General features: G+C 73.1%; 208 protein-coding genes, 4 pseudogenes and 2 riboswitches (2 of these 214 cut by a window edge). Of the genes and pseudogenes, 106 read left to right on the top strand and 106 right to left on the bottom strand.

The annotated features are described in order from the left end of the window. From ACN28A_RS31700 to ACN28A_RS31685, 4 genes are all read right to left on the bottom strand, one after another. A protein-coding gene (locus ACN28A_RS31700; RefSeq protein WP_421401547.1) for an FtsK/SpoIIIE domain-containing protein crosses the window boundary here: on the bottom strand, nt 1-1,025 show its beginning. 2,041 nt of this gene lie to the left of the window's left edge; 1,025 of the gene's 3,066 nt are visible here — the first part of the coding sequence; it begins with the start codon at nt 1,023-1,025; its stop codon lies beyond the left edge, outside the window. Beyond that, a complete protein-coding gene (locus tag ACN28A_RS31695; RefSeq protein ID WP_421401545.1) occupies nt 1,018-1,884 on the bottom strand; it encodes a hypothetical protein in 867 nt (288 codons plus the stop codon). The genes ACN28A_RS31700 and ACN28A_RS31695 overlap by 8 nt, the downstream gene beginning before the upstream one ends. Nucleotides 1,885-1,892: 8 nt before the next feature. Next, nucleotides 1,893-2,153 (bottom strand): hypothetical protein, encoded by a 261-nt coding sequence (locus ACN28A_RS31690; RefSeq protein ID WP_107259179.1) that lies wholly within the window; start codon nt 2,151-2,153, stop codon nt 1,893-1,895. Nucleotides 2,154-2,392: 239 nt separating this feature from the next. Then, complete coding sequence (locus tag ACN28A_RS31685; RefSeq protein WP_421401543.1) at nt 2,393-2,791, bottom strand: hypothetical protein; 399 nt, start codon at nt 2,789-2,791, stop codon at nt 2,393-2,395. A gap of 161 nt (nt 2,792-2,952) precedes the next feature. On the opposite strand from ACN28A_RS31685, the gene ACN28A_RS31680 reads away from it, so the two are divergent. From ACN28A_RS31680 to ACN28A_RS31670, 3 genes are all read left to right on the top strand, one after another. After that, a complete protein-coding gene (locus ACN28A_RS31680) occupies nt 2,953-5,520 on the top strand; it encodes an ATP-dependent Clp protease ATP-binding subunit (protein WP_421401540.1) in 2,568 nt (855 codons plus the stop codon). Between the two features lie 163 nt (nt 5,521-5,683). Then, nucleotides 5,684-5,851 (top strand): hypothetical protein, encoded by a 168-nt coding sequence (locus tag ACN28A_RS31675; protein ID WP_421401538.1) that lies wholly within the window; start codon nt 5,684-5,686, stop codon nt 5,849-5,851. After that, nucleotides 5,851-6,201 (top strand): DUF3140 domain-containing protein, encoded by a 351-nt coding sequence (locus ACN28A_RS31670; protein WP_421401535.1) that lies wholly within the window; start codon nt 5,851-5,853, stop codon nt 6,199-6,201. The genes ACN28A_RS31675 and ACN28A_RS31670 overlap by 1 nt, the downstream gene beginning before the upstream one ends. A gap of 166 nt (nt 6,202-6,367) precedes the next feature. Here ACN28A_RS31670 and ACN28A_RS31665 read toward each other — a convergent pair whose 3' ends face one another. Continuing rightward, nucleotides 6,368-6,604, bottom strand: a complete 237-nt coding sequence (locus tag ACN28A_RS31665) for a hypothetical protein (RefSeq protein ID WP_421401532.1) — start codon at nt 6,602-6,604, stop codon at nt 6,368-6,370. A gap of 228 nt (nt 6,605-6,832) precedes the next feature. Beyond that, on the bottom strand, nt 6,833-8,326 hold the full coding sequence (locus ACN28A_RS31660) for a S1 family peptidase (RefSeq protein ID WP_421401530.1): 1,494 nt from the start codon (nt 8,324-8,326) through the stop codon (nt 6,833-6,835). Between the two features lie 560 nt (nt 8,327-8,886). Here ACN28A_RS31660 and ACN28A_RS31655 point away from each other — a divergent pair. Next, entirely contained in the window at nt 8,887-10,173 is a 1,287-nt protein-coding gene (locus ACN28A_RS31655; RefSeq protein WP_421401527.1) for an MFS transporter, read from the top strand. Nucleotides 10,174-10,209: 36 nt separating this feature from the next. Here the strand turns inward: ACN28A_RS31655 and ACN28A_RS31650 are convergent, their stop codons facing one another. The 3 genes from ACN28A_RS31650 to ACN28A_RS31640 form a co-directional block, all read right to left on the bottom strand. Beyond that, complete coding sequence (locus ACN28A_RS31650) at nt 10,210-11,181, bottom strand: LysR family transcriptional regulator (RefSeq protein ID WP_421401525.1); 972 nt, start codon at nt 11,179-11,181, stop codon at nt 10,210-10,212. A 94-nt stretch (nt 11,182-11,275) separates the two neighbouring features. After that, nucleotides 11,276-11,974, bottom strand: a complete 699-nt coding sequence (locus ACN28A_RS31645) for a ThuA domain-containing protein (RefSeq protein WP_421401522.1) — start codon at nt 11,972-11,974, stop codon at nt 11,276-11,278. Nucleotides 11,975-12,055: 81 nt separating this feature from the next. After that, nucleotides 12,056-12,715 (bottom strand): hemerythrin domain-containing protein, encoded by a 660-nt coding sequence (locus ACN28A_RS31640; protein ID WP_421401520.1) that lies wholly within the window; start codon nt 12,713-12,715, stop codon nt 12,056-12,058. 155 nt (nt 12,716-12,870) lie between these two features. On the opposite strand from ACN28A_RS31640, the gene ACN28A_RS31635 reads away from it, so the two are divergent. Both ACN28A_RS31635 and ACN28A_RS31630 read left to right on the top strand, forming a co-directional pair. After that, a complete protein-coding gene (locus tag ACN28A_RS31635; RefSeq protein WP_421401518.1) occupies nt 12,871-14,202 on the top strand; it encodes a M20/M25/M40 family metallo-hydrolase in 1,332 nt (443 codons plus the stop codon). Nucleotides 14,203-14,386: 184 nt separating this feature from the next. After that, complete coding sequence (locus tag ACN28A_RS31630; RefSeq protein WP_421401516.1) at nt 14,387-15,055, top strand: hypothetical protein; 669 nt, start codon at nt 14,387-14,389, stop codon at nt 15,053-15,055. 49 nt (nt 15,056-15,104) lie between these two features. On the opposite strand, the gene ACN28A_RS31625 is transcribed toward ACN28A_RS31630, so the two are convergent. Beyond that, entirely contained in the window at nt 15,105-15,296 is a 192-nt protein-coding gene (locus tag ACN28A_RS31625) for a DUF5703 family protein (RefSeq protein ID WP_278061779.1), read from the bottom strand. Nucleotides 15,297-15,500: 204 nt separating this feature from the next. Then, entirely contained in the window at nt 15,501-16,472 is a 972-nt protein-coding gene (locus tag ACN28A_RS31620) for an aldo/keto reductase (protein WP_421401513.1), read from the bottom strand. A 212-nt stretch (nt 16,473-16,684) separates the two neighbouring features. Here ACN28A_RS31620 and ACN28A_RS31615 point away from each other — a divergent pair. The 6 genes and pseudogenes from ACN28A_RS31615 (at nt 16,685) to mshC (ending at nt 22,484) form a co-directional block, all read left to right on the top strand. Further along, nucleotides 16,685-17,736, top strand: a pseudogene (locus ACN28A_RS31615) (LLM class F420-dependent oxidoreductase). Between the two features lie 64 nt (nt 17,737-17,800). Beyond that, nucleotides 17,801-18,634, top strand: a complete 834-nt coding sequence (locus ACN28A_RS31610; RefSeq protein ID WP_421401510.1) for an undecaprenyl-diphosphate phosphatase — start codon at nt 17,801-17,803, stop codon at nt 18,632-18,634. Between the two features lie 179 nt (nt 18,635-18,813). Then, nucleotides 18,814-19,557 carry a histidine phosphatase family protein gene (locus ACN28A_RS31605; protein WP_421401507.1) on the top strand — a complete coding sequence of 248 codons (744 nt, stop codon included), beginning with the start codon at nt 18,814-18,816 and terminating at the stop codon, nt 19,555-19,557. Between the two features lie 142 nt (nt 19,558-19,699). Next, the gene (locus ACN28A_RS31600) at nt 19,700-20,278 is read left to right on the top strand and encodes a DUF3090 domain-containing protein (RefSeq protein WP_421401504.1); all 579 of its coding nucleotides are present in this window, start codon (nt 19,700-19,702) and stop codon (nt 20,276-20,278) included. Nucleotides 20,279-20,309: 31 nt separating this feature from the next. Continuing rightward, the gene (locus ACN28A_RS31595) at nt 20,310-21,128 is read left to right on the top strand and encodes an SCO1664 family protein (protein ID WP_421401502.1); all 819 of its coding nucleotides are present in this window, start codon (nt 20,310-20,312) and stop codon (nt 21,126-21,128) included. Between the two features lie 117 nt (nt 21,129-21,245). Next, nucleotides 21,246-22,484, top strand: a complete 1,239-nt coding sequence (gene mshC, locus ACN28A_RS31590; protein ID WP_421401499.1) for a cysteine--1-D-myo-inosityl 2-amino-2-deoxy-alpha-D-glucopyranoside ligase — start codon at nt 21,246-21,248, stop codon at nt 22,482-22,484. Nucleotides 22,485-22,539: 55 nt separating this feature from the next. Here mshC and ACN28A_RS31585 read toward each other — a convergent pair whose 3' ends face one another. Further along, nucleotides 22,540-23,331, bottom strand: a complete 792-nt coding sequence (locus ACN28A_RS31585; RefSeq protein ID WP_421404744.1) for a GntR family transcriptional regulator — start codon at nt 23,329-23,331, stop codon at nt 22,540-22,542. 234 nt (nt 23,332-23,565) lie between these two features. Continuing rightward, the gene (locus ACN28A_RS31580; protein WP_421401496.1) at nt 23,566-24,435 is read right to left on the bottom strand and encodes a PAC2 family protein; all 870 of its coding nucleotides are present in this window, start codon (nt 24,433-24,435) and stop codon (nt 23,566-23,568) included. A gap of 319 nt (nt 24,436-24,754) precedes the next feature. On the opposite strand from ACN28A_RS31580, the gene metH reads away from it, so the two are divergent. Together metH and ACN28A_RS31570 are read left to right on the top strand one after the other, a co-directional pair. Beyond that, nucleotides 24,755-28,258: a methionine synthase gene (gene metH / locus ACN28A_RS31575; protein WP_421404743.1), complete on the top strand. Its 3,504-nt coding sequence runs from the start codon at nt 24,755-24,757 to the stop codon at nt 28,256-28,258. 138 nt (nt 28,259-28,396) lie between these two features. After that, nucleotides 28,397-30,565 carry a LuxR C-terminal-related transcriptional regulator gene (locus ACN28A_RS31570; protein WP_421401494.1) on the top strand — a complete coding sequence of 723 codons (2,169 nt, stop codon included), beginning with the start codon at nt 28,397-28,399 and terminating at the stop codon, nt 30,563-30,565. Here ACN28A_RS31570 and ACN28A_RS31565 read toward each other — a convergent pair. Together ACN28A_RS31565 and ACN28A_RS31560 are read right to left on the bottom strand one after the other, a co-directional pair. Continuing rightward, the gene (locus tag ACN28A_RS31565; RefSeq protein ID WP_421401491.1) at nt 30,555-31,703 is read right to left on the bottom strand and encodes an oxalate decarboxylase family bicupin; all 1,149 of its coding nucleotides are present in this window, start codon (nt 31,701-31,703) and stop codon (nt 30,555-30,557) included. The two genes, ACN28A_RS31570 and ACN28A_RS31565, sit on opposite strands and share 11 nt — an antisense overlap. Then, entirely contained in the window at nt 31,700-32,047 is a 348-nt protein-coding gene (locus ACN28A_RS31560; RefSeq protein WP_421401489.1) for a hypothetical protein, read from the bottom strand. Before ACN28A_RS31560 ends, ACN28A_RS31565 begins: the two co-directional genes overlap by 4 nt. A 221-nt stretch (nt 32,048-32,268) precedes the next feature. Here ACN28A_RS31560 and ACN28A_RS31555 point away from each other — a divergent pair, with 221 nt between their 5' ends. Both ACN28A_RS31555 and ACN28A_RS31550 read left to right on the top strand, forming a co-directional pair. Then, the gene (locus ACN28A_RS31555; protein WP_421401486.1) at nt 32,269-33,000 is read left to right on the top strand and encodes a neutral zinc metallopeptidase; all 732 of its coding nucleotides are present in this window, start codon (nt 32,269-32,271) and stop codon (nt 32,998-33,000) included. A 173-nt stretch (nt 33,001-33,173) separates the two neighbouring features. Beyond that, entirely contained in the window at nt 33,174-33,827 is a 654-nt protein-coding gene (locus ACN28A_RS31550; protein WP_421404741.1) for an HAD family hydrolase, read from the top strand. Between the two features lie 202 nt (nt 33,828-34,029). On the opposite strand, the gene ACN28A_RS31545 is transcribed toward ACN28A_RS31550, so the two are convergent. The 5 genes from ACN28A_RS31545 to ACN28A_RS31525 form a co-directional block, all read right to left on the bottom strand. Next, entirely contained in the window at nt 34,030-36,579 is a 2,550-nt protein-coding gene (locus ACN28A_RS31545) for an ABC transporter permease (protein ID WP_421401484.1), read from the bottom strand. Beyond that, on the bottom strand, nt 36,579-37,346 hold the full coding sequence (locus tag ACN28A_RS31540; RefSeq protein WP_278061765.1) for an ABC transporter ATP-binding protein: 768 nt from the start codon (nt 37,344-37,346) through the stop codon (nt 36,579-36,581). Before ACN28A_RS31540 ends, ACN28A_RS31545 begins: the two co-directional genes overlap by 1 nt. A gap of 779 nt (nt 37,347-38,125) precedes the next feature. Beyond that, nucleotides 38,126-38,812, bottom strand: a complete 687-nt coding sequence (locus tag ACN28A_RS31535; protein WP_421401481.1) for a response regulator — start codon at nt 38,810-38,812, stop codon at nt 38,126-38,128. Next, nucleotides 38,809-40,107, bottom strand: coding sequence for a sensor histidine kinase (locus ACN28A_RS31530; RefSeq protein WP_421401480.1), 1,299 nt, complete (start codon nt 40,105-40,107; stop codon nt 38,809-38,811). Before ACN28A_RS31530 ends, ACN28A_RS31535 begins: the two co-directional genes overlap by 4 nt. A gap of 65 nt (nt 40,108-40,172) precedes the next feature. Next, the gene (locus ACN28A_RS31525) at nt 40,173-41,225 is read right to left on the bottom strand and encodes a RecB family exonuclease (RefSeq protein ID WP_421401477.1); all 1,053 of its coding nucleotides are present in this window, start codon (nt 41,223-41,225) and stop codon (nt 40,173-40,175) included. A gap of 136 nt (nt 41,226-41,361) precedes the next feature. Here ACN28A_RS31525 and ACN28A_RS31520 point away from each other — a divergent pair, with 136 nt between their 5' ends. The 8 genes from ACN28A_RS31520 to prcA all read left to right on the top strand — a co-directional run bounded on the left by ACN28A_RS31520 (nt 41,362) and on the right by prcA (nt 50,499). Then, complete coding sequence (locus ACN28A_RS31520) at nt 41,362-42,507, top strand: site-2 protease family protein (RefSeq protein ID WP_421401475.1); 1,146 nt, start codon at nt 41,362-41,364, stop codon at nt 42,505-42,507. Then, a complete protein-coding gene (locus ACN28A_RS31515; RefSeq protein WP_421401473.1) occupies nt 42,504-43,448 on the top strand; it encodes a tRNA (adenine-N1)-methyltransferase in 945 nt (314 codons plus the stop codon). Before ACN28A_RS31520 ends, ACN28A_RS31515 begins: the two co-directional genes overlap by 4 nt. A 175-nt stretch (nt 43,449-43,623) precedes the next feature. Continuing rightward, nucleotides 43,624-44,196, top strand: coding sequence for a hypothetical protein (locus tag ACN28A_RS31510; RefSeq protein ID WP_421401471.1), 573 nt, complete (start codon nt 43,624-43,626; stop codon nt 44,194-44,196). A gap of 463 nt (nt 44,197-44,659) precedes the next feature. After that, nucleotides 44,660-46,441 carry a proteasome ATPase gene (arc, locus tag ACN28A_RS31505; RefSeq protein ID WP_421401468.1) on the top strand — a complete coding sequence of 594 codons (1,782 nt, stop codon included), beginning with the start codon at nt 44,660-44,662 and terminating at the stop codon, nt 46,439-46,441. Between the two features lie 254 nt (nt 46,442-46,695). Then, nucleotides 46,696-48,213, top strand: a complete 1,518-nt coding sequence (dop, locus tag ACN28A_RS31500) for a depupylase/deamidase Dop (RefSeq protein WP_347404787.1) — start codon at nt 46,696-46,698, stop codon at nt 48,211-48,213. A 96-nt stretch (nt 48,214-48,309) separates the two neighbouring features. Continuing rightward, the gene (locus ACN28A_RS31495) at nt 48,310-48,525 is read left to right on the top strand and encodes a ubiquitin-like protein Pup (protein WP_101366062.1); all 216 of its coding nucleotides are present in this window, start codon (nt 48,310-48,312) and stop codon (nt 48,523-48,525) included. A gap of 198 nt (nt 48,526-48,723) precedes the next feature. Further along, entirely contained in the window at nt 48,724-49,563 is an 840-nt protein-coding gene (prcB, locus tag ACN28A_RS31490; RefSeq protein ID WP_421401465.1) for a proteasome subunit beta, read from the top strand. A 60-nt stretch (nt 49,564-49,623) separates the two neighbouring features. After that, nucleotides 49,624-50,499 carry a proteasome subunit alpha gene (gene prcA / locus ACN28A_RS31485; RefSeq protein ID WP_421401463.1) on the top strand — a complete coding sequence of 292 codons (876 nt, stop codon included), beginning with the start codon at nt 49,624-49,626 and terminating at the stop codon, nt 50,497-50,499. 67 nt (nt 50,500-50,566) lie between these two features. Here prcA and rfbD read toward each other — a convergent pair whose 3' ends face one another. Both rfbD and rfbB read right to left on the bottom strand, forming a co-directional pair. Then, nucleotides 50,567-51,544, bottom strand: a complete 978-nt coding sequence (gene rfbD / locus ACN28A_RS31480) for a dTDP-4-dehydrorhamnose reductase (protein WP_421404739.1) — start codon at nt 51,542-51,544, stop codon at nt 50,567-50,569. Between the two features lie 91 nt (nt 51,545-51,635). After that, nucleotides 51,636-52,634 (bottom strand): dTDP-glucose 4,6-dehydratase, encoded by a 999-nt coding sequence (gene rfbB, locus ACN28A_RS31475; RefSeq protein WP_421401461.1) that lies wholly within the window; start codon nt 52,632-52,634, stop codon nt 51,636-51,638. A 113-nt stretch (nt 52,635-52,747) separates the two neighbouring features. Here rfbB and rfbA point away from each other — a divergent pair, with 113 nt between their 5' ends. From rfbA to ACN28A_RS31460, 3 genes are all read left to right on the top strand, one after another. Next, nucleotides 52,748-53,620 carry a glucose-1-phosphate thymidylyltransferase RfbA gene (rfbA, locus tag ACN28A_RS31470; RefSeq protein WP_421401459.1) on the top strand — a complete coding sequence of 291 codons (873 nt, stop codon included), beginning with the start codon at nt 52,748-52,750 and terminating at the stop codon, nt 53,618-53,620. 110 nt (nt 53,621-53,730) lie between these two features. After that, on the top strand, nt 53,731-55,089 hold the full coding sequence (gene pafA, locus ACN28A_RS31465; protein ID WP_331215046.1) for a Pup--protein ligase: 1,359 nt from the start codon (nt 53,731-53,733) through the stop codon (nt 55,087-55,089). Between the two features lie 27 nt (nt 55,090-55,116). Then, complete coding sequence (locus ACN28A_RS31460) at nt 55,117-55,320, top strand: hypothetical protein (RefSeq protein ID WP_421401456.1); 204 nt, start codon at nt 55,117-55,119, stop codon at nt 55,318-55,320. Nucleotides 55,321-55,377: 57 nt separating this feature from the next. Here the strand turns inward: ACN28A_RS31460 and ACN28A_RS31455 are convergent, their stop codons facing one another. Further along, nucleotides 55,378-56,460: a DUF3866 family protein gene (locus ACN28A_RS31455; RefSeq protein ID WP_421401454.1), complete on the bottom strand. Its 1,083-nt coding sequence runs from the start codon at nt 56,458-56,460 to the stop codon at nt 55,378-55,380. Between the two features lie 18 nt (nt 56,461-56,478). Further along, on the bottom strand, nt 56,479-57,411 hold the full coding sequence (locus ACN28A_RS31450) for a cation diffusion facilitator family transporter (protein WP_421401452.1): 933 nt from the start codon (nt 57,409-57,411) through the stop codon (nt 56,479-56,481). Between the two features lie 137 nt (nt 57,412-57,548). Here ACN28A_RS31450 and ACN28A_RS31445 point away from each other — a divergent pair, with 137 nt between their 5' ends. From ACN28A_RS31445 to ACN28A_RS31420, 6 genes are all read left to right on the top strand, one after another. Further along, nucleotides 57,549-58,550 carry a helix-turn-helix transcriptional regulator gene (locus ACN28A_RS31445; protein WP_421401449.1) on the top strand — a complete coding sequence of 334 codons (1,002 nt, stop codon included), beginning with the start codon at nt 57,549-57,551 and terminating at the stop codon, nt 58,548-58,550. 56 nt (nt 58,551-58,606) lie between these two features. Beyond that, on the top strand, nt 58,607-59,701 hold the full coding sequence (locus ACN28A_RS31440) for a helix-turn-helix transcriptional regulator (protein WP_421401446.1): 1,095 nt from the start codon (nt 58,607-58,609) through the stop codon (nt 59,699-59,701). A gap of 10 nt (nt 59,702-59,711) precedes the next feature. Beyond that, nucleotides 59,712-59,966: a hypothetical protein gene (locus ACN28A_RS31435; protein ID WP_421401443.1), complete on the top strand. Its 255-nt coding sequence runs from the start codon at nt 59,712-59,714 to the stop codon at nt 59,964-59,966. A 203-nt stretch (nt 59,967-60,169) separates the two neighbouring features. After that, nucleotides 60,170-60,466, top strand: coding sequence for a Sec-independent protein translocase subunit TatA (tatA, locus tag ACN28A_RS31430; protein WP_421401441.1), 297 nt, complete (start codon nt 60,170-60,172; stop codon nt 60,464-60,466). Between the two features lie 15 nt (nt 60,467-60,481). Continuing rightward, the gene (gene tatC, locus ACN28A_RS31425) at nt 60,482-61,432 is read left to right on the top strand and encodes a twin-arginine translocase subunit TatC (protein ID WP_421401440.1); all 951 of its coding nucleotides are present in this window, start codon (nt 60,482-60,484) and stop codon (nt 61,430-61,432) included. Nucleotides 61,433-61,482: 50 nt separating this feature from the next. Beyond that, on the top strand, nt 61,483-62,427 hold the full coding sequence (locus ACN28A_RS31420) for a diacylglycerol kinase family protein (protein WP_421401437.1): 945 nt from the start codon (nt 61,483-61,485) through the stop codon (nt 62,425-62,427). Between the two features lie 34 nt (nt 62,428-62,461). Here ACN28A_RS31420 and ACN28A_RS31415 read toward each other — a convergent pair whose 3' ends face one another. Next, complete coding sequence (locus ACN28A_RS31415; protein ID WP_421401435.1) at nt 62,462-63,238, bottom strand: HAD family hydrolase; 777 nt, start codon at nt 63,236-63,238, stop codon at nt 62,462-62,464. A gap of 86 nt (nt 63,239-63,324) precedes the next feature. On the opposite strand from ACN28A_RS31415, the gene ACN28A_RS31410 reads away from it, so the two are divergent. Together ACN28A_RS31410 and ACN28A_RS31405 are read left to right on the top strand one after the other, a co-directional pair. Next, the gene (locus tag ACN28A_RS31410; protein WP_421401432.1) at nt 63,325-66,111 is read left to right on the top strand and encodes a DEAD/DEAH box helicase; all 2,787 of its coding nucleotides are present in this window, start codon (nt 63,325-63,327) and stop codon (nt 66,109-66,111) included. A 243-nt stretch (nt 66,112-66,354) separates the two neighbouring features. Further along, a complete protein-coding gene (locus tag ACN28A_RS31405) occupies nt 66,355-67,275 on the top strand; it encodes an MHYT domain-containing protein (RefSeq protein WP_421401431.1) in 921 nt (306 codons plus the stop codon). Nucleotides 67,276-67,374: 99 nt separating this feature from the next. On the opposite strand, the gene ACN28A_RS31400 is transcribed toward ACN28A_RS31405, so the two are convergent. The 4 genes from ACN28A_RS31400 to ACN28A_RS31385 form a co-directional block, all read right to left on the bottom strand. Next, nucleotides 67,375-67,848, bottom strand: coding sequence for a hypothetical protein (locus tag ACN28A_RS31400; RefSeq protein WP_421401428.1), 474 nt, complete (start codon nt 67,846-67,848; stop codon nt 67,375-67,377). After that, nucleotides 67,833-68,540 (bottom strand): SRPBCC family protein, encoded by a 708-nt coding sequence (locus tag ACN28A_RS31395; RefSeq protein ID WP_421401426.1) that lies wholly within the window; start codon nt 68,538-68,540, stop codon nt 67,833-67,835. Before ACN28A_RS31395 ends, ACN28A_RS31400 begins: the two co-directional genes overlap by 16 nt. A 2-nt stretch (nt 68,541-68,542) precedes the next feature. Continuing rightward, nucleotides 68,543-68,995 carry a hypothetical protein gene (locus tag ACN28A_RS31390; RefSeq protein ID WP_421401423.1) on the bottom strand — a complete coding sequence of 151 codons (453 nt, stop codon included), beginning with the start codon at nt 68,993-68,995 and terminating at the stop codon, nt 68,543-68,545. A gap of 311 nt (nt 68,996-69,306) precedes the next feature. Next, nucleotides 69,307-70,236, bottom strand: a complete 930-nt coding sequence (locus tag ACN28A_RS31385) for a 5'-3' exonuclease (protein ID WP_421401421.1) — start codon at nt 70,234-70,236, stop codon at nt 69,307-69,309. 177 nt (nt 70,237-70,413) lie between these two features. Here ACN28A_RS31385 and ACN28A_RS31380 point away from each other — a divergent pair, with 177 nt between their 5' ends. The 3 genes from ACN28A_RS31380 (at nt 70,414) to ACN28A_RS31370 (ending at nt 73,381) form a co-directional block, all read left to right on the top strand. Further along, entirely contained in the window at nt 70,414-71,526 is a 1,113-nt protein-coding gene (locus ACN28A_RS31380; protein ID WP_421401419.1) for a M24 family metallopeptidase, read from the top strand. Then, nucleotides 71,523-72,662, top strand: a complete 1,140-nt coding sequence (locus ACN28A_RS31375) for an acyl-CoA dehydrogenase family protein (RefSeq protein ID WP_421401417.1) — start codon at nt 71,523-71,525, stop codon at nt 72,660-72,662. The genes ACN28A_RS31380 and ACN28A_RS31375 overlap by 4 nt, the downstream gene beginning before the upstream one ends. A gap of 194 nt (nt 72,663-72,856) precedes the next feature. Beyond that, on the top strand, nt 72,857-73,381 hold the full coding sequence (locus tag ACN28A_RS31370) for an Lrp/AsnC family transcriptional regulator (RefSeq protein WP_421401416.1): 525 nt from the start codon (nt 72,857-72,859) through the stop codon (nt 73,379-73,381). Here ACN28A_RS31370 and ACN28A_RS31365 read toward each other — a convergent pair. Beyond that, nucleotides 73,311-73,922, bottom strand: a complete 612-nt coding sequence (locus ACN28A_RS31365; RefSeq protein ID WP_421401413.1) for a histidine phosphatase family protein — start codon at nt 73,920-73,922, stop codon at nt 73,311-73,313. The two genes, ACN28A_RS31370 and ACN28A_RS31365, sit on opposite strands and share 71 nt — an antisense overlap. Before the next feature lie 36 nt (nt 73,923-73,958). Then, on the bottom strand, nt 73,959-75,407 hold the full coding sequence (locus ACN28A_RS31360) for an RICIN domain-containing protein (protein ID WP_421401411.1): 1,449 nt from the start codon (nt 75,405-75,407) through the stop codon (nt 73,959-73,961). A 287-nt stretch (nt 75,408-75,694) separates the two neighbouring features. Here ACN28A_RS31360 and ACN28A_RS31355 point away from each other — a divergent pair, with 287 nt between their 5' ends. Further along, nucleotides 75,695-75,889 carry a CsbD family protein gene (locus ACN28A_RS31355; protein WP_421401408.1) on the top strand — a complete coding sequence of 65 codons (195 nt, stop codon included), beginning with the start codon at nt 75,695-75,697 and terminating at the stop codon, nt 75,887-75,889. A gap of 19 nt (nt 75,890-75,908) precedes the next feature. On the opposite strand, the gene ACN28A_RS31350 is transcribed toward ACN28A_RS31355, so the two are convergent. Beyond that, the gene (locus ACN28A_RS31350) at nt 75,909-77,345 is read right to left on the bottom strand and encodes a KamA family radical SAM protein (RefSeq protein WP_421401406.1); all 1,437 of its coding nucleotides are present in this window, start codon (nt 77,343-77,345) and stop codon (nt 75,909-75,911) included. A gap of 289 nt (nt 77,346-77,634) precedes the next feature. Here ACN28A_RS31350 and ACN28A_RS31345 point away from each other — a divergent pair, with 289 nt between their 5' ends. The 9 genes and pseudogenes from ACN28A_RS31345 (at nt 77,635) to ACN28A_RS31305 (ending at nt 88,182) form a co-directional block, all read left to right on the top strand. Further along, nucleotides 77,635-78,666, top strand: coding sequence for a zinc-binding alcohol dehydrogenase (locus tag ACN28A_RS31345; RefSeq protein ID WP_421404738.1), 1,032 nt, complete (start codon nt 77,635-77,637; stop codon nt 78,664-78,666). Nucleotides 78,667-78,691: 25 nt separating this feature from the next. Next, nucleotides 78,692-80,290, top strand: a complete 1,599-nt coding sequence (locus ACN28A_RS31340; RefSeq protein ID WP_421404736.1) for an amidohydrolase — start codon at nt 78,692-78,694, stop codon at nt 80,288-80,290. A gap of 21 nt (nt 80,291-80,311) precedes the next feature. Then, nucleotides 80,312-81,964 (top strand): lysine 5,6-aminomutase subunit alpha TIM-barrel domain-containing protein, encoded by a 1,653-nt coding sequence (locus ACN28A_RS31335; RefSeq protein WP_421401404.1) that lies wholly within the window; start codon nt 80,312-80,314, stop codon nt 81,962-81,964. Next, a pseudogene (locus tag ACN28A_RS31330) lies at nt 81,961-82,689 on the top strand (OAM dimerization domain-containing protein); the annotation flags it as partial. The gene ACN28A_RS31335 and the pseudogene ACN28A_RS31330, both read left to right, overlap by 4 nt. Before the next feature lie 125 nt (nt 82,690-82,814). Then, nucleotides 82,815-83,231, top strand: coding sequence for a hotdog domain-containing protein (locus ACN28A_RS31325; protein ID WP_421404734.1), 417 nt, complete (start codon nt 82,815-82,817; stop codon nt 83,229-83,231). Nucleotides 83,232-83,233: 2 nt separating this feature from the next. Beyond that, nucleotides 83,234-84,574, top strand: a complete 1,341-nt coding sequence (locus ACN28A_RS31320) for a glutamate mutase L (protein WP_421401402.1) — start codon at nt 83,234-83,236, stop codon at nt 84,572-84,574. Nucleotides 84,575-85,157: 583 nt separating this feature from the next. Beyond that, nucleotides 85,158-86,792 (top strand): apolipoprotein N-acyltransferase, encoded by a 1,635-nt coding sequence (gene lnt / locus ACN28A_RS31315; protein ID WP_421404732.1) that lies wholly within the window; start codon nt 85,158-85,160, stop codon nt 86,790-86,792. Next, a complete protein-coding gene (locus ACN28A_RS31310; protein ID WP_421401400.1) occupies nt 86,789-87,592 on the top strand; it encodes a polyprenol monophosphomannose synthase in 804 nt (267 codons plus the stop codon). The genes lnt and ACN28A_RS31310 overlap by 4 nt, the downstream gene beginning before the upstream one ends. 59 nt (nt 87,593-87,651) lie before the next feature. Continuing rightward, nucleotides 87,652-88,182 carry an FxsA family protein gene (locus ACN28A_RS31305; protein WP_421401398.1) on the top strand — a complete coding sequence of 177 codons (531 nt, stop codon included), beginning with the start codon at nt 87,652-87,654 and terminating at the stop codon, nt 88,180-88,182. Nucleotides 88,183-88,274: 92 nt separating this feature from the next. On the opposite strand, the gene ACN28A_RS31300 is transcribed toward ACN28A_RS31305, so the two are convergent. Both ACN28A_RS31300 and ACN28A_RS31295 read right to left on the bottom strand, forming a co-directional pair. Next, nucleotides 88,275-88,616, bottom strand: a complete 342-nt coding sequence (locus tag ACN28A_RS31300; RefSeq protein WP_101366032.1) for an RNA polymerase-binding protein RbpA — start codon at nt 88,614-88,616, stop codon at nt 88,275-88,277. A gap of 223 nt (nt 88,617-88,839) precedes the next feature. After that, on the bottom strand, nt 88,840-89,982 hold the full coding sequence (locus ACN28A_RS31295; protein WP_421401395.1) for a hypothetical protein: 1,143 nt from the start codon (nt 89,980-89,982) through the stop codon (nt 88,840-88,842). Nucleotides 89,983-90,126: 144 nt separating this feature from the next. Here ACN28A_RS31295 and ACN28A_RS31290 point away from each other — a divergent pair, with 144 nt between their 5' ends. Continuing rightward, nucleotides 90,127-90,837 (top strand): class I SAM-dependent methyltransferase, encoded by a 711-nt coding sequence (locus ACN28A_RS31290; protein ID WP_421401392.1) that lies wholly within the window; start codon nt 90,127-90,129, stop codon nt 90,835-90,837. A gap of 43 nt (nt 90,838-90,880) precedes the next feature. Here ACN28A_RS31290 and ACN28A_RS31285 read toward each other — a convergent pair whose 3' ends face one another. After that, complete coding sequence (locus ACN28A_RS31285) at nt 90,881-91,681, bottom strand: aminoglycoside N(3)-acetyltransferase (protein WP_421401389.1); 801 nt, start codon at nt 91,679-91,681, stop codon at nt 90,881-90,883. 9 nt (nt 91,682-91,690) lie between these two features. Then, entirely contained in the window at nt 91,691-92,401 is a 711-nt protein-coding gene (locus tag ACN28A_RS31280; protein ID WP_421401386.1) for a TetR/AcrR family transcriptional regulator, read from the bottom strand. Nucleotides 92,402-92,491: 90 nt separating this feature from the next. Here ACN28A_RS31280 and ACN28A_RS31275 point away from each other — a divergent pair, with 90 nt between their 5' ends. Continuing rightward, nucleotides 92,492-94,909 (top strand): PEP/pyruvate-binding domain-containing protein, encoded by a 2,418-nt coding sequence (locus tag ACN28A_RS31275; protein WP_421401383.1) that lies wholly within the window; start codon nt 92,492-92,494, stop codon nt 94,907-94,909. Between the two features lie 213 nt (nt 94,910-95,122). After that, the gene (locus ACN28A_RS31270; RefSeq protein ID WP_421404730.1) at nt 95,123-96,007 is read left to right on the top strand and encodes an endonuclease/exonuclease/phosphatase family protein; all 885 of its coding nucleotides are present in this window, start codon (nt 95,123-95,125) and stop codon (nt 96,005-96,007) included. Nucleotides 96,008-96,065: 58 nt separating this feature from the next. Here the strand turns inward: ACN28A_RS31270 and ACN28A_RS31265 are convergent, their stop codons facing one another. The 7 genes from ACN28A_RS31265 to ACN28A_RS31235 all read right to left on the bottom strand — a co-directional run bounded on the left by ACN28A_RS31265 (nt 96,066) and on the right by ACN28A_RS31235 (nt 101,692). After that, nucleotides 96,066-97,277 carry a hypothetical protein gene (locus tag ACN28A_RS31265; protein ID WP_421401380.1) on the bottom strand — a complete coding sequence of 404 codons (1,212 nt, stop codon included), beginning with the start codon at nt 97,275-97,277 and terminating at the stop codon, nt 96,066-96,068. A 125-nt stretch (nt 97,278-97,402) separates the two neighbouring features. Continuing rightward, nucleotides 97,403-98,146, bottom strand: coding sequence for a class I SAM-dependent DNA methyltransferase (locus ACN28A_RS31260; RefSeq protein WP_421401378.1), 744 nt, complete (start codon nt 98,144-98,146; stop codon nt 97,403-97,405). Between the two features lie 73 nt (nt 98,147-98,219). Continuing rightward, nucleotides 98,220-98,879 carry a helix-turn-helix domain-containing protein gene (locus ACN28A_RS31255; protein ID WP_421401376.1) on the bottom strand — a complete coding sequence of 220 codons (660 nt, stop codon included), beginning with the start codon at nt 98,877-98,879 and terminating at the stop codon, nt 98,220-98,222. 38 nt (nt 98,880-98,917) lie between these two features. Beyond that, the gene (locus ACN28A_RS31250) at nt 98,918-99,091 is read right to left on the bottom strand and encodes a hypothetical protein (RefSeq protein ID WP_421401374.1); all 174 of its coding nucleotides are present in this window, start codon (nt 99,089-99,091) and stop codon (nt 98,918-98,920) included. A 213-nt stretch (nt 99,092-99,304) separates the two neighbouring features. Next, on the bottom strand, nt 99,305-99,499 hold the full coding sequence (locus tag ACN28A_RS31245) for a hypothetical protein (RefSeq protein WP_421401372.1): 195 nt from the start codon (nt 99,497-99,499) through the stop codon (nt 99,305-99,307). Between the two features lie 427 nt (nt 99,500-99,926). Next, nucleotides 99,927-100,586 (bottom strand): response regulator, encoded by a 660-nt coding sequence (locus ACN28A_RS31240; protein ID WP_421401370.1) that lies wholly within the window; start codon nt 100,584-100,586, stop codon nt 99,927-99,929. Continuing rightward, nucleotides 100,583-101,692 (bottom strand): sensor histidine kinase, encoded by a 1,110-nt coding sequence (locus ACN28A_RS31235; protein WP_421401368.1) that lies wholly within the window; start codon nt 101,690-101,692, stop codon nt 100,583-100,585. Before ACN28A_RS31235 ends, ACN28A_RS31240 begins: the two co-directional genes overlap by 4 nt. A gap of 220 nt (nt 101,693-101,912) precedes the next feature. Here ACN28A_RS31235 and ACN28A_RS31230 point away from each other — a divergent pair, with 220 nt between their 5' ends. The 4 genes from ACN28A_RS31230 (at nt 101,913) to ACN28A_RS31215 (ending at nt 105,628) form a co-directional block, all read left to right on the top strand. Next, entirely contained in the window at nt 101,913-102,824 is a 912-nt protein-coding gene (locus ACN28A_RS31230) for an ABC transporter ATP-binding protein (RefSeq protein WP_421401366.1), read from the top strand. Continuing rightward, nucleotides 102,821-103,672, top strand: a complete 852-nt coding sequence (locus ACN28A_RS31225; protein WP_421401364.1) for a hypothetical protein — start codon at nt 102,821-102,823, stop codon at nt 103,670-103,672. The genes ACN28A_RS31230 and ACN28A_RS31225 overlap by 4 nt, the downstream gene beginning before the upstream one ends. A 570-nt stretch (nt 103,673-104,242) precedes the next feature. Next, the gene (locus ACN28A_RS31220) at nt 104,243-105,418 is read left to right on the top strand and encodes a cytochrome P450 (RefSeq protein WP_421401363.1); all 1,176 of its coding nucleotides are present in this window, start codon (nt 104,243-104,245) and stop codon (nt 105,416-105,418) included. Nucleotides 105,419-105,421: 3 nt separating this feature from the next. Continuing rightward, a complete protein-coding gene (locus tag ACN28A_RS31215; RefSeq protein WP_421401361.1) occupies nt 105,422-105,628 on the top strand; it encodes a ferredoxin in 207 nt (68 codons plus the stop codon). A 62-nt stretch (nt 105,629-105,690) separates the two neighbouring features. On the opposite strand, the gene ACN28A_RS31210 is transcribed toward ACN28A_RS31215, so the two are convergent. From ACN28A_RS31210 to ACN28A_RS31200, 3 genes and pseudogenes are all read right to left on the bottom strand, one after another. Beyond that, on the bottom strand, nt 105,691-105,825 hold the full coding sequence (locus ACN28A_RS31210; protein WP_421401358.1) for a hypothetical protein: 135 nt from the start codon (nt 105,823-105,825) through the stop codon (nt 105,691-105,693). A gap of 76 nt (nt 105,826-105,901) precedes the next feature. Next, a pseudogene (locus ACN28A_RS31205) lies at nt 105,902-106,246 on the bottom strand (DUF1062 domain-containing protein); the annotation flags it as partial. 422 nt (nt 106,247-106,668) lie between these two features. Beyond that, the gene (locus ACN28A_RS31200; RefSeq protein WP_421404728.1) at nt 106,669-107,559 is read right to left on the bottom strand and encodes a phosphotransferase; all 891 of its coding nucleotides are present in this window, start codon (nt 107,557-107,559) and stop codon (nt 106,669-106,671) included. A 490-nt stretch (nt 107,560-108,049) separates the two neighbouring features. Here ACN28A_RS31200 and ACN28A_RS31195 point away from each other — a divergent pair, with 490 nt between their 5' ends. The 3 genes from ACN28A_RS31195 (at nt 108,050) to ACN28A_RS31185 (ending at nt 111,797) form a co-directional block, all read left to right on the top strand. Beyond that, nucleotides 108,050-108,358 (top strand): hypothetical protein, encoded by a 309-nt coding sequence (locus ACN28A_RS31195; RefSeq protein WP_421401356.1) that lies wholly within the window; start codon nt 108,050-108,052, stop codon nt 108,356-108,358. A 23-nt stretch (nt 108,359-108,381) separates the two neighbouring features. Next, on the top strand, nt 108,382-109,515 hold the full coding sequence (locus ACN28A_RS31190) for a peptide MFS transporter (protein ID WP_421401353.1): 1,134 nt from the start codon (nt 108,382-108,384) through the stop codon (nt 109,513-109,515). A gap of 467 nt (nt 109,516-109,982) precedes the next feature. Beyond that, nucleotides 109,983-111,797: a glycoside hydrolase family 15 protein gene (locus ACN28A_RS31185; protein WP_421401351.1), complete on the top strand. Its 1,815-nt coding sequence runs from the start codon at nt 109,983-109,985 to the stop codon at nt 111,795-111,797. Nucleotides 111,798-111,846: 49 nt separating this feature from the next. Here the strand turns inward: ACN28A_RS31185 and ACN28A_RS31180 are convergent, their stop codons facing one another. Then, complete coding sequence (locus tag ACN28A_RS31180) at nt 111,847-112,314, bottom strand: HNH endonuclease (protein WP_421401349.1); 468 nt, start codon at nt 112,312-112,314, stop codon at nt 111,847-111,849. 82 nt (nt 112,315-112,396) lie between these two features. Between ACN28A_RS31180 and ACN28A_RS31175 the strand changes: the two genes are divergently transcribed. Further along, nucleotides 112,397-113,392: a tyrosine-type recombinase/integrase gene (locus ACN28A_RS31175; RefSeq protein WP_421401347.1), complete on the top strand. Its 996-nt coding sequence runs from the start codon at nt 112,397-112,399 to the stop codon at nt 113,390-113,392. A gap of 32 nt (nt 113,393-113,424) precedes the next feature. Next, a complete protein-coding gene (locus ACN28A_RS31170) occupies nt 113,425-114,201 on the top strand; it encodes a class I SAM-dependent methyltransferase (RefSeq protein ID WP_421401344.1) in 777 nt (258 codons plus the stop codon). Nucleotides 114,202-114,266: 65 nt separating this feature from the next. Here the strand turns inward: ACN28A_RS31170 and ACN28A_RS31165 are convergent, their stop codons facing one another. Beyond that, complete coding sequence (locus ACN28A_RS31165) at nt 114,267-115,358, bottom strand: epoxide hydrolase family protein (protein ID WP_421401342.1); 1,092 nt, start codon at nt 115,356-115,358, stop codon at nt 114,267-114,269. A 112-nt stretch (nt 115,359-115,470) separates the two neighbouring features. After that, nucleotides 115,471-115,977 carry a deaminase gene (locus ACN28A_RS31160; protein ID WP_421401340.1) on the bottom strand — a complete coding sequence of 169 codons (507 nt, stop codon included), beginning with the start codon at nt 115,975-115,977 and terminating at the stop codon, nt 115,471-115,473. 225 nt (nt 115,978-116,202) lie between these two features. Here ACN28A_RS31160 and ACN28A_RS31155 point away from each other — a divergent pair, with 225 nt between their 5' ends. From ACN28A_RS31155 to ACN28A_RS31140, 4 genes are read left to right on the top strand one after another with little or no spacing between them, the layout of a single operon-like run. Then, nucleotides 116,203-117,426: a sensor histidine kinase gene (locus ACN28A_RS31155; protein WP_421401337.1), complete on the top strand. Its 1,224-nt coding sequence runs from the start codon at nt 116,203-116,205 to the stop codon at nt 117,424-117,426. Beyond that, nucleotides 117,423-118,082: a response regulator gene (locus ACN28A_RS31150; RefSeq protein ID WP_421401335.1), complete on the top strand. Its 660-nt coding sequence runs from the start codon at nt 117,423-117,425 to the stop codon at nt 118,080-118,082. Before ACN28A_RS31155 ends, ACN28A_RS31150 begins: the two co-directional genes overlap by 4 nt. Nucleotides 118,083-118,120: 38 nt before the next feature. Next, nucleotides 118,121-118,372, top strand: coding sequence for a hypothetical protein (locus tag ACN28A_RS31145; protein WP_278061651.1), 252 nt, complete (start codon nt 118,121-118,123; stop codon nt 118,370-118,372). Continuing rightward, a complete protein-coding gene (locus ACN28A_RS31140; protein WP_278061650.1) occupies nt 118,369-118,686 on the top strand; it encodes a type II toxin-antitoxin system PemK/MazF family toxin in 318 nt (105 codons plus the stop codon). The genes ACN28A_RS31145 and ACN28A_RS31140 overlap by 4 nt, the downstream gene beginning before the upstream one ends. 41 nt (nt 118,687-118,727) lie before the next feature. Here the strand turns inward: ACN28A_RS31140 and ACN28A_RS31135 are convergent, their stop codons facing one another. Next, on the bottom strand, nt 118,728-119,231 hold the full coding sequence (locus ACN28A_RS31135; protein ID WP_421401333.1) for a MarR family winged helix-turn-helix transcriptional regulator: 504 nt from the start codon (nt 119,229-119,231) through the stop codon (nt 118,728-118,730). 69 nt (nt 119,232-119,300) lie between these two features. Between ACN28A_RS31135 and ACN28A_RS31130 the strand changes: the two genes are divergently transcribed. The 4 genes from ACN28A_RS31130 (at nt 119,301) to ACN28A_RS31115 (ending at nt 122,966) form a co-directional block, all read left to right on the top strand. Next, on the top strand, nt 119,301-120,626 hold the full coding sequence (locus ACN28A_RS31130) for an MFS transporter (RefSeq protein WP_421401331.1): 1,326 nt from the start codon (nt 119,301-119,303) through the stop codon (nt 120,624-120,626). A 137-nt stretch (nt 120,627-120,763) separates the two neighbouring features. Beyond that, on the top strand, nt 120,764-121,303 hold the full coding sequence (locus tag ACN28A_RS31125; protein ID WP_421404726.1) for a GNAT family N-acetyltransferase: 540 nt from the start codon (nt 120,764-120,766) through the stop codon (nt 121,301-121,303). Between the two features lie 94 nt (nt 121,304-121,397). Further along, nucleotides 121,398-121,823 (top strand): Hsp20/alpha crystallin family protein, encoded by a 426-nt coding sequence (locus ACN28A_RS31120; protein ID WP_278061647.1) that lies wholly within the window; start codon nt 121,398-121,400, stop codon nt 121,821-121,823. A 150-nt stretch (nt 121,824-121,973) separates the two neighbouring features. Beyond that, nucleotides 121,974-122,966 carry a tyrosine-type recombinase/integrase gene (locus ACN28A_RS31115; RefSeq protein ID WP_421401328.1) on the top strand — a complete coding sequence of 331 codons (993 nt, stop codon included), beginning with the start codon at nt 121,974-121,976 and terminating at the stop codon, nt 122,964-122,966. A 56-nt stretch (nt 122,967-123,022) separates the two neighbouring features. Here ACN28A_RS31115 and ACN28A_RS31110 read toward each other — a convergent pair whose 3' ends face one another. After that, entirely contained in the window at nt 123,023-124,723 is a 1,701-nt protein-coding gene (locus ACN28A_RS31110) for an acyl-CoA dehydrogenase family protein (RefSeq protein WP_421401325.1), read from the bottom strand. 245 nt (nt 124,724-124,968) lie between these two features. Between ACN28A_RS31110 and ACN28A_RS31105 the strand changes: the two genes are divergently transcribed. Then, nucleotides 124,969-125,427: a hypothetical protein gene (locus ACN28A_RS31105; RefSeq protein WP_421401323.1), complete on the top strand. Its 459-nt coding sequence runs from the start codon at nt 124,969-124,971 to the stop codon at nt 125,425-125,427. Between the two features lie 51 nt (nt 125,428-125,478). On the opposite strand, the gene ACN28A_RS31100 is transcribed toward ACN28A_RS31105, so the two are convergent. The 4 genes from ACN28A_RS31100 to ACN28A_RS31085 form a co-directional block, all read right to left on the bottom strand. Then, nucleotides 125,479-126,090: a thymidine kinase gene (locus ACN28A_RS31100; RefSeq protein WP_421404725.1), complete on the bottom strand. Its 612-nt coding sequence runs from the start codon at nt 126,088-126,090 to the stop codon at nt 125,479-125,481. 245 nt (nt 126,091-126,335) lie between these two features. After that, entirely contained in the window at nt 126,336-126,707 is a 372-nt protein-coding gene (locus ACN28A_RS31095) for a hypothetical protein (RefSeq protein ID WP_421401321.1), read from the bottom strand. Nucleotides 126,708-126,841: 134 nt separating this feature from the next. After that, the gene (locus tag ACN28A_RS31090) at nt 126,842-128,218 is read right to left on the bottom strand and encodes an MFS transporter (RefSeq protein ID WP_421401318.1); all 1,377 of its coding nucleotides are present in this window, start codon (nt 128,216-128,218) and stop codon (nt 126,842-126,844) included. Nucleotides 128,219-128,261: 43 nt separating this feature from the next. Beyond that, nucleotides 128,262-129,035: a glycerophosphodiester phosphodiesterase family protein gene (locus ACN28A_RS31085; RefSeq protein WP_421401316.1), complete on the bottom strand. Its 774-nt coding sequence runs from the start codon at nt 129,033-129,035 to the stop codon at nt 128,262-128,264. A gap of 130 nt (nt 129,036-129,165) precedes the next feature. Between ACN28A_RS31085 and ACN28A_RS31080 the strand changes: the two genes are divergently transcribed. Further along, nucleotides 129,166-130,524: an Hsp70 family protein gene (locus tag ACN28A_RS31080; protein ID WP_421401313.1), complete on the top strand. Its 1,359-nt coding sequence runs from the start codon at nt 129,166-129,168 to the stop codon at nt 130,522-130,524. Nucleotides 130,525-130,648: 124 nt separating this feature from the next. On the opposite strand, the gene gndA is transcribed toward ACN28A_RS31080, so the two are convergent. The 4 genes from gndA to ACN28A_RS31060 all read right to left on the bottom strand — a co-directional run bounded on the left by gndA (nt 130,649) and on the right by ACN28A_RS31060 (nt 136,326). Then, nucleotides 130,649-132,115: an NADP-dependent phosphogluconate dehydrogenase gene (gene gndA, locus ACN28A_RS31075; RefSeq protein WP_421401311.1), complete on the bottom strand. Its 1,467-nt coding sequence runs from the start codon at nt 132,113-132,115 to the stop codon at nt 130,649-130,651. 113 nt (nt 132,116-132,228) lie between these two features. Continuing rightward, a complete protein-coding gene (locus ACN28A_RS31070) occupies nt 132,229-132,897 on the bottom strand; it encodes a hypothetical protein (protein WP_421401309.1) in 669 nt (222 codons plus the stop codon). After that, entirely contained in the window at nt 132,890-134,812 is a 1,923-nt protein-coding gene (locus ACN28A_RS31065; RefSeq protein ID WP_421401306.1) for a dynamin family protein, read from the bottom strand. The genes ACN28A_RS31070 and ACN28A_RS31065 overlap by 8 nt, the downstream gene beginning before the upstream one ends. Further along, complete coding sequence (locus ACN28A_RS31060) at nt 134,809-136,326, bottom strand: dynamin family protein (RefSeq protein ID WP_421401304.1); 1,518 nt, start codon at nt 136,324-136,326, stop codon at nt 134,809-134,811. Before ACN28A_RS31060 ends, ACN28A_RS31065 begins: the two co-directional genes overlap by 4 nt. A 209-nt stretch (nt 136,327-136,535) precedes the next feature. On the opposite strand from ACN28A_RS31060, the gene ACN28A_RS31055 reads away from it, so the two are divergent. From ACN28A_RS31055 to ACN28A_RS31045, 3 genes are all read left to right on the top strand, one after another. Then, a complete protein-coding gene (locus ACN28A_RS31055) occupies nt 136,536-139,262 on the top strand; it encodes a LuxR C-terminal-related transcriptional regulator (RefSeq protein WP_421401301.1) in 2,727 nt (908 codons plus the stop codon). 19 nt (nt 139,263-139,281) lie between these two features. Further along, nucleotides 139,282-139,815 (top strand): LuxR family transcriptional regulator, encoded by a 534-nt coding sequence (locus ACN28A_RS31050; protein WP_421401300.1) that lies wholly within the window; start codon nt 139,282-139,284, stop codon nt 139,813-139,815. Nucleotides 139,816-139,882: 67 nt separating this feature from the next. Further along, complete coding sequence (locus tag ACN28A_RS31045) at nt 139,883-140,245, top strand: YkvA family protein (RefSeq protein ID WP_421401297.1); 363 nt, start codon at nt 139,883-139,885, stop codon at nt 140,243-140,245. A 54-nt stretch (nt 140,246-140,299) separates the two neighbouring features. On the opposite strand, the gene ACN28A_RS31040 is transcribed toward ACN28A_RS31045, so the two are convergent. Further along, nucleotides 140,300-141,094, bottom strand: a complete 795-nt coding sequence (locus tag ACN28A_RS31040; protein ID WP_421401294.1) for a lysophospholipid acyltransferase family protein — start codon at nt 141,092-141,094, stop codon at nt 140,300-140,302. 148 nt (nt 141,095-141,242) lie between these two features. On the opposite strand from ACN28A_RS31040, the gene ACN28A_RS31035 reads away from it, so the two are divergent. The 3 genes from ACN28A_RS31035 (at nt 141,243) to ACN28A_RS31025 (ending at nt 144,805) form a co-directional block, all read left to right on the top strand. Then, nucleotides 141,243-142,724 carry a cytochrome ubiquinol oxidase subunit I gene (locus ACN28A_RS31035; protein ID WP_421401292.1) on the top strand — a complete coding sequence of 494 codons (1,482 nt, stop codon included), beginning with the start codon at nt 141,243-141,245 and terminating at the stop codon, nt 142,722-142,724. A gap of 55 nt (nt 142,725-142,779) precedes the next feature. Further along, the gene (cydB, locus tag ACN28A_RS31030; protein WP_421401289.1) at nt 142,780-143,775 is read left to right on the top strand and encodes a cytochrome d ubiquinol oxidase subunit II; all 996 of its coding nucleotides are present in this window, start codon (nt 142,780-142,782) and stop codon (nt 143,773-143,775) included. 163 nt (nt 143,776-143,938) lie between these two features. Further along, the gene (locus tag ACN28A_RS31025; protein ID WP_421401287.1) at nt 143,939-144,805 is read left to right on the top strand and encodes a siderophore-interacting protein; all 867 of its coding nucleotides are present in this window, start codon (nt 143,939-143,941) and stop codon (nt 144,803-144,805) included. A 97-nt stretch (nt 144,806-144,902) separates the two neighbouring features. Here the strand turns inward: ACN28A_RS31025 and ACN28A_RS31020 are convergent, their stop codons facing one another. Beyond that, nucleotides 144,903-146,390, bottom strand: a complete 1,488-nt coding sequence (locus ACN28A_RS31020) for a glycine hydroxymethyltransferase (protein WP_421401284.1) — start codon at nt 146,388-146,390, stop codon at nt 144,903-144,905. Between the two features lie 18 nt (nt 146,391-146,408). Then, nucleotides 146,409-146,500: riboswitch (ZMP/ZTP riboswitch) on the bottom strand. 147 nt (nt 146,501-146,647) lie between these two features. Then, nucleotides 146,648-147,370 carry a hypothetical protein gene (locus tag ACN28A_RS31015; RefSeq protein WP_421401282.1) on the bottom strand — a complete coding sequence of 241 codons (723 nt, stop codon included), beginning with the start codon at nt 147,368-147,370 and terminating at the stop codon, nt 146,648-146,650. Between the two features lie 263 nt (nt 147,371-147,633). Between ACN28A_RS31015 and ACN28A_RS31010 the strand changes: the two genes are divergently transcribed. The 4 genes from ACN28A_RS31010 (at nt 147,634) to ACN28A_RS30995 (ending at nt 151,806) form a co-directional block, all read left to right on the top strand. After that, entirely contained in the window at nt 147,634-148,362 is a 729-nt protein-coding gene (locus ACN28A_RS31010) for an SDR family oxidoreductase (protein WP_421401280.1), read from the top strand. A gap of 137 nt (nt 148,363-148,499) precedes the next feature. Continuing rightward, nucleotides 148,500-148,946, top strand: coding sequence for a helix-turn-helix transcriptional regulator (locus ACN28A_RS31005; RefSeq protein ID WP_421401277.1), 447 nt, complete (start codon nt 148,500-148,502; stop codon nt 148,944-148,946). 5 nt (nt 148,947-148,951) lie between these two features. Beyond that, nucleotides 148,952-149,362 (top strand): VOC family protein, encoded by a 411-nt coding sequence (locus ACN28A_RS31000; protein ID WP_421401275.1) that lies wholly within the window; start codon nt 148,952-148,954, stop codon nt 149,360-149,362. 62 nt (nt 149,363-149,424) lie between these two features. Continuing rightward, complete coding sequence (locus tag ACN28A_RS30995; protein ID WP_421401274.1) at nt 149,425-151,806, top strand: ATP-binding cassette domain-containing protein; 2,382 nt, start codon at nt 149,425-149,427, stop codon at nt 151,804-151,806. 152 nt (nt 151,807-151,958) lie between these two features. Here ACN28A_RS30995 and ACN28A_RS30990 read toward each other — a convergent pair whose 3' ends face one another. Next, entirely contained in the window at nt 151,959-152,327 is a 369-nt protein-coding gene (locus ACN28A_RS30990) for an ArsR/SmtB family transcription factor (RefSeq protein ID WP_421401272.1), read from the bottom strand. Further along, nucleotides 152,324-152,791, bottom strand: a complete 468-nt coding sequence (locus ACN28A_RS30985; RefSeq protein ID WP_421401269.1) for an SRPBCC domain-containing protein — start codon at nt 152,789-152,791, stop codon at nt 152,324-152,326. The genes ACN28A_RS30990 and ACN28A_RS30985 overlap by 4 nt, the downstream gene beginning before the upstream one ends. A gap of 438 nt (nt 152,792-153,229) precedes the next feature. Between ACN28A_RS30985 and ACN28A_RS30980 the strand changes: the two genes are divergently transcribed. Beyond that, complete coding sequence (locus tag ACN28A_RS30980; protein WP_421401267.1) at nt 153,230-153,997, top strand: class I SAM-dependent DNA methyltransferase; 768 nt, start codon at nt 153,230-153,232, stop codon at nt 153,995-153,997. A 117-nt stretch (nt 153,998-154,114) separates the two neighbouring features. Continuing rightward, nucleotides 154,115-155,116: a tyrosine-type recombinase/integrase gene (locus ACN28A_RS30975; protein ID WP_421401265.1), complete on the top strand. Its 1,002-nt coding sequence runs from the start codon at nt 154,115-154,117 to the stop codon at nt 155,114-155,116. A gap of 25 nt (nt 155,117-155,141) precedes the next feature. Here ACN28A_RS30975 and ACN28A_RS30970 read toward each other — a convergent pair whose 3' ends face one another. The 3 genes from ACN28A_RS30970 to def all read right to left on the bottom strand — a co-directional run bounded on the left by ACN28A_RS30970 (nt 155,142) and on the right by def (nt 157,878). Next, complete coding sequence (locus ACN28A_RS30970) at nt 155,142-156,374, bottom strand: MFS transporter (protein WP_421401263.1); 1,233 nt, start codon at nt 156,372-156,374, stop codon at nt 155,142-155,144. Between the two features lie 54 nt (nt 156,375-156,428). Next, complete coding sequence (locus ACN28A_RS30965; RefSeq protein WP_421401260.1) at nt 156,429-157,208, bottom strand: endonuclease/exonuclease/phosphatase family protein; 780 nt, start codon at nt 157,206-157,208, stop codon at nt 156,429-156,431. 166 nt (nt 157,209-157,374) lie between these two features. Then, nucleotides 157,375-157,878 (bottom strand): peptide deformylase, encoded by a 504-nt coding sequence (gene def / locus ACN28A_RS30960; protein WP_421401258.1) that lies wholly within the window; start codon nt 157,876-157,878, stop codon nt 157,375-157,377. Nucleotides 157,879-158,079: 201 nt separating this feature from the next. Between def and ACN28A_RS30955 the strand changes: the two genes are divergently transcribed. Both ACN28A_RS30955 and ACN28A_RS30950 read left to right on the top strand, forming a co-directional pair. Continuing rightward, on the top strand, nt 158,080-161,091 hold the full coding sequence (locus ACN28A_RS30955; RefSeq protein WP_421401256.1) for an SNF2-related protein: 3,012 nt from the start codon (nt 158,080-158,082) through the stop codon (nt 161,089-161,091). Between the two features lie 67 nt (nt 161,092-161,158). Next, nucleotides 161,159-162,421 (top strand): hypothetical protein, encoded by a 1,263-nt coding sequence (locus tag ACN28A_RS30950; RefSeq protein ID WP_421401253.1) that lies wholly within the window; start codon nt 161,159-161,161, stop codon nt 162,419-162,421. 117 nt (nt 162,422-162,538) lie between these two features. Here the strand turns inward: ACN28A_RS30950 and ACN28A_RS30945 are convergent, their stop codons facing one another. Then, nucleotides 162,539-163,759, bottom strand: a complete 1,221-nt coding sequence (locus ACN28A_RS30945; RefSeq protein WP_421401251.1) for a chorismate-binding protein — start codon at nt 163,757-163,759, stop codon at nt 162,539-162,541. A 123-nt stretch (nt 163,760-163,882) separates the two neighbouring features. Between ACN28A_RS30945 and ACN28A_RS30940 the strand changes: the two genes are divergently transcribed. After that, nucleotides 163,883-164,083: a DUF5999 family protein gene (locus ACN28A_RS30940; RefSeq protein WP_421401248.1), complete on the top strand. Its 201-nt coding sequence runs from the start codon at nt 163,883-163,885 to the stop codon at nt 164,081-164,083. An 87-nt stretch (nt 164,084-164,170) separates the two neighbouring features. Here the strand turns inward: ACN28A_RS30940 and gcvP are convergent, their stop codons facing one another. Then, on the bottom strand, nt 164,171-167,041 hold the full coding sequence (gcvP, locus tag ACN28A_RS30935) for an aminomethyl-transferring glycine dehydrogenase (RefSeq protein ID WP_421401245.1): 2,871 nt from the start codon (nt 167,039-167,041) through the stop codon (nt 164,171-164,173). Nucleotides 167,042-167,121: 80 nt separating this feature from the next. Next, nucleotides 167,122-167,217, bottom strand: a riboswitch (glycine riboswitch). Nucleotides 167,218-167,578: 361 nt separating this feature from the next. Between gcvP and ACN28A_RS30930 the strand changes: the two genes are divergently transcribed. Genes ACN28A_RS30930 through ACN28A_RS30910 form a run of 5 tightly spaced genes read left to right on the top strand, consistent with a single transcriptional unit; the run spans nt 167,579 to nt 173,428 of the window. Continuing rightward, nucleotides 167,579-169,249 carry an ABC transporter substrate-binding protein gene (locus ACN28A_RS30930; RefSeq protein WP_421401243.1) on the top strand — a complete coding sequence of 557 codons (1,671 nt, stop codon included), beginning with the start codon at nt 167,579-167,581 and terminating at the stop codon, nt 169,247-169,249. Nucleotides 169,250-169,258: 9 nt separating this feature from the next. Continuing rightward, on the top strand, nt 169,259-170,242 hold the full coding sequence (locus ACN28A_RS30925) for an ABC transporter permease (protein ID WP_421401242.1): 984 nt from the start codon (nt 169,259-169,261) through the stop codon (nt 170,240-170,242). Next, nucleotides 170,242-171,165 (top strand): ABC transporter permease, encoded by a 924-nt coding sequence (locus ACN28A_RS30920; protein ID WP_421401240.1) that lies wholly within the window; start codon nt 170,242-170,244, stop codon nt 171,163-171,165. Before ACN28A_RS30925 ends, ACN28A_RS30920 begins: the two co-directional genes overlap by 1 nt. Next, nucleotides 171,162-172,445, top strand: a complete 1,284-nt coding sequence (locus ACN28A_RS30915; protein WP_421401237.1) for an ABC transporter ATP-binding protein — start codon at nt 171,162-171,164, stop codon at nt 172,443-172,445. Before ACN28A_RS30920 ends, ACN28A_RS30915 begins: the two co-directional genes overlap by 4 nt. Beyond that, on the top strand, nt 172,442-173,428 hold the full coding sequence (locus ACN28A_RS30910) for an ABC transporter ATP-binding protein (RefSeq protein WP_421401235.1): 987 nt from the start codon (nt 172,442-172,444) through the stop codon (nt 173,426-173,428). The genes ACN28A_RS30915 and ACN28A_RS30910 overlap by 4 nt, the downstream gene beginning before the upstream one ends. A 91-nt stretch (nt 173,429-173,519) precedes the next feature. Here the strand turns inward: ACN28A_RS30910 and ACN28A_RS30905 are convergent, their stop codons facing one another. Continuing rightward, complete coding sequence (locus ACN28A_RS30905) at nt 173,520-174,155, bottom strand: carbonic anhydrase (protein ID WP_421401232.1); 636 nt, start codon at nt 174,153-174,155, stop codon at nt 173,520-173,522. Nucleotides 174,156-174,440: 285 nt separating this feature from the next. Between ACN28A_RS30905 and mgrA the strand changes: the two genes are divergently transcribed. Beyond that, nucleotides 174,441-175,442 carry an L-glyceraldehyde 3-phosphate reductase gene (gene mgrA / locus ACN28A_RS30900; RefSeq protein ID WP_421401231.1) on the top strand — a complete coding sequence of 334 codons (1,002 nt, stop codon included), beginning with the start codon at nt 174,441-174,443 and terminating at the stop codon, nt 175,440-175,442. Nucleotides 175,443-175,652: 210 nt separating this feature from the next. Here mgrA and ACN28A_RS30895 read toward each other — a convergent pair whose 3' ends face one another. From ACN28A_RS30895 to ACN28A_RS30820, 16 genes are all read right to left on the bottom strand, one after another. Further along, nucleotides 175,653-176,375, bottom strand: a complete 723-nt coding sequence (locus tag ACN28A_RS30895) for a DivIVA domain-containing protein (protein ID WP_421401228.1) — start codon at nt 176,373-176,375, stop codon at nt 175,653-175,655. Then, entirely contained in the window at nt 176,372-177,550 is a 1,179-nt protein-coding gene (locus ACN28A_RS30890; RefSeq protein WP_421401225.1) for a globin domain-containing protein, read from the bottom strand. Before ACN28A_RS30890 ends, ACN28A_RS30895 begins: the two co-directional genes overlap by 4 nt. 2 nt (nt 177,551-177,552) lie before the next feature. After that, on the bottom strand, nt 177,553-177,996 hold the full coding sequence (locus ACN28A_RS30885) for a group I truncated hemoglobin (RefSeq protein WP_421401222.1): 444 nt from the start codon (nt 177,994-177,996) through the stop codon (nt 177,553-177,555). A 456-nt stretch (nt 177,997-178,452) separates the two neighbouring features. Beyond that, nucleotides 178,453-179,187 (bottom strand): SanA/YdcF family protein, encoded by a 735-nt coding sequence (locus ACN28A_RS30880; protein WP_421401219.1) that lies wholly within the window; start codon nt 179,185-179,187, stop codon nt 178,453-178,455. An 80-nt stretch (nt 179,188-179,267) separates the two neighbouring features. Beyond that, nucleotides 179,268-179,906: a MerR family transcriptional regulator gene (locus tag ACN28A_RS30875; RefSeq protein ID WP_421401216.1), complete on the bottom strand. Its 639-nt coding sequence runs from the start codon at nt 179,904-179,906 to the stop codon at nt 179,268-179,270. A 221-nt stretch (nt 179,907-180,127) separates the two neighbouring features. Continuing rightward, entirely contained in the window at nt 180,128-180,592 is a 465-nt protein-coding gene (locus ACN28A_RS30870; protein WP_278061591.1) for a bifunctional nuclease family protein, read from the bottom strand. Nucleotides 180,593-180,894: 302 nt separating this feature from the next. After that, complete coding sequence (locus tag ACN28A_RS30865; protein WP_421401213.1) at nt 180,895-181,668, bottom strand: MerR family transcriptional regulator; 774 nt, start codon at nt 181,666-181,668, stop codon at nt 180,895-180,897. Then, on the bottom strand, nt 181,665-182,117 hold the full coding sequence (gene odhI, locus ACN28A_RS30860) for an oxoglutarate dehydrogenase inhibitor Odhl (RefSeq protein ID WP_421401210.1): 453 nt from the start codon (nt 182,115-182,117) through the stop codon (nt 181,665-181,667). The genes ACN28A_RS30865 and odhI overlap by 4 nt, the downstream gene beginning before the upstream one ends. A 214-nt stretch (nt 182,118-182,331) precedes the next feature. Beyond that, on the bottom strand, nt 182,332-182,712 hold the full coding sequence (gcvH, locus tag ACN28A_RS30855) for a glycine cleavage system protein GcvH (protein WP_421401208.1): 381 nt from the start codon (nt 182,710-182,712) through the stop codon (nt 182,332-182,334). A 69-nt stretch (nt 182,713-182,781) separates the two neighbouring features. Beyond that, a complete protein-coding gene (locus ACN28A_RS30850; RefSeq protein ID WP_421401206.1) occupies nt 182,782-183,900 on the bottom strand; it encodes a DUF881 domain-containing protein in 1,119 nt (372 codons plus the stop codon). Nucleotides 183,901-183,911: 11 nt separating this feature from the next. Beyond that, entirely contained in the window at nt 183,912-184,244 is a 333-nt protein-coding gene (locus ACN28A_RS30845) for a small basic family protein (protein WP_278061588.1), read from the bottom strand. Further along, nucleotides 184,241-185,143 carry a DUF881 domain-containing protein gene (locus tag ACN28A_RS30840; RefSeq protein WP_421401204.1) on the bottom strand — a complete coding sequence of 301 codons (903 nt, stop codon included), beginning with the start codon at nt 185,141-185,143 and terminating at the stop codon, nt 184,241-184,243. Before ACN28A_RS30840 ends, ACN28A_RS30845 begins: the two co-directional genes overlap by 4 nt. Next, nucleotides 185,140-185,787: a CDP-alcohol phosphatidyltransferase family protein gene (locus tag ACN28A_RS30835; protein WP_421401201.1), complete on the bottom strand. Its 648-nt coding sequence runs from the start codon at nt 185,785-185,787 to the stop codon at nt 185,140-185,142. Before ACN28A_RS30835 ends, ACN28A_RS30840 begins: the two co-directional genes overlap by 4 nt. Before the next feature lie 348 nt (nt 185,788-186,135). Continuing rightward, nucleotides 186,136-186,528, bottom strand: coding sequence for a DUF2267 domain-containing protein (locus tag ACN28A_RS30830; RefSeq protein WP_421401199.1), 393 nt, complete (start codon nt 186,526-186,528; stop codon nt 186,136-186,138). Nucleotides 186,529-186,618: 90 nt separating this feature from the next. After that, on the bottom strand, nt 186,619-187,734 hold the full coding sequence (locus tag ACN28A_RS30825) for an N-acetylmuramoyl-L-alanine amidase (RefSeq protein WP_421401196.1): 1,116 nt from the start codon (nt 187,732-187,734) through the stop codon (nt 186,619-186,621). Between the two features lie 164 nt (nt 187,735-187,898). Continuing rightward, nucleotides 187,899-189,056, bottom strand: coding sequence for an XdhC family protein (locus ACN28A_RS30820; RefSeq protein WP_421401193.1), 1,158 nt, complete (start codon nt 189,054-189,056; stop codon nt 187,899-187,901). A 262-nt stretch (nt 189,057-189,318) separates the two neighbouring features. On the opposite strand from ACN28A_RS30820, the gene ACN28A_RS30815 reads away from it, so the two are divergent. Continuing rightward, nucleotides 189,319-189,531: a phosphatidylethanolamine-binding protein gene (locus tag ACN28A_RS30815; protein ID WP_421401191.1), complete on the top strand. Its 213-nt coding sequence runs from the start codon at nt 189,319-189,321 to the stop codon at nt 189,529-189,531. 65 nt (nt 189,532-189,596) lie between these two features. Further along, nucleotides 189,597-190,049 (top strand): hypothetical protein, encoded by a 453-nt coding sequence (locus ACN28A_RS30810; protein WP_421404723.1) that lies wholly within the window; start codon nt 189,597-189,599, stop codon nt 190,047-190,049. A gap of 24 nt (nt 190,050-190,073) precedes the next feature. Here ACN28A_RS30810 and ACN28A_RS30805 read toward each other — a convergent pair whose 3' ends face one another. Further along, nucleotides 190,074-190,295, bottom strand: coding sequence for a hypothetical protein (locus ACN28A_RS30805; RefSeq protein WP_421401189.1), 222 nt, complete (start codon nt 190,293-190,295; stop codon nt 190,074-190,076). A gap of 98 nt (nt 190,296-190,393) precedes the next feature. Here ACN28A_RS30805 and ACN28A_RS30800 point away from each other — a divergent pair, with 98 nt between their 5' ends. Together ACN28A_RS30800 and ACN28A_RS30795 are read left to right on the top strand one after the other, a co-directional pair. Then, the gene (locus ACN28A_RS30800; protein WP_421401186.1) at nt 190,394-190,633 is read left to right on the top strand and encodes a hypothetical protein; all 240 of its coding nucleotides are present in this window, start codon (nt 190,394-190,396) and stop codon (nt 190,631-190,633) included. A gap of 9 nt (nt 190,634-190,642) precedes the next feature. Continuing rightward, complete coding sequence (locus ACN28A_RS30795; protein ID WP_421401184.1) at nt 190,643-191,302, top strand: hypothetical protein; 660 nt, start codon at nt 190,643-190,645, stop codon at nt 191,300-191,302. Nucleotides 191,303-191,383: 81 nt separating this feature from the next. Here the strand turns inward: ACN28A_RS30795 and ACN28A_RS30790 are convergent, their stop codons facing one another. Further along, on the bottom strand, nt 191,384-191,569 hold the full coding sequence (locus tag ACN28A_RS30790; RefSeq protein WP_421401181.1) for a hypothetical protein: 186 nt from the start codon (nt 191,567-191,569) through the stop codon (nt 191,384-191,386). A gap of 173 nt (nt 191,570-191,742) precedes the next feature. On the opposite strand from ACN28A_RS30790, the gene ACN28A_RS30785 reads away from it, so the two are divergent. Beyond that, the gene (locus ACN28A_RS30785) at nt 191,743-192,831 is read left to right on the top strand and encodes an SRPBCC domain-containing protein (protein ID WP_421401178.1); all 1,089 of its coding nucleotides are present in this window, start codon (nt 191,743-191,745) and stop codon (nt 192,829-192,831) included. Nucleotides 192,832-192,913: 82 nt separating this feature from the next. Here ACN28A_RS30785 and ACN28A_RS30780 read toward each other — a convergent pair whose 3' ends face one another. Then, the gene (locus tag ACN28A_RS30780; protein WP_421401175.1) at nt 192,914-194,257 is read right to left on the bottom strand and encodes an exo-beta-N-acetylmuramidase NamZ family protein; all 1,344 of its coding nucleotides are present in this window, start codon (nt 194,255-194,257) and stop codon (nt 192,914-192,916) included. Between the two features lie 131 nt (nt 194,258-194,388). Beyond that, nucleotides 194,389-194,592, bottom strand: coding sequence for a hypothetical protein (locus ACN28A_RS30775; RefSeq protein ID WP_421401173.1), 204 nt, complete (start codon nt 194,590-194,592; stop codon nt 194,389-194,391). A gap of 123 nt (nt 194,593-194,715) precedes the next feature. On the opposite strand from ACN28A_RS30775, the gene ACN28A_RS30770 reads away from it, so the two are divergent. Beyond that, a complete protein-coding gene (locus ACN28A_RS30770) occupies nt 194,716-195,777 on the top strand; it encodes a DUF6461 domain-containing protein (protein ID WP_421401170.1) in 1,062 nt (353 codons plus the stop codon). Nucleotides 195,778-196,010: 233 nt separating this feature from the next. After that, entirely contained in the window at nt 196,011-197,186 is a 1,176-nt protein-coding gene (locus ACN28A_RS30765) for a low temperature requirement protein A (protein WP_421401167.1), read from the top strand. 204 nt (nt 197,187-197,390) lie between these two features. Here the strand turns inward: ACN28A_RS30765 and selB are convergent. Continuing rightward, nucleotides 197,391-199,169: pseudogene (gene selB / locus ACN28A_RS30760) on the bottom strand (selenocysteine-specific translation elongation factor); the annotation flags it as partial. Between the two features lies 1 nt (nt 199,170). Continuing rightward, on the bottom strand, nt 199,171-200,664 hold the full coding sequence (gene selA, locus ACN28A_RS30755; protein ID WP_421401165.1) for an L-seryl-tRNA(Sec) selenium transferase: 1,494 nt from the start codon (nt 200,662-200,664) through the stop codon (nt 199,171-199,173). A gap of 83 nt (nt 200,665-200,747) precedes the next feature. On the opposite strand from selA, the gene selD reads away from it, so the two are divergent. Next, entirely contained in the window at nt 200,748-201,761 is a 1,014-nt protein-coding gene (selD, locus tag ACN28A_RS30750; RefSeq protein WP_421401162.1) for a selenide, water dikinase SelD, read from the top strand. Nucleotides 201,762-201,846: 85 nt separating this feature from the next. Here the strand turns inward: selD and ACN28A_RS30745 are convergent, their stop codons facing one another. The 6 genes from ACN28A_RS30745 to fdh all read right to left on the bottom strand — a co-directional run bounded on the left by ACN28A_RS30745 (nt 201,847) and on the right by fdh (nt 211,925). After that, a complete protein-coding gene (locus ACN28A_RS30745) occupies nt 201,847-202,953 on the bottom strand; it encodes a substrate-binding domain-containing protein (RefSeq protein WP_421401159.1) in 1,107 nt (368 codons plus the stop codon). 71 nt (nt 202,954-203,024) lie between these two features. Continuing rightward, complete coding sequence (mmsB, locus tag ACN28A_RS30740) at nt 203,025-204,326, bottom strand: multiple monosaccharide ABC transporter permease (protein WP_421401157.1); 1,302 nt, start codon at nt 204,324-204,326, stop codon at nt 203,025-203,027. Further along, nucleotides 204,323-205,870: a multiple monosaccharide ABC transporter ATP-binding protein gene (gene mmsA, locus ACN28A_RS30735; RefSeq protein ID WP_421401154.1), complete on the bottom strand. Its 1,548-nt coding sequence runs from the start codon at nt 205,868-205,870 to the stop codon at nt 204,323-204,325. Before mmsA ends, mmsB begins: the two co-directional genes overlap by 4 nt. A 570-nt stretch (nt 205,871-206,440) precedes the next feature. Further along, a complete protein-coding gene (gene nrfD, locus ACN28A_RS30730) occupies nt 206,441-207,523 on the bottom strand; it encodes an NrfD/PsrC family molybdoenzyme membrane anchor subunit (RefSeq protein WP_421401151.1) in 1,083 nt (360 codons plus the stop codon). A 32-nt stretch (nt 207,524-207,555) separates the two neighbouring features. Further along, nucleotides 207,556-208,605, bottom strand: coding sequence for a 4Fe-4S dicluster domain-containing protein (locus ACN28A_RS30725; RefSeq protein WP_421404721.1), 1,050 nt, complete (start codon nt 208,603-208,605; stop codon nt 207,556-207,558). 2 nt (nt 208,606-208,607) lie between these two features. After that, nucleotides 208,608-211,925, bottom strand: coding sequence for a formate dehydrogenase (gene fdh, locus ACN28A_RS30720; RefSeq protein ID WP_421401149.1), 3,318 nt, complete (start codon nt 211,923-211,925; stop codon nt 208,608-208,610). Nucleotides 211,926-212,173: 248 nt separating this feature from the next. Between fdh and ACN28A_RS30715 the strand changes: the two genes are divergently transcribed. Both ACN28A_RS30715 and ACN28A_RS30710 read left to right on the top strand, forming a co-directional pair. Next, nucleotides 212,174-213,442 carry a cytochrome P450 gene (locus ACN28A_RS30715; protein WP_421401147.1) on the top strand — a complete coding sequence of 423 codons (1,269 nt, stop codon included), beginning with the start codon at nt 212,174-212,176 and terminating at the stop codon, nt 213,440-213,442. 199 nt (nt 213,443-213,641) lie between these two features. Further along, nucleotides 213,642-214,616 (top strand): magnesium transporter CorA family protein, encoded by a 975-nt coding sequence (locus ACN28A_RS30710; RefSeq protein ID WP_421401145.1) that lies wholly within the window; start codon nt 213,642-213,644, stop codon nt 214,614-214,616. Between the two features lie 84 nt (nt 214,617-214,700). On the opposite strand, the gene ACN28A_RS30705 is transcribed toward ACN28A_RS30710, so the two are convergent. After that, on the bottom strand, nt 214,701-215,462 hold the full coding sequence (locus tag ACN28A_RS30705; RefSeq protein WP_421401142.1) for a hypothetical protein: 762 nt from the start codon (nt 215,460-215,462) through the stop codon (nt 214,701-214,703). A 223-nt stretch (nt 215,463-215,685) separates the two neighbouring features. Here ACN28A_RS30705 and ACN28A_RS30700 point away from each other — a divergent pair, with 223 nt between their 5' ends. Continuing rightward, nucleotides 215,686-216,042, top strand: coding sequence for a hypothetical protein (locus ACN28A_RS30700; protein WP_421401139.1), 357 nt, complete (start codon nt 215,686-215,688; stop codon nt 216,040-216,042). Next, nucleotides 216,039-216,698 carry a nucleotidyl transferase AbiEii/AbiGii toxin family protein gene (locus ACN28A_RS30695; RefSeq protein WP_421401136.1) on the top strand — a complete coding sequence of 220 codons (660 nt, stop codon included), beginning with the start codon at nt 216,039-216,041 and terminating at the stop codon, nt 216,696-216,698. The genes ACN28A_RS30700 and ACN28A_RS30695 overlap by 4 nt, the downstream gene beginning before the upstream one ends. A 91-nt stretch (nt 216,699-216,789) precedes the next feature. Here the strand turns inward: ACN28A_RS30695 and ACN28A_RS30690 are convergent, their stop codons facing one another. The 3 genes from ACN28A_RS30690 to ACN28A_RS30680 form a co-directional block, all read right to left on the bottom strand. After that, on the bottom strand, nt 216,790-217,482 hold the full coding sequence (locus ACN28A_RS30690) for a hypothetical protein (RefSeq protein WP_421401133.1): 693 nt from the start codon (nt 217,480-217,482) through the stop codon (nt 216,790-216,792). 513 nt (nt 217,483-217,995) lie between these two features. Then, the gene (locus ACN28A_RS30685; protein ID WP_421401132.1) at nt 217,996-218,670 is read right to left on the bottom strand and encodes a response regulator; all 675 of its coding nucleotides are present in this window, start codon (nt 218,668-218,670) and stop codon (nt 217,996-217,998) included. Next, nucleotides 218,667-219,914 (bottom strand): sensor histidine kinase, encoded by a 1,248-nt coding sequence (locus ACN28A_RS30680; protein WP_421401129.1) that lies wholly within the window; start codon nt 219,912-219,914, stop codon nt 218,667-218,669. Before ACN28A_RS30680 ends, ACN28A_RS30685 begins: the two co-directional genes overlap by 4 nt. A gap of 291 nt (nt 219,915-220,205) precedes the next feature. Between ACN28A_RS30680 and ACN28A_RS30675 the strand changes: the two genes are divergently transcribed. Beyond that, nucleotides 220,206-220,778: an anthrone oxygenase family protein gene (locus tag ACN28A_RS30675; protein ID WP_421401126.1), complete on the top strand. Its 573-nt coding sequence runs from the start codon at nt 220,206-220,208 to the stop codon at nt 220,776-220,778. An 89-nt stretch (nt 220,779-220,867) separates the two neighbouring features. Continuing rightward, complete coding sequence (locus ACN28A_RS30670) at nt 220,868-222,901, top strand: MMPL family transporter (protein ID WP_421401124.1); 2,034 nt, start codon at nt 220,868-220,870, stop codon at nt 222,899-222,901. A gap of 65 nt (nt 222,902-222,966) precedes the next feature. Here ACN28A_RS30670 and ACN28A_RS30665 read toward each other — a convergent pair whose 3' ends face one another. Together ACN28A_RS30665 and ACN28A_RS30660 are read right to left on the bottom strand one after the other, a co-directional pair. After that, nucleotides 222,967-223,656 carry a hypothetical protein gene (locus tag ACN28A_RS30665; RefSeq protein ID WP_421401122.1) on the bottom strand — a complete coding sequence of 230 codons (690 nt, stop codon included), beginning with the start codon at nt 223,654-223,656 and terminating at the stop codon, nt 222,967-222,969. 307 nt (nt 223,657-223,963) lie between these two features. Next, nucleotides 223,964-224,905: a LysR family transcriptional regulator gene (locus ACN28A_RS30660; protein WP_421401120.1), complete on the bottom strand. Its 942-nt coding sequence runs from the start codon at nt 224,903-224,905 to the stop codon at nt 223,964-223,966. Nucleotides 224,906-224,978: 73 nt separating this feature from the next. On the opposite strand from ACN28A_RS30660, the gene ACN28A_RS30655 reads away from it, so the two are divergent. After that, entirely contained in the window at nt 224,979-225,725 is a 747-nt protein-coding gene (locus ACN28A_RS30655; protein ID WP_421401118.1) for a CTP synthase C-terminal region-related (seleno)protein, read from the top strand. 32 nt (nt 225,726-225,757) lie between these two features. Here the strand turns inward: ACN28A_RS30655 and ggt are convergent, their stop codons facing one another. Continuing rightward, nucleotides 225,758-227,587 carry a gamma-glutamyltransferase gene (gene ggt / locus ACN28A_RS30650; RefSeq protein WP_421401115.1) on the bottom strand — a complete coding sequence of 610 codons (1,830 nt, stop codon included), beginning with the start codon at nt 227,585-227,587 and terminating at the stop codon, nt 225,758-225,760. Between the two features lie 207 nt (nt 227,588-227,794). Further along, nucleotides 227,795-228,883, bottom strand: the 3' portion of a protein-coding gene (locus ACN28A_RS30645; RefSeq protein ID WP_421401113.1) for a M20 metallopeptidase family protein. The gene runs 123 nt beyond the window's last position; only the last 1,089 of its 1,212 coding nucleotides appear in the window; its start codon lies off the right edge, out of view; its stop codon occupies nt 227,795-227,797.

Below are 228,883 nucleotides of genomic sequence, written 5' to 3'. Positions count from 1 at the left end.
TCGGTGAAGGGTGTCGGCGGCGGGCCGGCGTTGACCCGGGCGGCGACCTCCCGGCAGGTCTCGGTGACCAGGGCGGCCGGTGGGGCGGGGTCGGGGCGTACCGGCAGCTCGGGATTGCGGTCCAGCCGGGCGATGCCGTCCTCGACCACCACCCGGTGCACGTCCGGCTCGTCGGGCAGCGCGATGCCGCGTACCACCAGGTGCACCCCGCAGGAGGCGCCGGTCCGGACCACCCGGTCGAGCTGGCCCCGCTCGTGCCGGGACAGCTCGTCGCCGCCGAGCAGCACCGCGATCCGCCACGGCTCGGGACGCCGGCCGGTCGCGGCGGCCAGGTCGCGCAGCGAGGCGTACTCGCCGGCCAGCACCGTCTCGTTGATCCGGCGGATCTGGTCGACCAGATCGTCCAGAAGTCGGGCCAGCCCGCCCGGCCCGACGAAGGTGAGCAGCCCGGCGGTGGAGAGCGGGGCGAAGCCGGCCAGCCCGCCACCGAGGTGTTCCGGGTCGTAGCCGACCAGCCGGACCGCGCCCGGGTCGGCCCGGCCCACCGCCCGGAGCAGCAGCGCGGCCACCGCCGCGTCGCAGCCGGCCCGGTCGGTCCCGGACAGGTGTACGTGACCCGCGTCGAGCAGTGGCACCAGCGCCGGTACGGGCACGCTGCCGGGCAGGTCCACGGTGCCGATCCGGAGCGGCCCCGGTGCCTCGCCCCGGACCACCGGGGTGGGTCGCCAGCCCGTCCACCCCGTACCGGCGGCACCGGGCGCCTCCCGCGCGGCGGCCTCGGCGGCCCGGGCGGCGAGCCGGCCGAGTTCGGTGCCGTACCGGTCGGAGAGTTCGGCGACCCGGCGGTCCCGTTCCGCACCGACCCGGGCGGGTACCCGGGCGGCGGCGTCCCGGATCCGGCGCAGCCGGTCCTGCGCGGTGTCCAGTTCGGTCCGCGCGGCCGTCAGCCGGGCCCGGGAGGCGCCCAGCGCGTGCGACAGCATGGCGCGGACCCGGTCGACGAGCTGGGTCCGGAGGTCAGGCATGGGTGTCCCGGGGTGCGCGAGCGGTGACGGGGCGCTGGTCGAGGCCGAGCCGGCGCATCAGCAGTCCGGTGAGGACCCCGGCGGCGACGGCCGGGTCGGCCGGATGCGGTTGCTCGACGGGTTCCTTCGGCGGCGGCATCCGGCAGACCCGGCTGAGCAGCGTGTCGAGCACTCCCGGCGGCAGGTTGGGGACCAGGTCCCGCACCTGGCCGGTGACCTCGCGGCGCAGCCTCGGCAGGTCCGCCGCCCGGGGCGGGTGGCCGAGCAGCTCGGTGGCCAGGTCACGCAGCATCGGCGGGGCGACCGAGGCGAGTCCCAGCCCGACGTTCGCCTCCACCGCGCGCAGTTCGGTGTGCAACCGGGTCCGGTCGCCGGAGCGTACCCCGCTGGTGACCCGGCGGAGCAGCTCCTCCGCGTCGGTGATCTCCTGGTCGGGCTTGGGTGCCGGGGTGTCCCGCCGGTCGAAGAGTTCGGCCACCCGGACCGACCACCAGCCGCCGGTGGCGGCCGGGGCGACCTTGCGGACCGGCCCGGAGGAGTCGCCGGGGCCCTTGCCGCCGGGCCGGGCGGCCGGTCGTTCCGGGCCGGCGGCGGGCGGGCCGTCCCGGCCCAGGCCGATCGCGGCCAGGTAGGAGGCGAACTGGTCCTGGGCCAGCCGCAGCGCGTGCCCGGCCGTCTCCAGGTGCTCGGTGGCCGCCGACAGTTCGGGTACGCCCATCGGGTCGGCGGACTCCTGACGGACCCAGCGCAGCCGTTCGGAGGCGAGTTTCAGGTGGTCGAGTGCCTTGATCACCAGCTCGACCGGCAGTTCGTCGGAGGCCGCCCGCACCCGGGCGCCGAGTTCCTCGATTATGGACATCCGCTGCTCTACAGCGTCGAGACGTAGAGCTGGGCGTGTTCGACGGCGGCGAGCGTCGCGGCGAGGCACTCCTCCAACTCCTGGGCGGCCTGGGACAGCGACGCCTGGGCGGCGTCGACGGTGGAGTGTCCACTGCCCTCCAGCGCCCCGGCCAGGGTCTGTTGCGCCTCGGCGAGCTTGTCGCTGGCGGCCTGCACCGCCGCCTGGCCGTCGCCGATCTGCTGTAGTGCGGCGTCGATGGCCGCTTTCAGCTCGGCGACACTGGCCACGGCGAAACCTCCAGGGGGCGGGGAGGGCTCTAATTAGAGCTTATCCCGATCGAGGCGATACGGCGCCCTGGGCGTTTGCTGCCCGGCTGTCCGTTCCCTGTTGGTCCGGCCGGCGACGGCCGTACCCCGCACTTCCTCCTACTTTGTGTCACCGGAAGACTACTCAGTCGGATCTCCGACAGTTCTCTGGCGACGGTCGGGCAGAACGGATCCGACCGGGCAACTTCCAGCCCCGGTGGTCAGTTCCCCGTTCCCGGCTCGGCGGGCGGGGTGAGCCAGCGCGGGCCGCGTACCTCGGCGCCGAGGGCGGTGACCCGGTCCCGCAGCCCCCGGTCGGCGGTGACCACCACGCACCTGCGGCCGGCGGCCTCGGCCGCGACCAGGCCCACCACGGCGTCGTCGCCGGAGCCGGCCGCCGCGACCACCCGCACCTCCTCGGCCGGGGCCACCCGGCGGGCGGCGCCCTCCACCACCAGCACCACCTCGACCGGCGGGGCCAGGCCGGGCAGGCCGTCGCGGGCGATCGGCGCCAACCGGTCCCGCAGCCGCGCGGTGGCCCCGGCCCGGTCCCGCCACCAGCCGTCCGGCCGGGAGCCCACCACGTTCGCGGCGTCCACGACGAGGAGAGGTTCTGCCATCCGCCCAGCCTGCCATCCACGGCGCCCGGCAGCCGGTTACCGCGGGCATCGCCCCAGCCCGCCGGTCGCGACGCCCGGGCTGTGGTTACGCCGGGTTTGTCGGGCCTTCCGCCGGGTAGCCGAGGTGACGCCAGCGCCCGCGCCCGTGAGGGGGATCAGAGATGACGCAGGGACCCGGCGACGGCCCCGATCCGTGGGACGAGTTCCTCGCCCGCTACTTCGGCCGGGGAGAGAGCCGTCGGCAGGGGCAGCGGGTGGACATCACCAGGCTGATGACCGCGGACGCCCGGGAGATGCTCGCCGACGCCGCACGCCGGGCGGCCCAGGCGAACAGCAGCGACCTGGACACCGACCACCTGCTCTGGGCGGCTCTGCAACGGGAACCGCTGCGGGACCTGCTCAGCCGGGCCGGCGCCGACCCGGAGACGCTGCTCGGCGCGCTCGGCGGCGAGCAGCGGGTGGAACGGCCGGCCAAGCACGGCCAGGTGCCGTCCAACATGGCGCTCACCCCGGCGGCCAAGCGGGCACTGCTGGACGCGCACCAGCTCTCCCGGGCGATGGGCGCCTCCTACATCGGGCCGGAACACATCCTGATGGCCCTGCCGCTCAACCCCGAGTCGCCGGCCGGCCGGATGCTGGCGGCCGGCCGGATCCAGCCACAGTCGTTGCAGGCGGCCAGTGCCAGCGGCGGCGGCGGGAACGGCGGCGCCAAACCGGACCGTGGCACCCCCACCCTCGACCAGTACGGCCAGGACCTCACCGACCTGGCGCGCGCCGACGAGATCGACCCGGTGATCGGCCGGTACGACGAGATCGAGCAGGCGGTGGAGATCCTGTCCCGGCGTACCAAGAACAACCCGGTGCTGATCGGCGAGGCCGGGGTGGGCAAGACCGCGATCGTCGAGGGACTCGCCGAACGGATCTGCGACGGCGACGTGCCGCAGACGCTGATCGGCAAGCGGGTGGTGCAGCTCGACCTCGCCGGCCTGGTCGCCGGCACCCGCTACCGGGGCGACTTCGAGGAGCGGCTGAAGAAGGTGCTCGACGAGATCCGGGCGCACGGCGACGAGTTGATCATCTTCCTGGACGAGCTGCACACCCTGGTCGGCGCGGGCGGTGCCGGTGCCGAGGGCGGGATGGACGCCAGCAACATGCTCAAGCCGGCGCTGGCCCGCGGCGACATGCGGGTGATCGGCGCGACCACGCTCAACGAGTACCGCCGGCACATCGAGAAGGACGCCGCGCTGGCCCGGCGGTTCCAGCCGGTCCTGGTGCCCGAGCCGAGCGTGGACGACACCGTCGCGATCCTGCGCGGGCTGCGCGACCGCTACGAGGCACACCACCAGGTCCGGTTCACCGACGAGGCACTCGTGGCCGCCGCCGAACTCTCCGACCGGTACGTCACCGACCGGTTCCTGCCGGACAAGGCGATCGACCTGCTCGACCAGGCCGGCGCCCGGGTGCGGCTGCGGACCCGGACGCCCGCCGGGGACGTGCGGGAGCTGGAGCAGGAACTGGAGGAGGTACGCCGGGACAAGGACCAGGCGGTCGCCGACGAGCAGTACGAGCGCGCCTCCGAACTGCGCGACCGGCTGCACGAGCTGCGCGAGCGGCTGCACGTGGCGAACGGCAACGGCGACCAGCCGGCGGTGCCCGAGGTGGGCACCCAGGAGATCGCCGAGGTGGTCTCCCGGGCCACCGGCATCCCGGTCAGCCAGCTCACCGAGGAGGAACGGGACCGGCTGCTCCGGCTGGAGGGGCACCTGCACGAGCGGGTGGTCGGCCAGGACGACGCGGTGAGCGCGGTGGCCGAGGCGGTGCGCCGGTCGCGTACCGGGCTGGCCGACCCGGACCGGCCGATGGGCAGCTTCCTCTTCCTCGGCCCGACCGGGGTGGGCAAGACCGAACTGGCCCGGGCGCTGGCCGAGGCGCTCTTCGGGGAGCAGGACCGGATGGTCCGGCTGGACATGAGCGAGTTCCAGGAGCGGCACACGGTGAGCCGGCTGGTCGGCGCACCGCCCGGCTACGTCGGGTACGAGGAGGCCGGCCAGCTCACCGAGGCGGTACGCCGCCGCCCGTACGCGGTGGTGCTGCTGGACGAGATCGAGAAGGCGCACCCGGACGTCTTCAACATCCTGTTGCAGGTACTCGACGACGGGCGGCTCACCGACAGCCAGGGCCGGACGGTGAACTTCCGGAACAGCGTACTGATCATGACCAGCAACCTCGGTTCGGAACTGATCACCGGCACCCAGCGCAGCGTCGGCTTCGGCGGCGGCGCGGACGCCGCCGAGGAGGAGAACACCGAGCTGCGGGACCGGCTGATGCGCCGGTTGCAGGAGCAGTTCCGCCCCGAGTTCCTGAACCGGATCGACGAGGTGATCATCTTCCGCCGGCTGGAGACGGCGCAGCTCCGGCAGATCACCGAGCTGCTGCTCAACGAGACCCGGCGCCGGCTGCACGCCCAGGACATCGAGGTCGAGTTCGACACCGAGGGGATCGACTGGATCGCCGAGCACGGCTACGAACCGCAGTTCGGCGCCCGGCCGCTGCGCCGGACCATCCAGCGGGAGATCGACAACCGGCTCTCCCGGATGCTGCTGGACGGGACCGTGGAGCCGGGACAGCGGATCACCGTCGGCACCCGGGACGGCGAACTGACCTTCGACGTCGGGGCCGGGTCGAAACCCGGCGGGCGCAGCCCGGCCACCGCCACGCACGGCCGCTGAGCGCAGACCGCGACCACCGGCCCGGAACGGGCCCGGCCCGGCCCGGTATCCGCGCCCACCTGGTGGGGCCGCTCTCCGCCGACGTGGTCGGGCCGGGCCGATGGCCGCCAGCCCGGTCGGGGCCGGTCGGTGTCCGCCGGCCGGGACGAGGAAGGAGAACCGGGTGAGTCAACCCGAGGAGAACCGCGAGAAGAGCGCGAAGACCGATGCCGTACTGCGGCCACCGGCCGCCACCGGTGGGCCGGCACGTCCCCGGGCACCCGAGGACGGCCGGAACCGTACCGACGAGGAGCCGGACCGGTCCGCGCCGCGGCCGGAGGAGGAGGCGTGATGGCCCGGCAGCAGCGGGTGGAGCCGGAGGTGGAACAGTTGTGGCAGGACTTCCACAGCCGGGTCAACGTCAGCTCGGAGCAGTTGCGCAGCTGGCTGCTCACCCAGGGGTCCGGTGAGGAGGCGTTCGGCGCCGACCCGGACCTCGGGTTGCCGGAACGCGGCCGGCGGATCCTCGCCGTGCTCGGCAAGCGCAAGGTGGACCTCACCGGTGGCGACATCGAGGTGATGCGGGAGACGGTCGCCGAGATCGAGGACCTGCTCGACACCCGGCCGACCGGCGGGGTGACCGACGAGGAGTGGCGGCGGGCCCTGCTCGACCTCGGCCACGACCCACTGCTCGAACGGTAACCGCGACCGGCGGTGCCGGACCGGGCCGGCGCGAGGACCGGGCCGGTGAGGAGAACCGGGCCGGTCTCCGGCCTCCGGACGGGAACGACCGAGCCCTGCCGGCGGGCCGGTCCGGTTCAGGCGCCGTTGACGCGGTCCGGTTCAGGCGCCGTCGACGCGGCCTCGTTCAGGCGCCGCCGATGCTCGGGACGTCCAGCCCGGCCGCCTCGGCGGCGTCGGTCCGCTCGACACGCAGCGCCTCCTCCCGGGCCAGCAGCGCCGCGTACTCGGCCACGTCCTCGGGGCTCGGCTGCGCCGACAGCCGGCGCAGGAACGCCTCCACGTCGCGGGAGGCGGCGGTGTGCGCGGCGGCGGCCCGGCGTACCGTCTCCCGGTCGTCCTCGGGCGGGATCATGTCGGTCATGCCGGTACCGGTACCCGCTGCGGCCCGCTTCGCACCGGTCCGGCCCGAACAGCCTGCCGCCGGCACCGGCCGGGCCCCGGCACCGCAGCGCGCGTGCCCGGCGCCTGAACCGCGTCGGCGGACTCGGCCCGGGTACCCGTCGCCGGGCTCCCCGCGTGGCGCGCGGGAAGCCCGGCGAGGTCGTAGCCGGCGCCGGTGACGCCCGGTGCGGCGGCACCGGGCCACCGGTCAGGGCGCCGTGGCGCCCAGGGTGTAGCTGCCCGACCCGCTGTACGCGTCGACGGCGTACCGGTAGTAGCCGGCGGCGCCGGTGTACGACACCGTCTCGTCCGGCCCGGAGGAGATGCCCTGGGCCACGATCACCCAGGAGCTGCCGCTCCACCGTTGCAGGTAGAGATCGAAGTCCACTCCGGACGGCCCGTCGAGGCAACCGCGGTGGGTGCCGGACCGGGTCGTCTGGTAGTAGCTGCCGTTCGGCTGGTACTGCACCCCGCCGGCGGCCAGCGAACCGGTGAACGTGCTGGCGTACCCGGTGCAGGTGCCGCTGGGCGGCGGCTCGCCCGGGCCACCACCGCTGGTACGCAGCGTCAGCCCGTACACCGAGAGGATCTCGTTGACCGGTTGGAAGTACGTGGTGCCGCCGGAGGAGCAGTTGCCGGAGCCGCCGGAGGTGACGCCCTGGGCCTGCTGGCCGGAGAGCCACGAGCCGCCCGAGTCACCCGGCTCGGCGCAGGCGTTGGTCCGGGTCAGGCCGCCGACCGAGCCCTCCGCGTAGTTGACCGTCTGGTTCTTGGCCTGCACGGTGCCGCACCGCCAGCCGGTGGTGGAGCCGGACCGGCAGATCGCCGCGCCGACCGCGGACTCGGTGGAACCGGCCACCGTCACGTTGCCGCCCGCGTAGTCGTTCACCCACGGCTGCGGGGTCCAGTTGCTGTTGGTCTGCACCCAGCCGTAGTCGTTGCCGGGGAAGGAGGAACCCCGGAAGGTGCCCTGGGTGACCTGGTTGTAGCCCTGGGTGGCGGTACCGGTCCGGCCGCAGTGCCCGGCCGTGACGAAACCGCCGGTGACGGAGAAGCCGACCGAGCAGCGGCCGCCCATGTAGTAGGCGTCGCCGCCGCGCACGTCGTAGTAGAGCCGGGGTGCCTCGGTGGTGGCGACGACCCGTACCGCCGACGCGTCCACTCCACTGGCCGCGACGAAGGCGGTGGCGGCGGAGGTGCCGCCGTTCGCCAGTACCACGACGCTGTTGGTGGGCACGTCGACGTACCAGCCGGGGACCGTCCCGGCGGGCGCCTTCGCGGCGACCCTGTCCAGTGTGGACTTCGCCTCGTCGAGCTGGGCGGCGCTGCGGGCGACCAGCTTCGGCTGCGCACCGGCCGCGGTCACCCGGGCCACCTGGGCGCGGTCGGTGACCGCCACCACGAGGTCGCCGGCCGGCGAGATCCAGCCGCCCGCGTACGCCCGGCCGAGTGACTTGCGCAGTCCGGCGTCGGTCCGGCTGGCCTGGTCGTCCCGGCCGATCCGGGTCTTGGCCTGCGCGGCGGTGAGCCCGAGGTCGCGCTGCATCGCGGCGAGCATCTCCGGGCTGGCGGCCTCGGCGGTGGCCGGAGCCGGTTCCGCCGTGCCGTTGTCCGGCGCCGCGGCGGCGGGTGGCGCCACGGTGCCGAGGATCCCCACCGGCAGCAGGGTCACCGCTGCCAGCGTGGCGAGTCTTCGCTTCATCCGGAGTCTCCTTGTCGGAAGTTCGGGGGGTGGGGGAGGGGTGCGGAGCAGGAGCCGGCCGTCGGCGTCGGCGGCGTCCCCGTCCTGGGCGCGGATGCCGGTGGGCGGCGCGCGAGCGGTCGACCTGCGGGTGGCGGCACGCCCGCCGGCAGCCGCAGGGGCGGCCCGGGGTCGCCGTCCGGCCCGGGTCGCCGTCCGGCCCGGGGTCGCCGTCCGGCCCGGGGTCGCCGTCCGGCCCGTGCGCCGTCCGGCCCGGAACCGGGCGGCGCACGGTGGCCGGCGCCCTGCCGACCGGGGGTCAGGCCCGCCGGTGGTGGCGATGTCGACGTCGCCGGTACCAGCGGTTCTGGGTCGGGCAGGGCATGGTTAAGGTAGCCCGGCCAGGATCGACCCAGGTATATCCCGCCTAGCTCATACCGCCCCGCCCGGCAGCGGGCGCGGGCGCGGCGCCCGGCCGGCGGCGGGACCTCCGGCGGGACCTCGTAACCTTGGGCGCCGGGTCGATCCCCGCCCGTTCGTCACCGGCCCAGACACCCCCGTCGCCCCGCCGAGGAGCGTCCGTGCCGTCCACCCGCAGCGCCCGGCCAGCCGTGGTCGTACTGGCCTATGCCGCGTTCGTCCTGGTCGGCCTGAGCGCTGGGGTCGCCGGGGTGCTGTTGCCGGCCCAGATCGACGACTACGGGGTGGACAAGGCAACCATCGGGCTCACCTTCTTCACCTTCTCCGCAGGCTTCCTGCTGGCCGGGATCAGCACCGGCGGCCTGATCGACCGCCTCGGCACCCGAGCCGCGCTGGCGGCCGGCGGCGGCGCCTTCGTCCTCGCCGCCCTCTACACGGCGGTCCGCCCGCCCTTCCTGGCGTTCGTCGCGGTGCAGGTGGTGGCCGGCTACGGCATCGGGGTACTGGAGTCGGTGCTCAACGCCCACCTCAGCGAACTGCCCGGGGCGACGACGCTGCTGAACCGGCTGCACGCCTTCTTCGGCGTCGGGGCACTGCTGGCTCCGGCCCTGGCCGCCTGGATGCTGCGCGCGCTGCCGTGGACGGCCGTGTGGCTGGTACTCGGCCTGGCCGCCCTGCCGTTGCTGGCCGGCTTCCTGCTGGCGTACCCGAAGCGGCACGTCCCCGGCCGCGACCCGGATCCCGGACCCGACAGCCCGGTCCCCGGCCGCGACCCGGATCCCGGACCGGACAGCCCGGTCCCCGGCGGCGGTCCGGCCCGCGGCGGTCCGGCGCCGGCCGGCGGCACGGAGCGTCGGCCCGGCGGCGGTCTGCTGGTCGCGGCGCTGCGGCAGCCGGCGGTGCTGCTGGCGGCGGTCTTCCTCGCCTGCTACGTCGGACTGGAGATCAGCGTCGGCAACTGGGCCTTCACCCTGCTCGTCGACGGCTACCGGCAGTCCGAGGTACTCGCCGGCTACGCGGTCAGCGGCTACTGGCTGGGCCTGACCGCCGGCCGCTTCCTGATCAGCCCGCTCGCCACCCGGGCCGGGCTGACTCCGGCCGCCACAAGTGCCGGCTGCCTGGCCGGGGTCGCCGTCTGCGCGGTACTCGCCTGGGCGGTACCGGTCGCGGCGCTGGCCGGTGTCGCGCTGGTACTGCTCGGCTTCTTCCTCGGGCCGCTCTTCCCGACCGCGATGGCGATGGTGCCCCGGCTGACCGCGAGCCGCCTGGTCCCGACCGCGATCGGCGTACTGAACGGGGTGTCGGTGATCGGCGGGGCGCTCTTTCCCTGGCTGGCCGGCGTCGTCGCGCAGGGGATCGGGGTGTGGACCCTGCTGCCCTTCGCCGTCGTCCTGGCACTCGGCCAGTTCGCGATCTGGTGGCGGCTCACCCGCCGGCTCGCCGCCTGAGGCGGAGCTGTCCGTGCTCGACCCGGCAGCTCCGCGTCAGGCGGCGGCCAGGTCCTGCGGGCCGAAGTTCGGGTTCCGGGCCAGCCAGGCGAGGTAGTTCGGGTTCCGGGAGAGCGAGTCCGTGTAGGCCGCGATGGCGTGCCCGAGCACCCGGTCGGCGATGCCGGCCGCCGGAGCCTCCGGATGCCAGCCGAGCAGCAGCCGCCAGCGCAGCGGTGTGTGCGCCAACGGCCGGGTGACCAGGCCGGAGACCGGCCGGAAGGTGGCCTGGGCGAGCGCGATCGCCTCGCCGGCCTCGACCAGGTCGATGCAGCTGCGGATGTCGGTCTCGTAGATCTTCGCCGGGGTGAAGCCGGCCCGGGCGCAGGCCGCCACGAAGCAGTCCGCGAAACAGCCGTCCCCGGGCGCCGCCGCCCAGCGTTCCCCGGCCAGCGCCGCCAGGTGCACCTCGTCGTGCGCGGCCAGCGGATGCGCCTCCGGCAGGAGTACGAAGACGGCGTCCACCGCCACCGCCCGCCAGGTCAGCCCGAACTCCGCCGACGGTACGGCGTCGCCGCAGACCCCGGAGAGCACGAAGTCGAGCCGGCCGCTGAGCACCATCTGGGCCAGCTCGTCCACCGACCAGGAGGCGTGCGTGCTGATCTGCGCGTGCGGCTGGTCGGCGGCGAGCCGGTGCACCAGTCCACCGAGGATCGGGCTGTTCACCCCGCCGAACCGGAACCGGGTCATCGTGGTGCCGGTACCGGCCAGCCGGGCCGCCTCGTCCTGCAACCCCTTCATCGCGGGGAGCAGTACCCGGGCCCGGGCCAGGACCAGTTCGCCCAGCGCGGTCGGTCGGGCGCCGCGTCGGTCCCGCTCGAACAGCGGGCCGCCGAGAGTCCGCTCGATGCGCTGGAGCTGTGCGGTGAGCGCGGGCTGCGCCAGGCCGAGAGCGGAGGCCGCCTTCGTCACGCTGCCCGTCTCCGCGATCGCGCAGACCACCTTGAGGTGCCGCAGCTCCAGGTTCATAGCGTGACGGTAGGACCCGAAAGGGATTCACGGCTAGACCTTCGACCAGTGAAAGATCCCCCAAAGGAAACCCAAACTGCGACCGAACGGACACCTAAATCTGGCGGGCGGCCCAGAGCAGCCCCCGTTCGGTGATCCGGCGGATCGGCGGCAGGGTCAGGTCGTCGAGTTTGTGCCCGACCGTGGAGACGAAGACCCGACCCGCGCCCCAGCTCCGGGTCCAGACCGCGGGCAGGGTGACCGAACGGTCCCACGGCGTGCCCTGGGCCGGCTGGCCGTCGCCCGCCGCCGCGTCCCGCCCCGCCGGTTCGGGGTCGAAGGTCACCGTGGCGAGTACGTCGTTGAGCGGATCGGACAGCACCCAGTACTTCTCGGTGTGCAGGCGCACCGTGCCGATGCCCCGGACGATCGGATGGTCGGCCCGTTCCGGCAGCACGGTCAGCTCGTGGTCGGAGAACCCCGGCGGATGGTGCACGAACACCCCGCCGGTCAGCTGGTGGTAGGCGTTGTGGTGGAAGGCGCCCACGATCCCGCCGTGCCAGCCGGCGAACCCGGTGCCGGCCCGGACCGCCGCGGCCAGTCCGGCCGCCTGCGCGTCGCCTATCGTCCCGATCGACCAGCACTGCACCACCAGGTCGGCGGCGGCCATCCGGTCCGGGTCGGCGTAGACGGCGAGGTCGTCGTGCACCTCGACGGTGAAACCCGCGTCCCGCAGGAACGGGACGAACAACTCCGTCGCGGCCACCGGGACGTGTCCCTCCCAGCCGCCCCGGACCACAAGCGCGTCCCGCACCGCCAACCTCCGTCCACCGGCACCCGGCCCGGCGCGGAGATCCGCACCGGGCCGAGCACGATCATGTCATCCCGTCGAGGGTCAGGCTCCCGTCGTCGGGTTCGCGGTGCTGGCCGGCGGGTTCAGGTCCTCGACGTACGTCGGCCGGCCGCTCACCGCGTCGCGTACCTTGTCGACCACGCCGAGCGCGGGTTCGACCACCCGGTTCCACGGGGGTGTCGTCGGGGCGTCCGGATGCGGCCGGGTCGGTGCGGCCTCCTCGGCGATCTCCACCCGGTTGCCGAGCCGGATCAGCTCCGTGTCGCTGGCCGCCGCCCGCAGGGCGGGAAAGATCTCCGCCGACGCGGTCGAGGCGTGCCGGCGCAGCTGCTCGGTGACCTCGTCGGCGAGTTCGGCGAATCGGGGCTCCGTCGGCGTGACCTGCGCGAGTTCCCGCAGCGTACGCAGCACGTCGGTGTCCGCCGCGATCTCCCGGTCGGCAAGCGTGGCACCGTCGGGCAGGGTGCTGCGGATCGTCGGGTAGAGGTACTGCTCCTCACCGGAGAGGTGCCGGGCGACGGTCGCGGTCAGCACCTCGGCGACCTGACTGCGGCGCTCCGGGCCGATGTCCTCGGTCAGCTCGCCGCAGAGCGCGACGATCTGGTCGTGTTCCTCGGCGAGCAGGTCCACCATGCTGCGCCCGCCGGGCCGGTACTCCTCGTCGTCACCGGTCGGGGGCAGTGGCGGCAGTGGCACGCTCACGATTGGCCTCCTCACTGCGGTCCGCCGGTCCGCCGGTGTCCATCGACCGGCGCTGCTCCGCGGACACCCGCAGGTACCCTCCGCCCAGGACGGCGAAACCCGACACCGGGTGGGGGCGGGGCGCGCGGGGCCGCCCGGCTGGTATGAAGAACCGCATGAGTAGCCAGCCCGGGTCCTCCGCCTTCCCGAGCGCCGCCGACGAGGTCGTCGAGCTGTGCCGGGACCTGCTCCGGATCGACAGCAGCAACACCGGTGACCCCGAGACGACCGTCGGCGAACGCCGCGCCGCCGAGTACGTGGCGGAGAAGCTCGCCGAGGTCGGCGTCGAGTCGCAGCTACGCGAATCGGCACCCGGCCGGACCAGCCTGGTGGCCCGGATCCCCGGCACCGACCCGGGCCGGGGCGCCCTGCTAATGCACGGGCACCTGGACGTCGTACCGGCCGACGCCAGCGAGTGGTCGGTGCACCCGTTCTCCGGCGAGGTCGCCGACGGCTACCTCTGGGGTCGGGGCGCGATCGACATGAAGGACTTCGACGCGATGGTGCTGGCGGTGCTCCGCGACTGGCAGCGCACCGGGGTACGCCCGCCCCGCGACCTGGTGCTCGCCTTCACCGCCGACGAGGAGGCCGGCGGCGAGTACGGCGCGCACTTCCTGGTCGAGCGGCACCCCGAGCTGCTGGAGGGCTGCACGGAGGCGATCGGCGAGGTCGGCGGCTTCTCCTACACGGTCAGCCCCGACCTGCGGCTCTATCTGATCGAGACCGCCGAGAAGGGCCTGGAGTGGCTGCGGCTGCACGCCCGGGGCCGCCCCGGGCACGGCTCCATGGTGCACGACGACAACGCCGTCACCGCGCTGGCCGAGGCGGTGGCCCGGGTCGGCCGGCACCGGTTCCCGATCGTGGTCACCCCGACCGTGCGGGCCTTCCTGGAACAGGTCTCCGAGGCGCTCGGCATCGAACTCGACCCCGACGACCCGGAGTTGGCGATCGCCAAGCTCGGCCCGATCGCCAACCTGATCGGCGCGACGGTCCGGAACACCGCCAACCCGACCCGGCTGGCCGCCGGCTACAAGGACAACGTGATCCCGAGCCGGGCCAGCGCCACTGTCGACTGCCGGAGCCTGCCGGGCCAGTCCGAGCTGCTGATGGAACAGCTGCGCGAGGTGATCGGGCCGGACATCGAGATCGAGCACGTGCAGCGGCAGCCGGCGCTGGAGACCAGCTTCGACGGCGACCTGGTCGACGCGATGGCGGCGGCGCTGCGGGCCGAGGACCCGGGCGCCCGGCCGGTGCCGTACATGCTCTCCGGCGGCACCGACGCGAAGGCGTTCGCCAAGCTCGGCATCCGCTGCTTCGGCTTCGCGCCGCTGCGGCTGCCGGCCGACCTGAACTTCTCCGCGCTGTTCCACGGCATCGACGAGCGGGTGCCGGTCGACGGACTACAGTTCGGCGTACGGGTGCTCGACCGGTTCCTCCGGCAGAGCTGACCACCCGGCCACCTGGCGGATCCGGCGGCACTCGTCTACGGTTCCCCGGTTGATCCATCCACTTCCGGTTCCATCCAATCCCGGTCCGTCGGTTCCCGACCCGCGTCGGCGGATCGACTTCCCGCCCGGCGCCACGGTCGCCCCGGCGGGCCGGTGACATCGCAGCGAAGGGACAGGCCACACCATGACCGACCAGCACGCCGAGCTGGACGCCGCCCTGGAACGGGTCGTCGAGACCGCCCGGGCGCACCTGGCAGCGGTCCGGGCCGCCGACGGCCGGATCGACGACGATGCCGTCTGGCAGGCGTACGTCGAGCTCAACAACGCGTCGTACGCGTACGACGAGCAACTGCTCGACGCCTTCGGCGAGGTCACGCCGTGGGACGTGGAGGCGATCGACCCGGACGAGGCGGACGAGCGCTTCGGGGTGGGGCTGGGCGGTGCCGACGGCTCGGAGCCGAACGACCCGCACCCGATGGTCCTCTCCGTACGCCACCGGCGCGACTACCGGGTACCGAGCGTCGCCGCCCTGCTCCGGGTGGCCCAGGCCGCCCGCCGGGCCGCCGTGCCGGACGAGGAGGAGTCGCCGGCGGTGGAGGGTGTCGGCGAGGCCGTGCTGGAGCTGTTGCAGACCGGGGACGGGTCGCTCGGTGCCCTGGACATCCCGGAGCTGGAGCCGCTGGACGGCGTCGTGATGGTCAGCGAGGTCTCGGTGCCGCTGGACCTGGAGTCGTTCGACGACGAGGACAGCAGCGGGCCGTTCACGCCGGGTGCCGACGACCGGCTCGTCGGCCGGCTGGACGAGCACCCGTTCCTGTCCGACGCCGACGAGGAGGCCGAGCAGGCCCGGTAGGGCGGCTCGGCGGCACCCCGGGGCGGAAGTGGGGTGGCAGCCCGGGGAGCTAGTAGGAGAGGCCCGGTTGCGACTGGTTGACCACGCGGCGGCGCAGCACCACCTGCCGCGTGCCGTCACGGAACAGTCGCACCCGGGCCAGCTCCCAGCCGGAGAACTCGGCCTGGATCGCCAGTTGCGCCATCGCGGTCATCCGGTCGACATTCGGCGGTAACCGCAATGGCGCGTATTCGTAGTCCATGTCCTCTATCCTGCCCACCGTCGCGGAGCGGCACCAGTCCTTCCCCACCGTGACCTGCCGATGGTCTCCGGCCAGGGGCCGGCGTCCGTTCCGGGCGGCGACCTCCCCGACCGGCTGTCGTCCCGTTCCGGACGGCGACCTCCCCGACCGGCTGTCGTCCCGTTCCGGGGCCGGGCTCGGCGCTCCCGTCCTGCCGCCGGGGCGTCAGCTGTCCCGTTCCGGGTAGCCGACCGGGACGGCCGAGACGTCGTCGAGCGCCCGGGTGATCTCCAGCGGCAGTGTCATCCGCTCCACCTGGAGTGCCCCGAGCAGCTGGCCGACGGTGCGGGCGCCGAGGATCGGGGCGACCACCCCGGGCCGGTCCCGGATCCAGGCCAGCGCCACCTCCAGCGGCGACACCCCCAGACCGCCGGCCGCGGTGGCCACCGCCTCCACGATGCTGGAGCAGCGTGGCTCCAGGTAGCGGGCGACGAACGGCTCGAAGTGCGCCGAGGCGGCCCGGGAGTCGGCCGGGCGGCCGTGCCGGTACTTGCCGGTCAGCACCCCACGACCGAGCGGCGACCAGGGCAGCACACCCAGCCCCAGACTCTCGCAGGCGGGCAGCAACTCCCGCTCGATGCCGCGCTCCAGCAGCGAGTACTCCACCTGGGCGGCGACCACCGGTGCCCGGCCGGGGAACGCGGCCTGCCAGGTGGCCGCCTGGGCCGTCTGCCAGCCGGAGAAGTTGGAGACCCCGACGTACCGGACCCGGCCACTGTGCACGGCGTGGTCCAGGGCGGCCAGCGTCTCCTCCAGTGGGGTGGCGGGGTCGTAGCCGTGCACCTGCCACAGGTCGACGTGGTCGGTGCCGAGCCGGCGCAGTGAGGCGTCCAGGGTGCGCAGCAGATGGCCCCGGGAGGTGTCCCGGCGGCGGTCGGCACCCGGCCGCAGCCCCGCCTTGGTGGCGATCAGCAGGTCGTCCCGGGGCACCAGGGTGCCGAGCAGCGAGCCGATCACCGCCTCCGCGTCGCCGTCGCCGTAGACGTCGGCGGTGTCGACGAGATTGCCGCCGGCATCGAGGTAACTCTTCAGTTGGGCGGCGGCGTCGTCCGCATCGGTGTCCCGACCCCAGGTCATGGTGCCGAGCGCGAGCCGGGAAACCGCCAGCCCGCTTCGGCCGAGCGGTCGTTGTCGCATGGTTGAACCTTATTCAGAACATCGCTCCGCCGATATCCTCGCTCCCACCATCCCGGGCAGGCTTCCCGGTCCGGGTCACGGCGGCGGCGAGGGTGGACCGGCACAAAACCGACTTCGAGGTATGGGTCCGGCATCGGCGGGTCAGCGGAGGGCGGTCAGCGGTCATTGCGTACCCTGATGCGACTTGCGCAGCGGATGGGGGAGAGGGACCAGTGCGACTCGGGCTCAGCCTCGGATACCAGACGGCGTGGAGCACTCCGGCGGACCATCTGGCCCTGGCCCGGAGGCGGACCGGCTCGGCTACTCGGTGGTCTGGGCGGCCGAGGCGTACGGCTCGGACTCGCCCAGCATGCTGGCCTGGCTCGCCGGCCAGACCGAGCGGATCGACGTCGGCTCGGCGGTGATGCAGATCCCGGCGCGCAGCCCGGCCGCCACCGCGATGACCGCCGCCACCATCGACGCGGTCTCCGGCGGCCGGTTCCGGCTCGGCCTCGGCGTCTCCGGCCCACAGGTCTCGGAGGGCTGGCACGGGGTGCGGTTCGCCAAACCGCTGGCCCGGACCCGGGAGTACGTCGACATCGTCAAGCTGGCCATCGCCCGCAAGCCGGTGGAGTACGACGGCGCGCACTACCGGCTGCCGCTGCCGGACGGCCCCGGCAAGGCGCTGCGGCTCGGCTTCCACCCGCCCCGCGAGGAGATCCCGATCTACCTGGCCGCGGTCGGCCCGAAGAACCTCGAACTCGCCGGTGAGATCGCCGACGGCTGGCTGGCGATCTTCTTCGCCCCGGACTTCGCCGCCGACCAGCTGCGCACCGTCGCCGCCGGCCGGGCCAAGGCCGGCAGGGAACTCGCCGGCTTCGACATCGTGCCCAGCGTGCCGGTGGTGGTCGGGAACGACGTCGGCACCTGCGCCGAGCTGGTCCGCTGGTACGCCGCGCTCTACGTCGGCGGGATGGGCAGCCGGGAGCAGAACTTCTACAACCAGCTCGCCACCCGGATGGGCTACGGCGACGCCGCCCGCGAGGTGCAGGACCTCTACCTGGCGAAGCGGCAGCGGGACGCGGCGGCGGCCGTACCGCTGGAGTTCATCGACCGGACCTCGATGCTCGGGCCGAAGGAGCGGATCGCCGACCGGATGCGCGAGTACGCCGCCTCCGGCGTGACGACCCTCTCGGTGAGCCTCTTCGTCGCCGACGCCGAAAGTGGCATCCAGACCCTGCGCACCTGCGCCGAGGCGCTGGATCTCGCCGGGGTCGGCGAGTGAGCGGCTCCGGCCAGCGGGGGCCGGCGGACGGCGGGCGGGGTACGGCGGGGAGCGGGGTGCGCGGGTGAGCTGGATCGAGGCAATCGTCCTGGGAGTGGTCCAGGGCCTCACCGAGTTCCTGCCGATCAGTTCCTCCGGTCACCTGCGGATCACCTCGGCGATCTTCTTCGACCAGGACGCCGGTGCGTCGTTCACCGCGGTCACCCAGCTCGGCACGGAAGCCGCCGTACTCCTCTACTTCGCCAAGGACATCTGGCGGATCACCCGGGTCTGGGTGATCGGCATCTGGGACCCGTCCGTCCGGTCCAGCCTCGACTACCGGATGGGCTGGTACGTCATCATCGGGTCGATCCCGATCGGCGTGTTCGGCCTGCTGTTCAAGGACCAGATCCGCACCGCCGCCCGGAACCTCTGGCTGGTCGCCACCACGCTGATCGTCTTCGCCTTCGTGCTGGCCTTCGCCGAGTACTGGGGTCGACAGACCCGCCGGCTGGAGAACTTCACCCTGCGGGACGGCATCGTGATGGGTCTCGCGCAGGCGATGGCGCTGATTCCCGGGGTGTCCCGGTCCGGTGGCACGCTCACCGCCGGGCTCTTCCTCAACCTGACCCGTGAGGCGGCGGCCCGGTACTCGTTCCTGCTGGCCATCCCGGCGGTGGTGATGTCCGGCGTCTTCAGCCTTCCGGACGTCTTCGACACCAGCGGCGGCGGCGCGATCCCGACCCCGGCCCAGATGGTGGTGGCCACGATCATCGCCTTCGGCGTCGGGTACGCCGCCATCGCCTGGCTGCTGCGCTACGTCGCGCACCACACTCTCTACGTCTTCGTGCTCTACCGGGTGGCGCTGGGCAGCCTGGTCCTGGCCCTGCTGCTCACCGGCACGATCTCCGCCACCTGACCCCGACCCACCCTGCACGGCCACCGAGACGGAGGCGGGGCCTGCTCGGCCGCTCGACCCACCGCTCGGCCGCTCGACGTACCCGCTCGACCGGGCCGGCCTCCCGGCATCGGCCCGTGGGCGGCGGGGGGCGCGATTCGGGCGGCTCGCGCGGGCCGGCCGGGACCGGAACGTAGGGTGTGAGCGTGGCGACCCTCTTGCTCCTGCGGCACGGCCGGACCACGGCGAACGCCGACGGCGGCCTGGCCGGACGGCAACCCGTCGAGCTGGACGAGACCGGCCGGGCCCAGGCGACGGCGGTGGGCGGCCGGCTGCGGGCGATCCCGCTGGCGGCGGTGGTGACGAGTCCGCTGATCCGCTGCCGGCAGACTCTGGAGCTGGCGCTGCCGGACGCCGTACCGGTGGTCGAGGAGGGGCTTGTCGAGTGCGACTACGGGGTCTGGCAGGGCCAGCCGCTGAAGAAGCTGGCGAAGGATCCACTGTGGAAGGTGGTGCAGCAGCACCCGAGTGCCGTCGTCTTCCCGGACGGGGAGTCGATGGCCGGGATGGCCGCCCGTGCGGTCGAGGCGGTACGCCGGTGGGACGCCCGGGTCACCGCCGAGCACGGGCCGGAGGCGATCTGGCTGGCGTGCAGCCACGGTGACGTGATCAAGGCCATCGTGGCGGACGCGATGGGCGTACACCTGGACCAGTTCCAGCGGATCGTGGCCGACCCGGGCTCGGTGACCGGCATCCGCTACACCCCGGTCCGCCCCTTCCTGCTGCGGCTCAACGACACCGGCGGCGACCTGACCGGCCTGGTTCCGCCGCGTACCGGTCGCCGTCGCCGTCCCCGGTCGGTCTCCTCGGACGCGGCGGTCGGCGGCGGCGTCGGCGCCGCCGGTGCCGGATCGGGCGGCGGTGCGGACGGGCGGCAGCGGTGACCCGCCGTCCCGGTCCCGACCAGCCCGGCGCAGCGGAGACCGCGCGGCGGACCACCGCCGTCGGCGCCGGCGGGCCCGGGCGTACGGTGATTCGCGTCGGTGGGCTGCGCGCTGTGGTAGCCGGGCGGATAGGGTCGTGGGTATGACCCACCAGGTGCACGCATTCGAGCCGCCCGAGCGGTTCGTCGCCGGAACTGTGGGTCCGCCGGGTGAGCGGACGTTCTTCCTCCAGGCCCGCGGCGGCGGCCGGCTGGTCAGCGTGGCGCTGGAGAAGGTCCAGGTCTCCCTGCTGGCCGAGAAGCTTGAGGAACTGCTGACCGAGGCGCACCGCCGGTTCGGCGTCGAGCTGCCCGAGCCGCCCCCGGTCACCTCGGACAACGAGCCGCTGGACACGCCGGTCGACGAGGAGTTCCGGGTCGGCACCCTCGGGCTGGCCTTCGACGTCGACACCGCCACGGTGGTGATCGAGGCGATCGCCGCCGGGGAGGCCGAGGCGGAGGTCGAACTCGGCGGCGAGGAGGAGGAGGTCGACTCCGACGACGAGGAGCCGGACGACGACCTCGACCGGCTCCGGGTCCGGTTGACCCCGCAGGCGGCCCGCGAGTTCATCGAGCGGGCCCGCCGGGTGGTGGCGGCGGGACGGCCGCCGTGCCCGCTCTGCGGCCAGCCGCTCGACCCGGCCGGGCACCTCTGTCCGCGACACAACGGGTACCACCGGTGACCGTCGCCGTCCCCGCACCGGGTCCGGCCCGGTGACCTCCTCCGAACTGCGGCCCGTGCTGGAGGAGAGCGACGCCCTGCGTCTGCTGCGCGGCGGCGAGTTCGAGCTGGAGGGCCGGCTGGTCGACGCCTCCAACACCACGCTGCGGGGATTCCTGACCCTGGACGGGGTCACCGCCCGCTGCGTCTACAAGCCGATCCGGGGCGAGCGGCCGCTCTGGGACTTCCCGGACGGCACGCTGGCCGGTCGGGAGGTCTCCGCGTACCTGCTCTCCCGGGCCACCGGATGGGACCTGGTCCCGCCGACGGTGCTCCGGGACGGTCCGCTCGGCCCCGGCGCCTGCCAGCTCTGGATCGACGAGCCGGAGCAGGCCGAGCCGCTTGTCGGGTTCGTGCCCGCCCGCAGCCTGCCGGCCCGCTGGTTCCGGGTGGCGGCGGCCCGGGACGACGACGGCGCCCCGTACGCCCTCGCGCACGCCGACGATCCCCGGCTGGCCCGGCTCGCCGTGCTCGACGCGGTGATCAACAACGCCGACCGCAAGGGCGGGCACGTGCTCGTCGGCCCGGACGACCGGATCTACGGCGTCGACCACGGCGTCTGCTTCCACGTCGAGGAGAAGCTGCGTACGGTGCTCTGGGGCTGGTCCCGCCGGGACCTGCCGCCGGACGCGCTGGAGATGCTCACCGAACTGACCCGCCAGCTCGCCGGCACGCTGGGGGAGAGCCTGGCCGAACACCTGACGGTCGGCGAGGTCGCCGCGCTGGCCCGCCGGGTCGACCGGCTGCTGGCCGGCGCACGGTTCCCGGAGCCCTCCGAGGAGTGGCCGGCCATCCCCTGGCCGCCGATCTGAGTTCCGGCGCTCTCCGGCGACTAACCGATTCCGGGTGGCCGGGCGGCTGCTGTCGATCTGATCACCCCTGCCGGCGGGCCGGGGCCCGGGGCCGGCCGGCTGACTAATCTGGTGACCATGGAAACCTGGATGGGTCACGAGATTCCCCGGTTGCCGGGTCGGGGACCGCAGCTCGCTCTCTACGACTCGGCGCGCCGTGGCGTGCACCCGACCCGCCCCTCCGGCCCGGCGACGATGTACGTCTGCGGGATCACGCCGTACGACGCGACCCATCTGGGGCATGCCGCGACGATGATCGCTTTCGACGTCGTACAGCGGGTGTGGCGGGACGGTGGCCACCAGGTCGACTACGTGCAGAACGTCACCGACATCGACGATCCGCTGCTGGAGCGGGCCGAGCGGGACGGCGAGGACTGGGTGGTCCTGGCGATGCGGGAGACCGCGCTGTTCCGGGAGGACATGGAGGCGCTGCGGATGATCCCGCCCGCCCACTACGTCGGCGCCGTCGAGTCGATCCCGGCGATCGCCGAGAAGGTCCGGGCGCTTGTCGACGACGGTGCGGCGTACCGGCTCGACGACGGCACCGGGGACGTCTACTTCGACGTCTCCGCCGCACCCCGGTTCGGCTACGAGTCCAACCTCTCCCGCGAGCAGATGCTCGGCTACTTCGCCGAGCGGGGCGGGGATCCGGACCGGGCCGGCAAGCGGGACCGGCTCGACCCGCTGCTCTGGCGCGGCGCCCGGGACGGCGAGCCGGCCTGGGCGGGCGGTTCGCTCGGCCCCGGCCGACCGGGCTGGCACATCGAGTGCGCCGTGATCGCCATGGCGCTGCTCGGGGACACCGTCGACGTCCAGGGCGGCGGCAACGACCTGCTCTTCCCGCACCACGAGTGCTCGGCGGCGCACGCCGAGCGGCTGACCGGGGCGGAGCCGTTCGCCCGGCACTACGTACACGCCGGCATGATCGGCCTGGACGGCGAGAAGATGTCGAAGTCCAAGGGGAACCTGGTCTTCGTCTCCCGGCTGCGGGCCGACCACGTGGACCCGATGGCGGTGCGGCTGGCGCTGCTCGCCGGCCACTACCGCAGCGACCGGGAGTGGACCGACGACCTGCTCAAGGAGAGCACCTCGCGGCTGGCCCGGTGGCGGGAGTCCGCCGCGGCGCCGTCCGGGCCCGCCGGCCCGGAGCTGCTGGCCGGGGTACGCGAGCGGCTCGCCGACGACCTCGACACGCCGGGCGCGCTGGCCCTGCTGGACCGCTGGGTGGACGCCGCGCTGGCCGGCTCCGGCACCGATCCGGCCGCACCGGACCTGATGGCCGCCACCGTCGACGCCCTGCTCGGCGTCAAGCTGTAGCGCGGCGGCTGGACGTCCCTGTGGCGCGGCGGCCGGACGCTCTCCGGCGGCACAGTCAGCCGAGTACCAGGCCCGGGTCCGGGTCGGCCTCCGGCACCGGGCCGGGGACCTGGTACTGCTCGGTCAGCGTGGTCATCGGGCCGGGCCAGGTCGCCTGGGCCACCTCGATCGGCTTGTGGTTGGCGTCGTAGGCGACGTGCAGCAGGTGCAGCACGGGGGTGTCCGGGCGGATCTGGAGGATCTCCGCCTCGTCCCGGCTCGGCTGCCGGGCGCTGATCTGGTCGGTGGCGGAGACGTAGCGCCGGCCGATCGCCTCCTCCGCCTCCTGGTAGAGCGGCCGGCCGTACGCCTCCATCCGCTCCAGGCTGGTGCCGGCGGCGTCGGCGGTACGGAACCAGGAGGCGCCGACCTCGACCGGCACCTCCTCGGTGCGTACCAGGTGCCGCCGGACTACCAGTTCGGTGCCGTCGGGCACCCCGAACGCGTCGGCCACCTCGGGCGGGGCCGGTGCCCGACCGACCTGCACCAACTGTTGCCGGTACCGGGCGGCAAGGTCGGCGTGGTAGCCCCGGTGGCCGCCGTACCGGCCCCGGGAGAGCCGGTTGAGCCGGCGCCGGGTGCCCCGGACGTACGTGCCGGAGCCCGGCTTGGTGATCAGCACACCCTCGACCCGGAGCTGGTCGATGGCGCGCTGCACGGTCTGCTTGGCCACCCCGAACATCTCGGCGATGGCCGGGATGGAGGGGAGCCGTTCACCGGCCGCCCAGTCGCCCGCGCGGATCCTGGCCCGCAGCTGCCCGGCGATCTGTCGGTGCGGAAACTCGGCCGCTCCCGGGTTGATCTGCACTCCCACCCCCGCACCCGTCCAACAACAACACTAGTGTCCTAGGATGCCCTACGAAACGTGCCTCACGCAACCCGAACCCGACCGACCAACGACGTATAGGCACTTGCCGACCTGGACACCAGAGGCGCTATCCAGCGGTGGTAGCGCCTCTGGTGTCCAGGTGGAGGTGGAAGCTACCCGGCTGCGCCGGGTGGGCGCGGGATGGTGGCGCGGGTAGGCCGTGCGGCAGTAGGGCTACCAGGAGCCGGCGGTCGGGCCGGCCGAGCCGCCGCGCCGACGCAGGTACTTCTCGAACTCCTGGGCGATCTCGTCACCGGTCAGCGGCTGGATGCCGGCGTCACCGACCCGTTCCTCCAGCTCGCGGACGTACTCGCCGAGCTCGGCGTCCTGCTCGGCGGCGGTACGGACCCGCTGCTCCCACTCGGCGGCCTCCTCGGCCAGCTCCGACATCGGGACCGGCAGGTCGAGCACCTCCTCGACCCGGTGCAGCAGGGCCAGGGTCGCCTTCGGGCAGGGCGGGTTGTTGGCGTAGTGCGGCACGTGCACCCAGAACGACACGGCGTCGACCTCGGCCCGGGTGGCGGCGTCGTGCAGTACCCCGACGATGCCGGTCGGGCCGTCGTAGCGGGTCGGGGTGAGCTGGTAGCGCTCGGCGGCGTCCTTGTCCGAGGCGCTGCCGCTGATCGGCAGCGGCCGGGTGTACGGCACGTCGGCCAGCAGCGCGCCGAGCAGCACGATCCGGTTGATCTCCAGGCTGTGGCAGACCTCCAGCACCTGCTCGCAGAAGGTGCGCCAGCGCATGCTCGGCTCGATCCCGCGGATCAGCACCACGTCCCGGTCCGTACCGTCCGGGCTGGCCCGCATGAACCGGGTGGTCGGCCACTCGACCCGGCGGGTCTCGCCGTCGGCCATCGTGATCGTCGGCCGGCTCACCTGGAAGTCGTAGAAGTCCTCCGGGTCCAGCTCGGTGATCTGCTGCGCCTGCCAGACCTGTTCCAGGTGTTCGACCGCCGCGGTGGAGGCGTCGGCCGCGTCGTTCCAGCCCTCGAAGGCCGCGATCGCGACCGGCGAGCGCAGCATGGGCAGCCCGTCGAACTCGGTCACGCCCTACCCCCAGCGTGCGTGCCGCGGCCGGACCGGACGGTCCGGAGCCGTCTGGTGGTGTCCGCGATGTGCCTGGTACTGCCGTCCCTGTTGTCCCTCACGTCCGCCAGCCTACGTCCCTGACCCGGATGCGGCCCGCCGGCCGCGCCGGCCCGGCCCGGCAGGGGAGCGCGACGGGCGGTCCCCCGGCCATCCGGTCGCCGCCGGACATCACGGACGGAAGGGCTGATCGACCGGCTGAGGGTACGTCTGCGGACGGTACGCCTACCTCCGGTGGCGGCACCGGCCGCCGGACTAGCCTCAAGGCGTGTCGACTCCGCTGCGTGACGCGCTCGGCCGGCGGGTGCTGGTCGCCGACGGCGCGATGGGGACGATGTTGCAGGCAGCCGAGTTGACCCTTGACGACTTCGAGGGTCACGAGGGGTGCAACGAGATACTCAACGTGACCCGGCCCGACGTGGTCCGGTCGGTGCACGACGCGTACCTGGCCGCCGGGGCGGACTGTGTCGAGACGAACACCTTCGGCACCAACCTCTCCGCACTGCGCGAGTACGGCATCGAGGACCGGATCGCCGAGCTGGCCGAGGCGGGCGCCCGGCTGGCGCGGCAGGCCGCCGACGCGGCGGCCAGCCCGGACCGGCCCCGCTACGTGCTCGGCGCGATGGGGCCGGGGACGAAGCTGCCGACCCTGGGGCATCTCGGCTACCCGGAACTGCGCGACGCGTACCAGCGCAACGCGGCCGGGCTGCTCGCCGGTGGCGTGGACGGGCTGGTCGTGGAGACCTGCCAGGATCTGCTCCAGGTCAAGGCGGCGGTGGTGGGTGCCCGGCGGGCGCTGGCCGAGGCGGGCCGGGAGCTGCCGGTGGTCTGCCACGTCACGGTCGAGACCACCGGCACCATGCTGCTGGGCAGTGAGATCGGGGCGGCGCTGACCGCCCTGGAGCCGCTCGGCATCGATCTGATCGGGCTGAACTGCGCCACCGGGCCGGCCGAGATGACCGAACACCTGCGCTACCTGTCCCGGCACGCCCGGATCCCGCTGTCGGTGATGCCGAACGCCGGGCTGCCGGAGCTGACCGCCGACGGCGCCCGCTATCCGCTCACCCCGGACGAGCTGGCCGAGGCGCTTGCCGGCTTCGTCGACGGGTACGGCGTCACCCTGGTCGGCGGCTGCTGCGGCACCACCCCGGAGCACATCCGGGCGGTGGTGCGGCGGCTCGGTGCCGGGCCGGTGGCGCCGCCCCGGACGCCGGAGCCGGATCCGGGGGTGGCCAGCCTCTACCACCACGTACCGTTCGCCCAGGACGCCAGCGTGCTGATGGTCGGCGAGCGGACCAACGCCAACGGCTCGAAGGCGTTCCGAACGGCGATGCTGGCCGGGGACTGGCAGGAGTGTGTCGAGATCGCCCGGGGCCAGGCCCGGGACGGGTCGCACCTGCTCGACCTCTGTGTCGACTACGTCGGCCGGGACGGCGTACGCGACATGCGTGAACTCGCCGGCCGGTTCGCCACCGCCTGCACCCTGCCGGTCATGCTCGACTCCACCGAGCCGGCCGTGGTCGAGGCGGGGCTGGAGATGCTCGGCGGCCGGTGCGTGGTCAACTCGGTCAACTTCGAGGACGGCGACGGCCCCGACTCCCGGTACGCCCGGATGCTGCCGCTGGTCCGCGAGCACGGTGCCGCGGTGGTGGCGCTGACCATCGACGAGGAGGGTCAGGCCCGGACGGCGGAGTGGAAGGTGCGGGTGGCGTCCCGGCTGATCGACGACCTCACCGGCCGGTGGGGGATCGACCGCCGGGACATCCTGGTCGACTGCCTCACCTTCCCGATCGCCACCGGCCAGGACGAGACCCGGCGGGACGGGGTGGAGACCATCGAGGCGATCCGGGAGATCGCCCGCCGCTATCCGGGGGTCAACTTCATCCTCGGCATCTCGAACGTCTCCTTCGGGTTGAACCCGGCGGCCCGGCAGGTGCTCAACTCGGTCTTCCTGCACGAGTGCGTGCGGGCCGGTCTGACCAGCGCGATCGTGCACGCCAGCAAGATCCTGCCGATGGCCAGGATCCCTGACGGGCAGCGGGAGGCGGCGCTGGACCTGGTCCACGACCGGCGCCGGCCGGGCCACGACCCGGTGCAGCGGTTCGTCGACCTCTTCGAGGGGGTGGACGCCGCCTCGGCCCGGGCCGGCCGGGCGGAGGAACTGGCCGCGCTGCCGGTGGACGAGCGGTTGAAGCGCCGGGTGGTGGACGGCGAGCGCACCGGGCTCGAGGCCGACCTCGACGAGGCACTGACCGGCCGGTCGGCGCTGGCCATCGTGAACGAGCTGCTGCTGGACGGGATGCGGGTGGTCGGCGAACTGTTCGGCGCCGGCCAGATGCAGCTGCCGTTCGTGCTCCAGTCCGCCGAGGTGATGAAGGCGGCGGTCGGCCATCTCGAACCGCACATGGAGCGCTCCGCCGACGGTGGCAAGGGCCGGATCGTGCTGGCCACCGTCAAGGGCGACGTGCACGACATCGGCAAGAACCTGGTCGACATCATCCTGACGAACAACGGCTACGAGGTGGTCAACATCGGCATCAAGCAGCCGATCGCGGCGATCCTGGACGCCGCCGAGGAACACGCGGCGGACGCGATCGGGATGTCCGGACTGCTGGTGAAGAGCACGGTGGTGATGCGGGAGAACCTGGCCGAGATGGCCGCCCGGAACGTCGCCGGGCGCTGGCCGGTGCTGCTCGGCGGTGCGGCGCTGACCCGCTCCTACGTGGAGGACGACCTCCGGTCCGGGTACCCCGGCGAGGTGCACTACGCCCGGGACGCCTTCGAGGGACTGTCCCTGATGGACCGGCTGATGGCGGCGAAACGCGGCGGTGCCCCGGTGGTGGACGCCGAGCGGGAGGCGGCGCTGGCCGCCCGGCGGGCCCGCCGGGACCGGCAGCGGACCCGGGTCGGCGCGGCGCTGCCGGAACTCTCCGACGACTCGGTCCGCTCCGACGTGCCGACCGACCTGCCGGTGCCGACGCCGCCGTTCTACGGCAGCCGGGTGGTCCGGGGCATTCCGCTGGCCGACTACGCGGCGCTGCTCGACGAGCGGGCCACCTTCGGCGGCCAGTGGGGGCTGCGCGGTTCGCGCGGCGGTGCCGGGCCGAGCTACGAGGAACTGGTGGAGACGGACGGGCGGCCCCGGTTGCGTGCCTGGCTGGACCGGCTCGCCGCCGACCGGGTACTCGAGGCGGCCGTCGTCTACGGCTACTTCCCGGCCTACTCGGACGGCAACGAACTGGTGCTGCTCGACGAGCGGGGCGAGGTCGAGACGGCCCGGTTCGGCTTCCCCCGGCAGCGGCAGGAGCGGCGGCTCTGCCTGGCCGACTTCTTCCGGCCCCGGGGCGCCGGGCTCGACGTCGTCGCGCTGCAACTGGTCACCGTGGGGCAGCCGATCGGGGAGTACGCCGCGAAGCTCTTCGCCGCCGACGAGTACCGCGACTACCTGGAGGTGCACGGGTTGTCGGTGCAGCTCACCGAGGCTCTCGCCGAGTACTGGCACCGCCGGATCCGGACCGAGCTGACCCTGCCCGGCGGCGGTTCGGTGGCCGACGACGACCCGGCCGACCTAGCCGGGCTGCTCCGCACCGACTACCGGGGCTGCCGGTACGCGTTCGGCTATCCGGCCTGCCCCGACCTGGAACACCGGGCCAGGTTGGTCGAGCTGCTCGGCGCGGAACGGATCGGGGTGCGGCTCTCCGAGGAGTACCAGCTCGTGCCGGAGCAGTCGACCGACGCCATCGTGGTGCACCATCCGGAGGCCAGCTACTTCAACGCCAGGTGACCGGGCACCGGCGACCCGGGGTGCGTGCGCCGGCGAATGCTGGCGAACTCCGGCGCGCTCGGGATCGCCCTGGATAGCCTCGGAGCGGAAGGCCGAATCCGTCTCGTGTCCGGTGCCGGCCGCCGCCGAGGGGGTGCCATGGCCACGTCGTTCGCGCTGGACCGGCCGGACGGACCTGCGGCCAGCAGCCCGGCGGCGGACGGATCGGTGGACGGGCGGCCGGTGAGCGTCCCGACGGCGAGCGGATCTGCGGTGGACGGGCCGGCGGTGGACGGGCAGCCTGTCGGCGCCCAGCCTGTCGGCTCCGCCGCCCAGCGGTGGATCCTCCGGGCTGTCGCGATCTGCGACGAGCCGTGCCAGGTCTGGTTCGTGGAGCGGATGACCGACCGGTCCGGCCCGGCGCTGCACGACGACGTGGAGGCGCTGATCGCCGGGGGCGCGCTGGTGGACTCGCCCGGCGGGCTGCGGCCCGGCTCGGCGCAACTGCGGGCCGCCGTGCGGCGGGAGGTGCCGCCGTCGCTGCTGGCCGCGCTGCACACCCGGGCGGCCCGGGTACTGGCCGAGCAGGGACATCCGGCGGCGGCCGCCGGCCACCTGCTGCGGGTACTGGACGCGGCCGGGCCGGTCGACGTACCCCTGGTCTCCCGGCTGGTCGCCGATCCGGCGGTCGATCCGTCGACGGCGGCCGACCTGCTGTTGGCGGTCCGGGCCGGCCGGGATGCCGGGCTCGCGCCGCAACTGCGCCGGGACTGGGCGCTGGCCGCGGTCGACCACCTGATGCTGGCCGGGCGGATCGAGCCGGCACTGGCGATCCTGGGCGACGAGATCGCGGCCGACCGGGCCGGGGCCGGTTACCGGGCCCTGCTGCTCGGCCGGCTCGGCGCCTGGTACGCCACCGGCCGCCCCTCGCTGGCCCTCGGCTATCTGGACCGCGCCCTGGCCCAGCCCGAGCTGGCCGCCGACCAGCGGAGCTGGCTGCTGACCACGCTGGCCGCGGTGGCGGGCCGGCTCGGCCATCCCGACCTGGAGTCGCTGCTGGCGGCGGCGGACCGGGCCCAGGCCGACGCGCCCGCCCCGGCCGGCGAGCTGCGGATGGCGCTGGCCCGGGCCGGAGCGGCGCTGGCCGGCGGGGACCTGCCGGCCGCCCGGCGGCTGCTCGGCCGGGTCGACCCGAGCGTCCCGGCCGCCAGGGCGCAGGGCGCGGTACTGCGGGTCGAGCGGATCGCCTGCCAGCTCGCCTGCGGCGAGTTCGAGGAGGCCGGCACCGCGCTGCGGTTCGCCGAGGCGGACCTGGGCACGCTCGGCGCGGCGACGCAGCCGATGCTGACGGCGCTGGACTGCCGGCTCCGGATCGCCGCCGGGGAGCTTCCGGAGGCGGCGACCCGGGCGGAGCTGGCGCTGCACCGCTGGCCGGCCGGCCAGCTCGCCGACGAGGTGCACGCCGAGCTGCTGGCGGTGCGGGTGGAGGTGGCGTTCCGGCGGGGGTGTCCGGAGACCGCCCGCGAGCTGCTGGCCGGCGTCCAGCCACCGGCGGAGTGGCCGGACGGCGTCGCGTGGGTCCGGTTGGCCGGCGCCGCCGCCTTCGATCCGGAACCGGACCGGCACGCCGGGTTCCTCCGGGCCGCCGTCGACGAGCTGGCCCGGTCGGTACGTCCGGTGCTGCTCGTCCCGCAGCAGGCGCCGGCGCTGGTCCGGGCGGTGCTGGCGCTCGACGACGCGGACCGGGCGCACCAGCTCGCGGAGCGGCTGGTCGGGGTCGCGCAGCGGGTGGACAGCAGCCTGTGGTGGGGGATCGCGCAGCACGCCGCCGGGGTGGTGGAGCGCGATCCGGCACTCCTGGGCGGGGCGGTGGCATCGTTGCGGACCACTTCGGCCCGGCCGGTGCTGGCCGACGCGCTGCACGACCTGGCGGGTGCGCCCGGCACCGGACCGGCGGTGGCCCGGCGGGCGGCGGAGGAGGCCGCCGCCCTGTTCGGCCGGCTCGGTGCCGTCGGGGACCAGGAGCGGGCGGTCCGGTGTGCGGCTGCCCTGGCTCCGGGGCGCCGGAACCGGGGCGGCCGGGCCGGCGGCGGGTTCGCCGCGCTGACCGCCGCCGAGACCCGGGTGGCCGAACTGCTGGTCGGCGGCGCGACGAAGCAGCAGGCGGCGGCGAGCCTGTTCGTCTCCTTCCACACCGTCGACGCACAGCTCCGCGCGGTGTACGCCAAACTCGGCGTCCGGAACCGGCTGGACCTGGCCCGGCTCTGGGCGACCCGGGAGGACCGGCCCGGTTCCCGGGGGGCCAGGGGTGTGCCGGTCAGGCGGTGACCGACCGCTTGTCCCGGCGGATCGACTCGATGAGCGCGCGGGGCAGGTTGAGGGTGTCGGCGGCGACCTCCGGCGGCGTGTTGGCCATCCACTGGGCCAGCGAGATGTCCTCGAACCGCGGATTGCGGAACATCTCCAGGAACACCAGCGGCTCGTTGCCGGTGTTCTCGATGTAGTGCCCGTACGCGAACGGCACGTAGCCGACGTCCCCGGACCGGTAGTCGAAGGTGCGGTTCACCCCGGAGCTGGCGAAGACGCCCATCCGGCCGCTGCCCGAGATGTAGTACTGCCACTCGTCGTCGGTGGGGTGCCAGTGCAGTTCGCGCATCGCGCCCGGCTCGACCTCCACCAGGGCCGCGCAGATGGTGGTCGCGGCGGCGAAGTTCGTCACGTCGGCGATCCGTACCGTGCCGCCGTCGAAGCGTTCCGGTGCCTGGGCGTGCAGCCGGTGCTTGAAGGTGCGTGGCACGTCGCCGGTGGGGCTGACCACCCGGTCGACGTCCAGCGGCGGCGGCACCTGGCCGGGGAAGATGTACTTCTCCTTCTCCGGCAGGTCGGCGAGCTGCTCGACGCGCCAGCCGAAGTTCTTGGCGATCACCTCCTTCGGGGTGTGTGCGAAGAAGTCGCTGATCAGGAAGGTGGAGTTCTCCGAGAAGCCACCGTCGTCGAAGACGAGCAGGAACTCCACCCCGTCGTCGAGGGCCTGGATGTGGTGCGGTACGCCCTTCGGGAAGAACCACAGGTCGCCCTGGCCGACGTCGTCGAGGAAGTTGCGTCCTTCCTGGTCGACGGCGCCGATCCGGCAGCTGCCGGTCAGCACGTACCCCCACTCGGCCTGTTGGTGCCAGTGCAGTTCCCGGTAGGCGCCGGGTTCGAGGGCCATGTCGACACCGCTGAGCGTTGTGGCGATCGGCAGCTCGCGCTGGGTCACCTCGCGGGTCCAGCCGCCCCGCTCGATCCGGGTGTGTGCGTCGGAGAACGAGAACTTCAGGTTGGGCACCGTGCCCCGGTCGGTCGGCGGCGGTACCAGCAGGTCCAGGTTCTGCAGGTCCAGCTCCACGTTGCGGGGCCCGACGTCGATCCAGCCCGCGCCGGCACGCTCGGGCTGGGGCCTGTCGCTCGGCGACATTCGGTTCATACCGGTTCTTCCTCTCGTTGCCGGTGATCGGTCGTTCGGGTTCGGGTGGCGGTGACGCCGAGCAGCAGCGTCCGGACCTGCCCGGGGCCGCCGTCCAGGCCGACGGCGAGTGGGATCGCGACACAGGTCAGGGCCAGCACCACCACCGTCCACAGTGGTGCACCGCCGAGTGCGGCGGCGGCGGTCAGCAGGGCGAGGGCGCCGAGGTTGCGCCGGGTCCGGGCCAGCGGGACGATGGTCGGCACTCCGGCCGTCGGCGTGGCCGGACCGGCACCGGGCCGGCCGCGGCGGCACCGGACCGGGCGGTCCGGGACCGGTGGCACGGCAACGTCGGTCGTCGTCACGCCTGCTGGTACGGCAGCGTCGGTCGTCGTCACGCCTGCGGTCTTGCCGGTAACCGGCGCCACAACCTCACGCGAACGCGGGAAATGCGCCCGCTCTCGGGTCGGGGCCGCCGGTCCGGCGGAGACGGCTTCGGGTCTCCGGCCGGTCGCCCGGCACGGGTTTGACCCCGTCGCCACCCTGGGAAGTGTTTCTGTTCCGGTGTCCACTGGGAGGGGCCGTGATGCGTCCGTTGCGCCGTACCGACCGACTCTGGCGGCTCCTCGCGCTGGGCGTGACGCTCGTCGTCACGGCCGCCTGCTTCGCCGGTGGGGCGGCCGAGGAGGGCCGTCCGGGGCCGGGCGGGCAGGGCACGCCGGACGGAAACGCCGAGGCCGACGGCACGATGACCGTCGATGAGTTCCAGCGCGACATCACCGGTGCGGTACGGGTCGCCGAGGAGTACTGGACGGAGCGCTTCGATGCGTCGGGGGAGCGGTTCCAGCCGATCCGGCGGATCACCGCCTACCAGCGGGAGGGTGAGGTCGGCTGCGCCGGTCAGCCACTGCCGCGCAACAACGCCGTCTACTGTTCGGCGGGCGACTTCATCGCCTACGACGTCAACTGGGCGGTCGCCGCGTTCCGGCAGGTCGGCGACGCCTTCCTCTTCTACCTGCTCGGCCACGAGTACGCGCACGGCGTGCAGGTGCGACTCGGCATCCGGTACGACTTCACCATCCAGCAGGAGTTGCAGGCCGACTGCATGGCCGGGGCGTACCTCGGGGACTCGGTGCGGTCCCGGGCGCTGACGATCGAGGACGGCGACCTCGACGAGCTGGCCGCCGGCCTGCGGGCGGTTGCCGACGACCCGGGCCAGCCGTGGTTCGCCGAGGGGGCGCACGGCACGGCGGAGCAGCGCACCGACGCGTTCTTCGGCGGTTACGAGCGCTCGCTGGACGCCTGCGACCTGCGCTGACGCCCCGCTTTCCGGTGCCGGTCGACAGCTGCCCGCCGCCGGTCGGTCCGGTGAGGTGTCCGCCACACTTGCCGGCCGGTGTGCCGGGATCGTCGGACGGCGTTGGCACGATCGGGGGCGACAACTCGCGTCAGATCCGGGAGGAAGTCCTGAACAGCCAGCATCCCGCCGCGGTGCTCTTCGACATGGACGGCACGCTTGTGGACAGCGAGCGGTTGTGGGACATCGGGCTCCAGGAACTCGCCGCGCACTACGGCGGCACCCTCTCCGAGGCCGCCCGGCTCGCCATGGTCGGCACCGACATGACCGTGTCGATGCGGATCCTGCACACCGACCTCGGGCAGACCTGGCGGGACCCGGCGGTCAGCGCCGCCTGGGTCGACCGGCGGGTCGGCGAGCTGTTCCTGAGCGACCTGCGGTGGCGGCCGGGCGCGCTGGCCCTGGTGACGGCGGTACGCGCCGCCGCGGTACCGGCCGCCCTGGTCACCTCGACCCGCCGGGCGGTGGTGGAGATCGCGCTGGAGACGCTGGGCCGGGACACCTTCGACGTGGTGGTCTGCGGCGACGAGGTGGCCGCGACGAAGCCGGACCCGGAGCCGTACCTGACGGCGGCCCGGCTGCTGGGCGTGCCGATCTCCCGGTGCGTGGCGATCGAGGACTCGCCGGCCGGGGTCGCGAGCGCGCTCGCCGCGGGTGCCGCCGTGCTCGCCGTGCCGCACGCGGTGCCGATCGACCCGGCCGACGGCGTACGCCTGCTGGAGACGCTGGCCGGGGTCGACCTGGACCTGCTCGCCGGCCTGCTCTCCCCGCTCGACCTGTCCCGCTGACGACGCCCGGTACCGGCGAGGTGGACCCGGGGAGCGGGGCACACTGCCGCCCGGTCCGCCGGCCCGGAGCACGGCCGGCCCGGACGCGGCAGACCGCACCGCCGCGCGGACGGGCCGGGACGTGGCCGGGGGCGGCGCCCGTCCCGACGCCGCCCCCGGCCCTGCTGCCCACGGCCACCCCCTTGGGCCGCGGGCCGGTCCGCTACTCGTGCGCGATCGCGCCGAGCACGTTCAGCCGGGCCGCGCGGATCGCCGGCAGTACCGCCGCGACCACACCGACGACGGCCGCCAGACCCAGGAAGACCCCCATCTCGGTCCACGGCAGCACCAGGTTGGTGATGCCGTCCTCGCGCAGCGCCCGGACCACGGCGGCACCGAGCCCGGTGCCGACCGCCACCCCGAGCAGGGCACCGAAGACCGAGATCACCACCGCCTCGACGGTGATCATCCGCATGGTCTGTCCCCGTCGCAGCCCGATCGCCCGGAGCAGACCCAACTCCCGGGTACGTTCCAGCACCGACAGGGCCAGCGTGTTCACGATGCCGAGTACGGCGATCACGATCGCCAGCGCCAGCAGGATCTGGATCATCGTCAGCAGCCCGTCGAGCTGCCCCGTCTGCTGCTCGATGAAGTCGGCCCGGTCGGCGACCGACACCTCGGGGCTGTCCGCGAGCAGCGTCTCGACCCGTGGCATCACGTCATCGACGGTGGCGCCCGGTGCCAGCTTCAGGTACGCCTGGGACGGCTGCGGCACCGCGAAGTCGACCGCCGCCGACGCCGGCACCAGGAACCCGCCGAACAGCTGCGACTCGGCGTAGATCCCGGTCACCGTGTAGGTCCGGGCCTCGCCCCGGGACAACTGCACCGGCACCGTGGACCCGACCGAGAGGCCCCGCTCCCTGGCGGTCCCGGAGTCGACCATGAGCTGGTTCGGGCCGAGCGTGTCGATGGTGCCGGCCGTCGGGGTGGCCCGGTAGATCTCCCGCAGCGCCGGGACGTTGCTGGTCGCGGTGATCCAGCCCTGCTCGCCGCCGACCACCGCGCGGTCGCCGTACAGCCCGGCCACCATCGCCACCCCGGGCAGCTCGGCGGCCCGGTCCAGCACCGCCGGGTCGAAGCTCGGCGGCCGGGCGCCGGTCTGCGCCCCGGAGATCACCAGTTCGGCCTGGATGGTGTCCTCGGCCAGCTCGGTGATGCTGCTCTTGGCCGAGTCGAGGATCACCGTCACCCCGGTGACCAGGGCGATGCCGACCATCAGCGCGGCGGCGGTGATCGCGGTGCGGCGCGGGTTGCGGCCCGAGTTCAACCGGCCCAGCTTGCCCGGCACCGACCAGGAGAAGAGCCGGCCGAGCAGCCCGACCACCGGACGGCTGATCAGCGGGGTCAGCAGCGCCACCCCGATGAACGAGAGCAGCACGCCGCCGAGGATGGCCGGCAGGGTGTTGTCGCCGGCACTGCCGCTCAGGCCCAGCGCCATCAGGGTGCCGCCGAGTGCCGTCACCACCGCACCGGCGACCGAGATCCTGGTCAGCGGCCGGTCCGGGGTCGCCACGTCCTGCATGGCGGCCACCGGAGGGATCCGGGCGGCCCGCATCGCCGGAAGTACCGCCGCGACGACCGTGACGACCAGGCCGACCGCGAAGGAGCTGATCACCGCCGCCGGTGGTACGCCCAGCCCGGCCAGTTGCAGTCCACCGGCGGTCTGCCCGAAGACGTACGCCAGCAGCGCACCGACGCCGATCCCGGCGCCGAGCCCGAGTACCGAGGCGACCAGGCCGATCGCGACCGCCTCGACAAGCACCGAGCCGATCACCTGACGGCGGCCGGCGCCGATCGCCCGGAGCAGCGCGAGTTCCCTGGTCCGCTGGGCGACGATGATCGAGAAGGTGTTGAGGATCAGGAAGATGCCGACGAAGAGGGCCACCCCGGCGAAGCCGAGCAGGATGTTGTTGAAGAAGGCGAGGCCCTCCTTGAGCCCGGCGGAGGCGTCCGCGGAGAGCTGTTCGCCGGTCTTGACCACGTAGCCGTCGCCGAGCGCGGCGGCGATGTCGTCGCGCAGGTCGGCCGGGTCGACCCCGTCGGCGGCCCTGACACTCAGCTCGGAGAAGACGCCGGGCTGGCCGAGCATCACCTCCTGGGCGACCCGCTCGGTGAACGCCACCTCCTGGGTGCCACCGAGGCTGTCCCGGTCGTTGCTGTAGCCGAAGACGCCGACCACGGTGAACTCGCGCTTCGGTTGCAGCGTGAGCACCCCGACCCGGTCGCCGACGGCCAGCTTGGCCGCCTTTGCCACGGCCGCGTTGACGGCGATCTCGCTGTCGGCGGTCGGGCCGCGGCCCTCGCGCAGTTCGAGTTGACCGCTCTCGCCGGTCCAGTTGGTGCCGAGCTGCGGCGGGCCGACGCTGGTCAGCACCTTGCCGTTGCTGCCGATCACCCGGGCGCCGTCGGCCATGGCCAGTCCGGTGGCCTCGGCCACCCCGGGGACCTCGCGGACCTGCTCCAGGGCGCTGGCCGGGAAGGCGGTGGCGACCTCCATCCCCTCCATCTCGCCGACGTCGATCTTCGGCTCGGCGCTCACGCCGACGTCGGTCTCGGCGTACGCGTCGCTGAAGACGGTGTCGAAGGACCGGGCCAGCGTGTCGGTGAGGACGAAGGCGCCGGAGACGAACATCACGCCGAGCACGACGGCCAGGCCGGAGAGGACCAGCCGCACCTTGCGGGCGAGCAGGCTCTTCAGGGTCGCGCGCAGCATCAGAGCCCCGCCTCGGCAAGCCCGTCGAGCTTCTTCATGGTGTCCAGCACGGTCTCCGGGGTCGGCTCGATCAGCTCGGAGACGATCTGGCCGTCGGCGAGGAAGATGACCCGGCCGGCGTAGGAGGCGGCCACCGGGTCGTGCGTGACCATCACGATCGTCTGCCCGTACTCGGCGACGGACCGGCGCAGGAAGCCGAGCACCTCGGCACCGGCCCGGGAGTCCAGGTTGCCGGTCGGCTCGTCGGCGAAGATCACCTCGGGCCGGGAGGCGAGCGCGCGGGCGCAGGCCACCCGCTGCTGCTGCCCGCCGGAGAGCTGGGCCGGGCGGTGGCCCAGCCGGTCCCGCAGCCCGACGGTGTCGATGACGGTGTCGAGCCATTCCTTGTCGGGTTTACGACCGGCGATCGAGAGCGGCAGCAGGATGTTCTCCAGCGCCGTCAGCGTGGGCAGCAGGTTGAACTGCTGGAAGATGAAACCGACCTTGTCCCGGCGCAGTTTCGTCAGACCCGCGTCACCGAGTCCGGTGACCGCGGTGTCGCCGATATGAATGGTTCCCCGGGTCACCGAATCCAGCCCGGCGAGGCAGTGCATCAGCGTCGACTTGCCGGATCCGGACGGTCCCATGATTGCGGTGAACCGGGCCTTCTCGAATTCCGCGTTGACGCCGCGCAGCGCGACGACCTGCGCCTCTCCGCTGCCGTACACCTTCCACACGTCGCTGGCCCGGGCGGCGAACTGGGCATCTCGGGCTACCGTCGCGGTCACGTACATCTCCCCCTAGAAATTCTTGGTCCGACCGGACCACGCGGTCCGGCCGGCAGCATCCATCGTCGACGACCCGGGCAATCCGGGCGTCCGCCCCGCGACGGAGTCCGACGCGGAAAAATCGCTGCGGGTACGCCCTGACGCCGAATCAGGGTTGCCCCTGACTGATATGTGTCGGTGCCGTCAACCGGCGTTTCGGTGCCGTTGATCGGAAAGGTGAAGCCGGCACTCGGGCCGGGCGGGTCGGCCACGCGCCGATCTGGTCCGGCAAGGCGCTCCGCCCGGTTCCGCTTCCCGGATCGCTTCCCCCGGGCAGGTCGAGTCCCGGATCGGGCGTGCGCTCGGGATCTTCGCGGCCGAGTCGTATCAGTCTGTCATGATCCGTTCGCGCTGTGCGTCGATCGGCGGAATGCCGAACCGGTCCGCTCCGCCGCCCCCGTGATCGCGGTCATGGGTGTCCCCTCCGTCCGTCCGGCGGTGCGACCCACCGCCGTAGCCGTACCTGACAGCAACGGTAGGCGCGGAAATCCGCCGGGCCGTCGTGCGCCGGGATGGTCTTCGGGTACGCCCGGCGCGGCGGACCCGTCCTCCGGCCGGACCACTCGGCGCCCGCCGGGTCGTACGCCGTGCCGACCCGGCGGCCTACTTCCGAGGGGGGTGCCCGGGGTGCCCGGCTACGCCTGCCGGACGGCTCCGCCCCCGGGGTCTCCCGGAGGCCGGTTCCGCCCGCGCCGTCACGCCCCGCGCCGTCACGCCCCGCGCCGTCACGCCCCGCGCCGTCACGCCCCGGGCCGGACCAGCCCGGTCTCGTAGGCGAGTACCACCGCCTGCACCCGGTCACGCAGACCGAGCTTGGTCAGCACGTGCCCGACGTGCGTCTTGATCGTCGTCTCACTCACCGAGAGCACCCGGGCGATCTCGGCGTTCGACAGCCCGCGCGCCACCTGGACCAGCACCTCCCGCTCCCGTTCGGTGAGCACCCCGATCGCCTTGGGCGGGGTGGCGTCCGGGTCGGGCAGCGTCTCGGCGAACCGGTCCAGCAGCCGCTTGAGGATCCGGGGTGCCACCACCGCCTCACCGGCGGCGACGGTGCGGATCGCGGTGACCAGGTCCTCGGCGGGTACGTCCTTGGCCAGGAAGCCGCTCGCCCCGGCCCGGAGCGCGCCCACCACGTACTCGTCGAGGTCGAAGGTGGTCAGGATGAGCACCCGCACCGGCAGCCGGGCGTCGATGATCGCCCGGGTGGCGGCCACCCCGTCCATCCGGGGCATCCGGATGTCCATCAGCACCACGTCGGGCAGCAGCCGCCGGGACAGGTCCACCGCCTCCGCACCGTCACCGGCCTCGCCGACGATGTCCAGGTCGTCCTCCGCGCCCAGCACCATCCGGAATCCGGTACGCAGCAGCGGCTGGTCGTCGGCGAGCAGTACGCGCACCGGCCGGCCGCTGTCCCTGCCGTCACTCATGCGGCCCCCTTGTCGATCGGTGCGCCGAGTTGCTCCATCGGCATCTTGGCGTACACCCGGTAGCCACCGCCCGGACGGGGACCGGTACGCAGGGTTCCACCGTAGAGGGCCATCCGTTCCCGCATCCCCACCAGGCCGTGCCCCAGCCGTCCGCTTCCCGGCGCCGGCCCCCGGCCGGTGTCGGCGATCTCGACGATCAGCCAGTAGACCCCGAAGCTCAGCCGGACCTGTGCGGTGGCCGCGCCGGCGTGCTTGAGGGTGTTGGTGAGCGCCTCCTGGACGATCCGGAAGACGGTGAGCGCCACCCCGGGATCCAGCGGGCCGGGTGTGCCGTCCACCCGCAGGGTCACCGGCAGCCCGGCCTCCCGGACCTGCTCCACAAGCGCCTCGATGCCGGCCAGCCCCGGCTGTGGGGACAGTTCGGCGGCCGGTTCGGTATCGGTACGCAGCACGTCCAGCAGCCGGCGCAGTTCGCGCAGGGTCGTCCGGCTGGTCTCCTCGATGGTGCCCAGCGCGCCGTCGGTGGCGGCCGGATCCCGGGACAGCACCCGCCGCGCCCCGGTGGCCAGTACGCCCATCACGCTTACGTGGTGCGCGACCACGTCGTGCAGTTCGCGGGCGATCCGGCGGCGCTCGTCGGCGACCGCCTGGTCGGCCAGCGACCGCTGGTTCTCCTCGGCGACCCGGGCCCGTTCCTCCAGGGCCAGGATGGTGGCCCGCCGGGCGTGCACCGTACGCCCGACGAAGAAGCAGACCAGTGCGAGCAGCACCTGGGTGAAGACCAGGTAGGCGCGGGAGGGCTCGGTGTAGTCGGTCGGCAGCGGCTCGACGAGCGTGACGGCCAGGGCCGGTCCCCAGATCACGGCCGCGGCCAGCGCCGCCTGGCGCAGTGGCAGCAGCGCGGCGGTGGTGTAGGTGAGCAGGACGAACGTGACCCCCACGGTGGCCGGCTGCGCGCCGACCAGGGCCGCGGCGACGAAGGCCGGCACGGCCAGCAGCACTGCCGGCCACGGCGCCACCCGGCGCAGCGCGATCGGGGCGGCGCAGACGATGCTCCAGATCGCCATCCCGGGCCAGCCCCACGGGACCAGTCCCGCTGGGGCGGTGCCGACCAGCACCGCCTCCACCGCGACGGCGGCGACCGCGAGCAGCCCGTCCCGGAGCAGCCACCTGCGCTGCCCGGGATCGAGCCGGAGGCGCGGCCCGCGCTGCCCGGGACCGAGCCCGAGGCGCTGCCGCCAGCTCCCCGCGAACCGGTCGGGCGCCGGTGTCGTGGCGGAGTCGGTGGGGGTCATGCTGGCGACGCTAGCCGCTGTTCGGGCCGACAGGTCGTCGCCAGCGGCGACCCTGGGGTCCTTCTTCAGGATGAGGCGCGCTCCTCCCGGCCGGAGCGGCCGGTGGGCAGCTCCGCACCCGCCGGGCCCGGCCCGGTCGACTGGCCGGGCACCACCGGGCCAGCCACTACGCTCCCCGGAGCCGGAGCCGGAGCCGGAGCCGGAGCCGGCCGGGACGGCGGTGGTGGTGCCGACGGGTCGGGCGGTGCGGTCGGCTCCGGGAACGGCGGGGGAGTGCCGCCGAAGGCCGGGCAGTGCGCCTGGTGGTTGCACCAGTCGCAGAGCCGGCTCGGCCGGGGCCGGAAGTCGCGGGCCCGGGTGGCCTGCTCGATGGCCCGCCAGAGGGCCAGCACGGTGCGCTCGAACCGGACCAGCTCCTCGGCGTCGGGGGCGTAGTCGCAGACCTCGGCGTCCTTGAGATAGAGCAGGCGCAGCACCCTGGGCACCACCCCACGGGTGCGCCACAGCACCAGGGCGTAGAACTTGAGCTGGAACAGCGCCCGCGCCTCGAACGCCTCCCGGGGCGCGCCGCCGGTCTTGTAGTCGACCACCCGCAGGGCGCCGTCGGCAGAGACGTCCAGCCGGTCGATGTAGCCCCGGATCAGCAGCTGCTCGTCGACCACCGTGGAGACCAGGCTCTCCCGCTCGGCCGGCTCCAGCCGGCGCGGGTCCTCCACCGTGAAGTAGCCGTCGAGCAACTCCCGGGCCGAGGTCAGGAACTCGGCCGGGCCGGCGAGGTCACCCGCGGTGAAGATCTCGGCCAGCTCGGCCTGCTCGGTCACCAGCCGGTCCCACTGCGGTGCCACCAGCTCGCCCGCGGCGGCCGGCGTGCGCTGCTCCGCCGGCAGGTCGAAGAGGCGTTCCAGCACGGCGTGCACGAGCGTGCCCCGGGCCTGCTCGACGCTCGGCCGCTCCGGCAACCGGTCGATGCTGCGGAACCGGTAGAGCAGCGGGCAGGTCTTGAAGTCGGCCGCCCGCGACGGGGACAACGAGGCGGTGACCCGGGCCGGGGCGGCTCCGGCCGGAGAATCCGTCGGGGCGCCTGTGGCTGTCTGCGATGTCACCGTCTCCGCCGTCATGTCCGGAAGGCTATGTCACGGGTACGACCGAAGCCGGTCCACCCGCCCCGGCATGCGTACCGGCCCCGATCGTCCGCGGTCACCCCGGCCGAACCGGCGGCTCCACCCGGCACGATGTTCCGTAGCATCGGAGGAGATGGAGGGAAACTCGCGACCCCGACGCAGGCCCGACCGGCGGCCCGGCCTCACCGTCGGCCGGGTCTTCGGCGTTCCGGTCTACCTCAACCCCTCGATGCTGCTGCTGGTGGCCCTGGTCACCGTCATGTACGGCGAGTTCGTCCGGCACCAGCTCGCACTCTCCCAGCTCACCGGCTATCTGGTCGGGCTCGTCTTCGTGGTCCTGCTGCTCGGCTCGGTGCTGCTGCACGAGCTGGGACACGCACTGACCGCCCGCCGGTACGGGATCGGGGTGCGCGGCATCACGCTCGAGCTGCTCGGCGGCTACACCGAGATGGAGCGGGACGCCCCGACACCCCGGGTGGACCTGCTCGTCTCGCTCGCCGGGCCGGCGGTCTCCCTGGTCCTCGGGCTGGTGGGGGTCGCCGCCACGCTCGCCCTGCCGGACGGCACCCTGGCAAACCAGTTCGCCTTCCAACTCGCCGCCAGCAACGTGCTGGTCGGGATCTTCAACATGCTGCCCGGCCTGCCGCTGGACGGCGGTCGGGCGTTGCGGGCCGGGGTCTGGGCGGTCACCCGGGACCGGCACCTGGCCACCGAGGTGGCCGGCTGGTTCGGCCGGGCCGTGGCGATCGGCACCGCCGTGATCTTCACGCTGCTGACCTGGCTGGGCGGGCTGCCCTGGCTGGGGCTGGCCCTGGTGCTGCTCGTCGCGTTCACCCTCTGGCAGGGGGCCGGGCAGACGATCCGGGCGGCCCGGATCAGCCGGCGGTTCCCGCTCGTCGACCTGGCCCGGCTCGCCCGGCCGGTCTTCTCGGTGCCGAGCGGCACGCCGCTTTCCGAGGCGCAACGGCGCGGCACCCCCGGTACGGCGCTCGCGGTGGCGGACTCGTCCGGCCGGCTGGTGGCGCTCGTCGACCGGACCGCCGCCGCGGCCGTACCCGCCGAACGGCGGCCCTGGGTGCCGGTGGACGCGGTCGCCCGGGACCTGGCCGGGGTGCCCAGCCTGGCCGTCGGGCTCGGCGGGGAGCAGGTCGTGCACGAGGTGCAGGCCCACCCGGGCGCGCAGTACCTGGTGACCTCAGGCGAAGATGTGGTCGGCGTTCTGCACATCGCCGACCTGGCGCAGCTCCTCGAGCCGAAACGGAAGATGAAGGTTCAGTGACCGCACAGCCCACCGCCGTCCCCGCCGCCCCGACCGCACCGGTGCCGGCGCACCGGGGGCCGTTCCGCCCCGGCGACCGCGTCCAGCTCACCGACCCCAAGGGCCGGATGCACACCATCACGCTGGAGCCGGGGCGGTCGTTCCACACCCACCGCGGCGCGCTGGAGCACGACGCGCTGATCGGGTTGCCGGACGGCAGCGTGGTCACCTCGACCGGCGGCACGGCCTACCTGGCGCTGCGGCCGCTGCTCGCCGACTACGTACTCTCGATGCCGCGGGGTGCGCAGGTCATCTACCCGAAGGACGCGGCCCAGATCGTCACGATGGGCGACATCTTCCCCGGCGCCAAGGTGCTGGAGGCGGGCGTCGGCTCCGGCGCGCTCACCTGTTCACTGCTGCGGGCGGTCGGCCCGGAGGGCGAGCTGCACTCCTACGAACTGCGCGAGGACTTCTCCGAGATCGCCCGCCGAAATGTGGAATCCTTCTTCGGTGGACCGCATCCAGCCTGGAATCTCCGGGTGGGCGACGTGGCAGATTGCCAGGAGTCCGGTTTCGACCGGATCATCCTTGACCTGCTCACCCCCTGGGAGGCGCTCGACATGGTCGAACGCGCGCTGGTCCCCGGCGGGGTCTTCATCGGTTACGTCGCCACCACACCCCAGCTCTCCGAACTGGTCGAGGCGCTGCGCGAGCGGGGCGGGTTCACCGAGCCCCGGGCCTGGGAGTCGCTGGTCCGGGACTGGCACGCGGACGGCCTCGCGGTACGCCCGGACCACCGCATGATCGCGCACACCGCCTTCCTCGTCTCCAGCCGCCGGCTGGCGCCCGGGGTCACCGCACCGCCGCGCCGGCGCAAGCCCAGCAAGGGCGCCGAGGCGTACGCGCTGCGTCGCCAGGCCCGGCAGGAGGCCGAGGCAACCCCCGGGAGGGCCGCGGAATGACCCCCTTCCCGCCGGAGTCGACGCATCAGCGGGCGTGCCGAGCACGGCGAGGAGACGTCATGTGCGAGCGGATCAACCGGCTCGGTGCGAGTGGATGTCGTCGTGGCGGCGGGCGCGGCGGGTTCGACGGGCTCGGCCGCGGAGGGCGCGGCGGGCTCGGTCGCGGAGGGCGGGCGTGAGCCGCCCGACGTTCGGCGGCGGTGACCTGCCGGCCGTCTTCCCGGACTGGTCGCCGTACCGGGAGCTGGAGTCGGCGGCCCGGGCGTACCTGCGCGATCCGGACGTCGCGATGGAGGCGCTGAACGGGGTGCTCAACGGCGCCTCGGTGCTCGGCTTCACCCTGGAGCGCTTCGTCAACGAGGTGAACGGGGTCTGGCAGGAGGTCGCGATCTGCGACGGCAGCCGGCTGATCCTCTGGCACGGCGAGGACGTGCCACCCGACGACGGTCCGGCCGGCTCGATGACGTCGTCGTTGCGGGTGGTGCCGGTCTCCACGGTCAGCGAGGTGGGCTGCCGGCGGCGGTTGAGCCGTACCCCGACCGGCCAGATCCGGGTCGACAGCATCGACGTCTACCTGCTGCTCAGCTCGCTGGACGAGGGCGTACCCGGCGACGAGGCGCAGGCACCGCCCCGGCACGACGCGCTGCGGTTCGGCAAGACGCTCGACGACGGCGGCGCGGGGCAGATCGCCCGGCTGGAGGAGTTCGCCCGGCTGGTCGCCTCGGTGGTGGGGCGTCCCACGCTCTGAACTCCGCCGGCGGTGAGAAAAGTCCCACTGCCGCCGGTCGTGCCTGGTGTGCCCCTCGGAACGACGACCGTCCGACCTCGCACCCGAAGTATCCGAACGGGTCCGGCTGGTCGAATCTTCCACGACGCCGCCTCCGGCGTCGGACCGCCGACCCGCCCCGGAGATCGTCCGCCGCACCGCCCGCCGATACGGCTGTGGCAGCGCCCCGACGGCCCCGCGTACGTCTGCGGGCGGGTGAATGCGCAGGTCAGCCCCTGCCCGGAGCTGGTCGAACGGGTTGCCCGGGACCGGTCGTGGCGGCCCCGGCGACCCGGCGCGGCGCTACTGCCCGGAGGCCGGCGGCGGGCGACCGAGGGTCGACGAAGTGATCAAGCTTCAGCGACGAGGGTGTTGCGTGGAACCGAATCAGCGTCATAGCGGTTAGTGTTAGGGCAGAACGTTCAAGCCCCCGGGGAGGTGGGACGTGGCACGCAGCGACGACGCGGACTCGCGCGCCGCACGGTGGGAGAAGGAGGCCCACGATCTCTCCACCCAGGTCGCGTTTCTTCAAGAGGAACTCGCTCTGGTGCGGCGCAAGTTGACCGAAAGCCCTCGACACGTCCGGCAGCTTGAGGAACGGCTGGCGGCGACGCAGGCGCAGTTGGCTCGACTCACGGAGAACAACGAGCGGCTCGTGAACACCCTCAAGGAGGCACGCGCCCAGATCGTCACGCTCAAGGAGGAGATCGACCGACTGGCGCAACCGCCCAGCGGTTATGGTGTCTTCCTGGCCCGACACGACGACGGTACGGTCGACGTCTTCACCGGCGGCCGCAAGCTCCGGGTGGCGGTGTCACCCTCGCTCGACGTGGCAGAGCTGCGTCGTGGGCAGGAGGTCCTGCTCAACGACGCGTTGAACATCGTCGACGCGTTCGGCTACGAGCGGGTCGGCGAGGTCGTCATGCTCAAGGAGGTGCTGGACAGCCCCTCCGGCGGTGCCGGCGACCGGGCGCTGGTGATCTCGCACGCCGACGAGGAGCGGATCGTCCACCTGGCGGAGACGCTCATCGGCGCCCCACTGCGGGCCGGTGACTCGCTCATGATCGAACCCCGCTCGGCGTACGCCTACGAGCGGATTCCGAAGAGCGAGGTCGAGGAGCTGGTCCTGGAGGAGGTGCCGGACGTCGACTACGGCGACATCGGCGGCCTGCAGGCCCAGATCGAGCAGATCCGGGACGCGGTCGAGTTGCCGTTCCTGCACGCCGACCTGTTCCGGGAGCACCAGCTCCGGCCGCCGAAGGGCATCCTGCTCTACGGCCCGCCCGGCTGCGGCAAGACGCTCATCGCCAAGGCGGTGGCGAACTCGCTGGCCAAGAAGATCGCCGAACGCCGGGGCGAGGAGAAGCACACCAGCTTCTTCCTCAACATCAAGGGCCCGGAGCTGCTCAACAAGTACGTCGGCGAGACCGAGCGGCACATCCGGCTGATCTTCCAGCGGGCGCGGGAGAAGGCCGGCGAGGGCACTCCGGTGATCGTCTTCTTCGACGAGATGGACTCGGTCTTCCGGACCCGTGGCTCGGGCGTCTCCTCCGACGTCGAGAACACCATCGTCCCGCAGCTGCTCAGCGAGATCGACGGTGTCGAGGGCCTGGAGAACGTGATCGTGATCGGCGCCTCCAACCGGGAGGACATGATCGACCCGGCGATCCTCCGCCCCGGCCGGCTCGACGTGAAGATCAAGATCGAACGGCCGGACGCCGAGGCGGCCAAGGACATCTTCTCCAAGTACATCCTCACCGGGCTGCCGTTGCACCCGGACGACCTGACCGAGCACGGCGACGACCCGCAGGCCACGGTCGCCGCCATGATCGAGGCGGTCGTGCTGCGGATGTACTCGGAGACCGAGGAGAACCGTTTCCTCGAGGTCACCTACGCCAACGGGGACAAGGAAGTCCTCTACTTCAAGGACTTCAACTCCGGCGCGATGATCCAGAACATCGTCGACCGGGGCAAGAAGATGGCGATCAAGGAGTTCCTCTCCTCGGGCCGCAAGGGTCTGCGGTTGCAGCACCTGCTCGACGCCTGCGTCGACGAGTTCCGGGAGAACGAGGACCTGCCCAACACCACGAACCCCGACGACTGGGCCCGGATCTCCGGCAAGAAGGGGGAGCGGATCGTCTACATCCGTACCCTCGTCTCCGGCGGCAAGGGCGCGGAGGCCGGCCGGTCCATCGAGACCGCCAGCAACACCGGCCAGTACCTGTAGCGCACCGATGACACCTGTGGGCGCCGCGTACGCGGCGCCCACAGTGCTGTCCGGGACTGTCCGGCCGAGCCGGAACCGACGGGTAGCGAACGGGGCGAACGGGCGTCGAAGGCGTACCGTGGCCGTGTCGACACACCGGGCGAACAATCCGGCGGCGACGCGGACTAGGCTCAACTACATGGGCAAGCGGAGCGAGGCGGCGGCATGAGCGAGCGTAGCGAGCGAATCGGCAGGCTCAGGGCGGGTGTGCCGGCATGAGCGTACGGCGGATCATGGGCACCGAAGTGGAGTACGGCATCTCCGTGCCCGGCCAGGCCGGAGCCAACCCGATGGTGACCTCCTCGCAGGTGGTGAACGCCTACGGCGCCCGGCCCGAGCTGGCCCGGGGCGGTCGGGCGCGCTGGGACTACGAGGAGGAGTCCCCGCTGCGGGACGCCCGCGGCTTCACCTACTCCGGTGCCGCCTACGACCCGGCGGAGGCGCTGGCCGACGAGGACCTCGGGCTGGCCAACGTGATACTGACCAACGGCGCCCGGCTCTACGTCGACCACGCCCACCCGGAGTACTCGACGCCCGAGGTGACCAACCCGCTGGACCTGGTCCGCTGGGACAAGGCCGGCGAGCGGGTGATGGCCGAGGCGTCCCGGCGGGCCGCCACCATCCCGGGCACCCACCCGATCCACCTCTACAAGAACAACACCGACAACAAGGGCGCCAGCTACGGCGCGCACGAGAACTACCTGATGCGCCGGCAGACCCCGTTCGCCGACATCGTGGCGTACCTGACGCCGTTCTTCGTGACCCGGCAGATCGTCTGCGGCGCCGGCCGGGTCGGCATCGGGCAGGACGGTTCGCAGCCCGGTTTCCAGATCTCCCAGCGGGCCGACTTCTTCGAGGTCGAGGTGGGCTTGGAGACGACGCTGAAGCGGCCGATCATCAACACCCGGGACGAGCCGCACGCGGACGCCGACAAGTACCGCCGGCTGCACGTCATCATCGGCGACGCCAACCTGTCGGAGATCTCCACCTACCTCAAGGTCGGCACCACAGCCCTGGTGCTCACCATGATCGAGGAGAAGGCACTCAGCCCGGACCTGGCCATCGCCGACCCGGTGGGCGAGCTGAAGGCGGTCAGTCACGACCCGTCGCTGTCGCACCGGATCCGGCTGCGCGACGGACGCCGGCTGACCGCACTCGACCTCCAGTGGGCGTACTTCGAGCGGGTCCGCTCCTTTGTGGACGACCGGTACGGCGACGACGTCGACCCCGACACCGCCGACGTGCTCGACCGCTGGGAGGGCGTACTCGACCGGCTCGGCCGGGACCCGATGCTCTGTGCCGGCGAGCTGGACTGGGTGGCGAAGCTGCGACTGCTGGAGGGCTACCGGGAGCGGGAGAAGCTCGGCTGGGCCTCGCACAAGCTGCAACTCGTCGACCTGCAGTACTCCGACGTACGTCCGGAGAAGGGCCTCTACCACCGGCTGGTCAGCCGGGGTTCGATGGCGACGCTGCTGCCCGAGGAGTCGACCCGGTCGGCGATGACCGAGCCGCCGGAGGACACCCGGGCCTACTTCCGGGGCCGCTGCCTCGCCCAGTACGCCTCCGAGGTGGTGGCGGCGAGCTGGGACTCGGTCATCTTCGACGTCGGCCGGGAGTCCCTGGTGCGGGTTCCGATGATGGAGCCCGAGCGGGGCACCCGCAAGCACGTCGGGGCGTTGTTCGACCGGTGCGCGAGCGCCAAGGACCTGTTGGAGACGATCACCGGCGGCTGACGCCGGGCCGGGTGCCGCCGACAGCGGTGGTGCCGGCGGATTCGTCGTCCGTCCGAGGTAAGTTTTCCCCAGGCGATCGTGGAGGAGGCAGCACACATGGCTACCCGTGACACCGGCGGTCAGTCGCAGTCCGGCAAGGCACGCCGGGACGAGGAGGTCGACGAGGTCGCGACCGAGGCGAACCCGGAGGTCGCCGAGCGGCACGCGGAGATCACCGAGGACGTCGACGACCTGCTGGACGAGATCGACTCGGTGCTCGAGGAGAACGCCGAGGAGTTCGTCCGGGGCTACGTCCAGAAGGGCGGACAGTAGCCGTATCCCCGGGCGTGGCGCGGGTCCGAGCCGGCCGCATCGGCCGGCTCGTCGGCGCTGGCGCAACACGGCGGCGACGATCATCGCACCGGGGAGATCCGGGGGATACTCTGCTTCAACCGCAACGGTGACCTCGTCCGGTTCCCGCGCTGACGCGGGGGATCCGGGCGACGTGACGAGACAGCTGAGAGGGAGCACGTGGCAGCGGCTTTTGATCCAACCGGGCGTCTACCGGACGTTTTCCTCAACGTGGGCACGTCCTCGTTCACCCAGTTCCTGAGCACGGCGGCCCCCGACCTGCTGCCCGGTCGCCGGCCACTGCCGCCCGGCTCTGCCAGCGACCTCGTCCCGCACGCCACCACCATCGTCGCGCTGACCACGGTCGACGGGGTGGTGATGGCCGGCGACCGGCGCGGCACGATGGGCAACATGATCTCCAGCCGGGACATCCGCAAGGTGCACCCGGCCGACGAGTACTCGCTCGTCGGCTTCGCGGGCACGGCCGGCATCGCCCTGGAGATGGTCCGGCTCTTCCAGGTGGAGCTGGAGCACTACGAGAAGATCGAGGGAGCGATGCTCTCCCTCGACGGCAAGGCCAACCGGCTGGCCGCGATGATCCGCGGAAACCTCGGCGCGGCGATGCAGGGACTCGCGGTGATCCCGCTCTTCGCCGGCTTCGACCTCTCCGCCAGCGACCCGGACAAGGCCGGTCGGATCTTCAGCTTCGACGTGGCCGGCGGACCCTACGAGGAGACCGGCTACGACGGCATCGGCTCCGGCTCGCTCTTCGCCAAGGCGGCCCTGAAGAAGCGGTACCGTCCCGGGTTGAGCACCCCCGACGCGATCCGGATCGCCGTCGAGGCGCTCTACGACGCCGCCGACGACGACAGCGCCACCGGCGGCCCCGACCTGAGCCGCCGGATCTATCCGGTGGTGATGACGGCCACCGCCGAGGGCACCAACCGGCTCTCCGACGCCGAGGCGGCCGAGGTCGCCGAAGCGGTGGTCGCCGCCCGGATGGAGAACCCGGGCGGCTGAGTCGCCCCGCAGCACCCGCAACCCGCCGTCGCAGCTGAACCGGACAGGAGAACCGCCGCCGTGGCCATGCAGTTCTACGCCTCACCCGAGCAGATCATGCGCGACCGCTCGGAGCTGGCCCGCAAGGGAATCGCGCGCGGCCGGAGCGCCGTGACGCTCAGCTACTCCGGCGGGGTGCTCTTCGTGGCGGAGAACCTCTCCAGCGCCCTGCACAAGGTAAGCGAGATCTACGACCGGGTCGCCTTCGCCGCCGTCGGCCGGTACAACGAGTTCGAGAACCTGCGGCGCGCCGGGGTCCGGATGGCGGACGCGATCGGGCTCAGCTTCGACCGGCGCGACGTCACCGGCCGGGCGCTGGCGAACGCGTACGCCCAGACCCTCGGGGCGATCTTCACCGAGCAGTCCAAGCCCTTCGAGGTGGAGATCTGCGTCGCCGAGGTGGGCAGCACGCCGGAGGCGGACGAGCTCTACCGGATCACCTACGACGGTTCGGTCAACGACGAGCCTGGCCGGATGGCGATGGGTGGGCAGGCCGAGGCGGTCACCGGGGCACTGCGCGAGGAGCACCAGCCGGACATGTCGCTGGACGCGGCGGTCCGGCTCGCGGTCCGGGCGCTGGGCGGCGTCGGTGGCGAGGGCGGAGCGCCCCGGACCATCGCCGCCAGCCAGCTCGAGGTGGCCATCCTGGACCGGCGGCGGGTCGGGCGTACCTTCCGGCGGATCACCGGCGCCGCGCTCGCCTCGCTGCTGAACGGCGCACCGGCCGAGGCGGACGGCGCCGAGGGGCCGCCGGCCGAGCCGAAGGCCCCGGCGCCCGGCCCGGACAAGCCGGCCGAGTCCGCCGGCTCCGCGGACCTGGAGGGCAAGGCGAAGCCGGCTGGCGGCGGCAGGTCCGGCCGCGCCAAGCCCAGCGGGGGTGACGAGAAGCCGGAGTAGCATCTCCGGCGGTCGGCAGCATCCGGCCGGCCGGGTGGAACCCGAGTTGCCGGTGCACCTCGTCGCGTCACCGCGGCGACGTGCGGAGCCGGTCGTCGTCAGGGTTGGTCGCCGGTGACGGCTGGGCCGGTGCGGCCGACCGGCGGGTGTCGGCCAGGGTGCCGTCCGGGCGCAGCGCCTCGGCGAGCATCGTCCGCCAGTGCGCCATCGGAGCCAGCCCGGCCCGGGACCAGCCGTCGTGCCCGAGCACGCTGTAGCCGGGGCGGCGAGCGGGCCGGGGGAACCGGTCACTGCCGGTACGGCGGATCCGTTCCGGGTCGAGCCCGGTCCGGGCGAAGACCTCCCTGGCCAGGCCGTACCAGCTCGTCCGGCCGCTCGCCGTGCCGTGGTAGACCCCGGCCGGGGCGGCGTTCCGGAGTGCGGCGGCACCGAGCTCGGCCAGCCGCTCCGCGAGCGCGTACGACCAGGTGGGCTGGCCGAGCTGGTCGTCGACCACGTCGAGGTGCGTACGATCGGCCGCCAGCCGGAGCATCGTGCTGACGAAGTTGGGGCCGTGTGCGCCGTACAGCCAGGCGGTGCGTACCAGGTAGCCGGTCCGGGGCAGCAGTCGGGCCACGGCGAGTTCGCCGGCCAGCTTGCTGCGCCCGTAGGCGTTCACCGGTGCGGTCGGTGCGTCCTCCGGATAGGGCCGGTCGGCGTCCCCGGCGAAGACGTAGTCGGTGGAGACGTGCAGCAGCCGGGCGCCCGTCTGCGCGCAGGCAGCCGCCAGGTTCGCCGGCCCGGCGCCGTTGACCTCGGTGGCCGCCGCCTCGTGCCGCTCCGCCCCGTCCACATCGGTCCAGCCGGCCGCGTTGACCACGATCTGGTGCCCGGTCACCGCCGACCGGACCGCCGCCGGGTCGGTCAGGTCGAGCTGCGCCCGGGTCGCGGCGGTGACCCGGCCCGGATGCCGGGCGGAGAGCACCGCCACCAGGTCCCGGCCGAGCATTCCGCCGGCCCCGGTGACCAGCCAGGCCGGCGGCTCGGCACCGCATCGGCCGGTCACGGCACCGCCGACCCGGGGCAGCCCTTCCCGGACCCCGCCGCACGACACCGCCACGGCCCCCGGTCCGCTCGCCGGTGGCGACGCGCGCCGTTCACCGGCCGATCTCCGTGTCGCTCATCCGCGCCTTGAGCGGTGCCCACCAGTGCCGGTTCTCCCGGTACCAGGCGACGGTCTCGGCGAGTCCGCGGTCGAGGTCGACGCTGGGGGCGTACCCGAGTTCTTCGCTGATCTTGGTGATGTCCAGCGAGTAGCGGCGGTCGTGGCCCATCCGGTCGGCGACCGGCCGGACCCGGTCCCAGCCGGTGCCGCAGGCGGCGAGCAGCCGGCCGGTCAGTTCGCGATTGCTGAGTTCGGTGCCGCCGCCGATGTGGTAGACCTCGCCCGGCCGCCCCTTGTCCTGCACCAGGGCGACCCCGACACAGTGGTCGTGCACGTGCAGCCAGTCCCGGACGTTGCCGCCGTCGCCGTAGAGCGGCACGGTGCCGCCGTCGAGCAGGTTGGTGACGAAGAGCGGGACCATCTTCTCCGGGAACTGGTACGGCCCGTAGTTGTTCGAGCAGCGGGTCAGCACCACGTCCATCCCGTAGGTGCGGTGGTAGGCCAGGGCCAGCAGGTCGGAGCCGGCCTTGGCGGCCGAGTACGGCGAGTTCGGCGCCAGCGGCGTCGTCTCGGTCCAGGAGCCCTGCTCGATCGAGCCGTAGACCTCGTCGGTGGAGACGTGCACGAACCGGCCGGTACGGTGCCGCAGCGCCGCCTCCAGCAGGGTCTGCGTGCCGAGCACGTTCGTGGTGACGAACGGCGCCGCCCGGTGGATGGAACGGTCGACGTGCGACTCGGCCGCGAAGTGCACGACCACGTCGTGCCCCGGGGTCACCTCGTCGACGACGGCCGGATCGCAGATGTCCCCGACCACCACCCGCAGTCGGGGATCGGTGCGTACCGGGTCGAGATTGGCGAGGTTTCCGGAGTAGGTGAGCTTGTCGAGCACGGTGACCGCGCTCGGCGCGAGCCGGGGACCGGTGCCGGTCAGCAGCATACGCACGTATTCAGATCCGATGAATCCGGCTCCACCGGTCACGAGAATCCTCATGAATCGGAAAGTCTACGCGCCGCCCGCCCGGTACGCCCGCAACGGCGAGTGTCGGTGAGGCGAGTGTCAGTCAATTGACTCCAGGTCCCGGCCGCCCCCGGTAACCTGCGCGAATGCGCGGAATCCTGCTGGCCGGCGGCACCGGTTCGCGGCTGTGGCCGATCACCCAGGCGGTCTCGAAACAACTAATGCCCATTTTCGACAAACCGATGATCTATTACCCGCTGTCCACGTTGGTCATGGCGGGAATACGGGAAATCCTCATCATCACCACTCCGGGCGACCAGACGCAGTTCCGGCAACTGCTGCGGGACGGCTCGCAGTGGGGACTCCGGCTGGAGTACGCCGTCCAGCCGTCCCCGGACGGAATCGCACAGGCGTTCCTTCTCGGCGAGGAGTTTCTGGCCGGCGAGCCGGTCGCGCTGATCCTCGGCGACAACATCTTCTACGGCACCGGGCTGGGGCGGAGCCTGGCCCGCAACGGCAACCCGGAGGGCGGCCGGATCTTCGCCTATCCGGTGGCGAACTGCGAGGGCTACGGAATTGTCGAGTTCGACCCGGACGGGCGGGCACTCTCGATCGAGGAGAAGCCGGAGAAACCCAAATCCCGGTACGCCGTCCCCGGCCTGTACTTCTACGCCAACGACGTGGTGGAGATCGCCAGGGGGCTGAAGCCGAGCGACCGGGGCGAGTTGGAGATCACGGCGGTGAACCAGATCTACCTGGCGGCGGGCCGGCTCCAGGTGACCGCCCTGGACCGGGGCACCGCCTGGCTGGACACCGGCACCTTCACCTCGCTGGTCCAGGCCGGCGAGTTCGTCCGGGTGGTGGAGGAGCGGCAGGGCCTCAAGGTGGGCTGCATCGAGGAGGTGGCCTGGCGCGGCGGCCTCATCTCCGACGACCAGCTCCGCGACCTGGCCCGCCCGCTGTGCCGCAGCGGCTACGGCGAGTACCTCTACGGCATCCTCGACGACCCCGGCCGCTGACCGGCCGCTGACCGGCTGCGGTTCGGCCGCGGCGGGTTCGTCGCGGTTCGGCGGACATCGCCGCGCCCCGACACTGACCAACCCGGGCTCCGGGCGACTAATCTCCAAGCATGGAGCGGCGAATCTTCGGCCTTGAAACCGAGTACGGTGTCACCTGCACCTACCGCGGCCAACGGCGGCTGTCCCCGGACGAGGTCGCCCGTTACCTCTTCCGCCGGGTGGTCTCCTGGGGGCGCTCGAGCAACGTGTTCCTGCGCAACGGCGCCCGGCTCTACCTCGACGTCGGATCCCACCCCGAGTACGCCACCCCCGAGTGCGACTCGGTCGCCGACCTGGTGGCCCACGACCGGGCCGGCGAGCGGATCCTGGAGGGTCTGCTCGTCGACGCGGAGAAGCGGCTGCACGACGAGGGCATCGCGGGCGAGATCTACCTGTTCAAGAACAACACCGACTCGGCCGGCAACTCGTACGGGTGCCACGAGAACTACCTGGTCTCCCGGCACGGGGAGTTCGGCCGGCTGGCCGACGTGCTGATCCCGTTCCTGGTGACCCGGCAGCTCATCTGCGGCGCCGGCAAGGTGTTGCAGACCCCGCGCGGTGCCGTCTACTGCCTCTCCCAGCGGGCCGAGCACATCTGGGAGGGCGTCTCCTCGGCGACCACCCGGAGCCGGCCGATCATCAACACCCGGGACGAGCCGCACGCCGACGCCGAGCGCTACCGGCGGCTGCACGTCATCGTCGGCGACTCCAACATGAACGAGGTGACCACCCTGCTCAAGGTCGGCAGCGCGGACATCGTGCTGCGGATGATCGAGGCCGGGGTGGTGATGCGGGACCTGTCGCTGGAGAACCCGATCCGGGCGATCCGGGAGGTGTCGCACGACGTCACCGGCCGGCGCAAGGTCCGGCTCGCCTCGAACAAGGAGATAAGCGCGCTGGAGATCCAGCAGGAATACCTGGCCAAGGCAACCGAGTTCGTCGAGCGGCGGGGCGGGGACCAGACCGCCAAGCGGGTGGTCGAGCTCTGGGGACGGGTGCTGCGCGCGGTCGAGACCGGCAACCTGGACCCGGTCTCCCGGGAGATCGACTGGGTGACCAAGCTCCAGCTCATCGAGCGCTACCAGCGCAAGAACGACCTGCCGCTGTCGCACCCGAGGATCGCCCAGATGGACCTCGCCTACCACGACCTGCGCCGGGGACGCGGCCTCTACGGGCTGCTGGAGCGGCGCAAGCAGGTGGACCGGATCGCCACCGACCCGGAGATCTTCGAGGCGAAGGAGACCCCGCCGCAGACCACCCGGGCCCGGCTGCGCGGCGAGTTCATCCGGCACGCCCAGGAGAAGCGCCGGGACTTCACCGTCGACTGGGTGCACCTGAAGCTGAACGACCAGGCCCAGCGCACGGTGCTCTGCAAGGACCCGTTCCGGGCGTACGACGAGCGGGTCGAGCGGCTGATCGCCAGTATGTGAGGCCGGACGGTTAGGCTGGGCGCCGCTATGACGCATCCAGAGGGTCGCCACGACGACGAGCACCGCCGCCCCGAGTCGATCCGGCAGAACCGGTACGAGCGGCGGCGGGCGAAGATCCGGGAGGAGATCGAGCGTAACCGCCGGGGCGAGTACACCGTGCCCACCTGGGTGCTCACGCTGGTGCTCGTCCTGGTCGTGGCCGGCTGGCTGGCGCTTGTCTTCCTGAGCTGACCGCCGGCCGGCCGGGCGCGGCAGGTCGGGCACCGGCCGGGCGCGACGGGGGCAGGCTCAGCGCAGCCCGGCGGCGTACCGGCCGGCGGCGGCCGCGGCCAGGAAGTAGGCGTGCTCCTCGGCCAGCCCCCGGCCCATCGTCGACAATCGGACCGGGCTGGCCCGCAGCGCCTCGTCGAGCCCGTGCACCGGCACCCGGACGAGCCGGTGCCGCCCGACCAGACCGGCCAGCGCCGGTTCGACGAGCGCGGCCAGCTCCGCCGGCAGCTCGGCCGGGAGGACCAGGTCGGCGGCGGCCAGCGCCACCCTGCCGTAGGCGGTCAGGCTGTGGTGCGACAACCCCCGGTGCCGGTCCCGAGGGTCGGCACCGGAGATCCGCAGCGAGCCGACCGGACGGCCGCCGAGGGCGGCGACCGCGTTGACCGCCTCGCCGACGGCGACCCCGGAGAAGCCCCACCGGGTACCGGTGCCCAGGTTCCCCGGCCCCTGCGCGACGACCGCCACGTCGGCCCGGAGCACGTGCCGGGCGGCGAGCAGCCCGCTGTGCAGGTTCGTCGCCTCCAGGTCGCCGCCGAACGCCTGTCCCACGGTGACCGTCCCGGCGAGCTGCCCGGCCAGCCCGTCGAGGGTCCGGGAGAACCAGGCCGGCAGGGCACCCCCGTCGGTCATCAGGTAGCCGATCCGGGCGTCCGGCGCGTCGGCCCGGATCCCGGCCACGATCGCCGGCAGCGCGGAGTGCAGGTCGGCGGTGACCACCGGCAGCCCGCCGAGGTCGTCGGCGTCGACGAGCGCGGCCCGGTGCGGGGACGCCTCCTCGTCGACGCCGAGCAGGATCGGTTGCAGCGGCGTGTAGCGGGCCTTGACCAGGTGCCCGGCGTCCCGGGTGTCGACCGTCTCGGGCGGGTCCGCCGGCAGCCGGTCCGGCAGCGCCACCACCAGGGCGTACCCGCCGGTTCCGAGACCCATCAGCAGCGCGCCGACGTTCAGCAGCACCCGGTCGCCCGGCTCGGGGTCACCGACCAGTTCCGGGTACGCAAGGGCACGTACCGGCGCACCGTCGGCCTGCCGGACGTCGAGTTCGACGGCACCGTGCCAGCGTCGCCGGACCGCCGTGACCGTGCCGGACCGCCATCGCACCATGGCCGGCAGGGTAACCGGCTACGGCCTGCGGCTCCGGGTCGGGTCGAGGAAGACGTACCGGATCTGCGGGAAGCGGGCGACCAGCCGGCGTTCGGCCTCCTCGGCGTCGGCCTCGATCTCGGCCCCGGTCGTCTCGTCCCGGAAGTCGACCTTCGCGGCGACCATGACGTCGTCCGGACCCAGGTGCATGGTGAGCAGGGTCTCCACCCGGTCCACCGCCGGCAGCGTGCCGAGCTGCCGGCGGATCTCGTCGTGCATCGGCGGCGGCACGGCCCGGCCGACCAGCAGCGAGATGTTGCTCCGGGCCAGGATGGTGGCGACGACCAGCAGCAGCAGCCCGATCATGATCGAGGCCAGCCCGTCCCAGAACTCGGTGCCGGTGAGGTGCGACAGGGTCAGCCCGGCGGCGGCCAGCGAGATCCCGACCAGCGCGGCGGTGTCCTCCAGGAAGACCGCCTTGACGGTGGTGTCCGCGGTGTTCCGCAGGAACCGGGCCGGGCTGATCCGCCGTTGCCGGGACTGCCGGCGGATCTGCCGGACCGCCCGGCTCAGCGAGACCGTCTCGATCAGGAACGAGATCGCCAGCACCACGTAGGAGACCAGGAACTCGCCGGTGTGCTCGCCGTGCCGGATCGTGTTGACGCCGTGCGTGATCGAGAAGCCGGCGCCGACCACGAAGGTGAAGACCGCGGCGATGAACGCCCAGACGTAGCTCTCCTTGCCGTAGCCGAACGGGTGCCGGACGTCGGCGGGTCGGGCGCCCCGGCGCAGCGCCGTGTAGAGCAGCACCTCGGTGGTGGTGTCGGCGATCGAGTGGGCGCCCTCGGAGAGCATCGCGGCCGAACCGGAGATCACCCCGGCGACCACCTTGGCGAGCGCGATGGCGAGGTTCGCCACCCCGGCCACCACGACGGTGAGGACGCTCTCCGAGCTGCCGCCCCGATCGGTCATGCCGCCAGCCTAGGAGCCGGCCGACGGCAGCGGCGGCGGACGGCCCGGCCGCCGGTGTCCGGAGCGTCCGGGTCGAACCGGTACGCGGTGCCGTGCGGGTACCCGGTTCTTGATCCGACACTGCTAGCGTCTGTGTCGTGTCGCGGACCCGTACCGAACGCCTGGTCAACCTGGTGATCTGTCTGCTCTCCACCCGGCGGTTCCTGACCGCCGCCCAGATCGCCGCGACCGTGCCCGGCTACGAGCACGATCCGGACGATCCCCGGGACCACGAGGCCTTCCAGCGCAAGTTCGAGCGGGACAAGGCCGAGCTGCGTGAGCTGGGCGTGCCGCTGGAGACGGGCACGGCCAGCGCCTTCGACGCGGAGCCGGGCTACCGGATCGCGCACCGGGAGTACGCGCTGCCGGACATCCCGCTGGAGCCCGACGAAGCTGCCGCGGTGGGCATCGCCGCCCGGCTCTGGCGGCACGCCGGGCTCGCCGCGGCGGCCTCGTCCGGGCTGGCCAAGCTGCGGGCCGCCGGGGTCGACGTCGACCCGCAGGCCACCCTCGGGGTGGAGCCGGTGGTCACCGTCGACCCGGCGTTCGGGCCGCTGACCGTCGCGGCCCGGGAGCGGCGCACGGTCGGCTTCGACTACCGGGTACCCGACGGCGACGCGCCCACCAGCCGCCGCCTGCAACCCTGGGGCGTGGTCTGCTGGCGGGCCCGGTGGTACGTCGTCGGTCACGACCTGGACCGGGACGCGCCCCGCTGCTTCCGGCTCTCCCGGATCGTCGGCGGTGCGGTGAAGCTGACCGGCCGGCCCGGCGCCTTCGAGCCGCCGGTCGGGGTCGACCTGATCAGCCACGTCGCGAAGTGGTCCGGTCCGGTGGAACGCTCCGGCCGGGCCACCGTGCTCGTCGCACCGGGCCGGGCGGCCGGGCTGCGCCGGTGGGCCCGGGAGGTGACCAGCGGACCCGACGGCGACCGCCTCGTGCTGCCGTACGCCGACGCCGAGTCGCTCGCCGGTAGGCTCGTCGGCTACGGTCCCGATGTCCGGGTGCTCGAACCGCCGGAGATCCGGGACGCCGTGATCCAGCGGCTCAAGGAAATCACCGCCCGGCACGACGAGCTGGCGACCGCCAGGGCGTCGGGGTGACCCGGGGCGGACCGGGGTAGGGGCCCCGGGGGAACTGACCAGAGGGGGGAGCCGGCGTGACTCGTCCGGCGCAACGGTCCGGCGCTGCGGCGCGGACCTCGGCCGACCGGCTGGCCCGACTGCTGAACCTGGTGCCGTACCTGCTGGCCCGGCCGGGGATCGAGATGTCCGAGGCGGCGGCCGACCTCGGGGTGACCGAACGGCAGCTCCGGGAGGACCTGGAACTGCTCTGGGTCTGCGGCCTGCCCGGGTACGGGCCCGGTGACCTGATCGACATGGCCTTCGACGGCGACCGGGTCACCATCACCTACGACGCGGGGATCGACCGCCCGCTGCGGCTCACCCCGGACGAGGCGCTGGCCCTGGTGGTGGCGCTGCGGATGCTGGCCGAGACGCCCGGGATGGCCAACCGGGACGCGATCGAACGCGCCCTCGCCAAGATCGAGAATGCCGCCGGTGAACTCGCCGACGCGCCGGTCGCGGTCCGGATGCCCGGGGACAGCGACCGGGTGGCGGCGCTGCACGGCGCGGTGCAGCGGGGCCGGGCACTGCAGATCACCTACTACGCCGCGACCCGGGACGAGACGACCGAACGCACCGTCGACCCGATCCGGGTGCTGATGGTCGGCGGGCTGGCCTACCTGGAGGCGTGGTGCCGGCGCGCGGAGTCGATGCGGCTGTTCCGGGCCGACCGGATCGACGCCCTCGTCGAGCTGGACCAACCGGCCGCGCCGCCGCCGCAGGCCCGGCTGCACGACGTGAGTGCGGGCATCTTCCGGCCCGACGGGGACCTGCCGCTGGTGACCCTGCGGGTCGGCCGGTCCAGCCGGTGGATCACCGAGTACTACCCGTGCGAGCGGGTCGAGCCCGATCCGGGCAGTGCCGACGCCGACGGGGCCGGCCGGGAGTGGCTGGTCTCGCTCCGGGTCACCGACCTGGACTGGGCCCGTCGGCTGGTGCTCGGGCTCGGTCCGGACGTCACGGTGGTCGCCCCGGTGGAACTCGCCGAACAGGTACGCGAGCGGGCCGCCGCCGCGCTCGACGCGTACGCCACGCTGCCGTCGGCCGGCGCACCGCGGGCGGCTGCCCCGGAGCCGGTCGGTGTACCCGTTCCCGGCGCCAGTCCGGCGGCCACCGCCGGAAGCCACTAGGCTGGCCGCCGTGGTGAAGTGGATCGTGCTCGCGGCCGTCGTGGTCGGGCTCGTGGTGCTGGGCCTGGCGGTCCGCCGGGTGCTGACCCGGCTGCCCCGACTGCAACGGGCCGCGTTGCGCCTGCAACAGCGGCAGGACCAGGCCGAGGATCTCCAGCGGGTCGCGCTGGCCGTGCAGGAGCGGGCCGAGACCATGCAGCAGCAGGTGGAGACGATGCAGGAGCGGGTCGTGCTGATCCGCGCCAAGCGCGGCGCCGAGGAGTAGTCCCGGCCCCGACAGATGCCGGGAAGGCGCCCGTCGATCCCTGCTCAGGACGTCGATCAACCGGTTGACGGATGACCGGCGTTGGTCAAGACTTCACCCGCCGGCCGGAAAGCCACCAGCCTGGCGGGTGGCACTCCTCCCCGACAGACGTACGATGGGCCAGGACACACCCTTTGCTGGACAAACATCGAACTGGAGCTTCCATGGGCGCCCTCAAGCCGTGGCACATCTTCGTCCTCGTGGCTGTGCTGGTCCTGCTGTTCGGCGCGAAGCGGCTTCCGGACGCGGCCCGGTCACTCGGCCGCTCGCTGCGGATCATCAAGGCGGAGACGAAGAGCCTCTCCGAAGACGACAAGGACCTGGCCGAGAAGGCCGACGCGCAGGCGGGACGGCAGCCGCTGCCCGGAGACCCGGTCCACCCGAGCAGCGTGCACCAGCCCGGTTACCAGCCGCCCGCGGCCCCGGTCAACGACCCGGTGCAGCGCGTCCGCGACAACTGACCGGGGCAGCCACCCGTGGCCTTCGCCCTGCTGCGCCGGCGCGGCCCGAGCAACTTCGAGCGAGCCGCCGACGGCTCGATGACCCTCATCGAGCACATCCGCGAGCTGCGTAACCGGCTGTTCAAGGCATCCCTGGGCATCGTGGTCGGCTTCGGACTCGGCATCTGGCTGGCCCGGGACGTCCGCAGCCTGCTCCAGGAGCCGTACTGTCAGCTCGACGGTTCGGTCGTGGACGGCAAGTGCCAGTTCACCCAGCTCGGGCCGGCGGACGTACTCCTGCTCGACCTCAAGATCGCGCTCTGGGTCGGGCTGATCATCGCCGCGCCGATCTGGCTGTACCAGCTCTGGGCGTTCATCGCCCCCGGCCTGCACCGGCACGAGCGCAAGTACGCCTACATCTTCACCGCGCTCGCCGCCCCGCTCTTCGCGGCCGGCGCGGTGCTGGCGTTCTTCGTGGTCGCCAAGGGTCTCGAGTTCCTGGTCGGCCTGGCCGGTGAGGACGTCGCCAACACCCTGGAGATCACCCGGTACATCTCCTTCGTCACGAACATGATCCTGATGTTCGGGGTGGCGTTCGAGTTCCCGCTCATCGTCCTGATGCTCAACTTCGTGGGCCTGGTCAGCGGCCGGAAGATGCTCGGCTGGTGGCGGATCGCCGTCTTCCTCTTCTTCCTCTTCGCCGCGATCGTCACGCCCACCCCGGACCCGTTCGGGATGACCGCGCTGGCCCTCTGCCTCTGTGCGCTCTATTTCGCGGCGGTCGGGGTGGCGATGCTCAACGACCGGCGCCGGGGACGCGGCAGGGAGATCTACGCCGGGCTGGACGACGACGAGGTCTCTCCGCTCGACCTGGCCTCGGAGCCGGTGACCGCCGGTGAGCGGGTCGAGGCCGTGACACCGCTGGCCGCACCGGACCCGGTCGCCGCGCCGCGACCGATCGACCGGCGCTTCGACGACATGACCTGAGCCGACCTGCCCTGTCGCCCGGCGGCGGGGCAGGCGGTACGGTGCTCGCCGTGACCGCCGACGATCACCTTTCCGGCCCTGCCGCCGCCGGCCGGCTGGGCGACGGCCACCTAGCGGTACTGGCCAACCCGACCGCCGGGCGGGGCCGCTTCCGAGGGCTGCTGCCGGCCGTACTCGACCGGCTCGGCACGGTGGGGCGGCCGGTGCGGCTGCTCGAGGCCGGCAGTGTCGCGGAGGCGACCGCAGCCTGCCGGACGGCGGTCGCGGAGGGCGCCGCGGCGCTGTTGACGGTCGGCGGCGACGGTACCGTCCACCTGGCGCTCCAGGCGGTGGCCGGTACCGAGGTCGCCTTCGGTCCGGTCCCGGCGGGCACCGGCAACGACTTCGCGGTCGGCACCGGCTTTCCGGCCGACCCGCTCGGCGCGGTCGACGTGATCGCCGCCGCGATCGCCGCCGGCCGGACCCGCCCGGCGGACCTGGCCCGGATGACCGGCCCGGACGGCACCGGGCGGTGGTACGGCGCGGTGCTGGCGGCCGGCTTCGACGCGCTCGTCAACGAGCGGGCCAACCGGATGTCCTGGCCGCGCGGACCACGCCGCTACGACCTCGCCATCCTGGTCGAGCTGGCCCGGCTGCGGCCCCGCCGCTACCTGCTCCGGCTGGACGGGGTGACCCGCGAGCTGGACGGGGTGCTGGTGGCGGTCGGCAACTGCCCCAGCTACGGCGGAGGGATGCGGATCTGCCCGACCGCCGACCCGACCGACGGGCTGCTCGACGTGGTCTACGCCGGCCGGATCGGCCGGGCGACGCTGACCCGGATCAAGCCCCGGGTCTACCGGGGCACCCACCTGGAGCATCCGATGGTGCACACCCAGCGGGTCCGCACGGTCGAACTCGTCGCCGACGGCATAGTCGGGTACGCCGACGGCGAGCGCGCGCTGCCGCTGCCGGTGACCGTGACCGCCGTCCCCGGCGCCGTACGCCTGCTGCGCTGACCGGGCCGCTCCCGGCCCGGCTGGCGGTCGGCGGTCAGCGGCCGTTCGGGACGGCCAGGTCCACCGCCGCGGTCAGCCCGTTCACCTGTCCCGGCTCGGCAGCCGGAAGGACCAGTACCGCGCAACCGGCGCGTACCGCCCCGGCGTCGGCGGGGGTGTCGCCGACCATCAGGGTCCGCTCCGGGTCGACGCCGAGCAGGCCGCAGGCCCGGTAGAAGATCGCCGGGTCCGGCTTGCAGCGCCCGACCTCGTAGGAGAGCACGAAGGCGTCCACCAGCTCCGTAAGCTCCCAGGCCTGGAAGAGCGGCCGCAGGTCGAATCCGATGTTGCTGACCACCGCCACCGGCACCCCGGCGGTACGCAGTGCGCGCAGGGTCACCGCGGTGTCGGCGTACGGGAGCCAGCCGTCGGGCACCAGGAGGCGGTCGTAGAGGGCCTCGGCGAGCCCGCTGACGCCGCTGTCGACCGTGTCGGCCAGCCCCACGAAGGCGGCCCGGTGGGCGGGGCCGTAGAGGTCGCGTTCCGCCCACACCTCGGCCAGGTGCGGGGGTACCCGGTTCGGCAGTGGCCCGCCGGCCCGACCGGCGGTGACCAGGCGGTCGGCCAGTGCTGTGGCGCGGGCCCGGTCGAGCGTCGTCCCGCAGGCGGCCGCGGCGGCCGTCACCCAGGCCACCGGCTCCTCCACCTGGGCCAGGGTGCCGTGGAAGTCGAAGAGCACCGCGTCCACCGGACGGCGCGGCGGGGCTCCGGGGGCGGGACCGTCGGTTCCGCTCGACGTAGGAGGCTTGGGCGGTTCGGCATGATCCGGCACGTCGTGCACCCTACCGACCGGCTCCCGGGGGCCCGTCCTACGGCCTGCCGGCGTGCGACCTCCCGGTACGCACTAATCTTGGATTCATGTCGAGCCCCGCCGAGCGGTACGCCGCGGCGCGCCGCCGGGCCGCGCAGGCCAGCATGTTTCCCGCGCTTGACGAGTTCGCCCAGCAACTCGGGTTCGATCTCGACGACTTCCAGCGGGAGGCGTGCCAGGCGCTGGAGCGGGGCAGCGGGGTACTGGTCTGCGCCCCGACCGGCGCCGGCAAGACGGTCGTCGGCGAGTTCGCCGTACACCTGGCCCTGCGTGCCGGAGGCGGGGAGGAACCGGACGCACCGCCCCGGAAGTGCTTCTACACCACCCCGATCAAGGCGCTGTCGAACCAGAAGTACCACGACCTGGTGGACCGGTACGGTTCCGCGCAGGTGGGGCTGCTGACCGGCGACAACGCGATAAACGGCGACGCGCCGGTGGTGGTGATGACCACCGAGGTGCTGCGCAACATGCTCTACGCGGGCTCGTCCAGCCTGACCGGCCTGGCGTACGTGGTGATGGACGAGGTGCACTACCTCGCCGACCGGTTCCGGGGCGGGGTCTGGGAAGAGGTGATCATCCATCTGCCGGAGTCGGTGACCCTGGTCTCGCTCTCCGCCACCGTCTCCAACGCGGAGGAGTTCGCCGACTGGCTGATCACGGTGCGCGGCGAGACCGAGGTGGTGGTCAGCGAACACCGCCCGGTGCCGCTCTGGCAGCACATGCTCGTCAACCGCCGGATGTTCGACCTGTTCCACGACGCCGACGCCGCCCGCAAACACGACGTGCACCCGGAACTGCTCCGCTACACCCGGGAGATGCTGCGCCGGCTCGAACTCGGCGACGGGCGTACCCACGGGCCGGGGTGGGGGCGCGGCGGTCCCCGGGGGCCGCGCTGGCGCGGGCCGCTGCGCGCCGACATCGTCGAGCGGCTGGACCGGGAGGGGCTGCTGCCGGCGATCCTGTTCATCTTCAGCCGGGCCGGCTGCGACGCGGCCGTGCAGCAGTGCCTGGCCGCCGGGCTGCGGCTGACCAGCCCGGACGAGCGGGCCGAGATCCGCCGGGTGGTGGAGAGCCGGATCACCAGCGTGCCCGGCGAGGACCTCGCCGTACTCGGCTACTGGGAGTGGCTCGACGGGCTGGAGCGCGGGCTGGCCGCCCACCACGCCGGGATGCTGCCGGCGTTCAAGGAGGTGGTGGAGGAGCTGTTCGTGCGCGGGCTGGTGAAGGCGGTCTTCGCCACCGAGACGCTGGCGCTGGGCATCAACATGCCGGCCCGGTGCGTGGTGCTGGAACGGCTGGTGAAGTTCAACGGCGAGGCGCACGTCGACCTGACTCCGGGGGAGTACACCCAGCTCACCGGCCGGGCCGGCCGGCGGGGGATCGACGTCGAGGGGCACGCCGTCGTGGTCTGGTCCCCGGAGGTCGATCCCCGGCACGTGGCGGGGCTCGCGTCGACGCGCACCTATCCGCTGCGGTCGAGTTTCCGGCCGTCGTACAACATGGCGGTCAACCTGGTCGGGTCGGTGGGTGCGGCGCCAGCGCGGGAGCTGCTGGAGTCGTCGTTCGCGCAGTTCCAGGCGGACCGCTCGGTGGTCGGGCTGGCCCGGCAGGTGCAGCGCAACGTCGAGACCATCGAGGCGTACGGCGCCGAGGTGCGCTGCCACCACGGCGACTTCGACGAGTACTTCGGGCTGCGGCTGGCGATCGCCGACCGCGAGCAGGCGCTGGCCCGGCAGGGGCAGTCGCAGCGCCGGGCGGCGACCCTGGCCGCGCTGGAGCGGCTGCGGGTCGGTGACGTGATCCGGGTGCCGTCCGGCCGCCGGGCCGGGCTGGCGGTGGTGCTCGATCCCGGCGTCGGCGGCTTCGGCGAGCCCCGCCCGCTGGTGCTGACCCAGGACCGCTGGGCCGGCCGGATCACCCCGGGCGACTTCACCACCCCGGCGGAGGTGCTGGCCCGGATCCGGGTACCGAAGCACTTCAACCACCGCTCGCCGGCGGCCCGGCGGGACCTGGCGGCGGCGGTCAGCGGCACCGGCCTGGACCGGCACGCCCGGCGCGGCGGCCGGTCCCGGGGTGGTGCCGGCGAGGACGAGCGGCTCAGCCAGCTCCGGGCCGAACTGCGCCGGCATCCGTGCCACGGCTGCGCCGACCGGGAGGAGCACGCCCGCTGGGCGGAGCGCCGCCGTCGCCTGGAGCGGGACACCGCCGAGCTGCGGCAGCGGGTCTCCGGGCGTACCGGGTCGTTGACCCGGACCTTCGACCGGGTCTGCGGCATCCTCACCGCCCGTGGCTACCTCTCCGAGGCCGGCGAGGTCACCGACGCTGGGCGGATGCTCGGCCGGATCTGGACCGAGGCGGACCTGCTGGTGGCGGAGTGCCTGCGGCGCGGCGTCTGGGACGGGCTCTCCCCGGCCGAGCTGGCCGCCGCCGTCTCGGTGGTGGTCTACGAGGCGCGCCGGGACACCGACGAGCGGGCCTCGGTGCCCCGGGGGCCGGTCTCGGACGCGGTCGGCGAGACCCTGAAGATCTGGGCCGAGCTGGAGTCCGACGAGGCGGCGCGGGGCCTGGAGGCGACCCGGGAGCCGGATCTCGGCTTCGTCTGGCCGGTATACCGGTGGGCCCGGGGCGAGGTGCTGGCGAAGGTGCTGGCCAGCGGGCACAACCTGGACGGCGACATGCCGGCCGGCGACTTCGTCCGGTGGGCCCGGCAGGTGGTGGACCTGCTCGGGCAGGTCGCGGACTCCACGGGCGCGTCGGTCGAGCTGCGCGGCACGGCGCGGCAGGCGATGGCGACGATCAACCGGGGCGTACTGGCCTACCACGGCGCCACCTGACGGGCGGGCGAGCCTGAATCGGGTGGACCCGAGCCTGGATCGGGTGGACCCGAGCCGGCGTCGCCTGATCGAGCCGGCGTCGGCTGTTCAGACAGCCGGTCGCTCCGGTCAGCCCAACCGGCACTCCTCCGGTGATGATCTTTCCGGTCACCCTTCCCACGGCCGTCGGCCGGCAGATGCGCCCGAACGCACCGTTGTGGCTGCTCCGACCGCAAGTGATCATCATCCCGGCGCGGAACCGCCGTGCGACGGCGCGAGGAGACCACCGAGATGGCGAGCATCGACCACTTCCAGTACGGCTGGGTGACGCCCGTGCTGAGCTACGGCCTCGCCGTACTCGGTTCGTTCCTGGGCCTGCTCTGCGCGGTCCGGGTCCGCGAGGCGCATACTCCCGGGCGCCGGGTCTGGTGGCTGGCCCTGGCCTCCTGGGCGATCGGCGGCACCGCGATCTGGACCATGCACTTCACCGCGATGCTCGGGTTCAGCGTCGCCGGCAACCCGATCCGGTACGACGTGCCGCTCACCGTGGCCAGCGCCCTGGTAGCGATCGGCACCGTCGGGCTCGGCCTGTTCGTGGCGGTGTACTCCGGGCAGGTCGCCTGGCCCCGGATCCTGCTCGGCGGCATCTTCGCCGGCCTCGGGGTGGCCGCCATGCACTACCTGGGGATGGCGGCGCTGCGGATGCGTGGCCGGATCGACTACCAGACGTCGCTGGTGGTGGCGTCGGTGCTGATCGCGGTGGTCGCGGCGACCGCCGCGCTCTGGCTGGCCGTCACCGTACGCTCCACCCGGGCGGTGACCGCTGCCGCCTTCGTGATGGGCTGCGCGGTCAGCGGCATGCACTACACCGGGATGGCGGCGATGGCCGTGCACCACCAGCCGGCCGCTCCGGCACCGACCGGGGCCAGCGGGGCGAACCTGCTGCTGCCGATCATGCTGATCGTGGTCTTCGTGGCCTTCGTGCTCTTCTACGCGCTGCTGGCCAGCCCGACCGAGGAGGACCGGGCCGCCTCGGCGTACCTGGCCGACCGGGCTGCCGAGCGGCTCGCCGCCGACCGGGCCGCCGAGCTGCGTGCCCAGGGAGTTCCCGCTGAGGGTGCCCCGGGGCGCTCCGTCCCGAGCACCGCCCCGGGCCGGCCCTTCCGGACCCGCCAGCCCTTCTGAACAGGCACCCCGCCAGCCCTGCCAGGGCCGCGTCGGCCGGGTTCCGGACCGGAACGCCCAGCTCGGCGCACCGCCGGCCGCGATCCGCCGTCGCGACCGTCATTCGCCCCGTTCCTCCCGCCGGCGTCGGCCCACGGGTCGCCGGGACGGCTCGGAAACCCGGCGGACCGGCCGGGGACGTTCCGGCTCCTCGGGAGGCTGCGGGCGGCGGGCCCGTCCCGGCCGTCGTCGACGCGGCGGCTCCTCCTCTTCCTCCGGTTCCTCCTCGTCTTCGTACTCGTCGTACTCGTCCTCCGGGTAGTCGTCGTACTCGTCGTCGCGGGGGCGGCGGCGCTGTTCGGGTCGGCGGCGGCCGCCGGGCCGCTCGGCACGCTCCTGTTCGGCCGGCCGCTCTTCCGCCCCCTCCCGCCCCTCCCGCCCCTCCCGCTCCTCCTGCTCCGCACGCAGGGCAGCCTCGTGGTCCCGCACCACCTGGGAGTCCTCGATCTCGCCGCGCCAACCTTCGACGGAGTCCGGGTCGAGGACCGTCTGCGTCATCACGTGCCGGACGAAGTGCTTCAGTTCCAGCCGCACCCGCCGGCCCTGGCCCGCCAGAGGTTGCCGGTGTGCTCGAAGAAGCCCTGCGGGTGGTACTCCAGGACGACCAGGATGCGGGTCAGGTCGGGGGTGAGCGCGTGGAAGCTGACGGTGCCGTCGACCGAGCCCTTCTCGCCCTTCGAGCGCCAGTGGATCAACCGGTCCGGGATCTGCCGGACGATCGTCGACTCCCAGGTCCGGTGCGACCACAGGACCTGCGCCTTCCAGGTCAGCTTCTCGTCGCTGTCCGCGTCGACGGTCTCGACCTTCTTCATGAAGCTCGGAAAATCGCCGAACTGTGTCCACTGGTCGTACGCGACCCGGATCGGTACGCCGACCTCGATCGACTCGACGATGTTGGTGACCTTGAGCTGCTTCGAGCCGCCCCTGCCACTCCTGCCGAGAGCTGACATCACCCTCTCCTTACCGCCGGCCAGGCCGGCCTGGAACATGGCCTTCACCGGGTGCTGGCCCTCGGCGAGTTTCCGGGCGCCCGTGGCTGCGGCGAGAAGGCCGGGGCCGCCACCCTGTCGGGCGTACTCGTCGAGCCGCCCGGTCGCGCCGGTGACCTTCTCGGTCACGGCCGCCACCGCGCGCTCACCGATCGCCGAGGCGAGGTTGCGCAGCTCACCTCCGAGCTGGTCACAGGCCCTGGCGACGAGGCCACCGGGCGTGCCGCCCTCGGCCATGGTCACCGTCCCCGCCGGCTGCCGGCGTTCGCGCGTTCGGGCTCCGACCCGGCCGGCCGCCGTCGGCTCTCGTTCCGGCTCTGGTCGGTGCCCTGCGGCTGGTCACGGCCCGGCTCTTCCCGCTGGCCGGTGTCCCCGTCGGCGGCGGGGGAGCGGCGGCGCAGGGCGTCCGCGCTGCCGCGCAACCGACCGCTCAGGGCGTCGATGCCACTGCCGGCGGCGGCGGTCGCGGCGTCCCGGCCGGCCGAGACGAGCGGGCTGCCGAGGCGGCCCAGGCCACTCAGTCGGGGCGACTGAAGGAGTTGCCGGCCCTGCTCGAGCAGGCCGCCCGGACCACGGCTGGCCCGTCCGGCGGCCACCGCGGTGGCCAGGACGAGAGCGCTCCGCAGCTTCTTCCGGCGACCGAGGAAATAGCCGAAACCCACCGCGAGTCCGATTCGCAGTCCGGTGTTCATTCTTTCTCCTTAGCTCCCCGGTGGGTGGTGACGTCCCTTCTGGGGAAGGCCGGGAACCGACTACCGGGAATCAGCGCGACAGCGGCCACCACCTGCGACATCCCGCTCCGGTGGATTGCCGGGCAGTACCCTCCGACAATTCCGCGAAACGTCAGGGCGCATTTCCCGGGAAATCTCACCTGGCGTACGCCGGGAAGTACGCCCGGGGCGCGCGGAATCCTCGGCACGGACACGATCGCCACCGGCTGTCGGGCCGGAGAACTGTTGGCGCGGGCGGTCCCCGCCGAGGTTGTCGAACCGTGCGGGGCAGCTCAGGCGGGCACGGTGTTGCCGGCGAGGGCGTCCACCAGCCGGCGGCACGGCCCGGCGAGGTTCCACTGCCCGGCGAGCGCGAGCAGCCTGTCGGTGTCGACCGGCGCGCTCGGCAGGGTGGGGGAGAGCGGCGGCAGTGGCACGTCCAGCGCCACCCGGACCACCGTCGGCGCGACCGCGAGGTAGTCCCGGGCGGCGTTCAGCTTGGTCCGCAGCCCGGGGGCGAAGCCGGCGGAGGGGTCGTCCAGCGCGGTGAGGATGGCGTCCAGGTTGCCGTACCGCTCGACGAGCCGGGCCGCTGTCTTGTCACCGACCCCGGCCACTCCGGGCAGGCCGTCACTCGGGTCGCCGCGCAGCGCGGCGAAGTCGGCGTAACCGGCGGCCGGCACGCCGTACTTCGCCCGCACGGCGGCGTCGTCGCAGTCCTCCAGTTTCGCCACGCCCCGCCCGCAGTAGAGCAGCCGGACCGGACGGCTGTCGTCGACCAGCTGGAACAGGTCCCGGTCGCCGGAGACCACCTCCACGGGTGCCGGTGCCGTCGCGGCGAGCGTGCCGAGCACGTCGTCGGCCTCGTAGCCGTCCACCCCGATCGCCGGGATGCCGATCGCGGCGAGCAGTTCGAGGATCAGCGGCACCTGCGGGGAGAGGGTGTCCGGCACCACCTCGCCGCCCTCCGGTGCCACCCGGTGCGCCTTGTACGACGGCAGCAGCGCCACCCGCCAGGCCGGGCGCCAGTCGTAGTCCAGCGCGCAGACCAGCCGGTCCGGCCGGCGGGTGCGGATCAGGGTCGCCAGCATGTCCAGGAAGCCCCGGACGGCGTTCACCGGGCTGCCGTCCGGTGCCTTCGCGGCCGACTCCGGGATGCCGAAGTAGGCCCGGAAGTAGAGGCTCGGGGCGTCGACGAGAAGCAGGGGGCGGCTGTCGGTCACCCGGACAGCCTGGCACAACCCCCGGACATCCTGGCGCAGCCCCGCCCGCCCGGCCACGGTCCCCGGGCGCCGTCGCGGCGATCGGGCAGGTCTCCCACCTCCGCTGCGCTTCCGGGGCGTGATCCCGATGTGCTTCCGGGGGCGGGATTCCACCCGAACGACCGTTAAGCTGTTCCGGTGGGTGACGAAGACCTCTATCCGCCGGACCGGCTGGCCGCGGCCCAGCGCGCCACCGCCGACGCCGGGCTGGACGCCCTGCTGCTCCCGCCCGGCTCCGACCTGCGCTACCTGACCGGCTACCACGCGCACGCCCTGGAACGGCTCACCTGCCTGGTGCTGCCGGCGACCGGTGAACCCACCCTCGTCGTGCCGACCCTGGAGCGGCCGGCCGCCGAGGCGTCCCCGGCCCCCCGCGCCGGGGTACGCATCGTGGACCATCCGGACGGCAGCGACCCGTACCCGCTGGTCGTGCGCGCCCTCGGCGGGCCGGTCGGTGCGGTCGGGCTCGGTGACCGGATGTGGGCCGAGCAGGTCCTGGCGCTGCGCGCCGCGTTGCCCGGCAGCACCCAGCGGCTGGCCGGAGAGGTGCTGCGCGGGCTGCGGCTGCGCAAGTCGCCGGCCGAGGTGGCGGCGCTGCGCTCCGCCGGCGCCGCGATCGACGCGGTACACGCCCGGATGGCGCAGTGGCTGCGCCCCGGCCGGACCGAGGCGCAGGTCGCCGCCGACATCTCGGTGGCGATCCGGGAGGCGGGCCACGCCACCGCCGACTTCGCGATCGTCGCCGCCGGCCCGAACGGCGCCAGCCCGCACCACGGCACCTCCGACCGGGTCATCGGGCTCGGCGAGCCGGTGGTGGTCGACATCGGCGGCACCATGCCGTCCGGCTACTGCTCCGACTCCACCCGCTGCTACGTGCTCGGCACACCGCCGCCGGAGTACCTCGACTACTACGAGGTGCTGCACGCCGCCCAGCGGGCCGCGGTCGGCGCGGTACGCCCCGGCGTCAGCGCGGCGGCGGTGGACGCGGTCGCCCGGGACGTCATCAGCGAGGCCGGCTACGGCGCCGCCTTCCTGCACCGCACCGGGCACGGCATCGGGCTGGACGGGCACGAGGACCCCTACCTGGTCGCCGGCAACACGCGGCCGCTCGAACCGGGGATGGCGTTCTCGGTCGAGCCGGGGATCTATCTGGCCGGGCGGCACGGCGCCCGGATCGAGGACATCGTGGTCTGCACCCCGGACGGGGTGGAGCGGCTGAACACCATTTCCCGGGAGTTGGTGCGGCTATGACCGTCGACCGGATCCTGCCCACCGACGAGGCGTACGAACTGCTCGACCTCGTCACCGAACTCGCCGACCGGGAACTCGCACCCCGGGCCGCCGACTTCGAGCAGCGCGGCGAGTTCCCGCGCGATCTGCTGCGTACCCTCGGCCGGGCCGGACTGCTCGGCCTGCCGTACCCGGAGGAGTACGGCGGCGCCGCCCAGCCGTACGAGGTCTACCTCCAGGTGCTGGAGATCCTGGCCAGCCGCTGGCTGGCGGTGGCCGAGGCGGTCAGCGTGCACACCCTCTCCTGCTTCCCGGTCGCCGCCTACGGCGGCGAGCAGGTACGCAAGCTGCTCCCGGACATGCTCGGCGGCGAGCTGCTCGGCGCGTACTGCCTCTCCGAGCCGCAGGGCGGTTCCGATGCGGCGGCGCTGGCCACCCGGGCGCGGCGGGACGGCGACGACTACCTCGTCTCCGGCACCAAGGCCTGGATCACGCACGCCGGCAACGCCGACTTCTACAACGTCTTCTGCCGCACCGGCGGTCCCGGCGCCCGGGGCATCTCCTGCCTGCTCGCCGACGCCGGCACCGCCGGGATCGTGCCGCAGACCCCGGAGCGGACGATGGGGCTGCGCGCCTCGCCGATCGCCCAGATCGCCTTCGACGACGCCCGGATCCCGGCCGACCGGCTGGTCGGCGCCGAGGGGGAGGGCTTCCGGATCGCCATGTCGGCGCTGGACAGCGGCCGGCTGGGCATCGCCGCCTGTGCGGTCGGGCTGGCCCAGGCGGCGCTCGACTACGCGGTCGGGTACGCCCGGCAGCGGGAGCAGTTCGGTCAGCGCGTCATCGACTTCCAGGGGCTGGGCTTCCTGCTGGCCGACCTGGCGACCCAGGTGTCGGCGGCCCGTTCGCTGACCCTGGCCGCCGCCCGGCTCCGCGACGCCGGCCGGCCGTACTCGATCGAGGCGGCCAAGGCGAAGCTCTTCGCCACCGACACCGCGATGCGGGTGACCACCGACGCCGTGCAGGTGCTCGGCGGCGCCGGCTACGTGGCCGACCACCCGGTCGAGCGGTACATGCGGGAGGCGAAGGTGTTGCAGATCGTCGAGGGGACCAACCAGATCCAACGCCTGGTGATCGCCCGCTCGCTGGCCGGCTGACCGCCGATCCGGGCCGCCGCCGCCCGGAGCTGTGCGACACGATCCCGAACGTCGGGCACCGGCGGTTGCCCGCGTCCGGACCCGCCGTCGGCCCCCGACCCGGGGCCGCCGGCTGTCGGCCTGATGACGTGCCGCGCCGACGCGAGGCGGTTCGGAGTCGTCCGGGACGGGCTTTTGCCGGTAGGTTGCACGCCGTGGAGGAGACCGATCGGGCGATCGTGGCGGCGCTGGCCGCCGACGGCCGGCTGTCGTACACGGACCTGGCCGAGCGGGTGGGGCTGTCGGTCTCCGCGGTGCACCAGCGGGTCCGCCGGCTGGAGCAACGCGGTGTGATCAAGGGGTACGCGGCGCGGATCGCGTTCGAGGCGATCGACCTGCCGCTGAGCGCCTTCGTGGCGATCCGGCCGCTGGATCCGTCGCAGCCCGACGACGCGCCGGAGCGGCTGGCCCACCTGCCGGAGATCGACTCGTGCTACTCGGTGGCGGGGGAGGACTTCTACCTGCTGCTGGTCCGGGTGGCCAGTCCGGTCGACCTGGAACGGGTGCTCCAGGAGATCCGCACGGCGGCGAACGTCACCACCCGGACGACTGTGGTGCTCTCCATTCCGTACGAGAGCCGCCCGCCGAAGCTGCCGGCGACCTCGAAGCTCAGTTCGGACCCGGCGTCGGCTCGGCTGCGGGCGCTGCCGCCCGACCCGGCGAGTTCCAGCGCAGGATGACCGGGCGGCCGTGCTCGTAGCCGAGCGCGGAGACCGTCGCGGTGTCCAGGCGCAGCCGGCCGCCGTCGCCGGCCGGTAGTCCGATCCAGCGCGCCCCGGCCACCCGCAGGCTGTGCCCGTGCGCGACCAGCGCCACGTCGCCGCTGTCGAGCAGGTCGGCGGCTCGGGCCAACACCCTGTCCAGCCGGGCACCGACCTGCTCCGGGGACTCCCCGCCGGGGCAGCCGTCGGTCCAGAGCAGCCAGTCCGGGCGGTCCCGGCGGATCTGCTCGGTGGTCAGCCCCTCGTAGTCGCCGTAGTTCCACTCGCGGAGGTCGTCGACCACCTCGCTGACGGGCAGCCCGGCGAGTTCCGCGGTGCGCAGCGCCCGCCGCCGGGGGCTGGCGAGGACGGCGGCGAAGGAGCGCCCGCCGAGCTCCCCGGCGATCCGCCGGGCCTGCCGCTCGCCGTCCGGGGTCAGCTCCAGATCCGTGTACGAGGTGTGCCGGTGACCGGCACTCCAGCTGGTCTCCCCGTGCCGGACGAGTATGATCTCCGCCATCGCCCGATGGTAGCCGTGCTCAGGACCCCTCCGGTGTCACGACTGGGTCCGGGTCCACTGCTGGTTCGTCCCGCTGCCGCAGCTGTACTGGGTGACGTCGGTGCCGTCGGTGGTGCCGCCGCTGACCACGTCGAGGCACTTGCCGCTGTGCCGGGCCCGGAGCTGGTGGTAGCCGCCGGTGGCGACCCACTGCCACTGCTGGTTGCTGCCGGCGCCGCAGCCGTACTGGATGACGTTGGCGCCGTCGGCCGTCGAGGCGGAGGCGACGTCGAGGCACTTGCCGCTGTTCTGGTTGACGATCCGGAAGTACCCGCCGCCGGCGTCCTGGAACTCCCACCTCTGGTTCCCGCCGCCGTTCCAGGCGTACTGCTTGACCTCGGCGTTGTCGGCCGTGGAGTTGCCGACCACGTCGAGGACCTTTCCGCTGTGCCGGGCGGTGATCCGGTGGTAGGGCGGCGACTGGCCGGTGACGACGCCGGTGGCGGTGTCGATGGTGATCGTCGGGTACCAGCTCAGGCTCATGCTGGTGCTGGACGGGAAGCTGATCGGCAGCCAGACATACTGGGAGTCGTTCACCGGCCCGCCCCAGGCGCCGGCCCAGCGGTCGCCCAGGTAGAGGTAGCTGGTGGTGGAGCTGCCCTGGATCGGCAGCACGTAGGTCGGCTGGGACCGGAAGGTGGTCGAGTCGCCGACGTTCGTCCAGCCGCTCCACGGGCCGGAGATGCTTGCCGCGGTGGCGTACCTGGCCTGGTTGGGGTTCCAGCCGGTTGCCCCCGAGGTGAGCAGGAAGTAGGTGCTGCCGCGCTTGAACATCGCCGGTGCCTCGCGGTGGGCGTCGTTCCAGAAGTTGCCGACCAGGGTGGCGACGTTCAGGTAGTCCGGTGTGAGCCGGTAGATGTGCAGGTCGTAGTTCTCGTCGGCGGCCGAGATCATGTACGCGGTGCCGTTGTCGTTGTAGAGCGTGATGTCCCGGGACATGTGCTGGCCGAGCGGCCGGAAGCTGCCGTGGTAGGTGTAGTTGCCGTCCACGGTGGCGGCGGAGGCGACGGCGGCGCGGGCCTCGTTGTAGTTGGAGCCGTTCTCCTTGTGCATCCACATCACGTACCGGCCGGTGCTGGCGTTGTAGACCACCTTCGGTCGTTCGATGTTGGCGACCTGCAACTCGGCGGCGGACGACTGGGTGAGTACGTTGTTGCGGAACTCCCAGTCGCGCAGGTTGGTGGAGCGGTACACGGAGACGGCCCGGAAGGTGTTGTCCGGGTTGCGGTTCTCGCCGAACCAGTAGTAGTGGTCGCCGACCTTCAGCACCCCACCGCCGTGCGCCTGGAGCAGGTTGCCGCCGGTGTCGCGGAACTGCGTGCCGTTGGTGATGGTGACCGGCGCCGCCTGGGCGGGCGTCTCCGGTCCCGCCACCGCCACCAGGATGGCCGCCGCGCCGACGGCCAGCGCCGTGCCGAGCGATCCGAGCCGGCTCTTCGTTCGCACAGTCGCCGTCCTTCCTGCCTGGATGGACACGGTCTCATAGAAGCCAATCGATGTCGAGCACGCCCCCCTGGTGGTCGCTACTGTAAGCTAGCGTCCTAGGATGCCTTACGCGATGTGCCTGCGGTGACAGCCCGAGAAGGCACTACCGGCACCGACGTTGAGAACCCGCCCGGAAGATCCGTTCAGCAGCGTTACGTGCTGATTAGCCAGGTTTCATGCCAGCCCTGCCGGGCAAGCGACCTGGGAGCAGCCGCCGCGAGCGGAGGCATCGAGGTGAGGAGTGCGACATGAGTGCCATGGACAAGATGCGCAACAAGGCGGAGGAGTTGAAGGGCGCCGCCAAGGAGCGGATGGGCGACCGGACCGACAACGAGCAGATGCGTGGCGAGGGCGCCTCCGAGCAGATGCGGGCCAAGGCGAAGCAGGCCGGCTCCAACATGAAGGACGCCGGCCGCAACGCCAGGGAGACGTTCGACCGTTGAGGTCGCCGTCGGCCCGTCCTCAGTGATCCGTCTGAGCGCCGTGCCGGGCCCACCAGGCCCGGCCGGCCTCGGGCAGGCTGTCGATCGGGTCGTAGTAGGCGTACCGCCGGTCCAGCGCGGCGAGGTCGTCGGACTCGATCGACGTACGGTAGTTCTTGGTCCAGTAGGAGATGCCGCGTTCCCGGTCGTACTCGGTGACCATGTGCACCCAGCGCTTGCCGACGAAGGGCACGTCACAGACGATCCGCGGGGTGGCGTAGCCGGGCAGGTAGCCCATCATGTCGTGCTGGAGCCGCTGGGCGTGCCAGACCGGCACCCGCCAGTGTTCCGCGTTCGGGATCATGTCGCACATGTAGAAGTAGTACGGCAGGATTCCCGCTTCCCCCTGGAGTGCGAAGCAGAGGTCGAGCAGGTCGGCGGCGGTCGCGTTGACTCCGCGCATCAGTACACCCTGGTTGCGCACGTCCCGGACGCCGACCTCCAGGGCGGTCTGCGCGGCGCGGGCGACCAGCGGGGTTAGCGACCGCACGTGGTTGACGTGGGTGTGGATGGCGAGGTTGACGCCGCGCCGGGCGGCGGTCCGGGCGACCCGTTCGAGTCCCTCCACCACCTCGGGCTGGAGCCAGTGCTGGGGTAGTCCGGCGAGCGCCTTGGTGGCCAGCCGGATGTCCCGGATCGTCTCGATCTGGAGCAGCCGCATCAGGTACGACTCCAGGTGCCGCCACGGCACGTTGGCGACGTCGCCGCCGGAGACGACCACGTCCCGTACGCCGGGGTGGGCGCGCAGGTAGTCGACGTGCGCGTCGTACCTGTCGACGGGCTTGAGGCTGAGCCGGAGCTTTTGCACCGTCGGGGTGGAGTTGCCGACCAGGTCCATCCGGGTGCAGTGCCCGCAGTACTGGGGGCAGGTGGAGAGCAGTTCGGCGAGCACCTTGGTGGGGTAGCGGTGGGTGAGTCCCTCGGCGACCCACATGTCGTGTTCGTGCAGCGAGTCGCGGGTGGCGTACGGGTGGGAGGGCCAGTCGGTGCGCCGGTCGCCGGCGAGCGGCAGCATGTACCGGCGGATCGGGTCGGCCCGGAAGGCGTCGGTGCTGACCGGGCCGTCCGGCATCATCGTGTTGAGCATCTGCGGCGGGACCAGCATCGACATGGTGGCCCGGGTGGCCTGGTCGGTGTCGAGGTCGGCGTAGCAGTCGTCGTCGACGCCGTCGCCGAGGACGGCGCGGAGCTGCTTGACGTTCTTGACGCAGTTGGCGCGCTGCCACTGCGCGGACTCCCACTGTTCGCGGGTGACGTGCCGCCAGCCGGGGAAGCGGGTCCAGTCGGGTTCGACCAGGGCGCGGCGGCGGTATTCGTACGGCTGGCCGGTGCCGGGCCGTTCGGTCGGGTCCGGGTGTGCCGGTCCGGCGGGGTCGCGGGGGGCGAGCACGGCGGTTGCCGGTTCGACCTGGGTCACGGCGCCTCCTCCAGTCTTTCGGGTACCGGTCGTTCGGATGCCGGCGGGCTGCGGCGGGCGGTTGGCCTCGACCTGCACCTTGACCTTGAACGCTACTGGAAGATTTCCCGTCGAGGAAATATCCTGCCGTAAGTTTTCCCGTTGCTAGCGGGTCTGAGGGCGAGTCTGTCGGCCGGCCTGCCGAGCTGATGCCCCGTCGGACGGGATGCCCCGTCCGACGGAGGTCGGGTCGGGCGGGACGGCGGGAGGAGGAGACGCGGTGCGGACAACCCGGGAGAATGCGGCGGGGGTGACCTCGGCGGTCGGACTGCACCGGGTACGGGAGCCGGCCGGCGTGCTGCCGCAGGCGGCGTACCGGTTGGACGCCGGGGGCGAGATCGGCGCCGACGAGGTGCGGATCCGGATCGAGCGGCTGAACCTGGACGCGGCGAGCTTCCGGCAGTTGTCGGAGAAGCACGGCGGGGACGGCGCGGCGGTCCGGGCCGAGGTGCTCGGCATCATCCGCGAGCGCGGCAAGATGCACAATCCGGTCACCGGTTCCGGTGGCATGCTCGTCGGCACGGTCGCCGAGGTGGGGCCGGAGTCGCCGCTGCCGGTCAGGCCCGGCGACCGGGTCGCGACGCTTGTCTCGCTCACCCTGACCCCGCTGGCGGTCACCGACGAGCTGGCCGGCTGGGACGGCCGCTCCGAGCAGGTCCCCTGCGCCGGGCACGCGATCCTGTTCGCCCGCTCGATCGTCGCGGTACTCCCGGACGACCTCGACCCCCGGCTGAGCCTTTCGGTCTTCGACGTCTGCGGCGCGCCGGCGCTGACCGCCCGCACGGTGCGCGGATATCCGGCGCCCCGGGTGGCGGTGCTCGGCGGGGCCGGCAAGAGCGGTTCGCTGGCCCTGGCCGCCGCCCGGCAGGCGGGGGCCGCCCGGACGGTCGGGGTGGTGCCGGTGCCGGCCGAGCGGGACCGGCTGGTCGCCGCCGGCCTGGCCGACGAGGTGGTCCTCGCCGACGCCCGGGACCCGGTGGGGCTGGCGGCGGCGGTGACGGGTGCGCTGGGCGCTCCGGCGGACGTGACGGTGGTCTGTGTGGACGTGCCCGGCTGCGAGCACGGGGCGATCCTGGCCACCGCCGACGGCGGGACGGTGGTCTTCTTCTCGATGGCGACGAGTTTCGCCGCGGCGGCGCTCGGTGCCGAGGGGTTGGCCGCCGACGTGACGATGCTGATCGGCAACGGTTACCTGCCGGGGCACGCCGACTACGCGCTGTCGTTGCTGCGTACGGTGCCCGGTGTGCGGGCGCTGTTCGCCGAGCGGCTGGCGGCAGACTGATGCCATGACGAACCCCTCGACCGCGGTGCCGAATCCCCCGACGCTCTACCGTGGCGGCCGGTTGTACTCTCCGGCGGATCCGCAGGCCACCGCGCTGCTGGTCCGGGACGGCCGGATCGACTGGCTCGGCGCGGACGCCGACGCCCCGGCCGCCGACCGGGTGGTGGACCTCGACGCCGCGCTGGTGACCCCGGCGTTCGTGGACGCGCACGTGCACGCCACCGACACCGGGCTGGCGCTGTCCGGGCTGGACCTGTCCGGGGCGCGCTCGGCGGCGGACGTCTGCGCGGCGGTCGCCAGTTTCGCGGCCGGCCTGCCGGCGGACGCGGTGGTGCTCGGGCACGGCTGGGACGAGTCGGCCTGGCCGGACGGGCGGGTGCCGGACGCGGCGGAGCTGGACCGGGCGGCCGGCGGCCGGCGCGTGTACCTGTCCCAGGCGTCGATCCATTCGGCGCTCTGTTCGTCGGCGTTGCTGGCGGCGGTGCCGCGGGTTTCCGGGGTGCCGGGTTTCGACGCCTCGGGGTGGCTGCGCCGGGATGCCCACCACGTGGTGCGGGAGCTGGCGCTCGGGTCGGTGACCGGTGGGCAGCGGCGGGCGGCGCAGCGGGTGGCGTTGCGCCGGGCGGCGTCGCTGGGGATCGCGGCGGTGCACGAGTGCGGTGGTCCGGAGATCTCCAGCGAGGCGGATTTCACGGCGGTCCTCGGGCTGTCCGGTGTGGACGGCCCGGAGGTGTACGGCTACTGGGGTGAGTTGATGGGTGCGGCCCGGGCCCGGCAGTTGGGTGCGGTCGGTGCGGGTGGCGACCTCTTCGCGGACGGGGCGCTGGGTGCCCGTACGGCGTACCTGTCGGTGCCGTACGAAGACGGTGCGCCGGGGGCGTGCGGGCACGGCTACCTGACCTCGGAGCAGGTGCGGGATCATCTGCTGGACTGTGCCGGGCACGGGATGCAAGGCGGTTTCCACGCGATCGGGGACGCGGCGGTCGACACCGTGCTGGCCGGGTTCGCCGGTGCGGCGCGGGTGCTCGGGGTGGAGCGGGTGCGGGCGGCGCGGCACCGGGTCGAGCATGCCGAGATCGTCGACAAGCGGCTGATCGCCGGTTTCGTCGAGTACGGGATCGTGGCGAGCATGCAGCCGGCGTTCGACCGGTTGTGGGGTGGCGAGCGGCAGATGTACGCGTCCCGGCTGGGGGTGCGGCGGTCGCTGGAGTCGAATCCGATGGGTGCGATGCACGGGGTCGGGGTGACGCTGGCGTTCGGTTCGGACTCGCCGGTGACGCCGCTGGACCCGTGGGGTTCGGTGCGGGCGGCGATGGCGCATTTCAATCCGGCACAGCGGATGGGTGCCCGGGCGGCGTTCGCGGCGCACACCCGGGGTGGCTGGCTGGCGGTGCCGGCGGACGCGGCGGGCCGGGATCCCCGGCTGACCGAGGGGATGCTGGTGCCGGGCGCGGCGGCGACGTTCGCGGTCTGGTCGACGCCGGCCGGGGTGGCCGGTGGGCTGCCGGTGCTGGTGTCGGCGAGTCCGGAGGAGCGCGGCCCGGCGGATCCGACGCCGCTGCCGACGTGCCGGCGGACGGTGCTGCGCGGCTCGGTCATCTACGACGGGGAGGGCGCGTCGTGACGCGACAGTGGGGGTTGGTCGATGGTGTCGGGTAGCGCGGCGGCGGGCAGGCGGGTGCCGGTTCGGGTTACCGGGTCGGTGCCGGATCCGGTCGGCAAGCTGGCGCTGGATCCGGTGTTGGTGGCCCGGGCGCGGGAGTTGGCCCGCCGGGCCGGGCAGCCGGTGGTGGAGCTGGCCCGGTGCCACACGACGGTGTCGGTGGAGCGGGCGGTGTTGCGGCTGGCCGGGGTGACCGGTGCGGACCCGGACGGGATTCCGTGGGTGAACCGGCTGCTCGACGCGGTGGTGGTGGATGTCGGGCTGCGGCACGGGGTGGCGGTGCCGGTCTTCGACGCGCTGCTGCGCGACCTCGGTTCGGCGCCGGCGGCCGCGGACGTCGGTGCGGCGCTGACGTTGCTGGCCCAGAAGGCGGCGGCCGGGTCGGTCCGGTTCGAGGTGCCGGCGGGCCGGCGGGCCCGGTCGGCCCGGGCGGCGGCGCGCCGGGCGGTCGGCGCGGGTCTGCGCCGGATCGACCGCCGCCGGGTGGAGCGGGACCGGATGGTACGCCGGCACGGCGATCCCGCCCGGCGGCCGTGGATCTATCTGATCGTGGCGACCGGGGACATCTACGAGGACATCCCGCAGGCGCAGGCGGCGGCGCGGGCCGGGGCGGACGTGATCGCGGTGATCCGGTCGACGGGTCAGTCGCTGCTGGACTACGTGCCGGAGGGGGCGACCCGGGAGGGCTTCGCGGGGACGTACGCGACGCAGCAGAACTTCCGGCTGATGCGGGCGGCCCTGGACGAGTCCTCCAGGGAGTTGGGCCGGTACGTCCGGTTGACCAACTACGCCTCCGGGTTGTGCATGCCGGAGATGGCGGTGCTGGCCGGCCTGGAGCGGCTGGACATGATGCTGAACGACTCGATGTACGGGATCCTGTTCCGGGACATCAACCCGGTGCGGACCTTCGTCGACCAGCGGTTCTCCCGGCAGGTGCACGCCCGGGCGGGGATCGTCATCAACACCGGTGAGGACAACTACCTGACCACGGCGGACGCGGTCGACGAGGCGCACACGGTGACGGTGTCGCAGCTGCTCAACGAGTACTTCGCGCACGAGGCCGGGTTGCCGGACGCGCAGTTGGGGCTGGGGCACGCGTTCGAGATCGACCCGGATCTGCCGGAGTCGTTCCGGTTGGAGTTGGCGCACGCGCTGCTGGCCCGGGAGCTGTTCCCGGAGGCGCCGTTGAAGTGGATGCCGCCGACCCGGCACATGACCGGGGACGTGTTCCGGGGCAACCTGCTGGACGGCTTCTTCAACCTGGTGGGTGCGATGACCGGGCAGGGCATCCTGCTGGTCGGGATGATGACCGAGGCGGTGGTGACGCCGTGGTTGTCGGACCGGGACATCGCCCTGCAGAACGTCCGGTACGTGCTGGGGGCGGCCGGCGGGCTGCACGAGGACTTCGTGCCGGCGCCGGGCGGGTTCATCCAGCGGCGGGCGGCGACGGTGCTCGGCGAGGCGGTGACGTTGTTGGAGCGGATCGCCGACGGTGGGCTGTTGCCGGCGATCGCGGACGGCACGTTCGGGATCACGAAGCGGCCGGCTGACCGGGGGCGGGGCCTTTCCGGGGTGGCGGCGCACGCCGACGACTACTACAACCCGGCGACGGAGTTGCTGGAGGCGGGACGGTGAGCGGCGGTCCGGTCGTCCGGCCGTACGGGGACGCGACCGGGGACGGGATGGTGCAGGTGTCGTTCACCCTGCCGGTGCCGCACGACAAGCGGGCCGAGGGGGCGGCGCTGCAACTGGCGGCGAAGATGGGCCTGGAGCCGGCGATGCTGGTGCACGCCCGGCAGATGGGGGACGGCTTCACCTTCTTCGTCGTCTACGGCCGGGTGAACCACCTGGTGGACCTGGCGGCGGTGCGGGTGGTGGAGCGGGACTATCCGCTGCTGTCGGCGAAGGAGGTCAACGCCCTGGTCCGGCGGCGGCTGCGCCGCAAGCTGTCGGTCGTCGGGGCGTGCATCGGCACCGACGCGCACACCGTCGGGATCGACGCGATCCTGAACGTGAAGGGGATCGCCGGGGAGAAGGGCCTGGAGTACTACCGGGAGTTGCGGGTGACGAACCTCGGTGCCCAGGTGAGCGTGCCGGAGCTGGTGGCGGCGGCCCGGGCGGAGCGGGCGGACGCGGTGCTGGTGTCGCAGGTGGTGACGCAGCGGGACGCGCACCTGCACAACACCCGGGAGATGTCGGCGGCGTTCCGGGAGGCGATGCCGGCGGGCCGGCGGCCGCTGCTGGTGGTCGGGGGTCCCCGGTTCGACGAGTTGATGGCCGGTGAGCTGGGGGTGGACCGGATCTTCGGCCGGGGTACCACGCCGGGTGAGGTGGCCAGCTATCTGGTGCACCGGCTGGTGGTCGGCGCCGAGGATCGGCGGGCGGCCGGGGTGCCGGCCGCTGATCGGGATCGATCGGACGGCCGGGACACGGAATCGGTGGGCCGGGATGTGGAAGGGGTGGCCGGATGACCGGAGTGGACGGGGTGCCGGATCCGCGGTTGGGGCTGACGGTGCTGCACCGGCGGTACGTGCCGTACTCGCACGCGCACTACGCCGGCAACCTGGTCGACGGGGCGTACGCGCTGGGGTTGTTCGGTGACGTGGCGACCGAGGTGTGTATCCGGACCGACGGTGACGAGGGGCTGTTCGCCGGGTACGCGGACGTGCGGTTCGGCGCGCCGATCCGGGCCGGTGACGTGCTGGAGGTGGCGGCGACGGTGGTCCGGGTCGGTACCCGCAGCCGCACGCTGGAGCTGGAGTGCCGGGTGGTGTGCCGGGGCCGGCCGGACCGGGGCGGGTCGGCGGCCGAGGTGCTCGATCCGCCGGTGGTGGCGGTGACCGCCGTCGGCACGGTGGTGGTCCCGCCCGCCGGCGCACCGGCCGAGGGCGGGCCCCGGTAGCGGTGGTCTCGTACGCGGTCTGCGCCGACGTCGGCTCCACCTGGACGAAGGTGGCGGTGCTGGACCTGGCCGACGGCACGCTGCTGGCGTCGGCGTCGGTGCGGACCACGGTCGGCACCGACGTGCTGCACGGCCTGGACGCGGCGGTGGCGCAGGCGACCGCCGGCCTTCCCGGTGCCGCCGCACCCTGGTATGTCTGCTCGTCGGCCGGGGGTGGGTTGCGGCTGGCGGTGCTCGGCTACGAGGAGCTGGTCACGGCGCGGGCCGGGCACCAGGTCGGGTTGTCGGCCGGGGCGCGGGTGGTGCACGTCGGTGCGGGTCGGCTCGACGGGGCCGGGTTGGCGGCGCTGCGGGCGGCCCGGCCGGACGTGGTGCTGTTGGTCGGCGGGACCGACGGCGGCGACGCCGAGGTGCTGACCGCGAACGCGGGCCGGCTGGCTCGGGCCCGTTTCAGGGTGCCGGTGGTGGTGGCCGGGAACGCGGTGGCCGCCCCGGCGGTCGCCGAGCTGCTGGCCGGGCGGGGGGTGCCGGTGACGGTGGCCGGCAACGTGCTGCCGTCGATCGGCGTACTGGCGCCGCAGCCGGCCCGGTCGGCGATCCGGGAGGTGTTCCTGCGGCACGTGATCGGCGGCAAGCGGCTGTCCCGGGGGAGCCGGTTCGCCGCGCTGGTCCGGGCGGCGACCCCGGACGCGGTGTTGACCGGGGTGGAGGTGCTGGCCGACCGGCTCGGCGGTGACCTGCTGGTCGTCGACGTCGGCGGTGCGACCACTGACGTGTACTCGGTGCTGGTGCCGGACGAGCGGGATTCGGGTCCGGGGCGTCCGGCGGCCGGGACGCTGTGGCGGGCCCGGACCGTGGAGGGTGATCTCGGGGTGCGGTGGAGCGCACCCGGGGTGGTGCGGGCGGCGGCGGCGGAGCGGCTGCTGTCGCCGGGCGAGGAGGAGCCGCTGGCGGCGGTGGCGGGCACGCTGGCGGCCGATCCGGGCCGGCTGGTGGGTGGGGGTCCGGAGCGGGCGGCGGAGCGGCGGATCGCGGCGCTGGCGGCCGTGCTGGCGGTGCGCCGGCACGCCCGGGGCGGCGATGGTGCGGCCGGGCAGCCGGCGCGGGACCTGCGGGAGGTGCGGCTGCTGGTCGGTTCCGGCGGGGTGTTCCGGCATGCCGGGCCGGACGCGGCCGGGCTGCTCGACGGGGTGTTGACCGACTATCCGGGCGGCTGGGCGCTGCCCCGGTCGGCCCGTACGGTGGTCGACGTCACATACGTGCTGGCGGCGGCGGGGTTGTTGGCGGCGGCGCATCCGGGCGCCGCCGCGGGGCTGCTGCACCGGCACCTGCTGGCCGGTTGATCGGGCTGCCGGTGGGTTTCCGGCGGGCGAACGGAGGGCGAACCGGGGGCGGCCCGGCGCGGCGGGTCCGACACGCCGCATCGAACTCCGACGACTGGCCGGGGGGCGGTTGACAGTGCCCGGGGGGTAGCACGTACCGTCTTTGAGTCCTACAACGGGAAGCGGCTGTTGTTCGCTTCGTCCCTTCGTCCGCTGGCCGAGCGGCATGTGAACGTGTCGTCGCAACGGCCAGGTCCAGCGGGCGGGGGTCGGCGGGGCGGCGCGAACCGGCTGCGGTTACCGGTGCTCGGGCAGGGTGGTGCAGACGGCCAGTAGACAACGGCCCGACGGGAACAGCCAGTTCACGTCCGGTCGGTCCGAAGGTCGTGCTGCGGGCCCTACCACACCGGCCGGGGAGGGCCTGGGAGCATCGGGGCGCGGCCTGTCGGCCGCGCCCCGATTTTCGTCTCCTCCTCCATTCTTCGGTCCGGTGCCGGCGGCGGTGTGGATGCCGGTTCGGGTGGCCGGCCGGTAGCCTTCCGCAGGTGGTGTCAGCGGCGCCGGAGCCGGTGGCCTTCGAGGAAGACGTGAGGCGCGCGTGACAGTGACGGCCGAGCTGACGGAGAGCGCCGAGGGCGGCCGGCGGCCCGCCGGGCCGGCCGGGCGGCCACTGCCGCTCTGGCTGGCGGTGCCGGCGGCGGTCGGCGCCGGGCTGGTGCTGCTGCTGGCGTTCCCGCCGTACGGGGTGTGGTGGCTGGCGCCGGCCGGGGTGGCGCTGCTGTCGGCGGCGGTGCACCGGCGGCGGCTGCGGGCCGGGTTCGGGCTCGGCGCGCTGGCCGGGCTGGCGCTGTTCCTGCCGATGCTGAGCTGGACAAACCTGTACACCGGTAACGTGCCGTGGCTGCTGTTGTCGGGGTTGCAGGCGGCCTACCTGGGGCTGTTGGGGCTGACACTGGCGTTCACCGGCCCGCTGGTGGATCGGTTCCGCTGGTCGTGGCCGCTGGTGACCGGCGTGGCGTGGGTGGCGCAGGAGGCGCTGCGGGACCGGACTCCGTTCGGCGGTTTCCCGTGGGGGCGGCTGGCGTTCAGCCAGGGTGACTCGCCGCTGCTGCGGCTGGCCGGGTACGGGGGTGCTCCGCTCGTCACCTTCGCGGTGGCGCTGGCGGGTGGGCTGCTGGTGGCGGCGGTGTGGCGGCCGTGGCGGGTGCTGCCGTCGGCCGGCCGGGGGGTGGGGTTCGCCGCCGGCGCGGTCGCGCTGGTGGCCGGCGGGCTGCTGGTGCCGCTGGCGGGGACCGGGCCGCAGACCGCCGAGGTCGCGATCGTGCAGGGCAACGTGCCCCGGATGGGGCTGGACTTCAACGCGCAGCGGCGGGCGGTGCTGGACAACCACGTCGAGGCGACGATCGAGCTGGGCCGGCGGGTCGCGGCCGGTGAGGCGCGGCGGCCGGATCTGGTGGTCTGGCCGGAGAACTCCAGCGACGTGGACCCGACCCGAGACGCGCGGGCGGGGCGGCGGATCTCGGAGGCGGCGGACGCGGTCGGCGCCCCGATCCTGGTCGGCGCGGTGCTGCTCGGCCCGGACGAGGGGCAGGTGCGCAACGCGGGGCTGGTGTGGCTGCCGGGTTCCGGCCGGGACGGGTCGCAGATGTACGTGAAGCGGCATCCGGTGCCGTTCGCCGAGTACGTGCCGCTGCGTGACGTCGCCCGGCTGGTCAGCAAGGAGGTCGACCGGGTACGCAACGACTTCGTCGCCGGCACCGAGCCGGGGGTGCTGCGGGTCGGCGGCGTGACCCTCGGTGACGTGATCTGTTTCGAGGTCGCCTACGACGAGGTGGTCCGGGACACCGTGACCGGTGGGGCGCAGGTGCTGGTGGTGCAGACCAACAACGCCACCTTCGACGTCGCCGAGGCGGAGCAGCAGTTGGCGATGGTGCGGCTGCGGGCGGTGGAGCACGGCCGGGAGGCGTTGATGGCCTCGACGGTCGGAGTTTCCGGGTTCGTGGGGGCCGATGGGCGGGTAACCGGGGCGACCGGGTTCAACACCGCGGCGGTGGTGACCCGGCAGATGCACCTCGGGGAGACCCGTACGGTCGCCACCCGGGTCGGCCTGTGGCCGGAGGTGGCGCTGCTGGCCGTGGCGGCGGCGGCGCTGGCCGGCGCGGCGCTGACCCGTCGACGTCCGCTCCCCGGGGTCGGTACGGCGACGGCCGGCGACCCGGCGGATGCGGAGGAGCGGTGAACGAGTCGACGGACGGGCACGGGGACGGCTATCCGGGCGTCGGTCGGGTGCTGGTGGTGGTCCCCACCTACAACGAGGCCGACAACGTCGGCGTGATCGTCGACCGGGTGCACCGGGCGGCGCCGCGGGTGCGGGTGCTGATCGTCGACGACAACAGCCCGGACGGCACGGGTGCGGTCGCGGACCGGATGGCGGCGGCGGACTCCCGGGTGCACGTGCTGCACCGGCCCGGCAAGCAGGGCCTGGGTGCGGCGTACGTGGCGGGGTTCGGTTGGGCCGCCGAGCACGGGTACGACGCGGTGGTGGAGATGGACGCCGACGGCTCGCACGCACCGGAGGAGCTGCCCCGGTTGTTGGACGCGGCCCGGGACGCGGACGTGGTGATCGGTTCCCGCTGGACGACGGGCGGTCAGGTGGTGGACTGGCCGTGGCACCGGCAGCTGCTGTCCCGGGGCGGCAACCTCTACACCCGGCTGGCGTTGGGGATGCCGTTGTCGGACGCGACGGGCGGGTTCCGGGTGTACCGGGTGCCGGCGCTGGCCCGCCTCGACCTCGACTCGGTCGCCTCGCAGGGGTACTCGTTCCAGGTGGAACTGGCCTGGCGGGCGCACCGGGCCGGGCTGCGTACCGTGGAGGTGCCGATCACGTTCGCCGAGCGGGAGCGGGGGACGAGCAAGATGAGCCCGGTGATCGTCGGTGAGGCGTTGTGGCGGGTCACGCTCTGGTCGGTGACGGACCGCCGGACGGTGTCGGGCCGGTCGGCGGAGATCCGTGGCGACCAGCGGCTCCGCTGGCCCTGACCGGCGGCGTGTCATGCTGGACGTACGGGATTGTGGGCCCGACATCCGGATGGGGTGACATGCGCCGAGGGTTGAGGTTCGTGCCGCTGGCACTGCTGCTGACCGGGATCGTGGAGGTCGCGGTCTTCGTGCTGCTCGGCCGGTGGATCGGGTTCGGTTGGGCGATCCTGCTGGTGCTCGCCGCCTCGCTGGCCGGGATGGTCCTGCTGCGCCGGGAGGGGTTGCGGGCCTGGCGGGGGTTCCGGGCCGCAGTCGAGGCGGGCCAGCCGCCGGGCAGCCAGGTCAGCGACGGTCTGGTGGGTCTGCTCGCCGGGTTGCTGCTGGTGATTCCCGGCCTGGTCACCGGGTTGGTCGGGGTGCTGCTGACGGTGCCGCTGGTGCGCCGCGCCGTCCGGAGGCAGGTGCAGGGGGTCGCCGAGCGGCGGGTTTCCGGTCAGGCCGCCGGGGACCTGTTCGGGCCGCGTCGGGTGCGGGTCCGGCGGGGTGAGCCGCGTCCGGACGCCGCTCCGCCGCCGGCCGATCCGGGGCCGCCGCCGGCCGCTGCCGGTGGGGCGATCGAGGGCGAGATCGTCGAGCCGCGCCGCCCCTGAGAGTGCTGCCGCCGGGGCGCGTCGACAGAGACGGCACCGCCCCCACGGCGTGCGGGCCGTGAGGGCGGTGGGTGTCGCTGGTGTGTTGCCGGTCAGGCCCGGCCGCGCCGGGTGCGGACCTCTTCGAGCCGTTCGGCGAGGATGCTCTCCAGCTCGGCGATGGAGCGGCGCTCCAGCAGCATGTCCCAGTGGGTACGCGGCGGCTTGGCCTTCTTCTGCTCCGGCTCGCTGCCGTCGACCAGCCGGGCGACGCTGCCGTCGAACTTGCATTCCCAGGTCATCGGCACTTCGGCATCGACGGCGAAGGGTACTTCGAACTGGTGGCCCTTGGCGCAGAGGTACTCTCGGGTCTGTCGCGGGGCAAGCTCGGTGTTGCGGTCGGATTCGTAGCTGACTGCTCCCAGACGGCTCCCGCGCAGCATGCGCTCGCCCATGATCGGCTTTCCCCTCGGTCGTGATGGTGGTTCTTATCGGTGTAACGACAGGTGCCGGGTGGGCGATTCCCGCCGCCGGCAGAAACGTACAAGTGGTCAAACGCTCCGAGCGTAGCCGGATCTCCTCGCAGGTGATCGGGATCACCTGCGTCCGTGGGGAATTGCCGCGATATGTCGGCTGACGTCCTGCGGGATGCCCACCGGCCGCCGCCGGAGCCGGTGGTCACGGTTCGGCGGGCGGTCCGGCGGCTGCCGGCTGGCCGGTCGAGTTGCCGGCGGCGGTTCGGGCGCTCAGCCCGGCCAGCGCGGCGGCGAGGTCGCTGACCTGGGTGGAGAGCTGGGCGGCCCGGTCCCGGGCCGCGTCCCGGTCGGCCTGCGCCGCCGACAGGCGTACCGTCAGCTCGCCGAGCCGGGCCTCGGCGGCGGTCGTGGCGTCCCGGGCGGCCCGCAGCTCGGTCCGGGTCCGCTCCAGCTCGGCGGTGGCGGTGGCGGCCGTGTCGCGGGCCTGCGCGGCGTCCGCCGCCGCCCGCCCGGCCTCGGCGCGGAGGCTGGCCGCCTCCGTCGCGGAGTTCCGCGCGGCGGTCCGGGCCTGCTCCGCCGCCGTCCGGAACCGTTCCGCCTGGTCGAGCGCCTCGGCGGCCGACCGGGTCGCCCGGGCCGACTCGGCGCGGGCGGTGTCGCGGTCCCGGGCCAGCTCGGCCAGTTCCCGGGTCAGTTCGGTCAGCCGGCGTCGGTCGGCCTCCGCCTCGGCGCGCAGCGCCCGCAGGTCGCGCCGGGCGGCGTCGCGGTCCTGCTCGGCCTGGGTACGCAGCGCGGCGGCGGCGCTTTCCGCCTGCTGGGCGGCGTCCCGGGCGGCGAGCGCGGCGGTGGTCTCGGCGCCGGCCCGCTCGGCGGCCAGGGCGGCCCGTTCGGATTCCTCCCGGGCGGCGGCCCGGTCGGCGACGGCGGCGCTGGCGGCCTGCTGGGCCTGGCGCAGGGTGACCGCCGCCGCCTCGGCCTCCCGGCGGGCCTCGTCCCGTTCGGTCTGTGCCGCCGCGATCTGGCTGGCCGCCTCGGCCCGCACCTCGGCGAGTCGGCGTTCCACCCCGACCGGGGAGAGTTCGGCGTGCAGCGCCTCGGCGAGTGCCTCGGTGACCTGGTCGAGCCGGTCGACCACCTCCCAGGTGCGGGCCACCTGACCGGCCAGCCCGGGCGCGTTGCGGTGCCGCATCCGCTGGTTGCGGGAGGCCCGCTGGCAGGCGCCGTCGTTGTCCCGGCAGTAGCGGAATGGCCGGCCCGCCGCCGCCCGCTGCGGCACCGGCCGTCCACAGTGGGCACAGGGCCGGGTATCCGCCGTCGGGTCGGGGGTGGGGTTCTGCGCGTCCATCGCCGGGGAAGTCTAGTGCCGACCGTCGCGCGGACCGGCGGGCCGGCGCGGTAAATCGGCTGTCCCCGCCCGGCCGGGGCGGCGATACTGGCGCCTCGCCCCGCGAAGGTTCCGGACGGGCCGGGGCGGGGACGGAGGAGACGGATGGACGGGCGGCACCCCGACTGGTGGCTCGACGAGCTGGCGTACGCCGGCCCGGAGCACCTCGACCCGACCTACGTCGACGGCTACGACCGCAAGGCCGGCCACGACCCGCGGTCCGACCTGGAGATCCTGCGCCGGCACGGGCTGGCCGGCGACGCCACCCTCGTCGACCTCGGCGCCGGCACCGGCCGGCTCACCCTGGCCGCCGCCCGGCTGTGCCGGCGGGTGGTGGCGGTGGACGTCTCGGCGGCGATGCTGGCCCGGCTGCGGGCCGAGGCCGAGCGGGCCGGCCTGGCCAACGTCGAGGTGGTCCGGGCCGGGTTTCTCGGCTACCACCACCAGGGACCGCCGGCCGACCTGGTCTACAGCCGGCACGCCTTGCACCAGTTGCCGGACTTCTGGAAGGCGGTCGCGTTGACCCGGGTCGCCAGCCTGCTGCGGCCGGGCGGGGTGCTGCTGCTGCGCGACCTGGTCTACACCTTCGAGCCGGCGCAGGCGGCGGAGCAACTCGAGACCTGGCTGGCCGGGGCCGCCGGGTCGAGTGCCGACGGCTGGACCAGGGCCGAACTGGCCACCCACATCCGTACCGAGTACAGCACCTTCAACTGGTTGCTCGAACCGATGCTGGAACGGGCCGGCTTCCGGATCGTCGAGGCGACGCCGAGCCGGGACCCGGCCACCTACGCGGGGTACGTCTGCGTCCGGAACTGACGTCCGTCGAGGCGCCGGGCGGAGGCGGTGCCGCCGGGTGGGGTCACGACCGCACGGCGCCGCGGTTCGCGGCGATCCAGGCCGTGCCGAAGTCCACCACGGCCCGCTGCGACATCAGCCGCGCGGTCGCCTCGCCGACCCGGCCGACCGACACCGCACCGGTCGCGTCGAACGCCGCACCGAGCCGCTCGAAGTCGCCCTCGTCCGCGACCACCTCGTCCCAGGTCAGCCACTGGCGGACGCCGTCCGACCCGAGTACGGACGCCCCGGCGGTACCGCGTGGCGGTGTCTCCTGCCGCGTTTCGGCCAGGTGCAGCGAGGTGTTCGAGCCGTGTCCACAGCCGAGCAGGAGCACCCTGCCGTCGAGCCGGTTGACCGCGCCGAGCGGTGACCGCTCGCCGTGCGGGTCACCGAGCGGATGGGAGCCGACGATCTCGTCGGCGTGCCGGCCCAGCGCGGCGCAGGAGACCTGCGGATGGCTGCTGCGCACCGCGTCGGGCCAGCCGCGCGCCGTCTCGGCGACGACGCCCATCCAGCGGCTCGGCGTGCGGGCCGGGTCGAAACCCGGCATCCGGTCCCGGATCTCCGCCCACCAGGCCGCCGGAACCGGCGGGTTGCGCCAGCCGGCGGGGTCGCTGTTGTCCGGCGTGTGGGTGGGCACGACGAGCGTCCCGTCGGGGCCGAGCACGTCCAGCAGCGCCTGCACGACCGCCTGCGGACCGCCGGCGACGAACCCCAGGCTGCGCATCGACGAGTGCAGCAGGACGACGTCGCCGGCCGCGAGGCCGAGATGGCGCAGGTCGGACGCGAGCGAGTGGACCGTGTGCGGCGACGTCTGCTCCACCCGGGCAGTTTAGACGCCGGCGGTACCGGCCTCTCCGGGACGCGGCCAGCGTCCGGACCGGCGGTCGCGCTCGTCGTCCGTCCCGACCGGGGTGGTGACGGCTCCGGGGATTTGCTGGACCGGCTCGCCGAAGAGCAGTCCGAGCTGGGCGTCGAGGACGGCGACCGCCTCCTCGCCGGTGTAGTGCCGGCCGAGGACGTGGATGCCGAGCCCGTCGACCAGGGCGAGCAGGGCGGTGGCGGCGTGTGCCGGATCGACCCGGGCCGCCGTGTCGCTGCTCGCCTGCACCGCGCGGATCTGGTCGGCGACGAAGGTCCGTAGCTGGCCGGCGTTGCCGCGCAGTCCTTCGGCGACGGCCGGCTTGACGGCGGCGTAGGCGAGGAAGGCGAGGGTGACGTGGCCTTCGAGGCGGCGGGGCTCGTCCAGCGGCAGGATCTGGATCATCAACGTCCGGACGAGTTCGGCGGGACCGAGCGCCCGGCCTGCGGCGGACGCCTCGGCGGTGATCCGCCGCTCCGCGTCCCGCATCACCATCTCCAGGGCGAAGGTCATCATCTCGTCCTTGGTGCGGAAGTAGTGCTGCACCATGCCGGTGGAGACCCCGGCCTCGGCTGCCACGTGCCGGAGGCTGACCGCCTCCAGCCCCTGGGTGGCGGCGAGCCGCATCAGGGCGTCGGCGAGCTGCCGGCGGCGGGCGGCGTGGTCGGCTCTCCTGGGCACCCGGCCACAATACATTGCAGTCGTATTGACTTGGGGCCGCCGCGCCGGTTACATTGCAGTCGTATTGAAAAGGCGGAGGGGAGTCCCCTGGTGAACGTGATCACGCTGACGGAGGCCGTCGCCGGCCGGCCGGAACTGGTCGGCGGCAAGGCGGCCGGGCTCGGCGAGCTGATCAGGAGCGGCGAGCGGGTGCCGGACGGCTTCTGCCTGACCACCGCGGCCCACGAGCGGGGCGTGATCCCGGAGCGCGAGGTGGCCGAGGCGTACGCGGCGCTCGGCGGTGGGCCGGTCGCGGTGCGGTCCAGCGCCACCGCCGAGGACCTGCCGTTCGCGAGCTTCGCCGGGATACAGGCGACCCTGCTCGACGTCGATGGCGTCGACGCGCTGCACGACGCCATCGGCAAGTGCTGGAACTCGCTGCACGGCGAGCGGGCCGTCGCGTACCGGGAAGCCAACGGCGTCGACCAGGAGACCGTCCGGATGGCGGTGGTGGTGCAGCGCATGGTCGACGCCGCCGTCGCCGGTGTGCTGTTCACCGCCAACCCGGTCACCGGGCGCCGCACCGAGATGGTGGTCGACGCCGCACCCGGGCTCGGCACCGGCGTGGTCGACGGCACCGCCGCCGCCGACCACTACGTCCTCGACGGCACCGGGTACGACGACCGTGGCTGCCTCACCCCGGCCCAGCTCGCCGAACTGCACCGGGCCGGCGAGCGGATCGCGGCCCACTTCGGCCCCCCGCAGGACATCGAGTGGGCGTTCGACGGCGACGGCACCCTCTGGCTGCTCCAGTCCCGGCCGATCACCACGCTCTTCCCGCTGCCTCCGCCGACCGACCGGCCACAGCCCCGGATCTACCTGGAGTTCGGGCACGTGCAGGGGATGCTCCGCCCGGTCACCCCGATGGGGATGTCCGCGCTGCGGGTGATCCTGGCCGGCATCCTCGGCTCGTTCGGCATCCGCGCCGAGCTCGTAGACATCGGCGGCCGCCTCTACGCCGACCTGACCGACCTGGTCCGCGACCCGGCCACCCGTAAGCGGCTGGTGAAACTGATGGCGGTGGACTTCGGCCCCCGCGCCCAGGCGGTCGTCGCGCACATCCTGACCGATCCGCGGTTCGCACCCGTGCCAGGCCGTCGGTCCGGCTCCGCAGGATTCGGCCCGGCGCTGCGTACCGCGCCGCGCGCCGTCGCCGGGATCGTCGCCGCGCTGGCCCGCCCCGAGGCGGCCCGGGTCCGGCTCTTCGCGGAGATCGACCAGCTCCGGCAGCGGGCCGCCGCCGGGCCGGCCGGGCTGGGTACCGCGGCCGAGCGGCTGGACTTCGTCGAGGCCCAGGACCCGTCGACCCGGTACGACCGGATCATCTGGCCGGTCGTCGCCGGCATCCTGACCGCCGCCCTGCCGGCGGAACTGCTCAAGGGTGTCGCCAGCCAGGCCGAGCTGAACACGGTGCTCGGCGGGATGCCGCACAACGTCACAATCGAGATGGACCTGGCGCTCTGGCGGCTCGCCGAGCGGGCCGGAGCGCACCGCGAACTGCTCGGCACGACACCGCCGGCCGAACTCGCCGAACGGTACCGGGCCGGCACGCTTCCGGAGATCGGCCTGGCGGCGTTCCTCGACAGCTACGGGCACCGGGCCGCCGCCGAGGTCGACCTCGGGGTGCCCCGGTGGGCCGAGGACCCCACCCCGGTCTTCGCGGCGATCGCCAACTACCTGCGGGTCACCGATCCGGAACAGGCCCCCGACCGGCGGTTCGCCCGGGCCGCCGCCGAAGCCGAGGCTACACTCGCCGAACTCGTCTCCCGGGCCCGTCGCCGCCGACCCGTCCGGGGCCGCCTCGCCGGGTTCCTGCTGCGCCGGGCGCGGGTGCTGGCCGGGCTGCGCGAGGCGGGCAAGTTCGCCGGGCTGTACCCGCTGCGGGAGAGCCGCCGGCAACTGCTGCTGGCCGGTGCCGAACTCGTCGACGGCGGGCGGCTCGACAGCGCCGACGACATCATGTTCCTGACCCTGGCCGAGGCGCGGTCCGCCGTACGGGACGGGGTCGACCAGCGGGCACTTGTCGCGCGGCGCCGGGAGACGTACCAGCGGGAACTGCGCCGCCGGCACGTACCGGTCGCGCTGCTCTCCGACGGCACCGACGTGGAGGCGGCACTCGCCCCGACCGCAGCGACCGCAGCCGACGCGCTGCGCGGGGTGGGTGCGGCGGCGGGCACCGTGACCGGCCCGGCCCGGGTGGTGCTCGACCCGGCGACCGCGCGGGTCGAGCCCGGCGAGATCCTGGTCGCCCCGACCACCGACCCCGGCTGGACGCCGCTGTTCCTGACCGCCGGAGGACTGGTCACCGAGACCGGGGCACCGATGGCGCACGGCCCGACGGTGGCCCGCGAGTACGGCATCCCCGCGGTCATCTGTGTTCCCGGCGCCACCGATACGATCAGGACCGGTCAGGTGATCACCGTCGACGGCGCCGCCGGAACCGTGACGGTGCACCGGGAAGGCACGTAGCCGGGCCACCGTCCGGTCCGGAGACTCGCCGCCGGTCCGGTGGCTGGCGGGCTGTGTCCGGTGGCTGGCCGGTCCGCACCCGGGGGAGGGGCCATCCTGGACGACGACCCGACGACGGTGCGTCGGCCGGAGCGCCGGACGCGGCGGTGGCGGGGCGTCGACGGGCGCGGCCGGTCGGCCTGGCGACGCGGGTGGCCCACCGCCGGCACGGCGCTGCTGGTCGGCCTGTTGCTGACCGGACATGCCCTGCTGCCCAACCGGATCGGCCGGCTGGGCAGCCTGCTGGAGACCTTCCTGCCCTGGCTCGGCGTCGCCGTCCCGGCACTGCTGGTGCCGGCGCTGCTGCGCCGCTCGGCAGCCGCCCTGGTCGCGCTGGTGCTGCCCGGCGGCGCCTGGCTCGGGCTCTTCGGTGCCGGGCTGTTGCCCGCCGAGCGTGCCGACGGGGACGTCACGGTGGTCCAGCACAACGTCGGCGACACCAACCCCGATCCGGCGGGCACGGCCGCCGCGCTGCGCCGGATCCGGCCCGACCTGATCGGGATGCAGGAGCTGACCCCGGCGGCACTGCCGGCGTACGCGGCCGTGCTGGATCCGGTCTATCCGTACCGTTCGGTGCACGGCACCGTCGCCCTCTGGTCGCGCCATCCGCTGCTCGACGACCGGCCGGTGTGGCTCAGACCGGCCGGTTTCGATCCGAACTGGAACCGGGGACTGCGGGCCACCGTGCGGCTGCCCGGTGGGGACGCCGCCGTCTACGTGGCACACCTGCCGTCGGTACGACTCGGCCTGCCGGACGGATTCGGCAGCGCGCCGCGCGACGAGAGCATCCGGCTGCTGGCCCGGGCGCTCGCCGCCGAGCGGCAGGACACGGTGATCCTGCTCGGCGACCTGAACAGCACCGTGCACGACCGGGGGCTCGCGCCGGTCCGCGAGCTGCTGCCGTCGGCCGGCCCGGCCCTGCCGTTCAGTTGGCCGGCGGCGCTGCCGGTGGCCCGGATCGACCAGGTGATGTCCCGGTCGGCGACCGTGACCGGCCTGTGGACCCTGCCGGCCACCGGCAGCGACCACCTGCCGGTGGCCGCCCGTCTGCGGCACTGACCACGACCGGTCGGGGTCAGCCGGCGGTGCCGCAGCACCGGCAGGTAGGCGGGGCGGTTCAGTCCGACCAGCCGAGACGCCGGACCACCTCTCCGGCGATGTCGGGCACCGTCCGGCCGTCCGTGTCGACGCGCAGGTCGCCGACTGCCGCGCCCTCCAGGGCCTCGGCGTCGGCGGCCGCCTCGTCGGCGATCTGCCGCAAACGGGCCGTCGACTGTCCCTTCAGGGCGTCGCCGGGGATCAGCGGACCCTGCCCGCGTCCCCGGAGGACCACCCGCTCGGCCAGCGAGTCCCGGCCGGCGTGCAGCCGGCACAGGATGATCCGCACGCTCGGCAGCGCCGCCCGGTACGTCCGCAGCGTCTCGGCGTCGTCGACCGGGCCGACCACGACCAGGCGTTCCAGCCCGGTCGCCTGGTAAGTCTGCCAGACGGCGGCGAGGTTGCTCGCCCGGAGCCGATGGTCGCGGGAGCTGCCCGGACCGGCCGGGCGGTAGAAGCCGATCTGGTCGAGGTCGACGAAGGCGGTACGCCGCCCGGCCCGGCTGAGGGTGGCGTAGACCTGCCAGCCGACCGTCGACTTGCCGACCGCGGTCGCACCGCAGAGCCACAGGATCTCGCCCGGACCGGCCGGGTAGCGGGGGAACGGCCGGACCGGTGCCGTGGCCGTGCCGCTGCGCGCCGGCCAGCCGCCGGTCTCGCCGCGTACCAGCTTGAGCACCTCGGCGACGTCCCGCCCGGTGGTGTCGACACAGCGGTCGGCCGGATGGTTCCGGTCCAGTTCCGCCGCGTACGCCAGCACCTCCTCGACCGCCTCGTCGCCGGCACCGCCCCGGCCGGCCAGCCGCCGCCGCAGCTCGGGCGGCTCGGCACGCAGCCGGCAGCAGGTCACGGCCGCCTGCGGCAGCAGGTCGGCCTCGACACCCCGAACGGCGTGCACGACTCCGGAGGCGACGAGACAGCGGGCGCCGGCGGCCCGGACGTTCGCCGCCAGCAGGTTGAGGTTGCGCGCCTGCCGCCGGTGCCGCCCCGGGTCGGAGGCCGGCTCCGGAGCCCAGTTGTCCGGGCTGGGCGGGGCGTAGCAGATGCCGAGCTGGTCGAGGTCGACGTAGGCGGTGGGGATCCGGTGCGAAAGCTCGGTGAACAACGTCCAGGCGACCGTGGTCTTCCCGACGGCGGGCGGTCCGTAGAGCCACAGCACCGGCAGCGCGGCGGCATCGACCGCCGGGCCCGCCGACGCGTCCGTGTGCGCCGGCACCGGCTCCCGGCTCATGGTCGAGAGTTTCACCGTCGACGGCTGCCGGGTCGACCGAATATCCGGTACGAGAACCACCGGCGACGAGCGACGAGACAGCGGGCGCCGGGCGAGGGGCGACGACCCGTGCCGGCGGCGGCGGCTCAACCCTCGGACGGCATCCGGTAGACGGATACGTGCGACCGGGATTCGCCGGTGAACCCGGAGCCGCTCCAGTCGGCGTGCCGGCTCTCCAGCTCGAAGCCGGCCAACTGCGCCATCAGGTCCAGTTCGGCGGGCCAGACGTAGCGGTGCGGGCTGCGGAACACCGTCGTCCGGCGGTCGTCGCCGAACCGGAAGTGGTGCGACACCACCTGCTGCCGCAGGATGTCGTAGGTGTCCAGGCCGATGTAGCCGGGCACGGTCCTGAACACCACCGCCTGCTGGCCGGGTGGCAGTTTGCGCAGCTCGGGAACCCACAGCTCGATGACGAACCGGCCGCCGGGCAGCAGGTGCCGGGCCGCGTTGCGGAAACAGGCGACCTGCTCGGCCTGGGTGAGCAGGTTCGAGATCGTGTTGTAGACGAGGTAGACCAGGGTGTACCTCCCCGGGGCGGCGGCACTGGCCATGTCGCCGACGACCACCGGGATGGTCGCCTCGTCGACCTTCGTGCGAAGTTGGTCGACCATCGGACGGGACAGTTCGATGCCGGCCACCGGTACGCCCCGCTCGGCGAGCGGCACCGCCACCCGCCCGGTACCGATGGCGAACTCCAGCGCCGGGCCGGCTCCGGCGAGTTCGGCGAGGCGGTCCACGGCGGGTCCGAGCACCTCGGGGGCGTACATCCCACTGCCCGGCGTGTCGTAGTTTCGGGCGGTCTCGGTGTCCCAGATCTCCTCCTGGCGCATACCGGCCACGATCGCGGCACGGCTGTCGGCTGTCCACCGGTTTGTTCCGGCCCGATGATCGGTCGAGAGCCCGTCAGGCGAGCAGGGAACGCCAGCGGTCGGCCGACTCGCGCATGTCCAGGCTGACCCGTTCCAGGAACACCCCCGCCCTGGCCAGCCGCTGCCCCACCGGGGTGTCCGACCCGGACGCCTCCGCCGCGGCCAGCGCGGCCCGGGCCGACTCCAGCGTGTGCTGGGTACTGATCACGATGGAGTGGTACCACGCCTGGTCGTCGACCACGTAGACGTCGCGACGGCGCTGCGGATCGCGTTCACGCCGGACGAAGCCGTGCTGGACGAGGTAGTTCACGGCCACCGAAACGGAGGCGGGGCTGACCTTCAGCCGGCGGGTCAGCTCGGCCGCGGTACGCCTGCCGTCCTCCGCGAGCAGCAGGTCGACGTGCACCCGCGCCGTCATCCTCGGCAATCCGGTGCGGACCGCGAGTTCGATGATCTCCGTTCCGGCTGTGCCGTCCGCCGTTCCGGCCGGGCGGGAGGGTGCCGGTGTGCCCCGCCGGGCCCGTTGGGTCGTCGCCCGGTGTGCGTGCTGCGGTCGGTAGCCGCCGGGGCCGCCGTTGCGGCCGACCTCCCGGCTGATCGTCGAGGTCGGCCGGTCGAGCCGCCTCGCGATCTCGGCGTAGGAGAGCCCGTCGGCGAGGCCGGCCGCGATACGCTGGCGGTCCTGCTGGGTCAACCGTCCTCCTGGCATGCCACAAGTATCGGCGCTGGGCGTCACGCCTCCTTCGGGTCGGGCCTGGCGGGGGATACCGGGATGCTCCTGGTCAACGCCGCGTGGACGATCCGGATGGCCTCGTTGGTGTCGATGCCGACGCTGGCGATGACCGCGGCGTACTCGGCGGCGGCGCGGCCGGCCCGCTCGCGTCCCTGCACACCGGCCGCGGACACGAACGAGCCGGCTGATCCGCGGGTTTCGATCAGCCCCGTCCTCCAGTTCCCGGTAGGCCCGGCCGACGGTGTTGACGGCCAGGTCGAGGTCCGCGGCCAACCGGCGGATGGTGCCTACCGCCAGCGTCTGGTCCTGGATCTGCCGGGCCAGCTGGGCACGGAGCTGCTCGAACGGGGGTACCGGCGAGGCGGAGTCGATGACGATCATCCGGTTCACCGGGTGCTGGTGGCCTGCCACGCCGGGACGAGGACGCAGCCGCGCTGCTGGCCGCCCGGATGGCGGCAGAACCTCACCGCGACGCCTCGTCGTGCCGCCGCCGCGCCGTCGAGCCGTGGAACGCAGTCGACCTGCTCGCGGCGATCCGGGAACGCCAGGGCCGCGTCGACGAGGCGATCGCTCTGCTGCACACCCGAGACACCACCTCGGTCAACAACCGCGACCAACTGGCCGACCTGCTGGCCCGGCACGACCGGATCGAGGAACCGAGGCTGGACGCGGCGAGGAGGCCGTCGTCATCCTCGAACAGCAGGAGAGCGGTGTCGGTAGCATCCTGGCCTGGCATCTCATCGGTCTCGGCCGCGTCAGGGAAGCCGTGGCGCTCCTCCAACAGCGCGAGCCGGTGTCCACCAGGCATGGAGCATCCGCCGACGTGCCCCCGTTCTGACCTCCCCGCAGGCTCCAGCGTTCATGAACAACGATTAGTTTGATCTTGGCTGGGGTGTTCCGGTTGTAACACGGGGGTGCGTTCCTACGCCGGGACACCCGCGACGATGATCTGGCATTTCCAGCTGGCCTGCTGAAGCTCGCGGATCTCTCGGGGCAAGGGATCGTCATTCACCGGGGCAGCGCCACCAGGCCCGACTCGTAGGCGATGATCACCAGGTGGACCCGGTCGCGGGCGTCGAGCTTGGCGAGAAGCCGGGTCACGTACGTCTTGACGGTCGGAACGCTGATGAACATGTCGGCGGCGATCTCGGAGTTGGACCGGCCGCGCCCCACCAGGGTCAGCACCTCCCGTTCCCGTTCGGTGATGCCCTCGACCGTCCGAGGTAGTCGCGGGGCGGGGTCGGGGCGGCCGGCGAACTCCTCGATCAGGCGCCGGGTGACGCTCGGGGCGATAAGGGCGTCGCCTGCGGCGACGACGCGGATCGCGGCGAGGATGTCCTCTAGCGCCATGTCCTTGACCAGGAATCCGGACGCTCCGGCACGCAACGCCGCGTAGACGTACTCGTCGTCGTCGAACGTGGTCAGGACGACCACCCGTGCCCCGCTCGGGCCTGCGGTGATCAGCCGGGTGGCCTCGATGCCGTCCATGCCGGGCATGCGGATGTCCATCACCACGACATCGGGCTGGACACCCTCGGCCAGGTGGATTGCTTCGGCACCGTTCCCGGCCTCCCCGAGGACCTCGATGTCGGTGGTGTCGGTGATGACCATCTGCAGGGCCGTACGCACCAGGGGCTGGTCGTCGGCGAGGACGACCCGTACCGTCATCGGAGCGTCACCGGCACGGGCAACCGGGCGGTCACCCGGAAGCCGCCCTCAGGGCGGGCCGCGGCGGAGAAGTCTCCGTGCAGCAGCCCGACCCGTTCACGCATGCCGGCGATGCCGTACCCGGTGCCGGTGGTGCCGCTGCGGCCGTGCCCGTTGTCGACGACCTCGATGGACAGTTCCTCGTCCCGATGGTCAATGAACACCTGGCAGGAGCGGGTGCCGGAGTGACGTACCACGTTGGTGACCGACTCCTGGATGATGCGGAACGCGGACAGGTCGATGTCGGTGGGCAGCGGTCGGCGCTGCCCTCCCCACCGCACGTCGACACGAACGCCGGCGGCGGTCGTCGCTGCCGCCAGCCGGTCGAGGTCGGCTAGGCCCGGCATCGGGTCGAGCGGCGCCGCCACCGGGCCCGGGTCTGCCCGGCGGAGCCCGCCGAGCATCCGCCGCAGTTCGGACAGGGTCTCCCGGCTGGCGGTTTCGACGGCGGTCATCGCGGTACGCGCCGCTGACGGCTGGGTGTCGATGACCCGGCTCGCCGCACCGGCCTGCAGAGCGATGATGCCGATGCTGTGGGCGACGACATCGTGCAGCTCGCGGGAGATCCGCAGCCGTTCGACGGTGACCGCCTGGGCCGCGTGCTGGACGGAGAGCCGCTCGGCGTGGTCGCGGGACTGTCGGCTCGAGTTGCCGATCTGCCAGGCGATCACGGCCGTCAGGGCGACAACCAGCTGCTCCGAGGTGCCGATCGGAAACCCGAGCAGCAACCGGATACTCGCGTAGACGGCCAGCACACCGACGGCCAGGATGCCGGCGACGATCGAGGTCCGGCGCGGGCGGGTCGCCGCGATGACGCACAGGGCGACATCCACCGCCAGGAACTGTGGGATCTCGATGGTCGTGGAGTTCAGCTCCATCGCCGCGGCGACCGCACCGGCGAGCAGCAGAATCAGGGCTGGCAACGGCCAGCGGCGCAGCAGCCCGCTGCCGGCCAGCACCAGGACGGTGGCGCCCACCAGCAGGATCCAACCGGTGGCCACCAGGTCCAGATCGGGGTCTGGACGCCACGGCGGTTCGCCGGGCAACCGGACAGCGGGTATGAACACGTACGCAATGCCGGCGCACCAGGTCAGGGCGGTCCACGCGCCCGACGGCACTCGCCTGAGGGAAGGGAGGGGTGACGCGGCGGGCATGTGCCGATCGTAACCGTGTGACCTGACCAGGGCATTGGACCGTGGTTGTACACCCGCGGTCCAACGGCGCCGGCCGCGTTTGCTACCGCCGGTCCGATGCGGCGTAGCTGCGGCCTGCGGCAGCGTAGGTCGGGTGATCGAAGTCAACGAACTGACCAAGCGTTACGGCAAGACCACCGCCGTCAAGGGCCTGACCTTCACGGTGCGCCCGGGGCAGGTGACCGGGTTCCTCGGCCCCAACGGTGCCGGTAAGTCCACCACGCTCCGGATGATCCTCGGCCTGAACACCCCCACCAGCGGAACCGCCACCATCGACGGGCGCCCGTTCCAGGACCGCCCGCGCGGGCTGCGGCACGTCGGGACGCTGCTGGACGCGCACGACGTGCACAGCGGGCGCAGCGCGGTGGCGCACCTGTCCGCCCTGGCCCGCAGCAACGGCATAGCGCGCCGCCGGGTGGATGAGGTGCTGGCGGAGGTGGGGCTGGCCAGCGCGGCGCGTCGGCGCGTCGGCGGGTTCTCGCTGGGGATGAAGCAGCGGCTCGGCATCGCCACCGCCCTGCTCGGCGACCCACCAGTACTCGTTTTCGACGAACCGATCAACGGCCTGGACCCGGAGGGTGTGCTGTGGGTGCGCAGCCTGTTCCGGCGGCTGGCCGCCGAGGGCCGCACCGTGTTCGTCTCCAGCCATCTGATGACCGAGATGGAGAACACCGCCGACCAGATCATCGTCATCGGCCGAGGCGAGTTGATCGCAGCGGAGCCCCTGACCGAGTTCGCGGCCCGCAGCACCCGGCTGGCCGTCATCGTGCGCAGCCCCGACATCACCGCGCTGACGGCCATCCTGACCGCCGATGGCGCATCGGTCCGGCCGGACGGCGACGGGCTGGTCACGGTGACAGGACTCAGCGCTGCCCGGATCGGCGCACTCGCCTTCGATCACCGCGTCGTGCTGCACGAACTGGCCACCCAGACCGCCTCCCTGGAGGAGGCATTCATGGAACTCACCGCTCACAGCGTCGAATACCCCGCAGGAGACCCCCGATGACCACACTGACGGCGCCTCGAACCGCCGCAACCGCCGTGCAACCCCGCGCCCGCTTCCGCGACCTGATCGCCGCAGAGTGGATCAAGCTATGGTCGCTTCGTTCGACCTACCTGGTGCTCGGGCTCGGCGCACTGGTCATCATTGGGATCAACGCGAACTCCGCCCGATCCAACGTCAGCATGATCGCGAGTCGGCCAGCCGGCTTCCACAATCCGCTGTTCGACCCGATGAATACCGCCTTCGTGACGAACGCCTACCAGATCCTCATGATCATTGCCGCCAGCGTGGGTGCCATCACGGTCTTCGGCGAATACACCAGCGGACTGATCCGCACGACGTTCGCCGCCGTCCCCGCCCGCCGCGCAGTGGTGGCGGCCAAGGTGGTCGTCGTGACGGCGGTCATGCTCGTCCTGGGCGCGGTCGTCTCGGCGACGTCGTTCGGTGTGACCCAGGCGATCCTGCACACGCAGCACCTCGGCCTCTCACTCAGCGCCCCCGGCGCCCTGCGAGCCGTCGTGGCGTCCGCGTTACTCGCACCAGTGTGCGCCCTCGTCGGCATGGGCATCGGCGCCACCATCCGCCATGCCACCGGCAGCATCGTCGCCACGATTCTCGTGCTTCTCCTCCTGCCGAGTCTCTTTCAGGGCGAGACTTACCGGTGGGTCAAGGAAATCGGCAACGCGATGCCGTACGCCGCATGGGATGCCCTGGTCCAGAATCCCGCAGCGATGCAGCTAGATCAGAGCAAGTACCCGGTGTCGATCACCGAGGCGTGGATCGTGTTCGGCGCTTGGTCGTTCGCCGCGGTAGTCGTCGCCGTGACCTCCATACACCGCCGCGACCTCTGAGCACACGCCGGGGTCGGCGCCACCGCTGCGGCGGGTTCCCAGTGTTCCCGGGCCAACCCGCGTACCGGGTGATCTCCCGCAGATTTCCGTGCGGGTCTGCTCCCGCACCCCCGTAGTCGTCGAGCATCCCACCGCGTGGCAGCCATGCCATCGCCCGATCAACATCGAAACCACGGCACCCTGTGCGCCCCGTGTTACAAGCCGACCAGCCCAGCCAAGATCAAAATAATCGTTGCTCTTACGTTGGAAGCTACGGGGAGGCGTTCTGATAAGTGGTCTTCCCGGCACAGCACCTGGTCGACGCTCCGCAGGTCCAGTCGGGGTGTCGACGTTTCTCAACCCGAGGAACCCGCTGGCGCCCGAGCATTGCCTTCGTCATCAATGATTGCAACGCGGCATTGCATTCGCCTCCAGGCTCATTGCATCAGTTTATCCACCTTGAGCTGCTATAACAGGGAAAAGCAGTTTGTGGAATCCCTAAATGCAACGTAGCTTTCAGCTATCACCGAACAGGTACTACCCGCGAGACGAGGAATGGCGATGGGGCAATCTCCGCATGCTGTCACGACGATGCCGACGGCACGCCAGCCCGGCTGCCCGTTCGACCCGCCGGCAGAGCTGATCGATGCCCGCCGGCACGGTCCGATCAGCAGCTACACCTTCCCCGGCGGGAAACCGGGCTGGTTGGTCACCGGATACGACCTGGTCAGGTCGGTGCTGGCCGACCCGCGGTTCAGCTCACGCAAGGAGCTGATGCGCCATCCGACCATCGACTACGGCGACTTCGTGATCCCCCCGGCCCCACCCGGTGAGTTCCTCCTGATGGACGAGCCCCAGCACGGCCGGTATCGGAAGCCGCTGATGGGCAGGTTCACCGTACGGCGGATGCGCCTGCTCACCGAGCGCGTCGCGCAGATCACCGCCGAGCACCTGGACGCCATGGAGAAGGCCGGGCCACCGACGGACCTGGTGACGGCGTTCGCCAAACCGATTCCCGCGATCATGATCTGCGAGCTGCTGGGGGTGCCGTACCAGGACCGGGGGTCCTTCCAGGAGCAGGTCGACTCGTTCATGAACGGGGAGACCAGCGACGAGGACCTCGTCGTGGCCTACACGGCCACCCAGGACTACCTCGCCGAACTGGTCGCCACGAAACGCGCGAACCCGACCGACGACGTGCTCAGCGAACTCACCGACAGCGACCTCACCGACGAGGAGTTGAAGGGGATCGCCCTGCTCCTGCTGGCTGCCGGGCTCGACACCACCGCGAACATGCTGGCCCTCGGCACGTTCGCGCTGCTGCGCAACCCGGAGCAACTGGCCGCGCTGCGCGCCGATCCCGGGCTCGCCGACCGCGCGGTGGAGGAACTGCTGCGCTACCTCAGCGTCGCGAAGACGTTCATGAGGACAGCACTGGAGGACGTCAAGGTGGGCGGCCAGACCGTCCGGGCCGGCTCGCCGGTGATCCTGTCGTACCACACGGCCAACCGCGACCCTGAGCGCTTCACCGATCCGCACGTGCTCGACCTGCACAGGCAGCAGGGTGGGCACCTGGCGTTCGGCCACGGCATCCACCAGTGCCTGGGGCAGCAGCTGGCCCGCGTCGAGATGCGGGTCGCGTTCCCCGCGCTGGTCAACCGATTCCGCACGCTGCGCCTGGCCGTACCCCCCGAGGAGGTTGCCCTGCGGCCGGAGACCGCGGACATCTACGGGGTGAAGAGCCTCCCGGTCACCTGGGACGCGTGACCGATGCGGATGACCGTGGACACCGAACGCTGTATCGGCTCCGGCATGTGCGCCCTGACGGCAGGGGAGGTGTTCGACCAGCACCAGGAGGACGGCACGGCGATCGTGCTGCGACCCGACCCGCCCGCCGAGGTGCAGGACTCGGTCCGCGAGGCCGCCGGCCTGTGCCCGGCCGCCGCGATCGTCCTGTCGCCCGCTGACGACCGGTAGCACGATCCGAGTTCCGCGGGTGGAGCCGGCCGGGCCGCCTGGCCCGCCCGGCTCCACCCGCGCTACCGCCCGGCCAGCACGGTGAAGGTGAATCCGGTACTCGTCGGGCGGCGCAACGGGACGTCGCACTTGACCCGGCGCAGTACCTCCGGCCTGCTGAGCCCGAGACCCTGCGCGATGAGCCGGTCCGGACGCACCGGTACCGGATCTTACGACTTCCACCTGGACCGGCCACTCCTGGTCGAGCTGTGCCGACGGGGTGTCCAGCCGCCATGCCCCCGCCCAGTCCAGACTGAAGCGGCGGTGGCGGGCGAACAACGGATCCAACAGCTTGGCCGCCACCAGATCCGGATCGTTGAGGTGGTATTTGTGCAGCTCCGTCGGATCGAGGGAGCGGACCGCCACCCGCTCGTGCACGGTGAGCTTGCTCGTCCGATCGCAGGTCACGCAGCGGACCAGCAGCCACACGTCCAGCAGCTTGCCGTTGGCGTTGACGCGGAACCTGCCCTCGCCGGCGGTGGCCGACTCCGAACGGCAGTCCACGCAGCGCAACGAAAGTAGCGGCAGCCCGGTCCGCCGAACGACCCAGGGCAGCACGATATGAGGTTGTGCAGACATGACCATCTCTCTGGGCCTGACACGAGGCCGATTACGCGCGGCCTCAAGCGCTGTACGACCGGGCGCACGAAGGCAGCCCGGCAGGGCCGACGGGGGGCGTCGGCTACAGCTGGGTGGAAGAAGGTGTCAGGTCTAGAGAGCAGGCGGGGTCACGCGGGTCTCGTCCTCTGTCTTCACCGGGATGGACTGGGCGGGAACCTACCGGAGCGCTGCGCGAGGGCTCAACCAGGTTTTCGACCCGGGGCTTCGACGGCGGCCTCATCGCGAAGATGATCGGCCCCGAGCGGCGGTGGCGGCAGTACGAGGCGCGGGTCAGCAACCCTTCCGCCGGACTACCGCACCGCCGGCGAAGACGCCGGTGAAGACGACAGGTCAGGCTGCGAGCGACACAGCGAACGGCGCGCCCGGGGCCGAGCAGCAGCTCATCGGCTGTCTGCCCGCTCCAACGCGACGTGGTGCTCGGCTGTCCACCGATAGGCCCCCCGGACCTCGTCCACCACGCCGAGCGCGCGTAGCCGCACCATCGCCGGCTCACCGGCCGCCGCACCGGCCTCGATTCCCCGCCAACAGCGGTCCTGCCACCAGAGAACCGTGCGAATCAGTTCGCCTCGGGCCCGCAGGCCATAGGCATCCGCGATCAGTCGCACCAGCCTCGCGGCCTCACCGACGTCCATCCCCGGCCCCAGGCCGACAAACTGCCAGCACACGTGGGCCACGTCATGCACCCGAGCCCCCGGCGCCGCCAGATCCCAGTCGATGAAAGCCACCGGACGCAGACCCTTCCCGAGGTCGCGGTAGACGGTGTTCTTCGGGGACAGGTCGTTGTGACAAACGACCTCCTGATCACCGGCGAGATCCGTCCCCGCAGTCAGATCATGCAGTTGACGCACCAGGCGGGCCACCGCCACCAGACTCGCGTCCGATCGCACCTCGGCCGGCTGCGCCTTCTCCCAGGCCACGTGCCCGGCCAGGAAGGTGAGGACCTCACGGCCCAGCTCATCGAAGCCGAGGTGACGGGGCGCGCCCGGCCAGTGGCGATGCCCAAGGAACCTCAGGAGGTCCTGGACGAACCCGCCGGACGGCGAAGGCGGTCGCCGTACCGTGTCGTCCACCCGCACCACAGCATTGACGAAACCGCCGGGCAGCAGTTCCGGTCCGTCCGCACTGACCCCCACGCCCCTCCGCACCCCCCTGCTCAGACCGTACTGGTCCAGCCGCGATCGGCGCGCGTCCCCGTCCCGCCGATCTGAGGACCCGGCCAGTTGCCCGCCGGCACCGAGCGCCGTCGACGGGCCGAGCGCCGACACCCGCATCGGTGACACCGCCGCTCCACCCACACTTCCCGAACCCGGACTTGCGTGCTGGGAGTTCTCCTGGGCTCACTGTCAGCAGCGCAGACTCGGGCAATTAATGGATTGCCAATATCGATAATCCATTAATTCCCCAACATGGGGATGGAGGAGCGGCGCGGCGCTTGGAGGCTGCGTACACCATAATGACAGTTCTTTGGCGTAAGGATTCTGACTGGTGTAGAACGCCCGCTCAGGTCGACGACGACGCGTTCCCGGACGGGTGGCCGCCACTACCATGACGAAGCGGCAGCCTCCGTTGTCAGCCTCGCGATTCGCGGCGACGGATCGGCCCGCTCCACGAGCCGCACCTCCGCCGGCCCGCTGCGGCGACCACCAGGTGGCGTTGATGCGGCGGTCCGGCGGCTGCTATCGGCGCTCGGCTGTCTGGTTGGTGCGACGGCATCACGTCGAGACCGGAGTAGATTTCGGACGAACGGGGTACCGGCACGTCATGGCGACAACCGAGACCGCGCCAGCGTCAGAGGGGAACCGGACGTTCTTCGGACAGCCGCCGCTGCTGGCGAACCTGTTCGGTGTCGAACTGTGGGAGCGGTTCTCCTTCTACGGCATGCAGGGAATCCTGCTCATCTACCTCTACTACGCCGGTGCCGACGGCGGCCTCGGCGTCAACCGTGACACCGCCACCAGCATCGTCGGGGCGTACGGCGGGATGGTGTACCTGTCCACGGTGCTCGGCGCGTGGCTGGCCGACCGGTTGTTCGGTGCCGAGCGGGTACTTTCTACAGCGCCGTTCTCGTAATGGCCGGACACATCTCCCTGGCGGTGCTGCCCGGTCTCGTCGGTGTGGGGATCGGCCTGATCCTCATCGCGTTGGGCAGCGGGGGCGTGAAGGCCACCGCCACCTCGCTGGTGGGCACGCTCTACGCCGAGGGTGACGACCGCAGAGACGCCGGGTTCTCGCTGTTCTACATGGGGATCAACCTCGGCGCCCTGTTCGGGCCGCTCGCCACCGGCCTGCTGCAGAAGACCGCCGGCTTCCACTACGGGTTCGGCCTCGCCGCGGTCGGCATGGCAGCCGGTCTGACGCAGTACACCCTTGGCCGCCGACGGTTGACCGGTGCCGCGCGTGAGGTGCCGAACCCGTTGCCGACCGCTCGCCGACCCCTCGTCGCGGCGGCCACCGTCGTCGTGATCAGCCTCGTCGCAATCGCGGCGTTCGCGGGGCTGCTGCCGGCACGGCGGTTGTCGGGCATCGTCGTCGTGCTCAGCGCCGCCGCTGCGGTAGCGTACTTCGTGGTGATCCTGACCAGTAAGGCGATCACCGGAACCGAACGGCGGCGGGTCGTCGCGTTCATCCCGATGTTCGTCGCCAGCGCGGCATTCTGGTCGCTGTACCAGCAGCAGTTCACCGTCGTGACCATCTACTCGGACACCCGACTGGACCGCCGGATCCTCGGCTGGGAGATGCCGGTGTCCTGGGTCCAGTCGATCAACCCGGTCTTCATCATCGTCCTCGCGGGTCTGTTCGCCGCGCTGTGGACCAGGCTCGGCCCACGGCAGCCGTCTGCCCCGGTCAAATTCGCCGCCGGCACGGTCGTGATGGGCGTGGCGTTCCTGCTGTTCCTGCCACTCGCCGGTGGCGGGCCGAACAGTGCGCCGCTACTCGCACTGATCGGCATCCTGCTCGTGTTCACCATCGCCGAGCTCCTGCTGTCGCCGGTCGGCCTGTCGCTGTCCACAAAGCTCGCACCCCGTGCCTTCCACACCCAAATGGTCGCGCTGTTCTTCCTCTCGATAGCCCTCGGCACCGCCATGTCCGGCACCCTTGCCAGGTACTACCGGGAGAATCAGGAGATCGCTTACTTCGGCGTCCTCGGCGGCACCGCCATCGTGCTCGGTCTGCTCCTCGCCGCCCTCAGCCCGCTCGTGCGCCGGCTCATGAGCGGCGTCCGCTGACCATCGCCGGAATCGTCGCGGCAGGCCCTCCCGATGATCCGCGGATGGCTGCGGATCATCGGCAGCCATCCCCGCCGGGCCTGCCGGTGCGAACCACACGCCCCGTGGCAACGCCGGCAGCCCGGCTTCTGCACTCCACCGGGGCCGCCGCTCGTTTGGACCGGGAAGGCCAGGGTAGCGACCCTGGATGGAGGCAACGAAGCGACGGACTGGGGCAGGCACGGCTCCACCAGGAATGGCCGTCGTGAGCGCGGAACCGGTCGGCTACCGGACAGAATCGCTGGCTCGCTCCTCGCCGGGGCGACGAGATCGTCCTGGTTGGCCCGGCCGGCGTCCGAGGCACTCGCCGAAGCGGACCGGCTCGCCCCACCGGTGCCGCTGAACCGCTTCGCCGCGGCACTGCTGGCCCGGACCGGCGCCGTCGTGCCGCGCTGACCCCTACCACGCTCACCTGAGGAGGTGGCCCGGTGCCCGGGCTCATCGAGGACTACGCCGTCATCGGCGATCTGCAGACCGCCGCCCTGGTCGACCGGGACGGCTCGATCGACTGGCTGTGCCTGCCCCGTTTCGACTCCGCCGCATGCTTCGCCGCTCTGCTGCACGACGACACCGCCGGCCACTGGCAAATCGCCCCTTCCGGCGACCGCCGCACCGTCCGACGCCGCTATCGAGACGACACGCTCGTCCTGGAGACCGAGTGGGATACCCCGGAGGGCTCGGTCCGGGTCACCGACTGCATGCCACCTCGCGGCCGGGCCGCCGACGTGGTCCGGATCGTCGAGGGAATCTCCGGCGCCGTCTCCATGCACATGCGGCTGGCGCTGCGCTTCGACTACGGGCACCTCGCGCCCTGGGTACGCCGGTACGACGGTGCGCTTGGCGCGGTCGCGGGCCCCGACTCGGTGTGGCTGCACACCGAGGCGCCGTTACGCGGTGAGAACGCCGCCATCACGTCCGACTTCACGGTGCGCGCCGGCGAGCGGCTGCCGTTCGTGTTCACGTACCAACCGTCACACCTGCCGCGTCCCAACCCCGTCGATCCGCACGTCGCCGTCAGGGAGACCGAGCTGTTCTGGACCCGGTGGATCGAGCGTTGCACCTACCGGGGACGCTGGCCGCAGGCGGTACGCCGGGCGTTGATCACCCTCAAGGCCCTCACCTACGCACCGACCGGCGGCATCGTCGCGGCGGCCACCACCTCACTACCCGAGCAGCTCGGCGGTCCGCGCAACTGGGACTACCGCTACTGCTGGCTGCGCGACGCGACCTTCACCCTGCAGGCCCTGCTCGGCACCGGCTACGTCGAGGAGGCCAAGGCGTGGCGGGAATGGCTGCTGCGAGCCGTCGCCGGGGACCCCGCCAAACTACGAATCATGTACGGCCTGGACGGCACCCGCCGGTTGCCCGAGTACACCCTCGACTGGCTCTCCGGCTACCAGGGCTCCTGGCCGGTACGAGTGGGCAACGCCGCCGCCGACCAACTCCAACTCGACGTCTGGGGAGAGGTCCTGGAGAGTCTGCATCTCGGCCGCGGGGCCGGCATCACGCCGAACGAGACGGCCTGGGAGCTGCAACGCGCCCTGCTCGATTTCCTGGAAGGTAATTGGCGCCAGCCCGACAACAGCCTCTGGGAGGTCCGTGGTCCTCGACAGCACTTCGTCCACTCCAAAGTTCTCGCCTGGACCGGCTTCGACCGAGCTGTCGAAGCCGTCGACCGGCACGGACTCGACGGACCGGCCCAGCGCTGGCGGGCCATCCGTGACGACATCCACGCCGAGGTGTGCCGGCACGGCTTCGATCCGGCACGCAACACGTTCACCCAGTTCTACGGCTCCCGAGGACTCGACGCCGCGCTGCTTCTCCTGCCTCGGGTCGGCTTCCTGCCCTGGACCGACCCCCGCGTGGTCGGGACCGTCGACGCCGTACAGCGCGAACTCTGCACCGACGGGTACGTGCTGCGGTACCGTCCCCAGGAGGACGAGAACGTCGACGGTCTGCCGGGTGAGGAGGGCGCCTTCCTGGCCTGCACCTTCTGGCTCGTCGATGCCCTGCACGGGCTCGGCCGCCACGAGGAGGCCGAAAGGCTGTTCGAGCGGCTGCTCGACCTCCGCAACGACGTCGGCCTGCTCGCCGAACAGTACGATCCGGTGACCGGCCGTCAGTTGGGCAACACGCCGCAGGCGTTCAGCCTCGTCGGCCTGGTCAACTCGGCACGCCAACTCAGTGGCACCACCACACGGACCTCTGCGAGCGCCGAGGAACAGCACACCAGCGCGGCATGAGAAGACGAACGGGCCACCGGTCGGCTGGGCCCCGTCGGCCCGGCGGAGGTCAGTCCGTTGCCCGGCCGTACCAGGCGCGGCCCTCGGCAACCTGGCGGGCCTGCCGCGCACGCCACCGCCGCTGCGCGTCGCTGTTGCATCGTCGGCAGACCTTGCGGTAGCGGCCGGTGCGGGTGTCGATCTCCCGGTCGTGCCCGTTCCGGCACCGGGGTTGCTGCCTGCGGTCGCGACAGTTCTCGGCATGGCTGAGCTGACGCAGGTGCGTCGGTTCGATGCAGTCCGGCACACCGCAGACGTGGTCGACCTCCAACCCCGGGTCGTAGTCGCCGACGAAGACGACGTACGCGGCGATGTGCGCCCACGCCCGGCCGGCCACCTTCTGCGGCACGCCCCGCCGGCTACCGTAGCCGCGTACGACGAGGCAGCCGCCCTCGGTGCGTGTCGAGCGGTCCAACAGGTACGCCCGGAGCGTTTCCGCGGTGAAGTGTCGGGACAGGCCCCGGACCTGGGAGAGCACGTCGGGGAGGATAACGGGCACCGCCGACGCTGTCGGGCGCGCCTCGACCCGCACCCGCCTACCAGCTGGGAGTCTTCCTCGCATGCCGTCTTCCGAGATCGCGCCCCGCCGGTCGGGTGGGACGGTGCCGGCGGCCGCGGGGTCCGCCGACTTCACCGAGGCATGGCTGGACAACCGGCGGCTGTCCGCGCACACCCGCGAGGCGTACCGGCGGGACGTCGCGGGCTGGCTGGGTTGGTGCCGGAACCGGGACCTCGACCCGCTGCGGGCCACGTTCCTCGACGTCAACGCGTACGCCCGCGAACTGGAGGCGACGCTGGGGCTGCGCAGTGGTCGTCCGCTCACCCCGAGTACCGTCGCCCGTCGGCTCTCCGCCCTGTCGAGCTGGTACGACTTCCTGGTCAGATTGGACGCCGTCGACGCCAATCCGGTGGCCGGCGCCGACCGTCCCCGGGTCGACCGGGACCACTCCGCCACCGTCGGCCTGACCGCCGACGAGGTCGACGCGCTGCTGGCGGCGGCCGAGGCCGACACCGGGCCGACCGCCGTCCGGAACCGGGCCACGATCGCGCTGCTGGCCGACCTGGGGCTGCGGGTCGGCGAGTTGATCTCGTTGGACCTGACTGATCTGGGTACCGAGCGTGGGCATCGCAGCGTCCGCTTCGTCGGCAAGGGCGGCAAGATCCGTCGTCGCGCTCTCACCCCGGGCACGGCGTACGCGGTGGACGCCTACCTGGCCGTCCGGGCCGCCGCCCAGCGGTGCACCGTGCCGGAGTTGAGCGGTCCACTACTGGTCACCGCGACGGGCGCCCGGCTGGACCGGAACTCGGTGTTCCGGCTGGTCCGCCGGCTGGCCCGGGTGGCCGGCATCCCCGCGTGGGCGCGGCTGTCGCCGCACTCGCTGCGGCACGCCTTCGCCACCACCGCCCGGGCCGAGGGGGTGTCCCTGGAGGACGTGCAGGACGCGATGGGGCACGCCGATCCGCGCACCACCCGCCGGTACGACCGGGACCGGCACAACCTCGACCGCGATCCCGCGTACGCGATCTGGGCGGCCCGGGCCCGCCGGCGCCGCTGAGGCCGCCGGGACCGACGCAGTAGGTTGATCACATGGAACAGGACCGACTCCGGTACGCGTCGTCGTTCGGTGCGGCCGCGACCGCGTACGCCGAGCACCGCCCGGACTACGCGCAGGCCGCGGTGCGCTGGGCGCTGGAGCCCGCGCCCGGTCGCCGGGTGCTCGACCTGGGTGCCGGAACCGGCAAGCTCGCCGCCACGGCGCTCGCGGTGGGTGCCGAGGTCACCGCGGTCGAGCCGGACCCGGCGATGCTCGCCGAGCTGCGCCGGGTGCTGCCGGACGTCCGCGCCCTGCCGGGCAGTGCCGAGGCGATCCCGCTGCCGGACGGGTCCGTCGACGCCGTGGTCGCCGGCAATGCCATGCACTGGTTCGAGATGGCCGTCGCCGGCCCCGAGATCGCCAGGGTGCTGGCGCCCGGCGGCATCCTGGCCGGGCTGTGGAACGTGCTGGACGACCGGGTCGACTGGGTCGCCGAGCTGGCCCGGGTCGGCGGCAGCGCGGCCATCGGTCCGCGTGACACGCCGGCCAGCTGGCGTGCCGAGACGGCCGGCATGCACCTGCCCGGGACGGGCGGGCCGGCCCGGTTCGGCTCACCGGAGCAGACCGGGTTCCCGCACGGGCAGCGCCGTACCGCGGACTCGCTCGTCGCGACCCTTGCCACCCGGGCGGGGCTGCTGGTCCTGCCGGAACGGCAGCGGACCGCCACGCTCGACCGGATCCGCGGCTTCCTGGCGGGTACGCCGGAGACCGCGGCCGGTGAGTTCACCCTCCCGATGCTCACCTGTGTGCTGCGCGTCCGGCGGATCTGAACGGGGCCGGCCCGGCGGGCGCCACCCGCCGACCGGGCTCGGCGGAACGGTTCGCGGACGGCCGTCTACCGGTGGTCCGGGATCCGGGTGAGGAAGAACTTCCGGACGTCCTCGGCGAGCAGGTCCGGCACCTCCATCGCGGCGAAGTGGCCGCCCCGGTCGAACTCCGACCAGTGCCGGATGTCGTAGAGCCGCTCGGCCAGCGGCCGGACCGGCTGGGTGATGTCGTGGGCGAAGACCGCGACGCCGACCGGTACCGGGCACGGTTGGAGCCGGCGGGGTGTCTCGCGGTGCAGTCGGGCCGCGGAGGCGGCGGTGGCGGTGAGCCAGTACAGCGAGATGTCGGTGAGCATCCGGTCGTCGCTGACCGGGGTACGCGGGTCCGTCCACTGCGCGAAACGCTCGGCGATCCAGGCCAGTTGGCCGACCGGCGAGTCGGTGAGCGCGTAGCCGACGGTCTGCGGGGTGCTGGCCTGTAGGGCCTGGTACGGCGGACGGTTCGCTATCAGCTGCCTGATCTTGTCCAGCCGGGCCTCGTCGGTCTCGGACAGGGCGATGTCGGCGTCCGGGAGCGGCCGGGTCGGCAGGTAGTTGACGTGCACTCCGACGACCCGCTCGGGTGCCACCGCACCGAGCGCGGTGGAGATGCCCGACCCGAAGTCGCCACCCTGCGCTCCGTACCGCTGGTAGCCGAGCCGGCGCATCAGCTCGGCCCAGGCCCGCGCGATCCGGACGATGTCCCAGCCGCGTTCGTGGGTCGGTCCGGAGAAGCCGTATCCCGGGATGGACGGGATCACCAGGTGGAAGTCGCGGGACAGCGGTTCGATCACGTCGAGGAACTCCAGGAACGAACCGGGCCAGCCGTGGGTGAGGACCAGCGCGAGCGCGTCCGGCTCCGGGGAACGGACGTGGACGAAGTGGATGTTCTGGCCGTCGATCTCGGTGCTGAAGTGCGGAAGTGTGTTGAGTTCTGCCTCGTGCTCGCGCCAGTCGTAGCCGGTGCGCCAGTACTCGGCGAGTTCCTTGAGCCGGGCCAACGGGAAGCCGTAGTCCCATCCGGCGTCGGTCACCTCGTTCGGCCAGCGGGTGCGGGCGAGCCGGTCGGCCAGGTCGTCGAGGTCGGTCTGCGGGACGTGGATGTGGAACGGCTTGATCATGGTTGCGCTACTCCCGGAGGACGGTCTACCAGCAGAGAACGTTAGAGCTACTAACGTTTGACCTCCGAACGATAGCACGGTCGTTAGTGCAACCAACGATTTGGCGGGTTCCTCACCCGGCGGCGCCGGTGCCCCGGGCACGGTAGGCCGGCGCGAGGACGTGCCCGTTCACCGCGGTCACCAGGTGACCCAGCTCGCCGATCTCGACCACGGCCACCCCGGCACCGCGCAGGGTCTCCACACCGTCGCAGTCGGCGAAGAGCAGCGGCTCCCGCAGGGCCAGCACCACCCGCCCGATACCGGCGTCGAGCAGCAGCTCGGTGCAGGGGTCCGGCCGTGACCTGCGGACGGTGCAGGGCTCCATCGAGGTGTAGATCGTCGCCCGGTTCAGCTCCGGTCCGGTGCGGCCGGACAGCTTCGCCAGGGCGGCCTCCTCCGCGTGGTAGTGCGGATCGGTCTCGCCGGTGTACCCGGTGGCCAGCGCGGTCCCGTGCCGGTCGACGATTATCGCGCCGACGGCGTAGTGGTGCTGCGACGGCGGCGAGAGCCGGGACAGCGCGATGGCCGACCTCAACCATCGCCGGTCCTGTTCGGTGCCGCCGTCCATACCCCGCCCCATCGCCCGCCCCGGGCCACTCCGCCGCCAGCCACCTCCGCCCTCCGTACGCTACGGCTCCGCTGACCCGGACAGGCCGAGCGGTACGCCGTCGAGCCGGTCGGCGGGCTCGGCCAGCTCGACCGCGCACCTCCGGCCGGTGCGTCGGGTCCGTGGACCGCCACCAGCCTGCGGTACTACGCCCGTGGACCGATGCCGGCCGGGTCGTCCGGTGGCTAGTCTCGCCGCGTGGACGCCACCGCACACCTGCTCCGGCCACCGCTGCGGCACCGCCTGCCGAGGGCGGTGCGCACGACCCTGGTCTGCTCCGCGCTCGTCGCCTTCCCTCTCGTACTGGCACTCACCGTGACGGTCGTCTCCGGCGGTCCCCAACGCTTCTACAGCGTGCTGGACACCGTCCCCCGGTACGCGCTGCCGGCGTTGGCCTTGGCACTGCCGGCCGTCGTGCTGCGCCGGGCACCACTGGTCACCCTGGCACTGATGCTGCTCGGCTCGGTGACGATGACGCTGGCGATCCACTCGCACCCGGACTACCTGAGCGACCAGCGGTACCTGCAACTGCTGGCGGTCGACCTGGTCGTCGGGTTCGTCGCGGCGACCAGGCCGCGCCGGGGATCGGTGACCGTGGCGGTGCTGACCCTCTGCGTCCAGATCGCCGTCGGCTACCTCCGGCCGGTCGACGACAGCCCGGTGTTCCAACCGGAGATCCCGCTGCTGGCGATGCTGGCCGCCTGGATGATCGGGAACTCGGTCCGGGCCCGGCGGCGGTACGCCGAGGCGCTGCGGACCCAGGCCACCGCCCAGGCGGTCACCGCCGAACGGCTGCGGATCGCCCGTGAACTGCACGACATGGTGGCGCACAGCATCGGCATCATCGCCATCCAGGCCGGGGTGGGCAGCCGGGTGATCCACTCGCAGCCCGCCGAGGCCGGTGCCGCGCTGTCGGCGATCGAGACGACCAGCCGGGAGACCCTGGCCGGGCTGCGCCGGGTACTCGGCCGGCTGCGCCAGGCCGACCCGGCCGAGCCGGCGTCCCGGGAACCGGCGCCCGGACTCGCCGACCTCGACCGGCTGGCGACGGGAACGGCGGAGGCCGGGGTACGGGTCGAGGTGTGCCGGCGCGGGAAGCCACGCCCGCTGCCCGCCGAGATCGAGCTGTCGGCGTACCGGATCGTGCAGGAGGCATTGACGAACGTGGTCCGGCACGCCGGTGTGCCGGACTGCCGGGTCACCCTCGACTACCGGGCCGACGACCTCCTCGTCGAGGTGGTGGACGAGGGGCGGGGCGGGCCGGTCGCCGCGAGCGGGTACGGGATCACCGGGATGCGGGAGCGGATCGCGCTGCTGCACGGCGACTTCGAGGCCGGCCCGGGCGCCGGTGGTGGTTTCCGGGTGGTGGCCCGGTTACCGCTGCCGGAGGCCGGCGCCTCGACCTCCGGGGTGCCGGGATGAGCGTCCGGGTGGTACTCGCCGACGACCAGCCGCTGGTCCGGTCGGGTCTGCGGGTGCTGATGGCGGACAGCGGCGACCTGACCGTGGTCGGCGAGGCGGGCACCGGCGCCGAGGCGGTCGAGCTGGCCCGGGACGTCCGGCCGGACGTGGTGCTGATGGACATCCGGATGCCCGGCATGGACGGGATCGAGGCGACCCGGCAGATCGTCGCCGCCGGCGGGCCGACCCGGGTGCTGGTGTTGACCACCTTCGACGAGGACGAGCACGTCTACGGGGCACTGCGGGCCGGTGCCAGCGGGTTCCTGGTCAAGGACATGGCGGTGGACGACATCCTCGGGGCGATCCGGGTGGTCGCCGCCGGTGACGCGCTCATCGCACCGGCCGTGACCCGCCGGTTGATCGGGGACTTCGTCGGGGCCGGCGCGCGGGCCGCCCGCCCGGTACGCCCGGTGGCCGGCATCACCGAGCGGGAGCGGGAGGTGCTGGTGCTGATCGGGCAGGGCCGGTCGAACAGCGAGATCGCCGACGAGCTGTTCATCACGATGGCGACCACCAAGTCGCACGTGGCCCGGCTGCTGACCAAGCTCGGCGCCCGGGACCGGGTCCAGCTCGTGATCATCGCGTACGAGTCGGGGCTGGTGGCGCCGGCCCGCTGACCGGCGTGTCGCGGCACCCGGGCGTACCATCGGCGGTTATGGCGGACAAGGTCACGCTGAGCCTGGACCCGGACACTCTGGCCCGGGCCCGTGCCGCGGCGGAGCGGGACGGGCTGGCCCTGGCGGCCTGGGTCGACCGTGCGGTCCGCCGGGAGGCGCTGCGCGCCGCCGCCCGGGAGCACGAGGCGTGGCTCGCGGCCCATCCGGAGGTACGCGACGAGCTCGACGCCTTCGACCGGTACGCCGACCGGGTCGACGCGGGCTGGTCCGACCTGGCCGGCGCCGCGTGAACCGGGGCGAGATCTGGACCGTCGGCGACCGTACCCAGCAGGCGAGGCACCGGGTCGTGGTGCTCTCCGGCGAGGGGCACAACGACCGGCCGTCCGCCGCACCGTACTGCGCCCCGATCGTCCGGCAGCGCGGCAGCAGTGATCTGCCGCCGTTCGCGGTGCCGTTGGCCGAGACGGATCCGGTCGCCGGGGTCGTGGTGGTCAACCGGTTGCGCCGGATTCCGTCCTCGGTCGCGGTGGAGCGGGTCGGGATGGCGACCGGGGCGAGCATGTCCCGGATCAACGAGGCGCTGCGGGACCTGTTCGAACTCTGAGGCGCCGCGTGGACGGGTGGCCGGCGGCGTGCCCGGCCCGGTCAGGACGCCGGGGGTCGCTCGGCGGCGAGCATGACCCGGCGCAGCAGGTCGGACAGGGTGCGCCGCTCGTCGGCGGTGAGCGTGCCGAGCAGCCTGTACTCCTCGTGGCCGAGGATGTCCATCGCGCCGAGCCAGGCGGCCCGGCCCTGCTCGGTCAGCTCGATGTCGACCCGGCGGCGGTCTGCCTGTGACGGTGTCCGCCGGACGTAGCCGCGGGCGACCAGCGCGTCGATCCGGGCGGTGACCGAGGGCGGCGCCAGGCTGAGGTCGTCGGCGAGTTCGGAGGGGACGGCCCGGCCGTGCCGGCCGGCGAGCGCGTGCAGGGTGTCGAACTCGGAGCGCTGGAGGTCGAAGTCGACAAGTGACTTCTCCCGGACCCGGCGCAGGTGGCTGGCCAGGAGTTTCGCCCGGGTGACCGCGCCTTCCACGTCCGGGTCGAGGTCGGGGAGCACGGGTAGCCAGCGGGCGACGTGTCCGTCGGTCCAGTCCTCCTGGTGCGTCACGTCGACGATCCTACGTCGAAGCGGAATTATTCGTTGACGAACAGTTCGGCTTCGAAATAACCTCTTCCCGTGCCGCATCCCCTCCGGGTCCCCGCCTTCCAGTTGCTCTTCGTCGGCCGTACGCTCTCCGCGCTCGGTGACGCCGTCGTGCCGGCCGCGCTCGCCCTCGCCGTACTGCGGGCCACCGGTTCGGGCTCCGCGCTGGCCCTGGTGCTCGGTTGCGCGATGGTGCCGAAACTGCTGCTGCTGCCGCTCGGCGGAGTGGCCGCCGACCGGTTCGACCCGCGGGTGGTGGCGCTCGGCGCGGACCTGCTCCGCTGCGTCGTGCAGCTCTTCGTCGGGATCGAACTGCTCGGTGGCGATCCGAGCCTGCTGCCCATCGCCGTCGCCTCGGCCGTCGGCGGGGTGGCGTCCGCCTTCGCGATGCCGACCACCTCGCCGCTGGTCGCCGGAGTCGTCGACGCGGCGGGCCGGCAGCGGGCCAACGCCGCACTGGGTGCCGCCCGCAGCGCCACCGGCCTGGCCGGACCGGCGCTGGCCGGCGTCCTGATCTGGGCCGCCGGCCCCGGCTGGGCGTTCGTGCTCGACGCCGCCAGCTTCGCGGTGAGCGCCGCACTGCTGGCCGTGCTCCGGGTACGCCGGATCGAGGTGGTCCGCCGTCCGCTCCTGGCCGACCTGCGGGAGGGCTGGTCCGAGGTCCGCTCCCGGGACTGGTACTGGAGCAGCCTGGTGGCGCACGCGGTCTGGAACGGGGTGGCGGCGATGCTGGCCACCCTCGGGCCGGTGGTCGCGGTGGCCCGGCTGGGCGGCGAGGGGGTCTGGGTGTTCGTGCTCCAGGCCGGTGCCGTCGGCCTGCTGGTCGGCTCCCTGCTGGCCGGGCGGGCCCGACTGCGCCGGCCGATCCTGGTGGCCAACCTCGGCCTGGCCACCTACGCACTGCCCCTGGTGCTGTTCGCGGTGGCCGCACCGGCCTGGACGGTGGTGCTGGGGTACGGCATCGCGCTGGCCGCCCTCGGCTTCCTCAACCCGGTCTGGGAGACCGTCGTCCAGGCGGAGATCCCGCCGCACGTGCTCGCCCGGGTCACCTCCTACGACTGGCTGCTCTCGCTCGCCGCGATGCCCCTCGGTTACGCGCTCGCGCCGCTCGCCGCCGATGCGTGGTCGCCGGCGGTGCCGCTGACGCTGGGGGCGGTCGCGGTCGCGGTGGCCTGTCTCGGCACCGCCGCGTTCCCCGGAGTACGCCGCCTCGGCAGCGACAGCGGCGGCGCCGGCGCCGGTAGCAGCGACGACGGCGGCGGCGAGCCTGTGGCAGGGTCGGAGCCTGTGGCAGGGTCGGAGGCCGTGCCGGGACCGCGGGCCGTCCCGCCGTCCGGACCGGTCGCCGCCGTCCGTTGACCACCACCGCCCACGAGCCGGCTCCGGCCGAGGGGACGAGAACGCCGGGACTCGGGACGGGAACGCGAGGACTGCCGAGCACCCGGGGACTGCCGAAAACCGCTGGACGTGGCGGCGAGACTGACCGGGTGGAAGAGATGCCGACCCGGGACTGGACGATCCGCGCCGAGCCCGTGCACAGCCCGGTGGCCGGTGCGCTGCTGCGGGACTACTACGCCGACATCGTCAGCCGCTACCACCGCCGGCCCGTCGACGACGCCGAACTCGACCGGGTGCTGGCCGAGGAGTCGAGTGACGACCTGGCGCCGCCGACCGGGCTGTTCATGGTCGGCTGGTACGAGGGGGCGCCGGCCGGCTGTGCCGGTGTGCGGCTGGCTGCCCTGCCGTACGCCGAGGTGACCCGGGTCTTCGTCCGGCCGGCCGCGCGACGGCGCGGGGGCGCGCTGCGGCTGCTCGCCGCGGTGGAGGAGGTGGCCGCGGCGCACGGGGCGACCACGATGCGCCTGGACACCCGGACCGACCTGGTGGAGGCGCGTGCGCTGTACGCCCGGTACGGCTACCGGGAGGTCCCGCCGTACACCGAGGACCCCTACGCCGACCACTGGTTCGAGAAACATCTGCCGGCGGCAGCGGGCGTGCGCGTCGACCCGGTCGACATGCCGTCGTCCCGGGGTTGACGGCGGGGCCGTCCGCGCGGTAATAAAGAAGAGAACTTGAGTCCCCATGACTCAACTTGAACCTTCGGCGTTGGAGAACCGAGGAGGATCGACGATGTTGATGCGTACCGACCCGTTCCGTGAGATCGACCGGATCGCCGAGCACTTCTTCGGCACCAGCAGCCGGCCGGCGGTCATGCACCTGGACGCCTACCGCGACGGCGACTACTTCTACGCCGCGTTCGACCTGCCCGGCGTCGACCCGGAGAGCATCGAGTGCACCGTGGAACGCAACGTGCTCACCGTCCGGGCCGAGCGGCGCCGGCCCACCGGCGACAAGGTCGAACTCGTCGCCGCGGAACGTCCGATGGGGGTCTTCACCCGCCAGCTCTTCCTGGGCGACACGCTCGACACCGAGAAGCTCGAAGCGGGCTACGAGGCAGGGGTGCTGACCCTGCGCATCCCGGTGGCCGAGCGCGCCAAGCCGCGCCGGGTCGAGGTGACCGTGAGCGGAGCCGGCCCCCGGCAGATCAAGTCCTGACGCACGATCCGCCACCCGTCCGACGCGCCCGGCCGCCCGACACGGGCGCGCCTCGGGCGGGTGGCGAGACTTATCCCGGTTTTTCCGAGAGTTGGAGATCTCCGGCGCGTCTGTCGGGACTCCGGTAACCGGTCTGAAAAACTCTCTCATGTGTCCCGATCCACCCTGGTTCGCCGGGCGGCGACCCGGCCGGCGCAGCTCTCCGCCCCGGCCGACTTCACCGAGGCCTGGCTGCGCAACCGCCGGTTGTCCGAGCACACCCGGGCCGCCTACCGGCGGGACATCGCCGGCTGGCTCGGCTGGTGCGCCCAGCGGGACCTCGACCCGCTCGGCGCCACCTTCCTGGACGTCAACAGCTACGCCCGGGAGCTGGAGTCCAGCGTCGACCCGCGCAGTGGCCGCCCACTCACCGCGGCCACCGTGGCCCGGAAGCTCTCCGCGCTGTCCAGTTGGTACACCTTCCTCGGCAAACTCGCGGCGGTACCGGCCAACCCCGTCTCCGGCGCCGACCGGCCCCGGGTCGACCGTGACCATTCCGGCACCGTCGGTCTGACCTCGGACGAGGTCGACGCACTGCTCGCCGCGGCCGAGGCCGACACCGGCCCCAACGCGCTGCGCAACCGGGTGGTGCTGGCGCTGCTCGCCGACCTCGGGCTCCGGGTCGGCGAACTGGTCTCGCTCGACCTCGCCGACCTGGGCCAGGAGCGCGGGCACCGCAGCGTCCGCTTCGTCGGCAAGGGCGGCCGGGCCCGCCGCCGCGCCCTGACCCCCGGTTCGGCGTACGCGGTGGACGCCTACCTGGCCGCCCGCGCGACCGGAGCCGACCGGCCGGTGGAGCAGTTGACCGGGGCGCTGCTGGTCACCGCCACCGGCAACCGGCTCGACCGGCACGCCGTGTTCCGGCTGGTCCGCCGGCTGGCCCGGGTGGCCGGCATCCCGGCCTGGGCGCGGCTGTCGCCGCACTCGCTGCGGCACGCCTTCGCCACCACCGCCCGGGCCGAGGGGGTGCCGCTGGAGGACGTGCAGGACGCGATGGGGCACGCCGACCCGCGCACCACCCGCCGGTACGACCGGGACCGGCACAACCTCGACCGCGATCCCGCGTACGCGATCTGGGCGGCCCGGGCCCGCCGCCGGGGCTGAACCGGGAACACCGTCGGCAGAGCAGGTCCGGTCAGCAGAGAGCAGAGCAGGTCCGGTCAGCAGAGCAGGTCCAGCTCGTGGTGCGCGTCCGCCGCGATGTCCGCACCACGCAGCCAGCGCCGCCCCCAGAGCCGGGCGGCCACCTCCGCCGTCTCGTCGCCGCCGGCCGCCTGCTCGACCAGCAGGGCGGTGGCCAGCGCGTACGCCATCCGCAGCGCCAGCCCGCGTGCCCCGGCGAGTACCGCGACCGACTCCGAGGTCACCTCGGCGAGCGAGTCGCGCAGGTCCGTGGTCGTGTCGGCGAGCGCGTCGGCCAGCGCCGGATGCAGCCGCCGGGCGGTGTCGGTGGCGGCGTCCAGCCGGGCCAGCAGCGGCGTACCGGCGTCGTCGCGCAGGACGGCCCGGAGCACGTCCAGGGCCAGCACGTTCGTGGTGCCCTCCCAGATCGGCAGCACCTGGGCGTCCCGCAGCAGCCGGGGGACACCGGTGTCCTCGACGTAGCCGGCGCCGCCGAAGCACTCGACGTACTCGCTGGCCGAGGAGACCGCCAGCCGTCCGGTGGCGAGTTTGGCCAGCGGCGCCACGATGCGCAGCTCGGTCTCGGCGGCCGGATCCGCACCCACCTCGACCCGGCCGAGCAGTGCGAACGCGTGCCCGGCCAGTACGAACGCCCCGGCGGCGTCCACCGCCAGGGTGCCCAGGGTGGCCCGGTGCAGGGGTGCGTCGATCAGGCGTCCGCCGGCCACCTGACGTGCCTCGGCGTACGCCCGGGCGTGGTCGAGTCCCCGGCGCATCCCGGCCGCCGCGGCGGCCGCGTTGTGCAGCCGGGTCACCACCACCAGGGTCATCGCCCGGCTCAGCCCCGGCCCGGCCGGGTCACCCAGCGGCCAGGCGTACGCGTCGTGCAGGCCGATCTCGGCGGTCGGCAGGGCCCGGGTACCGAGCTTGTCCTTCAGCCGGTGCACGGTGACCCCCGGCGCCGGCAGGTCCGGGTCGGCGCCCAGCCCGGAAAGCGGCGACCCGGCGGCGTAGCGGGGGACCAGGAACGGCACCAGCACCCGGCTGCCCCGGCCGGCGCCCTCCGGGCGGGCCAGCGCGACCGCCAGCTCGGCGTCGGCGGCCGAGCAGAACCACTTCTCGCCGGTGAGCCGCCACGAGCCGTCGGCGGCGGACCGGCCGACGGTGCTGGACCGGGCCAGGTCGGAGCCGCCCTGCGACTCGGTCATCCACTGCCCGCTGTGCACGACCCGGGCCGGTTCGGTGGCGGTCAGCCGGGGCAGCCAGGCGTCCCGGACGGCCGGGTCGACCTCGGGGCGGGCGAGCAGCGCGGCGGCGCCGTCGCTCATCGCCACCGGGCAGGAGAAGGTGGCCGACTCCGGGCCGTACAGGTGCAGCAGGGCGTGCTGGACGACCCGGGCCGCCGCTCCCCAGGTGCTCCGGGGCCGCGGCAGGTAGGGGAGCGCCACCACGGCGTGCCGGGCCGCCGCCGCGCGCTGCGCCTGCCAGCCGGCGGAGGTCTCGATCCGGTCGATCCGGTCCCCCCACGGGCCGTACCGGACCAGGGTCGGCGGGTGCGCCTCGGCGTCGGCGTGCGCGGCCCGCAGCAGCCCGGTGACGTCGGTGGCGAGCGCGGCCAGCCGGCCGGCGGCGGCGGCGTGCCCGTCCGGGCCGAGCTGGCGGTCCAGCCAGGACCGCAGCAGCCGGTCACCGGAGTACGGGTCGGCGGGTGGCGGAACCACCTGCACGTAACGCGGCATCTTCGTCGTCCTCGGGGGCGGGGGCCGACCGGTGCGTCGGCGGGGCTGGCGGACGGTCCCGACCGTAGACCACGACGGCCGGTCCCATCGAGCCCGTCCTGGCCGACCGGCTGGCGGCCCGGCCGATCCTGGCCGACCGGCTGGCGGGCCCGGCCGGAATTCGCAGGCCGGCCGGGAGCGCGCGGCGGGGGTCGGCAGCCGGGTTCGGCACCCGCCGGACGCGCCGGCTATCTACCGTCGGTGGCATGGGCTACGAGCTGCCCGGCGGACGCGGGGCTCGGCGACCCCGCCGGCTGCGGGGCGTGCTGTCGGTGGTCGCGGCCGGCCTCTTCGTCTGCTGCGTGGGCGCGGCCGGGCTGGGCGCCTGGAACTACCAGCACGTCCGGCAGTCCTCCGGGGCGGCCCGGGACGCCGCGGAGGCGTTCCTGCAGGACGTGACGAGCGGTGACCCGGGCGGCGCCTACGACCGGCTCTGCGGCGACACCCGGGAGCGGTGGAGCCGGGAGGACTTCGAGCGGCGGCTCTCCGTGCCGCCGACGATCAGCCGGTACGCCGTCGACGACGTCCGGATCGCCAGCGACCAGGGTCAGCTCCGGGCGACCGCGACGGTGCAGCTGACCCGGCGGTCCGGTGCGGTGGACCGCCGGGAGATGCCGTTGGTCAAGGACGGCGACGAGTGGCAGGTCTGCGGCGACCCGTTCTGAACATCTCCGGCACGGGCACCGGCGCGGACGGCGGGAGCACCGGCGCGGACCTCAGCGGTGCTGACCCAGATCGCCGGAGCGGAAGTGGCGCCGGCAGAGCACCTGGTAGCGCACCTCGGCCGCCTCGACGGTGTCGCCGATGACCACCTGCTCGCCCTGCCGTACCACCGTACCGTCGACCACCCGGGCGTTGAGCTGGCCCGGACGGCCACACCAGCAGAGCACCTCGACCTGGATCCGGGTCACCTCGTCGGCGAGTTCGAACAGCCGCTGCGCGGCCGGGAAGAGGCAGGACCGGAAGTCGCTGGCCAGGCCGAACGCGAAGACGTCGACGTCGTAGCAGTCGACCAGTTCGGCCATCTGTTCCACGTGCCGCACCGTGTAGAAGCACGCCTCGTCGCAGATCAGGTAGTCGAGCCGGTCACCCTCGGCCCACCGGCCCTTCACCAGGGCACAGAGATCGAGGTCTTCGGTGACCTCGATCGCCTCGTGCGCCAGCCCGATCCGGGTGGTGATCTGCGGGCCGAGGGACCTGTCGATCCTGGTCAGCACCAGTCCACGCCGGCCCTGCCGGGCGTGGTTGTAGTTCATCTGCAGGGCCATCGTCGACTTGCCACAGTCCATCGGACCCCAGAAGAACTTGAGGGCGGCGCCCTGACGCAACCGGCCGTCACCGGCGGCGAAGCACGCCTGCGCGAGCGCGGATCCGTCGCCGGTCGAGGGGGTGCGGCTGCTGCGGCTGTCGTCGGTCACGGTCGGGGAGCCTAGGCCACCAGGCGTTTCCGGTTCGACCCGCCGTGTCGTTGACCACTGTGTCGACCCGGCCCGCGACATCCGCCCCGACCGCGACACCCGGCGCGACGCGTGGCTGCCCGGCCCTGCGGCTCGGCCCGGCCCCGCCGGGCTGCTCAGCTCGGTCCGGGCTCGACGGCCGAAGGGCGGGTGGCGGTCCCGGTCCGCTCGTCGGCCGACAGTGCCGGGACAAGATGCCGCTCGACGAGGCTGCGCAGGTCGGCGACGAGCGCCTGGTCGTGTCGCACCAGGTCGCGCCAGCGCTGCTGCCAGTCGCCGGCCAGGGCGCGCTCCAGGGCCGGGTCGTCGGCCTGACGGGCGGCGAGGACCTCGGCGCGTACCTCGGTCAGCTCGGTGGCCACGTCGTCGGCCTCGGCCGGCCGGATCCGACGCCAGAACGCCACCACCTCGGCCCGGGCCGCCGGCCAACCGGCACCGGCCATCGCGCCGACCAGGGCCGTACCGGCCGTCGTCTCGATCGGCTCCATCGGCGTACCTCCCGCGCACACGACTTGCCCCGGGCCCCACCCTAGGACAGATCGGGCGCCCCGGAGGGTCACCGGCCGGGTACGCGCCGTCGGGAGCCGGGACCGGGCCGCGGCGGCGGTCGCCCGGCCGGCGGTCAGAGCCGTTCCGGCGGGGTGTTGCCGGCGGCCACGATCGCCCGGCGGATCGGCACCGACGCCAGCAGGACGAACCCGATCACGAAGAAGGCAAGCAGGGAGATGATCGCCACCCGGTAGCTCTCGGTCATCCCGTACGCCAGCCCGAACAGCAGCGGGCCGAGCCAGCTGGTGCCCTTGTCGGAGATCTCGTACAGCCCGAAGTACTCGGCCTCTTTGCCCTTCGGGATCAACTGGCTGAACAGCGACCGGCTCAGCGCCTGGCTGCCGCCGAGCACGATGCCGATGCCGCCGCCGAGCAACACGAACGGCAGCGCCTGGTTGGCCGGCAGCCGGAACGCGACAGCCAGCACCACCGTCCAGAGCACCAGGCTGATCAGAATCGTCTTCCAGGCGCCGATCCGCTTCGCCAGCGCACCCATGCCGAGCGCGCCGAAGAAGGCGAGGAACTGCACCATCAGGATTGTCGGCACCAGCACGTCGTCGGAGAGCTTCAGCTCCTCGGTGCCGTACACCGCCGACAGCGAGATCACCGTCTGGATGCCGTCGTTGTAGACCAGGTAGGCGACCAGGAAGAACAACGTCAGCGGGTACGCCTTGAGGCTGCGCAGGGTGTGCCAGAGCTGGCGGAACCCGTCGAGGAGCACCGGCCCCTGCGCCGGGCCGGCGACCGGCGGCCGGTTGCGCAGCCGGATCAGCGGGATCGTGGTGAACGCCGCCCACCAGACGCCCGCCGAGACCATGCTGTACCGGGCCACCTCGCCGGTGTCCATCCCGAGCGAGTCCTTGAACAGCACCGCCGCCACGTTTATCGCCAGCAGCAGGCCGCCGCCGATGTAGCCGATCGCCCAGCCGATGCTGGAGACGCTGTCCCGCTCCTCCGGCCCGGCGATCTGCGGCAGGAACGAGTAGTAGACGACGATGCTGGCCCCGTAGGAGATGTTGGCGACCAGGAACAGCCCGGCGCCGAGCAGGTAGCGGTCGCCGGTCAGGAACAGCAGCCCGATGGTGGCCGCCGAGCCGATGTAGGCGAAGAGGGCGAGCATCTCCTTCTTGCGCGGCGACCGGTCGGCGACCGCACCGACCAGCGGGAGTACGAAGACGGTCAGGAACACCGACAGCGACACCATGTACGGGAAGAGCGAGCCGGGTGCGATCTCGATGCCGAGCAGGCTGATCCGCTCGCCCCGGCACGGGTCGTCGGAGGCGCAGCCGGCGGCGGACTTCGCGATCGACGTCAGGTACGGGCCGAGGAAGACGGTGATCACCGTCGTGTTGAACGCCGAGTTCGCCCAGTCGTAGAAGTACCAGCCGACCCGCTCCTGCCGGGTGCTGGGTGGCGCGTCCGGCGCCGTCGCGGGGATCGTCTCGGCCATGTCGGTCCTCGTGTCAGGGGTCGGGCGGCCCGGTTCGGCCGACCTACCGATCGGCCGGCCAGTGGCCACGGCTCTGGTACGCCGCGCGCAGCACGTCGACGTGATCGGTCATGATGCCATCCACACCGAGGTCGAGTAACTCGTTCATTTCGGTGACATCGTCGATGGTCCAGACGTGCACCTGCAGGCCGAGCCGGTGCACGTGGTCGACGAACCGCCGGTCGACCACCCTGACCCCCCGGTAGCGGACCGGCACCTGGGCGGCGACCACCGTCGGCGGCAGCACCAGCCGCCGGTTGGCCAGCGAAGCGAGCCGCAGCCGGGCCACCCCGCGCAGCCCGAGTGAGGTGGCGATCCTCGGCCCGGCCAGCAGCCGCAGCCGGGCCAGCCGGGCGTCGCTGAACGAGGCGAGCAGCACCCGGTCGCCGGCAGCCGACCGCTCGACGGTACGCACGGTCGCCGCGACCGCCCCGTCGGCCTTCACGTCGATGTTGAACCGGATCTGCGGCCAGGCGCCGAGCACCTCGTCGAGCCGGGGCACCGCCGCCGCCCCGCCGACCCGGATTGTCTTCAGGTCCGCCCAGCGCAGCCCGGCGATCCGGCCGTGCTCGCCGGTCATCCGGTGCAGGGTCGCGTCGTGGAAGACCACCGGCACCTCGTCGAGGGTGGCGTGCACGTCGGTCTCGACGTACCGGTAGCCGAGGCCGACCGCCCGGGCGAACGCCTCGGCGGTGTTCTCGTCCCCGCGCGCGGCGCCGCCCCGGTGGGCGAACGCCAGCGGCGTCGGCGCGTCGAGGTAGGCGAAGTCCCGGACCACGGTGCGAGTATGCCCGCCCCGGTTGTCCGTCCGGTGACCGGTGGGCGGCGTTCTTCCCCGCCCGACGGGAACTCTTTGCGGGCGGCTTCGCCCGCCGGGCGGGACTGTCCCGCGCAGTAGGGTGCTGGCCATGCGGCTGCTCGCCATCGACTTCGGCACCTCCAACACCGTCGCCGTGGCCCGGGGCGCCGACGGCCGGGCCCGGCCGCTGCTCTTCGACGGCACGCCGCTGCTGCCGTCGGCGGTCTGCCTCGATCCGGCCGGCACGCCGCTGACCGGCCGGGACGCGGTCCGGGCGGCCCGGCTCGAACCGGCCCGGTTCGAGCCGGCACCGAAGCGCCGGATCGACGACGGATCCGTGCTGCTCGGCGACCGGGAGATGCCGGTGACCGAGCTGGTCGGCGCGGTGCTGCGGCGGGTCACGGTCGAGGCGTACCGGCAGCTCGGCGGGGTGGACGAGGTCCGGCTCACCCATCCGGCCCGGTGGGGCGGGCGCCGGCGCGGGATCCTGGTCGACGCGGCGCGGGCCGCCGGGTTGCCGCCGCCCCGGCTGGTCGCCGAGCCGGTCGCGGCCGCCGCCTACTATCCGGCGGTACCCGGCACGGCGGTGCCGCCCGGCCGGGCGCTGGCCGTCTACGACCTGGGCGGCGGCACCTTCGACGCCGCCGTGGTCCGCCGCGGCACCGCCGGCTTCGACGTGCTGGCCGAGTCGGGCCTGACCGACCTCGGCGGACTGGACTTCGACCAGGCGCTCGTCGAGCACCTCGGCCGGGGCTACGCCGGTGGCCGGACCGAGCTGTGGCAGGGCCTGCTCGGCCCGACCGACCCGGGGCGGCGCCGGGCCCGGGAGCTGCTCTACGACGACGTCCGGGCCGCCAAGGAGCTGCTCTCCCGGGCCGCCAGCGCCGACCTGCACCTGCCGGCGCTGGACCTGCGGGCACACCTGACCCGGGACGAGCTGGAGTCGCTGGTCCGCCGGCCGCTCCAGCAGACGGTCGGCTGCCTGGCCGACACGATCGCCGCGGCCCGGCTGGACCCGGCCGACCTGGTCGGGATCTTCCTGGTCGGCGGTTCCAGCCGCATTCCGCTGGCCGCCCGGCTGATCCACGCCGAGCTCGGCGTCGCGCCGACCACCCTGGAGCAGCCGGAGACGGTGGTCGCCGAGGGCGCCCTCCGGCTCGACGACCCGCCGTCGCCGCCCGGCACGCCGGCGCCGCCCCGGATCCGGGCGGTGGCGGCACAGGCCGCTCCGCCGCCCGCGCCGGTCGGGGCCGGTGCGGTACCGGCCCGGTCCGGCGGCGGCAGCACCCCGCTCCGGGCCGGTTCGGCTGCGCCGGTCCGGGCCAATCTGTCCGGGGCGGACCAGGCGGACCCGGCCGGCCGGTTCTGGACCGGCACGTCCGGGCTGGTCTGGACCGGGTCGCTGGCCCTGCTGGTGGTCGTCGCACTCGTCGTGCTGGTCACGGTCGTCGCCACCGGTCCCGGCTGACCTCGGCGCCTGGCCGGGACCACCGGGCCTGGCCGGGATCCGGCCGGGACCGGCGCCCCGGCCGAAGGTCAGGTCGGCGACCGGGAGCCGTCCGTGTTCCGGCCGGCCCCGGCCGCCGACCGGGTCAGGCCGGGGACTCCGCGCGGTCGCCGGCCCACCGGGTGTGGAAGGACCCCTCGGCGTCGACCCGCTGGTAGGTGTGCGCCCCGAAGTTGTCCCGCAGGCCCTGGATCAGTGCGGCCGGCAGCCGGTCCCGCCGCAGGCCGTCGTAGTAGGACAGCGAGGAGCCGAAGGCCGGGGCGGGCACGCCGGCCTGGGCGGCGTAGCTGACCACCCGCCGCCAGCTGGCGACGCTGTCCGCGACGCCCCGCACGAAGTACGGCGCCACCAGCAGCGTCGGCAGCTCCGGGTCGGCGTCGTACGCCTCCCGGATCCGGTTGAGGAACCTGGCCCGGATGATGCAGCCGCCCCGCCAGATGGTGGCCAGCGCCGCCGGGTCGATGTCCCAGCCGTACTCCTGGCTGCCGGCCCGGATCTGGTCGAAGCCCTGCGCGTACGCGACGATCTTCGACGCGTACAGCGCCTTGCGGACGTCCTCCACGAAGGCGTCCCGGTCGACGTCACCGGTCGGCGCCTCGCCACCCGCGTCCGCGTACGCCCGGGCCGCCGCCGCCCGCTGGTCGGCGTGCCCGGACAGCGACCGGGCGAACGTCGCCTCGGCGATCCCGGTGATCGGCACCCCCAGGTCGAGCGCGCTCTGCACCGTCCACCGGCCGGTGCCCTTCTGCTCGGCCCGGTCCTGCACGACGTCCACGAACGCCCTGCCGGTGCGGGCGTCGACGTGCCCGAGCACGTCGGCGGTGATCTCGATCAGGAACGACTCCAGGTCGCCCTCGTTCCAGCCGGCGAAGATCTTGCCGATCTCGGCCGGAGTGGCGTCGAGCCGCTCCCGGAGCAGGTCGTACGCCTCGGCGATGAGCTGCATGTCGGCGTACTCGATGCCGTTGTGCACCATCTTGACGAAGTGCCCGGCGCCGTCCGGCCCGACGTGGGCGCAGCACGGCACCCCGTCCACCTGGGCGGCGATCGACTCGAAGATCGGCCCGAGCTTCCGGTACGCCTCGACGGAACCGCCCGGCATGATGCTCGGCCCGAGCAGCGCCCCCTCCTCGCCGCCGGAGACGCCGGTGCCGACGAAGTGCAGCCCGTGTCCGCGCAGCGTCTCCTCCCGGCGCCGGGTGTCGGCGAAGTGCGCGTTGCCGGCGTCGATCACGATGTCGTCGGGTTCGAGCAGCGGGACCAGCTCGTCGATGACGGCGTCGGTGGGTGCGCCCGCCTTCACCATCACGATGACGGCGCGGGGCCGCTCCAGGGAGGCGACGAAGTCGGCGAGCGACTCGCTCGGCACGAACGTCCCCTCGTCACCGTGCTCGGCGACCAGGCTCCGGGTCCGCTCCGGCGACCGGTTGTGCACCGCCACCCGGTGACCGTGCCGGGCCAGGTTGCGGGCCAGGTTGCGACCCATCACCGCGAGCCCGGTCACCCCGATCTGGGCCGTGGCGCGGGTGCCACCACTCGTCGTCTCCGCCATCTGTCGCTCACTTCCGTCTGGGCCTTGCGAAAAGCCTCGGCCAGTTGCCAGTTCCGTGCCGGCGTCGGAGGAGCGCACGGACCGGCACAGCAGGGCGGCAGGCCGGGTGTTCCTCAGCGCTCGTCCGGCAACCAGAACCGGGCAAGCGTACTCGTCGCCGGGTCGTCGGAGGCGGTCAGCGCCGTCCAGGCGTCGCCGTCGGCCGGCAACTCCTCGCCGGCGTACCCGGCGAGTCCGGCCGGGTCGACACTTCCGGCGTCCGCTGCGGGCGGCGGTGGCACGGCAGCGTCGACCGGCTGGCCGAGCAGGGCCGGATCGGCCCACGGAAAGCCGTCGACCGGCTCCGGCGGTTCGCCGAACTCGGCCGGTCCGGCCGGTGCCCACCAGACCGGCCCGGCGTCGGCGTACGGGTGCAGGTCCGGGTCGGCGCCGACCGGCGGGTCGGCCGCACCGAAACCGGCCTCGGCGGGCACCTCCGGATCGCCGGCCGGCCCGAACCCGGACTCCTCCGCCGGGTACGGGTCGGTCTCGGCGTACGGGTCGTCGGCCGGCCCGACCGGCAGGTCGTCGTAGCCGAGCGGCGACGGCGGGTCGCCGCCCGACCCGGGATCCGTCTCGCCGAACCCCGGGTCGGGATCCGCGTCGCCGAACCCCTCCACCGGATAGTCGACGTCGGAGGAGTCCGGAGCCAGCCCGCCGAGGTCCGCGTCGTCCGGGACGCCGTCGGGCGGCCCGTCGAAGTCCGGCTGGTCGGCGGACCAGCCGCCCCAGTAGTCAGTCATCGTCCCGCCCTCGCGCACCGGTGGCCGGGGCCAGCGCCCGGGCCCGCACCAGCACCTCGTCGACCTGCTTGACCCGGGCCCGGACAGTCTCCCGGGCCGCCTGGGTGGCGGCCCGGCGCCGGGCCCGTACGGCGGTGTCCTCGGCCGCCGCCGCGTCGATCTCGGCGATCCGCTCGTCGAGTTGCCGCAGCCGCCGCTCGATCGCGTCGTCCAGGGCCAGGGTCAGCGCGTACTGGAGATCGGTGAACCGGTTGGTGATCTCGTCCGACAGCGCGGCCCGGGCGTCGGCGACCACCTCCCGCAGCCAAATCCGGGCCTGCTGCCGGTCGGTCTGCACCCGGCGCCGGTACAGCACGAAGCCGCCGGCGGCGAGTCCCAGGCCGAGCCCGGCGAACGGGATCAGCAGGCTGCCGCCGACCAGCGCGCCCGCGCCGAGCGCCGACGCGCCGGCCATCGCGCTCCGGCCGGCCAGGAACGCCATCGACCCGGCCGACATGGCGATCATCATGTTGTCCGGCCCGCCGCCGTCCCGGCGGGGCTTGCTGGCCAGCGCGTGCCGCAGCGTCGCGTTCAGCCGGCCCAGCACGAACCGCAGCTCGTCGGGCTGGAACACCTCGGCGAGCGCGCGGGCGCCGACCTGCCGGAACCGCACCTCCAGGTCGTCGGAGAGCCGGACCGACAGCGCGTGCAGCGCCTCGTCGACCTGCTGCGGCAGCCCCTTCAGCTCCTCGCCCCGGGCCCGGTCGATCCGGTTCAGAAACTCCTCCTGGAGGCCGCCGACGTAGCCGCGCAGCAGTCCGGTCGCCTCCACCCGGGCCCGCTGCGTCTCGGCACCCAACGCCAGCGACCACTGCCGCGACTCGGTGCGCTTACGCGCCGCCAGCGCCGCCCGGTCCTGCTTGATCCGGTGCCTGTCGGCCGGATCGGGGTCGGCGGCCCGCAGCCGGTCACCGAGGTCCAGGTCGTAGCGGACCAGCTCGCTGCGTACCGTGCGCAGCAGGTTCGCCTGCCGCAGCAGGTGGCCCCGGCCGGCGACCCCGACCAGGGCGTGCTGCAACTGCGCGATCCGGGACTGCCGGATCAGCTCGCCGGCCGCCTCCGCCGGCATCGTCCGGGCCAGTTCCGCCAGCCGGGCCGAGACCGGAAACCACGACGCGCCGCCGAACCGGGGTGCGTGGGCCTGCAACTGTGCCCGGTTGTCGGCCAGGATCGTCCGCCAGCCCGGGTACGCGTCGGTCTTGGTCAGCGCGAAGACCACCAGGTTGACCCGCTTGCTCGCCTCGATCAGGAAGTCGAGTTCCGGCTGGGCGAACGGGGCGCCGGCGTCGACCACGAAGAGCAGCGCGGTGGCCCGGGCCGCCGCGTCCAGGGCGATCTGGGCGTGCGCCGGATCCAGCCCGCCGGTCCCCGGGGTGTCGACCAGACTCAGGTACTGCAACAGCGGTGCCGGGTGCGTCACCTCGATGTGCCGGGGCGGGCGCTGGTCGTCCGGCAGCCGACCCAGCGGGGTGGCCCAGTCGCGCAGGTCAGCCACCCGCAGCGGCACCGGCTCGGCCCGACCCGGCAGGAACGCCCGTGCTCCCGGCTGCGGGCCGGGCACCAGCTCCAGATAGCAGCAGGTGGCGGCGGCGACGTCCACAGGCGACAGCCCCGGCACCCCGACCAGCGCGTTGACCAGGGAACTCTTGCCCCGCTTCGTCTCGCCGACCACCACCACCGAGGGGCGGGTCACCACCTGGCGGCGCAGCGTGTCGACCTCGGCGGCGGCGTCCGGGGCGACCTTGCGCAGGAACGCCAGCCCCCCGTCGACGGCACCGGACAGCGCCGCGCCGAGCGCCGCCTCCGGGTTCTCGCCCCCGCGTGCGGCCGGCACGGCGGCCCCGCCGCCCCCGGTGGCGGTACGGCCGGCGGTCACCGGGGGCTCCCCTCGGCGCGTACCCGCTGGGAGAGCAGGAAGAAGCCGCGGTGCGCCACCTGCGCCACCCGGGACTGCGCCGGGCTCGCCCCGGCGACCGCGTACACCCGCCACCGGGTCGCGGCCTCCAGCGCGGCCCGGGTCAGCTGCTCGGTGGCGGCGGCCGGCAGGCTCAGGATCCAGCGCGGGTCGGTGGAGAGCGCCAGCCGGGTCAGCTCCTGTTCCATCGGCTCCGGCAGCTCCACCGAGCCGGAACTGACCAGCTGGGCCACCTCCAGCAGCCGGAGGCGGTGGTACTCCGGCTGCTGCAACACCTGCTCGATCGCGTCCCGCAGCAGCTCCCGCTCCTGCGGGTGCGGGGCGTGGCTGGCCAGCTTCTCCAGGGTGGAGAGTCCCCAGCCGGCCTTGATCGCGTCGGTGCGCCACCGGAACGCCTGGTCGAGGGTGTTGCGCAGCCGGGGGAACCCGGAGGCGGCGAAGAGCAGCCGCACCAGCTCACCGCTGGCCAGCTGCGGCCGGGCGGCGAACTGGGCGATGGCGAAACCGATGCCGTACAGGTCGAGCAGCCGCAGCAGCCGCTCCCGCCGCTCCCGGGGAACCGGGCAGTCCCGGGAGGCGAACAGGTCCACCGAGGCGAGCAGCAGCACCCGTTCGGCGACCGGCAGCCCGGCCAGCGTCCGCAGCGCCTCGCAGTCGGCGGCGGTCAACCGGCCGGCCTCGGTCGTCTCGGCCAGCAGCCCGACCACCGGGACCACCTCGGAGACCACCCGGCGCAGCACCCCGGTCTGGTCGGCGGCCAGCGGGCCGGCCACCGGCCACGGGTCGGCCGCCCCGCCGACCAGCTTGTCCACCTTGTTGAACAGACCCAACGAGTTGATCGGGTTGCTGGCCAGCCGGGCCGAGACCGACCGGAACGCCTCCAGCGCCGCCACGTCGTCGTTCCGGACCGACTGGGTGAAGACGTAGACGATCGCCTCGGCGCCGGCGATCGCGCCGGCGGAGTCGTCGTCGATGTTGTCGTCGACCGGGGCGGTGGCGGCCTCGAAGAGCAGCCGGCGGGCGCCCGCGCTGACCGAGGTGTTCGTCGAGGCGAGCCCGGGGGTGTCGAGCACGGTCAGCTCCCGCAGGTGGTCACTGGTGAGCGTGACGTCCACGTAGGAGATCTCGGCGCGTGGCACGCCGAGCCGCTGCGGGATCATGCCGGTGTCGTCGAGCGGCAGGCTAAGCCGGCTGCCGTCCCGGCGTACCACGTCGACCCGGTCGGCGGTGCCGTAGCGGAACTGGGTGACGACCCGGGTGCACTCGCCCACCTCGGTCGGCGCCACCCGCCGGCCGATCAGCGCGTTGACGAGCGTCGACTTGCCGGCCTTGAGGCGTCCGGCGATCGCCACCCGCAGCGGCTCGTCGAGCCGGCGACGTACCCCCGACACCTGGGCTCCGGTCGCGGCGCCGAGTCGCGGACCGACCTCGTCGCAGAGGCCGGCGACCCGGGCGCTGAGCGGACCTGTTCCCATCGCTCGTCAGCCGGCGCTGCGGTCGGCGACAATGGCAGGAACCCGGCGGTGGCGCACGCTCATCTCGTCTGCTTTCTTTCCGACACGACGGCGGGGCGGGCCGCCCCTGCCGGACATCACACTACGAATATCCTGCCGGCGCAGGATCCCATGTTCGTGCCACCGTCGGCGCACGGTGGTGCGGCATCGAACCGGGCGGGGGAGGACCAGTGCGGCACGCGTCGGTCGGTGATCTGCCCGACCAGTTCCGGTCCGCGGGGCCGGCGGAGGCCCGGAGCGTCGAGGGCGGCGCCGACGCGCCCGACCCGGACACCGTCGCGGCGGACCTCGTCGCGGTCGGCTCCGGGCTGCTCGCCAGCCCCGGCCTGGTGGTGCTGCACAGCGGGCCCGGCGGTGGCCGGAGCACCGCGCTGCACCGCCTCGGCACCGCCTTCCGCGGCCCGGTCTTCGCCGGTGGCGGCCTGGCCAGCCTGCCCGGCGAGCCGGCGTTCGCGCTGGCCCGCGCGGTCCGGGTCCGGCTGCCCGGCCACGACCCGGCCCTGCTCGCCGAGGCGGTCCGCTCCCGGGTACGCACCGGCCTGCTGCTCCTGGACGACCTCCAGTGGGTCGATCCGGCCACCCTCGCCGCCCTGGTGCCGCTGGCCGCACACTGCCGGATCGCGGTCGCACTGCGTACCCCGCACCGGCTGCCGGACGCGGCGGTGGCGGCACTGCGTTCCGTCGCGGCCGGCTGGCTGGCGGTGCCGCCGCTGTCCCCGGCGTCGGCGACCACGCTGGCCGGGCGGATCGCCCCCGGGCTCGGCCCGGCGACCGTCGCCGAACTGGTCCGGCGGGCCGGCGGGGTCCCGCTGGCGGTGGTCACCCTGGCCCGCCAGGCCGCCGCCGGGCGGACCGCCTCGGCCGGACCGGTGCCGCCGCCCCGACCCGGCGGTGCCGGGCAGCGGCGACCCGAGCCGGCGGACCGCGACGTCGAGCAGGTCGGCTACGCCGTGGCGGCGGCCCTGGCCGACCTCACCCGGCCGGCCCGGACGACGATGGCCGCGCTCGGGCTGCTCGGCCGGCCGGCACCGGCGAGCGTGCTCGGCAGCGGGGTCGACGAACTGCACGCCGCCGGCCTGGTGACCGTCGGGCACGGCGACGCCGGGCTGGTCGCCCCGGTGTCGCCGTACGTCGCCGAGGTCGCCGCCGGGCTGCTCGACGAGGCCGGCCGGCAGGGACTGCACCGCCGGCTCGCCGAACTGGTACCCGCCGACGAGGCGGTCCGGCACCTGGCGGCGGCCGGGGACGGCGCGGCGGCGTACCGGCAGGCGCTGGCGGTGGCGGCGGACGCCGACAGCGCCGGGGCCCGCGCCGACCTGCTGCTGCTCGCCTGCACGCTGCCCGGTGCCGAGCCGCCCCCGACGGTCCGGCTCGACGCCGCCCGGGCGGCGTTGGCCTGCGGCCGGCCCCGGGCGGCGGTCCGGGTGCTGACCGGCGGCACCCCGCTCGGCGTCGACGCGGAACTGCTCCGGGCGGAGGCGCTGGTGCAGCTCGGCGACCTGGCCGGCGCCCGCTCGGCGGTGGCCCGGATCCCGGACTCGGCGAGCGGCGACCAGCTCGCCGCCCGGGACCGGGTGGTGCTGCTCGCCCAGCTCGACACCGACCCGGCCGGAGCGAACCGCAGCGCCGCGCGGATCACCGCCCGGCACGGCGCCGCACCGGCACATCCGGGTTTGCGGACCGCGCTCGCGGCGGTCGGCGCGGCGAACCGGACGGCCGGCTGGGAACCGGCGCTCGCCTCGGCCGCCGCGGCGGCGGGTGCGGCCGGTGACCCGCTCTCCGCCCGGTGGAGTGCCTGGCTGATGGTCGAGACGCTGCTCGCCGACGGCCGGCTCGGCGAGGCCGGGCAGGCCGCCCGGGCGGCCGAGCTGGCCTGCGCGGCCGACCTCGCCTACAGCTGGCAGACCCGCTTCCTGGCCGCCCGGCTCTGGTGCGCGGCGCTGCGCGGCGGCCAGCCCGGCTCCGAATCCGACCACCAGCCCCTCGGCCCCGGCCAGCTCGCCTCCGACCCGGACCAGGCGCCGCATCCCGACCGGCGTCTCGACCCCGACCGGGTACTCGGTCCCGACGAGGCGCTGCGCCGGGCCGGTGACCTGACCGACCGGACCCTGCCGGCCGTGGCCCGCGGCTACGCGGTCGCCGCCGCCAGCCTCGTCGAGGCCGACGGTGGGCTGCTCGGCCCGGCCCGGTCCCGGCTGGCAGCCACCACCGTCGGTGGCTCCGCCGGAGCCGACGCGCTGCTGGACTGGGTCCGCCGGGAGGCGGCCTGGCTCGACGGCCAGCCGGACCAGGCCGCCGGATCACCGGCCGGCGGCCCGCCGCTGGTCGACGGGCTGCGGCAGATCACCGCCCGCTGGGCCGGCTACGACGGCGCCGGCGGCGGTCCGGGACTGCCCGACGGTGTCGTCAGCACGCCCGGGGCCGGACCGGCACCGGTACGGCAGACGCTGGCCGCCTGGGACACCCCGGGCGGCGACCCGGCCGGTTTCACCCGGGCCGCGGACGCCTGGCGGGAACTGGCGGCCCGGGAGGAGGTGCGCTGCCTGCTCGCCGCCGGACTGCACGAGCCGGACCCGGCCCGGGGCGTCCCGGCACTGCTGGCCGCCGAGGAACGCGCCGAGCGGGCCGGGCTGGTCGTGCTGCTCGGCCGGATCCGTCGCGCGCTGCGCCGGCACGCCGTACGCCGCGACGTCCGGGGTGCCCGGGCGGACGGCGACCTGACCGACCGGGAACGTGAGGTGCTCCGGCTGGTCGCCGCCGGCGAGCCGACCCGACGCATCGCCGGCCGGCTGGGTATATCCGCCGAGACGGTGGAGACCCACGTCCGGTCCGGGATGCGCAAACTGGGCGCCCGCACCCGTACCGAGGCCGCGGCCCTCGCCCTGGAGGTGCTGTGACTGGTGCTGGAGGTGCACGATGACGGACCCGCCGCGCTACGTCGTACCGTCGGCGACGGACGCCACCACGGTGCTGCGCCGGCTGGCCCGGGACGGGTGGTCCACCCGGGAGGGCTTCGCCGTCGCCGAGCCGGGCTGGGACCTGGCCGCGGCCCGGCTGGTGCTGTTCGGGCGGGTGCCGGACGCCGAGACGGTCCGGCTCGCCGTGCTGGCCGCCGCTCGGGGCGCCGGACTGGTGGCCATCGTGGACCCGGCCGGCGAGCTGGGCCGGGCGCTTGTCGACGACCTGGGCCGGCTCGGCCCGGTGCACCGGGACCCCGACGACCTGCCGGAATCCGACACCGAGTCGGCGGTGGACCGGCTGATCCCGGAGCAGCGGGCGCTGCTGGCACGGCTCGCCGAGGGCGAGACCATCGCGGCCGCCGCGGCGGCGGAGTTCCTGTCGCTGCGTACCGCGAACCGGCGGATCGCCCAGGCCCGCGAGGCGCTCGGGGTGCGGACCACCCGGGAGGCGGTCCTCGCCTACCTGCGGCAACGCCGCTCCGCCGACTGACCCGACTGCGCGATTCCACGCTGCCACCCAGCGGGCGGCGGGGGAGCTGCCGGGTTACCGTTACGGCATGTCCCAGGAGGCGTGGACTCTGATCTTGGTGTTGGGCGGCATCGTGGCGGTCGCCACGCTGGCCGGCGCCGTGGTGCTCGTGATCAGGGTGGTGCGTACCCGCAAGCTGCTCGGTGAGTTGGGTGCCGGCGGCAAGGTGGCGTTCTACGGCGCGTTGGCCTACACGGTGCTGCCGGTCGACCTGCTGCCCGACCCGATCTACCTCGACGACATCGGCGTGCTGACCGGCGCCCTGCTCTACCTGACCCGGCTGGTGCAGAAGCGCCGGGCGACCCGCGCCGGGTCGGCGACTCCCGGCTCCGGCGGCGACGTGCGGCGGTTGTCGTCCGGTCGGCCCGACGGGGCGGCTGCCCCGCGCTGACGGATCGTCGGCGGCCGTGACCGGACGGTCGCGGCGTCAGCGCGGTCACGGTTGTCAGGACGCCGTCGAGCCGTCGGGGCGGCAGCGCCGGTGCTGCCGGCGGGTCTCCGTCGGTCGGGTCGGGTCGACGTGCCGGGGCCTGTCGGGTTCGTCCGGGCGCAGCGGCACCAGGGCGACGGTGAGCGCCTCGATGATCTCTTCGGTGGCCCGGGCGGCGGCGCCGGGACTGGCCGGGTCGATGCCGGTCAGGTCGACCGGCGGGCCGAAGTGCACCCGGATCACCGGCCGGCGCCGGATCGCCCTGGCGACCGCCCGGAGCATCCCGGCCGGTGCGGCGTACGGGAGGACCTCGTGGGCGCCCCACTGGGCGACCGGCACGACTGTGGCGCCGCTGGCGAAGGCGAGCCGGGCGGTGCCGGTCTTGCCCCGTTCGGGCCACATGCCGGGGTCGAGTCCCATCCGACCCTCGGGGTAGACCAGTACCACCGAGCCGCGCGCGACCGCCGCCGCCGCCTGCTCCAGGGCGAGTCCGACGGTCGGGCTACGCCGGTCGACCCGGATGTGTCCGCTGGCCCGCATCGCGGCGCCGACGACCGGGGCCCGGAACACCCCGCCGGTGGCCATGATCCGGGGGGCGATCCGGCGTACCCGGCAGGCGGCGGTCAGCACCACCGGGTCGAACGGGTTGACGTGGTTGGCGGCCAGGATCAGCGGGCCGTGCCGCAACTCGTCCGGCACGTCGCCACTGACCCGCAGCCGGGCGAGCAGCCCGACCACGCCCCGGGCGAGTACCTGGAGGAAGAGCCAGAAGCGGGGGGCGCGCCAGGGTCGGGCGGTGGTGGTCTCCATCAGCGCTCGATCGTCGCACGGGCGGGGCGGCCCGGACGGCCGGGGCCGCGGGCGTGAGCGTCCGGGACGTGATCCACCTCCCAGCGCCACCGTCTACGACGACAGGTAGTATTTACTACGTCCGGTAGTAAAGACCTGGGGGGATTCCGTGGACGCGCTCGACGTCGCCCGATGGCAGTTCGGTGTCACCACCGTCTACCACTTCCTCTTCGTGCCGCTGACCATCGGGCTGTCGGTACTCGTCGCGATCCTGCAAACCCGCTGGCACCGTACGGGAGAGCAGCGCTACCTGCGGCTGACCAGGTTCTACGGCAAGCTCTTTCTGATCAACTTCGCCATGGGCGTGGTCACCGGCATCGTGCAGGAGTTCCAGTTCGGGATGAACTGGAGCGACTACTCCCGCTTCGTCGGCGACGTCTTCGGCGCCCCGCTGGCGATCGAGGCCCTGCTGGCGTTCTTCCTGGAATCCACCTTCATCGGCCTCTGGATCTTCGGCTGGGACCGGCTGCCCCGGCGGATCCACCTGGCGACCATCTGGGCCGCCGCGCTCGGCTCGACGCTGAGCGCGTACTTCATCCTGGCCGCGAACTCCTGGATGCAGAACCCGGTCGGCTACCGGATCAACCCGGACACCGGCCGGGCCGAACTCACCGACATCGGCGCCGTACTCACCAACAAGGTCACCCTGGTCACCTTCCCGCACACCATCGCCGGCTGCTTCCTGGTCGCCGGGTCGCTGATGGTCGCGGTCGCCGCCTGGCACCTGCGCCGCCCCGCCGGACAGGACACCGCCGACGGCACCGGCCGGCCCGGCCCGGCAGCGGAGGACCGGCCCGACGTGGCGGCGGGGGAGGACCGGGCCGCGTTCCGGTACGCCGCCCGGTTCGGTGCCTGGGTCACCCTCGCCGCCGCGGTCGCCGTCGTGGTCACCGGCGACCTGCAAGGCAAGATCATGACGCAGGTGCAGCCGATGAAGATGGCCGCCGCCGAGGCGCTCTACGACACCGAGGCACCCGCCTCGCTCTCCGTGTTCACCGTCGGCAGCCTGGACGGCAGCCGGGAACTCTTCGCCCTCAAGATCCCGTACCTGCTCTCGGTGCTCGGCACCGGCGACCCGAACGGCGAGGTCCGGGGGATCAACGACCTCCAGGCCCAGTACGTCGCCCAGTACGGCCCCGGCAGCTACACCCCGATCATCCCGGTCACCTACTGGAGCTTCCGATTCATGATCGGCTTCGGCCTGGCCGCCGCCGCGATCGCCGCCCTCGTGCTCTGGACCCACCGTCGTGGCCGCACCCCGAACTCCCGCTGGCTGGTCCGGGCCGGCCTGGTCATGCCGGTCCTGCCGCTGGCCGCGAACTGCTTCGGCTGGATCTTCACCGAGATGGGCCGGCAGCCGTGGGTCGTCTTCGGCGAGATGCTCACCCGCGACGGCGTCTCCCGCAGCGTCTCCCTGGCCGAGGTGCTCACCTCGTTCACCGCCTTCACCCTGGTCTACGCCACCCTCGCCGTCGTCGAGGTCCGGCTGCTGATCCGGTACGCCCGCGCCGGCCTGCCGGACACCGGCCCACCGCCGGAACCCGACACCGACACCGACGACGAGAACCGCCCGCTCGCCTTCGCCTACTGACGCCGCCCGCCGGCCCGACACCCAACCGACGACCCACACCCGACCGGAGTCCACCGTGGACCTGCCCACCGTCTGGTTCCTGCTCATCGCCGTCCTCTTCACCGGCTACTTCGTCCTGGAGGGCTTCGACTTCGGCGTCGGCATCCTGCTGCCGGTGCTCGGCCGCGACGACCGGGAACGCCGAGTGCTGATCAACACCATCGGGCCGGTCTGGGACGGCAACGAGGTCTGGCTGATCACCGCCGTCGGTGCCCTCTTCGCCGCCTTCCCCGCCTGGTACGCCAGCCTGCTCTCCGGCTTCTACCTGCCACTCCTGCTCGTCCTGCTCGCCCTGATCTTCCGGGGAGTCGCCTTCGAGTACCGCCACAAGCGCCCCGACCCGCGCTGGAAGGCCCGCTGGGACCTCGCCATCTTCCTCGGCTCCCTGCTTCCGGCCGCCATCTGGGGAGTGCTGCTCGGCAACCTGCTGCGCGGCGTACCGCTGGACGCCCGGGGCGATCACACCGGTGGGCTGCTCGACCTGCTCAACCCGTACGCGCTGCTCGGCGGGGCGACCACGACGGCGCTGTTCGTCACGCACGGCGCCGTCTTCCTGGCGCTGAAGACCACCGGCGAGATCCGGGTCCGGGCCGGCCGGCTCGCCGCCCGGGCCGCCGGGGCGACCGCCGCCGTCACCGCCGCGTTCCTGGCCGCCAGCCTCACCCTCCGGCACACCCCGGCCGCCGTCGCGCTCGCCGCCGCCGCCGGACTCGCCCTGGCCGGCACCCTGGCCGCCAGCCGGGTACGCCGGGAGGGCTGGGCCTTCACCGGCACCGCCGCCGCGATCGGGCTGACCGTCGCGACCCTGTTCGCCGCGCTCTTCCCGACCGTGCTGCCCTCCACCGCCGACCCGGCCGGCACCCTCACCGTCGCCAACGCCGCCTCCAGCCCCTACACGCTGACCGTGATGACCTGGGTGGCCGCCTTCTTCACCCCCGTCGTCCTCGGCTACCAGGGCTGGACCTACTGGGTGTTCCGCAAACGGATCGGGATCGGCAACATCCCCCGCTGACCGGCCTCCGCCAGCATCGGCCAGGACTTGAGACTTTCCGGCAACCAGAGCAACCAGAAGCAGGCAGCACCGCAGCCAAAGCCTCCCATAGGACTTCAATGAAACAATTGAAGTGAAAGGCTCGCACAGGGCATCGACTTCTGGTAGCCGCACGGAGGCACCGATGGGACAGCTCCCGATCCGGACCATCCGGGTCGCCGACACCACCCGGATCACGCCACGGATGGCCCGGATCACCTTCACCGGCGACGACCTCGCCGACCTGCGCCTCGACGGCCCCGACCAGCAGGTGAAGCTCTACTTCCCCAGACCCGGACAGCACCGCCCCCGGCTTCCCGAACCCGACCCCGACCTCTGGCGCTGGTACGCCGGCTTCGCCGAGATCCCCGAACCCGTGCGCCCGTGGACCCGCAGCTACACCATCCGGGCACACCACCCGCACGGCAACCTGATCGACATCGACTTCGCCCTGCACCGAAACGCCGGCCCGGCCACCCGCTGGGCCGCCTCCGCCGCCCCCGGCGACATCCTCGGCATGTTCGGCCCGTCGGCGGTCTTCGCCCGCCCGGTCCCGATCGGCGGCACCGACTGGATGCTGCTGGCCGGCGACGAGTCGGCCCTGCCGGCGATCGGCACCATCGTCGAGGCGCTGCCCGCCGGCGCCCGCGCGCACGCCTTCGTCGAGATCCCGGACCGGGCCGAGGAGCAGCACCTCGACACCCGGGCCGAGGTCACCCTGCACTGGCTGCACCGCGACAGCCCATCCGACACCCGGCTGCTCGACGCCGTCCGGGCCGCCACCTTCCCGGCCGGCACCGTGCACGCCTGGCTGGCCGGCGAGGCCGGCACCGTACGCGCCCTGCGCCGGCACCTCGTCGACGACCGGGGACTGCCGAAACGGTCGATCGACTTCGCCGGCTACTGGCGACGGAACCTGACCCAGGACGACGACCCGACCGCGGAGGACCTCGCCGAAGCCCGCGAACGCCTCGCCGAGGCCGGCGCCGGAGCGGCCACGACGCCCGACTGAACGCCACCCCCGGCACGCCTGACCGGGCGCGAAGCGGACGTGGGCGGCGAGGCCGATCCAGCAGACCGGCACCCGCCCACCCGGCACCCGGCCGGGCTCAGCCCAGGTCGACAGTCGGATACAGCGGATGGTCCGCCAGCAGGTCGGCGGCCTGCCCGGCGACCCGCCCCGCCACCGCCCGGTCCAGCACGTACCGCGCCTTGGACGGGGCGCCGTCCGGCCCCGTCCCCGGCCGGGTCTCGGTCAACACCGTGTGCAGCAGCCCGGCGATCTCGTCCATCTCCGCCGTGCCGAGCCCCCGACTCGTCAACGCCGGGGTGCCGAGCCGGATCCCCGAGGTGTACCAGGCGCCGTTCGGGTCCAGGGGCACCGAGTTCCGGTTCGTCACGATGCCGGCGTCCAGCAGTGCCGCCTCCGCCTGCCGCCCGGTCAGCCCGTACGCCGACACGTCCACCAGCAGCAGGTGGTTGTCGGTACCCCCGGTCACCAGCCGGACGCCCCGGCGCGACAGCCCCTCCGCCAGCGCCACCGCGTTGGCCAACACCTGCTCCGCGTACGCGCCGAACTCCGGCCGCCGCGCCTCCGCCAACGCGACAGCCTTGCCCGCCATCACGTGCGGCAACGGTCCACCGAGCACCATCGGGCAGCCCCGGTCGACCTGCCCGGCCAGCTCCGGCCCGCACAGCACCATCCCGCCGCGCGGACCCCGCAGCGACTTGTGCGTCGTCGACGTCACCAGGTGGGCGTGCGGCACCGGGTCGAAGTCACCGGCGAACACCTTCCCGGCGACCAGGCCGGCGAAGTGCGCCATGTCGACCATCAGCGTCGCGCCGACCTCGTCGGCGATCTCCCGCATCAGCCGGAAGTTCACCCGCCGCGGATACGCCGAATAGCCGGCCATCAGGATCAGCGGCCGGAATTCCCGGGCGATCCGGCGCACCTCGGCGTAGTCCAGCAGCCCGGTCTCCGGGTCGGTCCCGTAACTGCGCTGGTCGAACATCTTGCCGGAGATGTTCGGCCGGAAGCCGTGCGTGAGGTGCCCGCCCGCGTCCAACGACATGCCGAGCATCCGCTGGTCGCCCAGCTCCCGCCGGAGCACCGCCCAGTCGCCCTCGGTCAACTCGTTGACCTGCCGCACCCCGGCCCGGCGCAGGGCCGGCGCCTCCACCCGGTCGGCGAGCACCGCCCAGAACGCCACCAGGTTCGCGTCGATCCCGGAATGCGGCTGCACGTACGCGTGCGCCGCCCCGAACAGCTCCCGGGCATGTTCGGCCGCCACCGACTCCACGGTGTCGACGTTGCGGCAGCCGGCGTAGAACCGGCGCCCGACCGTGCCCTCGGCGTACTTGTCGCTGAACCAGTTGCCCATCGCCAGCAGTACCGCCGGGGAGGCGTAGTTCTCCGCGGCGACCAACTTCAACGACTCGCGCTGGTCGGCCAGCTCCGCACCGATCGCGTCGGCGATCCGGGGCTCCACCGCACGCACCACGTCGAGCGCCGCGCGGAACGCGACCGACTCGGTGCCGGGCGGGGACACCCGCGCCGAACCGGGCTGGGCAACGGGCTGGGACAACCGATCTGCCATGCACACCTCCTGGGCAGGAAAAACGGCCCAGGCGCACGGCACACGTCACTCGACGGGACCGCTTCCCGATGGTTGACCCCATCCCGAGCACGCCAGTCACGGTCCGGGCCGAGCGTACCAACCCGCCCGGCCCCCGGCGACCCGCCGCACCGAACCGGCGCCGATCCGAGGCGGCGCCGATCGACGGGGCGTCCCACTGGCGCCAGGCGTCGCGCAGCTCGCGTCGCCTTCCCCGAGCCGCGACCCGTCGCCGCGGCTCAGCCCGCGTCCCGCAGCTCCGCCAGCCGCGCCTCGATCTCCGCCAACTCGGCCCGCAGCTTCTCCGCCTGCTGCTCGGCCTCCCGCCGCTCCACCGCCATGATCTGCTCGACCGCCTCGTGCACCCCGGGCACGTCGATCAACGCGATCATCTTCAACGCCTCGGCCGGCTTGATCACGTACGGCTTCGCCAGCGACTTCGTACCCTGGGCCGCCGCCAGCGTCCACTCACCGTCCGCGTACGTCAACGTCACCGTCAGGCCCGCCGGACCCTTCGGCTTCGTCGCCTTGGCCGCCCGCCGGGCCGGCTTCGCCTCGCCCTCGCCGCTCGCCGGGCTGGCCGGGGGCGCGTCCACTGCGGTCACTGCTGCCTCCTTGCGGGGTGCCGGAACCGGCTCCCGGACAATCTTGAACTCTGGTTCGGCGACCGGCTCGGGCTCCGGCTCGGACCGGACCGGCGCCCGCCGCCCCGTCGCACCCTTCGGCGCGATCGCCAGGTCGGTGGGGGAGAACGGCAACTCGTCGCGACCGAACCGGACCACCACCCACTCCTCGGAGACCTCCGGATCGGTCAACTCCACCACCTGACCGAGCTGACCGGCGATCTGCCCCGCCGCCTCGGTGAACACCACCTTCGGCTTGCGACCACCCGCCAACGCGTCCCTGATCTGCTGCAACTCCTCGGTGGACAACCCCTGGTCGGCGGTACGCGCGGCAGCCATCGAATCCCTCTTCCGTACACCTGTTTGATTTCTGACTTACTACCAGGCCGGCCCGACAACGTCGAGACGGACACACCGACCCGAGATCAACAGAACCGGGGGAGCGTACCGGCCGGCCCCGACCCGACCCGGCCCGCCCGCGCCTGGCAGGATCGCCAGCTGTCGGCCCGCCGGGCGCCGGACCCGACAGCGCCGCCGCCATGATCGGCCCGGACGCCGGTCGAGGCGGACAGCACGAGGCGACGAACGAGGGGAGACAGCCCGTGACTCCACTGACGGTGGTGACCGGCGGCAGCCGGGGAATCGGCGCCGCCACCGTGCGCCAACTCGCCGCCGCAGGGCACGACCTGGTCTTCTGCTACCGCAGCGACAGCACCGCCGCCGACGAGGTGGTCCGGGACGTCACCGCCGCCGGACGCCGCTGCGTCGCCGTCCGCGCCGACACCACCGACCCCGACCAGGTGACCCGGCTCTTCGACCGGGCCGGCGAACTCGGCGAGCTGACCGGCCTGGTGAACAACGCCGGCGTCACCAGCCCGATCGGCCCGTTCACCGAACTCACCGTCGCGGACCTGCGACACGTCGTCGACGTCAACCTGATCGGGTACGTCCTCTGCGCCCAACAGGCCGCCCGCCGGATGCCTCCCGGCGGCGCGATCGTCAACGTCTCCTCCGGCGCCGCCACCCTCGGCAGCCCCGGCGAGTACGTGCACTACGCCGCCGTGAAGGCCGCCACCGACACCCTGACCGTCGGCCTGGCCAAGGAACTCGGCCCGCACGGCATCCGGGTCAACGCCGTCGCCCCCGGCATCATCCGCACCGAGATCCACGCCCGCTCCGGCCAACCGGACCGGCCGGACCAGGCCGCCGCCGCCATCCCACTGGGCCGGGCCGGTGAACCCGACGAGGTCGCCGCCGCCATCACCTGGCTGCTCGGCCCCGGCGCCAGCTACACCACCGGCACCGTGCTACGCGTCGCGGGTGGCCGCTGACCAGCCCGAACCCCCGGCCGGACTAGCCGCGGAAGCAGGGCCGGATGACAACAGGGCCGGATGACAAACAGGCACAAACCAGCCACTGGCGCTCGCCGCCTGGGCAACACCCGACCCAACATGGCACCATCGCCCAGGTGACCAGCACCTCCGCCGAACAGCACCTGCGTGACCTCGCCCGGCTGCGCCGCGTCCGCGACCGCATCGACCGCGAACACGCCCGGCCGCTGGACGTCGAGGCGCTGGCCCGGGGCGTGAACATGTCCGCCGGACACCTCAGCCGGCAGTTCCGGCAGGTCTACGGCGAGTCGCCCTACTCGTACCTCATGACCCGGCGGATCGAACGCGCGATGGCGCTGCTGCGCCGTGGCGACCTCAGCGTCACCGAAGTCTGCTTCACGGTCGGCTGCTCCTCCCTGGGCACCTTCAGCACCCGCTTCACCGAGCTGGTAGGCATGCCGCCGAGCACCTACCGGGCGCGGGCGGCGGACGGGACCGCCGAGATGCCATCCTGCCTGGCGAAACAGGTGACCAGACCGATCAGGAATCGAGAAGCGGGGCCCGCGCGGCCACAACTAGCGTGACCGGCATGGACATCACCATTCACGCGGCCTTCCTTCCGCAGACCGACCCGGACGCCGCCCTGGGCTTCTACCGCGACATCCTCGGCTTCGAGGTCCGCAACGACGTCGGGTACTCCGGAATGCGGTGGATCACCGTCGGCCCCGTCGGACAGCCGGGCACCTCCATCGTGCTGCACCCGCCGGCCGCCGACCCCGGCATCACCGACGACGAACGGCGCACCATACTCGAACTGATCGCCAAGGGCACCTACACCGCGATCACCCTGGCCACCCACGACCTCGACGGCGTCTTCGACCGGCTACAGGCCAGCGGCGCCGACGTCGTCCAGGAGCCGACCGACCAGCCGTACGGCATCCGCGACTGCGCCTTCCGTGACCCCACCGGCAACCTGATCCGGATCAACCAGATCGGCTGACCGGCCGTCCAGGACGACCACCACCGATCCCGACCGCAGAGCCCGATGGAGACCAGATAAGCATGGCCACCGAGACCGGGGCGTCGGCCCCGTACGCCGCCGACAGTCACGACCTGATCCGGGTACAGGGCGCCCGGGAGAACAACCTCAAGGACGTCGACGTCGAGATCCCGAAGCGCCGGCTGACGGTCTTCACCGGCGTCTCCGGCTCCGGCAAGAGCTCGCTCGTGTTCGGCACCATCGCCGCCGAGTCACAGCGGCTGATCAACGAAACCTACAGCGCCTTCCTGCAGGGCTTCATGCCGTCGCTGTCCCGACCCGAGGTCGACCTGCTCGACGGGCTGACCACGGCGATCATCGTCGACCAGGAACGGATGGGCGCCAACCCCCGCTCCACGGTCGGCACCGCCACCGACGCCAACGCCATGCTCCGGATCCTCTTCAGCCGGCTCGGGGACCCGCACATCGGCTCGCCGAACGCGTACTCGTTCAACGTCCCCTCGGTGAAGGCCAGCGGCGCGATCACCGTGGAACGCGGCGCCGGCAAGACGAAGACCGAGAAGGCGACCTTCACCCGGCTCGGCGGCATGTGCCCGCGCTGCGAGGGGATGGGCTCGGTCACCGACTTCGACCTGACCGCGCTCTACGACGACAACCTCTCGCTCAACGAGGGCGCCCTCACCATCCCCGGCTACAGCATGGACGGCTGGTACGGCCGCATCTACCGCGGCTGTGGCTTCTTCGACCCGGACAAGCCGATCAGCAGGTACACCAAGCGGGAACTGCACGACCTGCTGCACAAGGAACCCACCAAAATCAAGGTGGACGGGATCAACCTGACCTACGAGGGGCTGATCCCCAAGATCCAGAAATCGTTCCTGTCCAAGGACGTCGACGCACTCCAACCGCACATCCGCGCCTTCGTCGACCGGGCGATCACCTTCACCACCTGCCCCGAATGCGCCGGCACCCGCCTGGGCAAGGAAGCCCGCTCCTCGAAGATCAAGGGTAGGAACATCGCCGACGTCTGCGCCATGCAGATCAGCGACCTGGCCGACTGGATCCGCGACCTCGACGAACCATCGGTCGCCCCGCTCCTCGCCGGCCTGCAACACCTCCTCGACTCCTTCGCCGAGATCGGCCTCGGATACCTCTCCCTCGACCGCCCCTCCGGCACCCTGTCCGGGGGAGAGGCCCAACGCACCAAGATGATCCGCCACCTCGGCAGCGCCCTCACCGACGTCACCTACGTCTTCGACGAACCGACGATCGGACTGCACCCGCACGACATCCAGCGGATGAACGACCTGCTGCTGCGCCTGCGGGACAAGGGCAACACCGTACTCGTCGTGGAACACAAACCCGAGACGATCGCGATCGCCGACCACGTCGTCGACCTCGGCCCCGGCGCCGGCACCAACGGCGGCACCGTCTGCTTCGAAGGCACCGTCGACGGACTACGCCGCAGCGACACCGTCACCGGCCGGCACCTCGACGACCGCGCCACCCTCAAGAAAACCGTACGCACCCCCACCGGCAAACTGGAGATCCGCGGCGCCGCCACCCACAACCTCCGCGACGTCGACGTCGACATCCCGACCGGAGTACTCTGCGTCGTCACCGGCGTCGCCGGCTCCGGCAAGAGCTCACTGATCCACGGCTCCGTCGCCGGCCGCGACGGGGTGATCTCGATCGACCAGGGCGCCATCCGCGGCTCACGACGCAGCAACCCGGCCACCTACACCGGACTGCTCGACCCGATCCGCAAGGCGTTCGCCAAGACCAACGGAGTCAAGCCGGCCCTGTTCAGCGCCAACTCCGAAGGCGCCTGCCCCACCTGCAACGGCGCCGGCGTGATCTACACCGACCTCGGCGTCATGGCCACCGTCGAATCCACCTGCGAGGAATGCGAAGGCAAGCGGTTCCAGGCCTCCGTACTCGAATACACCCTCGGCGGCCGCAACATCGCCGAAGTACTCGCGATGTCGGTCACCGAAGCCGAGGAGTTCTTCGGCACCGGCGACGCCAGGACGCCCGCCGCACACAGCATCCTCGACCGGCTCGCCGACGTCGGACTCGGCTACCTCAGCCTCGGCCAACCCCTCACCACCCTCTCCGGCGGCGAGCGGCAGCGGCTCAAACTCGCCACCCACATGGGCGGCAAGGGCGGCACCTACATCCTCGACGAACCGACCACCGGCCTGCACCTCGCCGACGTCGAACAACTACTCGGCCTGCTCGACCGGCTCGTCGACTCCGGCAAGTCGGTGATCGTCATCGAACACCACCAGGCGGTCATGGCACACGCCGACTGGATCGTCGACCTCGGCCCCGGCGCCGGCCACGACGGCGGCCGGATCGTCTTCGAAGGCACCCCCGCCGACCTCGTCGCCGCCCGCACCACCCTCACCGGCCAGCACCTCGCCGCCTACGTCGGCCGCTGACCGGCGCCGACCCCAGGCGTTCCCCGTCCGGGCACCGCCGTTCGCGGTGCCCGGACGGGCCCCCGTCGCCCCGCCGGTCCGGCCGGTCGTGGCTGTCCGCGTCGCACCCGGACCGGCAAGCAGCCGGAGTCGAGCAGGTGCGCGGTGCGTCGTCACCGCTCGGCCGACCGGTCCCCGTCCGCTGTCCCGTCCGCGTCCCGGTCGCGCTGCACCGCCTCCGCGATCTGCCTGATCCGCCGCAGCCGGGCGTCCCAGGCAGCCCCCACCTCGGCAAGCTGGGCGACGGCACGGGCGAGCTGGGCCTGGTCGACCCGGAACCGCCGCTCCCGGCCGACGGTGCTGGCCCGCACCAGACCCACCCGGTCGAGGACGACCAGATGCTTCGCCACCGCCTGCCGGGTCACCGGCAACCGCTCGCTCAGGCTTGTCGCCGTCCCGCCGCCCGCGCTGAGCAGCAGATCGAGCATCCGACGCCGGACCGGGTCGCCGACCGCCGACCAGAGGTCGTCGTCCACCCTCACCGCCGCGCGCCCGCACCGACCCGTGCCGCGTACCCCGGCAGTCGCGGGAGGTAGAAGTCCCAGCCGGTGACATGGTCGGCGTACTCGGCGGCCGCCTTCGCCTCGTCCCAGCCGCGCTCCCGGAAGCCGCTCTCGGTCATCCGCAGCCGCGTCCCACCGCCCGCCGGCTCCAGCTCGAAGACGACAAGCAGCGAATTGCCCGGCACGGCACGCTGCCCCTCGTCGTGCGTCCACCGGAAGGAGAAGAGCCGCGGCGGTACGGCGTCGACGACCGCGAACTGCACCCAGGTCCCGTCCGGCGAGAAGTCGCCGAAGCCGATCCGGCCCGCACCGCCGGGCACCGCCGGGTACTCCGCCTCGTCCGGCCACCACTCGCGCAGATGCTCGGGACTGCTGACCACGTCGAAGACGACCTCGGGTGCCGCGTCGACGTGGATCTCCCGCTCGATCGTTCCGAATTCCATGACCGCCACCTTTCCGCAACGTTTGGTTGCACATCACCGTAGCCGACCGCCGAGCCATGCGCAACCATCGGTTGCATCGCCTCTCCCGCGGAAGCGACCATCGCAGGGGAGTACACCCCGTTCGACGACCAGACGGCGCGCACGTCAGAACCCGACGGCCGTGCCCGCGAGGCGAAAACCGGCCGAGGATTCGCAGCCGACCCCGACAGGTCTCTCGCCACCGTCGGGCGACAGGTGCGTACGTCGAGAGTGCGGGTCGAAACGACCGTGGCCGTCGTCGAGTCGGCCGAGCCGCCCGGAAGACCTCGCTCCGCAGCGGTAACTCAGGTCGATAATGTACATTATGTCAACTAGCCGACCTCGGGTCGCCCCCGAGCGGGGTACGACGGGCGGGAAATCGTTGGCGGCGTCCGGTCACCCGGGACGACGCTTCGCGGCATGGCCGAGACCTTCTTCGACGAGTGGATCGCGCAGCGGTACGAGACGCTCTGGCCGGAGCTCTTCGACCCTGCCGTCGTCGACCCGGCGGTCGACTTCCTGGCGGAACTGGCCGGCACCGGTCCGGCGCTCGAACTCGGCGTCGGCACCGGACGCCTCGCGGTGCCGCTGACCCGCCGGGGCGTGCCCGTGCACGGGATCGAGCTGTCCCGTGCCATGGTCGACCAGCTCCGGTCCCACCCCGGCGGCGGAGACGTCGGAATCACCGTCGGCGACCTGGCCACCGCCCGGGTCGACGCCACGTTCCGCCTCGTGTACCTGGTGCGCAACACCATCACGAACCTGACCAGCCAGGACGAACAGGTGGCGGCGTTCGGCAACGCCGCCCGGCACCTGGAGCCCGGCGGCTGCTTCGTGGTGGAGAACTACATCCCGGCAATTCGCCGGTTGCCTCCCGGCGAGACCGTGCGGGTCTTCACCGCCACGCCGACCCACCTCGGTTTCGAGGAGTACGACCTGACGGCACAGCTGGCGTACTCGCACCACCACTGGGTGCTGGACGGGCGACTGCACACGTTCTCCTCGCCCCACCGGTACGTCTGGCCGGCCGAACTAGACCTGATGGCGAGGCTGGCCGGGTTGCGCCTGGTCGGCCGCTGGAGCGACTGGCACCGTACGCCGTTCACCGGCGAGAGTCGCGCGCACGTCTCGGTCTGGCAGAAGCCGCCCCACGATCACCCCGACGCCGAGCCGCGCACGTTTCGGTGACCGGCCCGGCACCAGCCCCGGTCGGGACGCCCCTCTCCCACCCGGAGTTCTTCCGCCGTCGCGACCGATCAAGATCATCTATGGCCCGACTGCCCTAAATCATGCATAATATTCGTTATGCAGGACAAAGAGGACTTTCTACTACTCCCCCTGGTCGAGCAGTTCCTGATCTCCCGAGCCACCCGCAAGCCGTCCCCGCACACGCTGGCCGCGTACCGCCGGGATCTGCTGGCGGTCGCCCGATTGGTCGCCGACGGACTGGCCACTCCCCTCCCCCTGCCGGCGCTGCCGGTCAGTGCCCTGACCGCCCGGTCGCTGCGCGCGGCGTTCGCGAGGTTCGCCGCTCCCCGGGCCGCCGCCTCGATCTACCGGGCCTGGTCCACCTGGAACGGCTTCTTCGACTTCCTCGTCGCCGAGCAGGTGGTCGGCGGCAACCCGATGCCCGCCGTCGACAAGCCCCGGGTGCCTCCTGCCCCACCGAAACCGCTGCGTGGCGAACGTACCCCGGAGCAGTTGCTGGACGGGGTGGCCCGGCCCGACCGGCGGCAGCGTGATCCGTGGCCGGAGCGGGACCTCGCGGTGCTGGCCCTGGCGCTCTGCGCCGGGCTGCGTCTGGCCGAGTTGCTGGCGTTGCGCACGGGTTCGCTGGTCGGCCGGGACGGTGAGCGCCGGATCGAGGTGACCGGCAAGGGCAGCCGCTTCCGGCTGATTCCGGTCGAGCCGGAGCTCGACCGGGTGGTGGTGGACTACCTGGAGAGTCGGCGCCGCCGGTTCGGCGCCCGGACCGTCGGGCCGGAGTCGGTGTTGCTGGTGGACCGGCAGGGGGCGCCGCTGCGCCGGGGTGGCCTGCAGTATCTGGTGGAGTCCTGCTACCGGCGGGCCGGGATCACCGACCGGGTGCCGCCGGGAGCGCGGTTGCACGCACTGCGGCACACCTTCGCGACCCGGTTGGCGGAGGACGGGGCGAGCGCGCCGGAGATCATGCGCCTGTTGGGGCACGCGAGTCTGGCCACGAGTCAGAGCTACATCGAGGTGACTGCCGAGCAGGAGCGGGCGGCGGTGCGGGCGAACCGGACCAACCGTTCGCTGGGTCGGCTGCTGTCGTCGCGGACGGCCTGAGGGGTGTCCGGATCGGGGTTGGCGTTCAGGCGGTCCGGTTCGGGAAGACCCGGGCGAGCCCGAAGGTGGCGATGCCGGCCACGACGACGGTGAGCAGGCCGACGCGCAGGCTGGTGAGGTCGGCGATGAACCCGACCAGCGGCGGCGACAGCAGCAGCCCCACGCGTAGTAGCCAGCTGACGATGGTCAGGCCGGCCCCGTGGGGTATTCCCGGCAGTTCGTCGGCGGCGTGCATGGTGGCGGGGACGAGGGTGGCGAAGCCGAGCCCGGCGAGGGCGAACCCGGCCAGCGCAGTGCCCACCGAGGGCACCGCGAGGGCGGTGCCCATACCGACGGCGGCGAGTGCCGCCCCGGTGCGGGCGACCGTGCGCTGCCCGAACCGGTCCACGATGCGGTCGCCGGCGAGGCGGCCGATCGTCATGGCGGCCTGGAAGACCACCACGGCGAGGCCGGCGACGGCGGCACTGGCGTGCAGGCTGGTGAGGAAGATCGCGCCCCAGGAGGCGCCGGAGTCCTCCACCAGGGCGCCGAACGCGGCAAGCGTGCTCAGTGCGGCGAGCATCCGTAGGGTGGGACGACCCCAGGTGCGCCAGCCGCGGGGCCGGGCCGGCGGGTCGGCCGGCGGACGGTCCGGGGTGGCCGGGTCCCGCGTTTCGACTGGACGTTCGGCGTCGTCGGGGCCGGGCAGCAGGAACCGGTACGCGACCAGGGCGACGAGGCTCCAGGTGGCCGCGGAGATGCCCAGGTGTACGGCGAGGGGCAGGTCGAGGCCGGCGGCGGCGGAGCCCATCAGACCGCCGAGGACCGCGCCGATGCTCCACACGCCGTGCAGCGAGTTGAGGATGGATCGGCCGTAGCGCCGCTGTACCCGCAGGCCGTGGGCGTTCTGGGCGACGTCGACGATCGCGTCGAGTGCGCCCACGACGAGGAGCACGGCGCCGAAGGCGATCCAGTTCGGGGCGACGGGGATGGCGAGGGTCGCGATGGTGGTGGTGACGATCCCGAAGGCCGCCACCCGGGCGGAGCGGAACCGGCGGATGGCCGCGCCGGCGAGTAGGCCGGCCACCAGCGCGCCGATCGAGTACCCGGCGATGGCGGTACCGAGCACGGCGTTGCTGATGTCGAGGTCGGCCTTGATCTGGGGGTAGCGCGGGACGACGTTGAAGAACACGGCGCCGTTGGTGAGGAACAGCGCGGCGACGGCGGCGCGGGCCTGGCGTGCCTGCCGGGTGGGCGCGGCCGTGGCGGCGGCGGTCAAGGTGTGCTCCGGACGGGTCGGGTGGGCCGGGCAACCGACCCGCCGTGCTGGCGGTCAGGCGAGGTCGACGACGAGTGGCCGGTGGTCGGAGATGGTGGCGATCGGGGTGTCGACGGCGGTGACGGCGGGCAGTGGGTGTCCGTCGCGGGGGTCGGCGAGGATGTGGTCGAGTTGGACCCGGGGTTGCCCGGCCGGGTAGGTGGGGCGGCGGGCCAGGGAGCGCCAGCCGGAGACGAGGGTGGCGAGGCCGGCGGGCAGGTTGAGGTCGCCGAGCAGGATCCGGGGTGGTGGCAGGCTGCGCAGGGCGCGGACGACCTGGCGCAGTTGTCGGATGTTCCAGCCGGGTACGAAGGACAGGTGGGTGGCGGCGGCGGTGATCGGCCCGTACGGGGTGTCGAGGATGGCGGCGAGGACGACCCTGGGTTCGTCGCGGAGCAGGATGATGCCGCCGCCGGGGCCGGGGTCGATGACCGGGGAGCGTACGGGTACCGGGGAGAGCCGGGTGACCTGCCAGGAGCGGACCGGATAGCGGCTGACCAGGCCGATGCCGTAGAGGGGTTCGCCGTGGCCGTCGTCGTCGTGGGTCAGTGGGCGGAACCGTTCGCCGGGGGTGCCGACGACGGCTGCGGCGAAGCGGTGTTCGGGTGCGTTCATCGCCCGGGCGGCGACGGCGGTGAGGTCGAGGTGGTTGCTGCGGGACTGGTCGCGGTCGACTTCCTGGAGGGCCAGGATGTCGGCGTCGAGGGTGGCGACGGCGGCGGCGAGTCGGGTCTCCTCGACGAGGCCGTCGTGCGGGGATCGACCGTTCAGCAGGTTGAAGGTTGCCAGGCGCACCTGCACACCTTACGGCGGGATGTGCGACAGTTTCGGCGTGATCTTCAAAGCGCTGTGTTGTTCCGCGCTGGTGTTCGTGGCGCTGGGTGCGGTCGGGGTCTGGTTGCGGCGCAGCCGGGGTCGCTGACCGGCAGCCGGGTGCCGCTGGTCGGCTGGGCGGATGTGGTCAGCGGTCGGGGCTGGCGAACCGTCCGGCGCGGATTTCCCGGAGGGCGTGGCGGCGGGTGTCGCCGCGCAGGGTGTCGACGTAGAGGCGGCCGGCGAGGTGGTCGGTCTCGTGTTGCAGGGCGCGGGCGAGGAATCCGCTGCCGGTGATGGTGCGGGGTTCGCCGTGCTGGTCGAAGCCGTGTGCGGTGGCGTGCATGGCGCGCGGGGTCGGGAAGTAGAGGCCGGGGATGGAGAGGCAGCCTTCGTCGTCGTCCTGTGTTTCGGTGGAGAGTTCGAGGGTGGGGTTGACGAGGTGGCCGCGCTCGCCGTCGGCGTCGTAGACGAAGACCTGGGCGCTGATGCCGATCTGTGGTGCGGCGACTCCGGCGCGGCCGGGTGCGCCGAGGAGGGTGTCCATCAGGTCGGTGACCAGGTCGCGTAGTTCGGTGTCGTAGCTGGTCACCGGCTCGCAGGGGGTGCGGAGCACGGGGTCTCCGATGATCCGGATGGGCCGCATCGTCATGACCGGAACCCTATCGGTTCGTTACCGTCCCGGGTGTCCTGGTGCGTTGTGACGCCGCCACTCCCCTGGCGGCCGGGGTCGCGGGGTGGTCCGGACAGTTTTCCGTACGCCGTACAGTATAATAGCGCCGCTTGGTCCGGGGCTGCCTCCGCCGGTCACGGACACGGGCGGGTCGAGGGCGGGCGAAGGGGGCGACCGGAGATGCGACCGGAGACGACGGTGGAGCCCGCCGGGCGGGCACCCCGGCCCGGCGACGATGCCGGGAACGACGCGGAGCGGCGCTGGGTGGCCGGCTGTGCCGTGGTGTTCGAGCCGGCCGATCCGCCCCGGGCCGGGATGCTGGTGTTCTGGCGTCCGGACGGCGACGAACTCCCGGGTGGTAGCGGGCTCCCGGGCGACGGTCGACCACCGGGCGACGGTAGGCACCCGGGAGACGAGCCGGGCCGGGGTCGCGAGCTGACCGTGGTCGTCCCGGACGGGGCTGGCGTGCGTGTCCGGGTGGTGCCGGCGCGTCGGCTGCCGGTCGGCGAGGCACTGCCGCTGCTGCTGGCGACCGCGGACCGGCCGGTCGAGCCGGCGCTGGCGTACTGGTCGGCCGCGGCGCGACTGGCGCTGCACCTGGTGGCCCGGCGCCGGATCCTGCCGGCGGTGTCACCGGCCGGCGTCGACGCCTGGGCCGTCGGGGCGCTGGACGCGGCCGACGCGGACCTGATCCGGGAACTGGCGGCGGCGATGCCGACCCTGGCCCGGGCGAATCCGGTGCCGGCGGAGCCGGACAGCGGCCCGACGACCGGCCCGCTGCTGCCGGACCCGGCCGCCCTGTTGCGCGGTTTCCTCGACGCGGTCGCGGACACCCTGCCGCGCTCCCCCGCCGCCCGGCACGCCGCCGGCACCGACACGTTCGCCGCGATGGCGCCGCAGTCGGTGCCCCGGCTGCGCGGCTGGGCCGAGGAGGTCGGCGCCGGCCTCGACCCCGGAACCCGCGTCTCGGTACGGCTGGAGCCGGTCGACGGCGACCTCACCCGGCCCGGGCTGCGGGCGGTGGTGCAGGTGCACAGCCTGCTCGACCCGGCGCTGGTGGCCGACGCGGCCGCGCTGTGGCACGGCGGCGCCGCCGGCTTCGGCCCCCGGGCCCGGCTGGACGCCACGGTGGCGATCCGGCGGGCAGCCGGCGTCTGGCCGCCGCTGCGGCACCTGCTCGACGCCGCCGTACCGGGTGAACTGCTGTTGACCGACGAGGAGGTCGGCGAGCTGGTCGCCGGCGCGGCCGGCCGGCTGGCGGCGGTCGGGATGGCGGTGCACTGGCCCCGGGAGCTGGTCGAGGGGCTGACCTCCCGGGCGGTACTCGGCGCCGTCGAGGAGCCGCCGTCGGATCTGCCCGCCTTCTTCGGCGGGGACGGGCTGCTCCGGGTCGACTGGCAGCTGGCCCTAGGTGGACGGCCGCTTACCGCCACCGAACTGGACACGCTCGCCGAGGCGCACCGGCCGGTGGTCCGGTTGCGTGACCGGTGGGTACTCGTCGACCCGGAGTTGGCCGCCCGGGCCCGCAAGCCGGGGCTGCCGCCGGTCGGCGCGATCGAGGCGCTCGGTGCCGCGCTGACCGGGACGATCGAACTGGACGGGCAGACCGTGCCGGTGGACACCACCGGTTGGCTGGACCGGCTGCGGCGCCGGATCGCCGACCCGGAGCCGACCGGTCGAGCGCCCGACCGGGATGCCGAGCCCGACCTGGGCGCCGATCCCGGCCAGTCCGGTGGGCGGTCGCGGCGCGGTGGGCCGGAGCCGGTCGGGGCACCGGCCGGGCTGGCCGGCACCCTGCGGGACTACCAGTTGCGCGGGCTGCGCTGGCTGGCCCGGATGACGGAGTTGGGGCTGGGTGGCTGCCTCGCCGACGACATGGGGCTGGGCAAGACGATCACGTTGATCGCCCTGCACCTGCACCGGTGTGCCGATCCGGCGACCGCCGGTCCGACCCTGGTGGTCTGCCCCGCCTCGCTGCTGGGCAACTGGGAGCGGGAGATCGGCCGGTTCGCCCCCGGCGTCCCGGTGCGGCGCTTCCACGGCGGCCGGCGCAGCCTGGACGGGCTGGCCGGCGGGTTCCTGCTGACGACGTACGGGACGATGCGGCGTGACGTCGAGCGGCTGGCCGGGGTGCGGTGGGGGCTGGTCGTCGCCGACGAGGCACAGCACGTGAAGAACCGTGCCTCGGGTACCGCCCGGGCGCTGCGCCGGATCCCGTCCGCCGCCCGGGTCGCCCTCACCGGTACCCCGGTGGAGAACAACCTGACCGAGCTGTGGGCGATCCTGGACTGGACCACGCCTGGGCTGCTCGGCCCGTTGTCCCGGTTCCGGGCCCGCTGGGCGGCGCCGGTCGAGTCCGGCCGGGATCCGGCGGCGGCGCGACGGCTGGCCCGGCTGGTCGCCCCGTTCCTGCTGCGCCGTCGCAAGTCGGATCCGGGCATCGCGCCGGAACTGCCGCCGAAGACCGAAACCGATCATGCGGTCGCGTTGACCGGCGAGCAGGCCGGTCTCTACGAGGCGGTGGTCCGGGAGACGATGGCGCGGATCCGGGACAGCAGCGGGATGGCCCGCCGGGGTCTGGTGCTGGAGCTGCTGACCTCGTTGAAACAGGTGTGCAACCATCCGGCGCACTACCTGCGGGAGACGCGGCCCCGGCTGGCCGGCCGTTCCGGCAAGCTGGAGCTGCTCGACGAGCTGGTCGACACGATTCTCGCCGAGGGCGGCGCGTTGCTGGTCTTCACCCAGTACGTCGCGATGGCCCGGCTGATCGAGCGGCACCTGGGCGACCGGGGCGTACCGGCGCAGCTGTTGCACGGCGGCACCCCGGTCGCCCGCCGCGACGAGCAGGTACGCCGGTTCCAGGCCGGTGAGGTGCCGGTCTTCCTGTTGTCGCTACGGGCGGCCGGGACGGGGTTGAACCTGACCCGGGCCGATCACGTGGTGCACTACGACCGGTGGTGGAACCCGGCCGTCGAGGAGCAGGCCACCGACCGGGCGTACCGGATCGGGCAGACCCGTCCGGTGCAGGTGCACCGGCTGGTCGCCGAGGGGACGGTCGAGGACCGGATCGCCGCCCTGCTCGCGGTCAAGCGGGACCTCGCCGACGCGGTGCTCTCCGGCGGGGAGGCCGCGTTGACCGAGCTCTCCGACGCCGAGCTGGCGTCCCTGGTCGAGTTGCGGGGGCCGGCGTGAGCGGCGTGCTGCGGCTTGCGGGGGCCGGCGTGAGCGGCGTGCTGCGGCGGGCCGGAAGGAGGTCGTGGTGAGTACCGGCGAGGACCGGGTCCGGGGCTTTCCGGCGTTTCCGGCGGGGCGGCGGGCCCGGCGGGGCCGCTCCTGGTGGGGCGACGCCTGGATCCGGGCGCTGGAGGAGACGACGCTGGACGAGACCCTGCTGCGTCGGGGCCGGCGGGCCGCGTCGGCCGGACAGGTCGGTCCGATCACGGTCAGCCCGGGTCGGATCGCCGCCGAGGTCTCCGACGGGGTGCGGGAGGTGCCGTACCGGACCCGGGTCTTCGTCGAGCCGATGACCGACGTGCAGTGGTCCCGGTTCCTGGACCAGCTGGTGGCGAGGGCCGGGCACGTCGCCGCGCTGCTGGACGGGGAACTGCCCCGGGACCTGGCGTCGGCGGCCGACGACGCCGGGATCGGCCTGCTGCCGGGCCTCGGTGACCTGCAACCGGAGTGCGACTGCCCGGAGTTGGTCGCGGCGGCCTGCCGGCACGCGGCGGCGCTCTGCTACCAGATGTCCTGGCTGCTCGACGCCGACCCGTTCCTGTTGCTGCTGATCCGGGGCCGGGGTACCCGGGAGCTGCTCGACGAGGTGCGGCGCCGGGGTGACCGGCCGGCGGCCGACGCCCCGGCGCCGTCGGCCGGGTCGGGGCACCGGGTGCCGGCCGCCGGGGCGGGGCAGCCGGCGGCGCTGGCGTACGCCCGCCCGGACCCGCCGCTGCCGGCCCCACCGCCGGCTCCGCAGGCGGGGATGCCGGGACCGGCGCTGCCGGCCGCGCCGGGGATACCGGCGGAGGCGCTGCACGGGCTGGTCGAGAACGCCGCCGGACGGGCCGCCGCGCTGCTCGGGGCCGGCCCGGACGGCGCCGCGGTTCCGCTGACGCTGCCGGAGCAGGTCGACGCGGTCCGGCTCGCCGTCGGGGCCGGCGGTCCCGTGCTGGCCCGGTTGCGGCAGGCCGGCGGCCGGACGGTTCGGGAGTTCGGCCGGGCGGTCCGGGCCTGGGAGTACGGCGGCCGCAGCGGGCTGGCGGTGCTGGACGAGGCGTGGACACCACCGCCGGTGCGGCTGGCCAGGGCCCGGGCCGAGCTGACCGCCGGCTGGGCCGGTGACGACCCGCCGCGGCCGCAGGTGTGGCGTAACCGGTGGACGTTCCCGGGGTACCGGGTCCAGCTGCGGTACGGCCACGACGGGCGCTGGTACCCGTACCGGGAGCGGGCCGACGGGGACTGGTGGCCGGCCGGGCCGCCCCGGTCCGATCCCGCCGACGCGCTGGCCGACCTGCTCGGTGACTGACCGACCGCCGGGCACCGCCGGCCGGGACACGACGGTCGGCGCAGCGGTCACGGGCCGGCGGGGTGGGGCAGTCACATCCGGCGGGGTGGCGAGCGGGCTGGGTGGCGGGCGGGGCGGTCAGTGGGAGCGGCGGGTGGGGCCGGCCAGGGCGGCGCGGACCGGGCGGGACTTGGCCGCCGCCTCGGCGACCTCGGCGGCGGGGTCGCTGCCCCAGGTGATGCCGCCGCCGGCCCAGACGTGTATCCGGTCGGCGTCGGCGGCGGCGGTCCGGATGGTCAGCCCGAGGTCGAGCCGGTCCGGGCCGATCCAGCCGAGTCCGCCCATGCTGGCGCCCCGGCCGACGGGTTCGAGGGCGGCGATCCGGGCGAGTGCGGAGAGCTTGGGTGCGCCGGTGACCGAGCCGCCGGGGCAGACGGCGCGGAGCAGGTCGGCGAGGCCGCATCCGTCGGCGAGGGTGGCGGAGACTGTCGACTCGGCCTGCCACAGGTCGGACCAGCGCCGGATGGCGTAGAGCTGGTCGACGCGTACGGTGCCGGTGCGGGCGATCCGGGCCAGGTCGTTGCGTTCCAGGTCGACGATCATGACGTGTTCGGCGCGTTCCTTGGCGGACTCCAGCAGTTCCCGCCGGCCGGGGCCGGTCGCCGGTCGGGTGCCCTTGATCGGGCGGGTGTGTACCCGGCCGGCGGTCACCTCGACGAGGGTTTCCGGTGAGGCGCAGCCGATGGCCCAGCCGGCGCCGCCGAGGGTGCCGCCGTAGCGGGCGCCGGGCAGTCGGGTCAGCCGGTGCAGGGCCGGGAGCGGGTCTCCGGCGTACCGGGCTGCGGCGTGTCCGACGATGTTGACCTGGTAGATGTCGCCGGCCGCGATGGCGTCCCGGGCCTGCCGGACGGCGTCGGCGTGTTGCCGCGGTGTCCAGCTCTCGGTCCAGGGGCCGAGCCGCCAGCCGGTCGGGTGCCGGTGTGCCGGCCCGGCGTGCGGTGTCGGGTCGGTGCCGTGCCGGTAGACCACGGCGACCAGGTCGGGGACGGCGGGTGCCGGGCTGGCCGGGCCGGCGGGGGCGCCGGCCATCCGGGCTCCGGCGGCGGCGGAGACGAAGACGGCGGCGCCGCAGACGGTGCCGGCCGGTGCGTCCGGCGGGTGGGTGCCGGGTCGGGTCAGGTCGCGGACCGGCAGGCCGTGTCCGGCGAGGAATTCCTGTAGCAGGGTGGCGGGGTCGTCGGGGCCGTCGGCGGGGTATTGAAGCCGGTCGTGTTCGACGAGCCGGGGTACGCAGCTCGCCGGCGCTCCCGGTGGCGCGAATGGGAGCGCTTCCACGACGTACGGATGGATCTGCCTCATCCGAAAAGTGGATTTCCTCGGTCAGAGACGGATACCCGCTCGTCATCACTGGGCGTGAAGGGGTACCGTCCGTCACTGGTCATGTGAACCATGCCACAGTGCCCCCTTAGTCCGGAGAACCCGATGTGCCAGCACGAACCGCCCTGCCCCTCCGCTGAAGCGACCGACCGGGAAGCGGCCCGCGTCCTCGCCTGCTTCCGTGAGCAGGGCTGGAGCCTGCTCTGCAATGGCGTCATCCTCTTCGAGGACACCGGCGAGCTGCTGCCCGACGGCAGCACCATAGCGCCGCACCGTGGTCCGGCCCGGCACGCCCTGGTCGGCTAAGAAGTAACCGACAGTGACCGGCCGGCGCCTGATGCGCCGACCGGTCACGCCGCTGCGGATCGTCGAGCACAGCGACCGGCCGCCGGGTCAGTGCGCGAACGCCTCCGGCGGCGGGCAGGCGCAGACCAGGTTCCGGTCGCCGTACGCGCCGTCGATCCGGCGCACCGGCGGCCAGTACTTCGCCCGCCGGTCGACCCCGCCGGGATAGCCGGCCACCGAGCGCGGGTACGGGTGCGGCCACTCGTCGCCGCTGACCATCGCCGCGGTGTGCGGCGCGTTCGCCAGCGGGTTGTCCTCCTTCGGCCACTCCCCCGAGCCGACCTTGTCGATCTCCGCCCGGATGGCGATCATCGCGTCGCAGAACCTGTCGAGTTCGGTCAGGTCCTCGCTCTCGGTCGGTTCCACCATCAGGGTGCCGGCGACCGGGAACGACATCGTCGGGGCGTGGAAGCCGTAGTCGACAAGCCGCTTGGCCACGTCGTCCACGCTGACCCCGGTCGCCTTGGTCAGCGGCCGCAGGTCGAGGATGCACTCGTGGGCCACCAGGCCCTTGTTGCCGGCGTAGAGCACCGGGTAGTGGCCGCGCAGCCGCGCGGCGACGTAGTTGGCGGCCAGTACCGCCACCCCGGTGGCCCGGCGCAGCCCGTCCGCCCCCATCAGCCGCAGGTACGCCCACGGGATCGGCAGGATCCCCGCCGAGCCGTACCGGGCGGCCGAGACCGCCGGCCGGTCCGCCCCGTCGGCACCGAACGGGTCACCGGGCAGGTACGGCGCCAGGTGTGCCCGGACCGCCACCGGCCCGACCCCGGGTCCGCCGCCGCCGTGCGGGATGCAGAACGTCTTGTGCAGGTTCAGGTGTGACACGTCGGCGCCGAACCGGCCGGGCTTGGCGTATCCGAGCAGGGCGTTGAGGTTGGCGCCGTCGACGTACACCTGGCCGCCGGCGTCGTGCACCCGGGCGCAGAGGGTGGCGATGCCACCCTCGTACACCCCGTGGGTGGACGGGTAGGTGACCATGATCGCGGCGAGGGTGTCCCGGTGCGCCTCGATCTTGCGGTCCAGGTCGGCGAGGTCGACGTCGCCGTCGGTGTCGCAGCCGACGACCACGACCCGCATCCCGGCCATCACCGCGCTGGCCGCGTTGGTGCCGTGCGCCGAGGACGGGATCAGGCAGACGTCCCGGTGTGCCTCGCCGCGGTCCCGGTGGTAGGCGCGGATCGCCAGCAGGCCGGCGAGTTCGCCCTGTGAGCCGGCGTTCGGCTGCACGCTGACCGCGTCGTAGCCGGTCACCTCGGCGAGCCAGCCCTCCAGCGAGGCGACCAGGTCGCGGTAGCCGGCGGTCTGCTCGTCCGGGGCGAACGGGTGCACGTCGGCGAACCCGGGCCAGCTCACCGGTTCCATCTCGGTGGTGGCGTTCAGCTTCATGGTGCAGGAGCCGAGCGGGATCATGCCGCGGTCGAGGGCGTAGTCGAGGTCGGCGAGCCGGCGCAGGTAGCGCAGCATCGCGGTCTCGGAGTGGTGTGCCCGGAAGACCGGGTGGGTCAGGTAGTCGCCGGTCCGGGCCAGGCCGGCCGGCAGCGCCGACGCCGTCCCGCCGGTCGCCGGGGCGGGTGGCGCCTGCCCGGTGACGGTGCCGAAGGCGGCCAGCACGGTCGCCAGGTGCGCCTCGGTGGTGGTCTCGTCGCAGGCGATGCCGACCTGGTCGGCGTCGACCAGCCGCAGGTTGACGCCGTGCCGGCGGGCCTCGCCGACCACGTCCGCGGCCCGGCCGGGGAGGCGGGCCAGCACGGTGTCGAAGTACGCCCCGTGCACGATCTTGACGCCGTCGAGGGTGCGCAGCCCGGCGGCGAGGGTGGTGGCCCGCCGGTGGGTCCGTTCGGCGATCGCCCGCAGCCCGGCCGGGCCGTGGTAGACGGCGTACATGCTGGCCATCACGGCGAGCAGCACCTGAGCGGTGCAGATGTTGCTTGTCGCCTTCTCCCGGCGGATGTGCTGTTCCCGGGTCTGCAGCGCCAGCCGGTAGGCGGGGTCGCCGGCCGCGTCCCGGGAGACCCCGACCAGCCGGCCGGGCAGCATCCGTTCCAGGCCGGCCCGGACCGCCAGGTAGCCGGCGTGCGGGCCGCCGAAACCCATCGGTACGCCGAACCGCTGGGTGGTGCCGGCGGCGATGTCGGCGCCGATCTCGCCGGGCGGGCGGAGCAGGGTGAGGGCGAGCAGGTCGGCGGCGACGGTGACCAGGGCTCCGGCGGCGTGCGCGGCCTCGACCAGTCCGGCGTGGTCGCGGACCGCGCCGGAGGCGCCCGGGTACTGCAGGTGCAGGCCGAAGTACTCCGCCGGCAGCGGTTCGGTGGTCAGGTCGAGTACCCGTACCTCGATGCCGAGCGGCTCGGCCCGGGTGGCCAGTACGGCGAGGGTCTGCGGGAGGGTGTCGGCGTCGACGACGTACACGTTGCTCTTGCTCTTGCCGGCGCGGCGGGCCAGCGTCATCGCCTCGGCGGCGGCGGTGCCCTCGTCGAGCATGGAGGCGTTGGCGGTGGTCAGCCCGGTCAGGTCGGTGACCATGGTCTGGAAGTTCAGCAGCGCTTCGAGGCGCCCCTGGCTGATCTCCGGCTGGTACGGCGTGTACGCGGTGTACCAGGCCGGGTTCTCCAGCACGTTGCGGCGGATCACCGCCGGGGTGTGCGTGCCGGAGTAGCCGAGGCCGATCATGGAGACGGCGGGGGTGTTCCGGGCGGCGAGGGCGCGCAGTTCGGCGACGACCTCCTCCTCGGTGCCGGCCGGCGGCAGGTCGAGCCGGCCGGTCCAGCGGATCGCCTCGGGGATCGCGGCGTCCATCAGGTCGTCGACGGAGTCGTAGCCGACGGTCTCCAGCATCCGCCGCGTCGCGTCGAGGTCGGGGCCGACGTGCCGGTCGGCGAACTGGCCGCCGTCGCGGCTGGGGGGCTGTGCTGTGGTCATGGGGGACACTCCCGGGCGAGGTCGACGCTGCGGCCTCCCCCTCTGTCACGCTCCGCGGCGTCGCGGGCGCTCCACAGTCGCCTGCCCGCGGGCTCCTTTTGCCTGAGAGGTTCCGGGGAGGATTTGCCCCTTCGGCGCCGCCCGACCTGCCGGGCGGTCTCTCGCTCGCGAGTGTTGTCGGCGTTGGCAACGGTACCAGTGACCTGGTTTCCGTCTGGCTTCGGCCGTTCCTCCGGAGATCATCACGGGGCGGCGTCCGGGCCGGCCGCGGCCGGGCCGGTGCCGTCGCGCGGGCGGCCGGATGGTCCGGCCGGATCCCGGCCCGACCAGTTGGCAGAACCGGTTAAGTCCCCCTCTCTGCCGGTCCGGTCGCGCCGGTACGACGGTTCGAGGACGCAGGTCCGGGCCGGCGCTGGGAATCGGGTTGCGATCGTCGATCGTCTATTGACTCTGAACCGGTTCGGTGTTGTCATCGATGCTCACCGACCCGGACTCCGGGTGGCAACCGGTCCGAAATCTCCGTTCCCGGGAGGCATCATGCGCCCCACCCTCGCCCGCCGGCTGCTCGCCGGGCTGGCCACGGCGACGCTGGCGGTCGGCGCCGCCGGCTGCGGAGACGACGGTGACCGGTCCACCGACGCCGAGGGCAGGATCATCAACGTCTTCTCGGGGGCGAACGCCGGATTCGTGCCGAACTTCAACCCGTTCTCCCAGAACAGCGTCGCCGGCACGATGAGCGTGCTCTACGAGCCGCTGCTCTACTTCAACGGCGCCCGGGTCGACGACGTGCAACCGCTGCTCGCCACCGAGTACAGGTTCGCCGACGACGGCCGCCGGCTCGACCTGACCATCCGGGAGGGGGTGCGGTGGAGCGACGGCAAGCCGTTCTCGGCCGAGGACGTCGCCTTCACCTTCAACCTGCTGCGGGACCACCCGAAGATCAACCAGAACGGGCTGCCGATCGTCGAGGCGGTCGCGGCCGACCCGACGCACGCCTCGATCACCTTCAGCCAGGGCGTCTACACCCGGCTCAACCTGATCGCCGGGCGGATCTGGATCGTGCCGAAGCACATCTGGTCGACCGTCGCCGACCCGGCCGCCTTCACGAACTCCAAGCCGGTCGGGACGGGTGCGTTCACGCTGGCCTCGTTCAGCCAGCAGAACTACGTCTTCGAACGGAACCCGAACTACTGGGAGGCCGGCAAGCCGAAGATCAGGGGGCTGCGGTTCCATCAGTTCGCCAGCGCGGACAGCGCGATCGCGGCGCTCGCCGCCGGCCAGATCGACTGGGCCGGCTCGTTCATCGCCGACATCGACAAGCAGTACGTCAGCAAGGACCCGGAACACAACAGGTACATCAACGAGTCGCAGCTCTACCTGACGAACCTGATCCCGAACCTGGACCGGGCGCCGTTCGACAGCGTCGCGGTGCGCCGGGCGATAAGCCTCGCCCTGGACCGCGCGCAGATCATCAAGCTGGCCTTCTCCGGGTACGGCAGGGAGGCCAGCCCGGCCCAGCTGCCCCGGCCGCTCTGGGACGACTACATCAAACCGGAGTACCAGGACCGGAAGCTGGAGTTCGACCCGGCCCGGGCCGAGCAGACGCTGCGGGCCGACGGCTGGGCCAAGGGCGCCGACGGGATCTACGCCAAGGCCGGCCGGCGGCTCTCCTTCACGGTCAAGGTCGTGCAGGGCTACAACGACTACATCTCCGCGCTCCAGATCATGACCCAGTCGCTGAAGGCGGTCGGCATCGAAATGAAGACCCAGGAGGTCTCCTTCACCGCCTTCTCCACCGACCAGCAGACCGGCGACTTCGAAATGATCATCACGAACCTGTACAGCGAGGGGACCGCGTACTCCTGGTACAGCCGGGCGTTCTCCAGCAAGCGGACCGCGCCGCTGGGCCAGCAGGCCGGCTCCAACTACGGCCGGTTCCGCGACCCGGGAGTCGACGCCGCGCTGGCGGCGATCGAGAGCACCCCACCGGAGGCGCGGGACGCGATCCGGGAACAACTGTTCAAGATCCAGGACGTGATCGTGGAGCGGCTGCCGTACATCCCGTTGCAGCAGTCCGCGTCGCTGATCGAGTACCGCACCGAGCACATCGGCAACTTCCCCACCGAGGAGAACCACTACGCGCTGACCACCCCGTACAACGGGCCGGACATGGGGATCGTGGCCAAGAACCTCACCCCGGCCGGCTGAGCCGCCCCGATGCGCTACCTGCGGCGCAAGGCGCTGTTCTACCTGGTCGCGGTCTGGGCGGCGGTCACCCTGAACTTCCTGATCCCCCGGCTGATCAAGGGCAACCCGGTCGACGCCGTACTGGCCAAGACCCAGAACATGACCCCGATGTCACCGGAGGCCCGGCACGCCCTCGAACTCCAGTTCGGGGTGAGCGACGACCCGCTGTGGCAGCAGTACCTCGGCTACCTCGGCAACCTGCTGCGCGGCGAGTTCGGGCTCTCGGTCGCCTACTACCCGACCCCGGTGTCGACGGTGCTCAGCCAGAGCCTGCCGTGGACGGTGGTGATGGTCGGCCTCGCCACCGTGCTCAGCGTGCTGCTCGGGCTCACCCTCGGCATGCTCGCCGGCTGGCGGCGCGGCACCTGGCTGGACGCGCTGGTGCCGACCACCACCTTCCTGGCCGCCATCCCGTACTTCTGGCTCGCCCTGGTGCTGCTCTGGCTGCTCGCCGGGACCCTCGGCTGGTTTCCGCTGAACAGCGGCTACAGCTACGAGACCACCATCGGGTTCAACTGGCCGTTCCTGCGCAGCGCGGCCTACCACGGCGTCCTGCCGGCCGCCTCGATCGTGCTCGCCTCGGTCGCCGGCTGGCTGCTCGGGATGCGCAACATGATGGTCTCCACGATGGGCGAGGACTACGTGCTGACCGCCGAGGCCAAGGGACTGCGGCCGCGCCGGATCATGCTCCAGTACGCGGCCCGCAACGCCGTACTGCCCAGCGTGGCCGGGTTCGCCATCACCCTCGGCTTCGTGGTCAGCGGCTCCATCGCGACCGAGATCGTCTTCTCCTATCCCGGCGTCGGGATGAACCTGGTCGCCGCCGTCGCCAACGCCGACTACCCGCTGCTGCAGGGCATCTTCCTGGTCATCTCGCTGGCCGTGCTCGGCGCCAACTTCGTCGTCGACCTGCTCTACGCGGTGATCGACCCGCGTACCCGGCAGGCCGGCTGATGGCGACCGTCGAGACCCGGCACGACGTGACCGGGAACGTCGTACCCGGGGTGGTGGTGCCGACCCGGCGGCCCCGCTGGCGCGGCCTGCTGCGCTCCCGCAAGCTCGCCGCCGGGCTCGCCATCGTCGGCTTCTTCACAGTGGTCGCCGTGCTCGGGCCGCTGCTGGTCGACGACCCGAACCGGGTCAGCGACGACCGGCTGCTCGCCCCCTCCGGCACCCACCCGCTCGGCACCACCACCACCGGGCAGGACGTCCTCCGGCAACTCGTCGTCGCCACCCGCGCCTCGATGCTTGTCGGATTCGTCGTCGGGCTGCTCGCCACCGTCGTCTCGGTCCTCGTCGGCGTCCTCGGCGGCTACGCCGGCGGGCACGCCGACGAGAGCCTCTCCCTGGTCAGCAACGTCTTCCTGGTGCTGCCCGGGCTGCCGCTGGTGGTCCTGATCACCGACTACGTGCAGACCCGGGGAGCGCTCGCGATCGCCCTGATCGTCTCGATCACCGCCTGGGCCGGCTCGGCCCGGGTACTGCGCGCCCAGACCCTGTCGCTGCGCTCCCGCGACTACGTCGACGCCGCCCGGGTCAGCGGCGAACCCGGCTGGCGGATCGTCACCTTCGAGATCCTGCCGAACCTGCTGCCGCTGATCGCCGCCCAGTTCGTCTTCGCGGTCATCGGCGGCATCCTCACCGAGGCGGCCCTGGCCTTCCTCGGCCTCGGCGGCGCCGGCTCGTGGGGCACGATGCTCTACTTCGCGCAGAACTCGCAGGCGCTGTCCCAGGGCGCCTGGTGGTGGTTCGTGCCGCCCGGCCTCTGCATCGCGCTTGTCGGCGCCGGCCTCGCCCTGATCAACTTCAGTCTGGACGAGCTGATCAACCCGAGGCTGCGGGTGCCCCGCCGCCCCCGACCGACCGGACCGGCATGACCTCCGGGCCCACCACCGCGAACGGCACCGACGTGGTGCTGTCGGTCCGGGACCTGAGCGTCGTCTACGACGGCGCCGACCCGGTCCGGGCGGTCCGCGACGTCAGCTTCGACCTGGCCCGCGGCGAGGTGCTCGGGATCGCCGGCGAGAGCGGCTGCGGCAAGTCCAGCCTCGCCTACGCGATCACCCGGCTGCTCAGGCCACCCGGCCGGCTCGCCGCCGGAGAGGTCGTCTTCCACCCCGCCGACGGCCCACCGGTGGACCTGTCGGCCCTGCACGGCGAGGAGCTGCGCAGGTTCCGCTGGAACCGGGTCGCGATGGTCTTCCAGGGGGCGATGAACGCCCTGAACCCGGTGCTGTCGGTACGCCGCCAGCTCGCCGACGTCTTCACCGCGCACCGCCCCGGCCTGCGCCGAGCCGAACGGGACCGACGCTGCCGGGAACTGCTCGACCTGGTCGGGATCGGCCCGGAACGGCTCTCGGCGTATCCGCACGAACTCTCCGGCGGGATGCGCCAGCGGGTGCTGATCGCGATGGCGATGGCGCTCCGCCCCGACGTGGTGGTACTCGACGAGCCGACCACCGCACTCGACGTGGTGGTGCAGCGCGACATCCTGACCGAGATCGACCGGCTCCGGGCCCGGTTCGGCTTCGCCGTCGTCTTCATCACCCACGACCTGTCCCTGCTGCTGGAGGTCAGCGACCGGCTCGCCGTCATGTACGGCGGCCGGATCGTCGAGTACGGCCGCGCCGCCGACCTGCACAGCTCGGCAGCCCACCCGTACACGGTCGGGCTGCTGCGCTCCTTTCCCCGGCTGCGCGGCGAACGGACGGTGCTGCACGGCATCCCCGGCAGCCCGCCGGACCTGTCCCGACCGATCACCGGCTGCACCTTCACCGCCCGCTGCCCGTACGTCTTCGACGCCTGCCACCGGGTCGACCCGCCACTGCTGGCCGCCCCGGCCGGCCGGGCCGCCTGCCTGCACCACGACCCGACGCTGCGCCCGGACGGCCCACCGGCGGCGCTGCTGGCCGGCCGGTTCGACCCGACCGAGCTGCTGGCCGGCCGGTCCGAGCCCGCCGACGCGACCGCACGGCCCGCCGAGCGCGGCGGCGCGGAAGGCGGGCCAACCCGGCCGGAGCGGGCGGGTACCGACCAGGCGACCCGTCCGGGTACCGACCAGGCGGCCGGTCCGGACGGCGGCGCCGGGGAACACCACCGGCCCGGACCACCGCCGCCGGACACCGGACCGGCCCCCGAGGCAGGTGCCGGCCGATGACCACGCTGACGGTCAGCCACCTGAGCAAACACTTCGCGCTCCGGGACGGGCGGCACCGCCGCACCCTGCGGGCGGTCGACGACGTCTCCTTCGAACTGCGCTCCGGGCAGACGGTGGCGCTGGTCGGCGAGAGCGGCAGCGGAAAGTCGACGATCGCCCGGATGCTGGTCCGGCTGACCCGGCCGACCGCCGGCGAGATCCGGCTCGACGGCATCCCGCTCGGCGACGGCCGTCGGGCGGTCCACCGCTACCGCCGGGACGTGCAGATGGTCTTCCAGGACCCGTTCGGGTCGCTGAACCCGGCACACACCGTGGAATACCACCTGCGCCGGCCGCTGCGCCTGCACGGGGTCGCCCGGACCGCCGCCGACACCCGGGCGGCCGTGCACGAGCTGCTGGCCCGGGTCAACCTCACCCCGGCCGGGCAGGTCGCCCGGCGGCTGCCGCACGAACTCTCCGGCGGGCAGCGGCAGCGGGTGGCGATCGCCCGCGCCCTGGCACCCCGGCCCCGGATCCTGCTCGCCGACGAGCCGGTGTCGATGCTCGACGTCTCCATCCGGCTGGAGATCCTCAACCTGGTCGACCGGCTCAAGCGGGAAGAGGAACTGGCCGTCCTGTACGTCACCCACGACCTCGCCACCGCCCGCTACTTCGCGACGTCGATCATGGTGTTGTACCGGGGACAGCTGGTCGAGTCCGGCCCGGCCGACGAGGTGATCCTGCGCCCCGCGCACCCGTACACCCGGCTGCTGGCGTCGGCGGCTCCGGACCCGGGCCGCCCCCGCACCGCCGCCCCGGGCGGGCTGCGGGCGCTGCGCGGCGGGCAGCAGCCGGCCACCGACGACGCCGGCTGCCTGTTCCGGGACCGCTGCCCGGCCGCGATGGAGATCTGCCGTACCGAGGTGCCGGAGTTCCCGGTCGGCACCGGGCAGACGGCCCGCTGCTGGCTGTACCGGCCCGACGCCGGCCCGGCACCCGGGTGACGGCGGCGTCCCGCCCACCGCTCCGGCACCCGGACGGCGGCGGACCCGAACGGTGCTGCCGGCCGTCGGCGGCCGTCCCGCCGAGCCGCGCTCAGCCGCCGGTCGGGGCCGCTCCGGGCACCGTCACCGAAACCCGGCCGTCGGCCAGCTGGTAGGACATGCCGACCACGTCGCAGCGGCCGGCGGCGACCGCGTCGGCGAGTTCGGTGTCCGGCCGGGTGAGCTGGTCGACGGTGTGCCGGATGTGGATCGCGGTGATCCCGGCGTCGTCGGTGACCTGCCGCGCCTGGGCTTCCTCGACGCTCGGGTTGACCCGCTCGACGATCGCGCCCAGGTTCCGGCCCGGCAGCCGGGCACCGTCCCGGGCCGCCCGGGTCGCCTGGATCGCCCCGCAGCTGTCGTGGCCGAGGACGACGACGAGCGGCGCCCCGAGCACCACCACCCCGTACTCGATGCTCGCCGTCACCTCCGGTCCGACGATGTGCCCGGCGGTGCGGACCACGAACAGGTCACCGAGGCCACGATCGAAGATGATCTCGGCGGCGAGGCGGGAGTCGGAGCAGCCGAACACCACCGCGAACGGTCGCTGCGCGGCGGCCACCACCGCACGGTGCTCGGCGTCCTGGTGCGGGTGGATCCGGGTACCGGCGACGAACCGCTCGTTGCCGGCGAGCAGCTCGTCGAGCGCCTCGCCGGGCGTGGCCGGCCGGTGGTCCAGGTATGCCATGACGTCCCCTTTGCGACGGCACCACCGCAGGTGGTGAAGCGAGGTCGGCGCCTTCGGCGACCCGGTTGCGTACCGATCAGATACCACGGATGACCCGCACCGTCCCACCCGTACGGCGCCGACCGTGATCGACGGAACACCGCCGCGGGTGGCCCGGCCGGGTGGTGCACCGGCGCACACCAAGGCTACGGGCCGGTCGCCGGCCGGGCCGGCTGCGACGCGGCCGCGGCACGCCGGGCCGGGTGCGCCGCCTGCGGCCGGGCGGCGGGAAGATCCAATAGGCTGGTGGTCGTGACCTACCTCGCCGCGGACGACCGCTACGACTCGATGACCTACCGCCGGGCGGGCCGCAGCGGCCTGCGACTGCCCGCCGTCTCGCTCGGCCTGTGGCACAACTTCGGTGACGAGCGGCCGTGGCAGCGGCAGCGGGAGATCTGCCGTCGGGCGTTCGATCTCGGGGTCACGCACTTCGACCTGGCCAACAACTACGGCCCACCACCCGGCTCGGCCGAGGCGAACTTCGGCCGGATCCTCACCGCCGACCTCGCCCCGTACCGCGACGAGCTTGTCGTCTCCACCAAGGCCGGCTACCACATGTGGCCCGGCCCGTACGGCGAATGGGGGTCCCGCAAGTACCTGGTCTCGTCGCTGGACCAGTCGCTGCGCCGGATGGGCCTCGACTACGTCGACATCTTCTACCACCACCGGCCCGACCCGGACACTCCGCTGGAAGAGACGATGGGGGCGCTGGACGCGGTCGTCCGGGCCGGCAAGGCCCTCTACGTCGGGCTGTCCAACTACAACTCGGAGCAGACCCGGCAGGCCGCCGCGATCCTGGAACGGCTCGGTACGCCGCTGCTGATCTCGCAGCCGTCGTACTCGATGCTCAACCGGTGGATCGAGGCGGACGGACTGCTCGACACCCTCGACGAGGTCGGCGCCGGCTGCATCGCCTACAGCCCGCTGGCCCAGGGTGTGCTCACCGACCGCTACCTCGACGGCATCCCGGCCGACTCCCGGATCCGCACCAGCGTCTTTCTCGACGAGAGCGACCTCGACGAGTCCACCATGACGACCGTACGGGGACTGAACGGCGTCGCCGAGCGGCGCGGCCAGTCGCTGGCCCAGCTCGCCCTCGCCTGGGCGCTCCGGGATCCCCGGATGACCAGCCTGGTCATCGGTGCGAGCAGTGTCGCCCAGTTGGAGACGAACGTCGCCGCGCTGGACAACCTGACCCTCACCGACAGCGAACTCACCGAGATCGGCGGGCACCTCGGCGCCGGCTGAGCAGACCGCCCCGGGGCGGGGAGGCTCCGGGAGATCATCGACGAGGCGCCCACCGCGGATCGGTTGGGACAGCATCGGCTACCTACACCACCACAGTGGCGCATTTCGGTGCGCGGTCGACGCGTACCCGCGGGCGGTGGTGACCGCCCACGGCGGGCGGTCACCGGCCCGCCCGGTCACGCCGACGGACCGGGTCAGGACCCACACCCGTCAGTGACGCGACTGCTCCGGACGCGGCGTCAGCGCCTGCCGGACCACACCCCCGGGCGCCGTGGCGCCGTTACCGTTCCCCGAACCCACCTCACGGGCGATCCGGTCCATGGTGCGGGCCAGATGCTCACTGCCGTCGTCGAGATGCCGGGCCGCCGCCTGCATGTGCGAGATCATCATCTCGCCGAAGATCCGCAACGCCTCCCGGGTCGCGACCGTGTCGTCGAAACTCGACCCGGCCGACGCCCGGTACTCCTGCACCGCCCGCTCCGCCTCGCCGCGGGCCTCCTCGGCCGCCGCCCGCAGATAGTTCTCGTACTGCACCCGGGCGTACTCGGCGACCCGGCGGGCGTAGTCGTGCGCCTGGGCGATGATCTGCTCCGCCTCCCGCTGCGCCGCCGACAGCAGGTTGACCTCCTTCGCCCCCGGCAACTGCGGCCGGTTGCCGGCACTGGGCAGCACCCCGTGCCGGTGCAGCTCCACATGGTCGTTCAGCCGCTGGTTCTCCGCCCGCAGATCCGCCACCTGCGTCGCCAACAGGTCCAACTCGTCGGCCACCTGGTGCCGGAACCGGTCGACGTCCCGCTCGTCGAAACCACGCCGGGTGAACGACGCCGCCGAGAACTCCCACCGCCGGACCCGGTCCGAGGTGATCCGCACCCGGGGACTCGGACCCGACAGCGCCGTGGCGCGGTCGTACTCGCTAATCGGGCTCGCGCTCACTGGGTACCTCCGTCTGCCGGCCGCTGCTCCTGCAGCCCGCCGATCCGCCGACCGGGCGAATACCACTGCCCGCCCGGCGCCTCGTAGTGCAGCTGCCCGGCGTGGTAGCCCGCCTGCGCCAGCGTGCCGACCGCCCCCGACACCATCGGATCGGACCCGCAGACGTAGACGTGCCGGTTGCGCCAGTCACCGTCGGCGAGGGCGCGATCCACCACCTGGACGAACTCTCCGGGACGTGCCGGGTCGGCGTTGACCACGTACGTCACCCGCAACCATGGGTACGACGCCACCAGCTTCTCGGTCGCGTCGACGTCGTAGAACTCGGTACGGGACCGGGCGCCGACGTACGCGTCGACCCGCCGACCGCCGCCCTCGGCCGCCACCTGCTCCACAAGCGCCTTCAACGGCGCCCAGCCGGTCCCGTTCGCCAGCAGCAGCAGGTCCCCGCCGCCGGACGCCTGCCGCAACGTCAGCCGCTCCCCCACCGGGGCCGCCAGATGCACCTGGTCACCGACACTCGTGCCGTACACCAGCCGGGAACTCACCGCCCCGCCCGGTGCCGCCCGCACGTGCAACTCGAGCGTGCCGTCGGTCCGGGGCGCGTTCCCGGGCGAGTAGTACCGCCACGCCCGGGTCGCCGGACTCGACACCCCGACCGACTGCCCCGCCTCGAACGGCAGCAGATACTGCGGACGCAGCGTCAGCACCGCGATGTCGAACGTCCGCGGCTCGTGCGCGACGATCTCGCCGACCCACCACGGCGGACTGACGTTCTCCGCCGCCGACGCGCCGTCCGTCATCACCTTCGCGACCAGCCCGTACGCCGCCGTCCAGTCCTGGGCCAGCTCCTCGGTCCACTGCTCACCGAGGAAGTGCGCCAGGGTGGCCAGCAGCGCCTCCCCGACCGCCGGATAGTGCTCCGGCCGGACCGCGAACTTGCGGTGGTCGGCGCCGAGCGAGGTGAGGAAGCCGACCAGGTGTTCCACCTGGTCCACGTTGGACACGATGTGCCCGAGCGCGGTGACCAGCCGGTCCCGCTGGCCGGCCATGTTCGTCGGGAACATCTGCCGGACGTCCGGATGCGCCAGGAAGAGCGTCGAGTAGAAGTAGAGCGGCACCTGGTCGCCGTGTGCGGCGACCAGGTGCCAACTCTGCTTGAGACGAGCGACGTCCACGGTCAGACGCCCGCCGAGGTGCCGCTCGACACCACCTGGTCACGCACCGCGCCCAGCGTCGCCCGTACGTCGTCCAGGATGTCCTCCGGCACGCCGAGCCCGACCAGGGTGTCGATCAGATGCGCACCGACCCGGGCGTAGTGCTCGTCCGGGATGTTCAACGGCTGGTGCGCCTCGGCCAGGCCCCGACCGGCGTAGTTGTTCGGCCCGCCGAGCACCACGGTCAGCATCAGCACCATGTGCCGGCGCTGCTCCTCCATGTTCACCGAGGTGAAGTAACCGGCCAGCTCGGGGTCGGCGAGCACCCGGTCGTAGAACAGCCGCACGGCCGCCTTGACCGACTCCGCCCCGCCGATCCGCTCGTAGTGCGAAGGGCTGGGAGCCGACCCATTGGTCGTGGCGCCGTCCGCGGGGGACGACCCGGCGCTGTCATGTGGATCCGTCACGGTCTTCCTTCCGGCGCGAGAGGGATCGCGCGGCGTGAGGGGGCGAAACACCGACTGTGCCGCCCGGCGGGCGGACGGCCGCCGGGTGACACTGGGTGGGGACACTACCGCGCCCAGCCGTTCCGTGTCATCCAACCCGAATCGGTGTCATCCATACCCAACCGGCCCGACAGTCATCGATCTCGATTCGATCCGGACCATCATCCCCATCGGACGCCACGCCGGCCACCCCGGTCACGCTCAGCGACCACCGACACCCGGCAACGCATTCTGGTCGCCCGGCCCCCGCCGGAGCACCGCCCAGTCGTCGCGGACGCCACCGGCTTCCGGCTGCTGCGCGGAAACCTGCCACACGACAACCGGCGTCCGCCACGCGTCCGCCCGCCGGCACGGGGCGTCGAGGGGAGGCGCTGACCGTCGAGGCGTCGACCCGTCGACGTCGTCAATCCGTCGACGTCAACCCGTCAACGCGTCCCGGATCCCCGGCTCCGGCGGCCCCAGGAAGACCGGATCCCGCCGGCTGAACACGTCGTAGACCGCCTTCACCGCCGCGAAGTGCTCCCGGAAACCGCCCCACCGCCAAGCCCGCTCGAACCGGCGTACCGAATCGTCACCGACACCCACCGCGTCGAGGCCGACCCGCCGGCAGACCGTCACCGCCCGCTCGATGTGGAAGCTCTGGGTGACCACAATGGTCCGCTCCACCCCGAAGACCCGACGGGCCCGCGAACACGAGTCGTAGGTGTCGAACCCGGCATGGTCCTGGACCACCAGCCGGGCCGGCACACCGTGCCGCACCAGCCAGCGACTCATTGCCCCCGGCTCGTCGTACGCCCAGCTCCCGTGGTCGCCGGAGACCAGGATCGCCCGGACCTTCCCCGCGTCCAGCAACTCCTTGGCCAATCCGAGCCGGGCGGCCAGGAACGGCGACGGGGTACCGTCCGGATACACCTGGGCGCCGAGCACCAGCGCCACCGGCGCCGCCGGGACGTCGGCCACCGCGAAGACGTGCTCCCGCGCCGACTGCCGCACCCAGACCACGCTGCCGACCACCGCCACCGGCACCAGCAGCAACCCGACCAGCGCCCCGCCCAGAACTCCGAACAGAAGACGACGACGACGCCTGCGACGCGCGGCGAACCGACCCGGCTGCGGGGACCCGGACGACTCCGGTGACGGACCAGACGGCATGCCGCCCATTATGCGACAAGGATCATGAGCCCCGGCGGACGGCGACCGCGACACCGGCCCGCGACGCGGTGCTGGAAGACTCAGCCCGCGCGACGGCGGGCCCGACGGGCCGCCAACTCGTCGCCGGCCCGCACACCGGCGGGCTCCGAAGCCTCCCCGGCCAGCGGAGTCTCCCCGGCCGGCTCCGCCGGCAGATGCGACAGCGAGCCCTGGACCTCCTTGAACGCCCCGCCGATCGCGATCCCGAACACCCCCTGCCCGCCCTGCAACAGGTCGACGACCTCCTCCGGAGACCGGCACTCGTACACCGTCGTCCCGTCCGAGATCAGCGTGATGCCGGCCAGGTCCGCCACCCCACGCGACCGCAGCGCGTCGATCGCCCGCCGAATGTTCTGCAACGAGACCCCGGCGTCCAGCAGCCGCTTGACCACCTTCAGCACCACCAGGTCCCGGAACGAGTAGAGCCGCTGCGTCCCCGACCCGGAGGCGTCCCGCACACTCGGCACCACCAGCGAGGTACGCGCCCAGTAGTCCAACTGCCGGTAGCTGATCCCGACCGCGTGGCAGGCGGCCACACCCCGGTAGCCGACCGAACCGTCCTGCGCCGACGCCCCGTCGACCGGGTCGTCCTCCGGCACCCGAGCAGGCCCGTCGACGTGCGGCTGACCCGTACCCTGGAGACTCGACGTACCCGGATCAGGGCCCTGGAGCTCATGCATCGGACAACCTCCCCGCCCGTGCGGTGACACGTCGTTTACGCCGACGTCCACCCCTCGACAGGCCAACCCTATAGCCCGGCTGAAGGGTTACCCCGCAGGAAATGCCGCGACACGCCGCACTCGGGGATCACCGCAGGGTTACCCCACGGCCCATCGATCGTTACCCGACTACCCGACGACAACCGGCGCGGCGCGGGCCGCCAGCCCGCGCACCGGCACCCTCAGCCGGCGAAGTCCTCCGGGCGGACCTGCTCCAGGAACTCCCGGAACTTCTCCACCTCGTCCTCCTGCTCGTCCGGGATGATGATCCCGGCCTCGGTGAGCACCTGCTCCGCGCAACGGATCGGCGCACCCACCCGCAGGGCCAACGCGATCGAGTCCGACGGCCGGGCAGACACCCGCAGACCGTCCCCGATCAGCAGATCGGCGTAGAAGACGTTCTCCTTCAACTCCACGATCTCCACCGCCCGCAGCGGCGCCTGCACCGCGGCGAGGATGTCCCGGAGCAGATCGTGGGTCAACGGCCGGGCCGGCTTGACCCCCTGCTGCTCGTAGGCGATCGCGGTAGCCTCCACCGCCCCGATCCAGATCGGCAGATAACGGTCGCCCTCGACCTCTCTGAGCAGGACGATCGGCTGGTTCGTGGGTAGCTCCACCCGAACCCCGACCACGCTCAGCTCGCGCACCGCCGCCTCCGTGTCGCCGTCGTCTTCGCCACCACCGTCCCTGCGGCGGCCGATGCTACCCGCCGCCGGGGGCGGTATGCCCCTTCCCTGCACGGTACACGGGCTCGGATAACCCCGTCCCACCCGCGCCGCCCGCATCCGCACCACACGGGTTACCCCGGGAAGCCTACGCCACGCCCGCCGCCGCAGATCTTCTGCACACGACGCCCCGGCCGGTGCGGCCGGTCAGCACCGCCGCACCGGACACCCCGCCGAAGAACACCCAGCACCGCCCGGGACGGGACGCACGACCGCCCGGCGGCTCACCGGCCCAACGTTCCGCGCAACCCCACCCGGACCAGCGCACCGTGCAGCCGCTGCGACAGACCCACCAGCTCCCGCGCCGCCTCCGCCGCCCGCGCCCGGGCCGCCGGATCGTTCTGCCGGGCCAACGGCGCCACCAACTGCGCGAACAACCCCACCTCGCGATCCGCCGCCGTCCGGTAACCGCGCAGATGCCGCGGCTCCAACCCGTACGCCGCCAAACCGGCCACCGCCTGCGCGATCACCAACGCGTCCGCGTCATACCAGCCGGGCGGCTGCGACACCAGCAGACCCATCCGCTCCAACTCCGCGAGCAACCCCTCGGCGAGGCCACTACGGGACAGCAACTCGGTCCGGTCCAACCGGGTCTCCGCCGCCGGCTCACCGGCCGGAGCCGCCACCTCCCGACCCGGCACCGCACCATCCGGGCCGACGGCCACCAGCGACGGTCGGGGCCGCTCCGGACCCGGCAGCCCGTCCCGGTCCGCCTCCGCCAACTGCTCCCGGATCACCCGCAACGGCAGGTACTGGTCACGCTGGGCGGTCAACACGAACCGCAGCCGCGCCACGTCGTCCCAGCTGTACTTGCGATAACCCGCCGGTGTGCGTTGCGGCTCGACCAGACCCTCGGACTCCAGAAAACGCAGCTTCGAGATCGTGGTGTCGGGAAACTCCACCCGAAGCTGCGCCAGCACCTCGCCGATACTCATCAACGGCTGGCTCCGAGCGGCCGCCCCCGGGCCGGGGACAGCCGCCGCCGCGCGCTCGCTCACCCCCGGACGGCCCCCTCCTCCGAACGCGGACCGGCGATGAAGACCAGCCGGAACTTGCCGACCTGGACCTCGTCACCGTTGCTCAGCGTCGCTGCCTCGACCCGCTCCCGGTTCACGTAGGTCCCGTTCAGGCTGCCCACGTCCCGGACCGTGAACGTGCCGCCGTCCCGGTGGAACTCGGCGTGCCGACGGGACACCGTGACGTCGTCCAGGAAGATGTCACTGTCCGGGTGCCGGCCGCTCGTAGTCACATCGTGGTCCAACAGGAACCGGGCGCCGGCGTTCGGACCCCGCCGGACCACCAGCAAGGCCATCCCCGGCGGCAGCGAGCCGGACATCCGGCTCGGCACGACGTCGGTCTCGGGCCCCTCCAACATCTCGTCGAGAGAACCGAGGTTCAGCGTCGATGTGACGTCGAGCGGGGGGAACTCGTCGTCTGGGCGCGTCATTGGGACCACCTCACGGATCTGTTCGGTCGGCGTCGGGTGTTACGGGTCTGGCCGCCGGGCGCCCTAGCGGCCCAGCGGCTGGCTCCCCCGTGCCCGGGAAGGCAGTTCCGCAACGCGCAACTATTGGTTCTCGGTCGACTGGGCGAGCCTAGCCAGCGCCGAAATACAGGGCAACCAGACGCGCGGACACAACCACGCGACGGCGTCACCACGATCAGCTCTCGGTCAGTTCCCGATAGGCCCCGGCGGACAGCAGACCCGCCACCGCGGACGCGTCGGCCGGCACGATCTCGACCAGCCAACCCGACCCGTACGGGTCCGTGTTGATCACCTCGGGGGTGTCCGTGAGCTGCTCGTTACGGGCCACCACCGTACCGGTCAACGGGGCGTAGATCTCCGAGACGCTCTTGGTCGACTCGACCTCACCGAACGATTCGCCGGCCTGCACCGTCGCACCCTCGTCGGGCAGCTGGACATACACGATGTCGCCCAAAGCATCCTGCGCGAAGTGGGTGATGCCCACCCGCACCGGACCGCTGCCGTCGCCGGCCACCCACTCGTGCTCCGCGGTGTACCGCAGGTCCTCAGGAATCACAGACGCGTCCTTCTCCGTCACACCAGCCAGACATCCGGGACGCCGAACCGCCGCCCCGACCGCACCCGGTCAGGAGACCGGACGCGCATGTTGCAGATCCTTCGGCGAGACCACGGCCGACACGTCGACCATCTCCCGCTCCTGGATCGCCACGTTACCGCCGTCCCCGCTGACCGATGCCACCACCCCGCCCGGGATGTTCAGTGCGGTTTGCATCGTCTTCGGATCACCGATCACCGTGATCATGTACGGTCCGGTCAACCGCCGTCCACTCACCGAGATCCCGCCGTCCGCGTCGAGGAAGTACGTCGACGCGACGATCCGCACCGTGGCACCGTCGGCACCGGAGATCTGCATCGCCTCCGCCCCGGCACCACGCAGCTCCTGCACCGCGTCCAACACCCGGGACGCCGCGATCGGCTTGCTCACCGGCATGAACCCGACCGTCAACCCCGGCCCACGAGCCGGCAACGTCCCCGCCAGGATGCCCAGCTCGTCGGCCCGCCGGGTCGCCTCGTCCAACGCCGCCTGCCGGCCCTCCGCACCGGAGTTCAACTGCCGCTGGCTCTCCTCCAGGCCCGCGATGTCCTGCCGGACCCGCTCCTCCTGCGCCTCCAGGTCCGACAGGATCCGCACCAGGTCCTCCTGGCGGGCCGTCTCCAGCGACGCGTCCGTGGAGTTGGTCCGCAACTGCACCACGAGGGTGAAACCCAGCAGCGCCAGCAACACCGCGATCATCGCGTTCGCCGCCGTCAACCGGCCCAGCAGCCGACGCACCGCCGGGACCGGCGCGGCAGCCGACTCCCCGCTCCGGATCGGCACCGTGTCCTCACCGCCGGACGCCGTCCCGTCTCGGCCCGGCAACTCCCGGCCCGGCAACGGCACCGTCGGGCCGTCGTCGGCCGGCAGCGGAGCGGCTGCCAACCGCTCCGGCGCGCCGGCATCCCTCGGCAGCCGCTCCGTCGGACCGTCCTCGGCCGGAACGGTGCCCGGCTGCTCGGCCGCCTGCCGCTCGGGTCCGAGGAGAACCGCGTCCGACACCCCGACACCTGGCGACCCCGGCGTACCCGGATGATCCGACCCGGTATCCGCCGCCGCCGGAGCGCCGTCCCGGTCCGCCGGCCGGCCGTCCGGCACCGTCCGCCCGACCGGCTCGGCCGGCTCGTTCCGCTCGCTCGATTCCGTCATCGCCGTCGAACCTACGCCCGGAACAGGTGCCGGCGGATGGCCGCCACGTTGCCGAAGATCCGGACACCCAGGACGACCACGACACCTGTGGACAACTGCCCACCGACACCGAGCTGGTCACCCAGGTACACGATGAGCCCGGCGACCAGCACGTTCGAGATGAACGAGATCACGAACTGCTTGTCGTCGAAGATCCCGTCGAGCTTGGCCCGCACCCCGCCGAACACCGCGTCCAGCGCCGCCACCACGGCGATCGGCAGGTAAGGCTGGAGCGCCGACGGCACCGTCGGATCCAGCCAGACGCCGAGCAGCACCCCGGCGAACAACGCGAGCACAGCGATCATCGGCCGCCTCCAAGCGGACTCGGGGACCCTCCGCCGCCCGCCGACGACCCGGACGGCACCGGAGTCGGCTCGGGCGAAGGTGTGGCGTAGCGCAGCCGCGGCTCCGTCGCGGCCGGCAGGGTCAGGTCGTCGACCCGACGGAACTCGAACGACATCCCGTACTCCTCGGAGACGCTGTCCAGCAGCCGCGCCGCCGCACTGTCCCGGAATCGCCGCTCCAACTGGCCCGGACCGATCGCGGACACCTCGTACGGGCCGACCACCGGCTTGAAGTCGACAAGGATCGCCCCGCCCGCCGCCCGGATCGTCGAAGTCGCGGTCAACCGCTGACCGTTTATCGAGACCGCCTCCGCCCCGCCGCTCCACAACGCGTTCGCGATGTCCTGCAGATCCCGGTCCAGCACCCGACCGAGATTCGTGCCACCGGCCGCGGTGACCCCGTCCGACTTCTCCGGCGCGTCCGCGACCCGCACCACCAGCCCGTCGCCGCGGACCCGGCCCAGCCCGGTCGCCGCCTCGAGGTTGCGCAGTCTCGCCGCCGCGCTTCCGGAGAGCGCCGCGTCCCGCTGCCGGAGCACCTCCGCGCGCAGCCGGTCGGCCCGCCCGGTCAGCTCGGCGTTCTCCGCCTCCCGCTGCTTGATCTGGGTCACCAGCCCGGCCCGTGCCTTGCTCCGGCTCGGCTCCGCCGCCACCGTCTGCCGGTAGGCCACCGCCAGCAGCAACCCCAGCACCACCAGGGTCACCAGGGTCACCGCCCGGGGGGTGGACCGCCGCCACCCGGTGACCGGTCCGCCGCGCCGACGCCGTTCGGCCGCGTCGGCGTACCCGGGGTCGAGGGGGTTCTGGAACAGTTCGGTGAGGAAATCGGCCGCGTACGTCCGCCTGCCCTGCTCGGTCATCCCACCTCCGCCCGCGCCGAGCGGGACGCCCGGACCAGCCGTCGGGTCTGGCCCAGGTACAGCCCGCCGGCCAGCCAGTACAGGCCCAGTCCCCACAGTGCCAGCCCCCAGCCGATCGCCCCGGCGACGGTAGCCGCCCCGGGCACCGTAGCCGCGAGCAGCAGCACCGGAAAAGCGGCCAGCAGGACGAACGTCGCGGTCTTGCCCAGATAGTGCACCGGTGGCGGACGGTAGCCGTACCAGCGCAGTACGGCAAGGTTGGCCGTCATCACCACGTCCCGGGCGAGCAACGCGATGGTGAACTGCCACGGCACCACGTCGCGGACGGTCAGCGCGACGAGGGTGGCCAGGATGTAGAGCCGGTCGGCGATCGGGTCGAGCAGCTCGCCGAGCCGACTGACCTGGCGCAGCCGCCGGGCGACGTAACCGTCCACCCAGTCGCTCATGCCGCCGACGGCGAGTACGACCACGGCGGCCACGTCCGCACCCGCGACCAGGAAGAGGTAGAGGAAGAGGGGTACGCCGAGCAACCGGACGAAGCTGATCAGGTTGGGGACGGTGAGGATCCGCCACGCTGGGCCGACGGGCCCGGCGGCGTCAGCGGTTGGCTGGGCGTCATCCGCCCGCGCCGGCCGACGCGACACCGAACCTCCCTCCAACGCCACGGCCCGGCGTCCGCGCTGTGGCGGAGGGCGGTCCAGAAACCGGTGCGTACTCCGACCGGCCCCTCCCCCGAAAGCGCCTGCTGCATTCCGGACGAACACCGGCATCCGACGCAGCCCCGGTTACGGCACATTCGGCTCCCGTGGCTGCTCAATTGCCGTGCCACTATATCGGCCCTGATTCCGGACCGGCCGTCCGTGTCCGGTGTCGTGTTGTTTGGTCCGTTCCGGTGTGACCGGTGACACTTCTCGTAAAGCATCCTAGGATGCTAGCGTGCATGTTCGGGACAGGCGGACCACCCGTAGTGCTGGCCGAAGGCGGCGGTCGGGTCAGCCGCTCAGGCCGGCGCGGCCGAAGAGTGTGGCGTACCCGGACGGGAGCTGGGTCAGCACGTCGTTGAGTTCACCGCCGGAGATGGCCTCCGCCACCGTGCACAGCACGGCACTGGCGTCCCACTCGGCGGTCCGGGCGGTCGCACCAGCCCCGGTCGCGATCCGGCCGAGGAACTCCCGGGGCCCGAAGGCGCCCGCCGCACCCTGCCCGGCCGAGATCAGGGTCGCGGCCAGCGGTCCGGGCAGCTGCGCGGCCAGGTCCTCCGCCTCGTCCGGGGACAACCGCTGGGCGAGGATCCCGAGCACCAGATGGGTCACCCGTTCCGCCTCCGCCGGATCCGCGTACTCGCCACGGTCGCGCACCTTGGCGACGAACTCGTCGTACCGCACTCCCCCACCCCCGTAACCGGTTCCGGTACGCCGATACCCGCCGACCCGCCGATGATGCGCGGACCCGCGGGTATCGCGCCGGAGGGGAGGTCAGACCCGGGTGACCCGGACGGCGTCGGCGACCACGTACCCGGCGGCGCCACTCCACCGGCTCACCCCGACCACGTCCCGGTCCCCGGCGGTCAGCGTGAAGGTGCCCAGCGAACGCCACGCCCCGCCACCGGTGCTCTGGTCGACGACCACCGTCTGGTTCCCGCCCTTGGCCAGCACGATGTACGGGGTGGCGGTGTTGTAGCCGGCGATGCCCGGATACCAGGCGTCGATCCGGTATCTCCCCTCGGCCGGGACGTTCACCTTGTAGTAGGCCACGTCGCTGGTCGCGGCGGGGTCGGCGTACCGGTAGTCGGCGCCGTACCGCTCGGTGGAGTACGTCGAGGTGCGCCAGTTCGCGCTGGCGGTGAACCGGCCGGCGGTGGTGTTGTCGACGGTCGCGCTGAACGCCGGCGGTGGGGTGCCGCCCCCGGCGAGCGCGTCGGCGACGTCGGCCCGCAGCTGCGGCAGCATGCCGTAGAGCACGTTGCCGGGGCAGGCGGTGGCGACGTAGTCCCGGTGCCCGTAGATCCGGGACGCGGCGATGCCGTACTGGTCGCAGACGTAGGCGCAGAACGCCACCAGGCTGTCCCAGAGCGCGGCCGGCGGGGTGGCACTGGTGTAGGTGCCCTCGTTCTCGATCCCGATGCCCTTGTCGTTCTGGCCCGGGCAGTGTGCGCCGACCACCATGCCGCTGCCGGCGCGCAGCCGGGAGAGGCTGTTGTGCCGGCCCTCCATGACGTAACCGCCCCGGCTTATGGTGAAGTGCTGCCCGGAGTCGGACCAGCCGTTGCCGTCCATGTGGAAGTTCTGGATGCTGCGGGCCATCGCGAAGGCCTGCGCCTGGGTGTAGTTGGTGGTGTTCGAGCCGGCGGTGTGGTGGATCACGATCTTGTCGGGCGAGGACGGGATCACGCTGAGTGAACCCGGTGACCGGGCGCCCCAGGTGGCGCAGCTGGCGATCGTGGGAACGGGAACGGCGAGCGCGGTCGCCTCGTCGGGCGCCGCCAGCGCGGGCGGGGCGCCGGCGATCGACAGGCCGCCGGTGGCGGCGCCGACGCCGAGGAACACCGCGCCGCGTACGACGTCACGGCGGGACAGGGGGATGCCGGTCACGGTGGACCTCCGGAAACAGGGGATGAAGGTTTCTTTGATGACGGCGAAGGAGATTGAAGGAATTCTTACCAGAGGATCGACGTCCACCGCTAGACCGGGCCGGGCTGGAGTTCCACACGGCGCGCCGACCCCGACCGGCCGCGCTCGGACCCGGTGCGGGCCGGTCAGCCGACCGGTGCCGCATCCTCCGCGGCGGGTGCCTCGTGGTGGATCCGGCCGGCCGTCGCCGACAGCGGACGGCCGGTACCGCCCCACCGTCCGGCGACGATCTCGGCGGCGATGCTGACGGCGGTCTCCTCCGGGGTACGCGCCCCCAGGTCCAGCCCGAGCGGAGAGGCGAGTCGCCCCAGTTCGTCGGCGTCGAGGCCGGCCGCCCGCAGCCGGGCCAACCGGTCGTCGTGGGTACGCCGCGAACCCATCGCGCCGACGTAAGCGAGCGGCAGCCGCAGCGCCACCTCCAGCACCGGCACGTCGAACTTGGGGTCGTGGGTCAGCACGCAGACCACGGTGCGCCCGTCCACCCGCCCGGCCTCCGCCTCGGCCCGCAGGTAGCGGTGTGGCCAGTCGACGACCACCTCGTGCGCGTCCGGCAGCCGGCGCGGCGTGGCGAAGACCGGGCGGGCGTCACAGACCGTGACCCGGTAGCCGAGGAACGCCCCGATCCGGGCCAGCGCGGCGGCGAAGTCGATCGCCCCGAAGACGATCATCCGGGGCGGCGCGGCGTACGAGGCGACGAAGAGCAGCAGGTCCTCGCCGCGACGCTGGCCGTGGTAGCCGTACCGGAGCGTGCCGGTGCGACCGGCGGCGAGCAGGCCCCGCCCGTCGTCGACGGCCGCCGCGTCCAGCCGGTCGGTGCCGAGGGAACCGGCGGTCCGGTCCGGCCAGATCACCAGCCGCCGGCCGAGTCGCCCGTCCGGATCCGCCGCACCGGTTGACACGCAGGTCAGCACGGCCACCGGCTCGCCGGCCCGGATCGACGCCGCCACCTCGGCGAACTCCCCGAAGCCGGCCGGGTCGACCCGCTCGACGTACACGTCCAGGACTCCACCGCAGGTCAGGCCCACCGCGAACGCCTCGTCGTCGGAGACGCCGTACCGGTGCAGGGCCGGCTGGCCGGTGGCGGTGACCTGCCGGGTCAGGTCGTAGACCGCACCCTCGACGCAGCCGCCCGAGACGCTGCCGACCGCCGCGCCGTCCGGGCCGACCAGCATGGTTGCCCCGGCCTGCCGGGGCGCCGAACGCCAGGTGGCGACGACGGTCGCCATCCCGACCGGCTCGCCCGCCCGCCACCAACGGTCCAGTTCGTCCAGCACGTCCCGCATGACCCGCTCACCCGTACCCGTTCCGCCTGTCACCATCGGCCGGTTGCGACTGGCCCGCGCCGCCCGCGCCCGGCTGCCGGGCGAGCTGCGCCATCCGCCGATGGTCCCATATGTCCGAACGCCCCTCCCGCCCATCCCGGAGCGCACTGCGAGATTACGCCCGGCGGCGCCGCGCGGCCCCAAGGCCGTCACGCCGCGTGAATGGCCCGGACCCGGGCGGGTAGACCAGCCGGGACGGCGCCGACACGACGGGGAGGCAGCCATGCCAGGACCACGACCGGGCAGTAACGCGTACGACGTGGAGCGCACGCGGCTGCGCAAGCACATCGACAACTCCGGCCGCCGGGCCAACGACAGCAAGGCCGACGACACCGCGAACCGGTACCTCCGGGAGGATCGCGGCCGACCCGGCTTCGTGCGCGGCGAACGGGGACTCGGGCCGAAGGGCGAACGCGGTCCCGGGGAGCCCAAGTGACCGGCCGGGGTGTCGTCGCCGGCCTGCTGGACCGGCCGGCACCGGGCGGTCCGCTCACCGAGGCGGTGGACGGGGCGATCGCGGGCGCGGTCGGCAGCGTGGCCCTGAACGTGGTCACCTACCTCGACATGGCCCTGCGGGCGCGACCGGCCAGCAACACCCCGGAGGAGAGCGCGCAGCGGCTCGCCGAGATGCTGCACGTGGGTCTGGGGCCCGAGGACCGGGCGGCGAACCGCCGCTCGGGCCTCGGGCCCCTGCTCGGCTACGCGACCGGCGTGCTGTCCGGGGCGGCGCTCACCCTCACCGGGTTGCGCCGGCTCCCCGGGCCGGTGGCGGCCGGGCTCTTCGGTGCCGGTGCGATGCTCGCCTCCGACGGCACCCTCACCGCCCTGGGCGTCACCGATCCACGCCGGTGGAGCCGTACGGACTGGCTCACCGACATCGTGCCGCACCTGGCGTACGGGGTGGCCGCGGTGGTGACGCTCGGACAGCTGGGCCGCGGCCGGTGCCGCCGCTGACGCCCTGGCCGGAAGCCGTGCCGGTCAGTCGATCCGGCGCGCTTCGCCACGGCCGGCCGCGTTCCGGTCCGGGTCCTCGGCGACCGGCCGGGCCGACGGGCCGTACGGGGAGACCTGGTCCGGCGGGATCCGCCGACCACCGCCGCCACGGACCCGGGTCGGCTCGTCCGGACGGGGCCCCTTGCTGTCCTGCACCGTCGGGTTCAGCTCGTTGCGGCGCATCTCCGGCTGCTGCACGTTCGTCATCGCCGTCCCCTTCCGAGGTCGTCGTACCACTCGGCGACGCCAGGTCGGGCCGCCGCCGTTCGTGGGCGCCGGCCGGCGGCGGCCCGCCGACCGGCGGGGTGCCCCGGGGGTTCGCGACCGTCCGGTTCGCCGGGGGTCTCGCGACCGTCCGGTTCGCCGAGCGCGCCACGTACGCCCGGGTACCCGGCATGGGGATACCCGGTGCCGGTGCCGCCATTCGGTCGGCCGCCCGGCCGGCCGAGGTCGCCGAGATCGCCCAGCTCCGCGAGATCGGGGCCCGGTGGTGGCGGTGTGCCGAACGGGTGCCGTCAGGTGCGCTGACCGGCTCGACCGGGTAACCGGACGGAATGAACCGAGACCGAGCGATCGTGCGGGTGCTGCTGGACCGGCAGGGCCGCACGTACGCCGACGAGGCCGGCATCCGGCTGGCCGACCGGCCGGGCCCGCTCTACCAGTTGCTGCTGCTGACCACGCTGCTCAGCACCCGGATCCGGGCCGGCGTGGCGGTGGCGGCGGCCCGGGAGCTCTTCGCGGCCGGCTGCCGCACCCCGCAGGGCACCGACTCGCGCAGCTGGCAGGAGCTGGTGGACGCCCTGGGCCGGGGACACTACCGGCGCTACGACGAGCGGACCGCGACGATGCTGGGCAACGGGGCACGACTGTGCCTGGAGCGCTGGAACGGCGACCTGCGCCGGCTGCACCGGGAGGCGGGCGGCGACCCGTCCGTGCTGCGGCGCGAGTTGACCCGGTTTCCGGGCATCGGACCGACCGGTGCGGACATCTTCCTCCGGGAGGTCCAGGCGGTCTGGCCGGACGTCCGGCCGTACGCCGACGCCAGGGCGGTCAAGGCGGCCGGCCGGCTCGGCCTGCCGTCCACACCGGACAAACTGGCCGGGCTGGTCGACGGGGGCGACTTTCCCCGGCTGGCCTCCGCGCTGGTCCGCGTCTCGCTCGGTCAGCAGTCGATCGCCGAACTGAACAGGGCGGCTGTCGCCGCCACCCGGTGAGCGGCCCGATGACGCTGCCGCCTGAGCAGGGCGGCCGGTGTGGCAGTGCCGCCGGGGCAGGGCGGCCGATCCGGTGCGCGGTCAGCTCACCGGTTTGCCCGAGGCGGGCCGGGTCAGGTACCAGACGATCAGGCCGGCGGCCACGGCCAGCAGCAGGACGGTGTTGGTGACCCCGTCCTCGCCGCCCTCCGCCCCGGTGGTGCCGAAATAGATCACGGCGAGCGCGGCGCCGACCGACAGCAGGGTCCGCAGTCCCTTGTTTCTCACCCGGATCATGCTAATTACCGCATACAGCCTGTTTTGCCGAATACCGAAATCGCCTCCGATCCGGTGACCGACCCGCCAGACATCCCCGACGGACGGCTCGGGCCGGCGTTGGCCTGCGCCGGCGGCGGCAGGGCCGGCGGACGCGCGCTGACGGGTGGCCGTACAGTTCCGCCGTGACCGAAATCCGGACCAGCGTCGAGCTGCGCCACCCCCCGGAACGGGTCTGGCGGGCGCTCACCGATCGCGAGCTGCTGCCGAAGTGGTTCGCCTCGATCGCACCGCGGCCCTCGTCGATCAGCCGGTTCGAGCTGCGCCCGGTCGACCTGCCCGACCTCGACGAGCTGATCGTCGTCGAGCTGGTCGAGGTGGACCGGCCACACCGGATCGTGCTGCGCTGGCCCGAGGAAGGGCAGCAGACCCGGCTGGAGTGCGAGCTGACCGCCACCGCGGAGGGATGCCGGCTCACGGTCGTGCAGGGCGACGACGAGGAGCCCTGGCTGCCCGCCGACCCCGGACGGCGCGCGGAGTGCCACCGGGGACTGCTCGACACCCGGCTGCCCGCCGTACTCGACTGGTTGGCGTTCCGCGAGGTGGAGCTGCCGGCACCCACCCAGGTGCTCGGCGCCGTGCCGGCCGGCCGGCCCGATCCGGGCCGGCGGTCCAGGCGGCGGCTCGGTGCCGCGCTGGCAGTGCTGGCCCTGGCGGTCGGCGGGACGGTCGTGGCCGCCGGCCTGATCCTGGGCCGGGACGACGACCGGGCCGGCGGACCGACGGCCACCGCCGCCAGCGCCACGCCGAGCACCCCGGCGGGTACGCCCGCACCGAGCGCCCGGACCCCGACCGGCGCCGCCAGCACGGTCCCGCCCAGCCGCCCGGCCCGGCCCGGCGCCACGCCCCGCCGCACCTCGCCGCCGACCGCCGCGAACCCGCCGAGGGCGGGCCAGCCGAACCTGGCCGCCCGGTACAGCACGGTGCGGAGCCGGCTGCTCGGCTACGAGGGCGAGGTGGTGGTGACGAACGACGGCGACGCGGCCGCCACGGGCTGGACCCTGGTGCTCACCCTCTCCGGTGGCGCGCGGTTGGCCGGTGCCACCGGAGCGGAGAGCTACCGGCAGGAGGAGCAGCAGGTCACCTTCACCGGCGCCCCGCTGGCGGCGAAGCGCTCGGTGACGATCCGGTTCGAGGTGGACCGGGACACCACGCTCACCCAGAAGCGGCCGACCAGCTGCGCGGTCGGGGACCAGCCGTGCGAGGGGCTGTGACCGCCGGCCGGTAGGCCGGACACGGCCGCCGGGCCGTAGCACAGAGGCGGCCGCCGGGCGGTAGAACAGAGGCGGCCGGCTGTCAGTAGAGCAGGTACGGCCGGCGCCGCCGGTCGAACTCGGCCAGCTCGGCCGACCAGGCACCGACCACGTCCGGCACGTCCGCCCCGGCGTCGATCATCGTGCGCAGCCGGGTGGAGCCGGTCAGCTTGTCGATCCAGTACGGCCGGGCGGCGTCCCAGCTGTCCGCCCGCCAGGCGAACGCGGGATACTTCCGGGCCTCGACCAGCAGCGCGACACCGGTACGCACCGGGTCGAACCGGGCTGGATCGGTGACCCGTACCTCGACGCCGGCGCAGAGCTTGTTCAGCAGGTCCGGCTTCTGGCCGGCGGCCGTCGGCGAGAAGTACGCCTCCCGGAACTCGACCCCGGGCAGTTCCCGGGCGGCGACCCGGTCCACCAGGTGGTAGTCGAAGTCCTCGGCCAGGCCGCCGACCAGCTCGAACGGCCGGGTCATCCCCCGCCCCTCGGTCATCGAGGCGACCCCCTCGAACATGCAGGTGCCGGGATAGACGAGCGCGGTGTCCGGGGTCGGCATGTTCGGGCTGGGCAGCACCCACGGCACGCCGGTGTCGGCGGCGAAGTCGCCGCGCCGCCAGCCCCGGCACCTGATCACGGTGAGGTCGACCGGCCGGCCCGCCTCGGCCGGCAGGAACTCGCCGTTGTAGAACCGGGCCAGCTCGCCGACGGTCATGCCGTGCTGCTGCACGATCTCCTTCTTGCCGACCCCCGAGGTGAACGGCGTGGTCATCATCGGCCCGTACGCCCGCCCGCCGATCGGGTTCGGCCGGTCGAGTACGACGTACCGGATGCCGAGCCGGGCGGCGGCGACCATCGAGTCGTAGAGGGTCCAGATGTAGGTGTAGAAACGGGCACCCACGTCCTGGATGTCGAAGACGACGGTGTCGATCCCGGCCCGGGTGATCAGTTCACCCCACTTCGCCTGCGAGGCGCCGTACGCGTCGTAGACGGTGACACCGGTCCGGGCGTCGATGCCGGTTCCCTCACTGCCGCCGGCCTGGGCCGAGCCCCGGAAGCCGTGCTCCGGCCCGAACGCGGCGGTCAGCCGCACCCGGCCGGAGCCGTGCATCAGGTCGACCAGGTGACGGTAGCGGGTGTCCACCCCGGTCGGGTTGGAGAGCACACCCACCCGCTGGCCGGCCAGGGCGGCGAACCGGGAGTCGACGAGCACGTCCAGGCCGGTGCTGACCCGCCGGCCGCGCCCGCCGCCGTGCCCGCCGTGCCCGTCCGGGCCGGAGCGGTCGGTGTCCGGGGCTGCGGAGGCGGCGGCGCCGCCGAGGGTGCCCGCCGCGGCGCCGAGGGCGCTGGCTGCGGCGGTGCTGGCGAGGAACTTTCTGCGTCGCACGACGGCCTCCCGGGGGCGGGGCTGCGGGCACGGAAACGTCTCTCGGAAGTTACCTACGACACAGAAGCTGGTCAAGAAGGAAAACTACGCGACGGGTGGGCGGCCGGGGCACCGTGACGTCGCGTCGCGGGTCACAGGTCCTCCGCCACCAGGTCGCCCAGCTCGATGTTCTGGATCATCAGCCAGCGGGCCAGCGCCGGCATGCCGTAGAGCCAGAGCGGGGCGGATTCGGTGGTGCCGTTGGTGGCGTAGATGGCGAACCGCAGGTCGGGAGCGTGGATCGCCTCGATCCGCCAGCGATGGTTCTTGTCCCGCCAGATGGCGGAAGGGTCCATGCCCTCACCGTAATCCCGTCGGCGGTGACGCCCGCCGGGTTTTGTCGTACCGCCGAGGTTGGCTGTCGTCGGCCACGGTTGGCAGTCACGGGACATCGGGCACGGGGCGGGGACGGGGACGGGATGGGCGACCACGACTGGCTCGACGAGGAATACGACTGGCTCGACGACACGAACCTCCGCGAGGCGTTCTGTCTGACGTTCGTCCGGGACCGCGACGAGTCGGCGGTGTTGCGCCGGTTCGGCGCCGACCCGGCCAGCCTCCGGTCGCTGGCCGGCGCCGACCAGGCCACCCCGTCGCCGCTCACGCCCCTCGTGCTGGCCGGCCGACTCGACGGCTGGGTCTTCGTGCTGGAGGAGAACGGCTACCAGGGGAGCCGGATTGAGGTGCTGCGGGCCGTCTCGGGCGGCACCGAGGCACTGTCGGTGTACACGAACGTCAACGGCAACCGGCGGTTCGCGCACGCGGTGCACGGTGTGCTGCGGACCGGGTTCGACCCGGGTTCCCCGGTGCGGCGCTGGGGCGAGGCGCCGGACGCCCTGGTGCCGCTGATGCGCCGGGTCGGCCTGCCCGACCGGGGTGACCCCGGCTGGTCCAGCGCCGGCCTCGAGGCCGCACTGCGGCTGGCCGACCTGGTCACCGGCGTGCACCTCGACGCCGACCGGCTGGCCGGGCCGCTGACCACCGGCCAACTGGTGCCGCTGCTGTCGGATCCGCCGGAGCTGCCGACCTGGATGCTGCGCGACGACCAGGAGTTGCTGACCGCGATCACCACCGCCCCGCCCGACCTGCTGCGCCGGGTGGTGGCCGCCGAGGCGCGGCGACGTGCCGTCGAGGCGGGGATCGCCATCGAGCCGGTACTGGCCGACGCACTGGCCGAACTGGACCGGCCCGAGCGGCGGACCGTCCCGGACGACTCGCCGCTCGGCCTGCTGCTGCGCGAGCTGGCCTGCCAGTCCGAGCTGGCCGGCACCTCGCTGGCGCTGCCGACCCTGCGGGGCCGGATGACCGACGCGGAGCGCCAGCAGGCGTTCCAGCGACACTCCGCCGGGCTGGCGGTGCAGGCGGCGCTCTTCCCCGACCAGGTGCGGGCGGCCTACCAGGTGCTCGGCTGGGTGGCTCCGGCCCGGGATCCGGCCCGGGTCGCCCACCGGGCCCGGTTACTCGCCGAACTACGGGGCTGAGCGCGAACTGTCCGGAGGGTGCGGGCCGGGTTGCGCCGGCGTCCGGGAGGGCGGTGGCTGGGCACCCACCGGTTCCGGCGGCTGCCCAGCCGCCGCCCCGTCCGGTGAAGCCGCAGACCGGGCCACGCGGGCGTGATACGACTGCTTCGACAGCCGGCGAGCGGCGCATTCGTGCAGGTCAGGATGCTGATCGGCAGCTCGTCCGGGCGCGGCGGCGAGAGAACGGGCGGCGGATGGCGAGGGACCGGCACTCCACGCTGATCCGCGACCCGGACACGCCGACCCGGGCCACCCCGGTCGAACTCTTCTACGATCTCGTCTTCGTCTTCATCCTGGCCCGGCTCGCCGAGTCGCTGGTGGGCAAGCTGACCCCGCTCGGCGCCTACGAGACGCTCCTGCTGCTGCTGGCGGTCTGGTGGGTGTGGTCGTACACCAACCTGGCCACCGACACCCTGGACTCGCGGCGCCCCGCCGTGCAACTGGTGATCATCACGATCATGCTCGGCAGCCTGCTGATGTCCACCTCGCTGCCCGAGGCGTTCGACGGCCGGGCCCTGCTCTTCGCCTCGACGTACGTCGGGATCCACCTGTTCCGCAGTGCGACCCTGGCGGTGATCCTGCGGGATCACCGGCTACGCAACCGGCCGCTGCGCGGCATCTTCTGGTTCACCCTCTCCGGAGTGCTCTGGTTCGGCGGGGTCTACGTCTCCGGAATGCTGCGGATGGTGCTCTGGACGGCGGCCCTGGCCATGGACTACCTGGGGCCGGTGCTGCGCTGGCCCACCCCGGGGATCGGACGCTCACCGGCCTGGGAGTGGAACACCGCCGGTCGGCACCTGGCCGAGCGGTACCGGCAGTTCGTCATCATCGCGCTCGGCGAAACCGTGATCATCACGGCCCGTACGGTGCGCGGCACCGACTACGGGCCGGTCCAGGCCGTCGCCGTGCTGGTCTCGTTCCTCACCACCGTGCTGCTCTGGTGGATCTACTTCTACCGGGCCCGGGAGAAGCTCGGCAGCGCCATCACCGGCTCGGCCGATCCGGGCCGGGAGACCAAGTGGGCGGGATACGCCCATCTGATCATGGTGGCCGGCGTCGTGCTGGTGTCGGTCGGCGACGAGTTGATCATCCGTCATCCGGTCGAGGACACCCCCGGCGGCTGGGTCGCGGTGCTCGTCGGTGGTCCGGTGCTCTTCCTCGCCGGCCGGATCCTGCTCGGCCACGAGGTCTTCGTCCGGGTGGCCGGTCCCTGGCCGATCGGGATCGCCGTGCTGGTCCTCATGGCACCGGCGATGGTCCTACTCCCCCCGCTGGCCGTGGCGGCGGCCGTCATGGTGGTGCTGCTGGGCGTCGTCGTCGCCGCCGCGCTCACCCTCCGGGAGCCCGGTGGCACACCCGGAGCCGTCTAGCCGGCAGGACACTGGAGCCGCCAGTCGGCCTGACGCCTGGAGCCGTCCAGCCGGCGGGACATTCGGGGCCGTTTGGCCGGCGGGACACCCGGGGGCGTCCAGGGGTACCGCCGGGGCCGGCCGGGGATCCCGCCGAGAACGGTCGGAGCCCGGCGGCGACCAGGGGTTCTGCCGGGAACCGGTTGCCGGGGTCGGCTGCGGGTCGCCGGCCCCGGCCAGCACGATCCGGGCGTCGTCCGGCAGCCGGCGGGTGGCGCCGCGCCGGTCCAGCAGCTCCAGCAGCGGCACCGCGACCCGCCTGGTCGTCCCGAGGGCCTGCCGGGCGGTACTCAGGGTGAACGGCTGCGGCAGGTCGGCGAGTACCCGGATCGCCCGGTCCGGGGCGTCCGGCAGGAGTACCACGTTGTCGGCGAGCCTGAGCAGCACGCCGGCCCGTACCGCCGCGCCGATCTCCCGGTGCCCGAGCCCGAACTCGGCGAGCCGGGCCGCCTCCGGGGCGCCGAACGGCCGGCCGGCCAACTCCGCGCCGACCCGGCGTACCGCCCGGGCGACCTGCTCCGGCAGCGCGCCGGTCGCGCCGCCCGGAGCGATCCGGCCGTCCCGGTTCAGCAGCGGGGCGGCGACCAGCGCCTCGACCAGCACCCGGTCCGGCAGCTCCAGCAGCCGGCGGGCGGTCTCGACCGGCATCCCCGGTTCCAGCGGATGCGCCCGCGCCGACCGGGTCACCTCGTCGACCAGCCGCCGCCCCAGGTCCCGCCAGTGCCCGGGGTCGGCGTGCCAGCCGGGGGCCACCGGCACGGTCGTCACGGGAACCCCCATCCGCTCCAGGTCGGCCCGCCGGACCACGCCGCGCCGGGCCAGCTCAGCGGACTCGTCGGGGCGGCCGTCCAGCCCGGCCAGCACCGCCGCCCGGACGGCCGCCGCGCCACGCCGACGCAACTGCGGCGGTGCGACGTCGAGCACCGTCACCCCGCCGGCCACGTGCCGCCGGCCGGGGTCACGCAGCAGTGCCCGGTCACCGATCCGCAGCGGCAGTCGGCGGTCCAGCCGCAGCCGGGCGGTGTCGACGCCGAGCGGGCGTACCCGGGCGGTCACCGCGGCCGAGCCGACGTGCAGGGTGAGCTCGGCCGGCAGCTCGGCCACCGGGTCGCCGTGCAGTCGCACGTCGACCACGTCGGTCCGCGCGAACCGGTCGGGGGTGAGCAGCACGTCGCCCCGGCCGACCTGCTCGCGGGTCACCCCGCGCAGGTTGACCGCGACCCGGGCCACCCCGGCGACCTGGGAGACCGGGTTGCCCAGCGCCTGCAGGCCGCGGACCCGGACCCGCTGCCCGCCGCCGAGCCTCCCGCCGCCGGTCAGCTCCAGTTCGTCACCGGTGCGCAGCGTCCCCGCCCCGAGGGTGCCGGTCAGCACGGTGCCGCTGCCCCGGACGGTGAAGGCCCGGTCCACCCAGAGCCGCACCGGGGCGCTCGGGTCGGGCACCGGCAGCCGGGCGGCGAGCCGGTCGAGCGCGGCCCGCAGCTCGGCCAGCCCGGCGCCGGTGGTCGCGCTGACCGCGACCGTCTCGACCGGGCCGAGCGAGCTGGCCGCGATCTCGGCCCGGGCCTGTGCGATGGCGCCGGCCGGGTCGGCCAGGTCGGTCCGGGTCACCACCAGCAGCCCGTGCCGGACGCCGAGCGCGTCGAGCGCGGCCAGGTGCTCGGCGGACTGCGGCATCCAGCCCTCGTCGGCGGCGACCACCAGCAGCGCGGCCGGCACCGGACCGATCCCGGCGAGCATGTTGGGGACGAACCGCTCGTGTCCGGGTACGTCGACGAACGCGAGTACCTGCCCGGACGGCAGGCCGGTCCAGGCGAACCCGAGGTCGATGGTCATGCCCCGGCGCCGCTCCTCCGGAATGCGGTCCGGCTCCATCCCGGTCAACGCCCGGACCAGGGTGGACTTGCCGTGGTCGACGTGTCCGGCGGTGGCGACGACCTGCACGTCAGTGCTCCCGCCAGGGCCGGGGCACCCGGGCGACGGCGGTGCGCACCGCCCCGTCCCGCTCGGCGGGTACGCAGCGCAGGTCGAGCAGCAGCCGGCCCCGCTCCAGCCGGCCGACGATCGCCGGATCGCCGAGGCGCAACGGTTCGGCGTACTCCTGCGGAAGGGCGAGGGCCCACGAGTCGAGGGTGACCTCCGGCGCCCCGCCACCACCGACGACGGCGTCGTGCGCGACCACCTCGGCCTGCAGGCCGTCGGCGGCGAGCTGGTCGCGGAGCCGTTCGGTGCGCAGCCGCAGCGCGGCCGGGGTGACCCGCAGCGCCCGCCAGGTCGGGGTCTGCCCCGCGGTCAGGGTCGCCGCCAGGGCGGCCAGGGTGAGCTTGTCCACCCGCATCGCCCGGGCCAGCGGATGCCGGCGCAGCAGCTCCACCAGTCCGGCGTCGCCGAGCAGCAACCCGGCCTGCGGCCCACCGAGCAGCTTGTCGCCGCTGGCGGTGACCAGGGCCGCACCGGCTCGCAGCGCACTGGCGGCGTCCGGCTCGTCCGGCAGCAGCGGGTCGGGCGCCAGCAGCCCGGAGCCGATGTCCACCACCACCGGCACGCCGAGGGTGGCCAGCTCCCGCACCGGTACGGCGGCGGTGAACCCCCGGACGACGAAGTTCGACGGATGCACCTTGAGCACGAAGGCGGTACGCGGCCCGACCGCCGCCGCGTAGTCGGCCAGGGTGCTCCGGTTGGTGGTGCCCACCTCGCGCAGCGTGGCACCGGTGCTGGCCAGCAGGTCCGGCAGCCGGAACCCGTCGCCGATCTCCACCAGCTCGCCCCGGCTGACCACGATCTCCCGACCGGCCGGATCGACGTCGGCAGCCCCGGCGGAACCGGCCCGGCGACCCCCCGTCGGACCCGCCCCCGCGGGCGCCGCCGGGTCGACGTCGGCTGGCGCTGGCCCGGCCGGCGCTTCCGGCCCCGCACCGGCTGGCCGGGCTGTCCGGTGTGCCGCGGTGAGTGCGGTCGCGACCAGGGCGAGGGCGGCGGCACCGTTGTTGAGCACGTGCACCGCCCCGGCTGTCGGCACCGCGGCGGCGAGTGCGGCCAGCGCGCCCCTGCCCCGCCGGGCCCGCCGCCCGGTCCGCAGGTCGAGTTCCACGTCGGTGTGTCCGGCCGCGGCGACCACCGCGTCGACGGCCGCCGCCGACAACGGCGCCCGGCCCAGGTTGGTGTGCAGGACCACCCCGGTCGCGTTGAGCACCTGACGCAGCCCGGCGGCGGTCGCCGGCAGCGCGGCCAGGGTCGCCGGGACGACCTCCTCCGGCGGGATCTCGCCGCGCCGGACCCGATCCTGCGCGGCACCGAGTACGGCCTTGAGGCGGTCCCGCCCCAGGGTGGCGCCGGCAGCGGCCAACCGGGGATCGGCGAGCAGCACGTCGGTGCGTGGCACCCGCCGCCGAGGATCGGCCGCGCCGTCCATTCCCACCTCGTTCCGAGACCCCTCCATCGGCACTTAACCACACCTGATCTGCACCTGCCCGGGAAGTGCGTCGGCCGGCCGTGATCGCGACGGGGTGCGACAGTGGTCGGATGGGCACGATGCAACGGCACCGGCTGACCCGGTACGCGCGTGGCGGCGGGTGCGCCTGCAAGATCCCGCCCGGGGAGTTGGACGAGGTGGTCGCCGGGCTGGTCGGCACCGCCGCGCCGGCCGGGCCGGGTGAACTGCTGGTCGGGCTCGACGACGGCGACGACGCGGCAGTCGTACGCCTGGAGTCCGGCACCGCGGTCGTCGCCACCGCCGACTTCTTCACCCCGGTGGTCGACGACCCGTACGACTGGGGCCGGATCGCCGCCGCCAACGCCCTCTCCGACGTCTACGCGATGGGCGGTACCCCGGTGGTGGCGGTGAACCTGCTGGCCTGGCCCCGCGAGGTACTGCCGCTGGCGCTCGCCGCCGAGGTGCTGCGCGGCGGGCTGGACGTGGCCCGGCAGGCGGGCTGCCACGTGGCGGGCGGGCACAGCGTGGACGACCCCGAGCCGAAGTACGGGATGGCGGTGACCGGCGTCGCCGACCCGGAGCGGCTGATGCGCAACGACGCCGGGCGGCCCGGGTTGCCGCTGACCCTGACCAAGCCGCTCGGTGTGGGAATGCTGAACAGCCGGCACAAGCAGACCGGCGAGGTGTTCGACCAGGCGGTGGCGGTGATGACCGAGCTGAACCGGGCCGCCTCGACGGCGGCGCTGGCGGCCGGGATCCGCTGCGCCACCGACGTGACCGGGTTCGGGCTGCTCGGCCACCTGCACAAGCTGGCCCGGGCCTCCGGGGTGACCGCCCGGGTGGACGCGTCGGCCGTACCGTACCTGGACGGTGCCCGGGCGGCGCTGGTCGACGGTTTCGTCAGCGGCGGCACCCGGCGCAACCTCGACTGGGTGCGCCCGCACGCCGAGACGGCCGGGGTCGCCGAGGACGAGTTGCTGCTGCTGGCCGACGCGCAGACCTCCGGCGGCCTGCTGGTCGCCGGTGAACTGCCCGGCCATCCGGTGATCGGCGAGCTGCTGCCGGCCCGGGACGACGGCCGCACCCTGCTGGTGACCACCTGAACGATCCGCAGCGCAGAACGGGTCCCCGGGATCGTCGATCCCGGGGACCCGGACGGTGCAACCCGCTGCGGCCTGCTGATGCCGCTTACTGGGCGCCGGCGGTGAGCGGGGCCAGCTTCGGGTCGTTGGCGTACGCCTCGACCACGTTCTTCTTGGTGACGATCAGCGGCTCCAGCAGGTTGGCCGGGACCACCTTGGCACCGTTGTCGTAGGACTCGGTGTCGTTGGTCTTCGCCTCGTTGCCGGCCTGGAGGGCCTTGACCATCTCGATGGTCTCCTTCACCAGGTTCCGGGTGTCCTTGTTGATCGTCGAGTACTGCTCGCCAGCCACGATCGACTTGACCGACTCCACCTCGGAGTCCTGCCCGGTGACCACCGGCAGCGGCTTGCCGGCGCCCTTGACCGAGGTCAGGATCGCCCGGGCCAGGGTGTCGTTCGGGGAGAGGACGCCGTCCAGGGTCTTGCTGGTGTAGGTGGAGGTGAGCAGCGAGTCCATCCGCCGCTGGGCGTTCTCGGCCTTCCAGCCGTCGGTGGCGGTCTGCTTGATGTCGGTCTGCCCCGAGCCGACCACCACGTTGCCGGCGTCGATCTCCTTCTTCAGCACGTCCATCGCGCCCTCGAAGAAGACCCCCGAGTTGTTGTCGTCGGGCGAGCCGGAGAAGAGCTCGATGGTGTACGGGCCGTTCGGCTTCTTCGCCTTCATGCCCTCCAGCAGCGCCTGGCCCTGGAGCTGGCCGACCTTGAAGTTGTCGTACGCCACGTAGTAGTCGACGTTCTCGGTGTTCTTGATCAGCCGGTCGTAGGCGATGACGTACGCGCCCGCCTGCTTGGCGGCGTTGACCTGGGTGGTCAGCTGCGCGGCGTCGGTCGCACCGATGACGATCACCTTGGCGCCCTTGGTGACCATCGCCGAGATCTGCGCCTGCTGGTCGGCGACCGTGCTGGTGGCACCGGCGTACTGCACGTCGGAGGTGAAGCCGGCCTCCTTGAGCCCGTTGGTGAACAGGTCACCGGCGAGCACCCAGTTCTCGGAGGTCTTGGCGGGCAGCGCCACCCCGATCAGCGAGTTGGCGGCGAAGCCCTTCTCGGAGCCCGCCTCGCCGCCACCGTCACCGGAACGCTCGGAGCAGGCCGTGAGGGCCAACAGGGCGATGGCGCCGGCGGCGACACCCCTGGTTAGGAATCTACGCATTGCAGGTTGCCCTTCTTTGCAGGGTGGTGGGGGTGGGGCGGAGGGTTTCCCCGCCCCACCGGCGGTGACCGTCAGCCGGCCACCGGAGTCTTGGCGGGCTGCTGACCCGTCTCGACGCTGGACGCCGGCCCGGCGGGTGGCGCCTCCCGGCGGAACGGGCGGGTCACCGATCCGATGATCGAGAAACGCCCGCGGTTCTTGTTGTAGACGTCGAGGGCGACGGCCAGCAGCAGCACCAGGCCCTTGATGATCTGGACCCGGTCCGAACCGACACCCATCAGCTGGAGACCGTTGTTGAGCACCGCCATCACCAGGCCGCCGACGATCGACCCGCTGATGGTGCCGAGGCCGCCGGAGACGGCCGCGCCGCCGATGAAGACCGCGGCGATCGCGTCCAGCTCCCAGCCGATGCCGTCCTGCGGGCCGGAGGCGGCCGACCGGGCGACGAAGATCATGCCGGCCAGCGCGGCCAGGATCGACATGTTCATCATGACCAGGAAGTTGACCCGCTTGAGCTTGACGCCGGAGAGCTCGGCGGCCCGCGCGTTGCCGCCGACCGCGTAGATGTGCCGGCCACCGGCGGTGTTCCGGGTGATGAACGAGTAGGCCACCACCAGTACGCCGAGGATGATGCCGGAGATCGGGAAGCTGGTGCCGACCCGGCCGCCGGCGAACCGGAAGGCCGCGTAGATCACGACCGCGACCGGCAGCGCGACCCGGATCAACGAGATCCACATCGGGGCGACGTCGGCGTCCATCTCCCGCCGGGTACGCCGCAGCTTCCACTCCCGCAGCACGATGGCCGCCGCGACGAGCAGCCCGAGCAGCAGCGTCAGGTTGTTGTAGCCGGTGTTCGGGCCGACCTCCGGGAGGAAGCCGGCGCCGATCTGCCGGAAGCCCTCCGGCACCGGGATGGTGTCGGCGCTGCCGATGAACTGGTTGCCGCCCCGGAACAGCATCATGCCGGCCAGCGTGACGATGAACGCCGGCACCCCGATGTAGGCCACCCAGAAGCCCTGCCAGGCGCCGATCGCGGCGCCGACGAGCAGGCCGAACAGGATCGCCGCCGGCCAGGGCAGCGACCACTCCTGCATGGCCCGGGCCACCACGATGCCGACGAAGGCGGCGATCGAGCCGACCGACAGGTCGATGTGGCCGGCGACGATCACCATCAGCATCCCGATGGCCAGGATCAGGATGTACGAGTACTGGCTGACCAGCGAGATCAGGTTGCTCGAGTTCAGCGTCAGCCCGTCGGTCAGGATCTGGAAGAGCAGGACGATCGCCACCAGCGTGAAGATCATCCCGAACTGCCGGGCGTTTGACGTCGTCCCCGCGAACAGGGACTGCTTGAGTTCCTTTATGCGACTCACCGGATCTGCGCCTTCTTCGCTGAGGTCATCTGCTTCATGAGGAGTTCCGGATCGGCGTCCCGCCGCTCGATGTTGCCGGTGATGGTGCCCTCGAAGACCGTGTAGATGCGGTCGCAGAGGCCGATCAGCTCCGGCAGCTCGGAGGAGATGACGATGACGCCCTTCCCCTGGTCGGCGAGCTGCTGGATGATGCCGTAGATCTCGTACTTGGCGCCGACGTCGATGCCCCGGGTGGGCTCGTCGAGGATGAGCAGGTCAGGGTCGGTGAACATCCACTTGGCCAGTACCACCTTCTGCTGGTTGCCGCCGGAGAGCTTGGTGACGCCCTCGTCGACGCTCGGGGCCTTGACCCGCAGGCTCCTGCGGTAGCTCTCGGCCGCCTGGTATTCGCGTACCGGGTCGACCACGCCACGATCGGCGATCTTGGAGAGCTTCGCGGAGACCACCGAGGTCTTGATGTCGTCGAGCAGGTTCAGCCCGAGCGACTTGCGGTCCTCGCTGACGTACGCCAGGCCGTGCGCGATGGCGTCGGCCACCGACTTCAGCTCGATCTCCCGGCCGTCCTTGACGATCTGGCCGCCCTGGTAGACCCCGTAGGACCGGCCGAAGATGCTCATCGCCAGCTCGGTACGCCCGGCGCCCATCAGCCCGGCGAAGCCGACGATCTCGCCCCGCCGGACGGTGAAGCTGGAGCCCTTGGCCACCATCCGGTCCGCCGAGATGGGGTGCCGGACGGTCCAGTCCCGCACCTCGAAGAAGACCTCGCCGAGTTTGGGTGTGTGGTCGGGGAACCGGCTGGAGAGCTCCCGGCCGACCATTCCCCGGACGATCCGGTCCTCGTCCACCCCGTCCGCCCTGACGTCCAGGGTCTCGATCGTCCGGCCGTCCCGCAGGATGGTGATCGAGTCGGCGACCTGGGCGATCTCGTTCAGCTTGTGCGAGATGATGATCGAGGTGATGCCGCGCTGCTTGAAGCCGCGCAGCAGGTCCAGCAGGTGCTGCGAGTCGGATTCGTTGAGCGCGGCGGTCGGCTCGTCCAGGATGAGCAGCTTGACGTCCTTGGCGAAGGCTTTCGCGATCTCGACGAGCTGCTGCTTGCCGACGCCGATGTCCTTGATCAGCGTGTCCGGGTCCTCCCGCAGCCCGACCCGGGCCATCAGCTCCAGGGCCTGCCGGTTGGCGCTCTTCCAGTCGATCGCGCCGCCGCGCCGGGGCTCGTTGCCGAGGAAGATGTTCTCGGTGATCGACATCCCGGGCACCAGCGCGAGTTCCTGGTGGATGATCACGATGCCGGCCTGCTCGCTGGCCCGGATGTCGGAGAACCGGCTCTCCTCGCCCCGGTACACGATCTGGCCCGAGTAGCTGCCGTACGGGTAGACCCCGCTGAGCACCTTCATCAGGGTCGACTTGCCGGCCCCGTTCTCGCCGGCGATCGCGTGGATCTCGGCACGCCGGACCACAAGGTTCACGTCGGAGAGCGCCTTGACCCCCGGGAACTCCTTGGTGATCCCACGCATCTCCAGCAACACGGGAGCGTCACTCATCGTCGACGCTCCTCGCTCCGGCCCCGTACGGCCGACCGGCGGGGGCGGCCGGGAGCGGCCATCCGGTGTCGGGGCGCCAGAGGGAACCGCGCGGGTCCAGCGGCTGGTCGCCGCGCCGCGTCATCAACGTCATTGTTGCCTCCGGGCAGGTAGTCAGACCGGCTGACATACTTTTGTTGCCTGGAGGAACTTATTTGAAAGCGAGGAAGTTTCGCAAGATTTCGTGACCTGGTCTTGACAAACTCACACGGTCCCGGCTCATCGGCGGGCACCCGGAGACCCTGCGGGCATCGACCGTCCGTAACCGGAGACAAACAGGAAATTCGACCGGAGCATACGGAAAAGCGCTGGCTGGAGCCGGAAAGCCCCGCTCGTCCGTTCCCTCCCCCACCCGTCCGGACCGGTCCCGGGCGCGCTCACGATACGCCCGGCCCCGCCGGACGCCGCCTCGCCGGGGCGCCGCAACGTGCCGCCGGTCACGGCCACCAGCTGCTCGTTCGTGACCGGGCGGCGCCGGTCCCGACTCCCGCCGAGCCCCGGTCTCGGCTGCTCGGCGGCACCCGCTCGGGGTTACGGGCCGGCACCGGCCCCCCGACCCGCCCGCCGCTCCCGCTGCGGCAGCACCGTGTACCTCGGATCCCGGGCGGACGCCACCCCGGCCTCGAAGACCCCGAACCGGGTCAGCAGCGAGGAGGCCAGCAGGGCCGCTCCCGAAAGCGCCGAGAGCGTCCGGTTGCCCCGGGCCAGCAGCGCGCCGGCCGTACCGGCGGCCAGCAGCAGCCGCCCGCCCCGGATCAGCCGGGCCGGCCGGCCTGTCCGGTACGGCTCGCCGGTCAGCCCCATCTGGTCGATCCGGCCCTCGGCGACCGTCTCGACCACCGCGCCGGCCACCGCCAGCCGGACCGCCGGGCCGGTCTGGGTGACCGGTGCCGCCACCAGCCCGGCGCCGGCACCGGCGACCAGCGCGCTGCCGGCGAACAGGAACGGCAGATCGGGGTACGCGTCGTGCCAGGCCGGCATCGCGGTGTCGGCGAGCAGCACCCCGGTGTACGTGGCCAGGGCCGGTGCCGTGGCGGCGGCGGCCAGCCCGGCGGCCCGGCCGGCCGGTGGCAGCAGCCGGCGGGCCAGCCCGAGCGGACCGTGCCGGGGCAGCGCGGCGGCCAGCTCGCTCACCCCGGCCAGCCCGGCCGCCGGTCCGAACGCGGCCAGGATCCAGGTGCCGACCGACATCGGCGAGGTCGGCTTGGCGACCCGCAGCATGTGGTGAAACCGGGCCGGCCGGCCCAGGTCGTTGATCAGGAAGAAGGTGCTCGCCCCGACCGCGCCGAGCGAGACGAGCCGGCCGGCCCGACGCAGTGCCGCCCGCCCGGTCAGGTCCGCGCCGGCGGCCAGCAGCGCCGAGCCGGCGGCCAGCCCACCGGTGAACAGGTACGCCGGGATGTCCCGCCGCCACACCGGCGCCTTGACCACCGGCCGTCCGTAGTACGAGCTGAACTCGGCCGGCGGGACGACCACCGGATGCCCGGCGACGACGCCCGGCCCCGGCCCGCCCCGCCGTCCGGCCCCGTTCCGTTCTTCCGGCCCGCTCCGTCGTCCGGCCCCGTCTCGTCCTTCCGCCTCGTCCCGCCGTCCGGCGCCGTTCCGTCCTTCCATCCCGCCCCGTCGTCCGGCGCCGCGCGGCCCGGTCATGACGGGCGCCCGACGAACGCGGCCAGCACGGCGGCGGTCATGGTGAGCGCGGCCAGCCCGGCCCGGCGCCACATCCGGGGCAGGTCGCGGGTGGTCACCACCGGGTCCGGCGGCAGCCCGTACACTTCGGGTTCGTCGAGCAGCAGGAAGAACGCGCCGTCCCCGCCCACCCCGTCGTCCGGACTGTGGCCGTAGAGCCGGGCCTCGGAGACCCCGTCGGCGTGCAGCCGCTCCACCCGGGCACGGGCCCGTTCGCGCAGCTCGTCGAGTTCGCCGTACTGGATCGACTCCGTCGGGCAGGCCTGGGCGCAGGCCGGCATCCGGCCGGCACCGATCCGGTCGTAACAGAGGGTGCACTTCCAGGCCCGGCCGTCGCCGCTGCGCTGGTCGATGACGCCGTACGGGCAGGCCGGGATGCAGTAGCCGCAGCCGTTGCAGATGTCCTCCTGCACCACCACGGTGCCGAACTCGGTACGGAACAGCGAACCGGTCGGGCAGACGTCCAGACAGGCCGCGTGCGTGCAGTGCTTGCACACGTCCGACATCATCAACCAGCGCAGGTCGGTACGCCCGCCCCGGTCCTCCTCCCGGCCGGGCAGGTCGGTGCCGGGCATGCCGAGGAACCGCACACCGTCGGCCATCCGGCCGGCCGGGGCGGGGTCCGGGGCCGGCGGCACACCCGGTTTCGTCCCCTGGTCGGTGCCGGTGGCACCGCCCGCCTCGGCGGTGGCCGGGGCGATCGGCGGCCCGCTCGGCGTGCCGGCCATCGGTGCCGACGACTGCCAGCCGGCCGGCCGGGGCTGCTCGACGAAGGCGACGTGCCGCCACGAGTTCGCGGTCAGCGCCCCGGTGTTGTCGTACGACATGCCGAGCAGGTCGAGGCCGCTCTCCGGTACCAGGTTCCACTCCTTGCAGGCCACCTCGCAGGCTTTGCAGCCGATGCAGACGCTGGTGTCGGTGAAGAAACCCATCCGGGGTGGCGGGTCGGGGTGACCGGCCTGCTCGGCGGGGTTGACCGGCGCGTCGGGGCGCCGCTTGTCGACCATGCTCATCCCTCCGGTCCCGGGTCGCGGTCGCGGTTGTCGTCGCGGTTGCGGTCGCCGTCGTCGCTGTCGTGGTCGTGCCCAGGGGCGACGGTGGCGACCGGTGGATGGTGCCCGTCCAGACCGGCCCGCCGCCGGTAGTCGGCGAGGTAGTCGAGCAGTTCCGGTCCGGTCGGGCGTCGGCCGGGGCGGATGTCGCAGGTGCCGACCTTGCTCTCCTGGATCAGCACGTTCGGGTCGAGCGTCGCCCCGAACAGGTCGTTCGCCGACTCGCCCCGGACCAGCCCGACGCCGCCGAAGTGGTACGGCAGCCAGAGCTGGTGGATGGTCCGGCCCTCGACGCGCAGCGGGGTGAGCCGGTCGGTCACCATCACCCGGGCCTCGACCACGCCCCGGCTGGTGACCACGTGGGCCCGGCCCAGGTGGGTCAGTCCCCGCTCGACGGCCAGCTCCGGCCCGACCTCGACGAACATCTCCGGCTGGAGTTCGGCCAGGTAGCGGACGTTGCGGCTCATCCCACCCGCCGTGTGGTGCTCGGTGAGCCGGCTGACCGTGAAGACGTACGGGAAGACGTCCGCGTGCGCGTCCGGCGGGCTCGGGTTGGTCGGGTTGTCCGGCCGCTCGTACGTCTTGCGGGTCGGGTTGGACTGCTGGCCGTAGAGCGGGTTGCGGACCGGGGACTCGACCGGCTCGTAGTGGGTCGGCAGCGGCCCGTCCAGCAGCCCGACCGGCACGTAGAGCCACCCCTTCCCGTCGCCCTGCATGATGAACGGGTCGTCGCCGGCCAGCGCCGCCGCCCCGGTCGCGTCCGGGTCCGGCCGGTACGACGGCGGCTTGGTCTTCTCGAAGTCGGGTACGTCGTGTCCGGTCCACTCCCCGCGCTCCGGGTCCCACCAGACGTACCGCTTCCGCTCGCTCCACGGGCGGCCCTCCGGGTCGGCGGAGGCCCGGTTGTAGAGGGTCCGCCGGTTGAGCGGCCAGGCCCAGCCCCACTCGGCGGCGACCCAGTTCTGCTCGCCGCCAGGCTTGCGCCGGGCCGCCTGGTTGACGCCCTCGGCGAAGACCCCGGTGTAGATCCAGCAGCCGCCGAGGGTGGAGCCGTCGTCCTTCATCTCCAGGAAGGAGGCGAGCGGCCGGCGGGTGGCCACCTCGTACCCGTTGATCTCCCGCAGCACCGCCTCGGCCTCCGGCTCGGCGTGCGGACCCTCGGTGGGATAGTCCCAGGCCAGGTCGAGCAGGGCCCGGTCGCGCGGCCGGGTGGAGCCGGCCAGCTTGCCGCGGATGATCCGGCCCAGGTGGTAGAAGAACCAGAGTTCCGAGCGGCAGTCCCCGGGCGCCTCGACGGCCTTCTCCCGCCACTGCAACAGCCGCTGCGTCTGGGTGAAGGTGCCGGGCTTCTCCACGTGCGAGGCGGCCGGCAGGAAGAAGACCTCGGTACGGCACCGTTCCGGAGCGATCTCGCCGGTCTCCACCTCCCGGCTGTCCTTCCAGAACGTCGCGCTCTCGATCATGAAGAGGTCGCGCACCACCAGCCAGTCCAGGTTGGCCAGGCCGAGCCGCTGGGCGCGGGCGTGCGCCGAGCCGACCGCCGGGTTCTGGCCGAGCAGGAAATAGCCCTTGACCCTGCCGTCGATCATGTTGAAGACGGTCTGGTACGTGCCGTGGTCGCCGGTCATCCGGGGCAGGTAGTCGTAGCAGAAGTCGTTGTCCGGGGTGGCCGCCGCACCCCAGTACGCCTTGAGCAGGTTGGCCGCGTACGTCCGGGCGTTGCCCCAGAAGCCCTTCTGACCCGGGTGCCTGATGCTGTCACACCACTTCTCGAAGGTCGGATGCTGGGCGTGGTTCGGCATCGGCAGATAGCCGGGAAGCAGGTTGAACAGGGTGGGGATGTCGGTCGACCCCTGGATGCTGGCGTGCCCGCGCAGCGCGAGCACGCCGCCGCCGGGCCGGCCCATGTTGCCGAGCAGCAGCTGGATGATCGCCCCGGTCCGGATGTACTGCACCCCGACGGTGTGCTGGGTCCAGCCGACCGAGTAGACGAGCATCGTGGTCCGGTCCCGGTTGGAGTTCGCCACCCAGGCGCGGGCCAGCTCCTCGAACTTCTCCCGGGGGACCCCGCAGACCCGCTCGACCAGCTCCGGGGTGTAGCGGGCGTAGTGCCGCCGGAGGATCTGGTAGACGCAACGCGGGTGCTGGAGGGTCTCGTCCCGTTCGGTCCGGCCGCCGACCGGTGCGCCGTGCGACTCGTGCCGCAGCCCGGCCGCGGTCTCCCGCTCGACGGCGGTGTCGTGCTGGCCGTCGGGCTCGTGTCCGGCGTACTGCCAGCTCGTCTGGTCGTAGCTGGTCCGGTCGGCGTCGTAGCCGGAGAAGAGCCCGTCGAGGTCCTCGGTGTCCCGGAAGTCCTCGCTGACGATGGTGGCCGCGTTCGTGTAGGCGACCACGTACTCCCGGAAGTCCAACCCGTTCTCGAGGATGTACCTGACGATGCCGCCGAGGAAGGCGATGTCGCTGCCGGCCCGGATCGGGACGTAGCTGTCGGCGAGCGCGCTGGTCCGGGTGAACCGGGGGTCGACGTGGAAGACCTTCGCGCCGCGCCGCTTCGCCTCCATCACCCACTGGAAGCCGACCGGGTGCGCCTCGGCCATGTTCGAGCCCTGGATGATCACGCAGTCACTGTTGATCAGATCCTGCTGGAAGGCCGTCGCACCGCCGCGACCGAAGCTGGTCCCCAGACCGGGGACGGTGGCGGAGTGTCAAATCCGGGCCTGGTTCTCGATCTGGATCGCCCCCATCGCGGTGAACAGCTTCTTGATGAGGTAGTTCTCCTCGTTGTCCAGGGTGGCCCCGCCCAGGCTGGCGATCCCGAGGGTACGGTTCAGCCGCCGGCCCTGGTCGTCGGTGTCCTCCCAGGTGGCGTCCCGGGCCGCGAGCACCCGGTCGGCGATCATGTCCATCGCGGTCGGCAGGTCCAGCTCTTCCCACTCGGTGCCGTACGGCCGGCGGTAGAGCACCCGCTGCTGGCGCAGCTCGCTGGTGACCAGGTTCTTGCTGGCGGCGCCCTTGGGGCAGAGCCGGCCCCGGGAGATCGGGCTGTCCGGATCTCCCTCGATCTGGCTGACCTTGCCGCCTTCGACGTAGACCCGCTGCCCGCAGCCGACGGCACAGTAGGGGCAGACGGAGCGGGCGACCGAGTCGGCCGTGTCGGTCCGCGGGGTCAGCCCGGCGGACCTGCCGGACTTCGCGGCGGCACCCCGGCCGAGCGGGTCGGAACCGGTGAGCTGGCGGTAGACCGGCCAGCCCTCGACGAAGGTGCGGATTCCCATGACCTGCGCACCTCCTCCAGCTGACGACGTCGGGGGCCCGACCCGAGGGTAGGTCAGCCAGACGGTGCCCGGCAGGACAGTGCCGAAACCCGGCCGGGCCGGAGATCTGCCGAGAATTTTTGGCCGCCGGCCGGTGCCGGTGTCGGGCCTCCCGGGCTGGGAAAACAGGACGAAGAGCAACAAAAGCCTGGGACCCAAAAAGGAACGATCATGACAGCGGAGGGCGATCAGGGCAGTACTCTAACGCGATGTCTGTCGATCAATCCACCGAGACCGGATCGGATTCCATCCCCCGGATCGACTTCGACCACCACTCCCCCGAGTACCGCGCCGACTGGCGGGCGCTTTCCGACGACCATCTCGCCCGCTGCCCGGTGGCCCGGACCGACGCGTACGGCGGCTTCTGGGTGGTCTCCGACCACGCCGGTGTCAGCCAGGTGATGCGGGACGACGCCACCTTCAGCTCGGGCCGGAACACCGAGGACCCGTCGGACCCGAAGCAGGGCATCGTCATCCCGCCCAACCCCATCCGCCAGATCCCGCTGGAACTGGACCCGCCGGAGTACAACCCGTACCGGCGCGTCCTCAGCCCGTACTTCTCCCCGACCTCGGCCCGGGACTCGCTGCCCTTCGCCGAACAGGCCGCCGACGCCCTGCTCGACCGGGTCTGCGCCAGCGGCCGGATCGACCTCGTCCTCGACTACGGCAACCCGCTGCCGGCGCTGTCCACGATGAAGCTGATCGGGTTGCCGCTCGACGACTGGCAGACGTACGCCGGACCGATGCACCGGGTGGCGGCGTCGCCGCCCAGCGATCCCGACTACCAGCACAACCTCCAGATCATGGGCCAGCTCGGTGGTGCCATCGCCGCCGAGGTGCCGAGACTGCGCACCGAGCCGGGCGACGGGCTGCTCAGCGGGCTGGCCAAGGCCACCATCGACGGCGAACCGATGCCGGTCGAGGACGTGGTGACCACCGCGCTGCTGGTGATCCAGGGCGGCCTGCACACCACGACCGCGCTCTTCGCGCACACCATGCTGTGGCTGGCCGACCACCCGGAGCACCGGGAGATGCTGCTGGCCGACCCGTCGCTGTGGGAACACGCGACCGAGGAGTTCCTCCGGGTCTTCCCACCCGCGATGGGCTTCGCCCGGACGGTCACCCGGGACGTGGTGGTCGGTGGGCAGCAGATGCGGGCCGGCGACCGGGTGATGATGTCGTTCGCGGCCGCCAACCGCGACCCGGCGGTCTTCCCCGACCCCGACGAGGTACGACTGGACCGCTCCCCCAACCGGCACACCAGCTTCGGGCTCGGCATCCACCGCTGCATCGGGCTGAACCACGCCCGCGCCTGGTTCCCGGCGATGGTCCGCCGGGTGTACGAGCGGTTGCCGGACATCACCATCGACCGGGACGCCACCAAGCAGAACGAGAGCGTCGGCGTGATCAACGGCTTCGTCAGCATGCCGGCGACCTTCACGCCGAGCGAACCGCTCGGCGCGGCCCTGCCGGACTGACCGGCGACGCCGAACCGTCCCGCGGCACTGCTTCCGGCCGGGAGGTGCCGATCCGGAGGGGGCTGATTCCGGCTGGCCGCTGCGGTGGCCGGCCGGGACCGAGCCCGCGCGAGCCACCCGGACCGGGTTCGACGAACCAGCCCGGCGGCCGTCGCCCTCGGCCTACCGTCAGGGGCGTGCACCACGTGACGGCGAGCCGATGAGCAACACCCGGATCTACCGGGACGGGGTCCTCGTCGCCCAGGGCTTCCCGGTGCACGAGGTCGGCGACCGGCTGGCCGCCGACGAGCGGGCGGTGGTCTGGCTCGACATCTGCCCGCCGACCGAGGACGACCTGCGGCTGCTCGCCGAGGAACTCGGGATGCACGAGCTGGCGCTCGAGGACGTCGTGCAGCAGGCGCAGCGGGCGAAGCTCGACAGGTACGACACGCATCTGTTCCTGAACACCTACATGGTGCGGCTGGACGCGGCCGGCGGGCTGACCGACGACGAGGTGTCGGCGTTCATCAAATCCCGGGCCCTGGTGACGGTCCGCTACACCGACCGGTTCGACCTCCGGCCGCTGCTCACCCGCTGGGACGAGAGCGTCGAACTCGCCCGGCACGGCGTCGCGTTCCTGCTCTACGGCCTGCTCGACACCCTGATCGACGGTCATTTCTCCGCGGTGCAGCAGCTCGACGCCACCCTGGAGCGGGTGCAGGCCGCGATGTTCGAGCCCGGCGGGACGCACCGTAACGAGGTGCAGCGGCAGATCTTCCTCGCCCGGCGAGACCTGGTCCGGCTGCGCCAGGTCACGCTGCCGATGCGCGAGGTGGTGAACGCCCTGATGCGCCCCACCATGCACACCGTCGACCAGGAGATGCTGCCGTACTACCAGGATCTCTACGACCACGTACTGCGGGTGATCGAGTGGAGCGACTCGCTGCGCGACCTGAACGCGACGATGCTCGAGACGAACCTGATGTTGCAGAACAACCAGCTCAACCTGATCGTCAAGCAGGTGACGGCGTGGGCGGCGGTGATCGCCGTACCGACGGCGGTGACCGGGTTCTTCGGGCAGAACCTCGCCTTCCCCTGGCGGCACACCCCTGGCGAGTTCATCGTCTCGCTGGTCGTGACGTTCGGGCTGGCGATCGCCCTCTACGTGGTGTTCCACCGGAAGAGCTGGATCTGAGCCACCACCTCGGGGAGCGGAGGCCGGCTGGCGGCCGGACCTCCGCTCCGGAGAGGCGGTCGTCGCGTGGTTGCGCGGACCGGGTCAGCGGGACGACCAGAGGTCCTGCACGATGTCGGCGGCCTGGTCCTCCCACTGCGCGTACGCGAACGGGTACGCCGACACCTGCACCGCCTGGGCGGCGTCGGTAAGCGGCAGCTCCCACCAGCGGTCGACCTGCCGGAGCCCGTTGAAGAACGCGGCGGAGGAGTAGTCGGGGTCGCGGATCTGGTCCGGCGATCCCCAGCCGGACGACGGCCGCTGCTGGAACAGCCCGAGCGAGTCGTGGTCGTTCCACTGCCCCAGGTGGCCGAGGTTGCGCAGCTTCGACTCCTGCAGCGAGGTGGCCACGCCGATCACCGCGCCCCGCTGGCCCATGTCCAGCTTCCGGGCCGCCCGGACGATCTCCCGGGCGTTCTCCCGCTGCTCGTCGTCGAGGTCGATCCGCGACTGGTAGCCCTGCACGCCGTGCGGGACCAACTTGTCCCGGGACGCCTTGTCGGCGGAGTTGCCGCTGTCGGCCGGGCGGTCACGCCGCGGCGAGTCGCCCCCCGTCGACTGGCTGGAGGCCGCCGGCTGCACGCCCGGGTCACCGAAGGCGGCGACCGTCCCGGCCGGGCCGGCCACGGCCGCGCAGGCGGCCGCGCAGGTGAGGCCCGCCACGGCCAGCGCGGACCTGCGGGCGATCGGGGTCTGCGCGACGGCCGGCAGCCGACGCGTCATCGGATGTGCGGCGACTGCGGGAAGCCACCGCGTGCGGGCGGTCTCCACGATGGCGGGGAGCCGTCGTCCGAAGATCGGATTCATGGTTGCCCTTTCGTCTTGGATTCCGGGAGGCACCGCACGACTCCGGGACACTCGTCCCGGCGCGCGGAGAGGTACGCCCGCGGTCCAGGGGGCTGAGCCCGCGGGCGTACCGAGATGAACAACCAGCCGGACCCTTCCGGCATTCCGGATTTGCCGGCTAGCTGGGTGGTGGAATCGGGTACGGACGATCCCGCACCCGTCGACTTCCGGCTACCCTGAGCCCATGCAGTACGCCGCAGCGGTCGGAACCGGCGTGGTCCAGCTGGCCCGCCCGGGCCGGCCTGCCGTGGTGACCCCGACCGTGGCCGAGCTGACCGGGCCGACCCGGGGGGTCGTGGCACTACCGCTACGGCTGATGTGGGGCCCGGATCGCGACTTCGACCTGGACGACCCGGACCAGCTGCTCTGGATGTACGAGAACGTCCTGCGCGAGGCCGTCCGCTCCGACGACCTGCGCCGGTTCGTCAACGGCCGGGTGCTCCACCGGGTCTGGCCGGCGCTGAACCTGCCGCGCGGGGTGCGGGCGGCATGGGAGCGGCGACACCCGTCGCTGGCCGCCGCTGATCGCCGGGCGGCATGACCACCACCCATCTCGACGACTTCTACCGCCAGGTCGCCCGGGTCGCCCTCTCCGTCGCCGACAAGCACGGCTTCGTGCTCGGCGGCGGGGTGGCCTGGGCGGCGCACGGGCTGGTCTCCCGGCCGACCGAGGACGTCGACCTCTTCGCGGACACCGACGGCGCGGCGGCCAGCGCCGAGGCCGAGGTCCGGGCCGCGCTGGAGACCGCCGGCTTCAGCGTCGTCGACGAGGACCCGTCCGGCGACCTGGCCGCACTGTTCAGCGGCTTCGAGCTGGACATGAAGGACTTCCTGGTCGGCCGCGACGGGCGGCGGCTGCGGCTGAGCCTGGGCCGGTTGGACCGGCACCGCAGCCCGGTGGTGATGGACCTCGGTCCGGTGATGCACGTCCAGGACCTGGTGGCCAGCAAGACGGCCGCGCTGGTCACCCGCCGCGAGGTCCGTGACTACATCGACGTCGCGGCGGCACTCGACCGGTACGCCGTGGCCGACCTGATCCGGCTCGCCGTCGAGTACGACCCGGCGATCGAGCCGGACGACATCGCTGCCGCCGGCCGCTACCTGGACCGGCTCCCCGACCAGCGGTTCGCCCGGTACGGACGGGACGCCGGGCAGGTCCGGGCGATCCGCGCCAGGCTGGCCGGCTGGCCCCGCTGACGCACTCGCCGGCGTGGACCCGTGCGTCGTCCTGCCCGCCAGACGACGCCGACGGCCGGACCCTCGGGGGATCCGGCCGTCGGTTGCGTTCTTAGCTGTTGTTCCAGGCTTCGGCGACGAGGTCGGCTGCCTGGTCCTCCCACTGCGCGTACGCCTGCGGGAACGCCGACACCTGCACCTTCTGCGCCGCCACGGTCAACGGCAGATCCCGCCAACCATCAACCTGCTTCAGACCCTTCAGGAACGCGGTCGTCGCGTACTCCGGATCAGTGATCTGCTCCACCGAACCCCAACCCGACGACGGACGCTGCTGGAACAACCCCTGCGAGTCATGATCATTCCGGTCACCCAGATGACCCAGATTCTCCAACTTCGACTCCTGCAGCGAGGTACCCACCGCGATCACCGCGGCACGCTCGTCCAACCCCGCCTTCTTCGTCGCCTTCACGATCGCCCGCACATTCCCGGCCTGCTCGGCCGACAGGTCGATCCGCGACTGCTCACCCTGCACACCACGCGGCACCAACCGGTCCCGCGACGGCTTACCCTTACGATCCTTCTTGTCGCTCTTCTTCTCGCCCTTGTCGCCCTTGTGGTCCTTGTCGGCCATCACCGACTGCGACACCGGCGAACCGACATGCTCCGGGGCCGCCTGCGCGGCCACCGCGGGGCCGGCGACAGCGCCGCCGACGAACGCCAGACCAGCCACACCCAGAGCACCCTTACGAACGATCGACGTCTTCTCGATGGCCGGAAGCCACCGGCTGAACAGCATCGTGTTCATGATGGTCGTCCTTCCAATCGGGGATGAGCACCCACCGGGGGGACGGCAGGCGCCATTGGAAACACAAAGCCCAAAAAGATCGGTCCGGCCGGACTACCAGCCGCCGCGGGGGACACGGCGCTGCCCGTACTCAACCGAACACCGTATGTAACGACCGGTGGCCCCGGATCATTCCCAGCGGCCAGCCATCAGCCCAACTCTGCCCAGCTCACGGGCGGTGCTACTCGGCCGTACGCGTAATGTAACGACCGACCCCCGGCCAACATTCCAGCCGGACCGACTCGATCACCACCCCGAACCAGACATCCGAACACACCCCGCCACGACCGGCCACGGGCCGGGCGAGTTGTCCGGACGGAGACTGTCGAGCTGCCCCGCCCACCCGCCCACCACACCAAACCAACGCCCGGAATGTCGCGCCCCGTCCACGCACCCAGCTCGACAGCCTCCGCGCGAGGCATCACCCAGCCGGCAGGGCAAGTGCGGCGACGGAGCCGCCCCGCCGTTGCCGAGCTAGCCGCGTTCCGCCGGGGGCGCCGGGGTGACCAGGCCGGACTCGTAGGCGAGTACCACCAGTTGGGCTCGGTCGCGGGCCCGGAGCTTGGTCATGGCCCGGCTGACGTGGGTCTTGGCGGTGGCCAGGCTGATCACCATCTGCGCGGCGATCTCGTCGTTGGACATACCTCGCGCGGCGAGCGCCACGACCTCACGTTCCCGATTGGTCAAGACGTCCAGTGCGGACGAGAGTCGACCGTGCGGCGGTCGGGTGACGTACGCGTCGATCAGCCGGCGGGTGATCGACGGCGCCAGCAGCGCGTCGCCCCGGGCCGCGACCCGGACGCCGTGCAGCAGGTCCTCGGGCTCGGTGTCCTTGACCAGGAAACCGCTGGCCCCGGCCCGCAGCGCGGTGTAGACGTACTCGTCCAGGCCGTAGTTGGTCAGCATCACCACCCGGGTGCCGGCGAGTCGGGGATCGGCGACGATCCGCCGGGTCGCCCCGATCCCGTCGAGTACCGGCATCTGGATGTCGAGCAGTGCGACGTCCGGCACGTGCCGGCCCGCCAGGGTGACCGCCTGCTCACCGTCGGCGGCCTCGGCGACCACCTCGATGTCCTCCTCGGCGCCGAGCAGGGCACGAAACCCGGCACGAATCAACGCCTGGTCGTCGGCGAGCAGTACCCGGATCATCCGGACGCTCCGCACGGCAGGTCGGCGCGGACGCAGAAGCCACCGCCGTCACGTGGGCCGGCGTGCAGTGATCCACCCAGGGCGGTGACCCGCTCCCGCATCCCGACCAGACCCACCCCGGGCACCACCGATACGCCGGCACCAGGTCCGTCACCGTTGCCACCGCCATCGTCGCTGCCACGACCGTCGTCGTCGACGCGTACCGTCAACGCGTCGGCACGGTAGTCGAGCTCGATCACGGCGGCGGCCGGACCGGCGTGCCGGGCCACATTCGTCAACGCCTCCTGGATGATCCGGTAGGCGGCCCGGTCGACGGGGGCAGGCAGGGCACGTGGCTCCCCGGTGACCCGCACCGTCACCGGAAGGCCCGCCCGACGGGCGCCGCCGACCAGCTGTTCCAGCCGGTCCAGACCGGTCCCGGGATTGTCCTCGTCGCTGCGCAGCACCTCCAGGGTGGTCCGCAGTTCCCGGATCGCCTCGCCACTGGCCTGCTGGATGGCGAGCAGTGCGTCGGGGACCGGCTCGTCGCGCTTACGGGCCAGGTGCACGGCGACACCGGCCTGCACCTTGATGATCGAGATGCTGTGTGTGAGCGAGTCGTGCAGCTCGCGGGCGATCCGCAGCCGCTCCTCGTCCGCGCGGCGCCGGGCGGTCTCGTCACGGCTCCGCTCGGCGTCGGCCGCCCGCCGCTCCACCTCGGAGAGGTACGCCTGGCGGTGCCGGGCCACCTCGGCGAGGGTGCCGGCCGCGACCATCCAGCCGACCAGCAGGAACCAGCGTTGGAAGACGTCGGGAGGCGCCTCGGCGGCGAAGCCGGGCGCCGCGTCGCCGCGAACCAGCACGCTGCCGAGCGTCGCCTCACCGACGAAGCCACCGGCCAGGATGATCCCGACGGCGACGAGGGCCGCTCGACGGTGCCCGGCGCGGACCGCCGCGTAGAGGGCGAGCAGCACCGGTACGGCCGGGATGACCCCGGGATAGCCCTGAAGTTGATAGCCGAGCAGGCAGGCGGTCGTCACACCGAGCACCAACCGGGGTGACCGGTGGCGGAACGCCAACGCCGCCGCCGCGGCCAGCAACAGTAGACAGCCGCCCAGGTCGAGGGCCACCCTGCCGGGTGGCGCGGTCCGGGCGCCGAGCAGCACCAGCACGGCGACACCGGTCGCGACGAGCCAGCCCCGGCGCGCCGCCCCCGCGCCGCGCCACCATCCCAGCCACCGCCCGCGCCCGCTGCCCTCGCGCATTCCCGAACCGTAGTCGACGGTCACCGGGGCCGCGTCAGGCCGGGGATGTAGCCGGTGATACCGCCGTGGGCGTACTCCTCGATCGGACTGCGTCACGCCCGGCAGCAGCGGTGTCCGCGCTGGACCGACGACCGGGACCCGGTCCGGAGGGCATCGTCGACAGGTGTGACGGCGCCCCCGGACGGTTGCCGGACCGGGGGCGCCCCTGCTGTCGAAGACTGCCGAACACCGCCGACGGCTGCTGGCCGTGGTCCGGCTCGCGCGACGGTCGGGCGATCAGAGGAGGAGACAATGACCAGCACACCTGCTCGGCACACCAGCATGCCAGGCGACGGCGTCGACCCGGTCGACGCGGTGGGCGGCCCCGGGACACGAGGCAGCGCGGTCCGGGTCCTCCGCCGGCTCGCGCTGTTCTCCAGTGGTCTGCTGGCCGGCGCGTTCGGTTACGGCGCCGTGAACATCGTGCAGGCGTTCCAGTCCGTGCCGCTGGACGTCAGACTGACCTTCCACACCGCCCTGATGCGGATGAACGGTCCCGTCATGCAGTCGGCGATGGGCGTGGCGTTCGTCAGCGCACTGGTGCTGGCCGTGCTGTTCCGCGCCCGGTCACGGATGCTGGCCGCCGGGGCCGGCCTGCTGACCCTGGCCACCTTCCTGATCACCCGGTTCGGCAACGTGCCGATCAACCGTCAGATCAGGGAGTGGCTCGCCGGCTCGGTGCCGGCCGATCACGCCGCGATCCTGCAACGCTGGGAGTTGCTGAACTATCTGCGTACCGGCACCGCCCTGACCGCTTTCGTCCTGATGCTCGTCGTCGTCGACCGCACGGTCGGAACGACAGCCGGACGGCAGGTCGAGCGGTGACGGTACCACCCGGCGAGCCGGCAACCCGAGGTGGCTCTGTCGGCCCGACACTGGCCGGACTGCTGACCCGACGGCGTACCAGTTGGTTGGTGTTGAATTTCTGGCTGGTCACGGCGGTGGTCGCCGCCGGCCTGGCCGGGCGGCTGGGTTCGGTGCAGGCCGACGGATCCGGCTCCTCGCTGCCGGCCGGGGCCGAGTCCGCCCGGGTGCTGCGGGTGCAGACCTCGACCGGGCCCGACGCACCGCTGCCGGCCGTCGTCGTCTACACCCGGCCCGCCGGGCTGACCGGAACCGATCGCGACAAGCTCGCCGCCGACGCCCGGACCTTCGCGCGACGGAGCGATCTCGGAGGTGCCGTCACCGGCCCCACGCTGTCGGGCGACGGTACGGCCGCCCAACTCGTCGTCCCGCTCACCCTCGGTCCGGACCCGTTCGACCGGGTTGCCGAGGCCGTCGAGTCGATCCGGCGGACCGCGCGGCAGGACGCCGCCGGACTCTCCGGGTACGTCGCCGGTCCAGCCGGCTCGCTGGCCGACCAGAGTGCGGCCGTGCGGGGCCTCGACGGGCGACTGCTGCTGGCCACCGTCACCGTCGTCGTGGTGATCCTCCTGGTCACCTACCGGAGTCCGGTGTTGTGGTTGCTGCCCGTCGCCTGTGCCGGTCTGGCCCTGATCGCCGCGCAGGCGGCGGTCTACCTGCTCGCCCGGTACGCGCAGGTGACCGTCACGGCGGACAGCGGCGCGATCCTGACCATCCTCGTCTTCGGGGCGGCCACCGACTACGGCCTGCTGCTGATCGCCCGCTATCGCGAGGAGCTGCACCGCCACCGGGACCGGTACGACGCGATGGGGCTGGCACTGCGCCGGTCCGCACCGGCCGTACTGGCCAGCGCCGGTACGGCCGCCGCCGCCATGTCCTGCCTGCTGCTCGCCGACCTGAGCTGGACCCGGGGACTCGGTCCGGTGCTGGCCGTCGGCGTGCTGACCGGACTGGCGGTGATGTTGACCGCGTTCCCCGCGCTGCTGGTCCGGTGCGGTCGCTGGGTATTCTGGCCGGCTCGACCGCGCTACGGCAGCGGCCCGGACGGCGTGCCGGTGGCCGGGCACGGAACGGTCGGCTGGTGGCTGCTGATCGGGCGGCTGATCGCCCGCCGGCCCCGGGTGACGTGGCTGGCGACCAGCCTCGCACTCGGCGCGCTGGCCCTGGGCACCCTCCAGCTCGACGCCACCGGGCTGACGACTGCGGAGTCGTTCCGTGGCGAGCACGAGTCGGTACGCGGCGAACAGGTGTTGGCCCGGCACTTCGCGGCGGGCGTCGGCACCCCGATCGCGGTACTGAGCCGGCCCGCCGAGGCGGAACGGGTACGGGCGACCCTGACCGGCGTACCGGGGGTGGAGCCCGGGTCGGTGACGGTGCCGGAGACCCGTGCCGGGCAGGCATACCTGGAGGCGACGCTCACCGATCCCGCCGACAGCCGCGCCGCGTACGCGACCGTCGACCGGGTACGCGCGGCGCTGCGCACCGTGCCCGAGGCGCAGGCGCTGGTCGGTGGCGAGACGGCGATCCGGCTCGACGTGCAGCGGACCGCCCGCGACGACCGGTACCTGCTGATGCCGATCGTCTTCGCGGTGGTCTTCGCCATCCTGGTGCTGCTACTAAGGTCGCTTGTGGCACCGCTGCTGCTGGTCGGCACGGTGGTGCTCTCCTTCGCCGCGGCGCTGGGCGCGAGCGTACTGGTGTTCCGGCACGTCTTCGGGTTCAGCGGTGAGGACAGTTCACTGCCGCTCTACCTGTTCGTCTTCCTGGTCGCGCTCGGCGTCGACTACAACATCTTCCTGATGACCCGGGTACGCGAGGAGACCGTCCGGCACGGCACCCGCCGGGCGACCCTGATCGGACTCGCCGCGACCGGTGGAGTGATCACCTCCGCCGGCCTGGTCCTGGCCGGCACGTTCGCGGTACTGACCACACTGCCGCTGACGATGATCGTCCAACTCGGATTCGCGGTGGCACTCGGCATCCTGCTGGACACCGTCGTAGTCCGGTCCGTACTGGTGCCCGCGCTGAGCCTGGACGTCGGCCGTCATCTGTGGTGGCCACACGGGTTGTCCCAGGAGCACTGACCGGATACGCCGTTGGCCGGGTCCCCTGTGGTGGGAACCCGGCCAACGGATGGCTCTGTCTGCTCTTAACTGTTGTTCCAGGCCTCGGCGACGAGGTCGGCTGCCTGGTCCTCCCACTGCGCGTACGCCTGCGGGAACGCCGACACCTGCACCTTCTGCGCCGCCACGGTCAACGGCAGATCCCGCCAACCATCAACCTGCTTCAGACCCTTCAGAAACGCGGTCGTCGCGTACTCCGGATCAGTGATCTGCTCCACCGAACCCCAACCCGACGACGGACGCTGCTGGAACAACCCCTGCGAATCATGATCATTCCGGTCACCCAGATGACCCAGATTCTCCAACTTCGACTCCTGCAGCGAGGTACCCACCGCGATCACCGCGGCACGCTCGTCCATCCCCGCCTTCTTCGTCGCCTTCACGATCGCCCGCACATTGGCGGCCTGCTCGGCCGACAGGTCGATCCGCGACTGCTCACCCTGCACACCACGCGGCACCAACCGGTCCCGCGACGGCTCACGGTCCTTCTTGCCCTTGTCGCCCTTGTGGTCCTTGTCGTTCTTGTGGTCCTTGTCGGCCAGCACCGACTGCGACACCGGCGAACCGACATGCTCCGGGGCCGCCTGCGCGGCCACCGCGGGGCCGGCGACAGCGCCGCCGACGAACGCCAGACCAGCCACACCCAGAGCACCCTTACGAACGATCGACGTCTTCTCGATGGCCGGAAGCCACCGACTGAACAGCATCGTGTTCATGATGGTCGTCCTTCCAATCGGGGATGAGACACCCACACCCGAGGGGGAAGAACAGTGTGGGATGCCATCGGAAAAACCAGAAAGCAAAGCTCAGAAAAGGTTCACGGTTCGGCCGGCTACCGCACACGCGGGGGACACGGTGCTGCCCGTACTCAACCGAACACCGTATGTAACGACCGGTGGCCCCGGATCATTCCCGCCGGCCAGCCATCAGCCCAACTCTGCCCAGCTCACGGGCGGTGCTACTCGGCCGTACGCGTAACGTAACGACCGACCCCCCGCCAACATTCCACTCGGGCCAAGCTGATCATGGGCCGGTCGACTGGTGCGAGGATTGTCCGGTCTCGGCCGTGACAGCCGCAGTGAAGGCGGCGACCGCTCCGGATCCGCCGTCGCGAGGTCGCAACAGTTCTGTCCGGTGCACCAGACGCGGGGCGGTCAGCGGCACCGGGGCCACACCGGCCCGGTCGGGAACCGCCGACCGGGGCAGTACCGCCAGACCGTGCCCGGCGGCGACCAGGGCCACCAGCGCGGCGACATCGGTGCCTTCGTACCTGAACGACGGCCGTGGGGCGTCCGACCGGGCGGCGGCGCGCAGGTCCGGCAACGGGGCGGCCACGCCGGATGCGTCGATCCACCTGGCATCGAGGAGGTCGTCCAGCGGTAGGCCGGTGCGTCGGGTCAGCGGATGGCCGTCCGGCAGCAGCACGACGAGCGGTTGCTCGGTGATCCCGACGCCGCCGAGGACTTCCGGCCCGTAGCCGAGCGCGCCCGATTCGAGCAGGCGTAACGGATCGCTGGGCGCGACCACGCCGTCGACCAGGACGGCGGAGTACTCGCCGGTGGCGAAGCCGGCGACCACCGAGTCCCGGTCGGCGACCCGCACGGTCACGTCCAGGCCGGGCCGGGCCCGGCGTACGACGGCGAGCGCGTCCGCCACCCGGACGGTCGCGGCCAGCGAAGTCATGCCGAGACGCAGGGGTGCCGCCGGATCCAGCGCAGCACGCCGTACGTCGTCGCGGGCCAGGTCGAGCCGCAGCAGGATCGGGCCGGCGTGTTCGAGCAGCCGCTTCCCCGCCTCCGTCGGTGCCACCGGTCGACGGTGCAGCAGGGTGCTGCCGAGGTCACTCTCCAGCGCGGCGACCTGCTGCGAGACGGCGGACTGGGTGTAGCCGAGCCGGCGAGCCGCCGCCGAGAACGAGCGACAGTCGGCGACCGCCACGAAGGTGCGCAGGAGGTGTGGGTCCATACATCAGTATTGCTTATCGGACCTGCACTGATCATCGTTGGTGCTGTTCGCGTTCGACGGGTCAGGATGAGGCATGCCCGAGACCGCTACCGCCTGCACCGCCCGGGTCGCCGCCGTCGGCGACCGCTCTCCGCACGTCCGCGCGCACGCCCGCATCCCCGCACTCCTCGACGCGCTGCGGCTGCGGGACCGGCTCGACCTGGACCTGTACTGGATCCCGACGCCCGACGCGGCGGACCCCGCCGTACTGGCTGGATTCGACGGGATCTGGCTCACCCCGGGCAGCCCGTACCGGAGCGAGGACGGTGCGCTCGCCGCCGTCCGTACCGGCCGGGAGCACGGCATCCCGTTCCTCGGTACCTGTGGCGGGTTCCAGCACGCTTTGTTGGAGTACGCGCGCAACGTCTGCGGGCTGTCCCGGGCCGCACACGCCGAGAACAGCCCGGGAGCGACCGGCGAGCTGCTGATCGAGCCGCTGGCATGCTCGCTCGCCGGACGGGAGGGGGCGGTGCGGATCGCTCCCGGCTCACTCGCCGAACGGGTACTCGGTGCCGGCCGCGGTGTCGAGCGCTACCAGTGCTCCTACGGGTTGAATCCGTCCTATCTGGAGGTGCTGCGGCAGCACGGCCTGCGACTGACCGGCTTCGACGACTCCGGCGACGTACGCGTCGCCGAGCTGCCGGAACACCCGTTCTTCCTCTGCACCCTGTTCCAGCCGGAACTCGCCGGGGACGGTACCGTCGCGCATCCGGTGATCCGCGCCTTCGCGACCGCCGCCGCGGCACACGCCGGGCACCACTCACCGGTCTCCGCGCCCTGACTGCACGGTCCCGGAGCGGGTGGCGGTGCCGGCTACCGGCGGGCGGGTCGGACGACGCCGGCCGCCCCACCGCCGCGACGTACCGGTTCCGCCGACGCCACGAAGCCGTGCCGTCCGGTGAACTCGATCGCCGTTGCCGCACCCAGCTCGGCGGTGGCCGTGAACGCCGGATGGCCGAACACACCGAGTGCGCCGCCGTAGGCGCTGACGAATGCCGGTTCCGCCTGTGGCGCGGTGCTGTTGCGCTGTGAGGCCCGGGGTGCGGCCATCGCCTCCGGCAGCGTCATCCCGAGGTCGATCCGGTTCACCAGGATCTGTAGCACGGTGGTGATGATGGTGGCACCGCCCGGGGTGCCGAGCGCCAGGAACGGGCGGCCGTCGTCGAGCACGATCGTCGGCGACATCGAGCTGCGCGGCCGTTTGCCCGGCGCCGGCAGGTTCGGGTCGGGTGCCGCACCCGGGGTCTGGACGAAGCTGAAGTCGGTCAGCTCGTTGTTGAGCAGGAAACCGCGTCCCGGCACCACCATCGCGTTGCCGCCGGTCTGCTCGATCGTCAGGGTGTACTCGACGACGTTGCCCCACCGGTCGGCCACGGTCAGGTTGGTGGTGCTCTGTCCGGGGTTGCCGTCGGCACCGGCCGCACCGGTCGCGCAGTCGCCGTACCGGCCGTCGGGATCGCCGGGCGGTACCGGCTTCGGGGCGGCCCGGTCGGGGTCGAGCCGGCAGGCGCGCTCGGCGGCGTACCGGTCGTCGAGCAGCTCGGCGAGGACCCGCCGGGAGGTGCCGTCGGCGACGTACCGGTTCCGGTCGGCGTAGGCGAGCGCACTCGCCTCCAGGTAGTGGTGCAACGCCTCCGGAACGGTCAGCTCGGACAGGTCGAAGCGCTCCAGGATGTTCAGCGCCTCGCCGACCGCGACCCCGCCGCTGGACGGCGTCGACATGCCGTACACCTGGTAGCCCCGGTAGTCGGACCGGGTCGGCGCGGGGAAGCGCAGCTGGTAGCCGGCGAGGTCGGCCCGGGTCATCGCGCCCGGCAGGATCGGGAACTGCCACGGTGCGGCGGGGTCGGCGGCGACCGGCGGGCGACGGACCGCCGTGACCAGGTCCGCGCCGATCGGCCCGGCGTAGAAGGTCCCGATCCCCCGCCGGGCGATCTGCCGGTAGGTGTCGGCCAGGTCCCGGTTGCGCAGGGTCGAGCCGACCGCAGGCGGCTGGCCGCCGGGCAGGTAGAGCTTGCGGGTGGCGTCGAACTGGGCGAACGCGGCCGCGTTGTCGGCGACCTGCTGCCGGAACGTGGCGTCGACCGGGAAGCCCCGCTCGGCCACCTCGGCGGCCGGGGCGAGCGCCGCCGACAGCGGCCGGCTCCCCCACCGCCGCAGCGCTTCGTGCCAGGTCAGCAGAGTTCCGGGTACCCCGACCGAGAGGCCGCTGACCCGGGCCTGCTGGAACGGGTACGCCGTGCCGGTGGCCGGGTCGACGAAGGAGTCCTCGCGCATCGACGCCGGTGCCGACTCGCGGCCGTCGATGGTGTGCACCCGTCGGCTGCCCGCGTCGTAGTAGACGAGGAAGCCGCCACCGCCGATGCCGGCCGAGAAGGGTTCGGTCACGCCCAGCATGGCGGCCGCGGCCACCGCCGCGTCGACCGCGTTGCCGCCGCGACGCAGTACGTCCAGGCCGACGGCGGTCGCAGTCGGGTCGACAGTGGACACGGCTCCGCCGTACCCGTGTGCGGTGGGCGTCTTCGGTGGTTCGCCGGGCGGGCCGGCGGCGGCCGGTGCGGCGCCGGCCGGCGCCGACGTGGCAACCAGGACGACGGCCACGACGGCGGCCGTCCGGGACGTTGTCCTCTTTGTGAGCCTCACTGCCCCTCCACTGTCAGGTCACGTCCTTGATAAGCCCTGCGGGGCGGTACGGCAACCGGAGACCGGCGGGCTGGGCACCCGACGGGCCTCGGTCGGTGGACGGTCGGCGGCCGCGTGCCCGGCATTCGTGGTGTGTGCGCCCACGTTCCGTAAGGCATCCTAGGAAGATGGGCCGCACCGGGGCGCCCGGTCCGGAGGCGGTCGGATTCAGCCGGCCAACTGCGCGACGGTCGGCCGGGCCAGCCGTCGGACGGCCAACCCGGCGAGGAGCGCGGCACCGTCGGCCAGCACGCCGTCGTCGAAGAGCGCCCGGGGTGAGTGGTTGCCCGGTGCCGTCTCCGGATCGCCCGTCGCGCAGGCGCCGAGGAACACGAAGGCCCCGGGCACCCGCTCGAGCACCCGGGAGAAGTCCTCCGACCCGGTCAGCGGGTGGCGCAGCTCGGCGACGCGTTCCGGACCGAACAGCTCCCTGGCTGTCGCGGCGGCGAACTCGTGTTCGTCGGGATCGTTCACCGTGACCGGGTACTCCGGCTCGTACCGCACCTCGGCGCGCAGGCCGTGCGCCGCCGCGATCTGCTCGCACAACCGGACGGCGTGCCGGCCGAGTTCCGCGTGCACGCCCGGGTCGAAGGCCCGGACCGTCGCCTCGAAACTCGCCTCGTCCGGGATCACGTTGCGCCGGGTGCCGGCGTGGAAGGTGCCGACGGTGAGCACCACCGGCTCGAACGCGTCGAACCGTCGGGTGATCATCGTCTGCAACGCGGTGACCATCTCGCAGGCCGCCGGCACCGGGTCCAGGGTCGCGTGCGGTCGGGAGCCGTGCCCGCCCGCACCGACGACGGTGACGAAGAGCCCCGCCGAACCGGCCATCAGCGGGCCGGGACGGGAGGCGAAAACCCCACGGTGCAGGATGGACGAGAGCACGTGCAGGCCGTACGCGGCCTCGACGGGGCGCCCGGCCGCGGTCAGTACGCCCTCGTCGATCATCTGCCCGGCCCCGTCGTAGCCCTCCTCGCCGGGCTGGAACATGAAGACCACGTCCCCGGCGAGGTCGGCGCGACGGGCGGAGAGCAGCCGGGCGGCGCCGACCAGGCCGGCGGTGTGCAGGTCGTGACCACAGGCGTGCATCATCCCGTCGTGCCGGGACCGGTAGTCGACGCCGCTGCTCTCGCTGACCGGCAGAGCGTCCATGTCACCCCGGAGCAGCACCGCCGGCCCGGGCGCACCGCCGCGCAGCACCGCCGTGATCGAGGAGAGCCCCGCTCCGGTGCGCACCTCCAGCGGCAACGGTTCGAG

Origin of the sequence: Plantactinospora sp. WMMB782 (assembly GCF_049179135.1) — a bacterium.
GTDB lineage: Bacteria > Actinomycetota > Actinomycetes > Mycobacteriales > Micromonosporaceae > Plantactinospora.
This window is presented reverse-complemented; position numbering and strand designations above follow the sequence as displayed.

Coding starts and splice junctions, on each gene's coding strand:
- ACN28A_RS30675 (WP_421401126.1), top strand. CDS start 220,206: ATGACCAGCACACCTGCTCGGCACACCAGCATGCCAGGCGACGGCGTC.
- ACN28A_RS31375 (WP_421401417.1), top strand. CDS start 71,523: ATGACCGTCGACCGGATCCTGCCCACCGACGAGGCGTACGAACTGCTC.
- ACN28A_RS31630 (WP_421401516.1), top strand. CDS start 14,387: ATGACCGACCAGCACGCCGAGCTGGACGCCGCCCTGGAACGGGTCGTC.
- ACN28A_RS31545 (WP_421401484.1), bottom strand. CDS start 36,579: ATGCTGCGCGCGACCCTGAAGAGCCTGCTCGCCCGCAAGGTGCGGCTG.
- ACN28A_RS31395 (WP_421401426.1), bottom strand. CDS start 68,540: ATGGCCGAGGGCGGCACGCCCGGTGGCCTCGTCGCCAGGGCCTGTGAC.
- ACN28A_RS31600 (WP_421401504.1), top strand. CDS start 19,700: ATGACCCACCAGGTGCACGCATTCGAGCCGCCCGAGCGGTTCGTCGCC.
- nrfD (WP_421401151.1), bottom strand. CDS start 207,523: ATGGAAGGACGGAACGGCGCCGGACGGCGGGACGAGGCGGAAGGACGA.
- ACN28A_RS31455 (WP_421401454.1), bottom strand. CDS start 56,460: ATGGTGCGATGGCGGTCCGGCACGGTCACGGCGGTCCGGCGACGCTGG.
- ACN28A_RS30775 (WP_421401173.1), bottom strand. CDS start 194,592: ATGGACCCTTCCGCCATCTGGCGGGACAAGAACCATCGCTGGCGGATC.
- ACN28A_RS31495 (WP_101366062.1), top strand. CDS start 48,310: ATGGCTACCCGTGACACCGGCGGTCAGTCGCAGTCCGGCAAGGCACGC.
- ACN28A_RS31300 (WP_101366032.1), bottom strand. CDS start 88,616: ATGGGCGAGCGCATGCTGCGCGGGAGCCGTCTGGGAGCAGTCAGCTAC.
- gndA (WP_421401311.1), bottom strand. CDS start 132,115: ATGGCGGAGACGACGAGTGGTGGCACCCGCGCCACGGCCCAGATCGGG.
- ACN28A_RS30765 (WP_421401167.1), top strand. CDS start 196,011: ATGGCGAGGGACCGGCACTCCACGCTGATCCGCGACCCGGACACGCCG.
- mmsA (WP_421401154.1), bottom strand. CDS start 205,870: ATGAGTGACGCTCCCGTGTTGCTGGAGATGCGTGGGATCACCAAGGAG.
- ACN28A_RS30945 (WP_421401251.1), bottom strand. CDS start 163,759: ATGAGGCAGATCCATCCGTACGTCGTGGAAGCGCTCCCATTCGCGCCA.
- ACN28A_RS30685 (WP_421401132.1), bottom strand. CDS start 218,670: ATGATCCGGGTACTGCTCGCCGACGACCAGGCGTTGATTCGTGCCGGG.
- ACN28A_RS31660 (WP_421401530.1), bottom strand. CDS start 8,326: ATGAAGCGAAGACTCGCCACGCTGGCAGCGGTGACCCTGCTGCCGGTG.
- ACN28A_RS30665 (WP_421401122.1), bottom strand. CDS start 223,656: ATGAACACGATGCTGTTCAGTCGGTGGCTTCCGGCCATCGAGAAGACG.
- rfbA (WP_421401459.1), top strand. CDS start 52,748: ATGCGCGGAATCCTGCTGGCCGGCGGCACCGGTTCGCGGCTGTGGCCG.
- ACN28A_RS31120 (WP_278061647.1), top strand. CDS start 121,398: ATGTTGATGCGTACCGACCCGTTCCGTGAGATCGACCGGATCGCCGAG.
- ACN28A_RS31695 (WP_421401545.1), bottom strand. CDS start 1,884: ATGTCCATAATCGAGGAACTCGGCGCCCGGGTGCGGGCGGCCTCCGAC.
- ACN28A_RS31215 (WP_421401361.1), top strand. CDS start 105,422: ATGCGGATGACCGTGGACACCGAACGCTGTATCGGCTCCGGCATGTGC.
- dop (WP_347404787.1), top strand. CDS start 46,696: ATGAGCGTACGGCGGATCATGGGCACCGAAGTGGAGTACGGCATCTCC.
- ACN28A_RS30840 (WP_421401204.1), bottom strand. CDS start 185,143: ATGACCGAGCAGGGCAGGCGGACGTACGCGGCCGATTTCCTCACCGAA.
- ACN28A_RS31525 (WP_421401477.1), bottom strand. CDS start 41,225: ATGACGGCGGAGACGGTGACATCGCAGACAGCCACAGGCGCCCCGACG.
- ACN28A_RS31570 (WP_421401494.1), top strand. CDS start 28,397: ATGGCCACGTCGTTCGCGCTGGACCGGCCGGACGGACCTGCGGCCAGC.
- ACN28A_RS30980 (WP_421401267.1), top strand. CDS start 153,230: ATGGCCGAGACCTTCTTCGACGAGTGGATCGCGCAGCGGTACGAGACG.
- def (WP_421401258.1), bottom strand. CDS start 157,878: ATGACGATGCGGCCCATCCGGATCATCGGAGACCCCGTGCTCCGCACC.
- ACN28A_RS31110 (WP_421401325.1), bottom strand. CDS start 124,723: ATGCCGCGTTACGTGCAGGTGGTTCCGCCACCCGCCGACCCGTACTCC.
- ACN28A_RS30710 (WP_421401145.1), top strand. CDS start 213,642: ATGAGCAACACCCGGATCTACCGGGACGGGGTCCTCGTCGCCCAGGGC.
- ACN28A_RS31305 (WP_421401398.1), top strand. CDS start 87,652: ATGCGCCGAGGGTTGAGGTTCGTGCCGCTGGCACTGCTGCTGACCGGG.
- tatA (WP_421401441.1), top strand. CDS start 60,170: ATGGGCGCCCTCAAGCCGTGGCACATCTTCGTCCTCGTGGCTGTGCTG.
- ACN28A_RS31520 (WP_421401475.1), top strand. CDS start 41,362: ATGGAGGGAAACTCGCGACCCCGACGCAGGCCCGACCGGCGGCCCGGC.
- pafA (WP_331215046.1), top strand. CDS start 53,731: ATGGAGCGGCGAATCTTCGGCCTTGAAACCGAGTACGGTGTCACCTGC.
- ACN28A_RS31265 (WP_421401380.1), bottom strand. CDS start 97,277: ATGAGCCGGGAGCCGGTGCCGGCGCACACGGACGCGTCGGCGGGCCCG.
- ACN28A_RS30795 (WP_421401184.1), top strand. CDS start 190,643: ATGAACCGAGACCGAGCGATCGTGCGGGTGCTGCTGGACCGGCAGGGC.
- ACN28A_RS30715 (WP_421401147.1), top strand. CDS start 212,174: ATGTCTGTCGATCAATCCACCGAGACCGGATCGGATTCCATCCCCCGG.
- ACN28A_RS31240 (WP_421401370.1), bottom strand. CDS start 100,586: ATGACGGTACGGGTCGTCCTCGCCGACGACCAGCCCCTGGTGCGTACG.
- ACN28A_RS30910 (WP_421401235.1), top strand. CDS start 172,442: ATGACCACGCTGACGGTCAGCCACCTGAGCAAACACTTCGCGCTCCGG.
- ACN28A_RS31225 (WP_421401364.1), top strand. CDS start 102,821: ATGACCACACTGACGGCGCCTCGAACCGCCGCAACCGCCGTGCAACCC.
- ACN28A_RS30905 (WP_421401232.1), bottom strand. CDS start 174,155: ATGGCATACCTGGACCACCGGCCGGCCACGCCCGGCGAGGCGCTCGAC.
- selD (WP_421401162.1), top strand. CDS start 200,748: ATGGGCACGATGCAACGGCACCGGCTGACCCGGTACGCGCGTGGCGGC.
- ACN28A_RS31530 (WP_421401480.1), bottom strand. CDS start 40,107: ATGACCCCCACCGACTCCGCCACGACACCGGCGCCCGACCGGTTCGCG.
- ACN28A_RS31680 (WP_421401540.1), top strand. CDS start 2,953: ATGACGCAGGGACCCGGCGACGGCCCCGATCCGTGGGACGAGTTCCTC.
- ACN28A_RS30815 (WP_421401191.1), top strand. CDS start 189,319: ATGCCAGGACCACGACCGGGCAGTAACGCGTACGACGTGGAGCGCACG.
- ACN28A_RS30915 (WP_421401237.1), top strand. CDS start 171,162: ATGACCTCCGGGCCCACCACCGCGAACGGCACCGACGTGGTGCTGTCG.
- ACN28A_RS30920 (WP_421401240.1), top strand. CDS start 170,242: ATGGCGACCGTCGAGACCCGGCACGACGTGACCGGGAACGTCGTACCC.
- ACN28A_RS30985 (WP_421401269.1), bottom strand. CDS start 152,791: ATGGAATTCGGAACGATCGAGCGGGAGATCCACGTCGACGCGGCACCC.
- ACN28A_RS31555 (WP_421401486.1), top strand. CDS start 32,269: ATGCGTCCGTTGCGCCGTACCGACCGACTCTGGCGGCTCCTCGCGCTG.
- ACN28A_RS30805 (WP_421401189.1), bottom strand. CDS start 190,295: ATGACGAACGTGCAGCAGCCGGAGATGCGCCGCAACGAGCTGAACCCG.
- ACN28A_RS30975 (WP_421401265.1), top strand. CDS start 154,115: ATGCAGGACAAAGAGGACTTTCTACTACTCCCCCTGGTCGAGCAGTTC.
- ACN28A_RS30930 (WP_421401243.1), top strand. CDS start 167,579: ATGCGCCCCACCCTCGCCCGCCGGCTGCTCGCCGGGCTGGCCACGGCG.
- ACN28A_RS31460 (WP_421401456.1), top strand. CDS start 55,117: ATGACGCATCCAGAGGGTCGCCACGACGACGAGCACCGCCGCCCCGAG.
- ACN28A_RS30690 (WP_421401133.1), bottom strand. CDS start 217,482: ATGAACACGATGCTGTTCAGCCGGTGGCTTCCGGCCATCGAGAAGACG.
- ACN28A_RS31260 (WP_421401378.1), bottom strand. CDS start 98,146: ATGCGCCAGGAGGAGATCTGGGACACCGAGACCGCCCGAAACTACGAC.
- ACN28A_RS31170 (WP_421401344.1), top strand. CDS start 113,425: ATGGAACAGGACCGACTCCGGTACGCGTCGTCGTTCGGTGCGGCCGCG.
- ACN28A_RS30820 (WP_421401193.1), bottom strand. CDS start 189,056: ATGCGGGACGTGCTGGACGAACTGGACCGTTGGTGGCGGGCGGGCGAG.
- ACN28A_RS31650 (WP_421401525.1), bottom strand. CDS start 11,181: ATGAACCTGGAGCTGCGGCACCTCAAGGTGGTCTGCGCGATCGCGGAG.
- ACN28A_RS31045 (WP_421401297.1), top strand. CDS start 139,883: ATGTCCCAGGAGGCGTGGACTCTGATCTTGGTGTTGGGCGGCATCGTG.
- ACN28A_RS31565 (WP_421401491.1), bottom strand. CDS start 31,703: ATGAACCGAATGTCGCCGAGCGACAGGCCCCAGCCCGAGCGTGCCGGC.
- ACN28A_RS31450 (WP_421401452.1), bottom strand. CDS start 57,411: ATGACCGATCGGGGCGGCAGCTCGGAGAGCGTCCTCACCGTCGTGGTG.
- ACN28A_RS31665 (WP_421401532.1), bottom strand. CDS start 6,604: ATGACCGACATGATCCCGCCCGAGGACGACCGGGAGACGGTACGCCGG.
- ACN28A_RS31150 (WP_421401335.1), top strand. CDS start 117,423: ATGAGCGTCCGGGTGGTACTCGCCGACGACCAGCCGCTGGTCCGGTCG.
- ACN28A_RS31080 (WP_421401313.1), top strand. CDS start 129,166: ATGCGGCTGCTCGCCATCGACTTCGGCACCTCCAACACCGTCGCCGTG.
- ACN28A_RS31160 (WP_421401340.1), bottom strand. CDS start 115,977: ATGGGGCGGGGTATGGACGGCGGCACCGAACAGGACCGGCGATGGTTG.
- ACN28A_RS31090 (WP_421401318.1), bottom strand. CDS start 128,218: ATGGCCGAGACGATCCCCGCGACGGCGCCGGACGCGCCACCCAGCACC.
- ACN28A_RS31015 (WP_421401282.1), bottom strand. CDS start 147,370: ATGGCTGCCGCGCGTACCGCCGACCAGGGGTTGTCCACCGAGGAGTTG.
- ACN28A_RS30745 (WP_421401159.1), bottom strand. CDS start 202,953: ATGCGTAGATTCCTAACCAGGGGTGTCGCCGCCGGCGCCATCGCCCTG.
- ACN28A_RS31355 (WP_421401408.1), top strand. CDS start 75,695: ATGAGTGCCATGGACAAGATGCGCAACAAGGCGGAGGAGTTGAAGGGC.
- ACN28A_RS30880 (WP_421401219.1), bottom strand. CDS start 179,187: ATGCCGTCTGGTCCGTCACCGGAGTCGTCCGGGTCCCCGCAGCCGGGT.
- ACN28A_RS31145 (WP_278061651.1), top strand. CDS start 118,121: ATGGCGGACAAGGTCACGCTGAGCCTGGACCCGGACACTCTGGCCCGG.
- ACN28A_RS31290 (WP_421401392.1), top strand. CDS start 90,127: ATGGACGGGCGGCACCCCGACTGGTGGCTCGACGAGCTGGCGTACGCC.
- ACN28A_RS31390 (WP_421401423.1), bottom strand. CDS start 68,995: ATGAACACCGGACTGCGAATCGGACTCGCGGTGGGTTTCGGCTATTTC.
- ACN28A_RS30925 (WP_421401242.1), top strand. CDS start 169,259: ATGCGCTACCTGCGGCGCAAGGCGCTGTTCTACCTGGTCGCGGTCTGG.
- gcvP (WP_421401245.1), bottom strand. CDS start 167,041: ATGACCACAGCACAGCCCCCCAGCCGCGACGGCGGCCAGTTCGCCGAC.
- rfbB (WP_421401461.1), bottom strand. CDS start 52,634: ATGAGGATTCTCGTGACCGGTGGAGCCGGATTCATCGGATCTGAATAC.
- ACN28A_RS30705 (WP_421401142.1), bottom strand. CDS start 215,462: ATGAATCCGATCTTCGGACGACGGCTCCCCGCCATCGTGGAGACCGCC.
- ACN28A_RS31070 (WP_421401309.1), bottom strand. CDS start 132,897: ATGACTGACTACTGGGGCGGCTGGTCCGCCGACCAGCCGGACTTCGAC.
- ACN28A_RS31410 (WP_421401432.1), top strand. CDS start 63,325: ATGTCGAGCCCCGCCGAGCGGTACGCCGCGGCGCGCCGCCGGGCCGCG.
- selA (WP_421401165.1), bottom strand. CDS start 200,664: ATGGAGGGGTCTCGGAACGAGGTGGGAATGGACGGCGCGGCCGATCCT.
- ACN28A_RS31060 (WP_421401304.1), bottom strand. CDS start 136,326: ATGGGAACAGGTCCGCTCAGCGCCCGGGTCGCCGGCCTCTGCGACGAG.
- ACN28A_RS31200 (WP_421404728.1), bottom strand. CDS start 107,559: ATGCGGGTGTCGGCGCTCGGCCCGTCGACGGCGCTCGGTGCCGGCGGG.
- ACN28A_RS31020 (WP_421401284.1), bottom strand. CDS start 146,390: ATGGCAGATCGGTTGTCCCAGCCCGTTGCCCAGCCCGGTTCGGCGCGG.
- ACN28A_RS31095 (WP_421401321.1), bottom strand. CDS start 126,707: ATGGAGCCGATCGAGACGACGGCCGGTACGGCCCTGGTCGGCGCGATG.
- ACN28A_RS30875 (WP_421401216.1), bottom strand. CDS start 179,906: ATGCATGAGCTCCAGGGCCCTGATCCGGGTACGTCGAGTCTCCAGGGT.
- ACN28A_RS31165 (WP_421401342.1), bottom strand. CDS start 115,358: ATGATCAAGCCGTTCCACATCCACGTCCCGCAGACCGACCTCGACGAC.
- ACN28A_RS31620 (WP_421401513.1), bottom strand. CDS start 16,472: ATGCGACAACGACCGCTCGGCCGAAGCGGGCTGGCGGTTTCCCGGCTC.
- mshC (WP_421401499.1), top strand. CDS start 21,246: ATGGAAACCTGGATGGGTCACGAGATTCCCCGGTTGCCGGGTCGGGGA.
- ACN28A_RS31040 (WP_421401294.1), bottom strand. CDS start 141,094: ATGGAGACCACCACCGCCCGACCCTGGCGCGCCCCCCGCTTCTGGCTC.
- ACN28A_RS31050 (WP_421401300.1), top strand. CDS start 139,282: ATGACGGACCCGCCGCGCTACGTCGTACCGTCGGCGACGGACGCCACC.
- ACN28A_RS30995 (WP_421401274.1), top strand. CDS start 149,425: ATGGCCACCGAGACCGGGGCGTCGGCCCCGTACGCCGCCGACAGTCAC.
- ACN28A_RS30845 (WP_278061588.1), bottom strand. CDS start 184,244: ATGATCGCTGTGCTCGCGTTGTTCGCCGGGGTGCTGCTCGGCGTCTGG.
- odhI (WP_421401210.1), bottom strand. CDS start 182,117: ATGACGCGCCCAGACGACGAGTTCCCCCCGCTCGACGTCACATCGACG.
- ACN28A_RS31025 (WP_421401287.1), top strand. CDS start 143,939: ATGGGACAGCTCCCGATCCGGACCATCCGGGTCGCCGACACCACCCGG.
- ACN28A_RS31295 (WP_421401395.1), bottom strand. CDS start 89,982: ATGGACGCGCAGAACCCCACCCCCGACCCGACGGCGGATACCCGGCCC.
- ACN28A_RS31670 (WP_421401535.1), top strand. CDS start 5,851: ATGGCCCGGCAGCAGCGGGTGGAGCCGGAGGTGGAACAGTTGTGGCAG.
- ACN28A_RS30940 (WP_421401248.1), top strand. CDS start 163,883: ATGTGCCAGCACGAACCGCCCTGCCCCTCCGCTGAAGCGACCGACCGG.
- ACN28A_RS31535 (WP_421401481.1), bottom strand. CDS start 38,812: ATGAGTGACGGCAGGGACAGCGGCCGGCCGGTGCGCGTACTGCTCGCC.
- ACN28A_RS30655 (WP_421401118.1), top strand. CDS start 224,979: ATGCCCGAGACCGCTACCGCCTGCACCGCCCGGGTCGCCGCCGTCGGC.
- ACN28A_RS31000 (WP_421401275.1), top strand. CDS start 148,952: ATGGACATCACCATTCACGCGGCCTTCCTTCCGCAGACCGACCCGGAC.
- ACN28A_RS31175 (WP_421401347.1), top strand. CDS start 112,397: ATGCCGTCTTCCGAGATCGCGCCCCGCCGGTCGGGTGGGACGGTGCCG.
- ACN28A_RS31365 (WP_421401413.1), bottom strand. CDS start 73,922: ATGGCGGAGATCATACTCGTCCGGCACGGGGAGACCAGCTGGAGTGCC.
- ACN28A_RS30695 (WP_421401136.1), top strand. CDS start 216,039: ATGACCACCACCCATCTCGACGACTTCTACCGCCAGGTCGCCCGGGTC.
- ACN28A_RS31685 (WP_421401543.1), bottom strand. CDS start 2,791: ATGGCAGAACCTCTCCTCGTCGTGGACGCCGCGAACGTGGTGGGCTCC.
- ACN28A_RS31625 (WP_278061779.1), bottom strand. CDS start 15,296: ATGGACTACGAATACGCGCCATTGCGGTTACCGCCGAATGTCGACCGG.
- ACN28A_RS30770 (WP_421401170.1), top strand. CDS start 194,716: ATGGGCGACCACGACTGGCTCGACGAGGAATACGACTGGCTCGACGAC.
- ACN28A_RS31125 (WP_421404726.1), top strand. CDS start 120,764: ATGCCGACCCGGGACTGGACGATCCGCGCCGAGCCCGTGCACAGCCCG.
- ACN28A_RS31195 (WP_421401356.1), top strand. CDS start 108,050: ATGGCGACAACCGAGACCGCGCCAGCGTCAGAGGGGAACCGGACGTTC.
- ACN28A_RS30955 (WP_421401256.1), top strand. CDS start 158,080: ATGCGACCGGAGACGACGGTGGAGCCCGCCGGGCGGGCACCCCGGCCC.
- ACN28A_RS31220 (WP_421401363.1), top strand. CDS start 104,243: ATGCCGACGGCACGCCAGCCCGGCTGCCCGTTCGACCCGCCGGCAGAG.
- ACN28A_RS31635 (WP_421401518.1), top strand. CDS start 12,871: ATGAGTAGCCAGCCCGGGTCCTCCGCCTTCCCGAGCGCCGCCGACGAG.
- ACN28A_RS30850 (WP_421401206.1), bottom strand. CDS start 183,900: ATGACGGAATCGAGCGAGCGGAACGAGCCGGCCGAGCCGGTCGGGCGG.
- ACN28A_RS31105 (WP_421401323.1), top strand. CDS start 124,969: ATGGGCTACGAGCTGCCCGGCGGACGCGGGGCTCGGCGACCCCGCCGG.
- ACN28A_RS30700 (WP_421401139.1), top strand. CDS start 215,686: ATGCAGTACGCCGCAGCGGTCGGAACCGGCGTGGTCCAGCTGGCCCGC.
- ACN28A_RS31335 (WP_421401404.1), top strand. CDS start 80,312: ATGGTGTCGGGTAGCGCGGCGGCGGGCAGGCGGGTGCCGGTTCGGGTT.
- ACN28A_RS30680 (WP_421401129.1), bottom strand. CDS start 219,914: ATGCGCGAGGGCAGCGGGCGCGGGCGGTGGCTGGGATGGTGGCGCGGC.
- ACN28A_RS30660 (WP_421401120.1), bottom strand. CDS start 224,905: ATGGACCCACACCTCCTGCGCACCTTCGTGGCGGTCGCCGACTGTCGC.
- ACN28A_RS30725 (WP_421404721.1), bottom strand. CDS start 208,605: ATGGTCGACAAGCGGCGCCCCGACGCGCCGGTCAACCCCGCCGAGCAG.